Annotated in this window: 175 protein-coding genes, 1 tRNA gene and 2 pseudogenes; 112 read left to right on the top strand and 66 right to left on the bottom strand. The window is 71.1% G+C overall.

Annotation, left to right across the window (positions count from 1 at the left end; genetic code table 11):
- The first annotated feature begins 102 nt into the window (after positions 1-102).
- The 6 genes from ABJI51_RS15090 to ABJI51_RS15065 all read left to right on the top strand — a co-directional run bounded on the left by ABJI51_RS15090 (position 103) and on the right by ABJI51_RS15065 (position 6,677).
- The gene (locus ABJI51_RS15090; protein WP_348951243.1) at positions 103-1,032 is read left to right on the top strand and encodes an ABC transporter permease; all 930 of its coding nucleotides are present in this window, start codon (positions 103-105) and stop codon (positions 1,030-1,032) included.
- The gene (locus ABJI51_RS15085) at positions 1,025-1,978 is read left to right on the top strand and encodes an ABC transporter permease (RefSeq protein ID WP_348951242.1); all 954 of its coding nucleotides are present in this window, start codon (positions 1,025-1,027) and stop codon (positions 1,976-1,978) included. The genes ABJI51_RS15090 and ABJI51_RS15085 overlap by 8 nt, the downstream gene beginning before the upstream one ends.
- 4 nt (positions 1,979-1,982) lie before the next feature.
- Positions 1,983-2,978, top strand: coding sequence for an ABC transporter ATP-binding protein (locus ABJI51_RS15080; protein WP_348951240.1), 996 nt, complete (start codon positions 1,983-1,985; stop codon positions 2,976-2,978).
- Positions 2,971-3,969, top strand: coding sequence for an ABC transporter ATP-binding protein (locus tag ABJI51_RS15075; protein WP_348951238.1), 999 nt, complete (start codon positions 2,971-2,973; stop codon positions 3,967-3,969). The genes ABJI51_RS15080 and ABJI51_RS15075 overlap by 8 nt, the downstream gene beginning before the upstream one ends.
- Positions 3,970-4,042: 73 nt before the next feature.
- Positions 4,043-5,770 (top strand): S8 family serine peptidase, encoded by a 1,728-nt coding sequence (locus ABJI51_RS15070; protein ID WP_348951236.1) that lies wholly within the window; start codon positions 4,043-4,045, stop codon positions 5,768-5,770.
- Between the two features lie 112 nt (positions 5,771-5,882).
- Positions 5,883-6,677, top strand: coding sequence for a hypothetical protein (locus ABJI51_RS15065; protein ID WP_348951234.1), 795 nt, complete (start codon positions 5,883-5,885; stop codon positions 6,675-6,677).
- Here the strand turns inward: ABJI51_RS15065 and ABJI51_RS15060 are convergent.
- Complete coding sequence (locus tag ABJI51_RS15060) at positions 6,655-8,148, bottom strand: S10 family peptidase (protein ID WP_348951233.1); 1,494 nt, start codon at positions 8,146-8,148, stop codon at positions 6,655-6,657. The genes ABJI51_RS15065 and ABJI51_RS15060 overlap by 23 nt on opposite strands.
- Positions 8,149-8,162: 14 nt before the next feature.
- On the opposite strand from ABJI51_RS15060, the gene ABJI51_RS15055 reads away from it, so the two are divergent.
- The 7 genes from ABJI51_RS15055 (at position 8,163) to ABJI51_RS15025 (ending at position 13,168) form a co-directional block, all read left to right on the top strand.
- Entirely contained in the window at positions 8,163-8,840 is a 678-nt protein-coding gene (locus ABJI51_RS15055) for an endonuclease V (RefSeq protein ID WP_348951232.1), read from the top strand.
- On the top strand, positions 8,837-9,520 hold the full coding sequence (locus ABJI51_RS15050) for a uracil-DNA glycosylase (protein WP_348951230.1): 684 nt from the start codon (positions 8,837-8,839) through the stop codon (positions 9,518-9,520). Before ABJI51_RS15055 ends, ABJI51_RS15050 begins: the two co-directional genes overlap by 4 nt.
- 84 nt (positions 9,521-9,604) lie before the next feature.
- The gene (locus ABJI51_RS15045; protein WP_348951228.1) at positions 9,605-10,939 is read left to right on the top strand and encodes an NAD(P)/FAD-dependent oxidoreductase; all 1,335 of its coding nucleotides are present in this window, start codon (positions 9,605-9,607) and stop codon (positions 10,937-10,939) included.
- Between the two features lie 76 nt (positions 10,940-11,015).
- A tRNA-Leu gene (locus tag ABJI51_RS15040) sits at positions 11,016-11,089 on the top strand.
- A 67-nt stretch (positions 11,090-11,156) separates the two neighbouring features.
- Positions 11,157-11,834, top strand: a complete 678-nt coding sequence (locus ABJI51_RS15035) for an MFS transporter (RefSeq protein WP_348951226.1) — start codon at positions 11,157-11,159, stop codon at positions 11,832-11,834.
- An 81-nt stretch (positions 11,835-11,915) separates the two neighbouring features.
- Complete coding sequence (locus ABJI51_RS15030) at positions 11,916-12,815, top strand: sulfotransferase domain-containing protein (RefSeq protein ID WP_348951224.1); 900 nt, start codon at positions 11,916-11,918, stop codon at positions 12,813-12,815.
- A gap of 116 nt (positions 12,816-12,931) precedes the next feature.
- Entirely contained in the window at positions 12,932-13,168 is a 237-nt protein-coding gene (locus ABJI51_RS15025) for a hypothetical protein (protein ID WP_348951222.1), read from the top strand.
- Between the two features lie 7 nt (positions 13,169-13,175).
- Here ABJI51_RS15025 and ABJI51_RS15020 read toward each other — a convergent pair whose 3' ends face one another.
- Together ABJI51_RS15020 and ABJI51_RS15015 are read right to left on the bottom strand one after the other, a co-directional pair.
- Entirely contained in the window at positions 13,176-14,288 is a 1,113-nt protein-coding gene (locus tag ABJI51_RS15020; RefSeq protein WP_348951220.1) for a DUF4239 domain-containing protein, read from the bottom strand.
- Positions 14,281-14,745 (bottom strand): hypothetical protein, encoded by a 465-nt coding sequence (locus ABJI51_RS15015; protein ID WP_348951219.1) that lies wholly within the window; start codon positions 14,743-14,745, stop codon positions 14,281-14,283. Before ABJI51_RS15015 ends, ABJI51_RS15020 begins: the two co-directional genes overlap by 8 nt.
- 169 nt (positions 14,746-14,914) lie before the next feature.
- On the opposite strand from ABJI51_RS15015, the gene ABJI51_RS15010 reads away from it, so the two are divergent.
- On the top strand, positions 14,915-17,062 hold the full coding sequence (locus ABJI51_RS15010; RefSeq protein WP_348951217.1) for an NACHT domain-containing protein: 2,148 nt from the start codon (positions 14,915-14,917) through the stop codon (positions 17,060-17,062).
- A 22-nt stretch (positions 17,063-17,084) separates the two neighbouring features.
- Positions 17,085-17,921, top strand: a complete 837-nt coding sequence (locus ABJI51_RS15005; RefSeq protein ID WP_348951215.1) for a leucine-rich repeat domain-containing protein — start codon at positions 17,085-17,087, stop codon at positions 17,919-17,921.
- A gap of 4 nt (positions 17,922-17,925) precedes the next feature.
- Here the strand turns inward: ABJI51_RS15005 and ABJI51_RS15000 are convergent, their stop codons facing one another.
- On the bottom strand, positions 17,926-19,158 hold the full coding sequence (locus tag ABJI51_RS15000) for a cytochrome P450 (protein ID WP_348951213.1): 1,233 nt from the start codon (positions 19,156-19,158) through the stop codon (positions 17,926-17,928).
- Between the two features lie 70 nt (positions 19,159-19,228).
- On the opposite strand from ABJI51_RS15000, the gene ABJI51_RS14995 reads away from it, so the two are divergent.
- The 6 genes from ABJI51_RS14995 (at position 19,229) to ABJI51_RS14970 (ending at position 24,899) form a co-directional block, all read left to right on the top strand.
- Complete coding sequence (locus ABJI51_RS14995) at positions 19,229-19,855, top strand: TetR/AcrR family transcriptional regulator (RefSeq protein WP_348951212.1); 627 nt, start codon at positions 19,229-19,231, stop codon at positions 19,853-19,855.
- Positions 19,856-19,923: 68 nt separating this feature from the next.
- Entirely contained in the window at positions 19,924-20,742 is an 819-nt protein-coding gene (locus ABJI51_RS14990; protein ID WP_348951210.1) for a serine hydrolase, read from the top strand.
- A 271-nt stretch (positions 20,743-21,013) separates the two neighbouring features.
- Positions 21,014-22,162 carry a thioester domain-containing protein gene (locus ABJI51_RS14985; protein ID WP_348951208.1) on the top strand — a complete coding sequence of 383 codons (1,149 nt, stop codon included), beginning with the start codon at positions 21,014-21,016 and terminating at the stop codon, positions 22,160-22,162.
- A 125-nt stretch (positions 22,163-22,287) separates the two neighbouring features.
- Positions 22,288-23,187: a helix-turn-helix transcriptional regulator gene (locus ABJI51_RS14980; RefSeq protein ID WP_431605610.1), complete on the top strand. Its 900-nt coding sequence runs from the start codon at positions 22,288-22,290 to the stop codon at positions 23,185-23,187.
- Between the two features lie 78 nt (positions 23,188-23,265).
- Positions 23,266-24,090, top strand: a complete 825-nt coding sequence (locus tag ABJI51_RS14975) for a dioxygenase family protein (protein ID WP_348951206.1) — start codon at positions 23,266-23,268, stop codon at positions 24,088-24,090.
- A gap of 62 nt (positions 24,091-24,152) precedes the next feature.
- Positions 24,153-24,899: a thioesterase II family protein gene (locus ABJI51_RS14970; RefSeq protein WP_348951205.1), complete on the top strand. Its 747-nt coding sequence runs from the start codon at positions 24,153-24,155 to the stop codon at positions 24,897-24,899.
- Between the two features lie 15 nt (positions 24,900-24,914).
- On the opposite strand, the gene ABJI51_RS14965 is transcribed toward ABJI51_RS14970, so the two are convergent.
- Positions 24,915-25,160: a hypothetical protein gene (locus ABJI51_RS14965; protein ID WP_348951204.1), complete on the bottom strand. Its 246-nt coding sequence runs from the start codon at positions 25,158-25,160 to the stop codon at positions 24,915-24,917.
- Between the two features lie 314 nt (positions 25,161-25,474).
- On the opposite strand from ABJI51_RS14965, the gene ABJI51_RS14960 reads away from it, so the two are divergent.
- Positions 25,475-25,651: a zf-HC2 domain-containing protein gene (locus tag ABJI51_RS14960; protein ID WP_348951202.1), complete on the top strand. Its 177-nt coding sequence runs from the start codon at positions 25,475-25,477 to the stop codon at positions 25,649-25,651.
- Positions 25,652-25,676: 25 nt separating this feature from the next.
- On the opposite strand, the gene ABJI51_RS14955 is transcribed toward ABJI51_RS14960, so the two are convergent.
- The gene (locus tag ABJI51_RS14955; protein ID WP_348951200.1) at positions 25,677-26,624 is read right to left on the bottom strand and encodes an Lrp/AsnC family transcriptional regulator; all 948 of its coding nucleotides are present in this window, start codon (positions 26,622-26,624) and stop codon (positions 25,677-25,679) included.
- Positions 26,625-26,735: 111 nt separating this feature from the next.
- On the opposite strand from ABJI51_RS14955, the gene ABJI51_RS14950 reads away from it, so the two are divergent.
- Complete coding sequence (locus ABJI51_RS14950; protein WP_348951198.1) at positions 26,736-28,052, top strand: MFS transporter; 1,317 nt, start codon at positions 26,736-26,738, stop codon at positions 28,050-28,052.
- Here the strand turns inward: ABJI51_RS14950 and ABJI51_RS14945 are convergent.
- The 3 genes from ABJI51_RS14945 to ABJI51_RS14935 form a co-directional block, all read right to left on the bottom strand.
- A complete protein-coding gene (locus ABJI51_RS14945; RefSeq protein WP_348951197.1) occupies positions 28,030-28,437 on the bottom strand; it encodes a hypothetical protein in 408 nt (135 codons plus the stop codon). The two genes, ABJI51_RS14950 and ABJI51_RS14945, sit on opposite strands and share 23 nt — an antisense overlap.
- A gap of 44 nt (positions 28,438-28,481) precedes the next feature.
- Positions 28,482-29,348, bottom strand: coding sequence for an aldo/keto reductase family oxidoreductase (locus tag ABJI51_RS14940; RefSeq protein WP_348951195.1), 867 nt, complete (start codon positions 29,346-29,348; stop codon positions 28,482-28,484).
- Positions 29,349-29,738: 390 nt separating this feature from the next.
- Complete coding sequence (locus ABJI51_RS14935) at positions 29,739-30,926, bottom strand: glycoside hydrolase family 3 N-terminal domain-containing protein (protein WP_348951193.1); 1,188 nt, start codon at positions 30,924-30,926, stop codon at positions 29,739-29,741.
- A 153-nt stretch (positions 30,927-31,079) separates the two neighbouring features.
- Here ABJI51_RS14935 and ABJI51_RS14930 point away from each other — a divergent pair, with 153 nt between their 5' ends.
- From ABJI51_RS14930 to ABJI51_RS14910, 5 genes are read left to right on the top strand one after another with little or no spacing between them, the layout of a single operon-like run.
- Positions 31,080-31,658, top strand: a complete 579-nt coding sequence (locus ABJI51_RS14930; protein WP_348951191.1) for a helix-turn-helix transcriptional regulator — start codon at positions 31,080-31,082, stop codon at positions 31,656-31,658.
- Between the two features lie 10 nt (positions 31,659-31,668).
- Positions 31,669-32,925 (top strand): extracellular solute-binding protein, encoded by a 1,257-nt coding sequence (locus ABJI51_RS14925; protein ID WP_348951189.1) that lies wholly within the window; start codon positions 31,669-31,671, stop codon positions 32,923-32,925.
- 1 nt (position 32,926) lies between these two features.
- Positions 32,927-33,823: a carbohydrate ABC transporter permease gene (locus ABJI51_RS14920; protein WP_348951188.1), complete on the top strand. Its 897-nt coding sequence runs from the start codon at positions 32,927-32,929 to the stop codon at positions 33,821-33,823.
- A complete protein-coding gene (locus tag ABJI51_RS14915) occupies positions 33,820-34,644 on the top strand; it encodes a carbohydrate ABC transporter permease (RefSeq protein ID WP_348951186.1) in 825 nt (274 codons plus the stop codon). Before ABJI51_RS14920 ends, ABJI51_RS14915 begins: the two co-directional genes overlap by 4 nt.
- Complete coding sequence (locus ABJI51_RS14910; protein WP_348951184.1) at positions 34,641-36,008, top strand: GH1 family beta-glucosidase; 1,368 nt, start codon at positions 34,641-34,643, stop codon at positions 36,006-36,008. The genes ABJI51_RS14915 and ABJI51_RS14910 overlap by 4 nt, the downstream gene beginning before the upstream one ends.
- A gap of 149 nt (positions 36,009-36,157) precedes the next feature.
- On the opposite strand, the gene ABJI51_RS14905 is transcribed toward ABJI51_RS14910, so the two are convergent.
- Both ABJI51_RS14905 and ABJI51_RS14900 read right to left on the bottom strand, forming a co-directional pair.
- A complete protein-coding gene (locus ABJI51_RS14905; protein WP_348951182.1) occupies positions 36,158-39,781 on the bottom strand; it encodes an ATP-binding protein in 3,624 nt (1,207 codons plus the stop codon).
- 157 nt (positions 39,782-39,938) lie between these two features.
- Positions 39,939-43,100 carry an ATP-binding protein gene (locus ABJI51_RS14900; protein ID WP_348951181.1) on the bottom strand — a complete coding sequence of 1,054 codons (3,162 nt, stop codon included), beginning with the start codon at positions 43,098-43,100 and terminating at the stop codon, positions 39,939-39,941.
- A 221-nt stretch (positions 43,101-43,321) separates the two neighbouring features.
- Between ABJI51_RS14900 and ABJI51_RS14895 the strand changes: the two genes are divergently transcribed.
- Positions 43,322-43,924, top strand: coding sequence for a helix-turn-helix transcriptional regulator (locus ABJI51_RS14895; protein ID WP_348951179.1), 603 nt, complete (start codon positions 43,322-43,324; stop codon positions 43,922-43,924).
- A gap of 40 nt (positions 43,925-43,964) precedes the next feature.
- A complete protein-coding gene (locus tag ABJI51_RS14890) occupies positions 43,965-45,290 on the top strand; it encodes an amidase (protein WP_348951177.1) in 1,326 nt (441 codons plus the stop codon).
- Between the two features lie 235 nt (positions 45,291-45,525).
- Here the strand turns inward: ABJI51_RS14890 and ABJI51_RS14885 are convergent, their stop codons facing one another.
- Positions 45,526-46,740 (bottom strand): coiled-coil domain-containing protein, encoded by a 1,215-nt coding sequence (locus ABJI51_RS14885; protein ID WP_348951175.1) that lies wholly within the window; start codon positions 46,738-46,740, stop codon positions 45,526-45,528.
- Between the two features lie 198 nt (positions 46,741-46,938).
- Positions 46,939-48,933 (bottom strand): SDR family oxidoreductase, encoded by a 1,995-nt coding sequence (locus ABJI51_RS14880; protein WP_348951173.1) that lies wholly within the window; start codon positions 48,931-48,933, stop codon positions 46,939-46,941.
- Positions 48,934-49,200: 267 nt separating this feature from the next.
- Here ABJI51_RS14880 and ABJI51_RS14875 point away from each other — a divergent pair, with 267 nt between their 5' ends.
- Together ABJI51_RS14875 and ABJI51_RS14870 are read left to right on the top strand one after the other, a co-directional pair.
- Positions 49,201-50,034, top strand: coding sequence for a Bax inhibitor-1/YccA family protein (locus tag ABJI51_RS14875; protein WP_348951171.1), 834 nt, complete (start codon positions 49,201-49,203; stop codon positions 50,032-50,034).
- A gap of 192 nt (positions 50,035-50,226) precedes the next feature.
- A complete protein-coding gene (locus ABJI51_RS14870; RefSeq protein WP_431605618.1) occupies positions 50,227-50,934 on the top strand; it encodes an LppU/SCO3897 family protein in 708 nt (235 codons plus the stop codon).
- 69 nt (positions 50,935-51,003) lie between these two features.
- Here ABJI51_RS14870 and ABJI51_RS14865 read toward each other — a convergent pair whose 3' ends face one another.
- From ABJI51_RS14865 to ABJI51_RS14855, 3 genes are all read right to left on the bottom strand, one after another.
- Positions 51,004-52,224, bottom strand: a complete 1,221-nt coding sequence (locus ABJI51_RS14865) for an acetyl-CoA C-acetyltransferase (protein WP_348951168.1) — start codon at positions 52,222-52,224, stop codon at positions 51,004-51,006.
- 94 nt (positions 52,225-52,318) lie between these two features.
- Positions 52,319-53,218, bottom strand: coding sequence for a glycosyltransferase family 2 protein (locus ABJI51_RS14860; RefSeq protein ID WP_348951166.1), 900 nt, complete (start codon positions 53,216-53,218; stop codon positions 52,319-52,321).
- Between the two features lie 50 nt (positions 53,219-53,268).
- Positions 53,269-53,538 (bottom strand): hypothetical protein, encoded by a 270-nt coding sequence (locus ABJI51_RS14855; RefSeq protein WP_348951165.1) that lies wholly within the window; start codon positions 53,536-53,538, stop codon positions 53,269-53,271.
- Between the two features lie 137 nt (positions 53,539-53,675).
- On the opposite strand from ABJI51_RS14855, the gene ABJI51_RS14850 reads away from it, so the two are divergent.
- From ABJI51_RS14850 to ABJI51_RS14830, 5 genes are all read left to right on the top strand, one after another.
- Positions 53,676-54,617, top strand: coding sequence for a pentapeptide repeat-containing protein (locus ABJI51_RS14850; RefSeq protein ID WP_348951163.1), 942 nt, complete (start codon positions 53,676-53,678; stop codon positions 54,615-54,617).
- A 298-nt stretch (positions 54,618-54,915) separates the two neighbouring features.
- Positions 54,916-56,286 carry a cystathionine beta-synthase gene (locus tag ABJI51_RS14845; RefSeq protein WP_348951161.1) on the top strand — a complete coding sequence of 457 codons (1,371 nt, stop codon included), beginning with the start codon at positions 54,916-54,918 and terminating at the stop codon, positions 56,284-56,286.
- 127 nt (positions 56,287-56,413) lie between these two features.
- The gene (locus ABJI51_RS14840; RefSeq protein WP_348951160.1) at positions 56,414-57,928 is read left to right on the top strand and encodes a hypothetical protein; all 1,515 of its coding nucleotides are present in this window, start codon (positions 56,414-56,416) and stop codon (positions 57,926-57,928) included.
- A 262-nt stretch (positions 57,929-58,190) separates the two neighbouring features.
- Positions 58,191-58,706 carry a hypothetical protein gene (locus ABJI51_RS14835; RefSeq protein WP_348951158.1) on the top strand — a complete coding sequence of 172 codons (516 nt, stop codon included), beginning with the start codon at positions 58,191-58,193 and terminating at the stop codon, positions 58,704-58,706.
- Between the two features lie 63 nt (positions 58,707-58,769).
- The gene (locus tag ABJI51_RS14830) at positions 58,770-59,927 is read left to right on the top strand and encodes a cystathionine gamma-synthase (protein WP_348951156.1); all 1,158 of its coding nucleotides are present in this window, start codon (positions 58,770-58,772) and stop codon (positions 59,925-59,927) included.
- Positions 59,928-60,090: 163 nt separating this feature from the next.
- Here ABJI51_RS14830 and ABJI51_RS14825 read toward each other — a convergent pair whose 3' ends face one another.
- Together ABJI51_RS14825 and ABJI51_RS14820 are read right to left on the bottom strand one after the other, a co-directional pair.
- Positions 60,091-60,567 (bottom strand): pyridoxamine 5'-phosphate oxidase family protein, encoded by a 477-nt coding sequence (locus ABJI51_RS14825; RefSeq protein WP_348951155.1) that lies wholly within the window; start codon positions 60,565-60,567, stop codon positions 60,091-60,093.
- Between the two features lie 109 nt (positions 60,568-60,676).
- A complete protein-coding gene (locus ABJI51_RS14820) occupies positions 60,677-60,949 on the bottom strand; it encodes a hypothetical protein (protein WP_348951153.1) in 273 nt (90 codons plus the stop codon).
- Positions 60,950-61,044: 95 nt separating this feature from the next.
- Between ABJI51_RS14820 and ilvA the strand changes: the two genes are divergently transcribed.
- Positions 61,045-62,247: a threonine ammonia-lyase gene (gene ilvA, locus ABJI51_RS14815; RefSeq protein WP_348951151.1), complete on the top strand. Its 1,203-nt coding sequence runs from the start codon at positions 61,045-61,047 to the stop codon at positions 62,245-62,247.
- Positions 62,248-62,441: 194 nt separating this feature from the next.
- On the opposite strand, the gene ABJI51_RS14810 is transcribed toward ilvA, so the two are convergent.
- The 6 genes from ABJI51_RS14810 to hppD all read right to left on the bottom strand — a co-directional run bounded on the left by ABJI51_RS14810 (position 62,442) and on the right by hppD (position 71,562).
- Positions 62,442-63,281: a ferredoxin gene (locus ABJI51_RS14810; protein ID WP_348951149.1), complete on the bottom strand. Its 840-nt coding sequence runs from the start codon at positions 63,279-63,281 to the stop codon at positions 62,442-62,444.
- A complete protein-coding gene (locus ABJI51_RS14805) occupies positions 63,278-64,828 on the bottom strand; it encodes a TNT domain-containing protein (protein ID WP_348951147.1) in 1,551 nt (516 codons plus the stop codon). The genes ABJI51_RS14810 and ABJI51_RS14805 overlap by 4 nt, the downstream gene beginning before the upstream one ends.
- Before the next feature lie 33 nt (positions 64,829-64,861).
- A complete protein-coding gene (locus tag ABJI51_RS14800; RefSeq protein ID WP_348951145.1) occupies positions 64,862-69,379 on the bottom strand; it encodes a DUF8616 domain-containing protein in 4,518 nt (1,505 codons plus the stop codon).
- Positions 69,379-69,684, bottom strand: a complete 306-nt coding sequence (locus ABJI51_RS14795) for a type VII secretion target (RefSeq protein WP_348951143.1) — start codon at positions 69,682-69,684, stop codon at positions 69,379-69,381. Before ABJI51_RS14795 ends, ABJI51_RS14800 begins: the two co-directional genes overlap by 1 nt.
- A 10-nt stretch (positions 69,685-69,694) precedes the next feature.
- A complete protein-coding gene (locus tag ABJI51_RS14790) occupies positions 69,695-70,237 on the bottom strand; it encodes a YbaB/EbfC family nucleoid-associated protein (RefSeq protein ID WP_348951141.1) in 543 nt (180 codons plus the stop codon).
- Between the two features lie 125 nt (positions 70,238-70,362).
- Positions 70,363-71,562 (bottom strand): 4-hydroxyphenylpyruvate dioxygenase, encoded by a 1,200-nt coding sequence (hppD, locus tag ABJI51_RS14785; protein WP_348951140.1) that lies wholly within the window; start codon positions 71,560-71,562, stop codon positions 70,363-70,365.
- A 109-nt stretch (positions 71,563-71,671) separates the two neighbouring features.
- Here hppD and ABJI51_RS14780 point away from each other — a divergent pair, with 109 nt between their 5' ends.
- A complete protein-coding gene (locus ABJI51_RS14780) occupies positions 71,672-72,145 on the top strand; it encodes an Lrp/AsnC family transcriptional regulator (protein WP_206790021.1) in 474 nt (157 codons plus the stop codon).
- Positions 72,146-72,177: 32 nt separating this feature from the next.
- Here ABJI51_RS14780 and ABJI51_RS14775 read toward each other — a convergent pair whose 3' ends face one another.
- The 3 genes from ABJI51_RS14775 to ABJI51_RS14765 form a co-directional block, all read right to left on the bottom strand.
- Positions 72,178-72,990 carry an MBL fold metallo-hydrolase gene (locus tag ABJI51_RS14775; RefSeq protein WP_348951138.1) on the bottom strand — a complete coding sequence of 271 codons (813 nt, stop codon included), beginning with the start codon at positions 72,988-72,990 and terminating at the stop codon, positions 72,178-72,180.
- Positions 72,991-73,040: 50 nt separating this feature from the next.
- Positions 73,041-73,544: a transcription elongation factor GreA gene (gene greA / locus ABJI51_RS14770; protein WP_348951136.1), complete on the bottom strand. Its 504-nt coding sequence runs from the start codon at positions 73,542-73,544 to the stop codon at positions 73,041-73,043.
- Between the two features lie 195 nt (positions 73,545-73,739).
- Positions 73,740-74,183: a DUF4307 domain-containing protein gene (locus ABJI51_RS14765; protein ID WP_348951134.1), complete on the bottom strand. Its 444-nt coding sequence runs from the start codon at positions 74,181-74,183 to the stop codon at positions 73,740-73,742.
- A 135-nt stretch (positions 74,184-74,318) separates the two neighbouring features.
- Between ABJI51_RS14765 and mca the strand changes: the two genes are divergently transcribed.
- Together mca and ABJI51_RS14755 are read left to right on the top strand one after the other, a co-directional pair.
- Positions 74,319-75,239: a mycothiol conjugate amidase Mca gene (mca, locus tag ABJI51_RS14760; RefSeq protein ID WP_348951863.1), complete on the top strand. Its 921-nt coding sequence runs from the start codon at positions 74,319-74,321 to the stop codon at positions 75,237-75,239.
- Positions 75,236-75,568 carry a hypothetical protein gene (locus ABJI51_RS14755; protein WP_348951132.1) on the top strand — a complete coding sequence of 111 codons (333 nt, stop codon included), beginning with the start codon at positions 75,236-75,238 and terminating at the stop codon, positions 75,566-75,568. The genes mca and ABJI51_RS14755 overlap by 4 nt, the downstream gene beginning before the upstream one ends.
- A gap of 5 nt (positions 75,569-75,573) precedes the next feature.
- Here ABJI51_RS14755 and ABJI51_RS14750 read toward each other — a convergent pair whose 3' ends face one another.
- From ABJI51_RS14750 to ABJI51_RS14740, 3 genes are all read right to left on the bottom strand, one after another.
- Positions 75,574-78,066, bottom strand: a complete 2,493-nt coding sequence (locus ABJI51_RS14750; RefSeq protein WP_348951131.1) for a polynucleotide kinase-phosphatase — start codon at positions 78,064-78,066, stop codon at positions 75,574-75,576.
- Positions 78,063-79,430 carry a 3' terminal RNA ribose 2'-O-methyltransferase Hen1 gene (locus ABJI51_RS14745; protein WP_348951130.1) on the bottom strand — a complete coding sequence of 456 codons (1,368 nt, stop codon included), beginning with the start codon at positions 79,428-79,430 and terminating at the stop codon, positions 78,063-78,065. Before ABJI51_RS14745 ends, ABJI51_RS14750 begins: the two co-directional genes overlap by 4 nt.
- Positions 79,431-79,498: 68 nt before the next feature.
- Positions 79,499-81,298, bottom strand: a complete 1,800-nt coding sequence (locus ABJI51_RS14740) for an RICIN domain-containing protein (RefSeq protein WP_348951128.1) — start codon at positions 81,296-81,298, stop codon at positions 79,499-79,501.
- A 130-nt stretch (positions 81,299-81,428) separates the two neighbouring features.
- On the opposite strand from ABJI51_RS14740, the gene ABJI51_RS14735 reads away from it, so the two are divergent.
- Positions 81,429-83,405 carry a thioredoxin domain-containing protein gene (locus ABJI51_RS14735; protein ID WP_348951126.1) on the top strand — a complete coding sequence of 659 codons (1,977 nt, stop codon included), beginning with the start codon at positions 81,429-81,431 and terminating at the stop codon, positions 83,403-83,405.
- 117 nt (positions 83,406-83,522) lie between these two features.
- Positions 83,523-84,080: a hypothetical protein gene (locus ABJI51_RS14730; RefSeq protein WP_348951124.1), complete on the top strand. Its 558-nt coding sequence runs from the start codon at positions 83,523-83,525 to the stop codon at positions 84,078-84,080.
- 183 nt (positions 84,081-84,263) lie between these two features.
- Here the strand turns inward: ABJI51_RS14730 and ABJI51_RS43660 are convergent.
- Positions 84,264-84,461: pseudogene (locus tag ABJI51_RS43660) on the bottom strand (hypothetical protein); the annotation flags it as partial.
- A 128-nt stretch (positions 84,462-84,589) separates the two neighbouring features.
- On the bottom strand, positions 84,590-85,555 hold the full coding sequence (locus ABJI51_RS14725; protein WP_348951122.1) for a DUF6745 domain-containing protein: 966 nt from the start codon (positions 85,553-85,555) through the stop codon (positions 84,590-84,592).
- A 172-nt stretch (positions 85,556-85,727) separates the two neighbouring features.
- Here ABJI51_RS14725 and ABJI51_RS14720 point away from each other — a divergent pair, with 172 nt between their 5' ends.
- Positions 85,728-87,089 carry a glycoside hydrolase family 28 protein gene (locus tag ABJI51_RS14720; protein WP_348951120.1) on the top strand — a complete coding sequence of 454 codons (1,362 nt, stop codon included), beginning with the start codon at positions 85,728-85,730 and terminating at the stop codon, positions 87,087-87,089.
- Between the two features lie 80 nt (positions 87,090-87,169).
- Positions 87,170-89,059: an acyl-CoA dehydrogenase family protein gene (locus tag ABJI51_RS14715; protein ID WP_348951118.1), complete on the top strand. Its 1,890-nt coding sequence runs from the start codon at positions 87,170-87,172 to the stop codon at positions 89,057-89,059.
- A 51-nt stretch (positions 89,060-89,110) separates the two neighbouring features.
- Here ABJI51_RS14715 and ABJI51_RS14710 read toward each other — a convergent pair whose 3' ends face one another.
- Positions 89,111-89,854 (bottom strand): DUF2382 domain-containing protein, encoded by a 744-nt coding sequence (locus tag ABJI51_RS14710; protein WP_348951116.1) that lies wholly within the window; start codon positions 89,852-89,854, stop codon positions 89,111-89,113.
- 287 nt (positions 89,855-90,141) lie between these two features.
- Here ABJI51_RS14710 and ABJI51_RS14705 point away from each other — a divergent pair, with 287 nt between their 5' ends.
- From ABJI51_RS14705 to ABJI51_RS14695, 3 genes are all read left to right on the top strand, one after another.
- Entirely contained in the window at positions 90,142-90,615 is a 474-nt protein-coding gene (locus tag ABJI51_RS14705) for a carboxymuconolactone decarboxylase family protein (RefSeq protein ID WP_348951114.1), read from the top strand.
- A gap of 646 nt (positions 90,616-91,261) precedes the next feature.
- The gene (locus tag ABJI51_RS14700; protein ID WP_348951112.1) at positions 91,262-93,112 is read left to right on the top strand and encodes a hypothetical protein; all 1,851 of its coding nucleotides are present in this window, start codon (positions 91,262-91,264) and stop codon (positions 93,110-93,112) included.
- Positions 93,109-94,545, top strand: a complete 1,437-nt coding sequence (locus ABJI51_RS14695) for a hypothetical protein (protein ID WP_348951110.1) — start codon at positions 93,109-93,111, stop codon at positions 94,543-94,545. The genes ABJI51_RS14700 and ABJI51_RS14695 overlap by 4 nt, the downstream gene beginning before the upstream one ends.
- Here ABJI51_RS14695 and ABJI51_RS14690 read toward each other — a convergent pair.
- Positions 94,479-94,949 carry an NUDIX hydrolase gene (locus ABJI51_RS14690; RefSeq protein ID WP_348951108.1) on the bottom strand — a complete coding sequence of 157 codons (471 nt, stop codon included), beginning with the start codon at positions 94,947-94,949 and terminating at the stop codon, positions 94,479-94,481. The genes ABJI51_RS14695 and ABJI51_RS14690 overlap by 67 nt on opposite strands.
- Positions 94,950-94,957: 8 nt before the next feature.
- Positions 94,958-95,701, bottom strand: coding sequence for a DUF5919 domain-containing protein (locus ABJI51_RS14685; RefSeq protein WP_348951106.1), 744 nt, complete (start codon positions 95,699-95,701; stop codon positions 94,958-94,960).
- Between the two features lie 237 nt (positions 95,702-95,938).
- On the opposite strand from ABJI51_RS14685, the gene ABJI51_RS14680 reads away from it, so the two are divergent.
- The 9 genes from ABJI51_RS14680 (at position 95,939) to ABJI51_RS14640 (ending at position 102,718) form a co-directional block, all read left to right on the top strand.
- Entirely contained in the window at positions 95,939-96,163 is a 225-nt protein-coding gene (locus ABJI51_RS14680; RefSeq protein WP_348951105.1) for a hypothetical protein, read from the top strand.
- Between the two features lie 22 nt (positions 96,164-96,185).
- Positions 96,186-96,638 carry a hypothetical protein gene (locus ABJI51_RS14675; RefSeq protein ID WP_348951103.1) on the top strand — a complete coding sequence of 151 codons (453 nt, stop codon included), beginning with the start codon at positions 96,186-96,188 and terminating at the stop codon, positions 96,636-96,638.
- A 246-nt stretch (positions 96,639-96,884) separates the two neighbouring features.
- Entirely contained in the window at positions 96,885-97,151 is a 267-nt protein-coding gene (locus ABJI51_RS14670; protein WP_348951102.1) for a hypothetical protein, read from the top strand.
- Positions 97,132-97,383 (top strand): AMED_5909 family protein, encoded by a 252-nt coding sequence (locus tag ABJI51_RS14665; RefSeq protein ID WP_348951100.1) that lies wholly within the window; start codon positions 97,132-97,134, stop codon positions 97,381-97,383. The genes ABJI51_RS14670 and ABJI51_RS14665 overlap by 20 nt, the downstream gene beginning before the upstream one ends.
- 335 nt (positions 97,384-97,718) lie before the next feature.
- On the top strand, positions 97,719-99,272 hold the full coding sequence (locus tag ABJI51_RS14660) for an FtsK/SpoIIIE domain-containing protein (RefSeq protein WP_348951098.1): 1,554 nt from the start codon (positions 97,719-97,721) through the stop codon (positions 99,270-99,272).
- Positions 99,269-99,655 (top strand): hypothetical protein, encoded by a 387-nt coding sequence (locus ABJI51_RS14655; RefSeq protein ID WP_348951096.1) that lies wholly within the window; start codon positions 99,269-99,271, stop codon positions 99,653-99,655. The genes ABJI51_RS14660 and ABJI51_RS14655 overlap by 4 nt, the downstream gene beginning before the upstream one ends.
- The gene (locus ABJI51_RS14650; RefSeq protein WP_348951094.1) at positions 99,655-101,259 is read left to right on the top strand and encodes a replication initiator; all 1,605 of its coding nucleotides are present in this window, start codon (positions 99,655-99,657) and stop codon (positions 101,257-101,259) included. Before ABJI51_RS14655 ends, ABJI51_RS14650 begins: the two co-directional genes overlap by 1 nt.
- Positions 101,260-101,271: 12 nt before the next feature.
- Complete coding sequence (locus tag ABJI51_RS14645) at positions 101,272-101,457, top strand: helix-turn-helix domain-containing protein (RefSeq protein ID WP_348951093.1); 186 nt, start codon at positions 101,272-101,274, stop codon at positions 101,455-101,457.
- Between the two features lie 112 nt (positions 101,458-101,569).
- Positions 101,570-102,718, top strand: a complete 1,149-nt coding sequence (locus ABJI51_RS14640; protein ID WP_348951092.1) for a tyrosine-type recombinase/integrase — start codon at positions 101,570-101,572, stop codon at positions 102,716-102,718.
- A 27-nt stretch (positions 102,719-102,745) separates the two neighbouring features.
- Here the strand turns inward: ABJI51_RS14640 and trhA are convergent, their stop codons facing one another.
- Complete coding sequence (gene trhA / locus ABJI51_RS14635; protein ID WP_348951861.1) at positions 102,746-103,387, bottom strand: PAQR family membrane homeostasis protein TrhA; 642 nt, start codon at positions 103,385-103,387, stop codon at positions 102,746-102,748.
- Positions 103,388-103,500: 113 nt separating this feature from the next.
- Here trhA and ABJI51_RS14630 point away from each other — a divergent pair, with 113 nt between their 5' ends.
- Positions 103,501-104,277, top strand: coding sequence for an isoprenyl transferase (locus tag ABJI51_RS14630; protein WP_348951090.1), 777 nt, complete (start codon positions 103,501-103,503; stop codon positions 104,275-104,277).
- Positions 104,278-104,329: 52 nt separating this feature from the next.
- Here the strand turns inward: ABJI51_RS14630 and ABJI51_RS14625 are convergent, their stop codons facing one another.
- Positions 104,330-104,578 carry a hypothetical protein gene (locus ABJI51_RS14625; RefSeq protein ID WP_348951089.1) on the bottom strand — a complete coding sequence of 83 codons (249 nt, stop codon included), beginning with the start codon at positions 104,576-104,578 and terminating at the stop codon, positions 104,330-104,332.
- 729 nt (positions 104,579-105,307) lie between these two features.
- Between ABJI51_RS14625 and phoH2 the strand changes: the two genes are divergently transcribed.
- Both phoH2 and ABJI51_RS14615 read left to right on the top strand, forming a co-directional pair.
- Positions 105,308-106,594, top strand: a complete 1,287-nt coding sequence (gene phoH2, locus ABJI51_RS14620; protein ID WP_348951087.1) for an RNA 5'-3' helicase PhoH2 — start codon at positions 105,308-105,310, stop codon at positions 106,592-106,594.
- Between the two features lie 116 nt (positions 106,595-106,710).
- Positions 106,711-109,785, top strand: coding sequence for an amidohydrolase family protein (locus tag ABJI51_RS14615; RefSeq protein WP_348951085.1), 3,075 nt, complete (start codon positions 106,711-106,713; stop codon positions 109,783-109,785).
- A gap of 3 nt (positions 109,786-109,788) precedes the next feature.
- Here the strand turns inward: ABJI51_RS14615 and guaB1 are convergent, their stop codons facing one another.
- Positions 109,789-111,228 carry a GMP reductase gene (guaB1, locus tag ABJI51_RS14610; protein WP_348951083.1) on the bottom strand — a complete coding sequence of 480 codons (1,440 nt, stop codon included), beginning with the start codon at positions 111,226-111,228 and terminating at the stop codon, positions 109,789-109,791.
- Positions 111,229-111,272: 44 nt separating this feature from the next.
- Here guaB1 and ABJI51_RS14605 point away from each other — a divergent pair, with 44 nt between their 5' ends.
- Both ABJI51_RS14605 and ABJI51_RS14600 read left to right on the top strand, forming a co-directional pair.
- Positions 111,273-111,740 (top strand): DUF309 domain-containing protein, encoded by a 468-nt coding sequence (locus ABJI51_RS14605; protein ID WP_348951082.1) that lies wholly within the window; start codon positions 111,273-111,275, stop codon positions 111,738-111,740.
- Positions 111,741-111,745: 5 nt separating this feature from the next.
- Complete coding sequence (locus tag ABJI51_RS14600; protein WP_348951080.1) at positions 111,746-112,081, top strand: hypothetical protein; 336 nt, start codon at positions 111,746-111,748, stop codon at positions 112,079-112,081.
- On the opposite strand, the gene ABJI51_RS14595 is transcribed toward ABJI51_RS14600, so the two are convergent.
- From ABJI51_RS14595 to ABJI51_RS14575, 5 genes are all read right to left on the bottom strand, one after another.
- Positions 112,078-112,701 carry an MBL fold metallo-hydrolase gene (locus tag ABJI51_RS14595; RefSeq protein ID WP_348951078.1) on the bottom strand — a complete coding sequence of 208 codons (624 nt, stop codon included), beginning with the start codon at positions 112,699-112,701 and terminating at the stop codon, positions 112,078-112,080. The genes ABJI51_RS14600 and ABJI51_RS14595 overlap by 4 nt on opposite strands.
- A 25-nt stretch (positions 112,702-112,726) precedes the next feature.
- Positions 112,727-113,362, bottom strand: coding sequence for a Pr6Pr family membrane protein (locus ABJI51_RS14590; RefSeq protein WP_348951076.1), 636 nt, complete (start codon positions 113,360-113,362; stop codon positions 112,727-112,729).
- Between the two features lie 293 nt (positions 113,363-113,655).
- Entirely contained in the window at positions 113,656-115,188 is a 1,533-nt protein-coding gene (locus ABJI51_RS14585) for an ATP-dependent DNA ligase (RefSeq protein WP_348951075.1), read from the bottom strand.
- Between the two features lie 252 nt (positions 115,189-115,440).
- Positions 115,441-116,277 (bottom strand): helix-turn-helix transcriptional regulator, encoded by an 837-nt coding sequence (locus tag ABJI51_RS14580; RefSeq protein ID WP_348951074.1) that lies wholly within the window; start codon positions 116,275-116,277, stop codon positions 115,441-115,443.
- 10 nt (positions 116,278-116,287) lie between these two features.
- The gene (locus ABJI51_RS14575) at positions 116,288-117,685 is read right to left on the bottom strand and encodes a class II fumarate hydratase (RefSeq protein WP_348951072.1); all 1,398 of its coding nucleotides are present in this window, start codon (positions 117,683-117,685) and stop codon (positions 116,288-116,290) included.
- A 122-nt stretch (positions 117,686-117,807) separates the two neighbouring features.
- On the opposite strand from ABJI51_RS14575, the gene ABJI51_RS14570 reads away from it, so the two are divergent.
- Positions 117,808-118,794 carry an NAD(P)/FAD-dependent oxidoreductase gene (locus ABJI51_RS14570; protein ID WP_348951071.1) on the top strand — a complete coding sequence of 329 codons (987 nt, stop codon included), beginning with the start codon at positions 117,808-117,810 and terminating at the stop codon, positions 118,792-118,794.
- Position 118,795: 1 nt separating this feature from the next.
- Here ABJI51_RS14570 and ABJI51_RS14565 read toward each other — a convergent pair whose 3' ends face one another.
- The 6 genes from ABJI51_RS14565 to ABJI51_RS14540 all read right to left on the bottom strand — a co-directional run bounded on the left by ABJI51_RS14565 (position 118,796) and on the right by ABJI51_RS14540 (position 123,363).
- Entirely contained in the window at positions 118,796-119,545 is a 750-nt protein-coding gene (locus ABJI51_RS14565) for a S1 family peptidase (RefSeq protein ID WP_348951069.1), read from the bottom strand.
- Positions 119,546-119,553: 8 nt separating this feature from the next.
- Positions 119,554-120,603: a class II fructose-bisphosphatase gene (gene glpX / locus ABJI51_RS14560; protein ID WP_348951068.1), complete on the bottom strand. Its 1,050-nt coding sequence runs from the start codon at positions 120,601-120,603 to the stop codon at positions 119,554-119,556.
- Positions 120,604-120,780: 177 nt separating this feature from the next.
- Entirely contained in the window at positions 120,781-121,011 is a 231-nt protein-coding gene (locus ABJI51_RS14555) for an exodeoxyribonuclease VII small subunit (protein ID WP_348951066.1), read from the bottom strand.
- Positions 121,008-121,406: a hypothetical protein gene (locus tag ABJI51_RS14550; RefSeq protein WP_348951065.1), complete on the bottom strand. Its 399-nt coding sequence runs from the start codon at positions 121,404-121,406 to the stop codon at positions 121,008-121,010. The genes ABJI51_RS14555 and ABJI51_RS14550 overlap by 4 nt, the downstream gene beginning before the upstream one ends.
- A complete protein-coding gene (gene xseA, locus ABJI51_RS14545; RefSeq protein WP_348951063.1) occupies positions 121,403-122,641 on the bottom strand; it encodes an exodeoxyribonuclease VII large subunit in 1,239 nt (412 codons plus the stop codon). Before xseA ends, ABJI51_RS14550 begins: the two co-directional genes overlap by 4 nt.
- Positions 122,638-123,363: a lipid droplet-associated protein gene (locus ABJI51_RS14540; RefSeq protein WP_348951061.1), complete on the bottom strand. Its 726-nt coding sequence runs from the start codon at positions 123,361-123,363 to the stop codon at positions 122,638-122,640. Before ABJI51_RS14540 ends, xseA begins: the two co-directional genes overlap by 4 nt.
- A 142-nt stretch (positions 123,364-123,505) precedes the next feature.
- Between ABJI51_RS14540 and ABJI51_RS14535 the strand changes: the two genes are divergently transcribed.
- The gene (locus tag ABJI51_RS14535) at positions 123,506-124,501 is read left to right on the top strand and encodes a 4-hydroxy-3-methylbut-2-enyl diphosphate reductase (RefSeq protein ID WP_348951059.1); all 996 of its coding nucleotides are present in this window, start codon (positions 123,506-123,508) and stop codon (positions 124,499-124,501) included.
- A 430-nt stretch (positions 124,502-124,931) separates the two neighbouring features.
- On the opposite strand, the gene ABJI51_RS14530 is transcribed toward ABJI51_RS14535, so the two are convergent.
- A complete protein-coding gene (locus ABJI51_RS14530) occupies positions 124,932-125,834 on the bottom strand; it encodes a DUF6542 domain-containing protein (RefSeq protein WP_348951057.1) in 903 nt (300 codons plus the stop codon).
- 456 nt (positions 125,835-126,290) lie between these two features.
- The gene (locus ABJI51_RS14525; protein WP_348951055.1) at positions 126,291-127,205 is read right to left on the bottom strand and encodes a DNA recombination protein RmuC; all 915 of its coding nucleotides are present in this window, start codon (positions 127,203-127,205) and stop codon (positions 126,291-126,293) included.
- Between the two features lie 225 nt (positions 127,206-127,430).
- Here ABJI51_RS14525 and ABJI51_RS14520 point away from each other — a divergent pair, with 225 nt between their 5' ends.
- The 3 genes from ABJI51_RS14520 to ABJI51_RS14510 are packed head-to-tail and all read left to right on the top strand — an operon-like array spanning position 127,431 to position 131,743.
- Positions 127,431-128,582, top strand: coding sequence for an exonuclease SbcCD subunit D (locus ABJI51_RS14520; RefSeq protein ID WP_348951053.1), 1,152 nt, complete (start codon positions 127,431-127,433; stop codon positions 128,580-128,582).
- The gene (locus tag ABJI51_RS14515; protein ID WP_348951052.1) at positions 128,579-131,530 is read left to right on the top strand and encodes an AAA family ATPase; all 2,952 of its coding nucleotides are present in this window, start codon (positions 128,579-128,581) and stop codon (positions 131,528-131,530) included. Before ABJI51_RS14520 ends, ABJI51_RS14515 begins: the two co-directional genes overlap by 4 nt.
- 21 nt (positions 131,531-131,551) lie before the next feature.
- The gene (locus tag ABJI51_RS14510) at positions 131,552-131,743 is read left to right on the top strand and encodes a DUF1737 domain-containing protein (RefSeq protein ID WP_348951050.1); all 192 of its coding nucleotides are present in this window, start codon (positions 131,552-131,554) and stop codon (positions 131,741-131,743) included.
- Here ABJI51_RS14510 and ABJI51_RS14505 read toward each other — a convergent pair.
- On the bottom strand, positions 131,740-133,125 hold the full coding sequence (locus ABJI51_RS14505) for a DNA-3-methyladenine glycosylase 2 family protein (RefSeq protein WP_348951049.1): 1,386 nt from the start codon (positions 133,123-133,125) through the stop codon (positions 131,740-131,742). The two genes, ABJI51_RS14510 and ABJI51_RS14505, sit on opposite strands and share 4 nt — an antisense overlap.
- A 102-nt stretch (positions 133,126-133,227) precedes the next feature.
- Between ABJI51_RS14505 and ychF the strand changes: the two genes are divergently transcribed.
- The 4 genes from ychF (at position 133,228) to ABJI51_RS14485 (ending at position 135,985) form a co-directional block, all read left to right on the top strand.
- Positions 133,228-134,310, top strand: coding sequence for a redox-regulated ATPase YchF (ychF, locus tag ABJI51_RS14500; RefSeq protein ID WP_348951047.1), 1,083 nt, complete (start codon positions 133,228-133,230; stop codon positions 134,308-134,310).
- The gene (locus ABJI51_RS14495) at positions 134,307-134,642 is read left to right on the top strand and encodes a hypothetical protein (protein WP_348951045.1); all 336 of its coding nucleotides are present in this window, start codon (positions 134,307-134,309) and stop codon (positions 134,640-134,642) included. Before ychF ends, ABJI51_RS14495 begins: the two co-directional genes overlap by 4 nt.
- 82 nt (positions 134,643-134,724) lie before the next feature.
- Entirely contained in the window at positions 134,725-135,450 is a 726-nt protein-coding gene (locus tag ABJI51_RS14490; protein ID WP_348951044.1) for a hypothetical protein, read from the top strand.
- A gap of 241 nt (positions 135,451-135,691) precedes the next feature.
- Positions 135,692-135,985, top strand: coding sequence for a DUF1330 domain-containing protein (locus tag ABJI51_RS14485; RefSeq protein ID WP_348951042.1), 294 nt, complete (start codon positions 135,692-135,694; stop codon positions 135,983-135,985).
- Between the two features lie 351 nt (positions 135,986-136,336).
- On the opposite strand, the gene ABJI51_RS14480 is transcribed toward ABJI51_RS14485, so the two are convergent.
- The gene (locus ABJI51_RS14480; RefSeq protein WP_348951040.1) at positions 136,337-136,621 is read right to left on the bottom strand and encodes a 4a-hydroxytetrahydrobiopterin dehydratase; all 285 of its coding nucleotides are present in this window, start codon (positions 136,619-136,621) and stop codon (positions 136,337-136,339) included.
- Between the two features lie 159 nt (positions 136,622-136,780).
- Between ABJI51_RS14480 and ABJI51_RS14475 the strand changes: the two genes are divergently transcribed.
- From ABJI51_RS14475 to ABJI51_RS14465, 3 genes are all read left to right on the top strand, one after another.
- Complete coding sequence (locus tag ABJI51_RS14475) at positions 136,781-137,830, top strand: thiamine ABC transporter substrate-binding protein (protein ID WP_348951039.1); 1,050 nt, start codon at positions 136,781-136,783, stop codon at positions 137,828-137,830.
- Positions 137,831-137,937: 107 nt separating this feature from the next.
- The gene (locus ABJI51_RS14470; RefSeq protein ID WP_348951859.1) at positions 137,938-139,494 is read left to right on the top strand and encodes an ABC transporter permease; all 1,557 of its coding nucleotides are present in this window, start codon (positions 137,938-137,940) and stop codon (positions 139,492-139,494) included.
- Complete coding sequence (locus ABJI51_RS14465; protein ID WP_348951037.1) at positions 139,494-140,513, top strand: ABC transporter ATP-binding protein; 1,020 nt, start codon at positions 139,494-139,496, stop codon at positions 140,511-140,513. The genes ABJI51_RS14470 and ABJI51_RS14465 overlap by 1 nt, the downstream gene beginning before the upstream one ends.
- Positions 140,514-140,573: 60 nt before the next feature.
- Here ABJI51_RS14465 and ABJI51_RS14460 read toward each other — a convergent pair whose 3' ends face one another.
- The 3 genes from ABJI51_RS14460 to ABJI51_RS14450 are packed head-to-tail and all read right to left on the bottom strand — an operon-like array spanning position 140,574 to position 143,511.
- On the bottom strand, positions 140,574-141,449 hold the full coding sequence (locus ABJI51_RS14460; protein ID WP_348951035.1) for an ABC transporter permease subunit: 876 nt from the start codon (positions 141,447-141,449) through the stop codon (positions 140,574-140,576).
- On the bottom strand, positions 141,446-142,420 hold the full coding sequence (locus ABJI51_RS14455; protein WP_348951034.1) for an ABC transporter ATP-binding protein: 975 nt from the start codon (positions 142,418-142,420) through the stop codon (positions 141,446-141,448). The genes ABJI51_RS14460 and ABJI51_RS14455 overlap by 4 nt, the downstream gene beginning before the upstream one ends.
- A complete protein-coding gene (locus ABJI51_RS14450; protein ID WP_348951032.1) occupies positions 142,417-143,511 on the bottom strand; it encodes a LolA family protein in 1,095 nt (364 codons plus the stop codon). Before ABJI51_RS14450 ends, ABJI51_RS14455 begins: the two co-directional genes overlap by 4 nt.
- Positions 143,512-143,659: 148 nt before the next feature.
- On the opposite strand from ABJI51_RS14450, the gene ABJI51_RS14445 reads away from it, so the two are divergent.
- The 3 genes from ABJI51_RS14445 (at position 143,660) to ABJI51_RS14435 (ending at position 146,391) form a co-directional block, all read left to right on the top strand.
- Positions 143,660-144,376: a response regulator transcription factor gene (locus ABJI51_RS14445; protein ID WP_348951031.1), complete on the top strand. Its 717-nt coding sequence runs from the start codon at positions 143,660-143,662 to the stop codon at positions 144,374-144,376.
- Complete coding sequence (locus tag ABJI51_RS14440) at positions 144,373-145,686, top strand: sensor histidine kinase (protein WP_348951030.1); 1,314 nt, start codon at positions 144,373-144,375, stop codon at positions 145,684-145,686. Before ABJI51_RS14445 ends, ABJI51_RS14440 begins: the two co-directional genes overlap by 4 nt.
- Before the next feature lie 315 nt (positions 145,687-146,001).
- Positions 146,002-146,391 (top strand): (deoxy)nucleoside triphosphate pyrophosphohydrolase, encoded by a 390-nt coding sequence (locus ABJI51_RS14435; RefSeq protein WP_348951028.1) that lies wholly within the window; start codon positions 146,002-146,004, stop codon positions 146,389-146,391.
- Here the strand turns inward: ABJI51_RS14435 and trpS are convergent.
- The gene (trpS, locus tag ABJI51_RS14430) at positions 146,388-147,353 is read right to left on the bottom strand and encodes a tryptophan--tRNA ligase (RefSeq protein ID WP_348951026.1); all 966 of its coding nucleotides are present in this window, start codon (positions 147,351-147,353) and stop codon (positions 146,388-146,390) included. The two genes, ABJI51_RS14435 and trpS, sit on opposite strands and share 4 nt — an antisense overlap.
- 221 nt (positions 147,354-147,574) lie before the next feature.
- Here trpS and ABJI51_RS14425 point away from each other — a divergent pair, with 221 nt between their 5' ends.
- The gene (locus ABJI51_RS14425; RefSeq protein WP_348951024.1) at positions 147,575-147,874 is read left to right on the top strand and encodes a YciI family protein; all 300 of its coding nucleotides are present in this window, start codon (positions 147,575-147,577) and stop codon (positions 147,872-147,874) included.
- Position 147,875: 1 nt separating this feature from the next.
- Here ABJI51_RS14425 and ABJI51_RS14420 read toward each other — a convergent pair whose 3' ends face one another.
- Positions 147,876-148,025 (bottom strand): hypothetical protein, encoded by a 150-nt coding sequence (locus ABJI51_RS14420; RefSeq protein ID WP_348951022.1) that lies wholly within the window; start codon positions 148,023-148,025, stop codon positions 147,876-147,878.
- 196 nt (positions 148,026-148,221) lie between these two features.
- Here ABJI51_RS14420 and typA point away from each other — a divergent pair, with 196 nt between their 5' ends.
- The 6 genes from typA to ABJI51_RS14390 all read left to right on the top strand — a co-directional run bounded on the left by typA (position 148,222) and on the right by ABJI51_RS14390 (position 157,575).
- Positions 148,222-150,147 carry a translational GTPase TypA gene (gene typA, locus ABJI51_RS14415; protein WP_348951020.1) on the top strand — a complete coding sequence of 642 codons (1,926 nt, stop codon included), beginning with the start codon at positions 148,222-148,224 and terminating at the stop codon, positions 150,145-150,147.
- A gap of 369 nt (positions 150,148-150,516) precedes the next feature.
- Positions 150,517-152,253, top strand: coding sequence for an ABC transporter family substrate-binding protein (locus ABJI51_RS14410; RefSeq protein ID WP_348951018.1), 1,737 nt, complete (start codon positions 150,517-150,519; stop codon positions 152,251-152,253).
- 289 nt (positions 152,254-152,542) lie between these two features.
- Entirely contained in the window at positions 152,543-154,354 is a 1,812-nt protein-coding gene (locus ABJI51_RS14405) for an ABC transporter family substrate-binding protein (RefSeq protein ID WP_348951016.1), read from the top strand.
- 183 nt (positions 154,355-154,537) lie between these two features.
- Positions 154,538-155,554 (top strand): ABC transporter permease, encoded by a 1,017-nt coding sequence (locus tag ABJI51_RS14400; protein WP_348951014.1) that lies wholly within the window; start codon positions 154,538-154,540, stop codon positions 155,552-155,554.
- Positions 155,547-156,476 carry an ABC transporter permease gene (locus ABJI51_RS14395; protein ID WP_348951012.1) on the top strand — a complete coding sequence of 310 codons (930 nt, stop codon included), beginning with the start codon at positions 155,547-155,549 and terminating at the stop codon, positions 156,474-156,476. The genes ABJI51_RS14400 and ABJI51_RS14395 overlap by 8 nt, the downstream gene beginning before the upstream one ends.
- Positions 156,477-156,558: 82 nt before the next feature.
- Entirely contained in the window at positions 156,559-157,575 is a 1,017-nt protein-coding gene (locus tag ABJI51_RS14390; RefSeq protein WP_348951010.1) for an ABC transporter permease, read from the top strand.
- A gap of 379 nt (positions 157,576-157,954) precedes the next feature.
- Here ABJI51_RS14390 and ABJI51_RS14385 read toward each other — a convergent pair whose 3' ends face one another.
- Positions 157,955-159,736 (bottom strand): ABC transporter ATP-binding protein, encoded by a 1,782-nt coding sequence (locus ABJI51_RS14385; protein WP_348951008.1) that lies wholly within the window; start codon positions 159,734-159,736, stop codon positions 157,955-157,957.
- 112 nt (positions 159,737-159,848) lie between these two features.
- Between ABJI51_RS14385 and mshB the strand changes: the two genes are divergently transcribed.
- The 3 genes from mshB to ABJI51_RS14370 are packed head-to-tail and all read left to right on the top strand — an operon-like array spanning position 159,849 to position 161,852.
- Entirely contained in the window at positions 159,849-160,691 is an 843-nt protein-coding gene (mshB, locus tag ABJI51_RS14380; protein ID WP_348951006.1) for an N-acetyl-1-D-myo-inositol-2-amino-2-deoxy-alpha-D-glucopyranoside deacetylase, read from the top strand.
- Complete coding sequence (locus tag ABJI51_RS14375) at positions 160,688-161,080, top strand: hypothetical protein (RefSeq protein ID WP_348951004.1); 393 nt, start codon at positions 160,688-160,690, stop codon at positions 161,078-161,080. Before mshB ends, ABJI51_RS14375 begins: the two co-directional genes overlap by 4 nt.
- A complete protein-coding gene (locus ABJI51_RS14370; RefSeq protein ID WP_348951002.1) occupies positions 161,073-161,852 on the top strand; it encodes a hypothetical protein in 780 nt (259 codons plus the stop codon). Before ABJI51_RS14375 ends, ABJI51_RS14370 begins: the two co-directional genes overlap by 8 nt.
- 18 nt (positions 161,853-161,870) lie before the next feature.
- On the opposite strand, the gene ABJI51_RS14365 is transcribed toward ABJI51_RS14370, so the two are convergent.
- A complete protein-coding gene (locus ABJI51_RS14365) occupies positions 161,871-162,632 on the bottom strand; it encodes a site-2 protease family protein (RefSeq protein WP_348951858.1) in 762 nt (253 codons plus the stop codon).
- Positions 162,633-162,895: 263 nt separating this feature from the next.
- On the opposite strand from ABJI51_RS14365, the gene ABJI51_RS14360 reads away from it, so the two are divergent.
- Positions 162,896-163,183 (top strand): WhiB family transcriptional regulator, encoded by a 288-nt coding sequence (locus tag ABJI51_RS14360; RefSeq protein WP_348951857.1) that lies wholly within the window; start codon positions 162,896-162,898, stop codon positions 163,181-163,183.
- Positions 163,184-163,370: 187 nt separating this feature from the next.
- On the top strand, positions 163,371-166,652 hold the full coding sequence (locus ABJI51_RS14355; RefSeq protein ID WP_348951000.1) for a glycosyltransferase: 3,282 nt from the start codon (positions 163,371-163,373) through the stop codon (positions 166,650-166,652).
- Positions 166,653-166,955: 303 nt separating this feature from the next.
- Here ABJI51_RS14355 and ABJI51_RS14350 read toward each other — a convergent pair whose 3' ends face one another.
- On the bottom strand, positions 166,956-167,420 hold the full coding sequence (locus ABJI51_RS14350; protein ID WP_348950998.1) for a metallopeptidase family protein: 465 nt from the start codon (positions 167,418-167,420) through the stop codon (positions 166,956-166,958).
- Positions 167,421-167,499: 79 nt separating this feature from the next.
- On the opposite strand from ABJI51_RS14350, the gene ABJI51_RS14345 reads away from it, so the two are divergent.
- The 7 genes from ABJI51_RS14345 (at position 167,500) to ABJI51_RS14315 (ending at position 173,115) form a co-directional block, all read left to right on the top strand.
- The gene (locus tag ABJI51_RS14345) at positions 167,500-167,853 is read left to right on the top strand and encodes a DUF3499 domain-containing protein (protein ID WP_033261311.1); all 354 of its coding nucleotides are present in this window, start codon (positions 167,500-167,502) and stop codon (positions 167,851-167,853) included.
- 80 nt (positions 167,854-167,933) lie between these two features.
- Positions 167,934-169,289: a phosphomannomutase/phosphoglucomutase gene (locus ABJI51_RS14340; RefSeq protein ID WP_348950995.1), complete on the top strand. Its 1,356-nt coding sequence runs from the start codon at positions 167,934-167,936 to the stop codon at positions 169,287-169,289.
- Between the two features lie 86 nt (positions 169,290-169,375).
- The gene (locus ABJI51_RS14335; protein ID WP_348950993.1) at positions 169,376-169,597 is read left to right on the top strand and encodes a Trm112 family protein; all 222 of its coding nucleotides are present in this window, start codon (positions 169,376-169,378) and stop codon (positions 169,595-169,597) included.
- Positions 169,581-170,675, top strand: coding sequence for a hypothetical protein (locus tag ABJI51_RS14330; RefSeq protein WP_348950992.1), 1,095 nt, complete (start codon positions 169,581-169,583; stop codon positions 170,673-170,675). The genes ABJI51_RS14335 and ABJI51_RS14330 overlap by 17 nt, the downstream gene beginning before the upstream one ends.
- 54 nt (positions 170,676-170,729) lie before the next feature.
- The gene (gene manA / locus ABJI51_RS14325) at positions 170,730-171,959 is read left to right on the top strand and encodes a mannose-6-phosphate isomerase, class I (RefSeq protein WP_348951855.1); all 1,230 of its coding nucleotides are present in this window, start codon (positions 170,730-170,732) and stop codon (positions 171,957-171,959) included.
- A 32-nt stretch (positions 171,960-171,991) separates the two neighbouring features.
- Positions 171,992-172,471, top strand: a complete 480-nt coding sequence (locus ABJI51_RS14320) for a MerR family DNA-binding transcriptional regulator (RefSeq protein WP_348950990.1) — start codon at positions 171,992-171,994, stop codon at positions 172,469-172,471.
- A gap of 92 nt (positions 172,472-172,563) precedes the next feature.
- Complete coding sequence (locus tag ABJI51_RS14315; protein WP_348950988.1) at positions 172,564-173,115, top strand: hypothetical protein; 552 nt, start codon at positions 172,564-172,566, stop codon at positions 173,113-173,115.
- A gap of 222 nt (positions 173,116-173,337) precedes the next feature.
- Here ABJI51_RS14315 and ABJI51_RS14310 read toward each other — a convergent pair whose 3' ends face one another.
- Positions 173,338-176,265 (bottom strand): AfsR/SARP family transcriptional regulator, encoded by a 2,928-nt coding sequence (locus ABJI51_RS14310; protein ID WP_348950986.1) that lies wholly within the window; start codon positions 176,263-176,265, stop codon positions 173,338-173,340.
- Positions 176,266-176,400: 135 nt separating this feature from the next.
- Between ABJI51_RS14310 and ABJI51_RS14305 the strand changes: the two genes are divergently transcribed.
- From ABJI51_RS14305 to ABJI51_RS14285, 5 genes are all read left to right on the top strand, one after another.
- A complete protein-coding gene (locus ABJI51_RS14305; RefSeq protein WP_348950985.1) occupies positions 176,401-176,763 on the top strand; it encodes a type II toxin-antitoxin system RelE/ParE family toxin in 363 nt (120 codons plus the stop codon).
- Complete coding sequence (locus tag ABJI51_RS14300; protein WP_348950983.1) at positions 176,760-177,077, top strand: helix-turn-helix domain-containing protein; 318 nt, start codon at positions 176,760-176,762, stop codon at positions 177,075-177,077. The genes ABJI51_RS14305 and ABJI51_RS14300 overlap by 4 nt, the downstream gene beginning before the upstream one ends.
- An 84-nt stretch (positions 177,078-177,161) precedes the next feature.
- Positions 177,162-178,079, top strand: a complete 918-nt coding sequence (locus ABJI51_RS14295) for a cation diffusion facilitator family transporter (RefSeq protein WP_348950981.1) — start codon at positions 177,162-177,164, stop codon at positions 178,077-178,079.
- Positions 178,080-178,170: 91 nt separating this feature from the next.
- Complete coding sequence (locus ABJI51_RS14290; RefSeq protein ID WP_348950980.1) at positions 178,171-179,697, top strand: amino acid permease; 1,527 nt, start codon at positions 178,171-178,173, stop codon at positions 179,695-179,697.
- 272 nt (positions 179,698-179,969) lie between these two features.
- Positions 179,970-180,665 (top strand): LPXTG cell wall anchor domain-containing protein, encoded by a 696-nt coding sequence (locus ABJI51_RS14285; protein WP_348950979.1) that lies wholly within the window; start codon positions 179,970-179,972, stop codon positions 180,663-180,665.
- A 43-nt stretch (positions 180,666-180,708) separates the two neighbouring features.
- On the opposite strand, the gene ABJI51_RS14280 is transcribed toward ABJI51_RS14285, so the two are convergent.
- Positions 180,709-182,967, bottom strand: a complete 2,259-nt coding sequence (locus tag ABJI51_RS14280; protein WP_348951853.1) for a hypothetical protein — start codon at positions 182,965-182,967, stop codon at positions 180,709-180,711.
- A 92-nt stretch (positions 182,968-183,059) separates the two neighbouring features.
- Between ABJI51_RS14280 and ahcY the strand changes: the two genes are divergently transcribed.
- Together ahcY and ABJI51_RS14270 are read left to right on the top strand one after the other, a co-directional pair.
- Entirely contained in the window at positions 183,060-184,532 is a 1,473-nt protein-coding gene (gene ahcY / locus ABJI51_RS14275; RefSeq protein ID WP_348950977.1) for an adenosylhomocysteinase, read from the top strand.
- Positions 184,533-184,907: 375 nt separating this feature from the next.
- The gene (locus ABJI51_RS14270) at positions 184,908-185,297 is read left to right on the top strand and encodes a YjdF family protein (RefSeq protein ID WP_348950975.1); all 390 of its coding nucleotides are present in this window, start codon (positions 184,908-184,910) and stop codon (positions 185,295-185,297) included.
- A 199-nt stretch (positions 185,298-185,496) separates the two neighbouring features.
- Here ABJI51_RS14270 and ABJI51_RS14265 read toward each other — a convergent pair whose 3' ends face one another.
- Positions 185,497-186,495 (bottom strand): hypothetical protein, encoded by a 999-nt coding sequence (locus tag ABJI51_RS14265; RefSeq protein ID WP_348950973.1) that lies wholly within the window; start codon positions 186,493-186,495, stop codon positions 185,497-185,499.
- Between the two features lie 246 nt (positions 186,496-186,741).
- Between ABJI51_RS14265 and ABJI51_RS14260 the strand changes: the two genes are divergently transcribed.
- The 3 genes from ABJI51_RS14260 to ABJI51_RS14250 all read left to right on the top strand — a co-directional run bounded on the left by ABJI51_RS14260 (position 186,742) and on the right by ABJI51_RS14250 (position 188,792).
- Positions 186,742-187,320: a papain-like cysteine protease family protein gene (locus ABJI51_RS14260; protein ID WP_348950971.1), complete on the top strand. Its 579-nt coding sequence runs from the start codon at positions 186,742-186,744 to the stop codon at positions 187,318-187,320.
- Positions 187,317-188,075, top strand: coding sequence for a hypothetical protein (locus ABJI51_RS14255; protein ID WP_348950969.1), 759 nt, complete (start codon positions 187,317-187,319; stop codon positions 188,073-188,075). Before ABJI51_RS14260 ends, ABJI51_RS14255 begins: the two co-directional genes overlap by 4 nt.
- Before the next feature lie 81 nt (positions 188,076-188,156).
- Positions 188,157-188,792, top strand: coding sequence for a dTMP kinase (locus ABJI51_RS14250; protein ID WP_348951851.1), 636 nt, complete (start codon positions 188,157-188,159; stop codon positions 188,790-188,792).
- On the opposite strand, the gene ABJI51_RS14245 is transcribed toward ABJI51_RS14250, so the two are convergent.
- Entirely contained in the window at positions 188,779-189,228 is a 450-nt protein-coding gene (locus ABJI51_RS14245; protein WP_348950967.1) for a hypothetical protein, read from the bottom strand. The genes ABJI51_RS14250 and ABJI51_RS14245 overlap by 14 nt on opposite strands.
- 64 nt (positions 189,229-189,292) lie before the next feature.
- Here ABJI51_RS14245 and ABJI51_RS14240 point away from each other — a divergent pair, with 64 nt between their 5' ends.
- Positions 189,293-190,261, top strand: coding sequence for a helix-turn-helix transcriptional regulator (locus ABJI51_RS14240; RefSeq protein WP_348950965.1), 969 nt, complete (start codon positions 189,293-189,295; stop codon positions 190,259-190,261).
- Here the strand turns inward: ABJI51_RS14240 and ABJI51_RS14235 are convergent.
- Complete coding sequence (locus ABJI51_RS14235) at positions 190,258-191,043, bottom strand: IclR family transcriptional regulator (RefSeq protein ID WP_348950963.1); 786 nt, start codon at positions 191,041-191,043, stop codon at positions 190,258-190,260. The genes ABJI51_RS14240 and ABJI51_RS14235 overlap by 4 nt on opposite strands.
- Positions 191,044-191,369: 326 nt before the next feature.
- On the opposite strand from ABJI51_RS14235, the gene mtrA reads away from it, so the two are divergent.
- From mtrA to hpf, 5 genes and pseudogenes are all read left to right on the top strand, one after another.
- Positions 191,370-192,047 carry an MtrAB system response regulator MtrA gene (gene mtrA, locus ABJI51_RS14230; RefSeq protein WP_005150760.1) on the top strand — a complete coding sequence of 226 codons (678 nt, stop codon included), beginning with the start codon at positions 191,370-191,372 and terminating at the stop codon, positions 192,045-192,047.
- 7 nt (positions 192,048-192,054) lie between these two features.
- The gene (gene mtrB / locus ABJI51_RS14225; RefSeq protein ID WP_348950959.1) at positions 192,055-193,779 is read left to right on the top strand and encodes an MtrAB system histidine kinase MtrB; all 1,725 of its coding nucleotides are present in this window, start codon (positions 192,055-192,057) and stop codon (positions 193,777-193,779) included.
- Complete coding sequence (locus ABJI51_RS14220) at positions 193,776-195,506, top strand: LpqB family beta-propeller domain-containing protein (protein WP_348950957.1); 1,731 nt, start codon at positions 193,776-193,778, stop codon at positions 195,504-195,506. Before mtrB ends, ABJI51_RS14220 begins: the two co-directional genes overlap by 4 nt.
- Before the next feature lie 777 nt (positions 195,507-196,283).
- On the top strand, positions 196,284-196,463 hold the full coding sequence (locus ABJI51_RS14215; protein ID WP_348950955.1) for a hypothetical protein: 180 nt from the start codon (positions 196,284-196,286) through the stop codon (positions 196,461-196,463).
- A 706-nt stretch (positions 196,464-197,169) separates the two neighbouring features.
- Positions 197,170-197,853, top strand: a pseudogene (hpf, locus tag ABJI51_RS14210) (ribosome hibernation-promoting factor, HPF/YfiA family); the annotation flags it as partial.
- Positions 197,854-198,053: the final 200 nt, after the last annotated feature.

Below are 198,053 nucleotides of genomic sequence, written 5' to 3'. Positions count from 1 at the left end.
CTAGCGCCCCCCCCCCCCACCCCCCGGGGGGTGTTCAGACACAAAGTGGTCCCCCCCCCCCACCCCCCCCCCCCCCCCCCCGGCGCGCACTAGGAACTCGTCATGACCCGCTATGTCCTGCGACGGCTGCTCCAGCTGATCCCGGTCTTCTTCGGCACCACGTTCCTGATCTACATCCTCGTCTGGGCCGTTCCCGGCGACCCGTTCTCCGGCAAGTGCGGCCAGACCGCCTGCCCGCCGGCCTACGTCGCCCAGATGACCGAGAAGTTCAACCTCAACGACAACGTCTTCGTGCAGTACTTCAAGTACCTCGGAAGCCTGTTCACCGGTGACTGGGGCGAGACCTTCAACGGCACCTCGGTCGGCGAGCTGATCGCCACGTCCTACCCGATCACGCTGCGCCTCGCCGTGGTCGCGGTGGTCATCGAGGCGGTCATCGGCCTCACCGCCGGGGTGCTGACCGGGTTGCGGGGCAAGGGTTTCCTCGACAACCTCGTCCTGGTCTCGACCACCTTCCTGATCTCGCTGCCGGTGTTCGTCACCGCGATCGTGCTGCAGCTGGCACTGGGCAGCAACGGGCTCGGGCTGATCGAGGCGAGCGTGTCCGACAACCCGGGCATCGGCGAGCTGATCGTCCCCGGCATCGCCCTCGGCAGCCTCTCGATGGCGTACGTGGCCCGGCTGGCGAGGACGAGCATCGCCGAGAACCGCCGCGCCGACTACGTCCGGACGGCGATCGCGAAGGGGCAGCCGACCAGCCGAGTCGTCGGCGTGCACCTGCTGCGCAACTCGGTGATCCCGGTGCTGACCTTCCTCGGCACCGACCTCGGCGCCCTGATGGGCGGCGCGATCGTCACCGAAGGCGTGTTCAACATCAACGGACTGGGCGGGCTCATCTTCCGCGGCATCCAGAACCGCGAGAGCGCGACCGTCGTCGGCGTCGTCGTGCTGCTGGTGCTGGTGTACCTGCTGATGAGCCTGGTCGTCGACCTGCTCTACGCCGTTCTCGACCCGAGGATCCGCTATGACTGACCCGAACCTGGTGGGCGGCGGCGGGGCCGGCGCGGCCGAGCTGTCCCGCGTCGACGACTCCGCCACCGGCCCGCACAAGCCCCGCAGCCTGTGGAGCGACGCGTGGCGCCAGCTGCGGCGCAAGCCCGCGTTCGTCGCCTCCGCGGTGATCATCGCGCTCATCGTGCTGATCGCGATCGCGCCCGGCCTGTTCAGCTCGCGCGACGCGGGCTTCAGCGATCTCGCGCACGCCAACGAAGGCCCGTCCGCGGACGCCTGGTTCGGCTACGACAACCAGGGGTACGACGTCTACGCGCGGACGATCTACGGCGCCCGCGCGTCGCTGCTGGTCGGGGTGTTCTCGACGTTGCTGACCGTCCTCATCGGATCGGTCGTCGGCATCCTCGCCGGCTACTACGGCCGGATCGTCGACAGCGTCCTGTCCCGCTTCGGCGACATCTTCGCCGGCCTGCCGTTCGTGCTCGGCGCGATCGTCATCCTGACGACGTTCAACGCGCCGGGCTCGAACCCCGGCGGTGTCACGATCATCGTGCAGGTGGTCTGCTCGATCGCGGTGCTGAGCTGGCCGGTGGCCATGCGCATCATGCGCTCGGCGACGCTGGTCGCCAAGCAGCTCGACTACGTCAAGGCCGCGCGCGGCCTCGGCGCGAGCACCCCGCGGATCATCTTCCGGCACCTGCTGCCGAACACGATCGCGCCGGTGCTCGTGTACGCGACCATCGCGCTCGGCGCGTTCATCGGTGCCGAGGCGACGCTGGCCTACCTCGGCATCGGCGTGCGCCCGCCGGTGATCTCGTGGGGCGTGATGATCAGCGACTCGCGGGACTACTTCCGGGTGGACCCGCACATGCTGCTGTTCCCCGGCGCCTTCGTCACCCTGACCGTGCTGGCCTTCGTGATGCTGGGCGACGGCATCCGCGACGCGCTCGATCCGAAGTCGAGGTAAGTCCTTGTCCGACAACGAACTCCTGCTCGAAGTAGAGGACCTGCACGTCGAGTTCCGGACGTCCGACGGCGTCGCGAACGTGCTCAACGGCGTCGGCTACGCGGTGCACGCCGGGGAAACACTGGCCGTGCTCGGCGAATCCGGCTCCGGGAAGAGCGTCACGGCGCAGACGGTGATGGGCATCCTCGACATGCCACCGGGTGTCGTCACCGCCGGTGCCGTGCGCTGGCGCGGCGAGGACCTGCTGACCGCGTCCGCCGAACGCCGCCGCGAAGTCCGCGGCAGCGAGATCGCGATGATCTTCCAGGACGCGCTGTCGGCGCTGAACCCGGTGTTCACCGTGGGGTTCCAGATCGAGGAGCAGCTGCGCGTCCGGCTCGGGATGTCCAAAAAGGACGCGCGGAAGCGGGCGATCGAACTGCTGGACACGGTCCGGATCCCGGCCGCGGAACGCCGGGTCAGGGACTATCCGCACCAGTTCTCCGGCGGCATGCGCCAGCGCGCGATGATCGCGATGTCCCTGGCGCTGGACCCGGACCTGCTCATCGCCGACGAGCCGACCACCGCGCTCGACGTCACCGTGCAGGCCCAGATCATGGACCTGCTCGCCGAGATCCAGGCCGAGCGGAAGATGGGGCTGGTCCTCATCACCCACGACCTCGGCGTGGTCGCCGAGGTCGCCGACCGGATCGCGGTCATGTACGCGGGCCGGATCGTCGAGCAGGCCGACGTCGGCGAGCTGTTCCGCGCGCCCGCCCACCCCTACACCGCCGCGCTGATGGACTCGCTGCCGCGGCTGGACCTCAAAGGACAGACGCTGGAAACCATCAAGGGCCTGCCGCCGAGCCTGCTCGACATCCCGCCCGGCTGCCCGTTCCACCCGCGCTGCAAGCGGGCCGAAGCCAAGTGCAGCACCGAAGTCCCGCCGCAGCACGCGATCGGGTTCGGCCGGACCAGCGCGTGCCACTTCGCCGAAGAGGTGGTGAGTTCCCGTGCCTGATCCCATTCTTTCCGTCCGCGACCTGAAGAAGTATTTCCCGGTCCGCACCGGCATCCTGTTCAAGCGCACGATCGGGCAGGTCAAGGCCGTCGACGGCGTCTCGTTCGACCTGATGCCGGGCGAGACGCTCGGCGTCGTCGGCGAGTCCGGCTGCGGGAAGTCGACGCTCGCCCAGGTCCTGATGCGCCTGGAGGAACCGACGAGCGGCACCGCGCAGTTCGAGGGCCGGGACATCTTCGGCCTGCGCGGCGCCGAACTGCGCAAGCTGCGGCGGGAAATCCAGATCGTGCTGCAGGACCCGTACACCTCACTCAACCCGCGGATGACCGTCGGCGACATCGTCGGCGAGCCGTTCGAAATCCACCCCGAGGTCGCGCCGAAGGGCTCGCGGGCGGGCAAGGTCCGGGAGCTGCTGGACGTCGTCGGCCTCAACCCCGAGCACCTCAACCGCTACCCGCACCAGTTCTCCGGCGGCCAGCGCCAGCGCATCGGCATCGCCCGCGCGCTGGCCCTGCGGCCCAAGGTGATCATCTGCGACGAGCCGGTGTCCGCGCTGGACGTCTCGATCCAGGCGCAGGTGATGAACCTGCTCGGCGACCTGCAGGGCGAGTTCGGACTGTCCTATGTGTTCATCGCGCACGACCTGTCGGTGGTGCGGCACCTGTCCAGCCGCGTGGCGGTCATGTACCTCGGCAAGATCGTCGAGATCGGCACCGAGGAGGAGATCTACGAACGACCGTCCCATCCGTACACCCAGGCACTGCTGTCCGCGGTGCCGGTCGCGGACCCGGCGGTGCGCGGCCGCCGCCAGGTGATCCGGCTGACCGGCGACGTCCCGAGTCCCCTGGATCCCCCGTCCGGGTGCCGGTTCCGCACGCGGTGCTGGAAGGCGCAGGACAGGTGCGCCGAGGAGGTGCCCGAGCTGGTGCCCAGGACGGACGGGCATCCGTCAGCTTGTCACTTCGCGGAGCAGAAGTCGGTTGTTCCGTAACGTACGTTTGGCCGTTGTTTGCGCATTGTCCGATCTATACGGTGCAGGAACCGCATTCCGGAGGAGGAGAAACGTGAAGAGACCAAGGCTTCTCGCCGCCGTGCTCGCCGTGCCGCTGTTCGGCGCGGTTTCGGCGGTCGCGGTGCCTGCCGCGTCGGCCCAGCCCGCACTGGCCGGCCCGGCGACCGAGTTCACCGTGCTCGCCAAGGACGTCCAGAGCATCGGCAGTGCCCAGCAGGCGATCAAGGCCGCGGGCGGCACGATCCTGGAGACCAACACCGCGGTCGGCCTCATCAAGGCCAGCGCCCCGGCCACCGGGTTCACCGAGCGCGTGACGGCCAGCCGTGCCGTGTTCGGCGCCGCGAAGGCGCAGGTCATCGGCTCGGTGCCGAAGCTGGCCAAGAAGAGCAAGAGCGACGCCCACGTCGAGAAGGAAGGCCGTGGCACCGCCGCCGCCACGGCGAAGAAGCAGGCCGCGCCGGTGGGCATGGACCCGCTGGACGACCAGCTCTGGGGCCTCAAGTCCGTCCGCTCGGACCTCTCGCGCACCAAGCAGCCGGGCAGCAAGCAGGTCAAGGTCGGCGTCATCGACACCGGCATCGACGGCACGCACCCGGACATCGCGCCGAACTTCGACGAGGCCGACTCCCGCAACTTCACCCGCGACATCCCGACCGACGTCAACGGCGCCGAAGTCGACGGGCCCTGCGAGTTCCGCGGCTGCGTCGACCCGGTCAACCACGACGACGGCGGCCACGGCACGCACGTCGCCGGCACCATCGCCGCCGCGGCGAACGGCTTCGGCGTCTCCGGCGTCGCGCCGAACGTGACGCTGGTGAACATCCGCGCCGGCCAGGACTCGGGCTTCTTCTTCCTGCAGCCGACCGTCGACGCGATCACCTACGCCGGCGACGCGGGCATCGACGTGGTCAACATGAGCTTCTACACAGATCCTTGGCTCTACAACTGTGCCGCGAACCCGGCGGACTCGCCCGCCGAGCAGGCTGAGCAGCGCACGATCATCGAGGCGACGCAGCGGGCGCTGAACTACGCGCACCGCAAGGGCGTCACGATGGTGGTCGCGCTGGGCAACCAGCACACCGACCTCGGCAAGCCGCAGCCGGACACCACCAGCCCGGACTACCCGGCCAACGGCACCCACCCGCGCACGATCGACAACTCGACCTGCCTCAGCCTGCCGGTCGAGGGCAACCACACGATCGGCGTCAGCTCGTTCGGCCCGTCGCAGAAGAAGGCGGACTACTCCAACTACGGCCTGGAGCAGATCTCGGTCTCGGCACCGGGCGGCTTCTTCCGCGACGGCTTCGGCACGCCGTGGTACCGCACGGTCGAGAACGAGATCCTCTCGACGTACCCGAAGAACGTCGGCGTCGCCGAAGGCAACATCGACGCGGACGGCAACATCACCGAGGCGGGCCTGGCCGCGGGCATCAAGAAGGCGACGGCCCCCGACGGCCGCGTCGGCTACTACCAGTGGCTGCAGGGCACGTCGATGGCGACCCCGCACGCGACCGGCGTGGTGGCGCTGATCATCTCGCAGTACGGCAAGAAGACGCACGGCGAGTTCGGCATGGACCCGGACAAGGTCCAGCGCGTCCTCGAGGGCACGGCGGCCCAGATCGCCTGCCCGGTGCCCCGCACGGTGGACTACCTGAAGGAAGGCCGCGACGCGACGTTCACGGCAACCTGCGAAGGTGACCCGTCGTTCAACGGCTTCTACGGCCACGGCGCGGTCGACGCCTACGCGGCGGTGACGCGCGGCTCGCAGTTCCTGAAGTAGGTTCTTCGCCACGGAACGGCCCATCTCCCTGGGGGAGGTGGGCCGTTTCGCGCGATGAGTAAACCTTTCCGGCTTCCCCGGCGTGTATGACGGGACGAGGGGGGTGCCGACGATGGCGCGAAGATCCTTGCCGGACGAGCCGACGGCCGCGGAGGCCGGCTTCACGCGGGCGTGGCTGGGCCGCCACGGCATCACGGCGGACCGGCAGACCCGGCTGCTCGCGCTGCGGGTCGGATCCCGGGAGCAGGCCCGGCGCTCCTACCAGGTTCTTTTCGGGCTCTACGGCGGGGTCTGGGTGATCGTCGCGCTCGCCGAGTTACCCGTCCCCGTCCGGTTCCTGCTGGTCAGCGCCGTCTTCGCGGTCGTGCCGCTGCTGCAGTGGCGGCGGGTCCGCCCGCGCGAACGTGCCGCCGCGCGCCTGGCGCCCGCCGGGGACCGGCTGCCGCTGCGGGTGACCGCCCGGCAGGTCGGCTGGTGGTCGCTTGCTTCGGTACTGGTCACCTTCGGCGGTGGCGTGGTGCTGTGCGTGGCGAGGTTCTCCACCAGCCCCGTGGCGGCCGTGAGCTGGGCGGCGGCACTGGCGGTCGGCGCCGGAAGCACGGCGCTGGTGCTCGGCCCGGCCCTGCGAGCCCCGGTGATCGCCGAGGACCCGACGTCGCTCGCCGCCGACGCGGTGCTGCGGGCCCAGGACGTCGTGATGTTCGCGCCGTCGGCGGTCTTCGCGCTCCTGGCCTGCGTCGACTTCGCCGAGACGTGGCCGTCCGTGCCGCCGTGGTTTCCGGTGCGGGTGGGCTACGTCGTGCTGGCACTGGGGACCGGGTTCGCCGCCCAGGTCCGGTGCCGTCGCCTGCCGGTTGCTGCTCCGGCAGGCGGCGGGCCGGGTGTCAGCGGTTCGACGCCTTCTTGACGAACTTCGCCAGGTCCTTCGCCTGCTGCAGCCGCGTCGGCTCGTGGATGTACATCATGTGGCCCGCCGGGTAGTACGCCGTGTCGATGTTGTCGCGCAGCTCCTCCGGGATCTGCAGGTGGGCCAGCACGTGCTCGGCCGCGAAGTACGCCGTCGCGCCGTCGTAGTGGCCGAATGCCACGTGCACCTTCAGGTGCGGGTTCGCCCGCATCGCCGCGCTGAGCGAGTCCACCACCGACACCGAGCGGCCCTCGAAGTCCGCGTACGACCACGCCTTGAACGTGTCCTCGTTGATGATCTCGTACGGCAGGTCGTTCTCGTAGCCCAGCTCGGCCCGCACGTAGTGGTTGAACGACGCCGCGTACGCGCCCACCACCCGCGAGATCGACGGGTCGTCGCTCATGTGCTCGCGGCCGCCGTCGGGCTCCCACGTCGTGAACCGGCCGTCCATCCGGCCGACCACCAGGCCGCGGTCGCGCAGCAGCTCGGTGAAGAACCGGACGTGCTCGATCCGCAGGTTCACCCGGTCCACATAGGACTCGCTCAGCCCGGTCAGCGACGCCAGTGTCGCCACCGCCTCCGTCCGGTCCTGAGTGGACAGACGAGCGCCGCGGGCCAGTGCCCACGGCAGCTCCTTCGCCGCGAAGTCCTCGGCGTCGGCGAGGACGTCGTCGAGCGGGCGGTCGCCGTGCAGGCCGTGGTAGTGCGCGATCGCCGCGTACGTCGGCACGTACAGCGAGTACGGCAGGTCGTTGCCCTCGGTGAACTGCAGCGTGCCCAGGTCGAGCACCGACGAGATGAGCAGCAGGCCGTTGAGGTACAGCCCGTGCCGGTCCTGCAGGTGCGCGGCCAGCCCGGCGGCGCGCAGCGTGCCGTAGGACTCGCCGGCCAGGAACTTCGGCGACAGCCAGCGCTGGTGCCGTGACACCCACAGCCGGATGATCTCGCCGACCGACTCGATGTCGCCCTTGAAGCCGTGGAAGTCCTTGCTCTCCTCGCCGCCGGCGACCCGCGAGTACCCGGTCGACACCGGGTCGATGAACACCAGGTCGCTGTGCGCCAGCAGCGTCTCCGGGTTGTCGGCCAGCCCGTACGGCGGCGGCACCAGGTCGTCGACGTCGCCGGAGAGCACCCGGCGCGGCCCCAGCAGGCCCATGTGCAGCCAGATGCTCGACGAGCCGGGGCCGCCGTTGAAGGCGAACGTCACCGGCCGCGTCCCCGGATCGGCGTCGTCGAGGGTGTAGGAGGTGATGAACACCTCCGCCTTGGGCTTGAAGCCCTCGGACTTGCCGTCCTTCACGATCTCCTTGCGGAGGACGATCCGCCCGGCCTTCGCCGTGTACGCGAGCTTCTTCCGCTTCACGGTCAGTGTGTGCTGGGTCGTGACGATGTCGTCGGTCGGCTCGGCCGGGATCTCCGTGGTGGCCGGGGCCTTCGTCTCGGGAGCCTCTTCGGGGGTCGTGTCCGCCATGGGGCCCAACTTAGATGTGGCAGGGTGACCTGGTGCACACCGGGGACTGGCCGTCGACGGCCGAGGAGGCGCTCGCGGTCCAGGAGCGGCTCCGCGGCCGGGTGGACCTGACCGACGACTGCCCCGAGCTGCCGCCGACGGTGACCGGCCTCGACGTCGCCTACGACGACGCCGGCGGCATCGCCGCGGCCGTCGTCACCCTCGAAACCGCCGGGCTCACCGTCGTCGAGCAGCGGACCCACCGCGCCGAGGCCGTCTTCCCGTACGAGCCGGGCCTGTTCGCCTTCCGCGAGCTGCCGCCGCTGCTGGCCGCACTCGGCGCGCTGGAGCACACCCCCGACGTCCTGGTCTGCGACGGCTACGGCCTGGCCCACCCGCGGCGGTTCGGCCTGGCCTGCCACGTGGGCGTGCTGACCGGGCTGCCCGCGTTCGGCGTCGGCAAGACGCGGTTCGTCGGCACGCACGGCACTCCCGGCGCCGCCAGGGGCTCGTCCGTCCCGCTGGTCGACGCCGGGGAAGAGGTCGGCGCGGTGCTGCGGACCCAGGACGGCGTCAAGCCGGTGTACGTCTCGGCCGGGCACCGCATCGGTCTCGCGCACGCCTGCCGGCTGACGCTGGCGCTGACCCCGCGCTACCGGCTGCCGGAGACCACCCGGCACGCCGACCGGCTGTCCCGGGCGGCGCTGCGATGAGGTCGCTGGACGAGCTGGACGCCGCGGTCGCCGGGTGCCGCGCCTGCCCGCGGCTGGTGGCCTGGCGGGAGGGCGTCGCGGGCACGAAGGCGGCGTTCCGCGGCCAGGAGTACTGGGCGCGCCCGGTGCCGGGGTTCGGGCCGCCGGACGCCTCGCTCGCCGTGGTCGGCCTGGCCCCCTCGGCGCACGGCGGCAACCGCACCGGCCGGATGTTCACCGGCGACCCGTCTGGCGACTTCCTCTTCCAGGTCCTGTACGAGGTCGGGCTCGCTTCGCAACCGACGTCGACGGCCGTCGGCGACGGGCTGGAGCTGTACGGGACCCGGCTGGTGTCGCCGGTCCGCTGCGCCCCGCCCGCCAACAAGCCGACCCCCGCGGAGCGGGACACCTGCCGTCCGTGGCTGGCCGAGGAACTGGCACTGTTACGTCCGACACTGCGGGCGATCGTGGTGCTCGGCGCGTTCGGGTGGCAGGCGCTGCTGCCGGTGCTCGAAGCGGCGGGCTGGGCGGTGCCGCGGCCGCGTCCCGCGTTCACCCACGGTGCCGTGCTGGAGCTGGGCGACCTGCGGGTTTTCGGCTGTTATCACGTCTCGCCACGCAATGTCCAGACACACCGCGTGACCCATGCCATGGTGGCGGACGTCTTCCGCGCCGCGACCTCGGTGACAGCACCGGACTGAATCGTTACGGAAACCGCAGCGACGCTGGTCACAGCCGGATGGGGCCCCCGAGCGAGGTCGCGGCGAAGGTGCGAACATGGGGACATGGCTGCTGCGAAGTCGAAGTCGGAACCGACTCGGATCCTCGTCCTCGGTGGTGGGTACGTCGGGCTCTACACGGCCTACGGCCTGCAGAAGATGCTCCGGGCCAACGAGGCGTCCGTGACGGTCGTTGACCCGCAGCCCCACATGACCTACGCGCCGTTCCTCCCGGAGGCCGCGGCAGGCGCGATCGAGCCCCGGCACGTGGTCGTGCCGCTGCGGCGGGTCCTCAAGCGCTGCCACGTGCTGACCGCGCGCGTCACCAAGATCGAGAACGAGAAGAAGTCGGTCACGGTCGAGGCGGCCGACGGCCACATCGAGCAGCTGGGCTACGACATCCTGGTCGTCGCGCTGGGCGCCGTCGCCCGGATCCTGCCGATCCCCGGCCTGGTCGAGGAGGGCATCGCCTTCAAGACCATCGGCGAGGCGATCTACCTGCGCAACCACATCATGACCAAGCTCGACGAGGCGGCCAGCACGCTCGACCCCGAGCTGCGCAAGCGCCTGCTGACGTTCACGGTCGTCGGCGGCGGCTTCGCCGGCATCGAGGCGCTGGCCGAGCTGGAGGACATGACCCGGTTCGCGGTGGAGAACTACTACCCGAACATCAAGGTGTCGGACATCCGCTGGGTCCTCGTCGAGGCGGCGGGCCGGATCCTCCCCGAGGTCCGCGAGACGCTGGGTGTGTACACGGTCGAGCAGCTGGAGAAGCGCGGCATCGAGGTGTACCTGTCGACGGCGGCGAAGTCGTTCGAGAACGGCCACGTGGTCCTGTCGGACGGCACGGAGTTCGACACGGACACGATCATCTGGACCGCGGGCGTGAAGGCCAACCCGGTCCTGGCGAACTCGGACCTCCCCCTCGACAAGCGCGGCCGCCTGGAGGCCACGGCGGCCATGCAGGTGGTGGGCCACCCGGACGTGTGGACGGCGGGCGACAACGCGGCAATCCCGGACCTGTCCCGCACGGAGCAGGACCCGACGGCAACGTGCCCGCCGAACGCCCAGCACGCGGTCCGCCAGGCCCGCCTCCTGGCCAAGAACATCATCAAGGTCCTCCGCGGCGGCAAGCCGAAGGACTACTACCACAAGAACCTGGGCGCAGTGGCCAGCCTCGGCCTGCACAAGGGCGTGGCGGACGCACTGAACCTGAAGATCAAGGGCTTCCCGGCGTGGCTGTTCCACCGCGCGTACCACCTCAAGGCAATGCCGACCTGGAACCGCCGCATCCGCATCTTGTTCGACTGGATCCTGGGTGGGTTGTTCCGGCGCGAGGTGATTTCGCTCGGCCAGATCAACAACCCGAAGGACGAGTTCACCCGGGTGTCCAAGTCCTGATTTGACGTTGTCGAGAGCCCCTGGTCGCTACGGCCGGGGGCTTTCGGCGTTCCCGGGCATGACTAGAGTGGGCGGTGCCCCCGTAGCCCAATCGGCAGAGGCAGTCGACTTAAAATCGATCGAGTGCGGGTTCGAGTCCCGTCGGGGGCACATACTGCGTGGACGAGGATGCGCCAACCTGGTCCCCGAGGCTGCTCCGGCGCTATACGGTGTGCGCATGTACGTGACGCCGCCGACGCCGCCTGTCACTCGCCCTGTTGCCGCGCCGGTTTGGTGGCAGGTCTTCGGGCCCGGGTTGACCGCGCTGATCGGGCTGTTCATGCTGACCGCGATCTACCGGTTCGACGGTATGTCGGAGATCCAGCGCGACTTCGGCCTGTCCGACGTGAGCCTGCTCCTGATCGGGTTGGTCGCCTACCTCGCCGGCGCGGCGCTCGCGGCGCCTGCCGGGCTCCTGCTCGGCGCCCGCTTCCCGACGGCGGTGGCCGTGCCCGCGGCCTGTTTCCTGCTCCTGGGTGTCGCGCTCGCCGCCTTCGCGCCCGCCGGCGGTGTGCTGGCGATCGGCCGCGTTCTTTCGGGGCTGGGCACGGGCGCGGCCGCCGGGGCGACGGTCGCGCTGACACTGAAGCTGCGCCAACTGCGTGCTGCCATCGCCGGGGTGTTCGCGGCGCTCGCCGTGCTCTCGTTGGTCCTCGGGCCGGTCATCGGCCAGCTGATCTCCGAGGCGGTGGGGTTCCGGGTGGTCCAGCTGGCCGCGATTCCGTTGCTGCTCATCGCGCTGGTCGTCACCGGGGTGATCGGTCTCGTCCGGCTCAGCACGGCCAAGCGCCCGGCACCGCCCGTCTCGTACGGCATGCCCTACCCACCGCCAGGACCGCAGTCCGGCGGCGTCTGACGGTTACCGCGCCGAACCGGCGGATAGCCTGGCCGGGGTGAGCGTGGCATTCTGGGACCTCGACGGGCGGGGGTCCTGACGATGACCGGACTGCGGCGGTATCGCACGGTGGTGTCCGACAGTGCGTTGTGGGCGGGCTTCCGGTTCCGTGACGGCGACGTCGTGATCAGCACGCCGCCGAAGTGCGGCACGACGTGGATGCAGATGCTGTGCGCGTTGCTGATCTTCGACAGCGCCGAGCTTCCCCGTCCGCTCACCGAAATCTCTCCCTGGCTGGACGCGACCACCTATGACACCGAGGCGGTCATAGCCGGGCTCGAAAGCCAGCGGCACCGGCGGTTCGTCAAGACGCACACACCGCTCGACGGCTTGCCGTTCGAAGCAGGGGTGACGTACGTCTGCGTCGGCCGTGACCCGCGCGACGCGATGCTGTCGTTCGAGCACGCCACCGCCAACATCCACCCCGACGCCATCGCCGCGGGCGGGCTCGACCAGCACGACGGCCCGCCGCCCGCTGAGGATCCGCTCGAACGGTTCCGGGAGTGGGCGGACGCGGAGTTCACCCCCGAGTCGGCGTGGTTCGGGGTGTCACTGGCCAACCTGGTCCACCACGTGCGGACGTTCTGGGACCGGCGCGATTCGCCGCAGGTCGTCTTGTTCCACTACGCCGACCTCAAAGCCGACCTGCCCGGCCAGCTGGGGCGGTTGGCCACCGCGCTCTCGATCGACATCGCGCGGCAGCGGCTGGAAGAACTCGCCACCGCGGCGACTTTCGACCGCATGCGCAACCGGGCCGACGAGCTGGCCCCCGGCGTCGACGCGAACCTCTGGCGCAGCAACAAGGACTTCTTCCGGTCCGGCACCAGCGGGCAGTGGCGCGACCTGCTCGACCACGCGACGATCGAGCACTACCAGCGGCGCGTCGCCGAGCTGGCGCCGCCCGACCTCGCCGAGTGGCTGCACAGGGGCCGGCTTCGTTGACACTCGGCGACGCGGCGCCCGTTGCTCCGGGGAGCCGGTACCGGGCGTTTTGCCGATGGACTTCGCTGAAACTCGAAACGGGCAGCTTTCTGGTCGGCCTCGCCGGGATCCCGAGCATGTTCGCCGGCCTCTGGGGCGCCGCCGTGACGCTGGACGACGCTCCGGAGGGACCACCCGCCGGCACGGGCGATTCCCTCCTCCTGCTCGTGGCGGCGCTCGGAGCCGGGGCGGGGCTGGTGGGAGTGCTCGTCTCGATCCGCACCGCCGATCCGCCCCGCCGGTCCGTGGTGGACACTTTCCAGCCGGTGCCGGTATTCGCCGTCGTCGCCATGGCCGCGGTTTTCGGCGCGTGACCCGGTGCTACACCCGTGCCGTCTTCTGGGCCGAGCTGCCGACGACGTCGAAGTCGCGGGCCATGCCCGTCGTGTTGAGGTGGGCGATGTCGGCCTGCTCGAAGTCGACGTCCAGCAGCGGGGTGCTCTTCTCCAGGTCGCGCCGGTGCTCGCTGGGGATGCCCCAGTCGTAACGCTTCTGGATCTCGACGTGGTAGACGACCTCGTCGCCGTGTTTCTCGCCGACCAGCCGGTACTGGAAGTGGTTGAACGAGTAGTACCAGTCCTGACCGCCCTTGCCGTCGCGGTCCAGGTCCGGGGCAGTCGTCGTCCACTCCGTGGTGAACGGGCCGTCCGGGCGCTTGCCGAGCTGGGCCACTTCCTTGTCGACGCGCTCGCGGAACGACGGCATGTCGTCCAGCATGTCCTGGACCGGTGCCTCGACCGTGGTGCCGTCGCCGTCGAGATAGTGCTGCAGCAGCCAGGCCGCGTGGTCGTTGCCCTGCCGGACCAGGCCCAGCAGGACGACGTTGTGCAGCTGGTTCCACACCCTGCGGTCGTGCTCGGTGGGCGGGAGGACGCCGTAGCGGCGGTCCTCGGTCTCGAAGTTGTCCCGCGTGCCGAAGACGACCTTGAGGTTGCGGGCGAGTTCCTGGTCGATTTCGGTGGCCTGCTTCAGATGCGCCTGGATCTTCCGCTCCAGCTCGTCCGCGAGGGCGGCCTGCTCACCGAGCGCGTCGAAGTAGCCCGCAGTGTCGTCGTGGGTGACCTTGCCCTCGGCCGTGACCGTCATGCCGTGCTCCCGCGCCTGCCGCTGCAGGTCCAGCACGGCTCGCTGGTGGCCTTCCAGACCCTTGAGCCCCGCGGTTCCCTCGGCGCCGTCGGCTTCGGTGTCGATGTACCTCCGCAGGGCCTTGACCTCGGCGTCGACGGCGTCGAAGTCCCAGCGGATGCGCGCGCAGTACTTCGTCGCCGCCGCGCCGCCCTTGCCCTCCCATTCGCCGTCCTCCAGCGGGGTCACGACGGCCGACTCGTACCCGTCGCGGATCCGGTGGAGCCTCTGGTGGACCAGCGCCCACTGCTCGGCGAACGTCTCCAGCCCGGCGACGTCCAGCTCCGTCAGCTGCTTGAAATCAACCACGGGGCAGCTCCGTTCCCACGGCACGGGCGGCGGCCGTCTCGGTGTCCGAGTACGCGTCGGCGCTCAGCCGGAAGTTCTCCGCGGCTTCGCCGAGCCGTTGCCGCAGCAGCGCGTTGAGGTCGTCCCACCGGCCCTGCATGTCGTCGACGCTGTTCACGAACTCCCAGCCGGGAGCCGCCCGGCGCAGCGGCTCGAACGTGTCGTCCGCCGCGCCGCACAGTGCGTTCACCGCCACCGACGTCTCGTCGCACGCGTCGGCGCGCTGCCGCAGCCAGGACGGCGTGACCCCGAGGTCCGCGCCGCCACCCCACGGCGGCACACGCTTCGGCGGCGGTCCCGGGGACGGCGACGGCGTCGGCTCGGGCGACGGGCCCTCGCCCCCAGGTGGCGGCGGAGATGGCGTCGGTCCGGGTGCCGGCCCGGACACCACCCGCCAGCCGCCCGATTCGTTCGGCACCGGCAAACTCCCTCCAGAAGATCGTCCTCAGGCTACGACGTGCACCACCGCCACCCGGTTCCGCGGTTCGGGCCCGCGAACCGCGGTGGCGGTGCATCATGGCTCGCGGCGCGTTGGTTCGGCGGAAGCGAGTTGAGGCGAAGTGCGGCGATCCTCTGCCCGGCGGCGAGTGGGCATCGTCAGCGGTGCCGTGTTCTGCGTGGCGCTCGTCGCCGGCCTCGTGCTGCTGCTGGCCGAGGGCGGGCTGGACCAGGGCGACAAGGTCGCGAGCATCGTCAGCATGGTGATCGCCGCGATCAGCCTGCCGATCACGATCTACGCCGTCGCCCTGTCGGCCCGGCAGGAACGGCAGGCGCCGCCCGGCAGCCTCGACGATTTCGCCGACATCCTCGCCGACGCCGTACGGACGCAGTGGGAAGCGGAGGAACAGATCCGGCGGGTGCACGACCCGTTCCCGCTGCCGTTCCGGTGGAGCACCGTCGACGGCGAACTCACCGACCACTGGGAGAACATCAACGGCAGCCCGGACGACGGCACCGTCCTCGACCTCGACGGCCAGGGCGAGCACGTCGCCGCCGTCTTCGCGCGGATTCCGTCCCGGCGGCTCGTGGTGCTGGGCGAAGCCGGGGCCGGCAAGACGATCCTGACGTCCCGGTTCGCGCTCACCCTGCTGGCCGGGCGCGAACGCGGCAGCTCCCAGCCGGTGCCGGTGATCTTCTCGCTCGGGTCGTGGGATCCCGCCCGCGCGTCCCTGCGGGACTGGCTGACCGAACAGCTCGTCACCACCTATCCCGTGCTCGGACGGCCCGACGCCACAGGCGGGACCGTCGCCGCGCGGCTGCTCGCCGACCGGCGGATCCTGCCCGTGCTCGACGGCCTCGACGAGGTCACCGAGGGACTGCGCGGGGACGTCGTCACCCGGATCAACGCGGGCCTGCGGCCGGGCGACGAATACCTGCTGACCAGCAGGCCACGCGAATTCCGCGAGGCCGTCGAGGCCACCGACGTGCTGACCGCCGCGGCCGTGGTGCGGCTCGAGACGCTCACCCTCGACGACCTCGACCGCTACCTGCCGCTGACGACCCGCAAGGGGCGCGGGCCCGGGACGAAGTGGCACCCGGTCCTGGAACACACCCGCCGCTCCGGCGTCGACAGCGCGTTGTTCGAGGTGCTCTCGACCCCGCTGATGGTCGCGCTGGCCCGTGCCGTGTTCAGCGACACCGACGCGGATCCGGCGGCACTGCTCACTGTGGACAGTCCGGATTCCCGGACCACCCGGGAAGTCCTCGAAGACCTGCTGCTCGCCGGTTTCGTGCCCGCGGTGTACTCCGGGGATGCTCACGCCGGCCGGGTGGAGCGGCGGCTGCAGTTCCTGGCCTGGCAGATCCGGCGGCGGGGGACCTACGACATCGCCTGGTGGCAGTTCGTGCTGGCCGTGCCGCGGGTCGTGGTGGGCGCCGTGGCGGGCGCGGTGATCACGGCGGCGGCCTGGCTCGCCGCCGGCTACCCCGGCTGGGCCGGCAGCTGGCCCGATCCCGTCCCGCAGCGCGCGTGGGTCCTTGCGACCCTGGTGGCCGGCCTGGTCACCGGGATCGCCGGCGGGACGATCGTGGGCCAGGCCCGCGGCATCCGGCCCGCGCCGGCGCGCATCCGGCTGCAGATGCTCGGCAGGCTCGGGCAGATCGCCGGACAGCTGGCCGTCAGCCTGCGCGGCTGGCGCACCATCGCGTGGCTGCTCGTGTGGACCGGCGGCGGGGTGCTGTTCGGCACCGCGGCGTCGGTGTTCGGCCACGGCGGCAACGTCGTCCTCGTCGGGTTCGCCGCCGGCCTGTTCGCCGGCCTCGGCACGTGGTTCGTGGTGTCGTTCGTCCGCGCGCTCGGAACCCCGGTCGACCCGACCGAGACGACCAGCCCGGCCGAGCTGCTGCGCACCGACCGGCGGGCCGCGCTGCGCCAGGGCATGGCCGTCGGCCTCGGCGGGGGGACGGTGTTCTGGACGATGCTGGGCTTCGCCTTCGAGCCGGCGTTCGGCGTACCCTTCGACGTCGTCTTCGCCGGCGGCCGCTGGATTCCCGGCTTCCTGACCATGGCCGCGGCGGGGCTGGTGATCTGGATGCTGTTCGTGACGGTCTGGGGTCCCTGGCTGGTGGCCCGCCTGTGGCTCCCGCTGACCGGCCGCCTGCCATGGCGCGTGATGCCATTCCTGTCCGACGCCCACGAGCGCGGCGTCCTGAGGGCGGCGGGCGGGGTCTACCAGTTCCGCCACGCCCGGCTGCGCGACTATCTCGCGGACCGCTGGAACGCGCGCTTACGGTGAGCGGGATCCGAGGAGGCGCGGCGTGGTCGTGAAGGTCCGCACGGTCAATGGCGCGAAGCAGCTCGAGGTCGAGGACGTCGCGTGGACGCCCGATCTCGGTGAGCGCTTCGTGGCCGAGGGATGCACGGGACTGCTCGTCGGTGCGCCGGACGGCCCGGCGATGCCGGACCTCGGGTTCGTCCGTGACCTGCCCGGGCTGACCCGGGTCCGGCTGCTGCGTGGCGTGCGGGACTGCTCGGCGGTGGCGGACGTCCCCGGCCTGGAGGAGCTGACGCTGGCCTCGGACTACCGGGGGCCGCTCACCCTCGGGAGCCTGCCGCGGCTGCGGACGCTGGCGATGCCCTTCCTGCCGGCGGTCGCGGACCTGGCGAAGCTGGGTGAGCTGCGTGTGCTGGCGGTGTGGGGCTGGCCCAAGTCGTCGCCGACCCTCGAGGTGCTGGGGGACAAGCCGGAGCTGGAGTTCCTGCGGCTGGAACTCAAGCGGACCACGGTGCTCACGACGGCCGGGCTCGTCGCGCCGAAGCTGCGTACGTTGTGGCTCTACGACGGCAGGGTGTCGTTCGCGGCGGCGTTCCCCGAGCTGGAGGTCCTGCACCTGAACAGCACCAAAGTGGCGTCACTCGACTTCGTCCGTGACCTCCCGCGGTTGCGGGACCTTTTCGTGGAGAACGCGGGCGAAGTCGAAAGTGCCGACCCGCTGCGGGGCCATCCGGCACTGCGCCTGCTGGCGTTCGCGGGCCGGACGACGTTCCGCGACGGTGATCTCGGCGCGCTGCTGGAGCTGCCCGCCGTGGAGAGCGTGGCCCTCGAGCGCGGTGCGCCGCACTACAGCCACAAGCCCGCCGAGATCCGTCGCTGACGGCTCAGGCCGCCTGCACGGTGACCGGGAACTTCGCCGGTCCCCGCAGGTTGATCCGGCCGTTCCACTCCACCCGCCCCGCGAAGTCCAGGTCCGGGAACCGCTGTACCAGGCGGCTGATCGCCACCTGGCCCTCCAGCCTGGCCAGTGCCGCGCCGAGGCAGTGGTGGGGGCCCGCGCCGAAGGACACCTGGTGGCGGGCCTCGGGGCGGTCGATGCGGAGGCGGTCGGCGTCCGGGCCGAAGAAGCGCTCGTCGCGGTTGGCCGAGGCCAGGCAGGCCAGCACGAACGTGCCCGCCGGGATCTCCTTGCCCGCCACTTCGTACGGCGACGTCGTGATGCGGCGCGTCTGCTGCACCGGCGAATCGAACCGCAGGAACTCCTCGACCGCGTTCGCCGCCAGGTCCGGGTGGGACCGCAGCAGCTCCAGCTGGTCGCGGTTGTGCAGCAACGCGTTCACGCCGTTGGCGATCAGGTTGACCGTCGTCTCGTGGCCCGCCACGTACAGCAGGACCACCTGGGCCACCAGCTCGTCGCCGTCGAGGACCTGGCCGTCGTGCTCGGCCGCGATCAACGCCGTGAGCAGGTCGTCGGCCGGGTGCTCGCGCTTCCACGCGATCAGGTCGCGGGTGATCGCCGTCAGCTCCGCGTCCGCCGCCATGATCGCCCGCGCGGTTTCCTCGTCCGCCACGATTTCCAGGGACCGCACCAGCGTCCCGCTCAGCTCCCGGATGCGCGCGTGGTCGGTCGGCGGCATGCCGAGCATCTCCGAGATCACCGCGAACGGCAGCGGGAACGCCAGTTCCTCGACCAGGTCCGACGTCCCCTTCGCGGCCATCCGGTCCAGTGCCTCGTCGACGAGCCGGACGATCTGCGGTTCGAGCGCGGCCACCGCCCGGCGGGTGAACACCTTGGTCACCAGCGACCGCAGCCGCGTGTGATCGGGCGGGTCGCGGTCGAGCATCGACAGGTTCAGCGCGCCGGCGTTGCCTTCCTCGCCGAAGTATTCGATCTGCTGGCTGAACGGCCCGGGGGCCAGGTTGCCGACTTCGACCGACAACCCCGCCTTCAGCACGCGCGAGACGTCTTCGAAGCGGGACACGAACCAGAAGCCCAGCGGGTGGTCCTGCACCGGGTCCCGGTCGCGCAGCATCTTGTAGTGCGGGTACGGGTCTTCGAAGTAGCCGGGCGCGAACGGGTTGAACAGCAGTTCGCCGGGATCGATCAGGTCGGTCATGCCAAACCCCCAGACGGGTTTACCTACACGGCGTTGGTGACATACGCAGTGTATGTCCTATGCTCTGCGCATGTCGACTGCCAAGAGCCGGCGGGAGCAGTACTCCGAGGCCACCCGGGCCGCCCTGCTGGCCGCGGCCACCCGCCGGTTCGCCGAGCACGGCTTCGCGGGCACGGCACTGGAGGACGTCGCGGCCGACATCCAGGCCACGCGCGGGGCGATCTACCACCACTTCGCCGGCAAGGGCGCGTTGTTCGAAGCGGTCTTCGAGCAGCTCGAAGGGGACGCGATGGCGCTCTGCGCGGACGCGGCGGCGCGGGCGGCCGGCCCGCGTGAGGCGGCCGAGGCGGCGTTGGAGGTCTTCCTCGACCGCTGCTGCGACCCGGTTTACGGCAAGATCGTCTGCCTGGAGGCACCGCTCGCGCTCGGCTGGCTGCGCTGGCAGGCCGCCGAGGAGAAGTTCGCCTACGGCCTGGTCGAACGGCTGATCAAGGCGCTGATGGACGGCGGCGACCTGCAACCCCAGCCACTGGAAACCACGACGCGGCTGGTGTTCGGCATGCTCGGCACGGCAGGGATCGCGCTGGCCGAAGCGTCCGATGTGGACAAACCGCGGCTGAAGGCCGAGTACGCCGCCGTCATCGACCGGATGGTCTCGGCCCTGCGCCCGGACCCCGGATGTGACGCCGGTCACTGATCGCAACCTTGATCGTCCGGCCGCGCCTTCAGAGTGGAAAGCAACCTTTACCTTCGCCTGGGGGATCCATGGGGAAAAGACTCTTCGCCGTGCTGGGTGCGGTGCTCGCCGCGCTCGTGCTGGCGCCGGCCGCGGAGGCCGGTGCCGCCGGCCGGTTCGACCGGGAACTGCGGACGCGGATCGCACAGGCGCAGGCCTACGCCGACAGCCGTCCCGGCGTGACCGGCATCGTGCTGCGGGACCGGTGGACCGGTGCCGTCTACCGCAGTGCGGCCTCGGGCACGCTGATCTGGGCGTGCTCGACGCCGAAGCTGGCCATGGTCGTGGACCTGCTGCTGCGCAACGACTCCGGCGCGGTCACGCTGACCGCCGAAGACCGCGACCTGATGCACCGGATGCTCAACTCCAGTGACGACGCGGCCGCCCACAAGCTCTGGACCCGCTACGGCGGCGAGGCGGAGTTCGCCAAGCGGTTTCCCTCCTACGGCATGACCGACATGCGGTTCACCGACCAGCACCCGCACCACTGGGGCTGGATCCTCACCACCGCGGACGACCTGGACCGGCTGGTCAACTACGTGCTGACCCGCCTGCCGCGGCAGCACCGCGACTACATCGTCCGCGAGATGCGTGCCGTGGACGTCAACCAGCAGTGGGGTGTCTGGGGTGCCGGCCCGGCCGCGCGGCCGGGCAACAAGGACGGCTGGTCCGACGACAACGACGACGGCTCCTGGATCATGAACTCCGTCGGCTTCGTCGGCCCGCACGAGCGCTACACCCTGGCGCTGATGAACAACACCATGGTCATCCAGGACGGCTACGAGGTCGGCAAGGAGACCACCACCCGGATCAGCGAAATCCTCTTCAAGGGGTACTTCGGCGCGTGACGCCCTCCGGCGGCAGGGCCCGGCGTGGATTCGCCGAGGCCCTGCCGATCGCGCCGGAAAAACAACGCTCGATCCCTTTCCTGGGCCCGCATTCAGCGGCTTTTCCCACGCAATCGTGTTTGCGGGGGCACCCTCAGTAGCCCTTGTGGGGTCTGTGTAAGCTCCGGTCTCGCTTGACCGGGTGATCACTCACCCGAATCGGTGGCCGACGTGGTCATGAATTGTCATCACGCGGTCCTCACGTCGTGGTTCGGGCTCGGATAGGAGATTTATGCAGGTCAGGTCCACTCTCGTGCGTGGCGGGATCGCGGCACTCGCCGCGGCCGCCGCGGTCATGGTCGGTGCTCCCTCGGCGCTGGCCGACGACGGCGCCGCGCGCGGCCGGGTCAGCGAAAACGCGGGCACGCTGGGCTACCGGATCAACCTCGAAGGCGGCGGTGACTACATCACCAAGCTGTTCGGGTTCAAACTCTCGGACGGCAGCTCGCTCAAGCTCTACTGCGTCCAGATCACCGTCGGCATGCGCACCGACGTCGACATGGTCGAGCGGCCGTGGACCAAGTACCCCGCCGCGAACTCGCCGTTCACCGCGAACAGCGACAAGATCAACTGGGTGCTGCACCACGGCTACCCGGGCGTGAAGCCGGACGCGCTGGCCGACGCGCTCGACAAGCAGGGCGTCAAGGTCCACGACGGCATCTCCGAGCGCGAGGCGATCACCGCGACGCAGGCCGCGGTGTGGCACTTCAGCGACGGCGTCAAGCTGAACCTGCAGAAGCCGCTGGCCGAGAAGAACCCGGCCGAGGACAACGCCGACGTCGCCGCGCTCTACACCTACCTGACCGGCGACCAGAACAAGGGCATGGGCGCGCAGCCCAAGCCGACGCTGAACATCGCGTCGCCGAAGGGCGAGGGCAAGATCGGCACCCGGATCGGCCCGTTCGAGGTCGCCACCTCCGGTGACATCACCTCGCTCACCACCGAGCTGCCCGAAGGCGTCAAGATCACCGACGCCGACGGCAAGGAGGTCAAGTCCTCGGAAGTCAAGGACGGCAGCAAGCTGTACGTCGACGTCCCGGCGGGCGCCAAGCCGGGCAACGGCTCGTTCGCGCTGAAGGTCACCGGCGAGCTGGAGACCGGCCGCCTGTTCGTCGCCGAGAACTACGCGCAGAAGCCGGCGCAGTCGCTGATCGTCGCCGACTCGGAGAAGACCCAGGTGACCGCGAAGGCGGCCGCGAGCTGGACCGAGGCGGGTGCCGCCCCGACCACCGCGCCGAGCACGCCGGGTGGCGCGCAGTCCGGTGGTGGCGACCTGGCCAACACCGGTGTCGACGCCGCGGTTCCGTTCGCCGCCGGTGGCCTGCTGCTCGGGGGTGGCGCGCTGATGCTGCTGCTGAACCGCCGCCGCAGCCGCGCCTGATCGAAGTACCCGAGACGGGGCCGGTCCACTGTGGACCGGCCCCGTTTTCGTGCCCGACGAACGGATTGCGCCCTTCGGGGCGAATCCGGCGGCCCGCCCGCCGCAGTGGTCTAGACTTTTCGGTCATGCGCGGTACGACCGTCCCGCCAGGGACGCCCTGCCCGGCACCGCCGCCGGGGGAGCTGCCGATGCACCGGCTGGAGGTGCCTGCCGGGCCCCCGGAAGGCGTCCTGCCGTTCGCGGTCGGCACGTTCGACACGATCGGGCCGCTGTCCCGCGCGGACTTCCCGCACCGGCACACGTTTCACGAGATCGTGCACGTCACCGGCGGCACCGGCACGCACGTCGTCGACCTCGCGCGCTGGCCGCTGCGGCCGCCGAACCTCGGCATCATCGCGCCCGGCCAGGTGCACCAGTGGGCCGGGGTGCGCGGGCTGACCGGGCACGTCGTGCTGTTCACCGACGACTTCCTCCTCGACCACCCGGCCGACGGCGCACTGCTGCGGCGGCTGAGCGAACGGCCGTGGCTGGAACTGGACGCACGGGCCGACGCCGTCGTCACGCGGCTGATCGCCGACCTCGAGGACGAGTTCCGCCGCGCCGAAGACGGCGCCGAATCGGTGCTGCGGGCGCTGGTGCACGTCCTCGTCGTGCGAGCGGGACGGCTGCTGGGCACACCGCCGCCCGCACCCGCCGGAGCCGTGGCGGCCGGGTTCGCCCGCCTCGCCTCCCGCCCCGAACCCGGGCTGTGGTCGGTCCGCGCCTACGCCGACCGCCTCGGCGTCACCCCCGGCCACCTCACCGAGGCGGTGAAGACCGCGACCGGCCGGACCGCGGCGCAACTGGTGCGCGAGGCGCGGATCCGGGAGGCCCAGCGGTTCCTGCTGCGTACGGACCTGACCGTGCGGCAGGTGGCGCGCCGCACGGGGTTCGCCGATCCGGCGTACTTCTGCCGGTTCTTCCGGCGGGAGACCGGGGTCAGTCCCGGTGAATTCCGGCGTGGCGGGGAGAATCACCACGACTGACCGGTCCCGTCCATCGCCGCCCGCCGGGTGCGCTGCCTACGTTCGAGGGGATTCCCGAAGCCCCCACGAGGAGCAGGCATGGACGAGGAAACCCAGCTCAGCCGCAAGACGGTGCTGAAGGCCGCGCTCGCCGCGGGTGTCGCGGCGCCGGTCGCGCTGCTCGGCGGCCCGGCGCTCGCCCGCGCGACCGCCGCGGGCGGCGTCCCCGAACTGACGCCGTCGTGCCACGACGACGACGATCCGACGCCGCCGCAGACCGAAGGCCCGTACTTCAAGCCGAATTCACCGGAACGGACCAACCTCGTCACCCCGGGCACCCAGGGCACGCGGCTGACCGTGACCGGCTACGTCTTCGGGCTCGCCTGCCGTCCGGTGAGCCGCGCGCTGCTGGACTTCTGGCAGGCGGACGTCAACGGCGCGTACGACAACGTGGGCTACACCCTGCGCGGCCACCAGTACACCGACGCGCAGGGCGCGTTCACGCTGTCGACGATCGTGCCCGGCCTCTACCCCGGCCGGACCCGGCACATCCACGTGAAGGTGCAGGCGCCCGGCAGGCCGGTCCTGACCACGCAGCTCTACTTCCCGAACGAGCCGCGCAACAACACCGACACCATCTTCGACGCGCGGCTGCTGATGACCGTCCGGGACAACGGCACGGCGAAGGAAGCGGCCTTCGACTTCGTCCTCGACGTGCCGCAGACGCCGACGTCGACGCAGGCACCGACGTCGACGCAGACGTCGACGCCCTCGCCCGGCGGCACCACCTGGACGGCGGGCACCGCGTATGCGCCGGGCAACCGCGTCACCTACGCCAGCCGCGCCTACGTGTGCCTGCAGGCGCACACCGCCCAGCCGGGCTGGGAACCGCCGTCCGTGCCCGCGCTGTGGCGGGCGGAGTGATCCGCCGAACCTGCGCACGTTAGGGGTCGACGCGGCCGTGGCGGCCTGCCAGATTCTCAGGTATGACGAGTTCTCTGAAGGCCTCGCCGTGGATCCGGCGCTTCCACCCGGCGCCCGCCGCGGCCGCGCGGCTGGTGTGTTTCCCGCACGCGGGGGGAGCGGCCAGCTACTTCCACCCGGTTTCGGCCGCGCTGTCGCCCGCGGTGGAAGTGCTGGCCGTGCAGTACCCCGGCCGGCAGGACCGGCACGCCGAGCCGCTGGTGGACGACCTGTTCGTGCTCGCCGACCGGCTGGCGGACGTGCTCGCCGAGGAGGTACGCGGGCCGCTGGCCTTCTTCGGCCACAGCATGGGCGCCAGCCTGGCGTTCGAGGTCGCGCGGCGGCTCGAGCCGCGGGGCACGCGGTTGCTGGAACTGTTCGTCTCGGCCCGGCGCGCGCCGACGGCGGTCCGCGACGAACGGGCACACGAGAAGGCGGACGCCGCCCTGCTGGCCGAGGTCAAACGGCTCGGCGGCACGCAGGCGTGGGTGCTGGACGACGAAGAACTGGTCCGGCTGGTGCTGCCGACGCTGCGCAACGACTACAAGGCCGCGGAGCTGTACCGCTACCGCCCGGGTCCCGACGTCAGCTGCCCGGTGACGGCGCTGATCGGCGACAGCGACCCGAAGGTCACCGAGGCCGAAGCGCGCCCGTGGGCGGAGCGCACTTCGGGCGGCTTCGAGCTGAAGACGTACCCAGGCGGTCACTTCTACCTCAACGACCACGCCACCGACGTCATCCGGCTGCTGCGGGAGCGGCTCGCCCGCTGAGCAGGCGAGCCCTGGTCACCGTGCCTGCGGAATCCGTACCCGCGTCGGGGTGAGCTGCAGGATCCGCAGCAGCCGGGCGCGGCCCAGCCGGTGCAGCATCTCCCCGAGTTCCTCCGGCGCGATGCTTCCTTCGAGGTCGAGCCGCGTCGCCCGGACGACGCGGTCGATCTCCGAGGCGGGGAGCCGCCCCGCGAACTCTCCGGCCAGCCACACCCCGACCTCGTCCACGACGTCGTCCGCCCGGTGGCTCCGTACGGTCATTGCTCTCCTCGTTTCGGATCGCCTTCTTGCCAAGGTCGTGGCGGAAAAATCCGCCTGACGCAGCTCCGACGGGCGAGTGGCCGAGCCATGACGCGGAAATGACGAACTGGTGCGCACAAAAGCTTTCCGTGTCCGGACAAGTGAAATCCGTGACGGCCGCGGTTCACTCACATGGGGCGTCTGCCGTCCGAAGTTGTCGGCCGATCGGGTGGAAAACCGCGGAACTTCGCCGGTCGCGCGTCCGTCTCAGGACCCTGGAGACGTCCCACAGCACGGGCATTCCCGCACGGAATGCGGAAACGGAGACGCGACCCATGGGCCGGTATGACCGGACCGACCTCGGGGCCTACAGCCTCGGGCTGCTCGACGCCGCCGAGACGGCACGGGTCGAGCGGCACCTCGCGGCCTGCCCGGACTGCCGCCAGGAGGTCCGGGAGTTCGAAGCCGTCCGGTCCCTGCTCGACCACCTCGCCGACGTCAAGTCCCGTTAGGACGGCCGCCTTCAGAGGCTGGGGTTCAGCGCGACGCCGCGGCCTTGATCGTCCGCAGTACCGGCGCGGTCTCCAGCGTCCGCACGGCATCCAGCGCGCCCAGTCGCTCGGTCAGGTAACGGTGCAGCGCGGCCGCGTCCGGGCAGAGGGCCTGGGCGACCAGGTTCGCCGTCCCGGTCGTCGCCGCGACCAGCGCCAGTTCCGGGTGCGTCGCCAGCTCGCGGGCAACCTCGTCGAGGTGCGCCGGTGCCACGGCCATCCACAGCAGCGCCTGCGTCGTCGCACCCAGCAGGGCCGGGTCGATCTCCAGGTCGAAGAACACCGTGCCGCCTGCCTGGAGGTCGGCCAGCCGGCGCGCGACGGTCGCCGCGGACCAGCCGGTCGCCGCCGCCAGCTCGGCCAGGCTCGCCCGGCCGTCCCGCTGCAGTGCGGCAAGCAGCGCGTCGTCCTCGCCGGTCAGCGGCTTGCCCGGGCCCGTGAGCACCGGCGTGAGCGCCGCGATCTGTGCCGCGTCGAGGGCGTGTGCCCGGCCGAGCCACGCCGTCGGGCCGCCGAAGTACCGGTGCAGCAGTTGGTGCGCCGACACCGCCGTGATGCTCGCCGTGCGCGGGATGTCCCGCAGCAGCAGCGAATGGTCGCTCGCGGCGGGCGTCTGGACGTTCACGCAGATCTCCGTGCCGCCCGACATCAGCTTGATCCACGCCGTGTCACTCCGGCGGGCGAGCGCGTGGGCGAGGTCCTGCGCGGTGTGCGGCGTCGCGGTCAGCCGCACCATCCACTCGGCCTGCCCGGCACGTTGCGGATCCGGCACGCCCACGACGCGAAGCGACGCTTCGGCGCGTAGACGGCGATAGCGCCGCGCCACCGTCTGCGTCGAGACGCCGAGGACCTCACCGATCTTGGTGAACGGCGCCCGCCCGTCGAGGTGCAGCGCATGGATCAACGCGCGATCGACCGCGTCCAGAGTGGTCATATCCCTCATTCAAGCGCATCTCATGGAAGAAATCTGCCAGATTATCCCTATGGCTGGAAGTGGCGGACGGTCAGCCGTCAAGGTCGGCGACGAACCGAAAGGGGGCACCTCTTGCCGACGACGACACTCCACCGCCACCGCTGGGCCGCACTGGCCGTCCTGCTCACCGCCGAGGCGATGAACCTGCTCGACGCCACGATCGTGCAGGTCGCGGGTCCGGCGATCCACGCCGCACTGGGTGGCCCGGCGACCGCCATCCCGTGGTTCGGCGCGGTCTACACGCTGCCGTTCGCGGTCTTCCTGATCACCGGCGGCCGCCTCGGCGACCTCTTCGGCCGGGCGCGGGTGTTCCGGATCGGCGTGGCGGGCTTCGTGCTCGCGTCACTGGCCTGCGCGGTCTGCGGCACGACCGGCCTGCTGATCGGGGCGCGGGCGGTGCAGGGCGCGGCGGCCGCGCTGGTCATCCCGCAGACGATCGGCCTCATCCGCGCCCTCTTCGACGGCGACGAGCTCGCGAAGGCCATGGGCAGCATCGGCCCGGTGATGGGCCTGTCCGCGGTCACCGGGCCGTTGCTCGGCGGCCTGCTGACGCACGCGCTGTCGTGGCGGGCGGTGTTCCTGGTGAACGTCCCGCTCGGGCTCGCGGTGCTGGCGGCCGCGCGGCTGCTGCGCGAGGACCGCGCCGCCACGCGCCCGCGGCTCGACCTGGCAGGCACCGCGCTCGCCGTCGCCGGGACCGCGTTGCTGGTGTATCCGCTGATCGACCCCGCCGGGACGAACTGGTGGCTGCTCGCGGCGGGCGCCGCGCTGCTGGTGACGTTCGGCTTCCACCAGCGCCGTTCGGCCGCACCGCTGGTCGAGCCGAGCCTGTTCACCCACCGCGGATTCCCCGCGGCCCTCGCCGGGTCGCTGCTGTTCTTCGGGGCGACGACCGGGCTGACCCAGGTGGTGCCGATGCAGCTGCAGCTCGGGCTCGGCGCCGACGTCCGCACGGCGGGCCTGACGCTGCTGCCGCTGTCGGCCGGGCTCGCGGTGTCGTCATGGCTGGCCGGCACCCGGCTGGTGCCGAAGTACGGCCCGCGCGTGATGTTCGCCGGGCTGGCGCTGCTGACGGCCGGGATGCTCGCCGCGATCGCCGCCGGGGTGCACGCCTACCCGTGGGCGCTGGCGGTGTGCGGGCTCGGGATGGGAACGTTCACGGTGCCGTTCTTCACCGCGGCCCTGCACCGCGTCCGGCCGCACGAGACGGGCTCGGCGGCCGGCCTGCTCAACGCCGTCCAGCAGCTCGGCGGCACGGTCGGCGTCGCCCTGTTCGGCGGGCTCTTCCTGAGCAGCGGGACGGCCACCGCCGCGCTCGGCCTCGGCGCCGCGCTGACCGTGGCCGCCGCCGTGGCCGTGCTGCCGCTCAGTAGTCGTCGCGGCCGGTGAACTGCTGTTCCAGCAGCTCGGCCGCGCCGGCGACGAGCTCGAGCGGGTCGGTGAACTCGTTGATGTCGAGGTTGATCAGCGGCAGCGAATGGCGCAGCACGAGGTGTTCGCCCATCACGGCGAGCCCGCCCACGACGATCGAGTTGCCGACCTCGGTGAGCACGTCGAGGAGGTCGACCTCGTCGTGGCGGGCGAACGGCGTCGCGATCTGCACCCAGTCCTCGCGCTGGTCGAGGATCTCGCGGGCGATCACGACGATCTGCGCGCGCTGCTCGGTGTCGGGCTCGTCGCCGAACACCAGGCGGATGCGGATCTCGTCGGGTTCGTCGCGCACCACCCGGTACGACTCCCTGACGTAAGCGACCAGATCGCCCCATTCCGCCACGCGGTTCTCCGTTCTCGTGCTGGTGTGCGCGCTCAGCGTAGCGATCAGGCCGCGCCGATCCGATCGAGATCGGCGAGAACATCGGCAGGCAGCTCGAGTCCGGCGGCGGCGAGGTTCTCGCGCAGGTGCCCGAGCGAGGAGGTACCGGGAATCAGCAGCATCGACGGCGACCGCTGCAGCAGCCAGGCGAGCGCAACCTGCATCGGCGTGGCCCCGGTTCGTGCGGCGCAGTCGTCGAGCAGCCCGGACTGCAGCGGGCTGAACCCGCCGAGCGGGAAGTATGGCACGAAGGCGATCCCTTCGGCAGCGCACTTGCCGACAAGATCGTCGTCTTCGCGGTGGGCGACGTTGTAGTGGTTCTGAACGCAGACGACCGGAGCGATCGCCTGCGCCTCCTCGACCTGCGCGGCACTGACGTGGCTGAGGCCGAGATGCCGGATCAGCCCCTGTTCCCGCAGCTCGGCAAGCACCCCGAAGGGCTCGGCGACGGACATGGGCACGGGATAGTCATGGGCGGCGTTGCTGAGCCGCAGGTTGACGACGTCCAGTGCGTCGACGCCGAGATGCCGCAGGTTGTCGTGCACAGCCTCGGTGAGTTCCTGCGCGGACAACGCGGGCGGCCAGCCCTTGTCCTCGCTGCGCCGCGCACCCACTTTCGTCACGATGACGAGTTCCTCGGGGTAGGGATGCAGCGCTTCCTTGATGAGGGCGTTCACGGTGTGCGGGCCGTAGAAGTCACTGGTGTCGATGTGGGTGACGCCGCATTCGACGGCCTCCCGCAGAACGGCAACGGCGGTGTCGTGATCCCGCGGCGGCCCCCAGACACCGGGACCGGCCAGCTGCATCGCGCCGTATCCCATGCGCGTCACGGGAAGGTCGCCGCCGAGGGGGAAGGTGCCGCCCAGGTTCACTCTGCTGCTCCTCGAGTTTGGGGGTGCTCTCCTCGGGAGTCTAGGGCCCGCGCGAACCTGTCGGTCGTCGAACATCGCCTACCTGCTGTTTCCTTTGTGGCACAAGGGAAATCTCGCTCCTCTACTTTCACCCGATTCGGTGGTGACCTTCGAACCTGTGTTCGGGTAGCGTGATTGGCATGACCACAACCACGTCGATTTTCGTTGAGTTCCAACAGAAAACGTTCCTTCGTCCGCGGAGATGGCAGGGTGAAGCCTCGCGGCCGTTCCGTGAGCCGGGTTGTGCGGGCCCGCGAAGACCCGTCGGGCAGGCACTGCGTCGCCAGGTGGACCATGGCCGGGTGCACGCCGGCGCGGCGCCCCGCGGACAGTTCCCGGTGCGCCCCGAATTCAGCAGAGCCCCTTGCCTCGCAGTACCCGCGCCACCGACTCCCGCACCCGGTTCTCGCTCAGCTCCCCGGACTGCACCGCCTTGACCAGCCGGTCCAAAACCTCGTCGACCCGGCCCCCGGAGGACCACAACGCCTGATCAGCCCCGGCCTGCAAGGCCTTCAACACCGCTTCCGGCAACGGATACTGGGCGGTGATCGCCTTCATCGCCCCGAGATCGTCCGTCAGGACGGGCCCGGTGAACCCGAACTCGCCGCGTAGCAGCTGATACGCGGCGGGCGAAAGGGAAGCCGGTACCCCGCCGGTCAGGTCGGGCACGTCCAGGTGGCCGACCATGACCGCGACCGGACCGTAGTCGGCGATGTCGCGGTACGGCACCAGATCCACCGCCCGCAGCTGGGCGAGCGGGGGCGTCACCACTGTGCCCTTGTGGGAGTCGCCCGAGCCGTGACCGTGGCCCGGGAAGTGCTTCAGCACCGGCTGGACACCCGCTTCGCGGAGACCTGCGGCGAACGCCTTGGCGTACGTCTTCACCCGGACCGGGTCCGGGCTGAACGACCGGTCGCCGATGACGTCGTCGTCCGGGGCGTCCGTGACGTCGGTGTCCGGGGCGAAGTCGACCGTCACCCCGCGGGCACGCAGCTGGCGGCCACGCTCCGCGGCCAGGGCGCGGACCTCGCCCGGGGACTTCGTTGCGGCCATCGTGCGGGCCGACGGCAGGTCGCCGTCGAGGTCGTCGATGCGCTGGACGCGGCCGCCCTCTTCGTCGACCGAGATCGCGACCGGCACGTGGGCCGCGGCCTGGACCGCTTCCAGGTTGTGGTCTTTCAGCAACGCCGTGGCGTTACCGCCGACGAAGATTCCGCCGACCTGGTGGTCGCGGACCAGCGTCACCGCGGCGGCCGGGTCGGCGCCGGACACGCCGACGACGACCAGCTGGGCGACCTGGCTGCGGACGTCGAGGCCGTCCGCCGCCGGAGCGCAGTCGCCCGGGCGGGCGAGGCGGGACGTGGGCGCCGGAAGAGGAGCACTCGGCGAGAACGAAGACGAGGAAGGAGACGACGAAGGAACAGAAGCCAACGGCAGCGCCAGCCCGGACACGGCCCGCGGGCGCAACCCCACGACCAGCAGACACCCGGTCACGATGCAGAGCGCCGCCCCGAGGGCGGCCAGACGTCGGCGGTTCATCGGTCCCTTCACGCGTCGGTGTGCACCCCGACCGTAGTGGACGGCCTCACTTCACGATGTGAAGAAGGGGTGGGCGTTCCTTAGAGAAATCGTGAAGACGTCCTCAGCACACTGATGGCAGTCAGGAATCGACGTGGGCAGAGGAGGGGCTCGATGGACCAGGTGCGAGTGGCGGCGTGGGCGTCTGACCCGATCGCCCTGACCGGGCTGATCAACCACCTGAAGTCCCGGCCGGAACTGCTGGTCGTCCCGCGTGCCCGGCGGGGGGAGGCGGCGGTGCTGGTGTTCGCCGTCGGGCAGGTCGACCGGGAGGCCGTCGCCGCGCTGCGGGCCGCGGCCGCCGAGTCGCCCGCCGCGATCGTGCTGGTCGCCGGGCAGGTCGATCCCGCGCACGTGGACCTGCTCGCCGACTGCCACGTGTCGGCAGTGCTGCCGCGGACGGCACTCGACCGGCTGACCGAAAGCGTGCTCGCCGCCGCGCGGGGGCGTTCGGCGTCGCTGCGCGAGCAGGTCGAGGCGCTCTCCGGCGAGAGCGGCCGGGCGGCGCTGACGGCACGCGAGGTGGATGTGCTTCGCTTGATGGCCGAGGGCTGGGACACTGCCGAGATCGCGGGCAAGCTCTGCTACTCGGAGCGGACCGTGAAGAACGTCATCTACGCCATGACCAACCGGCTCAACCTGCGCAACCGGCCGCACGCGGTCGCGTACGCCGTGCGGGCCGGTGTGATCTGAGGAAAGGCCGTTGCGAACGATCACCCGCCGGACCGTTGCCGCGGTCGCCGCGCTGGTCCTGCTCGCCGCCTGCAGCCCGGGTGACGCCGGTGGGCGGACGAAGCTCACCATCGCGACCTTCGGCGAGTTCGGGTACGCGCCCCTGATCGCCGAGTACGAGAAGCTGCACCCGGACATCACCGTCCAGAACCGCGTCACCGACTTCGACACCCACCACAAGGGGCTCGCGACGCAGCTGGCGACCGGCCACGGTGCCGCGGACGTCGTCGCGATCGAAGAGCAGTACATGCCGCAGTACCGGCGGGCGAAGGACAAGTTCGCCGACCTCGCCGCCTTCGGCGCGCGCGACCTCGAACGCCAGTGGGTGCCGTGGAAGTGGGCGCAGGGCACCGACGGTGCCTTCGTCCTGGGGCTCGGCACCGACATGGGCAGCCTCGCCCTCTGCTACCGGCGCGACCTGTTCCAGGCCGCGGGCCTGCCCGCCGACCGCGACGAGGTCGCGAAGCTGATACCCGACTGGACCGCCTACGCCGCCGTCGCCGAGCGGTTCACCAGCAGGACCCCGGGCGTCAAGTTCGCCGACTCCGCCGGCACCGTCTACACGGCGATGCTCAACCAGTCGCCGGAGAACTACTTCTCCGCGCAGGACGACTCCTTCATCGCCGACCGCAACCCGAGCGTGCACGCGGCCTTCTACCTCTCCGGCGGCCTCGCCGCCAAGGGCCAGACCGCGGCGGCGACGACCTTCACCCAGGCGTGGAACGTCGCGATCAAGCAGGGTTCCTTCGCCACCGTCGCGTGTCCCGCGTGGATGCTCAGCCAGATCAAGGAAGCCGGCGGCGACGGCAACCGCGGGAAGTGGGACGTCACGACCGTCCCGGGCGCGAGCGGCAACCAGGGCGGCTCGTTCCTCACCGTGCCGAAACAGGGTGCCCACCAGAAAGAGGCCTACGAGCTCGCCCGCTGGCTGACCGCGCCGGAGCAGCAGAAGAAGCTCTTCCTCTCCGACGGGATCCTGCCCAGCGAACCGTCCGTCTACGAGGATCCGCAGGTCGTCGCGCACACCGACCCGTACTTCGGCGACGCGCCGATCGGGCGGATCTTCGCCGCGTCGGCCGACCGGCTGCGCCCGAACTACCGCGGGCTGCGCGACGCCGACGTCCGGCCGGAGTTCGGCCGCGCACTCGGGCGGGTCGAGGACGGGACGCAGACCGTCGACCAGGCCTGGGCGGACGCCGTCCGGCAGGCCCGCGCCGCCCTGAAGTAGCGTGCGGCACCGTCTCGACCGCGCGGTCACGCCGCTGCTGCTCGTCGCGCCGTTCTTCGCCCTGTTCGTCGTGTTCGGCGCCTTCCCGCTGCTCTACACCGCGTGGGTTTCGCTGCACGGCTGGAACCTCCTCGACGGCGACCAGGGCTACCTCGGCCTCGCCAACTACCGCGACCTGCTCGCCGACCCGCGGTTCTACAACGCGCTGGCCAACACCGTCGGCATCTTCCTGCTCGCCGCGGTCCCGGAATTCCTGCTGGCACTGGGCATCGCGGCGCTGCTGGACCGGCCGCTGCGCGGCGCGACCTGGTGGCGCACCGGCGTACTGCTGCCGAACGTCGTTTCCGTCGTCGCGATCGGCCTGGTGTTCGGGCAGCTGTTCAGCCGCGACTACGGCGTCGTCAACGAGGTGCTCGGCTGGTTCGGCGTCGCCCCGGTCAACTGGCAGGCGGGGACCTGGACGTCGCACATTGCCGTCGCGAGCATGGTGCTCTGGCGCTGGACCGGCTACAACGCCCTCATCTACCTGGCCGCGATGCAGGGCGTCCCGAGTGTCCTGTACGAGGCCGCGGAACTCGACGGCGCTTCGCGGTGGCAGACGTTCTGGTCGGTCACCGTGCCCGGCATCCGGCCCGCGCTGGCCTTCACCGCCATCGCCGGCACGGTCAACGGGCTCCAGCTGTTCGCCGAGCCGCAGCTGTTCGACGCCGGTGGGGCCGGCGGCACCGGCGGCAACGACCGGCAGTTCCAGACGCTGGTGATGTACCTGTACGAAAAGGGCTTCACGCACTTCGACGCCGGGTACGCGGCCGCGCTGACCTGGGTGCTGTTCGTGCTCTGCGCGGTGTTCGCGCTGGTCAACTACCGGCTGGTGCGCCGGTTCGTGAGGGCGGCGTGACGGCGCGGCGGCGGCCGGGCGGCTGGGTGTACGCCGTGCTCACCGGGGTGCTCGGGGCGTCGGTGTTCCCGCTGTACTGGTCGTTCGTCGTGGCCACGCGCGACAACTCGGCGATCGGCGAAACGTCGCTGCTGCTGGTGCCGGGCGGGCACCTCGCCGGCAACGTGCGGCGGGTCTTCACGACCGTGGACTTCTGGCTCGCCATCGGGAACTCGCTGATCGTCGCGAGCACCGTCATGGTGTCCAACGTCGTGCTGGCCAGCCTCGCCGGGTTCGCCTTCGCGCGGCTGCGGTTCCCCGGCCGCAACACGCTGTTCCTGCTGGTCGTCGGCTCGGCGATGGTGCCGGCGCAGCTCGGGGTCATCCCGCTGTACCTCGTCGTCGGCGACCTCGGCTGGTACGGGCGGCTCGAGGCGGTGATCGTGCCCGCGCTGGTCAGCGCGTTCAGCGTGTTCTGGATGCGGCAGGCCTGCGAGAACGCGATCAGCGCTGACCTGGTCGACGCCGCGACCGTCGACGGCTGCTCGGTGCTGCGCACCTACTGGCACGTGGCCGTGCCCGCGCTGCGCGCGCCTGCCGTGGTGCTCGCGATGCTCACCTTCATGGCCACCTGGAACGACTACTTCTGGCCGCTGGTCGTCCTCGACCCCAACGAGACGCCGACCGTGCAGGTCGCCCTGTCCCAGCTGGCCAGCGGGTACTACACCGACTACGCGCTCATGCTGACCGGCGCGACGGTCGCCGTCGTGCCCGTCATCGCGCTGTTCCTGCTGCTGGGCCGCCACATCGTGCGGGGAATCCTGAAAGGGGCGCCGGTATGACCTTCCCGACGGGTTTCTGGTGGGGTGCGGCGACCGCGTCGTACCAGATCGAGGGCGGTGTCACCGAAGGCGGCCGCGGACGGTCCATCTGGGACACCTTCGCGGCGGACGGCGGCAAGGTGCTCGGCGGCGCGACCGGCGACGTCGCCTGCGACCACTACCACCGCTACCGCGAGGACATCGGGCTGCTGGCCGGCCTCGGCCTGAACGCCTACCGCTTCTCGGTCGCCTGGCCGCGCGTGATGCCGGACGGCCGGACGACCTGCGCGGCCGGGCTCGCTTTCTACGACCAGCTGGTCGACGAGCTGCTGCGCCGCGACGTCGTCCCGGTGCTGACGCTGTACCACTGGGATCTGCCGCAGGCGCTGCAGGACGCGGGCGGCTGGCCGGAGCGCGACACGGCCGCACGGTTCGCCGACTACGCGACGGTCGTGCACGACGCGCTCGGCGACCGCGTCGGCCAGTGGACGACGATCAACGAGCCGTTCTGCGCGGCGTTCCTCGGCTACGGCAGCGGCGTGCACGCGCCAGGGATCCAGGACAAGGACACGGCGCTGGTCGCGGCGCACCACCTGCTGCTCGCCCACGGCCTCGCGACGCGCGCGCTCACCGCGCAGGCGCGGCCGGGCCACGAGTTCTCGCTGGCACTGAACTTCGCCCCGGCGATCCCCGACGGCGACTCCCCGGCCCACGCCGAGGCGGCACGGAAGTTCGACGGCATCCACAACCGGTTCTTCCTGGACCCGGTGCTGGGCAAGGGATATCCGCCGGACGTGATGGCGGACGTCGAGCACCACGGCGGCCGGTTCGCGGCCGCGGTCCGCGACGGCGACACCGACGTCATCGCGGCGGCGATCGACTGGCTGGGCGTGAACTACTACGCCCCGGCGCGCGTCACCCCGCTCGACGACCCGCTCGGGCCGGGCAACTGCCCGCTGCCGGGGCTGCGGGGCTTGGACGTGCTGCCCGCCCCGCCGCCGCTGACGGCGTTCGGCTGGGAACAGGCACCCGGCACGCTCACGGACCTGCTGCGCCGGCTCGACGCCCAGACGGGCGGGCTGCCGCTGGTGGTGGCCGAGAACGGAGCGTCCTTTGTGGACAAAGTGGTCGACGGCCGGGTCCGCGACACGGAACGCACGGCCTACTTCGCCGACCACCTGCGCGCGGTCCACGACGCGATCCGGGCGGGAGTCGACGTGCGCGGGTACTTCGCCTGGTCGCTGCTGGACAACTTCGAGTGGGCAATGGGGTACACGCAACGGTTCGGCCTGGTCCACGTCGACTTCGAGACCCAGGTCCGCACGGTCAAGGACTCCGGCAGGTACCTGGGCCGGGTCGCGAAGGCCAACGCCCTGGTGGACTAGCCGTGTCGACCCCCTGATCACGCGTGTCGACCTCCCTGCCACGCGTGTTGGCGTTTCGAGCACACGAGCCGTAGCCGAGCTTGTGATCGAAGAGCCGACACGCGTGATCAGGAAGCCGACACGCGTGATTGAAGGGACGACACGACCGGTCAGCCGAGGCGGCGGACGGCGTCGGCGACGCCCGAGCGGGACGGTGTCTCCAGCTTGCCCAGCAGGCGTGCCACGTGGGCCTGGACCGTGCGGCGGGGCAGGGACAGCTCGGCCGCGATGTCCGGGTTGGACCGGCCCTCCGCGACCAGGCTGGCGATGCGGACCTCGATCGGGGTCAACGAGTCCCAGCCGTGGCCCGGGCGGATCGGGGCGAACAGCGCGCCGCGGCGGACGCCCAGCCTGCGCAGGCGCGTCTCCGCGCGGCGCAGGTCCCAGCGGGCCGCCAGTGCCGTGTACAGCTCCGCCGCCTCCTCGAACGCCGCGTGTGCCGCATCCAGGCTGCCCGACCTGGCCAGCAGCACCGCCGCGTCCTCCAGGGCCGTGGCCAGTTCCGGGCGGCGGCCGACCGCGCGGAAGTGCTCCGCCGTCGCCAGGACCGGGGCCGGGTCCTCCTCGATCAGGCCGCGGCACCACGCCGCCGCCGCGTGGGCCCGTGCCGGACGTCGCTCCTTCGCCGCCTCCTCTTCGCACACCGCCAGCGCGCGGCGGGCGCGGACGACGTCGTCCTGCTCCATCGCCAGCCGCACGAACGCCGGGAGCCACTGGTGGCGCAGCATCATCTGCGCGTACGTCGGGTTCAGGATCGGCTCGAGGACGGCCATCGCGCGGGCGCGGTCGCCGCGCTGCTCCGCCGCCAGTGCGTCCGCGACCAGCAGGAAGTCGAAGCTCTCGCGCTCGGCGCCGGTCGCCGGGGCGTACTCCTCCGCCGCGTCGAGGTGGGCCGCCGCCTGTGCCCGGTCGTCGCGGCGGCCCGCGATCAGCGCCGCGACGCCGTGCAGCAGCAGCGCCGCCGGGCCGGGCTCGCGCAGGCCGTAGAACGTGATCGCCGGGCCGTCCTCGATGACCGTGTCCAGCTCGACCACGGCCTCGTCCCAGCGGCCTTCCCAGTACCGGTGCACCGCGGCGGACACCTGCAGCCCGACCGGCAGCGCGTGCCGGGCCGCGACTTCCCCCGCCGCGCGCAGTGTGTCGCCCGCTTCGGCGAGGCGGTCGAGGTTCTGCAGCGTGAACACGCGGTTGTCGAGCAGGTCGAGGTGCAGGTCGGCCAGCTCGTGCTCGTCACCGACGGCCTCGATCGCCGCGTCGATGTGGACGAGCGCGCTGTCGTGCTCGCGGCGCACCGAATCGACCAGCCACAACGTCTGCAGCGCGTGCGCGGTCAGGTAACGGTCGCCGCCTGCCAGTGCCTTCGTCTCGTGAGCCGCCTTCTCCGCGGCGTCCAAATCGGACAGGTCGCCACGGCGGAAGTTGGCCAGCAGCTGCCGGTGCTTGACCCGCCACAGCTCCGGCACGGCCGGGTCGTCGACCGACGCGCCGAGCGTCGCGACCGCGCCTTCGGTGTCGCCACGGCGGTGCTGCAGCGCCGCGAGGACGTGCCGCATCTCCTCGGCGGCGTCCGGATCGGTCGCGACCTCGAGTGCCTGCCGCGCCAGGGTTTCCGGGTTGCGTTCGAGCCGGAACAGCACCTTGACCAGCGCGACGAGCAGCGTCTCCCGGCGTGCTCCGGCACCCGCGGCCAGCGCGCGCTCCAGCAGTTCGACGGCGATCAGCGGGGCCCGGTTCGACACGGCCGCGTGGTGCGCGGCCAGCCAGTCCAGCACCCATTCGTCCACTGTGGCCGGTGCGGCGACCAGCTGCTCGGCGACGCGCTTGACCGGCGCGCCGATCCCGGCGAGCGCCTCGGCCGCCTGCCGGTGCAGTGCCGCCCGCGTTCCGGACGGCAGCCGGTCGTAGAGGGCCTGGCGCAGCAGGGGATGCCGGAACGCCAGCTGCGTCCCGGTGTCGATCAGCACGTTCGCCGCGAGGGCCTCTTCCAGCGGCGCCAGCAGGTCCGACGGCCGCGTGCCGAGCACCGCGGCGATGTCGCCGACGGCGAACTCCATGCCCAGCAAGGCACCCCAGCGCAGCACTTCCTGGGTCCGCGCCGTCAGGAAGTCCAGCCGCCGGTCGACCGCGGCGACCAGCGACCGCGGTGCCTCGAACTCCGCCGGGTCGTCGACGTCGGCCTCGCCGCCGGTCACCTCGACCGCACCCGCCCGCAGCAGGACGTCGACCATTTCCTTGACGTACAACGGGTTCCCGGCACCGCGGGCGGCCAGCTCGCGCAGGCCCGGCCCGGGCGGCGCGCCGATCTGGTCCTCGATCAGCCGGTCGACGTCCTCACCGGTCAGCGGCCCGAGGTCGAGGATCACGCCGTCCCGCGCCTGGACCCCGCGCCGCAGCTGGGCCAGTTCCGCGCGGTCGGGCGCCGGCCGGGTGGCGGCCACCAGCAGCAGCGGCAGCTGCCGGGTCGCCGCGCAGAGCCGGTGCCAGACCAGCACGGACGCCTCGTCCGCCCACTGGAGGTCGTCGATCACCAGCACCTGCGGCGAGTGCGCGCACAGCTCGTCGACCAGGGCCAGCAGCCGGTCGACGGCGCCGAGCACCGGGTCGGCCGGGCCCCAGCTGCGCCGCACCGGGCTCTCACCCGCCAGCTCCTTGGCCACCCGCGCGCGCCGCGGATCGGGCGAATGGACGTCGATGGCCAGGCACTCCAGCACGACCTGCAGCGGGAACCGCGTGCTCAGCTCGTCCGCGGCCGCCCAGAGCCGCTGGAAGCCGGGGCCGTCCGGCAGCGAGCCGGCGAGCAGCGCGGACTTCCCGATGCCGGCCTCGCCCTCGATCCAGACCGCCCGGCCACGCCCGGCGCGCACGTCGGCGACGAGTTCGGCGAGCCGCCGCGTCTCGGCTTCCCGGCCGAACAGCCGCCTCCCGGCGATCTCGACCGGCGCCGCGGGCGCGTCGAGTGCCGGGTCCTGGGCGAGGATCTGCTGCTGGAGGCGCTGCAGCGCGGGACCGGGTTCGACGCCGAGTTCCGCGACGAGCGTGGCGCGGGCGTCGCGGAAGACGTCGAGGGCTTCGGCGTGCCGTCCGCTGCGGTAGAGGGCGAGCATGAGCGACTCGCGCAGGGACTCCCGCAGGGGGTGCTCCCCGGCCAGCACCGCCAGCTCGGGTGCGAGGTCGAGGTGCTCGCCGAGCGCCAGCAGCGCCGCGGCCCGCCGTTCGAGCGTGTCGAGCCGCAGCTCGGCGAGGTATTCGCGGTGCCGCTCGGCGAACCCGCCGGGCACGCCGGAGAGCGCTTCGCCCTGCCAGAGCGCGAGAGCGGCGTCCAGCTCGGCGACGGCCGCCCGCGGATCACCCTGGTCGAGCAGCCGCTGCGCGCGGTCGCGGTGCCGCTCGAACACGGCGGCGTCGAGCGCGTCGTCGCCGAGCAGCAGGGAGTAGCCCGCGGGATCGGAGACCAGGACGCTGGCCGCGGACCAGCGCGAACGGCCGGGTTCGAGCGCCCGCCGCAGCCCCGAGACGTAGGTGTGGACACTGCCCTCGACACTGGCCGGCGCGGAATCGCCCCACACCCCGGCGATCAGCTCGGCGCGCGGCACCGGACGGCCGGCGTTGACCGCCAGCACCGCGAAGATCGCGCGCTGACGGGCGGGGCCGAGGCCGATCTCGGCCGCCCCGCGCCAGGCCCGCAGCGGGCCGAGCACGCCCACCCGCAGACCGGTGTCCGCTTCCCCTGGCATGTCGTTCCGTCCGGACAGTTCGGTGCCGACTACTCCGCGAGCTTACTGACGCGGCAAGCCGGGGAAAGGTTGCGCGTTCACCCACCGCGCCCGCGGGACACCCAGCCCGAGCCGGACTCGCCGGAGCCGTGACACCGGAGGCCGGTCAACGAGCCGGTCAGGCCGTCCGGCGGGCGCGGCGGATGCCGAACGGCTGCATCCGCTCCTCCGCGCGCCGGACATCCCACACCGCGCCCATCCCGGTGTACGCGGTCAGTGCCGTGCGGAACGCCGTTCGCGCCTCGGCCAGCTCACCCGCCTCGGCCAGCAGGATCGCCGCGTCCTCGGTCGCCCTGGCCTGCCTGAGCACCCGGCCCGCGGCGCCGTACTGCGCGGCCGCCGAAAGCACCGGCCCCGGATCGCGGCCTGCCAGGCCGCGGCAGTGCGCGGCCACCACGCCGTCGTCGAGCAGGCGCAGTGCCTCGTGGGCCCGTTCCGGCGCGCCGACCAGGCAGGCGAGCCGCACCAGGTCGGGCAGCCACGGCGTGCGGGCGGCAGGCGGGCAGTCTTCGGCCAGCAGCGGCAGAAGCGCGTCCAGTGCCGCTTCCGGCCTGCCTTCCTGCTCGGCCAGCAACGCCCGCGCCGCGAGCACGAAACCACCGCCGTCGAAGCCCTCCGCCCGCAGGCCGACCGCGTCCAGGCGCGTCCGCGCCAGTGCCGGCTCGCCGCGGTGCCCGGCGATCAGCGCGCCCACGCCGTGCACCAGCAGCGCCGGGCCCGGGCCGCGCAGGACGTACGACGTCGTTTCCGCGCCGTCGCGCAGGATCGCGTCCAGCTCGTCCAGCGCCTCGGGCCAGCGGCCCAGCCAGTAGCAGTGCACCGCGCCGGCGAGGTGGGTCTCGCCCGGCACCGCGCGGGTCGCGGCGATCCGCCGGGCCGCTTCGAGCGGTTCGGCGGCTTCGCCGAGGCTGCCGAGGTCCGGCACGGCCAGCGCCGCGTCGTCCAGCGGGTGCAGGCCCACCGGGCGCAGGGCCGTGTCCTCGCCGAGCCGTTCCACCGTGGCCAGCAACGTTTCGTGCCGCCCGCGCCACGGCTCCGGCACGCCGGGGTCGTCCAGGGTCCGCTTCAGCTCGGCGGTCGCCTCGGCGAAGTCGCCGCGGCGGTAGTGGACGTAGGCCAGGATCCAGCGCATTTCCGCCGCGCGGGCGCGGTCGGCCGTCCGTGCCGCCACCGAACGCGCTTCGGCCTCCGGCTCGCGGCCCAGCCAGAACAGCAGCCGGGCCAGTACCGCGGTGAGTGTCTCCTTCGCGTCCGGGGACGGCGTGCCCTGGGTGACGGCGTGGCGCAGCAGTTCCACCGCGATCCGCGGGGTCTCGGCGGCGACCTCGCCGATGTGCGCCACCAGCCACGCGGTCACCCACGGGTCCACCAGCGCGGGTGCCGCGGCGAGCTGCTCGGCGACGCGGCCTGCCGGGGCGCCCGCGCCGGCGAACGCCTCGGCCAGCTGGCGGTGCAGCGCGACGCGCATGGCCGCGGGAGACTTTTCGTAGAGCACGCGGCGGATCAGCGGGTGCCGGAACGTCAGCCGGTCGCCCGACTCGGCCAGCACGCCCGCGGTGATCGCCTCGTCGACCGCGCCGACCAGCGCCGTCGGTGGCCGCTCGGTGGCGACCGCAATGTCCGACAGCGAGAACTCGCGGCCCAGCAGCGCGGCCCAGCGCAGGGTGTCGCGGGTGCCGCTGGAGAGGAAGCTCAGGTACTGCGTGACCCGCGACCCCAGCGGCGCCGGGATGCTCTGGCACGAGTTGCCGTCCAGGTGCGCGTGGACGCCGTCGAGCACGATCATCCCCTGCGCCAGCAGCGTCTCGACGATTTCCCTGGTGTAGCGCGGATTTCCGGCCGCGTACGAGACCAGCAGCTGCAGGCCCGGCCCGGGTGGCGCGCCGGTCAGCTCGGTGGCCAGCTCGTGCGTGGCGGGCTCGGCCAGCGGCGGCAGCGTGAGCACGGTGATGTCATCGATGTCGAACCCGGCACGCAGGTCGTCGAGTGCCGGTGGCCGCGGTACCGGACGGCACGCGCCGACGAGCAGCAGCGGCAGCTGCCGCGTCTCCCGGCTCAGGTACCGCCAGAGCCGCAGGGTGCCGTCGTCGGCCCACTGCAGGTCGTCGACCACGAGCACCAGCGGCGCCTCCGCGCACAGCTCGCGGACCAGCCCGAGCACGGCGTCGACCGGGTCCGCGCCCGGGACGGCGAGCCGGGCGGCCCGCGGGCCCAGCGCGTCGAGCAACGGCCGCAGCGCGAACCGCTGGTCCAGCGCGTCCGCGGCGGCGAACGCGGGGTTGAGGTGCTGCGCCATGGCGAGCACTTCGGCCAGCAGCGCGGTCCGGCCGCTGCCCGGTTCGCCGTCGATCCACACCGACCGGCCGGTTCCCGCCGCGACATCGTCGACGGCTTCGCGCAGCCGCGCCAGCTCGGCGTCCCGGCCGACGAAGATCTCCGCCCGGTCCGGCCGCGCCGCCGCCGGAACCCGGGGCAGCCGCGCGGGCGACGGCGGTTCCGGTGCGGCGGCGGGCTTCTCCAGCAGCCGGTCGTACAGCCGCCGCAGTGCCGGGCCGGGCTCGGTACCCGAGGCTTCGACGAGCCTGTCGCGGACGTCGGTGTACACCGCGATCGCCTCGGTGCGCCGCCCGGCCTGGACCAGCGCGCGCATGAGCAGCCCGCGCAACGTTTCCCGGAACGGGTGCTCGCGCGTCAACGCGGTCAGCTCGGCGATCAGCTCGCTGTGCCCGCCGGACTCCAGGACGACCTCGGCGCGGCGTTCGACGGTCGCCAGCCGCAGTTCGGCCAGCCGCAGGCGCTGCGCGGCGGCGAACGGGCCGGGCAGCCCGGACAGGGGAATGCCGTGCCAGAGCGCCAGTGCTTCGTCGAGGGCCTCGCGGGCACCGCGCAGATCACCGGCCGACTGCCGCCGCTGTGCCTGCTCGCGCAGGGTTTCGAAGCGATGGACGTCGATTGCTTCGGGGTCCAGGCGCAGCGAATAGCCGGAGCCGGTCGAGGCGAGCAGCTGCGGGCCCTCGCCCTTGGCGCGGCCGGGTTCGAGTGCCCGCCGCAGCCCGGAAACGTAGGTGTAGATGGAACCCTGCGCGCTCTGCGGCGGCGTCTCGCCCCAGACGGCGTCGATCAGCTCCTCGCGCGAAACCGTGCGGCCGGGCTGCATCGCCAGCGCGGCGAGGACCGTCCGCCGGTGCGCGGAGCCGAGGTCCAGCTCCGTTTCACCCCGCCAGGCCTTGACCGGGCCCAGCAGCCGGAGTCTCGGTGCGGAGCCGTCCGCGGCCGACATCGGTCTCCCTTCGTGCGCGACGAACGGTCACGCGCCGGATGCCTCCCGTGAGCATACGCGGCCGCCGTGAACCGGCAGGCAAGGATGGCGGACATTCGGGCAACGGGCGGCGGCCGGGGTTCCGCTGCGGCGCCGCGTGCGCGACGCTCGGGGAAGCCCGTCTTCACGCGCGTGAAGACGGAATAGGGAAGGCGTGAAGTCCCGCCGTCCACACTGCCGTCATGAAGCCCGTCGAAGTCGCCGTCCTCGCCTCGGACCCGATCACGTACGCCGGCGCGGTGAGCCTCCTGGAAGCGCATCCGGACGTCCGGGTCACCGACCTCGTGCCCGACGTGCTGCTGGTGATGGAGGACCACGTCACCGAAGCCGTGCTGGGCGAGATCCGCGCGGCCAAGGCGTCCCACGTCGTGCTGGTCGTCGAGCACTTCCGCGAGAGCGACCTGATGGCGGCGCTGGAGTGCGGGGTGGTGGCGATCCTGCCGCGCCGCGAGACCGGCGGCGCCGAGCTGGTGACGGCGGTGCTCGCCGCGGGCGACGGCACGGCCAACCTGCCGCCGCGGCTGCAGGGCGCGCTGCTCGCGCAGGTGCAGCGGATGCGCAAGGACGTCCTGGAGCCGAACGGGCTCACGCTGTCCGGGCTCGCCGCCCGCGAGTGCGACGTGCTGCGGCTGGTCGCCGAGGGCTTCGGGACCGAGGAGATCGCGGCGAAGCTGTGCTACTCCGAGCGGACGGTGAAGAACGTCCTCTACGGCCTGATGACGCGCTGCGGGCTCAACAACCGCGCCCACGCCGTCGCCTACGCGTTGCGGGCGGGCGCGATCTGAGCCGTTTCCCCGGCCCGTGCCTGGGGCTAGGGTCTCGATCATGGTGTTGACCGCAGCAGAGATCGCGGCGTCCGTCCGGGCCGGTGCGCTGGACCCGGTGCAGGTGACGCGGGAGGCACTGGACCGGATCGCCGCGGCGGACGGCGTGGTCGGCGCCTTCCGCCGGGTACGCGCCGAGGAGGCGTTGCGGGAGGCCGCCGAGGTCGCCGCGCGGCCGGATCTCGCGTCGCTGCCGCTGGCCGGGGTGCCCGTCGCGGTCAAGGACGTCACCGAGGTCACCGGCGAGTTCGCTTCGCACGGCTCGCAGGCCGGGCCGTCCACCCCGGGGGAGACCGACGGCGTGATCGCGGCCCGGCTGCGGGCGGCTGGCGCGGTGCTGGTGGGGCTGACGCGGGTGCCGGAGCTGTGCATCTGGCCGATGAGCGACACCCCGGACGGCATCGCCCGCAACCCGTGGGACCCGACGTACGCCTCGGGCGGCTCGTCCGGCGGCAGCGCGGCGGCGGTGGCGGCGGGCATGGTCCCGCTCGCCCACGGCTCCGACGGCCTCGGCTCGATCCGCCTCCCGGCGGCGATGTGCGGCCTGGTCGGCCTCAAGCCGGGAGCGGACCTGCTGGCCGAAGGCGGCTGGTTCGGCATGTCGGTCCACGGCCCGATGGCGACAACGGTGGCCGACACGGCGCTGCTGCTGTCGGTACTGGCCGACGTGCCTTCGCTGGCGTCGGTGCCCTCGCCGTCCGCAGTGCGCATCGGAATGTCGACGACGGTGCCGCTGCTGCACACACCGGTCCCCAAGGAGCTGGTGGCGGCAGTCTCGACGGCGGCGGGCCTGCTGGCGTCGGCGGGCCACGAGGTGACCCCGGCGGCCCCGCGCTACCCGCCGACGATGGTCCTGGGCATGACGGCCCGCTGGTGCGCGGGCCCGGCGGTCCAGGCCCGCGGCTTCGACGTGACCCGCCTCCAGCGCCGGACCCGCGCGCACGTCCGCGCGGGACGGCTGATCCTGCGAGCGGGCCTGGTCCGCGAACGGACGAAGCAGCGCTGGATCGAGCGGGCGGAGGAGTTCTTCGAGGGCCACGAGGTGTTCCTGACGCCGACGCTGTCCCACTGGCCGGTGAAGGCGGGCCGCTGGCACGAGCGCCGCTGGCTGGCGAACGTGCTGCCCTCGACGCGCCTGGCGGGTTTCACGGGCCAGTGGAACCTGGCGGGCTACCCGGCAATCACGGTCCCGATGGGCCGGTCGGCGGTCTCGGGCCTGCCGACTTCGGTCCAGCTGATCGCCAAGCCGGGCGGGGAGCCACTGCTGCTGGGGCTGGCGGCCCAGCTGGAAGCGGCCAACCCCTGGCCCCGCACATCCCGGAGGTAGAGCGGCGACGGGGCGTTGCGGGTTCGCCTGCGCGGGTGGTCTGCCGCGGCTTGTCGTGAGTGGTAATGAGGGTTAGAACGCGAATTACCACTCACGACGACCTGCGGCAGACCACCCGGGTGCAGATCGGCCGGGGCCCTCGCTGCGGTGACCCGGAATTGTCGGTGTCCACCGGTAGCGTGGAAAACGGGGGCTGCTCAGAACGGGTTGAGCGGGCCGGGCTCAGGAACCGGGCTCAGGAACCGGGCTTGCTCGCCGTCGGGGACAGGGGCTTTGCGCCGTTTCCGTTCGCCGGCTTGGTTGCCGGGCCGTTCTGCTTCGCCGGGGCATTGCCCGGCTTCCCCGGCTGCGGAGCGGGCTTCCCCGCCTGAGCCGCCTTGGCCGAAGCCGAAGCCGAAGCCGGAGCCGGTGCCTGAGCCGCTGCCTTGACCGAGGGCTGGGCAGAAGCCGGGATCTGCGGCTGCACCACCGGGACCACCGGCGCGGCCGGGGCCGTCGGGGAGTCCGCGGGCTCGTCGCCGCCCACCAGCTTGGACGCCTGGGGGATCACCGCTTCCTCCGGCAGCGCCGCCAGCTGGGTCTCGCTGCGGTTGAGGATGTCCTCCGCCATCGCCAGGCTCTTGCGGGCCTGCTCGCGGATCTCCGCGAGCCGCTCGACCTTGCGGATGGCCGCCGTCGTGCGCTGGGCCGCCTGGGTCGTCGCCTCGTCGAGGCGCCGCTTGGCTTCCGCCGTTGCTTCGTCCAGGCGCCGCTTCGCCTCGGCCGTCGCTTCCGCGATGCGGCGCTCGGCCTGGTTCTTGCTCGCCGTGCGCTGGTCGGCGATGTGCTTCTCCAGTGCCGCCTTCTGGGCCGCCTGGGACGCCTCGAACTCGCGTTCCAGCTTCCGCCGCTTGCGCTCGGCCTCGTTGTCCAGCAGCTCGCGCCGCTGGGCCGCCTCGACGGTCAGCCGCTGGACCTCGGCGCGCGTCTCGGCCAGTGCCGCCTCGTGCTCCGAGTGCAGCAGGTCGGCCTGCTTGTCCAGCTCCGCGACCAGTTTCGTGTACCGCTCGCGCAGCTTCTTCGACGCCTCGGTCGAGGACGCCCACGTCTTCTCCGCGGCGACCTCGGCGCGCTTGACGATCTCGTCCGCGCGGGCCTGCGCGAGCGTCACCGTGCGCTGCATCCGCTCGTCGAGGTCCTCCAGCCGCTCCGGCGGCTTCTTCAGTTCCTCGACGCGCGCCTCCAGCGACGTCACCTGCTGCCGGACCGATTCCAGCTCCCGCGCGGCGGCCGCGGCCTGCGCCACCGCGGCGTCGCGCTCGCTGAGCACCCGGCGCAGCTGACCTTCGACGTGGTCGAGGTACTGCCGGACCTCGTTGCGGTCGAAGCCGTGCCAGGCCTGGGTGTATTCACGACGGAGGGGGAGGAGGCCGTTGAGGGCGGGTGCGGCCGGGTCGCGCTCAGGAACCATGCGCCCGACCGTACCCGGGTACCCGCCGCCTCCGCCGTCCGGCTTAACGAATCACCAACACGTGTCGCCGTGTCGCCTCAACGGCCTCACCCACCGAACGCAGAGTGAGGCTTGTTCAGCCGTCGGCCGCCGCATGGCATCCGTGCTGGCCGGCGGTATGCGCTCGGGGCGCGGCGGCCTGACCGAAACAAGCCTCAGTCACCAGTGGAAGCCGCGCGAAAGCCGGGCCAGCGCCATCGCCGCGCGCGACAGGTGTTTCTCGCCACGTCCGATCTTCAGTTCGCCCGAACCGCCCGCCGCGGTCGAATCCGGGAAGATCCGGTAACCCTGGTACGCGATCGCGTCGGTGAGGCCCGGCGTGAGCGTGTAGGCCAGCCCGATCGCCTGCCCCGCCGGGGTGCCGATGTGCTTCGGCCGCTCGATCAGCGCCTTCATCACCATGTCCGCGGCCTGTTCCGGCGACTTCGTCGGGAACGCGTCGTAGATCTTCGTCGGGCGGATCATCGGCGTGCGCACCAGCGGCATGTGGATGGTGGTGAAGGTGATCCCGTCGCCGTGCGTCTCGGTCGCCGCGATCCGCGAGAAGTAGTCCAGCGCCGCCTTCGACGCCGCGTACGCCGAGAAGCGCGGCGCGATGCCCTGGACGCCGATCGACGACACGTTCACGATGTGCCCGAACTTCCGCTCGGACATGTGCGGCAGCACCGCGAGGATCAGCCGCACCGCGCCGAAGTAGTTGATCGCCATCGCGCGCTCGTAGTCGTGCATCCGGTCGTACGACAGCTTGATCGACCGGCGGATCGACCGGCCCGCGTTGTTGACCAGCATGTCGATCCGGCCGTGCTCGGCCAGCATCGCGTCGACGGCCTTGTGCACCGAGTCCTCGTCGGTCAGGTCGGCCGGGTACACCGACGCCGTCCCGCCCGCGGCGACGATCTCGTCGCGGACCTCCTCCAGCTCGTGCTGGCGGCGCGCGACGAGCAGCGGGACACCGCCCGCCGCCGCGACTTTGAGCGCCGTCGCCCGGCCGATGCCCGAGGACGCGCCGGTGATGATCACGCGGCGGCCGTCCAGCTCGCCGCGCGGGCCGTGCTTGCGGGCGCGGAACGGGTCGAGGTGCTCGCGCCAGTAGCGCCACAGCGTCGGCGCGTACTCCTCCAGCCGCGGGACGTCGACGGTGCCCGCCAGCGCCTTGCGCGTCTCGGCCGAGGAGAACACCGACGGGAACGCCATGGTCTCCAGCAGCACCGGCGGGATGCCGAACCGTTCGAGCACCGCGTCGCGGGCGATGGTGACGCCCGGGATGTGCTCGGTCAGCTTGACCAGCCCGACGATCCGCTTCGAGACGCCTTCGGGCAGCTGCACCGTGATCGTCGGCGCGCCCGCGGCCCGCGCGAAGGCGTTGTACACCGAGACGACCGGCTGCGGCTCGGGGTTGACCAGGTGGAAGGCGTGGCCGTCGAGACCGGGCTTGACGACCAGCTCCAGCAGCGCCGTGGCGACGTAGTCGACCGGCACGATGTTGGTGTCGCCGAGGTCCGGCCCGACCAGCGGCAGCACGTCCGGCAGCCCGGCGAGCCGGTTGATCGCCGGGAACAGGTAGTACGGGCCGTCGACCTTGTCCATCTCGCCGGTCTCGGAGTGCCCGACGACGACCGCGGGCCGGTACACCCGCCACGGCACCTCGGTCTGCTCGCGGACGATCTTCTCGGCCTCGAACTTGGTCCGGTGGTACGGCGTGACCAGCCGCTGCCCGGCGTCGAACATCTCCTCGGTGAACACGCCTTCGTGGTCGCCGGCCACGGCCACCGACGACACGTGGTGCAGGCAGCCTGCCCGCAGGTCCGCGGCGAGGTCGACGACGTTGCGCGTGCCGTCGACGTTGGCCTTGATGCTGGCTTCGTCGTCGGCGGTGAGGTCGTAGAGCGCGGCCAGGTGCACGACGTGGTCGACGTTGCCGCGCAGCTTCTCGCGGTCGGCTTCGGACACGCCGAGCAGCGGCTCGGCCAGGTCGCCGGTGACCAGCTCGACGCGGTCGGAGTGCGGCCACTGGTCGACGAGCGCGGCCAGCTTGGCCTTCGAGGACGCGCGCACGAGCAGCGTCACGCGGTCGTCGTCCGGACGGGAGAGCAGAAGCCGGGTGAACTGGCGGCCGATCAGTCCGGTCGCCCCGGTCACCAAGAACGTCGCCATCTTCCTCATCACCTCTCGCCGCATCGCCCTGACTCAGGGCATTCTGCTGCATCCGCGGGGCGTGGACCACCGTCCGGCCACGTGAAGTTACTCACGGGTAACTTGGCTCGCGGCCGACTCGTGACCTGCGTCCCATACCGTGTCGGCCGTGGCCAGGGGCGCGAAGTCGAGTAAAGTCGTCTTTACTCGACGGGAACCGTGCGGCTCCGGCGGTCGTTGAACCCGATGCAGCGTTGATCCACAAAGCAGCAGATCCAGGAGGATCAGGTGCGTTCCAGTAGCAACCCGGCGTTCCGCAACCTGCCCCACGGCGGAACCCAGACTTACGGGCAGTACGGGCCCCCGGTGGGCTTCAACCAACCCCAGGGCGGCGTGCCCGGGTACGGCCCTGGCCCGACCGCCTCCGGCGCGGACGACCGCCCGATGACGGTGGACGACGTCGTCGTCAAGACCGGCATGTCCCTCGGGGTCGCGCTGCTCGTCGGGGTGATCACGGGTGTCTGGGCGCTGCCCCAGGTGAACCCGCACGGCCCGCTGCCCGGCGCGGTCCTCGGCGCGATGGTCGGCGGCCTGCTCGTCGGGCTCGTCCTCTCGCTGGTGATCATCTTCCGGCGCAAGCCGAGCGGCCCCATGACGCTGGCGTACTCCGCCGCCGAAGGCCTGTTCCTCGGTGCGCTGAGTGCCGTGTTCGAAGCGCTGTACCCGGGCATCGCGCTGCAGGCGATCATCGGTACCGCGGGTGTCTTCATCGGCATGCTCGTGGTCTACAAGACCGGCGCGGTCAAGGTGACGCCGAAGCTGACCAAGTGGATCGTCGGCGCCACCGTCGGTGTCGCGGTCCTCATGCTGTTCAACCTGATCAGCGCGCTGGCCTTCGGCTTCAACCCGCTGCGCGACGGCGGCCCGCTCGCCATCGTCTTCAGCCTCGTCTGCATCGGGATCGCGGCGTTCAGTTTCCTGCTCGACTTCGACCAGGCCGACCGGATGATCCGCGAGGGCATGCCGTCGAAGTGGGCCTGGTACACCGCGTTCGGCCTGATGACGACGCTCGTCTGGCTGTACCTGGAGATCCTGCGCCTGCTGTCCTACCTTCGCGAGTAACCTGGCTCACAGTTCCACAGCGAAAGCGCTCCGTAACCAACGGGGCGCTTTTTCTGTCGGAATTCGTCCATATGTGGACCCCGCTGCGGACCGATTTCACCCTGCGTGTTGGATGTGCCGGTCGGTCTTCATTTCACATGTGTGAGGTTCACAGTGAGCGTTCCCCCTCCGGCCCCCGGGGGCCAGCAGCCGGTGGGTCAGCCCGATCCGTACGGGCCGCCTCCCGGCGGTCAGCCGCAGCAGCAGTTCGGCCAGCCCGGCCAGCCCGGCCAGCCCGGCCAGCCCGGACAGCCGCCGCAGGGCCAGTACGGCCCGCCGCCGGGGCAGTTCCCGCCGCCGCCGGGGCAGGTCCCGGGGCAGTTCCCGCCCGCGCCGCCGGTGCCGAAGAAGTCGAAGACCGGCGCGATCATCCGGTTCGCCGTGATCGGCGTGGTCGTCATCGTCGCCGCCGTCATCGGGATCATCTCGTTCACCAAGTCGCCCGCCAGCGCCAACGCCGGTGACTGCCTGTCGGTCACCGAGTTCACCCGCGGCAGCGACCCCACGAAGGCCGACTGCAACGACCCGAAGGCGAACGTCAAGATCGCCGTCAAGCTCGACAAGGCCTCCGACGACTGCCCGGGCGGCTCCAACGCCGGCTACGACACCTACTCGGTCACCGGCCGCAGCTCCTACAAGCTGTGCCTGATGATCAACGCGAAGCAGGGCGACTGCCTGGCGAACTTCAGCTCGCAGACCAAGGGCTACGTGAAGGTCCCGTGCTCGGACCCGACCAAGGACAGCGAGCTGGTGAAGGTCGTCGAAGGCCAGGCCAGCGACAGCGTCTGCGACGGCACCGAGGCCACGCGCGTGGCGGTGTACCCGCAGCCCCCGACGACGATGTGCGTCAAGACGAACTAGCCGTCGACGCGGGGAAGGCCACCTTGCGGAAGTCGTCCTTCCGCAAGGTGGCCTTCACGCTTTTCCGGGTCAGGAAAGGCGTTCCAGGATCATCGCCATGCCCTGGCCGCCGCCGACGCACATCGTCTCGAGGCCGAACTGCTTGTCGTGGTGCTGCAGCGAGTTGATCAGCGTCGTGGTGATCCGGGCGCCGGTCATGCCGAACGGGTGGCCGACGGCGATCGCGCCGCCGTTGACGTTCAGCCGGTCGAGGTCGATGCCCAGGTCCCGGTAGGACGGGATGACCTGGGCGGCGAACGCCTCGTTGATCTCGACGAGGTCGATGTCGCCGATCGACAGCCCCGCGCGGGACAGTGCCTGCTTCGACGCCTCGACCGGGCCGTAGCCCATGATCTCCGGCGACAGCCCGGTGACGCCGGTCGAGACGATCCGCGCCAGCGGCGTCAGGCCCAGCTCGCGTGCCTTCGTGTCGGACATGACGACCAGCGCCGCGGCGCCGTCGTTGAGCGGGCAGCAGTTGCCCGCGGTGACCCGGCCGTCCGGGCGGAACACCGGCTTCAGCCCGGAGACGCCTTCGAGGGTGACGCCGGCGCGGGGCCCGTCGTCCTTCGAGACGACCGTGCCGTCCGGCAGGGTCACCGGGGTGATGTCCTTGGCCCAGAAGCCGTCCGCGATGGCCTTCTCGGCGAGGTTCTGCGAGCGGACGCCGAACTCGTCCATCTCCTCGCGCGTGACGCCCTTGAGCCGGGCCAGGTTCTCCGCGGTCTGGCCCATCGCGATGTAGACGTCGGGGACGAGCCCGTTCTCGCGCGGGTCGGTCCAGGTGTCGCTGCCGGACTCGGCGGTCGCCTTGGTGCGGGCTTCGGCGTCGGCGAACAGCGGGTTGTGCGTGTCGGGCCAGGAGTCCGAGCTGCCCTTCGAGAACCGCGACACGGTCTCGACGCCGGCCGAGATGAAGACGTCGCCCTCGCCGGCCTTGATCGCGTGGAAGGCCATCCGGGTGGTCTGCAGGCTGGAGGAGCAGTACCGGGTGATGGTGCAGCCGGGCAGGTGGTCGTAGCCCAGTTCGACGGCGACCGCGCGGCCCATGTTGAAGCCGGACTCGCCGCCCGGCAGGCCGCAGCCCAGCATCAGGTCGTCGATGTCGGCGGGATCGAGCTGCGGCACCTTGTCCAGGGCCGCACGGACCATCTGCACGGTCAGGTCGTCGGGCCGCATGCTGACCAGCGAGCCCTTGTTGGCGCGCCCGATCGGCGAGCGCGCGGTGGAGACGATGACGGCTTCAGGCATGACGTGACACATCCTCGTATCGCGGTCTAAGCGGTTGCTCACCATACTGCCGCGTGCCGCACCGGGGAGAAAGCCGGAGCTGCTGTGAGGTTGCTCAGGCGCCGCTGCCGGTCAGGACCGCCTTCAGCGCGTCCGGGACGACGGCGTGCGGCAGGAGGTCGGTCAGCCGGCGGGCCAGGCGGTCGTCGCGGACCAGGCTGCCGTCGGCGAGACCGGCGGCGACGGCGGCGCCGTCCGGCTGCCGCGCGGCCCAGGTCGCGGCCAGCTCACCGGCCAGCAGCCGCTGGTAGTCCTCCCGCATGTGCCAGCCGATGCCGGGGTCGAGCCGGTCGTTGGCGGCGAACGCCGAGCCGGCGTTGGCGACCTTGCGGGTGAACTGGGCCAGCCCGCGGTCGGGCACGTGCAGGATCGTCAGCGGCCGCTGCGGGGTACCCGGGCCGAGGGCGGGACCGGACGCGCTGTGGTTGCCCACGGCGACCGTCACCTTGGGGTCGCCGCGATGGCACACCTTGTTGCCGATCCGGGTACCGCGCGCGGACAGCGACAGCTTGTCCCGCAGGACGTGCGTGTGGACCCACAGGCCGGTCCGCTCCGGATCGGCGACCAGGTTGTCCCGGACCATCTCCACGGTGCCGGACTCCGGGCCGATCGCCGCGAGCGCGTCGGGAAGCGCGGTCCGGCCGACGTCGTCTCCCGCCGACGGCCACACGAACTCGTCGGCGTCCCCGTTGAGCACCCAGTCCGCGCCGTGCACCAGCGCGGCCCGCCGCGCCATGGCCGTCACCCAGCGGCTCTGCTCGTAGTCCTGTGCCGGTTCGTGGTGGAGTTCGAGCACGCCGGCGTCGCGGTACCGCTCCAGGATTTCGACGGTCCCGTCGACCGAGCCGTTGTCCGTGGCCACCACGATGTCCACACCGGCGGCGAGGTGGTGCTCGATGGTCGCCGCGACGATGTCGGCCTCGTCGCGCACCAGCAGCGTCATCGCAATCCGCATTCGATCTCCCCCGCGCGTCGGCACGGGGGAGATCCTGGCAGAGCGCGCCGCTAGTTGCGGTAGCACCTCCAGAACAGCTGCCAGTTTCCGGCACCGCCGCCCCAGGCCTCCGGCTTGACCTCGCGCGCCCTGAACCCGTAGGTGTCGACGCACTTCGCGTCGGCGGCCGACCGGGTGTCCGCCACCAGCGCGTCGTACGGCGGAGGCGTCGAGCTGGTGAAGCTGGAGCGGATCCAGTACCCGGTGTCGACGGCACTCGCGGGCGTCGTCCCGAGCGCGATCAGACCTCCCGTGGCCAGGGCCAGCACGGCTCCGGTCATTCCTGCGATCTTGCGTTTCACGGCCACCTCCGGTGAACGGACCCTTGCCAGAGCCACCGTTCCAGCGAGGCGCCACCGGGACAGCCCGCGGCCGCCGAGGGTTTGTTGCGCGATCTTCCGGTGGAAGGATCACCGTCGTGGCGAACCGGTCCGTACTGCGCACCCGGACGATCGTGCTCTGGAGTGTCGGGATGCTGGTGGTCGCCGCGGGTGCCGCGGCGCTGCTGCTGATCCTCCTCGGCGGGGGCCGCCCGGAGGACTCGGCGCGCCTGGACGCGCTGCGGACCGCCGCGAACATCGTCGTCGGCACCGGGGGTGCCGCCGCCCTGCTGCTGGCCGCGCGGCGGCAGCGGTCGGCCGAGCTGGACCTGGCGCAGAAGGACCACGACGCCACCGAACGCCGCGTCACCGAGATCTACGGCAAGGCCGCCGACCAGCTCGGCAGCGACAAGGCACCGGTCCGGCTCGCCGGGCTGTACGCGCTGGAACGGCTCGCCGCCGGGTATCCCGAGCACCGGCAGACGATCGTCAACGTCCTCTGCGCCTACCTGCGGATGCCGTACAAGCACATCCCGAAGAACGCCGAGGAGCTGCAGGTCCGCAAGGCCGCCCAGCGCATCCTGCTGCTGCACCTGCGGCCCGGCGCCGAAGACCGGCCGAACGAGGCCTTCTGGCCGGACATCGACCTCGACTTCTCCGGCGCGACGCTCGTCGGGCTCACCCTCACGCACTGCTCGATCCGGTCCATCACGTGCTACGAGACGACGTTCCTGGAGCTGACGACGTTCCGCGGCACCGAATTCCGGACCAAGGCCGACTTCAACAAGGCACAGTTCCGGGACCGCGCCGATTTCCGCGGAACCGTTTTCGGTGGCGAGCGCGAAAGTTTCAACGGCGCCGTTTTCGCAGGTCCGGCGGATTTCGGCCGGAAGTCCACGGCCCGGCTCGCCGGTGCCGAAGCGACGCAGGGATTCCCGCGGGTCTGGCCACCGGGCTGGGAAGAACGGCCGATCGACGGCGAGCCCGGCAGGTCACAATTGACACGAAAGGACGTTCCGGGGCAACCGGAGGGACGTTAGGATCGTCGCATCAAGGCAAGGACGTCGCCATTCCCGCACGAGAGAGAGGTGAACTGGCGATGGCAATCGGAAACGGCGTCAGGGGACCCCTCCGGGACGGGATGACGGCTCAGCGTGCGGCGGCCCCCGGGTCGCGACCGGCGTAGACGAGCGGCTTGGTGGCCGACGGCGGTCTTCGCCGGAGCGGTCCGGCCTCGCGCTCGCGGCCCGGCATCACCGGCGCGCACCCGGAGTTCCCCCGGCGCCCGATCGCGCACGAGTGGACAACGCCACCGGTGCGCCGTTTAGGCTGGTGGTCGTGGAGTACGCAGAGCACATCGCCGACCTCGTGGGCAACACCCCGCTGGTCAGGCTGAACTCGTTGACCCAGGGGCTCAAGCCGCTCGTGCTGGCCAAGGTCGAGTACCTGAACCCGGGTGGCTCGGTCAAGGACCGCATCGCGTTGCGCATGATCGAGGCCGCGGAGGCCTCCGGCGAGCTGCGCCCCGGCGGCACGATCGTGGAGCCGACGTCCGGCAACACCGGCGTCGGGCTGGCCATGGTCGCCCAGCGCAAGGGCTACCAGTGCGTGTTCGTCTGCCCGGACAAGGTCAGCGAGGACAAGCGGAACGTCCTGAAGGCCTACGGCGCCCGCGTCGTGGTGTGCCCGACGGCGGTCCCGCCCGAGCACCCGGACTCCTACTACAACGTCTCCGACCGGCTGGTCCGCGAGATCGACGGCGCCTGGAAGCCCAACCAGTACGCCAACCCGCAGAACCCGGAGAGCCACTACCACTCGACCGGCCCGGAGCTGTGGAAGCAGACCGACGGCAAGATCACGCACTTCGTCGCGGGCGTCGGCACCGGCGGCACGATCTCCGGCACCGGCAAGTACCTCAAGGAGGTCAGCGGTGGCGCCGTGCAGGTCGTCGGCGCCGACCCGGAGGGCTCGGTGTACTCCGGCGGCACCGGCCGCCCGTACCTGGTCGAGGGCGTCGGCGAGGACTTCTGGCCGGACACCTACGACCGCGACATCGCCGACGAGATCATCCCGGTCTCCGACGCCGACTCCTTCCAGATCACCCGGCGTCTCGCGCTGGAGGAGGGCCTGCTGGTCGGCGGCTCCTGCGGGATGGCGGTGGCCGCCGCGCTCAAGCTCGCCGAGCGGCTCACCGAGGACGACGTCGTGGTCGTGCTGCTGCCCGACGGCGGCCGCGGCTACCTGACGAAGGTGTTCAACGACACCTGGATGTCCTCCTACGGCTTCCTGCCGCCGGACTCCTCGGGCGCGACGGTCGCCGACGTGCTGACGAAGAAGAGCGGCTCGCTGCCCGACCTGGTGCACTCGCACCCGAACGAGACGGTCGCCGAGGCCATCGCGATCCTGTCGGAGTTCGGCGTCAGCCAGATGCCCGTGGTCAGCGCGGAGCCGCCGGTGATGGCGGCCGAGGTCGTCGGCGCGGTCAACGAGCGCGACCTGCTCGACGCGCTGTTCACCGGCAAGGCGCAGCTGGCCGACCGGCTGGAGCAGCACATGTCCCCGCCGCTGCCGACGATCGGCGGCAGCGAGCAGGTGAGCGCGGCGATGCGGGCGCTGGAGGGCGCCGACGGCGCGCTGGTGCTGATCGACGGCAAGCCCGCCGGTGTCGTCACGCGGCACGACCTGCTGGGCTTCCTCGCCGGCCGCTGACCCGAGCCCCGAAGGGGTTTGATCGGCTCACCCGGCAGGGGCGTTACGAGCGCCCCGCCGGGTGATCCGATAGCGTGGGCGCGAGTAGAACACTTTCGCGTCATCGTCAAGGGGGTTCAAGACCCACATGAGTGCACCGCAGCCACCGAATCAGCCGTGGGGTGGCGGCCAGCCACCTCAGGGTCCGCCGAGTGGCCCCCAGCCGCAGCAGGACAGCCCGTTCGGCGCTTCCGAGCCGACCCAGGTCGTGCAGCCCGGCCAGCCCGGCCAGTCCCAGGGCGGATCCCCGTTCGGGGACACGCCGGAGCCGACCCAGGTCGTCCAGCCCGCCCAGCCGGGTGACGGCGGGGCGGGCGCGACCCAGGTGGTCCCGCCGGTCGACGCGAACGCCACCCAGATGGTGAACCCGGTCGGCGGCGGCGACGCCCCGGTCGCGGACTCCACGCAGCTGGTGCCCCCGGGCTCCCAGCCGCCGGCGATCCCGTACACCCCGCCGCCGAGCGCGGCCGACAACCCGGCCGCGGCGTTCGGCCAGCAGCCGGGCGGCTTCGGCCAGCCGGGCGCGTACGGCCAGCCCGGTCAGCCGGGTGGCTTCGGCCAGCCCCAGCAGGGCTTCGGCCAGCCGGGTCAGCCTGGCCAGCCGCCGCAGGGTTTCGGTGGTGGTCCCGGGTTCGGTGGGCCGCCGCAGCCGTTCGGCGCCGCGCCTGCCGCGGGCGGTGGCAACGGCCTGTTCGGCTACATCGCCGGTGGCGTGGTCGCGCTGCTCGCGCTGATCGCGCTCATCATCTCGTTCAGCTACATGGGCGACGCGAGCGACTACTCGTCGCTCCTCGACGGCGGCGCGAAGGACCTGATCGAAAAGGCCCTCGACGAGGCCGGGCTCATCGGGCCGGGCCTGGTCTGGTTCTACGTCATCATGATCCTGCTGGCGTCGCTGATCTCCCTCGCCGGCGGCGTCGGGCTGGCGCTGGCGGGCAAGCTGGGCGGGCTCAAGAAGATCGTCCCGATCGTGGTCACCGCGGGCGGTGCGCTCCTCACGCTCTTCGCGTTGCTGCTGAAGATCGGGATGACGCCGAACGCCGACGCGCTCGCCCGGATGTCCGCGTCCGCCAAGGACACCTTCGGGCTCGGCCTGCCGCCGCTGATCATCGGCATCCTGATCCTCATCGTCGGTGTGCTCGGCCTCGTCCCGGGCACCGCGCAGTTCGTCGGCCTCGGTGGCGGCGGTGCCGCGCCGGGCGGCCCGCAGGGCTTCGGTGGCCCGCCCCAGGGCTTCGGCGGCCCGCAGCAGCCGGGCGGTTTCGGCCAGCCCCAGCAGGGCTTCGGGCAGCCGGGGCAGCAGCAGGGCTTCGGCCAGCAGCAGGGCTACGGCCAGCCGGGTGGCCCCAACCCGTCCAGCGGCGGGTTCCCGCAGCCGTCGAGCGGCGGCTTCCCGCAGCCGGGTCAGCAGCAGCCCGGAGGCTTCGGGCAGCCGGGCCAGCAGCAGCCGGGCTACGGCCAGCCGGGCCAGCAGCCGTACGGCCAGCCGCCGCAGGGCTACCCGCAGCAGCCGGGCCAGGGCTTCGGCCAGCCGCCGGGCCAGCAGGGCCCGCCGAGCGGCGGGTTCGGCCAGCCCGGCCAGCCGCCGCAGCAGCAGTGGTGAGGTAGCGGACCGCTTTCGTGCCCCGGAGCCCATTCGGCTCCGGGGCACGCTGCATTCATGGCCGAATACGCAATTGTCCGAAAAGGACGAAGTCCGAATAGCAGTCCCACTGCCGATCATGTGACAGGATTTCTGCCGCTACCGCACAAAAATGATCTTGGGTTCCGCCGTACGGTCGAATTCCGTTCTTTTTCCGGACCACTTCCCCCATTTCGGACTAGGGTGAGCGCCGTCGTCCCGAGGGTCTTGCGATGGGGGAGTTGTGAGCGGTCCGCGTTCGTATTCGTCGAATAGGCCATCCGGAGTAACGGCGGTACTCGCCGGCCTGCTCGGGATTCCGGCCGCGATCGCCGCGGGCTGTGTGCCGATCCGGACGTTCCTCGACATGCCCGCGGAATTCAGCCTCGGCGCACTGCCGGGACTGGTGCTGGCCGACCTCGCGGGCTACCTCGTCGCCGGGCTCGTGCTGCTGCTCGGCTCGCTGTCGACGCTGTTCCGCGCCACGGCGGGCGCGGTCCTGCTCGGTGCCGGTGCGCTGCTGGCGATCGGTGCCCTGCTGACCGAGCCGCCGTCGATGAAGGTGCCGCTCGGCCGGTTCGTCGACGCGATGTTCACGCACGGCGGCTTCGCGATGGTGGACCGGCTCGTCCTGGCCGCGCTGGCGGTGCTCGTGCTGGTGCTGGCGTTCCTGCCGCCGACGTTCCGCTACCTGCGCTACCGCACGCCGTCGCTGCCGGTCCTGTCGGGCCAGGGCGCCTACTCGCCGCGCGGCTGGTGAGACGCCGCACTGAGATCCATCCCACCTGACGGGAATGCCGGGGCCGGGCCGTACGCTGAACGCATGGTGGACGACTACTCCGAATTGGGCTTCGAGACGCGCGCGATCCACGCCGGTCAGAAGCCCGACCCCCGCACCGGCGCGGTGATCGTGCCGATCTACCAGACCTCGACCTACGCGCAGGACGGCGTGGGCGGGACCCGCGAGGGCGACTACGAGTACTCGCGCACCGCGAACCCGACCCGCTCGGCGCTGGAGGAGGCGCTGGCCTCGCTGGAAGGCGGACGGCACGCGCTGGCCTTCGCCTCCGGCATGGCCGCGTCCGACGTGGTGCTGCGCAGTACCCTGCGCCCCGGCGACCACCTCGTGCTCGGCAACGACGCGTACGGCGGCACGTTCCGCCTGATCGACAAGGTGCTCAGCCTGTGGGGCGTCGAGCACACCGTCGCCGACCTGGCGAACCTCGACGAGGTGCGCGCGGCCATCCGGCCCGAGACGAAGCTGATCTGGTGCGAGTCGCCGACCAACCCGCTGCTCGGCATCGCCGACATCGCCGCGCTGGCCGGCGTCGCGCACGACGCCGGCGCCCGCCTGGTGGTCGACAACACCTTCGCGACGCCGTACCTGCAGAACCCGCTCGCGCTGGGCGCGGACATCGTCCTGCACTCGACGACGAAGTACCTGGGCGGCCACTCCGACGTCGTCGGCGGCGCCGTCGTCACCAACGAGGACGAGCTGCGCGAGCAGTTCTTCTTCCTGCGCAACTCCGCGGGCGCGGTCCCCGGCCCGTTCGACGCGTGGCTGACGCTGCGCGGCATCAAGACGCTCGCCCTGCGCATGGAGCGGCACAGCGACAACGCCGAGAAGATCGTGCAGGCGCTGGTCAAGCACCCCAAGGTGACGAAGGTCTACTACCCGGGCCTGCCCGAGCACCCCGGCCACGAGACGGCGGCCAAGCAGATGCGCCGCTTCGGCGGGATGGTGTCGTTCAGCCACGCGGACGGCGAGCAGGCGGCGCTGGAGGTGGCGTCGCGCACGAAGCTGTTCATCCTGGCCGAGTCCCTCGGCGGCATCGAGTCCCTGATCGAGCACCCGGGCAAGATGACCCACGCCAGCACGGCGGGCTCTACGCTGCAGGTCCCGGCCGACCTCCTCCGCCTGTCGGTCGGCATCGAGGACGGCCGCGACCTGGTCGCCGACCTGCTGGCCGCCCTCGGCTGAGTCAGTCCCCAAACGCCCCAAGGCGGCCTTCGGTGCGTTCAACGCACCCAAGGCCGCCTTGGTTGCTCCGCCCATGCCCCACCGCCGCCCTCAAGGGAGGCGCTTCGCGCCGCTGTGTTCACCGGTGCACCGAAGGCCACATTGGGGCGTTCGGGCCGATCGGTCAGCCGAGGTCGAGGCCGCCGCCGTAGAGGCGGTCCACCCGCAGCTTGATGACCACCCGCTGGTCCTCGACCATGTTCCGGAAGAACGTGGCCTCGTCCTCCGGGTTGTCGAACGGCGCCTGCATGGCCAGCAGCTCGCGGCCGGTCTCGTCGCCGGGCACCGAGCTGACCGGCGACACCTCCGCCAGTCCCTCGGCGACCGCGAAGGCCATGTGGTCGGCGCTGCTCACGTAGAGCGACGCGCGGGGGTTGCGGGCGAGCTGGCGGACCTTGGCCCGGCCCAGCGTGGAGCCGATCCGGACGAGGCGGTCCGCCGGGTCCCAGGCGTACGCGACGGTGGACAGGTGCGGGTGTCCCGCGCGGTTGATCGTCGCCAGCGCACCCAGGTTGTGGGCGGCGAGCAGGCGGCTCACGGCCTCCTCGGCGGGCTTGACGGGCCCGGGACCGCGGCCCGGCTCGAAGGTCGTCTGTGTCATGCCTTGATCATCGCCGGAGGCGCGAACCCGCGGAAGAAGGCACTTTCCTGTCCCAGGGGAACATCGGGGTAACCCCGCAGGCAAGAGCGCCGCGGGCGCGGAAAACTCGTCAGGGGTTGTAGTCGCCGTGGCCCGCGGCGGCCGTCTTCGCGGTGCCGGTGGCCGGCAGCTTCGACCCGTCGACGCAGCCGCCGACCAGCTCGACGTGGCTGTCGTGGCGGATGTACTGGGCGGGGGTGCCGCAGCTGGCGTTGTCCACGGTGAGGTACGCCGCGCCGGTGAGCGCGGCGGCGGAGGCCAGGCCGATCACGAGCGGCAGCAGACCGGCGGAGCGGGTCGCGCGAGCCCGGCGGGCGGTGTCCGCGTCGTTCCCCGGTGTCATGAGTAGCTCCCTGTTTACCGCGTGTTGACGTGTCCCAGGGTACCGGCTCCCGGTCCGGTCAACCTGTGGAGTTCCTGAGTGGCATAGTCCGGCCCATGGAACTCGTCACCCTCGAGCGGATCCGCGCCGCCCGGGAGCTCCTAAAAGGAGTGACCCGGGTGACGCCGATGGAGCACGCGCGCGACCTGCGCAGGCTGCACGGCGGCCCGGTGCACCTGAAGTGCGAAAACCTGCAGCGCACCGGCTCGTTCAAGATCCGCGGCGCCTACACCCGCATCCACGGCCTCACCGACGCCGAACGCGAGCGCGGCGTCGTCGCGGCCAGCGCCGGCAACCACGCGCAGGGCGTCGCGCTGGCGTCGTCGCTGCTCGGCGCGAAGTCCACGGTCTTCATGCCGCTGCGGGCCCCGCTGCCGAAGCTCGCCGCGACCCGCGGGTACGGCGCCGACGTCCACCTGCACGGCGCGCTGCTGGAGGAGACGCTGCGGGCGGCGATCGAGTTCGGCGAGCGGACCGGCGCGGTGTTCATCCACCCGTTCGACCACCCGGACGTCATCGCCGGCCAGGGCACGGTCGGCCTGGAGATCCTCGAGCAGGTGCCGGGGGTGAAGACGATCCTGGTCGCCACCGGCGGCGGCGGGCTGGTCGGCGGGGTCGCCTCGGCGGTGAAGGCGCTGCGCCCGGACGTCCGCGTCGTCGGCGTCCAGGCCGAGGAGGCGGCCGCGTACCCGCCGTCGCTGGCCGCGGGCGCGCCGGTGCGGCTGAGCACGACCGCGACCATGGCCGACGGGATCGCGGTCGGCGAGCCGGGCCTGGTCAGCTTCGCCCACGTCGAGTCGCTGGTCGACGACGTCGTGACGGTCACCGAGCAGTCCCTGTCCCGCGCGGTGCTGCTGTGCCTGGAGCGCCGCAAGCTGGTGGTCGAGCCGGCCGGCGCGGCGACGGTCGCGGCGCTGCTGCAGCACCCGGGCGCCTTCGAGCCACCGGTGGTGGCCATCCTGTCCGGCGGCAACGTCGACCCGGTGCTCCTGCTGCAGATCATCCAGCACGGCATGACCGCGGGCGGCCGCTACCTGCGCCTGCGCTTGCGCGTCCCGGACCGCCCGGGTTCGCTGGTCGCGGTGCTGTCCTGCGTCAGCGAGCTGGGCGCGAACGTCCTGGACGTCGAGCATTCCCGCATTTCCGGCAGCCTCGACCTCGGGGAGGCCGACGTCGTGCTGGCCCTGGAGACGCGGGGCCCGGAGCACTGCAAGGAGGTCGAGGCCGCCCTGGCGGACGCGGGTTACACCGTGGTCTGACCCGCTGCCGGGCACGCCAAAGACGGCCCCCGCCGCTTGGGGGACCCCCGGTTTCAACGTTACTCCGGGGGACCGACAATTCCGGGCTCGCCAATGGGCGCCCGGTCCCTGGCGGCCTCCGGATCGCGCAGGTCGTGAGTGAAAAAGAGGGTTCTAACCCTAGTTACCACTCACGACCCCGTGCGGCCTTCTCGCTACTCCCCGACACCTGGCCCGCCGGTGAGCGCCGCCAAGGCGAGGTCCTTGGCGGCCTCCGGGACCTCGGCCGGGGCGGTGAAGCGCCGGGCGCGGATGTGGGCGATCAGGTCCGGGTCCGGCGGCACCCCGTGTTCACGCAGGTAGTACGCGACCGCGCCCGGCCACGCCCAGGCGCCGTCGGTGCGGAAGTTCATCGGGACCGCGTCGGTGCGCTCGGGCGCGAACGCGTCCGGGCCGTTGCTGCGGGACGCCAGGATCACCGGCGCCGCGTCGAGGTAGGCCAGGATGCGCTCGGCCTCGGCCGGGACCAGCGGCTGACGGCGTACCAGCGGCCTGCCCGCCGCGTCGAGGCCGTCGTAGATCCGCGGGGTCCGGACGCCTTGGGCGTCCACCGGGGGCGGAACCGCGGCACGCTCACGCAGCCACGGCGGGACGTGCTGCTCGGCACGCGGGAACGCCCGCAGCTCATCCTGGAACCCCAGCGGCGGCGGGGTGCGCCGCCACTGGGGTTCGCGGTCGGCCACGAAGTCCGCGGTGACGCCGTGGACCGCGTCCACCGTCAGTGCCGCGCTCAGCCACGTGCCCACGCCCGGCCGGTACATCCCCGCGCGCAGCGTGCCCAGCAGCTGGAGCAGCTCCGGGGGCGGCGGCAGCGGGCGGGCCACCCCGTCCTGGCCCGTGACGACCACGTCGGCTTCGATGTGCCGTCCCGCCGCCCGGTACTCGGCGCGGACCTGGCGCCAGGTGCCGGGCGGCGCCATCGCCGCCAGCCCCTGGCCGATCCGGGTGACGATCTGCTGCTGGTCCGGTCCCAGCGGCACCGGTGGCGTGCTCATCCGCGCCCGTCCGGGGCCGGCGGCCGGGTCGTCGCCTGCGGGATCTCCTCGATGGCGTCCTCGGCCAGCAGGTCGGCCACGGACCGCTCCAGCACGTAGGCCGTCCCGCCGCCGGGCTGGTCGTACCAGGCGATGGCCGTGCCGGTGAGCGCCCGCACCGGGCGGCGCAGGCGGTACACGTGGTACGCCCACTCCTGGACCTCGGCCGGTTCCGAGCGGTGGGGCCACTCGGTCCGCGCGGCGTAGAGCGTGTTGCCGTCCGGGTCGCCGTAGCGGTCCAGCTCGGTGCCCGGCGGCAGCGTGACCAGGCGTTTGCCGCTGTACATCGCCAGCGGCGCGTCGTTGTCGGCGGGCTGGATCGGCCAGTCCTCCGTCGGGCGCTTCGCGTCCGGCGGCAGCTCGTCCCGCAGCGCGACGCGGTTCAGGTACAGGTGCCCGACGAAGTAGCGCGCGGCGGCCACCGCGGTCGGGAACGCCGCCGCCTCCAGCCGGTCACCGCCCTGTGCGCGGAACACCGCCCAGCCGTCGCCCTCCCGCACCAGGCACCACGCGCCGTCCGCCACTTCGCCGATGCGGTAGCGGGCGGCCGGGATCTCCAGCTCGGCCGCCGCGTCCTCGGCCGCGCGCACGGCTTGTTTGTCCGCGGCCGCCGGATCCGCGGGGCCTGCCGCCTCGGCCAGCCAGGCGGGCACCATGTCGGGGGTCCGCGGGAACCGCGCCAGCTCACGGGCGAACTCGGCCACCGGCCGCGGGCTGTCCCACGCCGGCTCGTCGTCCCACGTGTAGGTGTACTCGACGCTGGAGTTGAGCGCGACGTGCGCGACGACCTGGAACCAGGTGCCCCGGCCTTCGCGGTACATCCCGGCCCGCAGCGCCGCCAGCAGCTCCCGGACCTCCGACGGCGGTTCCCACAGGTACAGCCCGCCGTCGGTGATCCGGCGGACCATCACCGGCAGCTCGGCGTGCTCGCCGATCGCCCGGTAGGTCAGCATCACCTGCGTCCAGTCCGGCGGCACCGACATCGCGACGATGTTCGAGATCTGCTGCCAGTACCAGTTCTGGCCCTCCGGGTCCAGCGGCGGCCACGGCCGCGCGACCGGGACGTCGTCCGGCACCGGACGGCCCGCCTCGGCGAGCCGCGCACGCAGCCACGGCTGGATGTTCTCCGGCGCGCGCGGGTACGCGTCGAGGTCGCGCACCCAGCCCGCCGGATCGATCGCGGGCGACCAGTGCGGGTCCCAGTCGAGGTTGAACAGCGTCTGGATGCGGCCGGGCGCGTCGAGCAGGTACCGCATCGAGAACCACGTGCCGTCGTCCGGCTGGTGGAACGCGTCGCGCATGCGCCGGACGGCGGGCGCCACCTGGTCCGGCACCGCGACGGCGGCCTGCCTGCCGTCCTCCATCAGCACCGTGAGCACGAAGTCCTGGACGTCGACGTTGACCCGGCTGACCAGGTCGATCCGCCGCCACCCCGGGGGTGCGGCGTCAGCGAGGGCGTTGCCCACTTCGTGCGACTGCTCCCGCCACTGCGAGGCGTCACGAGGCATGAGGGCCGGTCCTTTCTGGTGCGGTCGGTCGCATCACGGCGTCCCCGGGGAGGGCGCCGTCGCCGCCGGGGTGTTCGGGAAACTGCGCAGGTGGACGATCGGCTTGTCGTCCGGGCCGATCTCGACCCACCGCACCTGGATGGTGTGCGGCACCCGGTCGCCGTCGGTCCGCAACGGGAACACGTCGATGCTGCCGATCCTGCCACCCGCCTTGAGATGGTTCGCCAGGTCGGTCTCGAACGCGTACCAGTGGTTCGGTCCGGCCTGGTCCGGCCAGCCCTGGTTCTGCGGCCGCCACTGGGACATCATGTTGAGCAGCTCGCCCGGGCCGCGGAACTGGTTGCCCGCGATGTGCCCGCCGTCGAACACCCCGCCCGGGCCCTGCCCGCCGGACAGGCGCTGCGACGTGCCGTCGCGGCGCAGGAAGTCCTCCTCGCCCGCCAGCTTCGGGTTGTCCGAGCGGCCGTGCACGGTGTCGGTCTTGCCGCCGCCGACGTCCGGGCCCGTCTGGTAGGTGAACCGGCCGTCGTCGACGTGGTAGACCATGTTCGGGCCGGGGTTGTTGAGGTCGGGGTGGTGCGGCCGGAAGGTCTCGACCACCGCGACCCGGCCGTGCTCGTCGGTCCAGTACACCGACCGGGCCTGCTTGACGGTCTTGGTGCCCTCCTTGTACTCGCTTTCCACGACGTACTTGGAGTTCGGCTCCAGTTTCGGCGTCCCGTCCGGGTTCTTCGGCTGCTGGTCCAGAAAGGACTTGTTGCTGGGCAGCTGGACGTCGTGCTGCCGCGCGCCGCGGAACCGCTCCGGGTCCGCGACGCCTTCGGGCACTTCGGCCTTCGGGTTCATGCCCTGGCGCAGGTGGACCTCTGCGTCGTCGGGGACGAGCTTCGGGTTGCTGATGCCCTTCCAGTCCGGGTTGGTCCGCGCGATGCGGCCGGAGTCGACCTCGGCCCAGCGGACGTGGCCGTCGGCGTCGGTGTAGAAGGTGCCGCGGTGGATGCCCTTCTTGTCGACGACCTCGTACTTGGTGTGCGGGTCGTAGGGCCCGCCCTGGGCGAACGACTGCCGCGCGCCGGGGGCCCGCGGGTCGTCGGCGTCGATCCGGACCGGGTCGCCTTCGAAGTCGGGCCGGTGGAACTGCACCGAGGGGTGCGGCACCCCGTCGGCGTCGGTGTGGAAGGTCTGGTGGTGCCCGTCGATCTCCACCCGGTAGGTGGTGTCCGGGTGCGGGTGGGTGAGGTCCGGGTTCGGGTGGTAGGCCGGATTCGGGTCGCCGTTGGCCAGCCGCGGCGGCACGTTCGGGTGCGTCGTGTCGATGTGCGTGACGCGGCCCGTGCCGTCGGTGTGGTAGGTGCCGCGTGGGTTCCCGGAGCTGTCGACCACCTGGTACGACCGGTTGGGCTGCAGCGGCTGGTCGCCGGGGAACCGCTCGCCGGCGTGCGGCGGCCGGGGCGCGTCCGGGTGGGTGCTGCCCGGCCCCACCGGCACGTGCTCCCCGCCGGGCGGGGTGAAGTCCGTGCCGTGCTGCGGGTTCCGCCGCACCTCGGCCTGCCGCTGCGGATCGGTGAGATCGCGTTCCTGTTGCCGCGAAAGCGGATTCCGGTCTTCGGGGACGCCCGGAGCATCGGCGTCCTGCCCGGGCGCCTGACGGCGGCGGGTGTCGTCGTCACCGCGGTGCCGCGCGCTGTCGGCGTCGACGTCGTGCGGATCGTGGTGCCGGGTGTCGGGCGCAAAGCCGCCGTCCCCGGCGGGATGCGTCGAGCCGTCGGGGTGGTGGACGCTCCATTCGCCATCCGGCGGAATCCGCGGCCGCATCCGGCCATCGGGCCCGATTTCGTAGTCGGAGGAGAAGACGCGCCCGTGCGAGTCGGTCCAGGCGGGCTTGCTGGGCGCCATGACCTCGGTGTCGAGTTCCCGAGACAGCCGGTGCGCGAAGTCGTTCGAAGAGGCATCGCACCCGATCAGCCGGACCGGCCTGCCGTCGTAGTCCCCGTTGCGCCGCAGGATGTCCGCGAACTCTTCGGGGGTGTAGAGCCGATCCCCGATCCGGGCATGCCCATCGGGCGTGACGTGCACGTCGACGGTGTAGCGGCCGGCGGGATCGGGCTGCACGCGGTGAGGAAGATCGCCCATCTCGGGATCCCCGGCGTGGTAGGAGCTGCCGGAGGGCGTGCTTTCGGCGTGGCGGGCGTTGACCTCGTCCGGGGTGAGTGGGGAGTCGCTGTGGTGCGGGAGGGCGGGGTCGGTGTCGTGCGGGCCGTTCTCGTGGGGGCTGTTTTCGTGGGGACCGCTCTCGTGGGGACCGTTTTGGTGCGGGTTGCTCTCGTGCGGGTTGTTGGCGTGGGGGCCGGTTTCGTGCGGGCCGTGCTGGGGTCCGGGTGTGTGGGTGCCCGCGGTGTGGGTGCCTGGGCCGGGCGTGCCGGGGCTGTGGGTGCCGGGCGGGGTACCCGGGCCGTGCGTGCTGGGGCCGTGAGTGCTGGGCGGGGTGCCCGGGCTGTGCGTGCCGGGGCTCTGGGTGCTGGGCGGGGTGCTCGGGCTGTGCGTGCCCGGGCTGTGCGTGCCGGGGGCTTGGGTGTGGGTCCGGGGGCCGGGGCTTTGGGTGCCGGGGCCGAAGCCGCGGGCGACCGGGGCGGGAGCGTCGGGGGTGCGGGGTCGCGGGGCGTCCCCGCCGGGACGCGGGCGTGCGGGAGCGTCGACGTGCGCACCGGGACTGCCGGGAGTCCCGGTCCACCCGGAACCACCCCCACCGGCGCGCGGCGAGCCACCACCGGCACCGGAACCGGGAGCCGAGCCGGGCGGCATGCCCCCGCCGCCCATCACCGGCTGCCCGCCCTGAGGGGGAAGGTTGTCCCCACCGCGCGGAGCCGGAACCTGAGTCCCGGGCTCGGTCCGCGGAGCAGCAGGGGCGGACCCGCTGGCCGAGGTGCCATCAGTCCGCGGCGGCGCGGCACTGCTGGGAGTATCGCCACCAGCGCGAGCGGGCGCAGGACTGTCGGGATCCCGGGTGGGCGCAGAGTCCGAAGCCCGCGACGGCGCGCTCTCGGTCCCACGAGTGGGTGAGGGACTGGAGTCCCCGGCATGCGTGGGCGAACCGTCGCCTGCTCGTGTGGGTGAAGGGCTGGAGTCGCTCGCGTGCGACGGGGTGCTGTCGCCTGCCCGTGTGGGTGAGGGGCTGGTGTCCTCGGCGTGAGTGGGCGAACCGTCGCCCGCTCGCGTGGGTTCGCCCGTGTGCGAGGGCGAACCATCTCCCGCTCGCGTCGGCGAGGGCCGGGAGTCGCTCGCGTGCGAGGGTGAGCTGTCGCCCGCACGGGTCGGTGAGGGACTGGAGTCCCCAGCGTGGGAGGGCGAACCATCGCCCGCACGAGTCGGCGACGGGCTCGAATCGCCCGCATGCGAAGGCGAGCCGTCGCCCGAGCGAGCCGCCGAGGGGCTGCCGTCCGGGGACTCGTCGCCACCGTGCGCCGTCGGTGAGCTGTCTCCGTCGCCTGCGTGCGAAGGCGAACCGTCCTCGCCGCGCGTGGACGAGTTCCGCCGCGAGCCGGAATCCGTGTTCGCCGGGTCGGAACTCGGCGAATCCCCGTCCCCGGAGTGGGAGCCGTCCCCGCCCTCGGAACCTTCCCCGGAGTGGGAGCCGTCCCCGCCCTCGGAGCCGTCCCCGCCGTGGGCTCGGGTGTGGACTCCGCCGCCCTCCTTGGGGATCTTGTGGACGAAGCCGCCCTCCTTGACCTTCAGGCCGTCCAGGCCGCTTACCTTGCCCAGGACCTTGCCGAAGACCTTGGCGATCTTCTCGAACAGGTCCACCAGCTTGGACAGCAGCGGCGAAACCTTGCGGATCGTGTCGGTGAGCTTCTTGAGCAGCTCGCCGATCTTCTTGCCCCACTTGGCGATCGCGGCCGTCGCCTGTGCCACCACGACCGGGGTGCCGAAGCCGAGGGAGAAGACCTCCTCCATCACCCACGCGATGAGCTTGCCGACCAGGTCCGCGATCAGCTGGCGCACCGTCTCGCGGACGAACGAGACGACCTGGCCCATGATCATCGTGACCGTGCTGATCGCGCCCGCGACCGTGGCCGCTCCCGAGAGTGCGTCGCTGTGCTCGGCCGCGAACTTGCGGTACGCGTCCGCTCCCGCGCCGGTCCAGCCCGTTGTCCCGGTCTTGACCGCGTTGTCGAAGTCGGTCTTGCGCTCGGCCAGTGCCTTCGAGACGTTGCCCCAGGTGTCCGCATAGGACTGGATCACCGGCGGGTTGCCCGCGACCGAGTCCAGCATGTCCTTCAGCGGCTGCACGTGCTCCATCAGGAACGACGCCACCGACGACATCAGATAACCGAACGGGTCGATCGCCGCGCCCGCGATCTCGCCTGCCAGCGACAGCATCCCGAGGCCGCCGGAAACCCAGTCGCCGTCCTTGATCCCGTTGAACGCGTCCATCGAGGACTCGGCCAGGCCGATGCCGCCCGCCCAGCCGTAGTCGCCGTTGCCCGCCGTGAACGCGCCCGGCCCGTCCGGGTCCTTCTTCGCGTCGGCGACGAGCGGGTTCCCCTCGGGCATCACGCACCCGCCGACTTGTTCAGGTCGTCGGCGACCCCGGTCTCGTACCTGCGGTAGGCCGCCGCGGCCTCGCGGACCTTGCCCGACACCGCCGTCATCGCCTGGACGGCGTCCTTCAGCGCGTCGATCCCGTACTGCTCCACCGGGTCCAGCATCATCCGGAACGGCTGGCAGAGGATGCCGTACGCGTCGGTCGGCATGCTGACCTGGTTGGCCGCGTCGACGGCCTGCTGCAGCCCGTCCCCGATCGCGTCGAGCTGCTTCGCGTGCGCCGTGAGGTCGGTGCTGAGTTCAACGTCTGCCACGGTTTCCCCCTCAGGAAAGGATCGATCCGCCGAAGTCGTCGTCGGAGTCGTCCGCCGGGCGGCGGCGACGCGGTTGCTGCTGCGGTGGCGGCGGGGTCCGCGGCGACGCCGGCGGCTCCTCGGTCTCCTCCGGCAGGAACCGGCGGACGCGGTCGGGTTCCGGGAACGCCGGTTCGGGCTCCGGCGGCGGCTCCGGGAACGTGCTCTGCGCCTCGCGGACGATCTCGGCCGCGGCCTGGTCGCCGGTGCCGGTGGTCTCGGACATGGCCTGCTGCAGCAGTTCCGGGATCCGCGCCTGCGCGCGCTGCACCAGCTGCATCACCTGCGCCGACACCTCGGCCATCCGCTTGCCCGCGGCGCTCTCGGCGATGACGAGGTTCTTCAGCAGCCCGCGCGAGTCGACGGTCACCTGGACCGAGCCGTCCTTCGACCGCTCGGTGACCGTCTGGCCCTGCATGCGATCGGCCAGCGCCTGGTACCGGGCGGCGTTCTCCTCGAGCCGCTTGGTCCAGTTGTCGATCATCGCGTCGCTGGCGTCGATGCTGTCCGGCATCCCGGCCCCTTCTCTCGAGCTTCTCCACACTGACGGATCGCGGCCGCGCGCGGTTCCCGGTAAACACGCCGAAGGCCACCATAGGGGACCCGGAAGTCTCCCACGGTGGCCTTCGCCGAGATGTGTCAGAGGTTGCCGCGACGCTCCTGCTCACGCTCGATGGCCTCGAACAGCGCCTTGAAGTTGCCCTTGCCGAAGCCCAGCGAGCCGTGCCGCTCGATCAGCTCGTAGAACACCGTCGGGCGGTCGCCGATCGGCTTGGTGAAGATCTGCAGCAGGTAGCCGTCCTCGTCGCGGTCGACCAGGATGCTGTGCTCCTTGAGCACCTCGATCGGCACGCGGACCTTGCCGATCCGGGCACGCAGCTCCGGGTCGTCGTAGTAGGAGTCCGGGGTGTCGAGGAACTCGACGCCGGCGGCGCGCATCGCCTTCACCGTCGCGATGATGTCGTTGGTGGCGAGCGCGATGTGCTGGCAGCCCGCGCCGTCGTAGAACTCGAGGTACTCGTCGATCTGCGACTTCTTCTTCGCCACGGCGGGCTCGTTCAGCGGGAACTTGACCCGGTGGTTGCCGTTGGAGACGACCTTGCTCATCAGCGCCGAGTACTCGGTCGCGATGTCGTCGCCGACGAACTCCGCCATGTTCACGAAGCCCATGACGCGGTGATACCAGTCGACCCAGTAGTCCATCTTGCCCAGCTCGACGTTGCCGACGCAGTGGTCGATGGCCTGGAAAAGCCGCTTCGGTGCGCCTTCGGGCCGCTGGATCGTGCTCTCGCGCGGCTCGTAGCCGGGCAGGTAGACACCGGTGTAGCGCGACCGGTCGACCAGCGAGTGGCGGGTTTCGCCGTACGTCGCGATGGCCGCCATGCGGACCGTGCCGTGCTCGTCGGAGACGTCGTGCGGCTCCTCGAGGATGGTCGCGCCCTGCGCGCGGGCGTGCTCGATGCACTTGTCGACGTCGGTGGTCTCCAGCGCGAGGTCGACGACGCCGTCGCCGTGCTTGCGGTGGTGGTCCAGCAGCGGCGAGTCCGGCTTCACGCCGCCGGTGATGACGAACCGGGCCGAGCCGGACTTGAGCACGTAGGACTTGCGGTCGTAGACGCCGGTCTCCGGACCGGAGTACGCGACGAGCTGCATCCCGAACGCGATCTGGTAGTACCAGGCGGTCTGGGTGGCGTTGCCGGCGACGAACACCACCGCGTCCATGGCCTTGACCGGGAACGGGTCGGTCGAGGCGTCGTGGTCGACGAGCCCGACGAGCTGACGCAGCTGGTCATAGCTGACGTCGTCGAGTGCACCCTGGGGTTCGGCAGTCTGGGTCATACCTCGAAGGATCATCCCTGCGAGGCAAGATGCGCAATAGAGTCAGTTTTCACTGGACAATCTGCCGGGTGAGTGCCCGATATCGGCGGTCATCGTGGACAATCTGCGTATGCCGGAGAACCTCGACGCGCTGGACGCTCGCCTGCTGCTGTTGCTGACCGACTCGCCGCGGCTGGGGGTGCTGGAGTGCGCGCGGCGGCTGGGGGTGGCCCGCGGCACGGTCCAGGCCCGCCTCGACCGCCTGACCGAGCGCGGCATCCTCGGCGGCTTCCCGCCGGAGCTGGACCTGGCGGCGATGGGTTACGGCCTGACGGCGTTCGCGGTGCTGGAGATCGCCCAGGGCCGCCGCGCGGAGGTGGCGGAGGCGCTGGCGGCGATCGACGAGGTGTGCGAGGTCCACGCCACGACCGGCCAGGGCGACCTGTTCGTCCGCATGGTGGCGCGTGGCAACGACGACCTGCAGCGGGTGATCGACGAGGTTGTCGGGGTCCCGGACGTGCTGCGGACGTCGACGTCGATCGCGTTGTCGACGCCGGTGCCGCCGCGGGTCCGCCCCCTGCTGGAGCGGACCGCGCGGGGCTGACCGAAGTGCCACCTTCACGTGAAAACGGCGCTTCAGCCTTCGTCGATCACCTGGGCCAGGTACCGCTTCGCCGACCGCTGCACGACCTCGAAGCCGTCGGTGCGCACGATCGCGTCCCACCAGGCGCCGTAGATCGCCTCGAAGCGGTAGCCCGCCAGCAGCTCCGCCGCGCGGCGGACGACGTGCGGGCGCTCCGGGATGAGGTTCGGGTAGCTGTACATGAAGCCGACGTGGGTGCGGTCGCCGATCACCTGCACGATGTCGCCGGACAGCAGCGCGCCGTGGCCGTGCTCGCCGTCCGGCCAGTGCAGCACCGTGCCGCCGGTGAAGTGGACGCCGAGGTTGATCAGGCGCAGGTCCTCGGCCACGTCGAGGGTCGTGCCCGACCACAGCTTGACCGCCGGGTCCGGGCGGCCGATCCACTGCTGGTCGCCTTCGTGCAGGTAGATCGGCACGTCGAACGCGTGCGCCCACTCCACCATGGTCGTGTAGTAGTGCGGGTGGCTGATCGCGATGCCGGTGATGCCGCCCAGCTCGCGCACCTGCGCCACCAGCGCGTCGTCGATGTACGCCGCGCAGTCCCAGAGGAAGTTCCCGGACTTGGCCTGCACCAGCAGCGCGCGTTCGCCGATCGCGAACCCCGGCGTCGAGCCGACGCCGATGATGCCCGGGCCCTGCTCCTCGATGCGCGGGGTGTAGTCACCGCTCGCGCGCAGCGTTTCGAGATTCGTCCACCGCTGGCCGGACTGCGGGACGTACTGGCGTTCGTCCTCGCAGATCGGGCAGTCGTCGCGGGCGACGGCGTACTGCATGCCGCACGCCTGGCAGATCGGTTCGGTGCTCACAGCGGTGTCCTCCCAGAATGTGGATCCTGGGAGGACACGCTAGCCGTGCGTTACTTGGCGTCGGTGTACGGGACGGCCTTGATCAGCGTGACCTTCTGGGTCTTGCCGTTGGGCAGCTCGTACTCGCGGGACTCGCCCTCCTTGGCGCCGAGCAGCGCCTTGCCCAACGGCGACTCCGGGGAGTACACGTCGAGCTCGCCCTCGGCGCCCTCTTCGCGGGTGGCGAGCAGGAACTTCTCCTCCTCGTCGTCACCCTCGTACTTGACGGTGAGCACCTTGCCGGGGCCGGCGGTGCCGTCGTTCGCGGGCGCCTCGCCGACCTTGGCGTTGCGCAGCAGCTCCTGGAGGTGCCGGATGCGGGCTTCGGCCTGGCCCTGCTCCTCGCGGGCCGCGTGGTAGCCGCCGTTCTCCTTGAGGTCGCCCTCTTCGCGGCTGTCGTTGATGCGCGCGGCGATGACCGGGCGGTTCTCGATCATTTCGTCGAGCTCCTGCTTGAGCCGGTCGTAGGCATCCTGGGTGAGCCAGGTCACCTTGGTGTCGCTCACGGTCACCATCTCCTCGTCGGGCCTGCCAGGCTTGCGTGTTCAAGCCGGCCCACGCGGGCGCAGCTGCCCGCGTGGCTGAGATAAAGGAAAAACACGGCCCGTCGCGGGCCGTGCTGAGGGGTCAGAGTATCACGGCGCGACAGGTCGACGCCCGTCAATTCCCGGCGCCCCGGGCGTTGGGCGCGCGGTTCACCCCGTTGGCCGCTATGGGGTTGACAGATAGCGTGGTATTGCGTACGAGCAGCCGAACACGTCGGCGGTCACCGGCTCGCCGATGCTCTTGATCGTCGTGCTCATCCTGCTGTACTTCGCGCCGGCCGGGATCAGGAGTTCCTTGCGGCCACTCTCCGCGCCGGACCGGTCACGGGCGCGGACGATGCACACGCCGGGCTTGCTGTCGTCGTCCCGGGTCACGTTGATGGTGATTTCCATCGCGTTGCCCGGTTGCTCCTTGAAGGCGACCCGCTCGGCGTCGATCGGCGCCGCGCCGAGGTTGACGTAGGCGATCCACGCGATCATGCCGCTGACCAGCAGGGCGATGGCCAGGAAGAGCCAGCGGCGCCAGCGCCGCGAGGGCGTCGCGCGCTGGGTGCCGTACCGGTCCGCGGGCAGCACGGGCGCTGCCGTTTCCGCCGGTCCGCCTGCCAACCCGGGGCCTCCTGCTCGTTCTTGTCGTACCCGTGGGGACAATGGTGACGCGGGTACGCCTCGAGTATCCGCCCGCTGGGTGGGCGGCCCGCAGGTGGGTCGCGGAATAAGGGCATGAGGGGAGTCGTTCGGAGCATGGTGGACGCCGACGAGCTGAGGAAGACCGCCAAGCCGCGCCTGCGCATGATGGCCGTGCACGCGCACCCGGACGACGAGTCGAGCAAGGGCGCCGCCACGATGGCGCGCTACGCCGCCGAGGGGCACGAGGTGCTGGTCGTGACGTGCACCGGGGGCGAGGCGGGCAGCATCCTGAACCCCGCCATGGACCGGCCGGAAGTGCTGGCGAACATGGCCGAGATCCGCCGCGAGGAGATGGCCCGCGCGGCCAAGATCCTCGGCGTGAGCCAGCGCTGGCTGGGCTTCGTCGACTCCGGCCTGCCGGAGGGCGACCCGCTGCCGCCGGTGCCCGAGGGCTCGTTCGCCGTCGTCCCGCTGGAGGAGTCCGCCGAGGCGCTGGTGCGCGTGATCCGGGAGTTCCGCCCGCACGTCATCACGACCTACGACGAGAACGGCGGCTACCCGCACCCCGACCACATCCGCACCCACGAGGTGACGATGGCGGCGTGGGACGCGGCCCCGGACCCGGCCCGCTTCCCCGACGCCGGCGAGCCGTGGCAGCCGCTCAAGCTGTACTACATGCACGGGTTCTCCAAGGCCCGGATGGTGGCCTTCGACTCGGCGCTGAAGGAGGCCGGGCTCGAGTCGCCGTACACCGAGTGGCTGGCCAAGTGGGACCCCGACCGTGCCGATGTGATGGAGCGGGTGACGACCCGTGTCGAGTGCGGTGAATACTTCGAGGTGCGGGACGAGGCGCTGAAGGCGCACGCGACCCAGATCGACCCGAACAGCCGCTGGTTCTTCGTCCCGCTGGAGATCCAGCGCGAGGTCTGGCCGACCGAGGAGTACGAGCTGGTCAGGTCCCTGGTGGACAGCACGTTGCCGGAGGACGACCTGTTCGCCGGCATCGCCGGCACTGAGGAGAAGGTGAACACATGAGTTGGACGCTGCCGGCCGGCGTGGCCCTTCCGGTGACCGCGTCGGCACTGGTGCTGACGCAGCAGCCGGGCAACGGCGACAACGGCGGGCAGGGGGAGGACTTCGGCAAGTCCTCCCCGGTGGGCTTCCTGGTGCTGATCCTCTTCCTCGTGGCGGTGGCCTTCCTGGTCCGCTCGATGACGAAGCACCTCAAGCGCGTCCCGGCCAGCTTCGACGACCCGCCCGCCGAGCAGGCCAAGGCCGACGAAGCCCCGGCCGAGACTCCGGCTCCGGCTCCGGCTCCGGAGAAGAAGGAACCGAACGGCGCTTCCCCGGCCAAATCGGACTGAGGGCGCTAGAGCCGCGGGTCCACCGGGTCCGACTCCAGCGCGAGCACCGCGAAGACGCACTCGTGCACCCGCCACAGCGGCTCGCCCCGCGCCAGGCGCTCCAGTGCCTCCAGCCCGAGCGCGTACTCGCGCAGCGCCAGCATCCGCTTCCGGTTCAACCCCCGCTTCCGCAGCCGGTCCAGGTTCTCCGGGAGCGTGTAGTCGGGCCCGTAGATGATCCGCAGGTACTCGCGCCCGCGTACCTTCACTCCGGGCTGCACCAGCCCGCGTGTGCCGCGGGTCAGGTTCGCCGACGGCTTGACGACCATGCCCTCGCCGCCGGCGTCCGTCAGCTCCTCCCACCATGCGACGCCGCGGGCGATCGACGTGTCGTCCAGGACGTCCACCTCGAGCGTCCGGGTCCGCTGGAACCGGGGTCCGTCGAGCCGGTCCAGCATCGACAGGTGCCACGCGTGCGGCCGGTCGTGGTAGGCCTTGCCCTCGGACGCCAGCAGCTGGAACGGCGCCAGCTTCACCCCGTCGAGCCCGGATGTCGGCCAGCAGTAACGCCGGTACGCCGCCCGGTAGGCGTCCACTGTGGACGTCCGCGATGCCGTTCGTGCCAGCAGGTCGCCGACGTCGATGCCGCGGGCCGCGGCCGTCGCCAGTGCCGAGACCGCCGCCGGGAGCACCGCCGAGGCGGCCGCGCCCACCGACGCGTACTGGTCCGCGATGAGCGAACCCGCCTTCGCGCTCCACGGCAGCAGCTCCGCGTCGAGCAGCAGCCAGCCCGAACCCAGCTCCTCGAACAGCCCGTCGGCCGCCGCGCGCACGTCCGACAGCAGCTCATCGTTCTGCGAAGCCGGGAAGAACGGCCGCCCGGTCCGCGTGTACACCGCGCCGCCGCCGCGGATCCCGAAGCGGCGGTACGCCACTTCGTCGTCGCGGCAGACCAGCACGACCGCCCGCGAGCCCATGTGCTTCTCCTCGCACAGCACCGACTGCACGCCCGCGGCCCGGTACTCGGCGAACGCCTCCTCCGGGTGTTCCAGGTAGCCGGTGCGCGACGACGTCGAGCACGGCGCCATCGTCGGCGGCAGGTACGCCAGCCACCGCGGGTCGACGGCGAACCGGCTCATCACCTCCAGCGCCGCCGCCGACTGCTCCGCCGAGACGCCGACCCGGCCGTGGTGCGCGGTCTGCACGATCCGCTTGCCGGTGACGTCGGCCAGCTCCAGTACCGCGGGCTCACGGCCACCCAGCGGCCGCGACGCGTCGAGCGGCCGCGACGGCTCGTACCAGACCCGGTGTGCCTTCACCGACACGACTTCCCGCTCCGGGTAGCGCAGCGCGGTCAGCTTCCCGCCGAACACGCACCCGGTGTCCAGGCACATGGTGTTGTTGACCCACTCCGGCTCCAGCGTCGGCGTGTGCCCGTAGAGCACCATCGCCGAACCGCGGTAGTCGCGTGCCCACGGCAGGCGCACCGGCAGGCCGTACTCGTCGGTCTCGCCGGTCGTGTCACCGTAGAGCGCCATGCTGCGCACCCGCCCGGACGCGCGCCCGTGGTAGCGCTCGGGCAGGCCTGCGTGCGCGACGACGAGCTTGCCGCCGTCGAGGACGTAGTGCGCGATCAGCCCGTCGCAGAACTCGTGCACGCGACGGCGGAACTCCTCGGTCTCCGCGCCGAGCTGCGCCAGCGACTCGGCCAGGCCGTGCGCGACGTTGACCTTCCGCCCGTGCAGCGCGCGCACCAGCTTCTGCTCGTGGTTGCCGCACACCACCAGCGCGTTGCCGGACTCGGCCATGCCCATGACGCGCCGCAGCACGCCCGGGGTGTCCGGGCCGCGGTCGACGAGGTCGCCGACGAACACCGCGGTCCGCCCGTCCGGGTGGACGCCGTCGGCGTAGCCCAGCTCGGCCAGCAGTTCCTCCAGCTCGGCCGCGCAGCCGTGGACGTCGCCGATGACGTCGAACGGCCCGGTCAGCTCGCGCTTGTCGTTGTGCAGCGGCTCGGCGACGATCTCGGCGGCGGCCACCTCGGCTTCCGAGCGCAGCACGTGCACGCGCCGGAAACCCTCGCGCTCCAAGGACTTCAGCGACCGCTGCAGCTCGGCGCGCTGCCGCCGGATCACGTGGTCGCCGAAGTCGCGGTCCGGCCGCCCCGCGTTGCGGGCGGCACAGACCGCCAGCGGCAGGTCGAGCACGATCGCCGTCGGCAGCACGTCGTGCTCCTTCGCGAGCTTCACCAGGCTCGCCCGCGACGCGCGCTGGACGTTCGTCGCGTCGATGACGGTCGTCCGCCCGGCCGCGAGCCGCTTCGCCGCGACGTAGTGCAGCGCGTCGAAGGCGTCGGCCGACGCGGACTGGTCGTTCTCGTCGTCGGCGACGAGCCCGCGGAAGAAGTCGCTGGAGAGCACCTGCGTCGGCGCGAAGTGCGTGCGCGCGAACGTCGACTTGCCGGAGCCGGAAGCGCCGACGAGCACGACGAGCGCCATGTCGGGGACGGTCAGCTTCACGCGGCCACCTCCTCGTGGGTGGTGAAGACCGCCATCTGGGTCGGCGGTCCCGATTCCTGGTCCACCGGTCCGATCGGCACGTATCGGACGTCGTAGCCGCGCCGGGTCGCGACGCCGTCCGCCCAGGTGCGGAACTCGGCTCGCGTCCATTCGAACCGGTGGTCGGCGTGCCGGAAATGCCCCATCGGCAGGAACTCGAACAGCCGGTTGTACTCCGCGTTGGGCGTCGTGACGACCACCGTGCGCGGCGCCGCGACGCCGAACACGGCGTGCTCCAGCGCCGGCAGCCGGTCGGCGTCGACGTGCTCGACGACCTCCATGAGCACGGCCGCGTCGTACCCGGCCAGCGCCGGGTCGGCGTAGGTCAGCGCGGACTGCCGCAGCGTGACGCGGGAGGTCTCCTTCAGCCGCTTCTCCGCGATGGCCAGCGCGCTCGCGGAGACGTCGACGCCGACGATCTCGGTGAACGACCGCTCCTTTTCGAGGACGCGCAGCAGCGCGCCGGAACCGCAGCCGAGGTCGAGGACGCGCCGCGCGCCCGCGGCCCGCAGGACGGCGAGCACGCTGCCGTGCCGTTGCGACGCAAGGCTTTCCGGCTTGTCCGGCAGCTCGGTGACCAGCGCCTCGGCCTCCGCCGGGACGTCGTCCGCCTCGGCCAGCCGCGAGAGCGCGTAGGTGACGACCGCGCGGCGCCGCTCCAGGTAGCGGTTGGTGATGAGCGTCCGCTCGGGATGCGTGGCGAGCCAGCCGTCGCCGGCACGCAGCAGCTTGTCGGCCTCGTCCTGGCCGACCCAGTAGTGCTTGTCGCCGTCGAGGGCGGGCAGCAGGACGTACAGGTGGCGCAGCGCGTCGGCGACCCGCAGGGTGCCGGTGAGCTTCAAGTCGACATAGCGACTGTCGCCCCACTGCGGAAACTGCGGGTCGAGCGGGATGGGCGCGGCCGAAACGCGCCAGCCGAGCGGCTCGAAGAGCTTGTGCACGACCTCCGGCCCACCACGCGCGGACAGCGACGGCACGCGGATCTCCAGGTCGAAGACCTCGTCGACGAGTTCGGGACGCGCGTTGCAGCGCCCGGCGAGCGCGGTCGTGAAGGCGGCCCGCAACGCGACCGCGAGGTACGAGCCACCGGCGTACGGCCGGTCGTTGACGTACTGGGTCAGCGACGTCCCACCACCACGCACGAGCCCGACCGGATCGATCTCGACGAACAACGCGGCCGTGCACCGCTGGGCCGTGGCGTCCGGGTAGAAGACGTGCGCGGTCCCGGCCGACAGCGCGACCGACTGTGCCTTCTCCGGATGCTTGTGCAGGAGAAAGCCCAGGTCGGTGGCGGGACTCCGGGTGGTGGTGATCGTCAGCAGCACCGGCCCAGTGTGGCCGAAGGCCCGGTGACCGCGCGCCCGGTTTTCGCGGGTGCGCGGTCACCGGACGGCTACTTCAGCGGGGTGCCTCCCGAGTTGCGGTAGGCGATCGTCTTGCCGATCAGGTTCCCGCCGTCGCTCTCGACCGTGGTCTGCTCCTGCTGTCCCGCGCCGAACAGGAGCGCGGCGACGTGCGCGTCCGCCACCTGGTCCAGGTGCGAGAAGAAGTAGTCGACCTTGTCGTCCTGGTAGTGGTTCAGGGTGTTGTTCTGCCGCATGTTGCCCACCGGGATCTGCCACAGGACCACGGGCTTGCCGACCGATTCGGCCATGGTCTTGTAGAACTTCAGCGCGGCAGCGCCCTGCTGCTCGGTCCAGAAGGTGTTGCGGCCGCCGTTCGCGGGCTTCGCGTACCAGCCGGCGTCGCGGTCCGACACGTCGGTGACCAGGAAGTCGGCGTTCTTCGCGCCGAGTTCCGCGTAGTCCTTCACGCACCCCTGGACGTTGGTCTCCCAGTCCCAGCAGGTGAGGTGCAGCCCCGCGCCCGCGTTCGGCGCGTACTTGTGCGCCATCGCGATCAGACAGGCGGCCAGGCCGGCGGCGCTGTTCTCCTGCGCGCCGCAGTCCGTCGGGTTCGACGTCTTGACCTGCGCGGGCACCTGGTGCGGGCTGCCGAGGGAGCGGACGTAGCCCCAGAAGTCGGGCTCGATGTCGATCAGGTCGTGCGAGGTGCCGATCTTCTGGAGGAAGAAGCGGTAGTCGTTCAGGTAGCGGGTGAGCAGGTCGGCCCGGTTGATGGCGACGACCTCGCCGGGACCGTCGCCCTGGCCGGCCGCGTCCCCGAGGTCGCGCAGCGAGTACCAGGTCCACAGGTACTTCTGCGGACGCGGCTTGCCCTGGTAGGTGGCCTGGGCCACGTGCTGGTCGCCCCAGGTCACGTAGAAGCCGGGCGCGGTGGTCTCGCCGGTCCAGCAGCCCCACCAGCTCGACCACTCGGGCTTGCAGCGCGCGGCCGTGTAGTAGTCCGGCGAGGGCGCGGGCTGGCTGTGGACGTAGTTGTACCGCACGTCGAACGGCGCGGCCGTCGCCGAAGCGTCGTTCATCGAGCCGCCGATGAGCAGCGTGCTGCTGCCCATGAACCGGGTCGTCGAAGCAGCGGTGGTGGCCGTCGACGGCGACGTCGTCGACGGGCGGGTGCTGCTCGGGGTCTGGCTCGCCGGCGTCACGCTGGTGCGCGGGGTGGTGGACGTCGTGGGCGGGGCGGTGCTGCCGACGCTCCCGGCCGGGACGAGCTGCCACTGCTGGTTGGCGCCGCCCCAGTCCCAGTACTGGGCGACGCGGGCCCCTGCGGTCTTCGAGCCGGCGGGGACCTCGAGGGCCATGCCGCTGAAGCGGTTGATCAGGCGCACGTGGCCGTCCGGCGACTTCTCCAGGCGGAACTGCTGGTTCGCGCCGCCGAGGTCGTGCCACTGCACCATGCCCGAGCCGGCGGTCTTCGACCAGCGGTAGTCGTCCAGCACGTTGCCGGAGTTGCGGTTCTGCAGCCGGTAGTAGCCGTCACCCGCGTCGACGAACCGCCATTGCTGGTTGGCGCCGTCGTGCCGGTCCCACTGGACCACCGCCGCACCGTCGTTCCTGGCGTAGGAGAAGCCGTCGAGCGCCTTGCCGCTGGTGCGGTTGACCAGGACGTACCAGGACTCCGGGTCCACGGTGCCCGCCGAGGCGGTGCTGACCACGACCACGGAGCCGGTCACGACGGACAGGACGACGGCCGCCCAGAAACCCCGGCGCCGGAACAGCCGGCGGCCGCGTCGCGGGGCCGGGCCGCCGTCGGGGGAAGCCGGCGACGGCGTGGGTGGGCGAGGGGACATGTCGGTGCTCTCCTTCGGTCGCTGCCTCTGACGCCGGCTGCGCGGCCGGCCGACCCTGGGTTGCCGCCGCCCGGCAAAAGGTTGCCGCGGCCGCCGCGCGCCCGGTTTTTCCGGATGGGACCCTGGAGGCATGAACCGCCTCGCCCGTTCGACCAGCCCGTACCTGCTCCAGCACGCGGACAACCCGGTCGACTGGTGGCCGTGGGGGCCCGAGGCGCTCGCCGAGGCGAAACGGCGGAACGTGCCCATCCTGCTTTCCGTCGGCTACGCCGCCTGCCACTGGTGTCACGTCATGGCGCACGAGTCGTTCGAGGACGCCGGGACCGCCGCGCTGATGAACGCCAGCTTCGTCAACATCAAGGTCGACCGCGAGGAGCGGCCGGACATCGACGCCGTGTACATGGCCGCCACGCAGGCGATGACCGGGCAGGGTGGCTGGCCGATGACGTGCTTCCTGACCCCGGACGGCGAGCCGTTCCACTGCGGCACCTACTACCCGCCGTCGCCGCGGCAGGGGATGCCGTCGTTCCGGCAGCTGCTCGCCGCCGTCGTCCAGGCGTGGCAGGAGCGGCCGGACGAGCTGCTGGACGGTGCGAAGCAGGTCGTCGCGCACCTCGCCGGGCAGACCGGGCCGCTCAAGGAGTCCGTTGTGGACGAAGCCGCGCTCGCCGGCGCAGTCGGAAAGCTCGAACAGGAGGCCGATCCGGTCAACGGCGGGTTCGGCCGCGCGCCGAAGTTCCCGCCGTCGATGGTCCTGGAGTTCCTGCTGCGCCACCACGAACGCACGGGTTCTCGGGTGGCACTGTCGCTTGTGGACAAGACGGCGGAGGCGATGGCCCGCGGCGGGATGTACGACCAGCTCGCGGGCGGCTTCGCGCGGTACTCCGTCGACGCCGAATGGATCGTGCCGCACTTCGAAAAGATGTTGTACGACAACGCGTTGCTCCTGCGGTTCTACGCTCACCTCTGGCGGCGCACCGGCTCGGCGACCGCTCTGCGTGTGGCCACCGGAACCGCCGGGTTCCTCTTCGAAGGCCTGCGGACCCCCGAAGGCGGGTTCGCCTCTTCGCTGGACGCGGACACCGAGGGCGTCGAGGGCCTGACGTACGTCTGGACGCCGTCGCAGCTGCGTGAGGTGCTCGGCGACGAAGACGGCGCCACGGCGGCGGAGCTGTTCGGCGTCACCGGGGAAGGCACGTTCGAGCACGGCACGTCGACCCTGCGGCTGTTCGGTGACCTGCCGGAGCACTTCCGCGTCAAGCTGCTGGAAGAGCGGGCGAAGCGGCCGCAGCCCGGCCGGGACGACAAGGTGATCGCGGCCTGGAACGGCCTGGCGATCACCGCGCTGGCCGAGGCGGGCGTCGCCCTGGATCGTCCACAGTGGATCGAGTGGGCGGTGGACGCGGCCGAGCTGCTGCTGCGGGTGCACGTCGTCGGCGGACGTCTGCGGCGCAGCTCGCGCGACGGCGTCGCCGGGGAGTCGGCCGGGGTGCTGGAGGACTACGCCTGCGTCGCCGACGGATTCCTGGCACTGCACCAGGCGACCGGCGCGGCGAAGTGGCTCGCGGAGGCGACGACGCTGCTCGACCTGGCGTTGACGCACTTCGCGTCCCCGGACGTCCCGGGCGCGTACTTCGACACCGCCGACGACGCCGAGACGCTGGTCCAGCGCCCGGCCGACCCCGGCGACAACGCGAGCCCGTCGGGCGCGTCCGCGCTGGCCGGGGCGCTGCTGACGGCGTCCGCGCTGGCCGGGCACGCCGACTCGGCCCGCTACCGCGACGCTGCCGAGCAGGCCCTGCGCCGCGCCGGCGTGCTGGCCGGGCGGGTGCCGCGGTTCGCCGGGCACTGGCTCTCGGTCGCCGAAGCCCTGCAGGCCGGTCCGGTGCAGGTCGCGGTGGTCGGCGACGCTCCTGCGTTGCGCCTGGCCGCGGCGCGCGGCGTGCACGGCGGCGGGATCGTGCTGGCCGGGGAGCCGGACGCGCCGGGGGTGCCGCTGCTGGCGGACCGTCCGCTGGTCGGCGGCGCGCCCGCGGCCTACGTCTGCCGCGGCTACGTCTGCGACCGCCCGGTCACCTCCGCCGAGGAGCTGACCGCCCAGCTCTGAGGCGCCACTTTCACGTGAAAGTGGCGCGTTGCGCTGTGGGTGAACGCTGTGTCGGGTTCGGTGTATTCGGCGTAGCGTCAGTAGCGTTGTAATCATGTAATCGCGGAGGTGGCGACCATGGGACGAGGCTGGCGAGGTGGCCGTGGCTGGCAGCAGGCGGAAGTGCCCCCGGCGGACGACGCGGCGGCCTGGTTCGGCGGGCGGCTGCCCGACGGCTGGTTCACCGGCGCGCCGGAGGTGACGGTCGACCGCGAGGAGATCATCGTGGTCGGCGAGCTGCCGCCGCTGGGCGGCGAGCACGCCGACGACGCGGCCCGCGCGGCGGCCGAGGAGGGCCGGATCAGCCGGTTCCGCGAGGAGACGCGCGACGAGCGCATCGAGATCGCGCGCCAGGCCGAGCACCGCTACCAGCGCAAGGTGGCCTGGGGCGCGCGGCTGGGCGGCACGAAGGCGCTGTTCACGACGCATTCGGCCCCGGTGATGACCCGGCTCCGGCAGCCGGAACGCCTGGTGCTGGACACCCTGGTGGACGCGGGCGTGGCCCGCTCGCGCTCGGACGCACTGGCATGGGCGGTGCGCCTGGTGGGCCAGCACGCGGACAGCTGGCTCGGCGAACTGCGGGAGGCGATGAGCAAGGTCGACGACCTCCGCGCCAAGGGCCCCGACCTGGGCTGACCCCCGCGCTCCGGATTTCGGGACCAGGGCGTGGGGTGCCGCCCCCTCGACGGCACCCCACGACGTCAGTCGGCGATCAGCACCGGCCTGCGGAACTCGGTGCCCAGCTCCCGCTGCCGCCGCACGCACGAACCACGCTCCGGGCGCGATCCCGGTTGCCCCGTGTTCCGGATGGATCAGCCACACCGGCGCCGAGTTCCGGAAGACCGCGACCGCCAGCCGTTCGGGGTCACCCACCGTTGTCGTCATCCAGCAGGTTCCCGGGTCGGCCACCAGGGTGTGCGGGTTGTTGCCCGCCTCGCCGCGGACGAGTTCACGGCACCCGGTGGGCAGCTGCCACCAGTCGAGGGGCGTCCAGCCGAGCAGGTCCAGCGGCGCCACGATCAGGTCGCCCTGGGCCTGGAGGCCGTCGATCACCGGCACGGTGACCTGGCGGTCCAGGTGGTCCAGCACGTCGAGCCCGGTCCTGCCGAGCAGTTCAGCGAGTTGCACGTCGATCACCTCGAAAATCAGGTCCGGCGCAGCAGGCCGGCGTACTGGGCTCCGGTGAGCCCGTACGACCAGCCGGCCGCGTCGAGGGGATGGTCGAATCCGGCGGGCACGCGCAGCCCGTAGCGGCGACGCGTGCCGTCGCGCTCCACCGAGCCGTTGACGGCCAGGAGCAGCCGCGAAGGCGTCTCCCCGTGCTGCTCCGGCAGGTCGTAGAGCTGAAGTTCGCAACCCGGGTTGCCCGGGTCGGGCGCCAGGCTCACCGGCCGCAGCCCGGCCTGCGCGAGGTAGGCCGGCCAGCCGAGACGCTCGATCGCGCACCGGCGCACTTCGACGTTGCGCTCCCGGTCGATCCGGTCCGCGGTGGGGTCCTCGATCACCCACGGCGGCACCCGCGTGCCGTGCCACGCGTACACGGCCCAGCCGTCGGGGTAGGCCACCGCCGGCCCGGTCGCGCTGTGCAGCCGCTGCCCGTCGTCGAACCGCAGTGCCAGCGGCCGTTCGGTGACGACGCAGGCACCCTGGCGCGGCCACCACCAGCCGCAGGAGCGGACCAGCGTGGCCCACGCTGCCGGCTCGGGGTCATCCGGATCCGGGGGCACCCAGTAGGCGTCGTGCTGGCCGTACCAGTGCAGGCCGAGCGGCGCCGGAATCGCCGCCCGGATCAGGCCGGCGACGCCGTCCCGGATCGTCTGCCGGGCCTCCAGCGTGGTTCCACGCCGTTGTGCCCGCAGCGCGGCCGCCCGGTTCGCCAGGCGGGACTCCAGCGAATCCGGCGAAAGTGCTTGCGGCGGCGGCAAAAGCGGAACGGCGGCAGCGGGTGAAGGCACCCAGGTGAACGACGGCGGCGGCTCGCCCAGCAGCGCGTACAGCCTGCTGATGGCGTCTTCGGCCGCGGGACGGTCAGCGGGATCGGTGCGGAAGGCATGGCTCAGCCACGCGGAAAAACCGGGAGAGCGGCGGTCCGGCCGCCGCGAGGCGCTCACTGAGCGAGGGCGCGCACGCCCTTTCGGATCGACATGACCCGATCATGACAGCCCGTTCGCCGATCGCGCAAGCCTGGACCTGGAGCCGCTTGCGCGCCTAGAGTGCGTCGTGCCCACGGTCCGTGCCGTGGTTCCGCCGTCGCACCAGTCTTTCCCGTGAAGGAAGGCGTCCATGGACGGCAGGTTCACCCGGCGGCAGCTGATCAAGGGCGGGCTCGCGGTGGCGGCGGTGCCGCTGCTCCCGGACATCGCTTCGGCGGCGCTTCCCGCGCTGCCGTGGCCGGCCGCGAACGACATCGTCGCGAACACCACGGTGCCGGTGTTCCCGGACCGGAAGTTCCCGATCACCGCCTACGGCGCGAAGAACGACGGCAGGACCGACAACACGGCGGCGATCGCGAAAGCGATCGCGGCGTGCACGGCGGCCGGTGGCGGGCACGTCATCGTGCCGTCCGGCGGCAGTTTCCGCACCGGCGCGATCCGGCTCCGGACCAACGTCGACCTGCACCTGGAAACGGGCGCGGTCCTGACCTTCGGCGGCGACGCCTCGAAGTTCCCGAACGTCCTGACGCGCTACGAAGGCATCGAATGCGTCAACCGCTCGCCGATGGTCTACGCGTACCAGGAGAAGAACATCGGCCTGACCGGCAGCGGCACGCTCGACGCGGCGGCAACGTCGTCGTGGAACAAGGGCAGCGACCGGGCGTACCTGGAGACGTTGGTGGCCAAGGGAATCCCGCCGGAAAAGCGTGTCGTGCCGGGTTCCGGGCACACCATGCGCTCGGCGTTCGTCGAGCCGTACGCCTGCGAGAACGTGCTGATCCAGGGCGTCACGCTGAAGAACCCGATGTTCTGGCAGCTGCACCCGACGCTCTGCCGCAACGTGACCGTCGACGGCGTCACCACCGATCCGGGCACCGCGCACAGCAACACCGACGGCTGCGACCCGGAGTCATGCGACCACGTCGTCATCGCGAACTGCGCGCTCGGGGCCCACGACGACAACATCGCGATCAAGTCCGGCCGCGACGCCGACGGGCGCCGCGTGAACGTCCCGTGCCAGAACATCGTCGTGGTGAACTGCGTGATGAACGGCAACTGGGGCGCGATCACCTGCGGCAGCGAGCAGACCGGCGGGATCCGCAACGTCTACGCGTACCGGCTGACCGTGAAAGGGCAGACGAAGTTCGCGCTGTACGTCAAGTCGAACACGCTGCGTGGCGGGTTCACCGAGAACGTCAACCTCGACAGCGTGTCCGGCACCTTTGCCCGGAACTTCGTGTTCGTGACGTCCACCTACAACAACCAGACGGGCAGCACGCCTCCGTCGTTCGGGCCGTTCACGATCGAGCACTGCTCGAGCAGGAAGATCGGGGGCCGGGCGTTCGACGTCAGCGGCCTGCCTGCCGCGCACGTCCACGGGTTCGCCGTGGCGAACTCCACGTTTGACGGCGTGTCCGACACCTCGGACACGCTGAAGTACGTGGACAACGCCCGGTTCACGAACGTGACGGTCAACGGGCACCCGATCTGACCCTGCGGGATCGGCGCGGCTGCGGCAGGCTTACTACCAACGAGTAGGAAGCCTGCCGTTCGTCCTTTCCGGAGGTGGCCGTGGACGTCCCCGAAGTGCCCGAGAAGGTGGATCCGGACTTGCTGACCGCCGTCCTCGACGGTCGCTGGGCCGAGCTGCGGCGCGGGGTGCGGGCGCAGATGGCCGAGGTCGAGTTCCGCGATCCCGTCGCTCTCGACGTCGAAGCGCACCGGGCGCAGGTGCTCGACCAGCTGCGCGAACTGGCCAAGACCGACCGGCCCGGCCTGGGTTTCGACCCGGCGTACGGTGGTGGTGGCGACGTCGGCGGCTCGGTGACGTCGTTCGAGATGCTCGGCTACGGCGACCTGTCGCTGATGGTGAAGGCGGGTGTCCAATGGGGACTGTTCGGCGGCGCGGTCCAGCTGCTGGGCACCGCGCGGCACCACGAGCGGTACCTGCGCGCGATCATGGGCCTCGACCTGCTTGGCTGCTTCGCGATGACCGAGCACGGCCACGGCTCCGACGTCCAGCACCTGCGTACCACGGCGACGTTCGCCGACGGCGGGTTCGTGGTCCACACGCCGGATGCCATGGCCACCAAGGAATACATCGGCAACGCGGCACGCGACGGCCGGATGGCGGTGGTCTTCGCGCAGCTGGTGACCGGCGGCGAGTCCCGGGGCGTGCACGCCTTCATGGTGCCGATCCGCGACGAGTCCGGCGCCCCGCTGCCCGGCGTGTCCATTGAGGACTGCGGGCCGAAGGCGGGCCTGAACGGTGTCGACAATGGACGGTTGCGCTTCGACAACGTCCGGATTCCGCGCGAGGCCCTGCTGAACCGCTTCGGCGACGTCGCCGAGGACGGGACCTATTCGAGCCCGATCGAGAGCGACAGCCGCCGGTTCTTCACGATGCTGGGCACGCTGATCCGCGGCCGGGTGAGCGTCGCGGGCAGTGCGGGCAGCGCGACGAAACGCGCGCTGGCGCTGGCGATCCGCTACGGCGAGGTCCGCCGCCAGTTCGCGAAGCCGGACGGCGACGAGGTCGTCATCCTCGACTACCTTGCCCACCAGCGGAAACTGCTGCCGACGCTGGCGAAGACGTACGCGCTGCACTTCGCGCAGGAAGAGCTGGTGTCGAAGCTGCACGACATCGACGCGTCGGCGCCCGAGGAGGCACAGCGCGAGCTGGAGTCGCACGCGGCCGGGCTGAAGGCGCTCGCGACGTGGCATGCGACGTCGGCGATCCAGGCCGCGCGGGAGGCGTGTGGCGGGGCGGGCTACCTGTCGGAAAACCTGCTGCCCGCGCTGAAGGCCGACACCGACGTCTTCACGACGTTCGAAGGCGACAACACGGTGCTGCTGCAGCTGGTCGCGAAAGGACTGCTGACCAGCTACAAGCACGACTTCGAAGACCTATCGCCGCTGGCGACGGCCCGGTTCTTCGCCGAGCAGGTGGTCAGCACGGTGCTGGAGCGGACGTCGGCCCGCAAGGCGGTCGAGGCACTGACCGTGGGCTCCGACGCGGAGGTCTTCTTCCGCCGCGAGTGGCAGCTGCGGCTGTTCGAGGACCGCGAGGAGCACGTCGTCGAGGGCGTGGCGAAGCGCCTGCGCAAGGCGGCTTCGGACCCGTTCGGGGTGTTCAACGCCGCGCAGGACCACGTGCTGCGGGCGGGCCGGGTGCACGTGGAACGCCTGGTGCTGACCGCGTTCGCCGCGGCGATTTCCCGCTGCGCGGATCCCGGCGCCCGGGCGTTGCTGGAGCGCGTCTGCGATCTGTACGCGCTGTCGGCGATCGAGGACGACCTGGCGTGGTTCCTGGGTCACGGCCGCCTGACGGCGGCGCGCGCGAAGGCCGTCACCGCGGCGGTGAACAGCCTGTGCACGCAGCTGCGCCCGCACGCGCGGACGCTGGTGGACGCGTTCGCGATCCCGGAGCAGTTCCTGGCGGCGCCGATGCTGACGTCCTGATCCCCAGGGGGTGGCCGGCCTCCGGGGCCGCGCCGGCCACCCCCGCGCACGTCACCGGCGGCGCTTGCCCTTGTCGTCGGTGACCTCGAACTGTTCCTTCCGGACCTTCCCCGAGACGGTCTGCTCGTCGGTGACGGTCTCGGTCCGCAGCCGCGCCCGCTCGACCGGCACGGTTTCCTTGCGCACCACCGGTTTCTCGGCGTGCAGCACGACGTCCTGTTCGGCCTCGCCGATTTCGGCCCGGCCGTCGGCCTTCGTGACCGGCTCGCGTTCGACGCGCACCTCTTCGTGCCGCACCGGGACGGTGACCTGCTGCTCTTCGGTGACGACGTACTTGCGCAGCCGCACCCGCCCGGTCTCGACCTGCTCGGTGCCGACGTTCAGCCGTTCTTCGGAGCGGGTCATACCGTCCTTTTCGGACTGCCCGCGTCCACCCATGGCGGGATCGCGGCGTTGGGTCCGCTCGCCCAGCCGTCCGTCGGGCGACATGCGCGGCACGGGCAGGCCGTAGTGCTGGTACAGCTGCGCGCTTTCCTCGGGCGAAAGATGCCCGTCGGCGTCGATGCGCGGCGCGTCGGAGACGGCTTCCTTGTCGACACGGACGTGCACGCCGTCCTCGTCGGTGCGCGCGCCGGAGAGCGGGACGAAGCTTTCCTTGGTGCCGAACAACCCGGTCCGGACGGTGATCCATTCCGGCTGTTGTGTGGCGTCGGCGAGGTAGACGTTCCCGACCTTCCCGAGCTTGTTGCCCGCGGGGTCGACCACGGCGCTGTCGATGAGTTCCTGGGGCTGCATGACGCTCCTTCCCGTCGTTCGGTCTGTGCAGCCACCGTCTGCCCGGCCGGTGATCAAGGCAACCGTCACGGTGTCCCTGTGGGTGACGCCCGAACGTGGTTGTTTGACGGGCGCCCGACGGGCCAGCCCCGGGTGCGCCTCGGGGTGCCTCCGGAGTTACTGCCTTCCCTGCCGGGCCGGCGATTGCCGCGAAGGTGTGGATGTGACCGGCATCACCGGCAGGCTTGTCACAACGCCGTCGCGCACGTCGTCAAGGGGGTGAAGCAGACACGGAAAGGGGAAACACCATGGAAGCCCGGCTGAACATGTTCGAGAACGAGGTCGTCGCCAAGTTCGTCAAGCGCCTGATCGCCGCGTCCCGCCCGGCCGAGGAGTCGTCGCTCCCGAAGCCGGTCCAGGAGCTGGTGAAGATCCGCGCGAGCCAGATCAACGGCTGCGGAATGTGCCTGGACATGCACACAAAGGACGCGGCGGCGGCGGGCGAGTCGCCGGTCCGCCTGGCCATGGTGGCGGCCTGGCGCGAAGCGGTGGTGTTCACCGAGGCGGAGCGCGCGGCACTGGCGCTGACGGAGGAGGCAACCCGCCTGGCGGACGCACACGAGGGCGTCAGCGACGAGACCTGGGCGGCAGTCCGCAAGCACTACGACGACGAGCAGGTGGGCGCGCTGATCGCACTGGTGGCGACGATCAACGCGTGGAACCGCCTGAACGTGATCGCCCGGACGCCGGCGGGGGAGTACCAGCCGGGCATGTTCGGCTGATGCTCCGGAAAGGGGACTTCGCCGGGCGCGGCGAAGTCCCCTCGGGGTGCTAGGCGTACATCGCCAGCCAGATCGCGATGATCTGCTCTCGGTCTCTTCTCGACCTGGGCTTGGTGCTCTTATAGGTACGCTGAGCTGCGGTTTTGTTCGTCATTAGTTCTCGCGGGTGCTTGCCTCTTCCTGACCTCTGACGGCCTGGAGACGGCCTGGCGGACCCCGCCACACCCTGCCCTGCATCCCGATACGAAGCCTCCACACGGCCGGTGGTGCCGGGTCAAGACACGCTTCATCGTCTTGACGCGGTGCTACCGGCCGTTGTCACGATCAGGCATCGGGATGGAGGTCCCTTACGACGGTCCGTAACAGAGATCGACTCCCAAGCGACCCGAATGTAACCACCGCTCGCAGCTCACCGGGGAGGCCGGATGGCTCAGGGGACTCGTGTGCCGCCGCCGCGCGGCGCTGCGCCAGGTGACCCGCTGGCGGCCGCACCGCCCGGCCGGCGGGCGAAGCGGAGCGGCAGCCCGCCGTGTCGGAAGCGGATGCGGCCGCCAAGGCGAGGGGCTACGTAGGCGACAGGCGCGCCGCCAGCGGCGGCGCGCCCTTGATTACATAGAGCCAACTTCGGCAGTGTGCAGAGGACTCAATGCCTGACGACGATGACTGGGTACTCGTACGACACGTACCTGCAAGTGCTGATATCAATATAGGGGTCGAACTTACTGCTATTCGGCAAATACCGCCGGATGAACGACGTGAAATATCGTCGAAGGCTCACCTTGTTAACAAGTATTTCGCATCTTGGACCTGGGCTAAGATTGTCGAATCCGTCAACTCGTTTATACAAGTGGTTCACGATGCGGCTGATGTTGCCAACAAATCTTCTAGCGTGATCAATGATGCCGACGTTCATAAGGCGAACCTCTCGTTTCGAGAATCTGGGCGGCTGATTGAAACTTGGCTTGATGAATGTCGCGGTATTGCTAAGAGTAATAACAATGAGGAGCTAGGCACTGCGATCGGACAGGTAGTCTCCGGCGATGGTCCGTACGCCGCTTTCCGGAACGTATACAATAGCGTTCAAGAAGATCTCATCAAGTTTGAGATCAAGTCGTTAATGCCGTTCGCCTTCACTGCAACGCTATCCTATGAGGCTTCCAGGGTGGCGGGTGTTCCCGGTGATCTCGACGCTGTGTCGTTCATGCGTGCTGTAATGGCAAATCTTGAGCCTGTGGCGGAAGGTGAGCTCCTTTCTCAAAAAGCTCATTTTCTGGAGTGTTGTCGACACTTTCGTCAACTCTCGCTTGATTGTCTTTATGGCGTACCGGTTCTTACGACTAACGAGGACCTTAGTCGGGCTATAACTGGTGGGACTTTAAGTCTGGAGCAACTCCCATTCGTTGGAGCAGAGCTAGTCGTTGCAAATGTGAGCAAAGCTGAAAAGAAAAGGAAAATTCGTCTAGGTCACTCACAGATGAGGGGTAATCCCGCAAAAAAAGTAAACGCAAGTGTGGAGAATGGCGCGAGAGTGACGCCTCCTTCTGTCGACTCTCTGGGGCGGCCGGAGGCGCAGGTAGCCGCTGAAAATCCTTCTGCGGAGTTCCGGTTCGACGCCCTCTCGCCTCCGATAGACCTGAGGTTGCTTACCGATGAAATTAAGACTCTTCCGGAGGATATTGAGCGGCGTTGGTCTCAATCTCTGGGCGCAGTTCTCGCTGAGGACAACGATAGGCTGCATCGTCGGCTTCAAAGTTATGTGGCCGCGACTGGTTCAGCGCTCGCTGATCGCGCCCAGCGGTTTGACGAAAAATATGGCACGTCTCAAGGTCGACCTTTTCCGATTAGTGCCGAGCTTCTCGCCCAAATACTTTCTGATGATAAAGGGCAAGTGTTCGATGCCCGGAGTTTGATAGCGCAGATATATGCACTTACATATCTGAAAAATACTTTGGGATACTTTACTGCTCCCGGAGTTTCCAGTTTTAGACCTGAAGATGGCCGCGTCGATTCTTGGTGGTCCTCGGGTGCATTCGATAGCGCTCGTAAGATTGTCGAATCCATGAGCGTATTGGCTATGCAATTTGAGTGGGCTGGAGAAGAAGCTTCGCTGGAGTCGCGCGAAATTGATCCGCGTAGCACGGTGTGGCAGCACTACGCTCAGATTGGTTTGCAAGAGGCGTTGTCGGGTTCCGTGGAAAATTCTGTCATCAATTGTAGTCGAGCGGCGACTTTGTGGCTGCAACAAGCTGACGGTGTACAAGTGGGCGAAAACCCTGGCCTGGTTGAGCTACGTGAAAGCTTAAGAGAATCGGTCGGTATGCTTCGGGATCTGGCGATCGACGTCATATCTGGTCGCCACGTGTCGATATTCAAGTTATGGTGCGCGGCTGGCTTCTGGAATAATCTCCTGACGGAGTGGGTTTCGGAGGAAATGCGGTCTCTTCGGTCTGCGGTGGAGAGGCGTGTGCAAACGGGAGGGGCTGAGGCGTCTCAATGAGTGATCAGTTTGCAAAATATGTAGACCCTTTTGGGTCTACTTCTGAGCATTCTATTGGGCGTACGAGAATAATTAGAATTGGATCTATTGACGTATCCTCGGCGGTAGTTGAGTCGAGCTTTAGTAACGCGCTCAATGATCGCCCGAAGGCAACTATTGTGTTGCGGGCGGAACATCCGACGGTTCCGTATATCGACTGGCGTGCACCTGTGTCAGCGTTCATGGTTCAAAATGGCGAGCAAAGACCACTCTTCGGGGGCGATATAGTTAGTTTGAGTCTAAAGGATAGTACTCTTATTCTAGAATGCTCTGGGGCTGCATATTTTTCCGAAGTGCGTACGGGTGCGTACTCTTGCACTAAGAATGCTGGAATCGACTTAATCTATGCAACTGCCCGGGATGGTGGCACTCCTAGCGAGATGATTAAGATTGATATGGGTTCTGCCACCTTTGAAGTGTTCGAGATCGTGATTCCGGTTTTGGGTATGTCTCGCCTTGAAGTGCCATACCGTCAGGGAAACGTTTTGTTGACTTCAAGCAGGGATGTTCTAAATAGAATTTCCCAATTTGAGCATCGACCACTAGTAGAAGATTTCAGTAAGGCGGAAGTTTTCGCCATTGCATACCGCTCTGGTCTCCGCATGCATGATGTGGAAAAGATTGCGTTAGCCGACATTTCGGCAACTTTAGATTGGCTTGCGATTCGCTCACAGTACTCACTCGCCGTTCTCCCTGATGGCAGTACTCCTGCCTGGTCTCGTAAGATTGGATCGGCACGCTTATCGACGAGGCCGCTCGCCTACGTTAGAGGATTACTGAGCGATAGGAGATGGCTGCGAGATACATCGACACAACGGGACATTGCCCCGTTGGAACTTGATGATGAAAGCCTTATGTTGCGCAACCCTGGTGATCTGGTCGAACTGAGTCAGCGCGTTCGTCTTGCCTTGTCCGCTTATCAGCGAGCCGTGCATGAAGTCGATCCGGCGAGTCAGGTCACTCAAATATGGGAAGTAATCGAATTCTATGCCGGCAAGACTGAAGTGCCCGTAAGGTTCTCTAAAGACGACCTCAAGCAAATTAAAAGGTCGCTGCCGAAAGACTTGAATGTAGATCAGAAGGCGCGAATCGGTGACCTTATCGGAATGTTGAATTCGGTTCCGTTGCTTGCTCGTCTTCGGGTTCAGATCGCTTCGGATGGAATACCGATAACCGAGGAGGAGTTCGGAACCCTCGCTCGTCTTCGCGCGCTTCGTAATGATTTAGTGCATGGTCGAGTGGGTAGTGCTGGTCCAGCGTCGAGCGAGATTGGACGCGGACTCGGTCTGGTCGCTCGAATAATTACATACTGGGTCGCAAGGGAAAATCAAGAATATCGAGGAAGGAGTTGGTTGCTCAAGCCGTGGCTCACTCGGAGTGCTATTGATGGGTGAATATTTAAATCTGATATGGAGTCCGGTAGCACCCAGAGAACTTCGCTGCTTTCTGAACTGGTTTTCAAAGCTCCGCCAGTGGCCATAGCTCGAAAGCAGATTGAAAATTCTTGTCGCACTTCGCCGTCATCGTATGCGATGACGTGCTTGGGGTCTGAGTACAGGCCGATTACACCCGTGATCTCGCACTCGATGCCGGTCTCCTCGCGGACCTCTCGAACCGCCGCCTGGGCCAAAGTCTCGCCGAGCTCCATTTGGCCGCCGGGGATGGAGTACAGGTCGTTGTCGGTGCGCCTGATCATCAGGATCCGGCCTTCGTCGTCCTGGATGAACGCTGAGACCGCTACTGCGATGCTGTTTGCCTTGGGTGCGTTCGGGTCGTTGTAGTAGTCGACTCGGGTCATGCTGCCTCCTAGAAGGTGGCGGGCTTGGCGAGGTTCCAGACTGACTCGAAGCTCTCCGAGTAGGTCTCGAAGAGGTCCCCGGCGGAGAGTCTCCGCAGGTGGAGGGACGGGGCGTGGGCTCCCTGGAACCCGTACACGTGCGTGTTGATGATCATCTCGTCGTCGAACCGGAAGATCGAGTTGTAGAGCGTCGTGTTGTGGAACCGCATCTCCACCCCATCGACGCCGACCAGCGGCCGGTAGAACGCGAGGGCGTTGCGGATGCGCGCCGCAAGCGTGCCGTCGCCCAACTGCTCCTCCTCACCGCGCAGCGCGACGCTGTCTCCCTCGGGATCTCCGAACACGAGCCGGATCTTCGCGCCGGCCGCTGCCTTGGCTGCCAGGTCCTTGATGAACCGCGGGCGCTCCACCAGGAACAACGCTGCGTGGACCAGGATCTCGACGGTCTCCGATGCTTCCTTGATCAGCCGGTCCCACAACTCGACGGGAACGGCGTTGCGGTGCGGGAAGACCTGCACAAGCTCGGCGGCCGCCGTCTCGGCCTTGCGCTCCGGGGCCACGGAGTCCGGCCAGAGGTAGGTCTCTGACTCGCGCGCCATGGCGGCGATTTTGTGCCGGTGCTTGGGGTAGGGCGTCCGGTTCTTGGTGATCCAGCGTTCGACGGTCTTCTGATCGACCCCGACGGCCTTGGCTACCTGCTCCAGCGTCAGGCCGTTGCGCAGTAGCGCGTCACGCAGGCGTTCGTTCGGCATCGCCACCCCTTGGGACGTGTAGGGACGTCTTCGACGGTACCAGGGACGTCCCGAGATGTCCCGCCACGTGGTGATCACGTCCCGCCTTTTGGCGGAGTCTGGGTGTCAGGTTGCCGGGGCAGGCCCGGTGGCCAGGACACCGAGGAGGTAGGCGTGACCATTGAAACCGTCGTCCGGCCGGCTGGCTTGGACAAGCGGGCGGTATCTCGCCGACGTGCGGCGTAGGCGCGGCGTGGCATGCGCGACACGGTTCAGATCCACGTCACGGCTGATCTGCCGATTCGTGTCCGGGCGCTGACGTACGCAAACCGCGCGGAAGTCCGGTTCGGCAAGGCGTTCCCGGTGGTCCTGCTCGTGGACTCCGACGCCATCGCCGTACTGCGGAGGGAACTGGACGAGGTGAGCGCGGCACTGGACGCCGCAGCGGCACGAGGCGGAGAACCGCCCGAAGAACCCAACTAACAGACGACACAAGGGATTCAGCATGGCTATCGACAAGGGACACCGGTTCGGGATCGACTTCGACGACGCGTTTCCGCAGGGCTTGGTGATGGTGGGCGAGGTGTCGCCGGACAACGAGTACCAGTCGCGTGAGGACCGGGCCGCGAACCGTCCGGTGCGGCAGCGGGTCGACGAGTTGACCGGTAAGCGGCAGTGGAAGGTGATGGTCACCGACCCGGCCGAAACGCGCGCGAAGCGGGCCTCCTTCGAGATCACCCTTCTCGCCGACGTCCAGCCCGTGCCGACCACTTCGGAGGCGCTGCCCGGGATGCGGCCGATCGAGCTGGACGGCCTGACGGCCGAACCGCGCGTGGCTGGGCAGGGCGAGTTCAAGTACCAGTCCTACGTGTTCCGCGCGACCGGCTTCAAGCAGGCCACCAGCAGTGCGAAGCCGTCTCGGTCCGGTGGGTCCGGTGAGACGCCGAAGGCAGCGTGACAGGGATGGGCTTCCGCGAGCGGGTCGAGGCGTGGGAGCAGGCGTATCGGGACTACATGGTCGCGTGGGAGCACGGCCGTGCGGTGCTGTCGCCGCTGAGTGCGACGAACACGGCGAACGCCGCTCGGCGGGTGTCACGGGCATGGCACGAGCTGGCGCAGGTGCGCGGGTTGCCGTGGTGGTGTGTGGCCGCGTTGGAGTCGGCGGCCGAGGGGTTCGCCGACCTGGCCCGGGAATGGGAACGACATGACGGCAACGTGGGACGGGCTGGGGCTGCGCTGGACGGTGGGCGCGGGTACCGAGGTGACGGTGGAGGAGACCGGGACGGGCGCGTCACATCCGCCGGTCCTGGTGCTGGCTGGTGGGCTGTGCGTGGTGACGCTGGTGCCGCCGGAGGACCAGGCCGCGTGGACGGGGTGCGCGGTGTTCCTGCGTCGGCTCCGCGACCACGCCGAGGACCTGGCGGCGCTGCTGGAAGCCCGCGCGGAGAGGCGTGACTGTGCGCAAGGGTGAGCCGAGGACGCTGCGGGACGCCCACGAGGTCGTGATGGACCGCCGGCCACCGAACGACGCGAACCCCTCAGCGTGGCTGGCATTCCGCCTCGGCAACGCGCGGCTGTATAAGGCGGTCGCGGACATCGACCGGGGTCATCACCACGAGGCGTTGTACTGGGCCGGGTACGAGGAGCGGAAGGCGGGTGAGATCTCGGCGGAACTCCAGGCGGAAGGAACGCCCGCTGACTAGTCCCATGTAGACGACCGAAAAGTCAACAGTATCAGCGAAAAATGCACGCGATGACGTGCGGCGATGAAACACGTCCTGTTGCGGGTGCGTGTGATCCGTTAAGGCGCAGAAGCGGTTCCTGGCTACCAACCTTGCCGCTCCTGCGCTGTCCACAACCAGCGGAAGTGAACAATGACAACGCTAAACGACGACAACCGGCGAGCGTCAACGGGGGTCACCCGAACGCGCTGCGCCTCCTGCAAACGATTCGCCAAACTCCTGCCCGGCGAGACCCAGTGCGCTCCCTGCTTGGGAATGCTGCCGCTGGACCTCGACGTGAAGCGGGGTGGTAGGTAATGTCTCCCGGCTTCGCGGTAGTGGCCCTGGCCGGCCTGGGGCTCGGCGTGTGGGTGCTGCACAAGATCGGCCGCGCCCTGACCTCGATCCTGGAAGCCCTGGCTGCGGCTGCCGTGGTGTTCGTCGCTCTGTGGTGGCTGTGCAAGGCGGTCGTGTGGATGCTCGCGCAGGTGGTGACGCGGTGGCGGACCAGCCTCGCCGTGGTCGCGGTCTACGCCTGGTGCGCGCTGGTCGGCTGGCTCTCCCTCGCGATCACCCTCGGCAGTCTCGCGGCCGTCTTCACGACGTGGTGGGCGATCGACTCGGTCTCGTTCGACCAGTGGTGCGGGCGGTTCCTGCGCTCCTGGTGGGCCCGGTGGGCTATCTACGGCCGGAAGCTGCCGGAATGGCTACACGCCTGCGGTCTGTCGGTGCGGGACGAGGCGCTGCCGGTGGTGGTGAACGTTAACCTCGTCGGCCGCCGACGCGCGCTCTCCCGCTCGACCTCTCCTCGCTCGGGAACCCGATTGCCCAAGGTGCTCGGCGTCCGCTCTGGTGCCTCCTGGGACGAGGTGCGGGTGGAGCTGGTGCCGGGGCAGAAGCCGGAGGACTTTGACGAGGCCGCTCGCGCCTTGGCCGTCGCCCGCAAGGTCGCTCGCTGCCAGGTCCGTGAGCTGGCCCCCAACGTGGTGTCGATCGACTTCCAGCGCCGTGACCTGCTCGGCGGCGGGGTGGCCGGCCCCCAGGTTCCGGACGGCGTCGACTCGACCGGTGTGGATCTGCGGAATGTCTGGGCCGGGCGGACTGAGTACGGGCGGGACTGGCGGGTGCCGCTGCTGGGCTCGGGTGCGCACTGCCTGACCGCCGGTGCCTCGGGCGCGGGGAAGAACAGCGTCATGTGGTGCCCGCTGGTCGCTGCTGCTCCGGCGATCCGGGCGGGAGTGGTGCGGATGTCCGGGATCGACCCCAAGGGCATGGAACTCGCGTACGGGCGCGGGATCTTCTCCCGCTACGCCGTCGGTGGCAAGGAGGCGGTCGAGCTGCTTGACGGCCTGGTGGAGGAGATGGAATCGCGCAAGCGCGCGTTCGCCGGTCGGCTGCGGACTATCCCGGTGTCGACGGACTATCCGTTGGAGCTGCTGGAGTTTGACGAGATCGGCGCGCTGACCAAGTACACCGACCGCAAGACCCGTGAGGCCATCGTGGAACGCGTCGCGCTGCTGACGACGCAGGGCCGGGCGCTGGGGATCTCGGTCCGTGGCTACGTCCAGGAGCCCACCAAGGACACGGTTCCGGTCCGGGAGCTGTTTACCCGGCGTGTGTGCCTGCGGGTCACGTCCAAGACGCACGTGGGCATGGTCCTGGGCGATGGCGCGTACGAGCGCGGGGCCTGGGCGAACCGCATCGGCGACTCCGAGGCCGGTGTCGGTTACGTCTGGGGCGAGGGCATCCGCGAGCCGCTGCGCATCCGCGCGGGCTGGGTCTCCGACGGCACGGTCAAGGCGCTGGAGCAGTACGTCACGAACGGTGGTGTCGCGGATCTGCGACACGGCGGTGAGGGGGTGGCCGCGTGAACCGGCTGATGATCTTCCTTGACGCCATCCGCGATCACCTCGACTCCCACCAGCTGCCGCCGGCCGCCTCGGTTGACGTCAACGCCTGGTCCAGCCCGATCACCGTCCAGCTCGACGTCGACGGCCTGCCCGCAGTCTCGCGGGCGTTGCTGGTGTGGACTCAGACGCTTGAGGACGTCTCGGCCCGGCTGTGGCGGCTCTGCGACGGCAAGTGGGTGCACATCTCTATCACCGGCCGGACGCCGTGCGGCATTCCTGTCCTGGTGTTTGGTGTGGTCCGGTTCGAGCCGAGCACGTTCCCGGATCTCCCGGCGGGGGTGAAGCAGGACATGCCGGTGTACCTGCTGCGCGACTGGTCGATGCCGGGGGAGGTGGCGGCCTGATGACCGAGCCCCGCGCTGAACGGATGCGTACCCCGCTGGCCGCCGATGTCATCCGGGCGACGGCGGAGAAGCACGGCGTCTGCGTCCGGCCCTTCACCATGGAGGTCGGCGACACCGAAACGGGCGAACTCCGCTACGTCCCCGTGCCGTGCGGGTCCACAGTGGAGTCCGTCTGCATGCCGTGTGCTCGGAAGGCAAAGGCGCTTCGGCAGGCACAGTGCCGCGAGGGCTGGCACATGACCGAAGAACCCACTCTCACCCCCGAGCCGCCCTCGGAGGACCACAAAGAGCTGCTGACCTACCGGGCGGACCTGGTCGCGGCCTATCGGGAGGTGGTCGGGCACGACCAGGCCGAGGCAGAGGAACTGCGGGAGGAGGTCGCCGGGGTCGATGCGGAACTTCGGCAACTCGGCATGCGGGGTCGGCTGCCCGCCCTCGACGTCCCGACCAAACGGGCCGTGAAGCGGTCGACTCGTCGTCGGCAAGATGCGCCGAACCTGCCTCGGCAGAAGGTCGCGAAGACCACCGTGGGCCGCGAGTTCGCGGGGAAGTTCCGGCCGTCCATGTTCGTGACACTGACCTGCGACACCTACGGCCCGGTCCGCGATGGGGCACCGGTCGACTCGTCCCGGTATGACTACCGGCGGGCGGCTCGGGACGCGGTGCACTTCTCGGCGTTGGTGGATCGGTGGTGGCAGAACCTGCGCCGGGTCGTGGGCTGGGACGCACAGTACTTCGCGACCGTGGAGCCACAGAGGCGCACGGCTCCGCACCTGCACGCGGCGATCCGCGGGGCGATCCCGCACGACGTCATCCGGCAAGTCACCGAAGCCACCTATCACCAGGTCTGGTGGCCCAACCACGACCAGATGGTCTACACCGAGCGGCTGCCGGTCTGGGACCCGGACGCTCGGGCGTTCCTGGACCCGGACACCCGCGAGCCGCTGACCACCTGGGATGACGCGGTGGAGGAGGTGGAGGATCCGGCGCACGTGGTGACCTTCGGGCGGCAGGTGCACTCGAAGGGCATCCTTGGCGGGACCGAAGAGGCCGGCCGCCACATCGGCTACCTGACCAAGTACCTCACCAAGTCCACCGGTGAAGTGGTCGAGGCGGACACGGCGCGGCTGCGGGATCACCACGACCGGCTGCACGCTGAGCTGTCGGTCACGCCGTGCTCGCCTCGGTGCGCGGTCTGGCTGCTGTACGGGGTCCAGCCCAAGGGCGCGGGCAGCAAGACCACGCCGGGGCACTGCAAGGGACGGGCGCACCGGCGGACCACGCTCGGGCTGCCTGGACGTCGGGTGCTGGTGTCGCGCAAGTGGTCGGGCAAGACCCTCGACGACCACAAAGCCGATCGGAAGGCGTTCGTTGCGCAGGCGTTGGCGGCGATTGGGATCGAGAAGCCACAACCGGACCCGGCCCGGCTGGTCTGGCGGAAGGTCGAACCGGGAGACCCGCAGGTCCCGCCCCGGCCGCACCTGGTCATGCGGGCAATCGCGGAGCGGATCACGTGGAAGGCCGAGTACGACCGCGCGCTACTCGCTGCCGCCGGACCACCAGGGGACGGCCCGGAAACTTCGGCAACTCAGCTCGCAGCGTGACAAGGGGGAGCAATGAACAACGTCCACAGCATCGAACGCCTCTGGACCGTCGAGGACGTCTCCGACTACCTCGGCGTTCCAGTGAAGACGCTCTACCAGTGGAAATGGCGCGGCGAAGGACCACCGGTGAAGAAGATCGGCCGGCACTTGCGCTACAACCCGGCCGCCGTGCGGGCCTGGGCCACTGAAGCCGCGTAACCAGTTTCGAGAAAGGAGAGTCCACGTGGGACACATTCAGGACCGGTGGTATCGCCAGGCGCGGCACCCGGAAACCGGACGGCTGCTCTTCAACGAGAAGGGCAAGCCGGTCATGGAGAGGGCCGAGCTGTACGGCGTCGGGCTTCGGTACAAGGTGCGGTACCTCGATCCGGACAACAACGAACGTTCGAAGTCGTTCGCGGACAAGCAGAAGAAACGGGCCGAAGACTTCCTCATCGAGGTCGAGTCTGACAAGCGTGAGGGCAAGTACGTCGACCCGCAGGCCGGTCGCGTGCTGTTTCCCGTTGTCGCCGATCGATGGGCCGCCGCGCAGACCTTCGACCACACCACCCGTGAACGGGTGATCAGCCGTCTCGCCAACCACCTCAAGCCGTTCTTCAAGGCGAAGACCATCGGGGCGGTCAAGCCCAGTGACGTCCAAGCCTGGCTCCGCTGGCTCCAGGATCGTGGGGTGAGCGAGCGCTCGCGGGTTCTGTACTTCACCCACCTCGTGTCGATCCTCAGCTTCGCCAAGGAGGACAAGCTCATCGTGAGTAACCCGGCCCAGGCGTCGAGCGTGACGCGGCCCCGGGTTAATCAGCGACAGGTGCAACCTTGGCGGCCGGAGCGGGCTCAAGCCGTCCTCAACGCGTTGCCCGTCCGGTTCAAGCCGGTGGTCCGGATTCCCGCCGGGATCGGCCTGCGGCAGGGTGAGGTGTTTGGCTTCTCCCTGGAGGACGTCGACCGGGAGCGGAACATCGCCCAGATCGAGCGGCAGGTCCGGATCGTCGACAATGTCTTGTGCTTCGCGCCGCCGAAGCGAGGCAAGACGCGAGAGGTGCCGATCGGCGGCGAGTTGCTGTCCGCCTTGGACGACTACGCCGAGCAGTTCCCAGCGACCGAAATCACCCTCCCGTGGGTCCACCCCGAGGGCAAGCCGGTGACGGTGAGGCTGCTCATGGTCGACTACGACGGGCTGCCGTTCCGACGCGGCGGCTTCCGGCTGAGCGTCTGGCTACCGGCGCTCAAGAAGGCCGGGATCGAGAAGCCGACCCGGGCGGACGGGATGCACGCGCTCCGTCACCTCTACGCCTCGGTGTTGCTCGACGCGGGCGAGTCCATCAAGGCCCTGTCCAGCTACCTCGGCCACTCGGACCCGGGCTTCACGCTGCGCGTCTACACGCACCTGCTCCCGACCAGCCACGAGCGAACCCGCAAGGCCGTAGACGCCCTGTTCAGAGACGGCCTGGCGGCGGCCTGAGAAAGATCCACAGACACAAACCCGCAGCTAGGCGTACATGGCCAGCCAGATCGCGATGTAGTGCGAAACGGCCGCAAGCACCGTGCAAGCGTGGAAGTACTCGTGGTACCCGAAGGTGTCCGGCCAGTGGTTCGGCCACTTCACGGCGTAGAAAACCGCCCCGAGCGTGTAAAACAGCCCGCCCACGCAGAGCAGCACCAAAGCCGCCACGCCGGCGTGCGTCGCCAGCTCCGGAAACACGAACACTGCGACCCATCCCAGGGCGATGTAGATCGGCACCCCGAGCCAGCGCGGCGCGTGCGGCCACAGCATCTTCAGCGCGACACCGGCGACAGCGCCGCCCCAGACGATCGACAGGATCACGTAGCCCGTCGGCTTGGACATCGCCAACAGGGTGAACGGCGTATACGTTCCCGCGATGAACAGGAAGATCATCGAGTGGTCCGCGCGCTTCATCCACTTGTACGCCCGGGGACTCCACAGGCGGCGGTGGTACAGCGCGCTCACCCCGAACAGGCCCAGCACCGTCAGTCCGTAGACCGACGTCGCCAGTGCCGCCACCGGGGACACTGTGGACGCCGCCAGGCTGATCAGCGCGGCTGCCGCCGCGACGGCGCCGAAGAACGTCCAGAAGTGGATGTGGCCGCGCAGGCGGGGGCGCGGGTCCACCACGGTCGGGGGTTCCGTCGTCAGGCTGCTCACCCCTTCAGGTTACGGGAGCGTAGGTTGCCCGGCAGCGGTCGAGTCACACGGCTCACACCGGGTGCGTACTCTTCGTGGACGTGAGTGTTCGCTCCTTCTTGTCCGACGTCGTGTACAGCGCCTACGGCAGGCGCCTCATCCAGCAGGCCGCCGGCCGGCATCCGCGGCACATCGCCATCATGCTCGACGGCAACCGCCGGTGGGCCCGTGAAGCGGGCTTCACGGACGTTTCGGACGGCCACCGGGCCGGGGCGAAGAAGATCGCCGACTTCCTGAGCTGGTGTCAGGAGGCCGACGTCGAGGTCGTCACCATGTGGCTGCTGTCCACCGACAACCTCAACCGCGATCCGGACGAGCTCACGCCGCTGCTGAAGATCATCACCGACGTCACCGACGAACTCGCCGCGCCCGGGACGCCGTGGCGGCTGCGGATCGTCGGCGCCCTCGATCTGCTCCCGGCCGAAGTCGCCAAGCGGCTCAGCGAAGCCGCCGCGCGGACCGACGGGCGGACCGGGATGGAGGTCAACGTCGCGGTCGGTTACGGCGGGCGCCAGGAAATCGCCGACGCCGTGCGCAAGCTGCTGCGCCAGCACGCCGACGAGGGCACGTCCATTCACGAGCTGGCGAAAATCCTCGACGTCGACCACATCTCCGAGCATCTCTACACCTCGGGGCAGCCGGACCCGGACCTCATCATCCGCACTTCCGGCGAACAACGGCTTTCCGGATTCCTGCTCTGGCAGTCGGCGCATTCGGAATTCTGGTTCACCGAAGCGTACTGGCCCGCATTCCGGCGGGTCGACTTCCTGCGTGCCATCCGCGACTACGCCTGGCGGCACCGCCGCTTCGGCTCCTAGAAACGCCGAAGGGCCCCCGGAGCGGACTCCGGAGGCCCTTCGCAGGCCACACTCAGTGGTGGTGGTGCTCCAGCGAGTGCAGGATCAGCGCCGGGGTGGTGGCGATGCCCGTGTAGGCGCCGGCGATCAGCGAGGCCGCACCGTAGCCCAGGGCGCCGCCGCCCTCGATGAACGTGGCGTAGGCGTCACCGAACGTCGGGTCCGGGGTGCCCGTCGTGTCGCCCGTGGCGGCGAACGCGGTGCTGCCCACCATCATGAGGCCCGCAGCGGTGGCGGCCACGAAACCAGCCTTCTTCAGCACTTCGCACACTCCTAGGTAGAACTGTTGGGATCCGGGGCACCGGAGGTCCGGTGGTGTGTTCCCGCCACCAGGAAATTACTCGCCATCCAGGCGATCCGTCCGTCCGGTAATCCCATTGTGTGAGCCTGACGCAGGCGCTTTCACCCGGACCGGTTCTCTATCGAGAACGTAAACTGCGCCGGAGAACGGAACGTGGTAAAAGCCGGTCGGCCGATCTTGTGAATACGGTGGGTCGGCAATTCTTTCCAAGATCATTCCGTCGGGGATCACCGATCGGGCGTTCGGTAACTCTCAGTGTTCATCACGGTGCGCTGATGTCGGACGACCGACAGTGAGGTGACGATCTGGCGAATCACCGTGTTGGCTCGCTGCGCGATCACGCATTCGTGGGTACCTTCCGAGATGAGGGCTCGCGGTTCGTGCGGGTCCTCGCGGGAGGCCCTGGTCGTGACGGTGATCGAGGGGGCGGCTCAGCCGCCCACGAGACGCACGAGGGGGCCGGCACCCGGCCCTCGTGGCCGCGCCACCTGACCCAGGTCAGGAGGAGTGGTCCAGCCAGGGAGGTGCCCGGCCCAGCGAGTGCGGGCGTGAGGTGCACACGCCCTCGAGGGAGATGCCGTCGTGACTGCGCAGCGTTTGCCCCGTAAGGCCTCTGGCCACTCTTCGACCGGTGCCGTTCCCGGCCCGGAGAAAGCCTCGACCTCGCCCGAATCCCAGCGGAGCACGTTCGTGCTGGACACGTCGGTCCTGCTTTCGGACCCGTGGGCGGTGACCCGGTTCGCCGAGCACGCCGTCGTTCTCCCGCTGGTCGTCATCAGTGAACTGGAGGCGAAGCGCCACCACCCGGAGCTGGGCTGGTTCGCCAGGGAATCCCTGCGCATGCTCGACGACCTGCGCCGTCAGTACGGCAGGCTCGACGCGCCGCTCCCCATCGGGGACCAGGGCGGCACGCTGCAGGTGGAGCTGAACCACTCGGACCCGACCGTCCTGCCGGTCGGGTTCCGCACCGACTCCAACGACCACCGCATCCTCGCCTGCGCGCTCAACCTGGCGGCGGAACGCGAGCCGGTCACGCTGGTGACGAAGGACATCCCGCTGCGGGTCAAGGCCGGGGCCGTCGGCCTCGAGGCGGACGAATACCGCGCACACGACGTGACGCCGTCGGGCTGGACGGGCATGGCGGACGTCGACGTCCAGCAGGAAGTGCTGGACACGCTGTTCGGCGGCAGCACCGTCGACCCGCTCGACTGGGGCATGGACGAGCTCGCCGAGCTGCCCTGCCACACCGGGCTGCGGCTGCTCGCGGGCAGTTCCAGCGCGCTCGGCCGGATCACCGCGGACAAGCGCATCCGGCTGGTCCGCGGCGACCGTGAGGCGTTCGGGCTGCACGGCCGCAGCGCCGAGCAGCGCGTCGCGCTCGACCTGCTGCTCGACTCCGACGTCGGGATCGTGTCGCTGGGCGGCCGGGCGGGCACCGGCAAGTCGGCGCTCGCGCTGTGCGCCGGGCTCGAGGCGGTGATGGAACGCCGTCAGCACCGCAAGGTCGTGGTGTTCCGGCCGGTCTACGCGGTCGGCGGCCAGGATCTGGGCTACCTGCCCGGGTCCGAGAGCGAGAAGATGCAGCCGTGGGCGCAGGCGGTGTTCGACACCCTCGGCGCGCTGGTCAGCCAGGACGTCCTCGACGAGGTCTTCGACCGCGGCATGCTCGAGGTGCTCCCGCTGACCCACATCCGCGGCCGGTCGCTGCACGACGCGTTCGTGATCGTCGACGAGGCCCAGTCGCTGGAGCGCAACGTGCTGCTCACGGTGCTTTCGCGGCTCGGCACGGCGTCGCGGGTGGTGCTCACGCACGACGTCGCCCAGCGGGACAACCTGCGGGTCGGGCGGCACGACGGCGTCTCGGCGGTGATCGAGAAGCTCAAGGGCCACCCGCTGTTCGCGCACGTGACCCTCACGCGCTCCGAGCGTTCGCCCATCGCGGCCCTGGTCACCGAGATGCTGGAGGACCACGGCTGACCGAGTGGCTCGTGAGTGCGTAACAGTGTTAGAACACTGTTACGCACTCACGACCGCGGTGAACAACCCGCTCGGGCGCTCGACGGCCGATCCGGCGGCTGGGCATAGTGGGCCGCATGGGGCCGGAAAATCTTTCCCGTCGTGAGCTTCTGGTTCGTGGTGGCGTCACCGCCGCCGCCCTGACCGTGGCGGGAACGGGGGTCGCCCAAGCCGAACCGGACGCCCGGCCGGGCGACGGCGTGGTGCTGCGGCAGGGCACCAACATGTCCGCCGCGCTGTCGCCGGACGGCCGGTGGATCGCGGTCGACCTGGTCACTGGGATCTGGGTCCTGCCCGCAGGCGGCGGCCGCGCCCGGCGGCTCACCGGCGACCTGCAGGACGCCACGCTCCCCAGCTGGTCGCCGGACGGCCGCCGGATCGCGTTCCAGTCCTACCGCGACGGCAACTTCCACCTGTACGTCGTCGACGTCGCGGGCGGGCCGCCCCGCCAGCTCACCACCGGCCGGTTCGACCACCGCGAACCGGTGTTCTCGCCGGACGGCACCCAGATCGCCTTCAGCAGCGACCGGGACGGCAGCTACGGCATCCACCTGCTGGACGTCGCCTCCGGCGCGATCGGCACGGTGGTGTCCACCAGCGACGAAGAGGCGTCACCGCGGTGGTCGGCCGACGGCGCGAAGATCGTCTTCACCGTCAACGACACCGCCATCGACGTCGTCACCCTCGCCACCGGCGCCCGCACGCGCCTGGTCACCGCGACCGGCACCGACAAGCTCTACGGCCCCGCGTTCGGACCCGGCGGGCAGCCCAGCTACCTGCGGCTGCGGGGCGCCGACGCCGACCTCATGCTCGGCGAGGAGCAGCTGACCCGCGGCGAGGACGTCTTCGGCTTCGCCGCGAACTGGTCCGGCACCGCCGTGCTCTACACCGCCGACGGGCACCTCCGGTGGCGCGAGGAGTCCGGTGCGGTCAAGGACATCCCGTTCGAAGCCGTCGTGTCCACGGTCCCGCGGGACTACCGGCGGCGGGTCCGCGACCTCGACTCGGCCGCGCCGATGCCGGTCCGGGGTATCGCCGGCCCGGTGGTGTCGCGGGACGGCAGGCAGATCGCCTTCCGGGCGCTCAACGCGATCCACGTCGTCGCGGCCGGCGGCGGCAGGCCCCGGCGGCTGATCGGCGACGGCTACTTCAACTCCGATCCCGACTTCCACCCGGACGGCACGAAGCTGGTCTACACCAGCGACCGGCTCGGCACCGCCGACCTGTGGCTGCACGACCTGGCCACCGGCGAAGACCGCGTCCTGACCCGGCTGCCGGGCGCCCAGGTCGCGCCGCGGTGGTCGCCGGACGGCACCCGCGTCGCCTATGCCGACCAGGACGGCGCCACGTGGATCCACGACGTGGCCGCGGGACAGGCCCAGCAGGTGACCCCGCCGCTGTTCATGCCGGGACGGCTCACCTGGTCGCCCGACGGCTCGGTCCTCGCGCTCGCCGCGGTCAAGCCGTACTCGCGGCGCTACCGCGAGGGCACCAGCCAGATCCTCACGGTCGACCTGAAGACCCACGAACTCCGGTACGCCGAGCCGATGCCGTTCCGCTCGCTGGCCACCCGCGGCGACGACGGTCCACTGTGGTCACCCGACGGCCGGTATCTCGCCTTCACCATCGAAAGCGTCGCCTGGATCGCCCCGGTCGACGGCACCGGACGGCTGATCGGGGCGCCGCGGCAGGTCACCCGCGAAGTCACCGACTCCCTTGCCTGGCAAGGGAACGACACACTCGTGTACCTGTCGAAGGGGCAGCTCAGGGCGCAGCGGATCACCGGCGGCGATCCGCGCACGATCCGGCTCGACTTCACCTGGGCCCGGCCGCGCCCGCCGCGTCGCACCGTCCTCCACGTCGGCGCGGCGTGGGACGGCGTCGCCAGGACACTGCGGCGGGACGTCGACATCGTCGTCGACGGCGGCCGGATCGCGGACGTCCGCCCGCACCGGGACGCGCCAGGGACCATCGACGCGCACGACCTGACCGCCATGCCGGGGCTCATCGACCTGCACAACCACTGGCACCTGCGCGGCAAACAGTGGGGCGACCGGCAGGGCAGGCTGTGGCTGTCCTACGGCATCACCACGACCCGCTCGCCCGGCGACCCGGTGTACCAGATGCTGGAGACGCGCGAGGCGCTCGAATCCGGAAACCGGGTCGGGCCGCGGTACTTCGGCACCGGGGAAGCCATCGACGGCTCCCGGATCTACTACAACTTCATGCGGCCGACGCTCTCGCCCGGGCAGCTGGACCTGGAGCTGTCCCGCGCGGTCGAACTCGAATACGACATGATCAAGACCTACGTCCGGCTGCCGGTGGCCACCCAGCAGGCGGTGGTCCGGGCCGCGCACCGGGCGGGCATCCCGCTGTCGTCGCACTACCTGTACCCGGCGGCGAACATCGGCATGGACGCGATGGAGCACACCGGGGCCACCAACCGGCTCGGGTACTCCCACACCGTCAGCCGGACCGGCCGGGCGTACCAGGACGCGGTCGAGTTGTTCGTCCGCTCGGGGATGTCGGTCACGCCGACGTTGTTCACTTCCCGCGCGCTGTACGCCGACGACAAGTCGCTCGTGACCGACGAGCGCACCGAAGTTCTGTTCCCACCGTGGGAGTACCAGCTGCTCAGGACCACGGCGGACACCGTCGGCAATCCGGAGAACGCCTACCTCCGCCGGGTCCTCGCCGGGAACGTCGACATGGTGCTGCGGATCCACCGCGCGGGCGGGTTCGTGGTCACCGGCACGGACTCGCCGCTGGACAACGTGGCCGTCTCGACCCACCAGAACCTGCGCGCGATGGTCGCGTTCGGGTTCACGCCGTACGAGGCGCTCACCACCGCCACCCGCAACCCGGCGTGCTGGCTGGGCCTGGAGGACCGGATCGGGGTGCTCAAGCGCGGGGCGTACGCCGACCTGTCGCTGGTCAGCGGCAACCCGTTGGAGGACATCAAGGCGGCCGCGAACGTCCGCAGCGTGCTGGTCGGCGGGGTGCTGCGGACGGTCGGGGAGCTGCTGGCGCCCTACCGGAACCAGCCGGGCGCACGGGCGGCCACCGAAGTGGCGCCCGCGGCCCGGTCAGCGGAGAAACAGCACTGGTGGCACGTTCCGGAGTGGTCGGAACACGTGTGCTGCGCGGGCTGAGCTTTACCAGCCCGAGGGGAGGGGACGGCCTTCGGCGAACCCGGCCGCCGACTGCACGCCCAGCACCGCGCGCTCGTGGAACTCCTCCAGCGTGCGCGCGCCCGCGTACGTGCACGAGGACCGGACGCCGGAGCCGATCGAGTCCAGCAGGTCCTCCACGCCCGGCCGCTGCGGGTCGAGCGACATCCGCGACGACGAGATGCCCTCCTCGAACAGCGCCTTCCGCGCCCGGTCGAACGAGTTGTCCGTGCGCGTCCGCGCGCCCACCGCACGCTTCGACGCCATGCCGAACGACTCCTTGTAGGGCCGTCCCTGCTCGTCGAACCGCAGGTCGCCGGGGGATTCGTAGGTGCCGGCGAACCACGAGCCGACCATCGCCGCGGACGCGCCCGCGGCCAGCGCCAGCGCGACGTCGCGCGGGTGACGCACGCCGCCGTCGGCCCAGACGTGCTTGCCCAGCTCACGGGCGGCGGCCGCGCAGTCGGCGACCGCGGAGAACTGCGGGCGGCCCACGCCGGTCATCATCCGCGTGGTGCACATCGCGCCCGGCCCGACGCCGACCTTGACGACGTCCGCGCCCGCCTGGATCAGGTCGCGCGTGCCCTCGGCGGTGACGACATTCCCGGCGACCACCGGGACCTGCGGCGACACCGACCGGACGGCCTTCAGCGCGGCGATCATCTTCTCCTGGTGGCCGTGCGCGGTGTCGACGACCAGCACGTCGACGCCCGAGCCCAGCACCGCTTCGGCCTTGGCCGCGACATCGCCGTTGACGCCGATCGCGGCGGCGACGCGCAGCTTGCCCGCGTCGTCGACGGCCGGGGTGTAGATCTCCGCGCGCAGCGCCCCGACCGCGGTCAGCACGCCCGCGAGGCGTCCTTCGGCGTCGAGGCCCAGCGCCAGGTGGGCGCCGCTGCCGTGCAGCAGCTCGAAGACCTCGCGCGCGGGCGTGGTCAGGGGGACCGCGACGGCCGCGGGCTGCGCGACGTCGGCGAGCCGCGCGAAGCGGTCGACGCCCGCGCAGGCCGCTTCGTCGACGATGCCGACCGGGCGGCCTTCGCCGTCCACGACCACGACAGCGCCGTGCGCGCGCTTGTGGACCAGGTTGAGGGCGTCGGCGACCGCGTCACCGCCGGTGAGCACCAGCGGCGTGTCCCACACCGTGTGGCGGCTCTTCACCCAGCCGACGATCTCGGCGACGGCCTCGGGATCGACGTCCTGCGGCAGGACCACCAGGCCACCGCGCCGCGCGACGGTCTCGGCCATCCGTCGGCCGGCGACCGCGGTCATGTTGGCGACCACGATCGGGATCGTCGCGCCGGTGCCGTCCGCGGTGGACAGGTCGACGTCGAAGCGGGACTCCACGTCCGAACGGTTCGGCAGCAGGAACACGTCGTCGTAGGTCAGGTCGTGGGCGGGCCGGTGGCCGTCGAGGAAACGCACGAGTCACCAGACTACCTGCCGGGCCCGTGGCAGGATCCGGGGGCATGAGCACCCGCGACCGCGACGCCGAGGGACGGGCCCGCAACGCACGGCCGCGCGACGGCCTCGGCCGCCCGCTGCCGTACGGCACCGACGGCGTCGAACGGCAGCCCGAAGGCATCGTCCGCACCCCGGCGCAAACGCTTGCGGAGGCCCAGCGCCTGCTCGACGACGGCAAGCCGTTCCACGCGCACGAGGTCTTCGAGGACGCATGGAAGTCCACCACCGGCCCGGACCGCGAACTCTGGCGCGGCCTGGCCCAGCTGGCCGTCGGCCTGACCCACGCGGCCCGCGGCAACAACGTCGGCGCGGCCTCGCTGCTCGAACGCGGCGCGGGGAACATCGAGCCGTTCCGGAGCGAGCCACCACACGGCGTCGACGTCGCGGGGTTGCAGGAATGGGCGCGAAGCCTGGCCGAAGAGGCGAAGCAGCGCGCGCGGGTGACGCCGAGCGTGCCGAGGCTGACGTGCTGACGGCGGTGAGCGCCGCGATCATCGCGGCGGTGGCGTCGCTGGCCGGCGTGACGCTGGGAGCGCTGGTCGAGCCGGTGAAGCTCAACGCGGCGCGGCGCGCGAAGCTGCGGCAGGACCGGGCCTTCTACGGCCTGCTCGTGATGAGCGGTCCGGACGAGCTGGTCGACCAGGCGAAGGAGCTCCGGGCGAAGGAAATGGAACTGCACCACACGCGGTTCGAACTCGACACCGGCCGCAAGTTCGAGCGGAGGTTCCTGCCGCCGCCGGTGCGGGAAGCGAGTGCCGCCTTCGACCGGGCAATCGAGGATTTCGCCGTCGTCGCCAGGAAACACACCTCCTAGGGCTGGTCCCAGCCGTCCGAAGCCGCCTTCTCGGCGCCGATCGTCGTGCCCTCGCCGTGTCCGGTGTGGACCTTCGTCGCCTCCGGGAGGGTGAACAGCTTTTCGCGGATGGACCGCACGATCGTCGGATAGTCCGAATAGGACCGTCCGGTGGCGCCCGGCCCGCCGTGGAACAGGGTGTCGCCGGTGAACAGCACGCCCAGTTCCGCGGCGTACAGGCAGACCGCGCCGGGCGCGTGCCCCGGCGTGTGGAGGACGCGCAGTTCCGTGCCGGCCACCGTGAGCACCTGGCCGTCGGCCAGCTCGCCGTCCGGGGCGCGGTCCGGGTGGGTCAGGTCCCAGACGACGCGGTCGTCCGGGTGCAGCAGGATCGGCGCGCCGGTCGCCGCGGCCAGTGCCGGGGCCGCGTTGACGTGGTCGTTGTGCGCGTGCGTGCAGACGATCGCGAGCAGCTTCCGCTCGCCGACCACGTTTTCGATCGCCTTCGCGTCGTGGGCCGCGTCGATCACGATCACTTCCGCGTCGTCGCCCACGATCCACACGTTGTTGTCGACGTCCCAGCTGCCGCCGTCGAGCCGGAAGACACCGGAGGTCACCAGGTTCTGCACGATCGCCGTCATGCGCCCGACCTTAACGGTCGTCCGGTCAGGCGGGTTCGAGCCGGGCGAACCGGCGGTCGTACAGCAGCGCGCCCGCGGCGAGCGCGGTGAAGAAGAGCCCGATGAAGACGCAGTTGAGCGCCACGTGGCCGTAGCCGAGCGCACCCGCGTCGACGAACGGATACGGGTAGAAGCCGGTGATCGCCCCGCGTGGCAGGGTGAAGGCCAGCCAGGCCAGCGGGTAGGCCAGCGACCACCACACGGTGCGCCAGGTGAGGGACCCGCGCGGGCCGGCGATCAGCCAGCCGAGCACGAACAGGATCGGCGTCACCTTGTGCAGCATGGTGTCGGCAAAGAGGGCGAGGCCGTGCAGTTCGTACAGGCCGGCGAGGGCGACCTGGTAGACGATGCCCGTGACGATGATGCCGACCAGGGCATCGAGCCAGAGGACGCGGAACAGCGCGCCCCGGGCGACGCCGAGGGCCACCACCGCCGAGGTCGCGGTGACCAGCAGGTTCGAGTCGATGGTGAAGAAGCAGAACAGGTTCGCCACCCGCCCGGCCACGCTCGTGAAGCGGCCGCCGGTGTCGCCGGCGGTGACGACCACCTGGAGCACCAGCCCGGCCAGCGCGACCACCGCGGTGACCGCGAACCAGGTGCGGGTGAGCTTCTCGTTGCGCATCCCCGGACAATACCGGCGGGTAACTCCACAGTGGACCACCCGATCGAGTCGTTCCCGCGGAGTGGTGCTCCGGGGATCGCGGGGCATCACTCGTGATTGAGGGGGCATCGCGTGTGCTTGAAGGGGCATCACTCGTGACTGGAGGGGCATCACGCGTGATTGGAGAGGCATCACGCGTGATCGAGGGGTTGACTCGCGTGCTTGGAGGGTCGACTCGCGTATTTGGAGGGTCGTCTCGCGTGCTTGGAGGGTCGGCTCGTGTGGTTGGAGGGTCGGCTGGGGCGGTGCGGGGGTCAGGGGGCTGGGGGACGGTCGCCGTGGAGGAGTCCGCGGACCGTGTCGATCGTGTCCGCCTCGGCCGGGTCCTTGTCCGGGCGGTAGCGGACCACGCGGGCGAAGCGCAGGGCCAGCCCACCCGGGTAGCGGGTGCTCACCTGGGCGCTGTCCAGCTCGATCTCGACCACCACCTCCGGCCGGACGTACACCGTCCAGTCGTCGCGGTGGGTCTCGATCTCCTGGAACTTCCGGGTCTGCCAGGCGAGCAGCTCGTCGGTCATGCCCTTGAACGTCTTGCCCACCATGATCGGCGGGCCGCCGTCCGGGTCGCGGGCGCCCAGGTGCAGGTTGGACAGCGTGCCGGTGCGCCTGCCGTGTCCCCACTCCGCCGCCAGCACCACCAGGTCGATCGTGTGCACCGGCTTGACCTTCAGCCACGCCCGCCCGCGCCGTCCGGCCGCGTACGGTGACGTCAGGTCCTTGACCATCACCCCTTCGTGCCCGGCCTCCATCGCCGCCTCCAGGACGTCGGCCGCGCGGGCGGTGCCGATCTCGCCGGGGATCACGTGCGCCCCGGCCACCTTGCGCAGTGCCGCGTTGCGTTCCGACAGCGGCGCGTCCAGCAGGTCGACGCCGTCGAGGTGCAGGCAGTCGAAGAAGTACGGCCGCAGCAGCAGCGCCTTCACCTGCTCCTCGCGCGTGCTGCCGAACCGGCTCATCGTGTCCTGGAACGGCCGCGGCCGCCCGGCGTCGGTCAGTGCGAGAGTCTCGCCGTCGAGCACCACCGACTCGCACGGCAGCGCCCGCACCAGCTCCACCAGCTCCGCCACGCTGCCGGTGATCTCCCGCAGCGTGCGGGTCCAGACACGCACCTCGTCGCCCTGGCGGTGCACCTGGATCCGCGCACCGTCCATTTTGTACTCGACGATCGCCTCGGCGTGCTCGGCGACGGCCTCGTCCAGCGACTCCGCCGGCGACGCCAGCATCGGCCGGACCGGCGTGCCGAGTGTCAGCCGGAACTCCGCCAGCGCCGCCTGCCCGCCGGTCATCGCCGCGACCCCGGTGACGCCCAGCTTCCCGGACAGCATGAACGCCCGCCGCACGTCCTCGGCGGGCACCTCGGCCGCCGCCGCGATCGCGTCGACCATCACGCCTTCCAGTGCGCCCTGCCGCAGCTCCCCGGTGACCAGCCGGAAGAGGAACTCCTGCTCGGGCTTCGTCAGCCGGGTGAACAGGGCACGCAGCACCTCCTGCCGCCGCGTCGCCGAGCCGGTGCCTGCCGCGACACCCGCGGCCGCGGTCAGCGCCGCGTCCACCTCGGTCACCGTCGCCTCCGGCACCGCGGCGGGTTCCGCGCCGAGCCCGGCGAGGGTGCGCCAGCCCGCACCCAGCCTGTCCTGCGCGGTCTGCCCGGTCAGATACGCGATGACGGTGGGCAGCTCGCCGACCTCGGCGGCGCGCAGCACTCCGGCCAGGAGGGCGATCTTCGCCTTCCTGGACCTCGTCGCCGCCAGCTCGGCGGACGTGCGGACCAGCTCACTCAGCAGCACCCCGACATCATGACCCCCACCACCGACAATTTCAGGACGGCGGTGGGCGCTTGGGCGATCCAGGCGGCCAGCAGGCCGAGCGTGCGGGTGCTGGTTCGGCGTCAGGACGGCGGGAGCGCGGCGGCCGGTGCTTCAGCGATCCAGGCGGCCAGCAGGCCGAGGGCGCGGGCGCTGGCTCGGCGTCAGGACGGCGGCCGCTGCTTCGGCGGTCCAGGCGGCCAGCAGGCCGAGGGCGCGGGCGCTGGTTCGGCGTCAGGACGGCGGGAGCGCACCGGCCGGTGCCTCGGCGATCCAGGCGGCCAGCAGGCCGAGCGCGCGAGCGCTGTCCGACCCGGGTTCGGCGTGGTAGATCACCATGCCCTGGTCCGGGTCGCCGGGCAGGCGCAGCGTCTCGTACCGCAGCCGCAGCTCGCCGACCACGGGGTTGCGCATGACCTTCCAGCCCTGGGCCTTCTCCTGCACCGCGTGCTCGGCCCACAGCGCCCGGAACTCCGCACTGCCTCGCGAAAGCTCCTCGACCAGCCGGGTGAACTCGGGGTCGCCCGGATGCCTGCCGCCCTCGGCACGCAGGTTCGCGACGACCTCGCGGGCCACCGTGTCCCACTCCGGGTACAGCTCCTTCGCGCGTTCGTCCAGGAAGGAGAGCTTCGCGATGTTGCGCTCCGCCAGCCGCCCGAAGTCGAACGAGACCGCGCCGCCGAGTGCGTTCCACGCCAGCACGTCCAGGTGACGGCCGAAGACGAACGCCGGCGCCTGGATCGCGTCCAGCAGCTGCTGCAGCTCCGGCCGGACCCGCTGGGGCCGGGGCACGCCACGGCGGCCCGGCGCGGCGAGGTTGCGCAGGTAGGCCTCCTCGTCGTTGTCGAGCCGCAGCGCGCGGGCCAGCGCGCCGAGAACAGCGTCGGACACGTTCTTCGCGCGGCCCTGCTCCAGCCGCGTGTAGTAGTCGACGCTGATCCCGGACAGCTGCGCCAGTTCCTCCCGCCGCAGCCCCGCAACGCGCCGTTGCGTGACGCCGCGCGGCAGGCCCAGGTCGGCGGGGTCCAGTGCGGCGCGGCGCGCCTTCAGGAAGGCACCCAGCTCACTCATCCCGGCAGTGTCACCGGCCGCCGCGGGCCATGCGCAGCACGTCGAGCGCCTCGTCCAGCTGCTCCTCGGTGAGCTTCCCGTCGCGGACGTACCCGCGTTCGACGACGACCTCGCGGATCGTCTTCAGCTCCTTCAGCGCCTGCTTCGCGACCGCCGCGGCCTCTTCGTAGCCGATGTACTTGTTCAGCGGCGTCACGATCGACGGCGAGCCCTCGGCGTAGGTCCGGGTGCGCTCGGTGTTCACCGTGATCCCCGAGAACACCTTGTCCGCCAGCAGCCGCGACACCGCCGCGAGCAGGCGCGCCGACTCGAGGACGTTGCGGGCGATCACCGGCAGGTTGACGTTCAGCTGGAAGTTGCCTGCCGCGCCGGCGAAGGCGACCGCCGCGTCGTTGCCGATCACCTGCGCGACCACCTGCAGCGTCGCCTCCGGGATCACCGGGTTCACCTTGCCCGGCATGATCGACGAGCCCGGCTGCAGGTCCGGCAGCGCCAGCTCGGCCAGCCCGGTGCGCGGGCCGGACCCCAGCCAGCGCAGGTCGTTGGCGATCTTGTTGAGCGACACGGCGATCGTGCGCAGGTGCCCGGACGTCTCGACGACGCTGTCCTGCGTCGCCTGCGCCTCGAAGTGGTCGCGGGCCTCGGTCAGCGGCAGGCCGGTCACCGTCGCCAGTTCCGCAGCGACGGCCTCGCCGAAGCCCTCCGGCGCGTTGAGCCCGGACCCGACGGCCGTGCCGCCGATCGGCAGCTCGCCCAGCCGCGGCAGGCCCGACTTCAGCCGTTCGACGCCGAACCGGATCTGCGACGCCCACGCGCCCGCCTCCTGCCCGAGCGTGATCGGCACCGCGTCCATCAGGTGCGTGCGGCCGGACTTCACGACGTCGGCCCATTCCGCCGCGCGGACCTCGATCGTGCCGGCGAGGTACTCCAGCGCCGGGATGACGTCCTTGGTCACCGCTTCGGTGGCGGCGACGTGGATCGTCGTCGGGAACGTGTCGTTCGACGACTGCGACGCGTTGACGTGGTCGTTCGGGTGGACGTCCCGGCCGAGTGCGCGCGCCGCCAGCGTCGCGATGACCTCGTTGGCGTTCATGTTCGACGACGTCCCCGAGCCGGTCTGGAACACGTCGATCGGGAAGTGCGCGTCGTGGCGGCCGTCGGCGACCTCGTCGGCGGCGGCCGCGATGGCGTTCGCGAGGTCGGCGTCCAGCACGCCCAGCTTGAGGTTCACCCGCGCGGCGGCGGCCTTGAGCAGGCCGAGCGCGCGGATCTGGGCGCGCTCCAGGCCCCGGCCGGAGATGGGGAAGTTCTCCACGGCCCGCTGGGTCTGCGCGCGGTAGAGCGCGTCGGCAGGCACGCGGACCTCGCCCATCGTGTCGTGTTCGATCCGGTATTCCTGGTCAGCCATGACACCGATTCTGGCCCTGTTCGCCCGGCCCCGCGTGGTGGCGTCGCCCACCCTCGGCGGCCCGCGCGGCTAGGATCGGCTGTGTTCTCGATCACCGCCATCCACCACTGGCTGGAGCGAGCATGACTGAAGCTGGGGATACGTACGATCTCGTGATCATCGGCGCGGGCCCGACCGGCCTGTTCGCCGCCTACTACGCCGGGTTCCGCGGCCTTTCGATGGCGGTGGTCGACTCACTGCCCGAGCCCGGCGGGCAGGTGACCGCGATGTACCCCGAGAAGATGATCTACGACGTCGGCGGGTTCCCCGAGATCCGCGGCCGCGACCTGGTCGAGGGCCTGGTGCGGCAGGCCGCGCCGTGGCAGCCGAAGTACCTGCTGGGCCGCAAGGCCGAGAAGCTGGAAAGCGTCGCGAACGGCGTCGAGCTGACCCTGGACGGCGGCGAAACCCTGCGGGCAGGCGCGGTGCTGATCACCGCGGGCATCGGCGAGTTCACCCCGCGCCCGCTGCCCGCAGGCGACGGCTGGCTCGGCCGCGGCATGGTCCACTTCGTCCCGTCACTGCAGGCACACGCGGGCCAGCACGTCGTGGTCGTCGGCGGCGGCGACTCGGCGTTCGACTGGGTCCTCGCGCTGCACCCGGTCGCGGCGAGCGTGACGCTCGTGCACCGCCGGGCCAAGTTCCGCGCCGCCGAGTCGATCGTGCGGCAGGCCCGCGAACTCGGCGTCCGGATCGTCACCGACGCCGAGGTCACGCGGTTCGTCGAAGCCGCGGACGGTTCGCTGGAAGCCGTCGACGTCTCGGTGAAGGGCGCCGTCGACGAACGGCTTCCGGCCAACGCGGTCGTCGCGGCACTCGGGTTCACCGCCGACCTCGGCCCGATCGAAAGCTGGGGCCTGGAAATCGACCACCGCGCCATCGCCGTGGACTCGACGATGGCGACCGCGCGCGAACGCGTCTACGCCGCGGGCGACGTGGCCGCCTACCCGGGAAAGGTGAAGCTGATCGCGACCGGCTTCGGCGAGGCCGCGACGGCGGTCAACAACATCGCCGTCGCCCTCGACCCGGAGGCGCACCTGTTCCCGGGCCACTCCAGCAACGCCGAGTAGGTCAGGCCTTCGTCTTCTCCGCGATCCACGGCGCGTACGCGACGACGGACGTGTAGATCGACGGCGCCGTCGCGCATTCCGGGTCGTTGTTGCCCGGCCGGCTCGTGACGCCGACCAGCAGCCAGTGGTCGCCGTCCTGGACGATCTCGGGACCGCCGGAGTCGCCGAAGCACGCTCCGGCCTTGCCGCCGGGGTTGTCGGTGCACAGCTCGGCCGTGCCGTCGAACACCGAGGTGCACTTCGCGCCCTCGACGATGTGCGTGTCGAGCTGCTGCAGCGTCGAGGGAATCCCGCCGCAGCCCACCTTCGGGCACGTCTGGCCCCAGCCGAGGATGCGGGTCGCCGTGCCCGGCGCCGCGGCCGCCGCCAGCCCGATCGGGGCCGCCTTCACCGGCGTCGCCAGCCGCAGCAGCGCGATGTCGCCCGCCGGGCTCTCGGTGTTGAAGGCCGGGTTCACGACGATGTCGGCGAGCTGGACGACTTCGCCGCCTTCGCCCGCTTCGTTCGTGCCCGCCCGCACGGTGATCGCGGACGGCGGCTTGCCGAACGCGCAGTGCGCGGCCGTGACCACCCACGTCGGGGCGAGCAACGCGCCGGCGCAGAACAGCTTCCCGGTCGAGGAGTGCAGCGACACCGCGAACGGGTACGGCTGGTCGGCGTTCCCGCCCCCGACGATGCCGGGGGCCGCCGTGGCGGTACCGGGCACCAGGACGGACAGCAGGGCGAGCAGGACCAGCAGTCGCCTGGGCACGGATCTCCTTACGGCAGCGGGGGCACGACGTCGTCGTCGGGCGCGTCCAGGTGGCCGTCGAAGTTCACCGAGGAGTACGCCCGCAGCTTGTTCAGCCGGTGGTAGCCGTCGATCATTCTGACGGTCCCGGACTTGGACCGCATCACGATGGACTGCGTCGTCGCGCCGCCCTCGCGGTAGTGGACGCCGCGCAGCAGGTCGCCGTCGGTGACGCCGGTGGCGCAGAAGAAGACGTTGTCACCGCGCACGAGGTCGTCGTTGAGCAGGATGCGGTCGAGGTCGTGCCCGGCGGCGATGGCCTTTTCGCGCTCGGCGTCGTCCTTCGGCCACAGCCTGCCCTGCAGCTCGCCGCCGAGGCACTTCATCGCGCAGGCCGCGATGATGCCCTCGGGGGTGCCGCCGATGCCGAGCAGCATGTCGACGCCGGTGGTCGGGCGGGCCGCGGCGATCGCGCCCGCGACGTCGCCGTCGGAGATGAACCGGATCCGCGCGCCGGCGTCGCGGACCTCCTTGATGATCTGCTCGTGCCGCGGGCGGTCGAGGATGCACACGGTGACGTCGCCGACGCTGCTGTTCTTCGCCTTGGCGACCCGGCGGATGTTCTCCGCGATCGGCGCGCCGAGCTCCACCTTGCCCGCCGCTTCGGGCCCGACGGCCAGCTTCTCCATGTAGAACACGGCGGACGGGTCGAACATCGCGCCGCGCTCGGCGACCGCGAGCACGGCCAGCGCGTTCGGCATGCCCTTGGCCATCAGCGTGGTGCCGTCGACCGGGTCGACCGCGACGTCGCAGTCCGGGCCGTCGCCGTTGCCCACCTCTTCGCCGTTGAACAGCATCGGGGCTTCGTCCTTCTCACCCTCGCCGATCACGACGACCCCGCGCATCGACACGGTCGAGACGAGCTGGCGCATCGCGTCGACCGCCGCGCCGTCCCCGCCGATCTTGTCCCCGCGGCCGACCCAGCGGCCCGCCGCCATCGCGGCGGCTTCGGTGACCCGGACCAGCTCCATCGCGAGGTTGCGGTCGGGCGCTTCACGACGACGCGGCTCGGTGGACATCATTGCCTCCCGGATCGTGGAACTGGCGGGGTCAACAGTGAACCTTATTCAGCCGTCGGCTGGCGCAAAGGTCACCGCAGGCGGGCAGGTTGCAGTCCGTAGCGCCAGCCTGGCCCGAATAAGGTTCAGTCTGTCAGAATCCCGCGCCGATTCCAGCTACCGTCGGCATGGCCTACCTCACTGCGGGGAGTCGCCGTTCGTGTCCTCCACCGAGGCCAGCGCGGCTTCGATCCGCTCGCGCGCGCCTTCGAGATGGCGCTCACAGACCTTCGCGAGCTTCTCGCCCTTCTCCCACAACGCAAGCGACTGCTCCAGGGACAAGCCGCCGGCCTCCAGCTCGCGGACGACCTCGACGAGGCGGTCGCGGGCCTGCTCGTAGCCGAGTTCCTCGCTGGGTGTCTCACTCACGCTCGGTGTTCTCCGACCTTCCGGGCCTGCACGCTGTTCGCGCACACTACCGCGCTCGCCATGGCGTGGTCGTACCCGACGAAGGCGAGGGCGAACTCCTGGCCGTCACCGTCCGCGATCGCCTCTTCGAGGTTCTCCTGCGCGCCCGCCACCCGCTTCCGGTGCCCGGCGCCCTCGGCGAACCACCAGCGCGAGCCGACCTGCATCGACGTCGCCTCGGACAGCCGCCGCAGCTGCGGGCCGAGGTCGCGGCGGGCGGCGCTGTGGCAGCCGGCGAGCAGCGCCGTCCAGCACTCGGCGGCGGCGCGGTCGGTGCGCACCGCCTCGTCCAGCAGCGGCCGCGCGCCCAGCTTCCGGGCGGCGTCCATGGTGAGCGGGAGGAACGTCGCCTTCACTCCTGCGCTCCTTCCGCCACCGCCTTGATCGCGCCGTCGCCCACGCGCACGCGCAGCTGGGCACCGGCCTCGACTTCGGAGACGGAGCGGAGTACCTGGAGGTTGCCTTCGGCGTCGACGAACTGCACGACCGCGTACCCGCGCGCCAGCGTGGCGGCCGGGCCGAGCGCGGTGAGCCGCGCCCGCGCGCTGGAGATCTCGGCCTGGTCCTTCGCGAGCAGCGTCAGCATGGCGCGGCGCCCCCGCTCGCGGTGGACGTCCACGTCGTCCTGGCGGCGCTGGATGGGGCCGAGCGGGTCGGCCAGCGACGGGCGGCTGCGGATCTGGTTGAGCAGGCGCGCCTGGGTGTCGACCCAGCCGTGCAGGGCGCGACGGCCGCGGTCGCGCATCTGCCGGACCCGCTCGGTCTCCTCGCGCACGTCCGGGACGATGCGCTTGCTCGCGTCGGTCGGCGTCGAGCAGCGCAGGTCGGCGACGTGGTCGAGCAGCGGCGAGTCGGGTTCGTGCCCGATCGCGCTGACCACCGGCGTGCCCGCGGCCGACACCGCGCGGCAGAGCGCCTCGTCGGAGAACGGCAGCAGGTCCTCCACGCTGCCGCCGCCGCGGGCGATGACGATGACGTCGATGTCCGGATCGGCGTCCAGGATGCGCAGCGCGCGCATCACCTGCGGCACCGCCTGCGAGCCCTGCACGGCGGTGTTGATCACCTTGAACTGGACGTGCGGCCAGCGCGCCTGCGCGTTGACCAGCACGTCCCGTTCGGCGGCCGACGCGCGGCCGGTGATCAGCCCGACGCCCTTCGGCAGGAACGGGATCGGCCGCTTGCGCTGCGGCGAGAACAGGCCTTCGGCGGCCAGCAGCTTGCGCAGCCGCTCGATCCGGGCCAGCAGCTCACCGATGCCGACGGCGCGGATCTGGTCGGCACGCAGGCTGATCGTGCCGCGGCCGAAGAAGTACGACGGCTTGGCGTGCACCACCACGCTCGCGCCTTCGCGCAGCGGCGGCTCCATCTCGCGGATCAGCCAGTTCGGGCAGGTGACCGACATCGAGACGTCCGCCGACGGGTCGCGCAGCGTGAGGAACGCGGTCTGGGTGTTGGGCCGGGAGCTGATCTGGGTGACCTGGCCCTCGACCCAGACGGCACCGAGCCGGTGGATCCAGTCGCCGATCTTGCGCGCGACGGTCCGGACCGGCCACGGCTTTTCGGCGGTGCTCGCGGCGGCTTCGGTGGTCACTGGCCTCCGTCGCCGTTTTCCTCGGACTGCTCGCTCTTGCGGGCGTTGGCGATCCGGCGCGAGAGCATGCCGGTGAACGACGCGCGGTCGGCGTGGGCCCGCTCGTACTCGAGGATGGTCTCGAGCTGCTCGATCGACAGCTGGCGCAGCCGCGCGCGCAGCTGCGGGAGGGTGAGCTGGTCGTAGCCGGTCAGCCCGGCCGGGCCCTCGTACCCGCCGGCACTGGTCCGGGGGATGTCGCTCTTGGCCTTCTTGTCGATCTTCGGCGTGCCCGGCTGAGGCTTGTTGTCCTCGGCGTCGTGGTTGTCGCGGGCGTCGAACTCGCCGTCGGCGTGGTCCGCGGCCAGCGCGCGTTCCTCTTCGGCCCAGGGATCGCCCAGTTCCTCTTCGAGGTCGGACAGTGGCCCACGGTGACCGTTGAGTTCCGTGCGCGGCTCGGGCACGTCGGCGACCGGCGCGGGATCCGGCCGCAGGGGCTGGGCGTCCTCGTCGAAGGTCGCCCAGCTCGGCGTGTCCTCGACCGGACGCAGGCTGGAGAGGGCGTTGTCGCCCTTGATCGCCAGCTCGGTGACGTGCTGCTGCACCCGCATGGAGGCCTGCAGCACCTGGCTGACCACGGTCACCGGGAGCCCGGCGAGCTGCCGGGGAAGTTCGCGAACCCGCTCGGCGGTGGTGACGGCGAGTCCCGCGGCGACCCGGAGGGGGAGCGGGAATGGCTTCATGGGTCCAGCCTGCCGCATGTCCCGCCTTCCTGCCCAACCGGACGGCAGCAGTGCGTGACGCCCGGCACAGCCCGGGAGAGGGACGAAGCTCACCCGAAAGGGACTGCGAGGTCGTCTCGGGGCTGCCCGTACCCTGGAGGCCATGAGTGCAGCGAGTCCCGGAATCGAGCCCGCGGGTACCCCGACGATCACCGGAACCGCTTCCGGCAAGCGGGTGCTGCTGGCCAAGCCCCGTGGTTACTGCGCGGGCGTGGACCGCGCGGTGATCGCCGTCGAGAAGGCCCTCGAGGTCTACGGCGCCCCGGTGTACGTCCGCAAGGAGATCGTGCACAACAAGCACGTGGTGGAGACGCTGCGCGAGCGCGGCGCGATCTTCGTCGACGAGACGTCCGAGGTGCCCGAGGGCGCGCTGGTGGTGTTCTCCGCGCACGGCGTCTCGCCGATGGTGCACCAGGAGGCCGCCGAGCGGAACCTGCGCACGATCGACGCGACCTGCCCCCTGGTGACGAAGGTGCACAAGGAGGTCAACCGGTTCGCGAAGGACGACTACGACATCCTGCTGATCGGCCACGAGGGTCACGAAGAGGTCGAGGGCACGGCAGGCGAGGCCCCGGACAAGGTCCAGCTGGTCGACACGGCCGAGGACGTCGACAAGGTCCAGGTGCGCGACCCGTCGAAGGTGATCTGGCTGTCCCAGACGACGCTGTCGGTCGACGAGACGATGGAGCGCGTCGACCAGCTCCGCGAGCGCTTCCCGGAGCTGGCGGACCCGCCGAGCGACGACATCTGCTACGCGACGACGAACCGCCAGGTGGCGGTCAAGGCAATGGCGGCGGAGTGTGACCTGGTCCTGGTGGTCGGGTCGAAGAACTCGTCCAACTCGAAGCGCCTGGTCGAGGTGGCCCTCAAGGCGGGGGCGCGCGCGTCGTACCTGGTGGACTTCGCCCACGAGGTGGACCCGTCGTGGCTCGAGGGCGTGACGACGGTCGGCGTGACATCGGGCGCGTCGGTCCCGGACGTGCTGGTCATGGAGCTGCTGGACTGGCTGGCCGAGCGCGGCTACGCCGACGTCGACGAGGTCACGACGGCCAACGAGAAGATCTCCTTCGCACCCCCGAAGGAGCTACGCAAGGTCTGACTCGCGGCTCCGCCGCGTTTCGTGTCGACCCGCCAATCACGCGAGTCGACCTTCGGATCACGAGAGTCGACCCGGCAATCACACGTGATGCCCGCTGGATCACGCGAGATGTCCCTTCCGGCACGCGCGATGCCGCTGGCTCGTGGCTGATGCCTCTCCGGTCACGCGTGATGCCCGCCTGATCACGGGCGATGCCCGTTCCGGCACGCGGGATGCCGCTGGATCGCGGCTGATGCCTTTCCGGTCACGCGTGATGCCCGCCTGATCACGCGAGATGCCCCTTCCGGCACGCGCGATGCCCGCTGGATCACGGCCGATGCCCCGTCAAGCACGCCGCGGTGCCTCGCCCGGCCGCCGGGTGCGCAGCCACTCTGGGCCGCATGCGAAACGGCGGTCACCTCCTGCGGGAGGTGACCGCCGTTTCGGCTGTTCAGCGCTCTTCTTCGTCCCAGGGACGGGGCCGCCGCGGCGGGGCACCCCGGCCACCGGATGGGCGGCGGGGCGGTGGCGTGTCGCGGCCGTCTTCCGCGGGTGGGCGGGGACGGCGGCGGGGGGCGTCGCCGCGGGGCTCGCGGCGGCGGGGGTCGGCGTCTTCCGGGCGGGGCGTTCGGCGGGCCGGGGGCGGTGGCTTGCGTGTGCCGCGTGCGGCCGGGTCGCGGTCGGCGGGGGCGCCGGCGCGGGGCGTGCGGCGTTCGCCTTCTGCCGGCGGGCGGGGGCGGCGGGGTGGTTCGCCCTCGCGGCCTCGGCGGGCTCCCTGGGGCAGGGGTGTCTGGCCGGTGCGGTTCGAGCCGGGCGGCCGCGGGCGGCCACCCGCCGACGTCGCGGCGGCGCGGGACGACGGCTTCTCGTCGCCCTTGGCGCCCTTCTTGGGGGCGTCCGGGTCACGCTCGCGGAAGATCCGGACGAAACCGATCAGCAGCGTGACGCCGGTGGTGATCGCCATGATCGGGAAGCCGTTGATCAGCGGGGTGCCGATGTTGAGTGCCTTCGACAGCATGTCGTCGCCCTGCGACCCGGAGGTCAGCAGGATCACGCCCGGCACGGTCACGGCCAGCACCAGCGGCGGCATCACCATCGGCCCGAACAGCCCGCGGCGCCGCACCGCGCAGACCGCGATCACGGCCCCGCCGACGTAGCAGACGGTGAAGATCAGCGGGATGCTGCCCTGGCTCGGCTTGCCCAGGAGGGCGCCCACGACCGCCAGGCCGAAGCCGACCAGGACCGCGGCCCACCACGGCAGTCCCCGCCTCGAACCGACGACAGGACGCTCGTCCCACGGCACGGGGACGTCGTCGGCATCTGGATCGCTCTGGCGATCGCGAATCGCGGTCACAGGGCAACACCGTATCTCGTGGTTGTGAAGATCTTGCCAGCACCGCCGCCGACGTGGGGCTACAGCCACCCGCGGCCATGATCCGGTGGCGCCCGGTGACCATCTCCCGGACCCGGACGCCCACGCTCGACCTGCGGTCCGAGGCAGACGGAGACGCCCTCTCGCGAGGCGCTTCACCCGCGGGTGTGAGCGTGAACACGGCGACGCCGCCCAAGGCCTGGCAGCGGCTCGAAATGCACCGAATGTGGCGTTCGGTGCATTGGACGCAACCAACGCCGCATTGGGGACACCGAGGCATGTCCCACCGGCCACAGTGCTGCAACCGGCCGCAGTGCTCCAACCGGCCACAGTGCTCCAACCGGCAACGCCCGATTCGCCATGGCCAGGCAGCACCTCGCCCGGCTGCCACCCTCACCCACCCGGCGGAACCGGCCCTCCCCGCAGCAACAGGCGTTCTCAACTCGCCGCCAGTTCGTCCCCCTTCCGCACCGTCGGAACGGGAGCCGGGCTGCCTGCCGCGTCCGTCAGGGGTGCCACGGTCGAGCGGAACGTCTCCAGTGCCTCCAGCTCCCGCCTTCGCGCCGACAGGAACCGCTGCAAATGGGTGCTCGACAGGTTCAGTGCCTCCACCGCCCCGCCCGCTGCCCGGTGGGCCGCCGCCGCTCCGGCGCGGACCTGCTCGACGTCCGCTTCCAGGGTGCGGTCGCTTGCCGCGAACAGGGCCGCCGACGCCAGGACGCCGAAGCCTGTCGGGCCGCACAGGAACACCCGGCGGTCGATCAGCCAGCGCAGCAGCTCCGGGTCCGTGTCCATCGCCGCGACCACCGCCGCGTCCGAGGGGACGAACATGATCGTGCCGTAGATCGCGTCCGCCCAGCGCTGATAACCCTTGCCCGCCAGCTCCGCCGCCCGGGAACGGATCTGGCGCACGTGCGCGCGCAACGCGTCGATCCGCTCGTCCGGGTCGTCCGTCTCGACCGCCTCCGACCAGGTGGCCATGCTCGCCTTCGCGTCGACCGGCACCGTCCGGCCGCCGCCCACCCGCAGCACCATGTCCGGCTTCGCCGAGCCGCCGCCCGCCAGGTCCGTCTGCAGCGTGAAGTGCAGGTCTTCGCGCAGACCGAGGGCGCGCGCCGTCTCCACCAGCACCTGCTCGCCCAGCTCGCCGCGCCCGCTGATCGACGCGAACGCCACTTCGTACCGCCGCAGCGCCAGCTGCTGCTGGTCCGCCTTGGCCCGCTCGGCCGCCACCAGCCGGGCCGCCGCGTCCGCCCGGCGCATCCCGTCCTGGTACAGCCGCCACAGCACCGCGACGGCGAACAGCAGCAGGACCGCCAGCACGATCGCCGCGGTGGTCAGCACTGTCGCCACTTCGTCTCCTCCCTCCGGGCCGCGTGGATCGGACCGCGCAGACATCATGGCGGACCGCACCGACAAAACCGCACCCGATCCGTCGCTCTGGGTAGCTGACCTGCGAACACTTCGATTCGACACAGGGCGTGTCCGATCCGGCACGCTCGTGTTAGTACACACGTTCGAGTGAGGCGGCGGCGTGCCTGCGCGATTTCGTCGGAGGCGGGTCGTACCTTGGCCCCCGTGAGATTCCTGCACACCTCCGACTGGCACGTCGGCCGCACCTTCCACGGCGCCGACCTGCTCGCGGAACAGGAAGCGGTGCTCGGGCACCTCGCCGACCTCGTGGCCGGCGAGGCGATCGACGCCGTCCTGGTGGCAGGCGACATCTACGACCGCGCGGTGCCCTCCGCCGAAGCCGTGCGGGTGGCGACGAAAGCCGTCGCGCGGATCCGCGCGGCCGGCGCGCAACTCGTCGTCACCCCGGGCAACCACGACTCGGCGCCCCGCCTCGGTGCCTTCGCGGAGTTCGCCGCGGCGGGCGGCCTGCACCTGCGCACCACCGTCGGCGGGCTGGCCGAACCGGTCCTGCTGGAAGACGCCCACGGCCCGGTCGCCGTCTACGGAATCCCTTACCTGGAGCCGGAACCGGCGCGGCACGCGCTCGGCGTGCCGGACGCGCGTGGCCACACCGGCGTGCTCACCGAGGCCATGCGCCGGATCCGCGCGGACCTGGAAACCCGGCCGGGCACCCGCTCGGTCGTGCTCGCGCACGCGTTCGTGACCGGCGGCGAACCGACCGACTCGGAACGGACGATCGCGGTCGGCGGAGTCGAGCAGGTCCCCGGCTCGGTCTTCGACGGCGTCGACTACGTCGCTCTGGGCCACCTCCACGGCCCGCAGACGCTCGCCGAGCACCTGCGCTACTCGGGCAGCCCGCTCGCGTACTCGTTTTCCGAGGCGCGCCAACGCAAATCGGTCTGGCTGGTCGACTTCGGCGAAAGCGGGCTCGCGGAGGTCCGGCGCCACGAACTGCCGGTGCCGAGGCCGCTCGCGACGCTGCGCGGCGGCATCGAGGACCTCCTCGTGAACCCGGACCACGACGCCGTCCTCGGTCACTTCCTGTCGGTCACGGTCACCGACCGGGTCCGCCCGGTGGACGCGATGCGGCGGCTGCGCGAGCGGTTCCCGTACGCGGTGCACCTGGAGTGGGAGCCCGAAGGCGGGCACGCCGGTGCGCCGCTGCGGTACTCCGACGCCGTCCGCGGCCGGTCCGACATCGAGGTCTCGCGCAGTTTCCTCGACGACTGCCGCGGCGCGCCGCCCACCGAAAGCGAAGAGCGGCTGCTGTTCCAGGCACTGGAAGCGGCCGACCGGGGGGCACTGGCGAAATGAGGCTGCACAGGCTGGAGGTCGAAGCCTTCGGGCCGTACTGCGCACGCGAAGTGGTCGACTTCGACGTGCTCGGCGCCGACGGCCTCTTCCTCCTGCACGGCGAAACCGGCGCGGGCAAGACGACGCTGCTCGACGCGATCGCGTTCGCGTTGTTCGGCGTGGTCCCGGGCGTGCGCAACGAGGCCAAGCGGCTGCGCTGCGACCTCGCCGGACCCGACCAGGTCACCGAGGTCTCGCTGGAGCTGACCGTGCAGGGGCACCGGCTGAAGATCGTGCGCAACCCGGAGTACCAGCGGCCGAAACGGCGTGGCGAAGGCACGACCACGCAGCAGGCGAAGGTGTCGCTGAGCTGGGTCGGCACCGCGCCCGCCGGCCTGCCGCCGGAGGGCCTGATCCGGATCGAGGAGGTCGCGCGCACCGTCGAGCGGCTGCTCGGGATGACCGCGGCGCAGTTCTTCCAGGTGGTGCTGCTGCCGCAGGGCGAGTTCGCCCGCTTCCTGCGGTCGGACACCGCCGAGCGCGAGAAGCTCCTCGAACGGCTCTTCGGCACCGAGCGCTTCGCCGACGTCGAACGCTGGTTCACCGACCTGCGTGCCGAGCGCGGCCGGGAACTGCAGGAACGCCAGGGGCAAGTGCGCGAACTGCTGGCGAGGTACGCGCAGGAAGCGCAGCAGGATCCGCCCGAGACCGATGTCGCCGAGTGGGTCGACAGCGTGCTCGCCGCGGCGAAGGACCGCGTCGCGCAGGTGACGGCCGAGGAGGAGCGGGCCCGGTCGGCCGCCGAGCGGGCCGACGTCCGCCTGCAGGAAGAGCGGGCGGGTGCGGAGAAGATCCGCCGGGTCCGCACCGCGCACCTGCGGCTGGTCGAGATCACCGAGCAGGCCCCGCAACGCGCCGAGTGGGCGGCGGAGGTCGCGGCCGCGCGGCGGGCGGCAGGCGTCGCCGTCGAGGCCGACCTGCTGGACCGGCGGCTCGCCGAGCTGGCCGAAGCCGAGCAGGCGGAGAAGGCCCGCGGTGCCCGGCTGCGCGAGTTCGGCACGCGTGCGACCGGAGACCTGAAGGAACGGGCGGCCGCCGCGCGCGAGGAGGCGGGCGCGGTCGCGGAGCTGGTCGCCGAGGCCGAGCAGCAGCAGCTCGACACCATGCGGCGAGACGACCGGAAGCTGGCCGCCGTCACGGCACAGCAGCAGGTCGAACAGCTGTCCACCGAGCTGGCCGCGATCCCCGCCCGGCTGGCCAAGCTACGGGCCGAGGCGCTCGAAGCGGCCGAAGCGGAAGCCAAGCTCGACGGCGCCAGGGCGAAGGTGGACGAGCTGCGGGCCTTCGCCCGCGACGCGGCCGAGCTGCCCGAGGCTCAGGCCAAGGTCCAGCGCGGCGAAGCGAAACTGCGCGAGGTCGTCGACGCGCACCAGGAAGCCCGGCAGCGGCGGCTCGACCTGCGGGAGCGGCGGCTCGACGGCATGGCGGCCGAGCTGGCCGCCGCGCTGCCGGACGGCGCGCCCTGCCCGGTCTGCGGCTCGGCCGAGCACCCGGCGCCGGCGAACCGGGACGTCGAGCTGGTCGACCCGGCCGAGGAACGCGCGGCCGAGGAAGCCGAGCAGGCGGCGGACGCGGTGCGGCAACGGGTCGTCGTCGCGCTGGAGGAGGCGAAGGCGCGGCTGGCGGCCCTGGCCGAACGGCTCGGCGAGCGCACGGCCGAGTCGATCGCCGCCGAGTTGGCGGAAGCACGGGCGGCCGTCGCCGCGCTCGACCGGAAGGCCGCGGCCAAGGCGAACCTGAGCCGTCAGGTCGTCCTCCTGGAACGCGATCTCGAAGCGTGGACCGAACGCCTCCGCCGCGCCGAGCAGGCGGCGACCGAGGCCGCGACCGACGTCCGCGCCCTCGAAGAACGGCTGGCCGAGCGCGAACGCCGCCTGGTCGCCGGGCGCGGTGAGTTCGCCGACGTCGGCGCCCGGCGTGAGCATCTGCTCGGGCTGGCCGAAGCCCTGGAGGCGGTCGCCGAGGCCCGGACGGCCGTCGCGGGCGCCCGGGAGCGGGTGGCCGAGCAGCGCGCGCTGGTCGAAGCGGCAGTCGAGGCGAAGGGCTTCCCGTCGCTGAAGAAGGCGCGGGCCGCGATGCTGCCGGACGAGCAGATCGAGAAGCTGGAGCAGGGCATCGCCGAGGCCGAGGCGGCCGCGGCGGGGGCGCGGGCGCTGCTGGCCCAGCCCGACCTGTTCGGGATCTCCCCGGACGACGTCGCCGACGTCGGCCGCGCGGCCGACGAGGCCCAGCTGGCACGGGCCCGCGCCGACTCGGCGTACGCGGCGCTGCGGGTGGCCACCGCCCAGCACGAGGAGCTGACCCGACTGGCTGGGCTGCTACGCGGGGCGCTCGCCGGGCTGGCGCCGGCCGAAGCGGAGTTCGCCGAGCTGAAAGCCCTCGCCGAGGTCGTCAACGGGCGCGGGCAGAACAGCCGCAAGATGTCGTTGCGGTCGTACGTGCTCGCGGCGCGGCTGGAAGAGGTGGCGGTCGCCGCCACGCACCGGCTGCGCACGATGAGCCAGGGCCGGTACTCGTTCGTCCACTCGGACGCGGCCGGGGCCCGTGGCACCCGCGGCGGCCTCGGCCTCGACGTGCTGGACGACTACTCGGGCACCATCCGCCCGGCGAAGACGCTGTCGGGCGGCGAGTCGTTCCTCGCGTCGCTGTCCCTCGCGCTCGGCCTGGCCGACGTCGTCGCGGGCGAAACCGGCGGCGCGCTGCTGGACACGCTGTTCGTCGACGAGGGCTTCGGCACGCTGGACGCCGAAACCCTCGACGTCGTCATGAACATCCTCGACGAGCTGCGGGCAGGCGGCCGGGTGGTCGGGCTCGTGTCGCACGTCGAGGAACTGCGGCAGCGCATCCCGACGCGGCTGCGGGTCCGCAAGTCCCGCACCGGCTCGAGATTGGAGGTGCGCGCGGGCTGACGGCTCGGACAAGATGGCGGCATGACCGACCAGCCACCCCACGGCCTGCCCCGCTACCGCCTCATCACCGGACCGGACGACGCGAAGTTCTGCCACCGCGTCAGCGAGGCACTCGAACTGGGCTACCGCCTGCACGGCTCGCCGGCCGCGACGTTCGACGGTGACCAGGTGATCGTCGCGCAGGCCGTGCTCTGGAAGGGCGAACTGGGCTAAGCGGCGCTCCGCAGGTACATCCCGGCATAGGAGCACCACGGCGTCCAGGCGCGGGCCCGCTCGCCGAGCGAGTCCGGCGCGATGCCCAGCGCTTCGGCGCCGCGGCGGACGGCGGGGTCGCCGGTGAGCAGCACGTCCGGGGCACCGAGGACCCGCATCACCACGTGGTCCGCGGTCGCCGGGTCGACGTACGTGAGCAGCTCCGCGTGCAGGTCGGCCGCGTCCCGGCCGACGTGCACGTCGAGCTTGCCCTCCGCCAGGGCCGTGACGACGGCGTGCCCGGGCAGGACCGTGGCGACCTCGGCGGCGGTCGGGAACAGCCGCGTCACGCCCCACTCGCCCGGCACTTCCGCACCGGGTGGCAACTCGCTCAGGAGGGCGCGGAGCAGCAGTTCCTCGCCGTCGACGGCGCCCGGGACCCGGATGCCCGGTGTCCGCGCCACCAGCGGCGCGAGTGCCGGGTCGGCGCCCAGGACCCGGGTGACCGCCGCGGGATCGGCGTCGAGGTCGAGCAGCCGGCGCACCCGGCTGACCGCGCTGCCGAGGTCCCGCAGGTCGGTGAGCAGCAGCTCGCAGCGCACGTGATCCGGTTGCGGCGTCAGTCGCACGATGCCGGTGCCGTGGGCGAGCCGCAGGGTGCGCGCGTAGGTCTCCGAAGTGACTTCCTCGACGCCCGGCACCGCGTGTCCGGCGAAGAAGCGAAGCAACCCCGCTGCGTCGAAGGGCGGCCTGAACGGCAGCCGCAGGCTGAGCCGCGTCCCGCTGACGTCGCCCTGACGTCCCCGCCGAGCCGCCGCGGACACCCGCAGCTGCGACGGCGTCGTCGCGAACACCTCTCGGATCGTCTCGTTGAACTGCCGCACGCTGGAGAAACCCGCCGCGAAGGCGACGTCGGTCAGCGGCAGCTCAGACATCTCGATGAGCAGCCGCGCCGAGTGCGCGCGGTGCGCCCTCGCCAGGGCGAGCGGGCCCGCGCCCAGCTCGGCGGTGAGCACGCGGCCGAGCTGGCGTTCGGAGTAGCCGAGCCGCCGCGCGAGGCCCGGGACGCCTTCGCGTTCGACGGTCCCGTCGGAGATCAGGCGCATCGCCCGCGCGGCGAGGTCGGCACGCACGTTCCAGTCCGGCGAGCCGGGCACGGCGTCGGGCAGGCAGCGGCGGCAGGCACGGAAGCCGTTGGCCTGCGCGGCCGCCGACGTCGGGAAGAAGCGGACGTTCTGCGCCTTCGGCGTCGACGCCGGGCACGACGGGCGGCAGTAGATGCCGGTGGTGCGGACGGCCATGATGAACTGGCCGTCGAAGCGGGAGTCGCGGGCGGTGACCACGCGGTAGCAGCGTTCGGCGTCGCGCCAGAGTGCGGGCGCCGACGCGGTGTTCGTGACCATGAATCCCAGCATGCCAGCAGGTCAGCGCCATGTCTGGCGGAAATCCGACGCCGCGTTGGGTGCGTGGGGCCGGGGCGGGACGGACACGTAGACTTGTCCGTCGTGAGCCTCACCCTCGGTATCGTCGGCCTGCCCAACGTCGGCAAGTCCACCCTGTTCAACGCGCTGACCCGCAACGACGTGCTCGCCGCGAACTACCCGTTCGCGACGATCGAGCCGAACGTCGGCGTGGTCCCGCTGCCGGACCCGCGGCTGGACAAGCTGGCCGAGCTGTTCGGCTCGGAGAAGACCGTGCCCGCCGTGGTGTCCTTTGTGGACATCGCGGGTATCGTCAAGGGCGCGTCCGAGGGTGCCGGGCTGGGCAACAAGTTCCTCGCGAACATCCGTGAGGCCAACGCGATCTGCCAGGTCATCCGGGTGTTCGACGACCCCGACGTCGTCCACGTCGACGGCCGCATCGACCCGTCGAGCGACATCGAGACGATCAACACCGAGCTGATCCTCGCCGACCTGCAGACCCTGGACAAGGCGCTGCCGCGGCTGGAGAAGGAAGCGCGGACGAAGAAGGAGAACAAGCCCGCGCTCGACAACGCCCAGAAGGCGAAGGAGATCCTCGACTCCGGGCGCACGCTGTTCCAGGCGCAGAAGGAGGTCGACTTCGCGGCGCTGCGGGAGCTGAGCCTGCTGACCACGAAGCCGTTCCTGTACGTCTTCAACGCGGACGAGGCGGTGCTGACCGACCCGGCTCGCCGCGAGGAGCTGACGAAGCTCGTCGCGCCGGCGGACGCGGTGTTCCTCGACGCGAAGGTCGAGGCTGAGCTGCTGGAGCTGGACGACGAGGAGTCGGTGCGCGAGCTGCTGGAGTCGGTCGGCCAGCCGGAGCCGGGCCTGTACTCGCTGGCCCGCGCGGGCTTCCACACGCTGGGCCTGCAGACGTACCTGACGGCGGGCCCGAAGGAGTCGCGCGCCTGGACGATCCCGCAGGGCGCAACGGCCCCGCAGGCGGCGGGCGTGATCCACACGGACTTCGAGCGCGGCTTCATCAAGGCGGAGATCGTGTCGTTCGACGACCTGATGGAGGCCGGTTCCATGGCGGCGGCCCGCGCGGCGGGCAAGGTCCGCATGGAGGGCAAGGACTACGTCATGGCCGACGGCGACGTGGTCGAGTTCCGCTTCAACGTGTGAGCCGCCCGCTCACCCCGGACGAGCGGACGGCGCTGGAGACGCTGCTCGCGGCGGACTTCCCCGGCGCGGCGGAACTGCGGGCGCAGGCCGCCACGGCACGGGTGACCGGCCGCTGCGGCTGCGGGTGCCCGACGATCGACCTGGAAGTGGCGGCCAGCGCGCCGACGGCCGCGGTCGCGGGCCGCGTCGCGGTCGAAGCCGACGTCCCGGACGGCGGCCTCATCGTGTTCGCCGACGAAGGCCGCCTGTCGGGACTCGAATACTGGACGACGGCCGACGAGACGCCGTCCGCGTTCCCGCCGCCGGAATCGATCGGGCCACTCGGGTGGTGACCGCCCGGTAACGCCCCCGCGTCCCGCCGCGGGCGCATAGGATGGCCGCTCGCATCGTCCGGCGAACGGGAGGGTTCCTGCGATGGGGCGGCAGAAGGAGGCGGCTCCGGTTCCGCCGTGGACGCCACGCGACGAAGTGCTGCGCTACACCTGCTACCTCGCCGCCCTGCTGTCCGGCGGGCACAGCACGCAGGACGTCGTCGAGGTACTGGCGCCCTTCCCGCCGACCAACGCCGACGACGAGAAACTGTGGGCCACCGGGCCGTTCGTGCTCTCCGACTTCCGCGCGCTCGGCGACGGAAGCTGGCAGGTCAGCACCCCGGTGGTCTTCGGCACCGGCGCGATCGGGGTGGGCCTGGTCGCCGGTTCCCTCGTCGGCGGCTCGATCGCGAAGTCCCGGGCGCGCCGCGCGGCGCAGGCGGCGGCGGTCCCGCGCTGGGTGCCCATCGAGCAGGGCCAGCTCTACCTGAGCCAGTACGGCTTCTACATGCACACGCCGAACGTCCTGCGCTGGAGCTGGAGCGAGATCACCGGCGCCTCGGTGGTGGCGCCCGCGACGGTCCATTTCACCGGCAACAGCGTCGACGGCCCGATCTCCTGGCTCCTCCAGTCGGACTGGGCGGAACTGCTGTTCGTGACGTGGGCGCTGACGATCCACCCCCGCCACCCCCAGCTGCTCACCGGCGGCTGGCTGCCACCGGGCTGGCTGGAACACGCCCGGTTCCACCACCGTCCGCCGGACCCGGCACCGGGTGCGGGACTGCCGGCGATCACGGCGGCCGGGGAGCCGGAGGAAGCCGGGGCATGACGGCCGGAAAAGGGGATCTGGACCGCAGCCTCCGCGAGCACCTCGCCGCGCCGTTTCCCTCCTCGGTGAGCAGAGGGGAGACCTATGGGGCGGTGTGCAGACCTCGGCGGGTGGGTGGAAAGAGTCGCCACGGGGGACCGGCTGCCGCCGGAGGAGCTGGAACTGGCTCTCGAGCGTTCGATGTCAGCCGGGTAGCGACGGCACCACGTTCCCGCCGCCGCGGTCTGACACGCTCGGAAGCATGAGCGCCTACGTCATCTCCGAGGTCGAGATCCTCGACGAAACCCAGGCCCAGCGCTACCGCGAACTCGCGCAGGCGTCCATCGCCGCCCACGGGGGCCGGTACCTCGCGCGGGGCGCCGTTCCGGTCACCCTCGAAGGGGAGACTCCGGACAACCGCCGGCTGGTCGTCGTCGAGTTCCCCGATCGGGCGACCGCCGAACGCTGGTATTCCTCGGCCGAGTACGCCGCCGCTCTGAACATCAGGGCGACGGCGCTGCGGCGGCGGCTGCTGCTCGTCGACGGCCTCGGCTAGCCGAGCAGGCCGAGCAGCGCGATCACGATCAGCACCACCGCCGGGGCGAGGGCGTTGATCCAGGCGCGCTGGGCGGTGGTCAGGGTGCTGTTCATCGGCGTTTCCCTACGAGCGGAGCAATACTTCCGCAGGAACAGCGCGCCGATCACCGCCGGCGTTAGCCCCTGTGATCAAGGTAACTCGCGGCGGTTACGGGCGGTGAACCAGAGCACGCCTCCGGCCGCCGCCACCATCGAGGCGAATGCTGCCGTGCCGACCACGATGGCCTGGGTCATCTCTTGTCTCCCTCCCGATAGTCCGGTACTCGGGAGACGTCTGACCAGCGCCGACGTGCACTCGGCGTAACCGACGTCACGGGCTCGCGATGACCTCGTCGATCTGGTTCGCCAGGTCGAAGTCCTTCGCCGTCAGGCCGCCCGCCGAATGCGTCGTCAGGCGGAACGTCAGGGTCCGCCAGCGGATGTCGATGTCCGGGTGGTGGTCGGCGGCCTCCGCCAGCACCGCCACCCGGTCGACCACCTCGATCGCCTGCAGGAAGCTCGCCAGTTCCACCTCGCGGGCGATCACGGAGCCGGACCGGGTCCAGCCCGGGCCCAGCCTTCCGTCGGCCTCGGCGTCGCTCAAGATTTCCGTCATGTCTCCATGGTCGTCCGTCCTGCACTACGCTGCACGGTTGCCACGGGAGTCCGGTCAGCCGGGCTGAGAGGCGGGTCACCCGCGACCGTTCGCACCTGACCGGATCATGCCGGCGAGGGGAGGGCTGCCCTCCTCGTCCGGCGAAGTGCAGGAGGGTAGATGAAACGCAGGGCTGTTCGCGCCGCGACGGCCATCGCCGCCGTCAGCGCCGTCGCCGCGGCGTGCTCGCTGTCGGACGGTGACGGTGGCACGCAGCAGACGCCCACCGTCACCCTCGTGACGCACGATTCCTTCCTCGCGCCGCAGGAGGTGCTCGACGCCTTCCAGCGGCAGTCGGGCATCAAGATCTCCGTGCTCAAGCAGGGCGACGCCGGTTCGCTGACCAACAAGCTGGTGCTGACCAAGGCGAACCCGATCGGTGACGTCGCGTACGGCGTCGACTCGACCTTCGCCTCGCGCGCACTCGGCGAGGGCGTCTTCGAGCCCTACACCAGCCCGGAGGCCGACCGGGGGCCGCAGCGCTACGCCGTCGACCCCGAGCACCGGCTCTCCGCGGTCGACGTCGGCGACGTCTGCGTCAACGTCGACACCGGCTACTTCGCCACCAAGGGCCTCGCCGCGCCGACGACCTACGAAGACCTGGCCGACCCGAAGTACAAGGACCTGCTGGTCGCCGAGGACCCGGCGACGGCCTCGCCCGGCCTCGCGTTCCTCCTCGGCACCGTCGCGAAGTACGGCGAAGCCGGCTGGAAGGACTACTGGACGCGGCTGAAGGCCAACGGCGTCAAGGTGGTCAGCGGCTGGGAAGAGGCCTACACCAAGCAGTTCTCCGGCTCGTCGGGCAAGGGCCCGCGCCCGATCGTCGTCTCCTACGCGTCGTCGCCCGCCGCCGAGATCGGTGACGACGGCAAGCCGCGCACCAAGGCGCTGCTCGACACCTGCTACCGGCAGGTCGAGTACGCCGGAGTGCTGGCGAACGGCAAGCAGGCCGAGAACGCGCGCAAGGTCGTCGACTTCCTGCTCTCGCAGCAGTTCCAGGCGACCGTCGCGGCCAACATGTACGTCTACCCGACGCGCCAGGGCGTCGACCTGCCGCAGGGCTGGGCGCAGGTCGCGCCGCTGCCGCAGAAGCCGCAGACACTGCCCGCGGACCAGGTGCAGGCCGGACGCGAGAAGTGGATCGGCGAATGGCGCACGCTCATGCAGTGACATCCGAGGCTTCGCCTCGGGCCGGGGGCTCCGCCACCCGGGGCCCCCGAAAAACGGTGATAGCTCCACCCAGAACCGCCCGGGGAATCGGCCTGGCCCTGCTCGGCCTGCTCCCGATCGGGTTTCTCGTGGTCTTCTTCGCCTGGCCGGTGCTGGCGATCGTGGGCCGCGGGTTCGCCGCGGGCGGCCTCGACGTCGTGCTCGGCGATCCGCGGACCTGGCAGCTGGCCGGGTTCACCGTCGCCAGCGCGGCCGCGTCCACGGTGGTCGCGGTGCTGGCCGGGCTGCCGGTGGCATTCCTGCTGGCGCGCGTGCGGCTGCCCGGCGTCGGCCTCGCGCGGACGCTGGTGCTCGTGCCGTTCGTGCTGCCGACCGTGGTCGTCGGGCTGGCGTTCCGCGCGCTGTGGCCCGACGGCGGTGTGCTGCCGATCGTGCTGGCCAACGCGTTCTTCAACGTCGCCGTCGTCGCGCGGACCGTCGCCGGGCTGTGGGCACGGCTCGACGCGCGGACGGCCGACGCCGCCCGCGCGCTCGGCGCGTCGCCGTGGCGGGCCTTCCGGTCGGTGACGCTGCCCGCGCTGACCCCCGCGATCGCGTCCGCCGCGGCCGTGGTGTTCCTGTTCTGCGCCACCAGTTTCGGCGTCGTGCTCATCCTCGGCGGCGCCCGCTACCGGACCCTGGAAACCGAGATCTACCTCCGGACGGTCGACCTCCTCGACCTCTCCGGCGCGGCGGCACTTTCGCTGATTCAGTTCACCGCCGTGGTCGCCGCGCTCGTGCTCGGCGGCCTGGCGCGACGGCGCAAGGAGGGTGCGCGGATCGGCGCGAGCGCCGCGCGACGGCCGCGGGGTGGCGAATGGTGGGTCGCCGGCGCCGCGGGCGTCGTCCTCGCGTTGCTGCTGACGCCGATCGTCGCGCTGCTCGCCGAGTCGGTGTCCACTGAGGACGGCTGGAGCCTCGCCGGGTACCGGGCGCTGGCGAGCACCGGGGACAGGGGCGCGCTGCAGGTGTCCGGCTGGGACGCCGCGCTGAACTCGCTGAAGGTCGCCGTCGACGCGACACTGCTGGCGATGGTCGTCGGCGTGCTCGCGTCCGTGGTGCTGGTGGCGCTGCGCCGGTCGCCCGCGCGGGCCGCGCGCGGGCTGGGGGAGACGCTGGACGCCGCGCTGATGCTGCCGCTCGGCGTGTCCGCGGTGACGGTCGGCTTCGGGTACCTGGTGACGCTCGACGCGCTGCCCGGCGACCTGCGGACGTCGCCCTACCTCGTGCCACTGGCCCAGGCGCTGGTCATCACGCCGCTGATCGTGCGGATGGTGCTGCCGGTGCTGCGCTCGGTCGACGTCCGGCTGCGGCAGGCCGCGTCGACGCTCGGGGCGGGCCCGCTGCGGGTCTGGCGGGAGATCGACCTGCCGCTGGCGCTGCGGCCGCTGGTCGCCGCGGCCGGGTTCGGGTTCGTGGTGGCGCTCGGCGAGTTCGGTGCGACCAGCTTCCTCGCCCGGCCGACGGCGCCGACGCTGCCGGTCGCGGTCGCGACGCTCATGGCGCGTCCGGGTGAGCTGAACAACCAGATGGCGTACGCGGCGTGCGCGTTGCTCATGCTCGTGACGGTGCTGGCGGTCGCGTTGATCGACCAGCTCGGGCGCGGCCGGGTGGGAGAGTTCTGATGGCGCTGTCGGTACGGGACCTGACCGTCCACTATGGATCGTTCGCGGCGGTCCGCGACGTCCGGCTGGACATCGCCGACGGTGAAGTGCTCGCACTGCTGGGTCCGTCGGGCTCGGGGAAGTCGACGCTGCTGCGTGCGATCACCGGCCTGGAGCCGTCGGCGCGCGGCTCGGTGAGCTGGGACGGCGAGGACCTCGGCGCGGTGCCGGTGCACCGGCGCGGGTTCGGGCTGGTGTTCCAGGACGGCCAGCTGTTCACCCACCGCGACGTCGCCGCGAACATCGCGTTCGGCCTGCGCATGCACGGCGTGCCCCGCGCGCAGTGGGCGCCACGCGTGGCCGAGCTGCTGGACCTGGTCGGCCTTTCCGGCTTCGAGAAGCGCCGGGTGACGGAGCTGTCGGGCGGCCAGGCGCAGCGGGTGGCACTGGCCCGCGCGCTGGCCCCGAAGCCGCGGCTGCTGCTGCTCGACGAGCCACTGTCCGGTTTGGACGCGGGCTTGCGGGAACAGCTGGCGATCGACCTGGCGGACCTGTTGCGGCGCAGCAAGATCACGGCGTTGCTGGTGACGCACGACCAGGAAGAGGCGTTCACGCTGGCGGACAGGGTGGCGGTGCTGGACGCGGGCGAGGTCCGCCAGGAGGGCGCGGTCCGCCGGGTGTGGCGCAACCCGGCGGACGACGAGGTGGCCCGCTTCCTCGGCGTGACGACGTTCGTCGACGGCACCGCGGCGGACGGCCGGGTGCGCACGCCCCTGGGGGAGGTGGCACTGCCGGACGTCCCCGACGGTCCCGCGCGGCTGGGCCTGCGTCCGCACGCCCTCCGGGTGGCTGCCGAAGGCACACCGGGCGAGGTCGTGGCGGCCGTGCACCGCCGGGAACACGTCCGGCTCGTGGTGAAGCTGGCCGAGTCCACTGTGGACGCGGTGGCCCCGGCGGCGTCGGACCTGCGCGCCGGCGACGCGGTGCACCTCGAACTCGACCCGGACGGCCTGGCACTGGTCGGCCGCGGCTTGTCGTGAGTGGTAATTCGCGTTCTAACCCGAATTAACACTCACGACCGCGGACCGGCGGCGGGCACGTCAGCCGTCGCGAGTGGACAGTCGGGCGTAGGCCAGTGACAGGCCGATCACGATGTAGCACGCCGCCCGGAGGGCTCCCTCGCCCAGCAGCTGGGTGCCCATCGGGTCCTGCAGGACCTCCGCCGGTGCCATCGACCAGTTCTGCGTCAGCAGGAACGGGTGCAGCCAGTCCAGTGACTTGAGGAACCCGAGGATGGTGAACACGATGTCGGTCGCCAGTACCGACGCCACCACCAGCATCGGGTGCTCGGTCCAGCTGGAGATCGCCAGCGCCACCGCGCCGATCGCCCACAGCTGGAGCACCACCCAGCCCGCCACCAGCAGGATCCGGGCCAGCGCGCCGCCAAGGGACAGCGTCGTGCCCGACAGCGTGAACAGCGAGTCCGTGCCGTTGATGATCAGGCCCGTCACCACGCCGGTGACGCACATCGCCAGCACCGAGACCACCGACACCGTCGCGACGCCGAACGCTTTGACCGCCAGCAGCCGGCCTCGCCCGACCGGGGCGATCAGCCAGCCGCGCAGCGTGCCGTGGGACGTCTCGCCCGCGATCGCGTCCGCTCCCGCCATCGCCGCGGCCAGCGGCAGCAGCAGTGCCAGTGCCAGCACGATCGCCGCGATCGGCAGCACGAACGCGTTGTTCACCGCCGACGCCAGCAGTGCTCCGCCGCCGTCGTCCGGGCCGTTGGCGCTGGCCGGCTCGTCCACCAGCGTCAGGCCGATGCCGATCACCACCGGGATCAGCGCCAGCAGCCCCAGCACCGCCAGCGTGCGCGGCCTGCGGAAGATCCAGCGCAGCTCCGCGGCCAGCAGCCGCGTCAGCGGCACCGTGTCGTGGCCCGTGCGGGCCGCCGGTGCCTCGAGAACCGCCGTCATTCCGCCCCCTCCGTCAGCCGCGCGAACAGGTCTTCCAGCCCGGTGCGCGCCCGCGTCGCCTCGTGGACCGCGACCCCCGCGCCCACCAGGACCTCCAGCACCCGCGGCGCCGGTGTCGCCGTCAGGTCCGCGCGGACGCCGTCCGGCGTCAGCCGCACGCCGATCCGGTGCTCCCGCAGCGCCTCCACCGCCTGCTCCGCGTCCGGCGTGCGGACCAGCAGCGCCGCGTTCCCGGACTCCAGCAGCTCCGCCAGCTCGCCCTGCGCGATGACGTTCCCCGACTGCAGCACGGCCACGTGCGTGCACGTCGCCTCGACCTCGGCCAGCAGGTGCGACGACACCAGCACGGTGACGCCCTCGGCGTGCAGCTCGGCCATGATCCTGCGGATCTCCCTGGTACCCGCAGGGTCGAGGCCGTTGGTCGGCTCGTCGAGCACGACCATCTTCCGCGGCACGAGCAACGCCGAAGCGAGCCCGAGCCGCTGCTTCATGCCGAGCGAATACCCGCGGTACCGGCGCCGCGCCGCCCCGGTCAGCCCGACGCGCTCCAGCGCCGCGTCGACCGCGCGCGGGATGCCTGCCGACGAAAGCCGCGGTTCGGCCGCCGCGAAGCGCAGCAGGTTGTCGCGCCCGGACAGGAACGGGTGGAAGCCCGGGCCCTCGACCAGCGCGCCGACGTCCGGCAGCGCGTGCGCGGCGGCGTCCGGCATCGGACGGCCGAGCAGCTCGACCTCGCCCTCGGTCGGCCGGACCAGGCCGAGCAGCATCCGGATCGTCGTCGTCTTGCCCGAGCCGTTCGGCCCGAGCATCCCCATCACCGCGCCCTGCGGGATGTCGAGGTCGACGTGGTCCACCGCGACCGTGCCGCGGTAGACCTTGCGCAGGCCCCGGGTGCGCGCGGCGAGCGGGACCGCCGGGGCGGGCGTCTCCGCGGAAACGCCCGCCCCGGACTCGACAGCTGTGCTCGTCACTTCTGACCCAGCGCCTCGTACAGGACCTGCTCCGGCACCGCGCCGGCGGCGAACCGGCCGTCGTCGGTCAGCACCGCGCTGCCCACCTTCGTGGTGAACAGGTAGCCGCTGCCCCACGCGCCGCTGACCTTCTTGCCGAACCGCTCGATCAGCGCCTTCGGGTCCGCGGTGCCGCCGCGGCCCTCCCGGCCCTGCTGCTTCGGCGCCGCGTTCAGCGCGTCCGCCGGGACCTTGCCGGTCACGACGGTGTCCCAGCCGTCGCCGACGACCTTGACGTCCTGGCGGGCCTGCTCGGCCAGGTCCTTGGTCTGCTGGTCGAGCTTCGGCGTCTTCTCCTCCACCTTGACGCCCTTCGGCGGGGTGAAGGTGAAGAGCTCGGCAGGCTGCTGGGTGAACTCGATCTCGCTGAACGCGACCTGCAGCGCCGGCGTCGCGGTGCCGTTGGTCAGCACCGACACCCGCAGCGGCATGCGCGTCTGGGAGTCGACCGCGACGCGGATCTCCCGCAGCACCGTCCGCTCGGTCGGCTTCGGCGTCAGAACCAGCTCGTAGGCCGGGCGGCCGGCGACGGTCGCGGTGCCGTCGACCGAGACCGTGCTGCTCTCGCGGACCTTCGCCAGCAGCTCGGTCGACGCCGCCAGCGGGTCGGCCGTCTTGTCGCTGCCCGCGCCCTTCTGCTGCGCGACGTCGGCCGGGATGGTGACCTTGGTCGCGGTGTTCGTCCGGGAGCTGTAGTCCCAGACGGTGGTGCCGTCGTGGACCACCGTCTCCTGGCTGGCCCCCTGCGTGACGGCCAGCCGGCTCCGGCCCGCGCCGTCGCTGAAGATGTGCGCCGAATCCATGTTCAGCGCCGACGCCCCCGGCAGCGCGTTCCCCACCTGCGGCAGGCCGAGGTCGTTGGTGACCTTCACCGTGCCGTCGAACGCGCCCGGCTTCGCCTGCGCGACCGACTGCACCAGGTCCTCGGCACTCACCGCCGGCAGCGCCGGCTTGTCGTCGGCGCTGGCCGGCATCGCGACGAACGCGAGGCCGCCCGCGCCGAGCGCGGTGCCGACGACCGCGGCGGTGATGCCCTTCGTCTTCGGTTTCATGCGTCTCTCCCTGTGGTGTTCCCGGGCCCGAGTGTGCCCGGCTCCCTGGCACCGACGCTTCCCTCTCGAGGCTGAGATACCCCTGAAGGTTCTCCCTCTCCGGCTGAGATCGCGCTGAGAACCGACGCACGACCTGGGCAAACCGGCCATGATGAGTCTCGTGAAACCTCGGGTGCTGGTGGTGGACGACGAACCGGGCGTGCGGAAGGCGCTGCAGCGCGGGCTGCGGGCGGAGGACATGGACGTGGTCACCGCCGCGGACGGCCCGACCGGGCTGCAGCTGGCGAGCACCGGCTCGTTCGACGTCATCCTGCTCGACATCATGCTGCCGGGCCTGTCCGGCTACCGCGTGCTGGAACGGCTGCGCAAGGACGGCGTCACCACGCCGGTGCTGCTCGTCTCGGCCAAGGACGGCGAGGTCGACCAGGCCGACGGCCTCGACCTCGGTGCCGACGGCTACCTCGTCAAGCCGTTCTCCTTCGTGGTGCTGGTCGCCCAGGTCCGCGCGACGCTGCGCCGCGCGGGGCCGGACTCCGGCCGCGGCACGCTGCGGCTCGGCGCGCTGGAGGTCGACCGCGGGCTGCGGCAGGTGCGCTGGAACGGCGCGGAGGTCGCGCTGAGCCCCCGCGAGTTCGCGCTGCTGGAGGCGCTCGTCGGCCGGGCGGGCACGGTCGTCACGAAGGACGAGCTGCTGCGCGCGGTCTGGGGCGAGGAGCAGGCGGTGACACGCAACCTCGTCGAGGTCTACGTCGGCTACGTGCGGCGCAAGCTCGACGCGGTGGGGGCCGGCGCGCTGCTGCGCACCGTGCGCGGGCACGGCTACCTGGCCTCCGACGCGCAGCTGGACGAGGTCATCACGCCGTGATCTCGTGGTGGCGGGGCCGGTCCCTGCAGGTCCGGATCACCGTGCTCGCCGCGACGATCACCCTCGGCTGCCTGCTCGGGCTGGCGGCACTGGCCGCGGCGAACCTGTCGCCGCTGCTCATCGGCTCGGTCGACCGCGAGCTGTCGGGCGCGCTCGGCCCGGCCGGGGCCGAGGTGAGCGCCGGGCGGCCGCTGTCCGGCGCGGACCCGGTGACGCTGCGGGTGCTCGACATCGCGGGCACGCCGGTGGACGGCGGGACGCCGGCCGGTCTGTCCCCGGCGGACGTCTCGGCGCTCAAGGCGGGGCAGCCGGTGCAGCGCGACGGCGCGCGGTACCTGGGCACGGTGGTCAGCGCGCCGGACGGGGCACAACGGCTGGTCGTGGCGGGCGCGGGCCTGGTCGGCTTCTCCGCGGCCGTGCACTACGGCGGGGTCTGGCTGGTGGTCGTCGCGTCGCTCGGGGCGCTGGTGGCGGGCTTCGCGACGTGGCTGGTGGTGCGGCTGTCGCTGCGGCCGGTCGCCCGGATGCGCGGTTCGGTGCGGTCGCTGCCCCCGGGCGCGCGGCTGGCGCTGCCGGACTCGCACGACGAGCTGCGCGCGCTGGCCGAGGAGTTCAACGCCCTGCTGGAGCGCCAGGAGCAGGCGAGCGAGCGGCTGCGCCGGTTCACCGGCGACGCCGCGCACGAGCTGCGGTCGCCGGTCGCGTCGATCCGGGTGCAGGCCGAGGTCGCGGTGACCAATCCCGATCCGGAGCTGGCCCAGGAGACACTGTCGGACATCCTCACCGAGGCGGAACGGCTGTCGTCGCTGCTGGACGGGCTGTTGTCGCTGGCCCGGTCGGACGCGGGCGAGGTGCCGCCCGCCGCGCCGGTCGAGCTGGTCAGTGAGGTCCGGTCGGCGGTTGCGAGACTGCCGTCGGGTGCCCCGGAGACGCGGGTGAGCAACGCGGTCGCGCAGGCGTGGGCGTCGGCCGCGCACGCCGAGGTCGAGCTGGTGCTGGACAACCTGCTGCGCAACGCGTGCCGCTACGCGCGGGGCCAGATCGTGGTGTCGGTGCTGGCGTCCCGCACGTGGGTCCGGGTGGTGGTCGACGACGACGGCCCGGGAATCCCGCCGGAGCACCGCGAGAAGGTGTTCGACCGGTTCTACCGCATCGCCGACGACCGAGCCCGCTCGTCAGGTGGCACGGGCCTGGGCCTGGCGATGGTGGCCGAGACGGTCCGCCGCCGCGGCGGCCGGGTCCAGGTGACGGAGTCCCCGGACGGCGGCGCCCGGTTCGTGGTGACCTGGCGCGCGGTGACGGCCGGTTGACGGTGGCCCAAACGCCCCAATGCGGCCTTGGGTGCGTTGAGCGCACCGAAGGCCGCCTTGGGCGCGTTGAGCGCACCGAAGGCCACATTGGGTGCTCCGCCCATGCCCCCACCGCCGCCCTCAACGGAGGCGCTTCGCGCCGCTGTGTTCACCAGCGCACCGAAGGCCACATTGGGTGCGTTGAGCGCACCGAAGGCCGCCTTGGGCGCGTTGAGCGCACCGAAGGCCACCTTGGGGCGCTCGGCAACCTGGCCACCGTTCGGGTCTACCGCGCGGCGCTCCCCGTGACCGGGCTTCCGGGTAAGTTCCGGGACTGTGAACGCTGTGATCGTGGGAGCCGCACTGGTGCGGGACGGCAAGCTGCTCGCCCAGCAGCGGGCCTGGCCGCCGGGGCATGCCGGGCAGTGGGAGCTGCCCGGCGGGCGGGTCGAAGAGGGGGAGTCCGAGGCCTTCGCGCTGGCCCGGGAGTGCAGCGAGGAACTCGACGTCGTCGTCGAGGTCGGGGCGCGGGTCGGCGAGGACGTTCCGCTGCCCGGCGGGAAGGTCCTGCGGATCTACGCCGCCACGCTCGTCTCGCCGGGCGAGGAGCCGCGGGCCGTCGAGCACCGGGCCGTCCGGTGGCTCGGTCCCGACGACCTCGACGACGTCGACTGGCTGCCCGCCGACCGCCTGCTGCTCCCCGCCTTCCGGCAGCTGCTCGCCTAGCCCGCCCCGATCATCCGCAGGGCCGCGTCGAGGCGGTGGGAGCCGCGTTCCCGCGCGCGTTCCGCGCCCGCCTTGCGGACCCGCTCCAGCTCCGCGACGTCGTCGAGCAGCGTCAGCGCGCGTTCCCGCAGGGGCCGCAGCTCTTCGATCACCGCGTCGGCGACGGCGTCCTTCACCGCTCCGTACGACGTGAACTCGTCGGCCAGCTCGGCAGGCGAGCCGCCGCGGCAGGCGGCCAGGATCTCCAGCAGGTTCGCCATGCCGGGCCGGGTGTCCGGGGCGTGCACCGGGATCGAACCGCCGTCGGTGACCGCGCGGCGGATCTTGCGGCGGATCTGGTCGGGCTCGTCGAGGACGAACACCGTGCCCGCCGCGTCGCGCGTCGACTTCGACATCTTGCGCGTCGGGTCGGTGAGGTCCTTCACGCGCGCGCCCGCGGGCGGCAGCACCGCCTCCGGGATGGTGAACACCTCGCCGTAGGTGCCGTTGAAGCGCTTGGCGAGCGTCCGGGTCAGCTCGACGTGCTGCCGCTGGTCCTCGCCGACCGGCACCTCACGCGCGCCCTGCAGGAGGATGTCCGCCGCCATCAGCGCCGGATAGGTCAGCAGCGACAGCCGCACACCGGCCTGTCCCTTCGACTTCTCCTTGAACTGGATCATCCGCGCGGCCTCGCCGTAGTTGCAGGTGCACTCCAGGACCCAGGTCAGCGCGCCCAGCTCGCGCGCCAGGTCGGACTGGACGAACACCCGCTCGGGATCGATGCCCGCGGCGATCAGCACGGCGAGCTGCTCGCCCGCCAGTGCTCGGAGTTTCACCGGATTGTGCGGGGTCGTCATGCCGTGCAGGTCGGCGACGAAGTACAGGTCGTCCGCGCCGCCCTCGAGCGCCCAGCGGCGGACCGCACCCAGGTAGTTGCCGAGGTGGACGTGACCGGACGGCGTGATCCCGGACAGCTTGCTCATCGTTTCTTCCTTCCGAGGAGGGGACCACCCCGGCGAGAAGGCACGAAAAAGGCCGCCCGTCCGGGGGCGGCCGCTGGATGTTTCAGCGCAGGGTCGAAGGGCCGCCGGAGGGCGGCCACCACTGGGTGCGCTGCGGGTGCATGGGGCGACTATAGCCCGATCCGTCACCAGTTCGCATCGTCCGGACGCGCGAGCGCGCTCCCGGAGTTACCTTCATAGCCATGTATGTCGTCCTGCTGAACTACACGGCCCCCATCGAGGAAATCGACTACGCGCTCCCGGATCACGTCGAGTGGCTGAACAAGCAGTACGAGCACGGCCACTTCCTGGCGTCCGGGCGGCGGAACCCGCGCACCGGCGGCGTCATCATCACGCGCCCGATGGCCCGCGGGAAGCTCGACGCGATCCTCGCGTCCGACCCGTTCTCGGTGAAGCACCTCGCGCAGTACGAGGTCATCGAGTTCTCGCCGACCAAGACCGCACCCGAGCTGCGGCTGATCAACGAGGCCGTGCCGCACTGAGCTAGGCGGCCAGGTCCAGCTTCGCCTTCTTCAGAGCCAATACCGGGCACTTCTTGCAGCGCGGTTTCGACCGGCAGCACTTCTTCTTGACCTTGCCCGCCTTGATCAGCTTGCGCACGACCTTCCGCGGGTCGTCCGGCTTCTTGCCCACGCGCACGCTCCCTCGGGTCGGCGTCGTTCACCGGGTATCCACGTTAGGTGAGCCTAACCGATCTGGGGGCGTGGGGCTGCTCACAACCGGGCGGCAGGTATCCTGAGTGAGGTCCGCGTGTGACCAGAGCCGGTCACGGGATCCCTTGACGGGCTTTGCGCGGCCTTCCAACCCCTTGAAGTTCAGGAGTTTTCGCGTGCCCGCAGCCAGCGCTACCGTCGAAACCGGCCGGCCGACCGGTAAGACCCGGCCCGACCTGCGCAATGTCGCGATCGTAGCCCACGTCGACCACGGCAAGACGACGCTGGTGGACGCGATGCTCCGCCAGTCCGGCGCCTTCGCCGAGCGTGCCGAGGTCGTCGACCGCGTGATGGACTCCGGCGAGCTGGAGCGCGAAAAGGGCATCACGATCCTGGCGAAGAACACCTCGATCCGGCGCCAGACGCCCGAGGGCCAGATCACCATCAACGTCATCGACACTCCCGGCCACGCCGACTTCGGCGGCGAGGTCGAGCGCGGGCTGTCCATGGTCGACGGCGTCGTCCTGCTGGTCGACGCGTCCGAGGGCCCGCTGCCGCAGACCCGGTTCGTGCTGCGCAAGACCCTGGAGGCCGGCCTGCCGGTCATCCTGGTCGTCAACAAGGTCGACCGGCCGGACGCGCGCATCGCCGAGGTCGTCGAGGAGACCCACGACCTGCTGCTCGACCTGGCGGGCGACATCGAGGACGCCGACCTCGACGCGATCCTCGACCTCCCGGTCGTCTACGCCTCCGCGCGGGCCGGCAAGGCCAGCCTCGAGCAGCCCGCGGACGGCGGCCTGCCCGACAGCGAGAACCTCGACCCGCTGTTCGACACGCTGCTGCGCCACGTCCCGCCGCCCGTCGCCGACCTCGACGCGCCGCTGCAGGCGCTGGTCACCAACCTCGACGCGTCGAACTTCCTCGGCCGCATCGCGCTGATCCGCATCCACGCCGGCAAGCTGCGCAAGGGCCAGACCGTGGCCTGGATGCGCGAGGACGGCTCGGTGCAGAACGTCCGCATCTCGGAACTGCTGGTCACCGAGGCCCTGACCCGCGTCCCGGCCACCGAGGCCACCGCGGGCGAGCTGGTCGCCATCGCCGGCATCCCGGACATCACCATCGGCGACACCCTCGCCGACGCGGAGAACCCGGTGGCGCTGCCCCGGATCACCGTCGACGAGCCCGCGATCTCGATGACGATCGGCGTCAACACCTCGCCGCTGGCGGGCCGCAACGGCGGCGACAAGGTCACCGCGCGGCTGGTCAAGGCCCGCCTCGACCAGGAGCTGGTCGGCAACGTCTCGATCCGCGTCCTGCCGACCGAGCGCCCGGACACCTGGGAGGTCCAGGGCCGCGGTGAGCTGGCGCTGGCCATCCTCGTCGAGCAGATGCGCCGCGAGGGCTTCGAGCTGACCGTCGGCAAGCCGCAGGTGGTGCTCCGCACGATCGACGGCAAGCTGCACGAGCCGTTCGAGCGCCTCTACATCGACTCGCCGGAGGAGCACCTCGGCGCGATCACGCAGCTGCTCGCGTCCCGCAAGGGCCGCATGGAGGACATGAGCGGCAACGGCACCGGCCGGATCAAGCTGATCTACGTGCTGCCCTCGCGCGGCCTGATCGGCTTCCGCACCGACTTCCTCACCGAGACCCGCGGCACCGGCATCGCGAACCACGTGTTCGAGGGCTACTTCCCGTGGGCGGGCGAGATCCGCACCCGGCACAGCGGCTCGCTGGTCGCCGACCGGTCCGGCCCGATCACCGCGTACGCGATGATCCAGCTGGCCGACCGCGGCACGTTCTTCGTCGAGCCGGGTGCCGAGGTGTACGAGGGCATGGTCGTGGGCGAGAACCCGCGCATGGAGGACCTCGACATCAACATCACCAAGGAGAAGAAGCTCACCAACATGCGCTCGTCGACCGGTGACGAGCTCGAGCGCCTCGCCCGGCCGCGCAAGCTGGGCCTGGAGGAGGCGCTGGAGTTCTGCGCGGCCGACGAGTGCGTCGAGGTGGCGCCGGACGTCGTCCGCGTGCGGAAGGTGACGCTGGACATCGCGACCCGCGCCAAGGAGCGGTCGCGGGCCAAGAGCCGCGAGAACGGCTGACCTTCCGAAGCTGCGAAAAACCTCCCGGTGTGCGGCACCGGGAGGTTTTTTCGTGCCGGTTCGGCTACGCTGAGTCCGCGGCCGGCCCACCGGGCGTCACGGATTCCGCGGTTCTTCTCCTTATATCTTTATAGGGGCTCTCGCCTGGTGCCTGCCACCGACGTGAACCTTCTTCGTGTCCGGGGCGTGTTCGTTCCGACGTTCCGGAACGGTCCGGGAACCCGGACGGCCGTCCGCGCGTCCCTTCCCATGGCGGCACCTTGGGGGGCCGGAGCGCGGTGATCCGGGTATGGGAATCTCGGTTCCGGCGTGCGGGCGGCCGTGGGAGCATGGCTGACCCGATCGGGGAGATTCTGGGAGGAACTGGGCGTGCGGGTGAATCGCAAGGCGGGGCCGGTACTGGCACTCGCGGCCGTCCTGCTCGCCGCCTGCTCGAACACCCCGCCGCCGCCGGTCGTCTCGTCGTCGGTCGCGCCCGTGTCCACCACCGGGAAGACGCCGTCGCAGATCGTCGTCGGGGTCGACGACGTGCTCGGCGGGTACAACCCGCACAACCTCGCCGACTCCTCCCAGGTGACCTCCGCGCTGTCGCAGCTGCTGCTGCCCTCGGTGTTCCGCCAGAAGGACGACGGCAGCACCCAGCTCGACAAGAACCTGATGAAGTCCGCGCAGGTGATCTCGCAGCAGCCGTTCGTGGTCGCCTACGAGATCCGGCCCGACGCCTCCTGGTCCGACGGCGCGCCCATCGCCGCCGAGGACTTCGACTACCTGCGCACCCAGCTGCGCGACCAGCCCGGCGTCGTCGGGCCCGCCGGCTACCGGCAGATCACCGACCTGCAGTCCCGCGAGGGCGGCAAGCGCGTCGAGGTCACCTTCGCCAAGCCGTACCCCGGCTGGCAGACGCTGTTCTCCGACCTGCTGCCCGCGCACCTGCTCAAGGACGCGCCCGACGGCTGGCGCGGCGCGCTCGCGGCGAACTTCCCGGCGGTGGCAGGCCCGTTCTCGATCAAGAGCATCGACACCGCCCGCGGCGAGGTCATCCTCGAGCGCAACGAGCGCTACTGGGAGAAGCCGGCGGCCATCGACCGGATCGTGCTGCGCCGCGCGGACCAGAACACGCTGCTGCCCGCGCTGCAGAGCGGCAACGACCAGTTCGCGCTCGCCCGCACCACCGGCGACGAGCTCAAGCGGCTCGGTGACCTCGGCCCGGCCGTGAAGCTGCACACCGTGGCCCGCCCGGTGGTGGCCAGCGTGCTGCTGCGCCCGGTCAGCGCCACCCTGCAGGACGCCCAGGTCCGCGCCGGCATCGCCGCGCTGATCGACCGCCCCAAGCTTGTCACCGAAGGCGCTGACGGCGGCCCGTCGTCGACACTGCGCGCCGACGCCCAGGTGAAGGCGCCGTCCGAAGCCGGGTACGCGCCGACCATCCCGCCCGGCCCACCCACCGCACCCGACGTCGCCAAGGCCGAAGAGTCGCTGAAGGCCGCCGGGTACGTCAAGACCGCGGGCACCTGGCGCAAGAACGGCAAGGCCCTCTCCCTGGTGGTCGCCTCGCCGGGCACCCAGGAGCCGTACGCGACGATCGCGAAGGAGCTGACCGCCGAGCTGGTGGCGCAGGGCATCGAGGTCAACGCGATCACGCCGCAGCCGCGCGACCTCTTCGGCGGCCTGCTCGCCATGCCGGTCGTGGGCGGGGTCCAGCAGCCGACCGGCGACTCGGCGGGCAACGTCGGGATCGACATCGCCGTCGTGCCGCAGGCGGTCGGCGGCGACACCGCGTCCGTGCTCGCGTCGACCTTCGGCTGCCGTCCGGAGCAGACCGCCGCCGGGGCCGACCGGACCAAGCCCGTCGTCCCGGGCAACCCGGCCGGATTCTGCGACCCGGCGCTGCAGCCCTCGATCGACGCGGCGCTGTCCGGATCGACGCAGATATCCGAAGCGCTCACCACTCTTGAGCCTGAACTTTGGCGCCGGAACGTGGTGATTCCGCTGTTCCAGTTGGCTGACACCCTGGCGATCGGATCGGGCATCTCGGGCGTCACGCCCGGTCCTCCGATGGTGGGCCCGTTCGGGTCGGCGGTGAACTGGACTCGCGGCCCGAAGTAATCGTTCGGCTACGCATTCAGTACTACCGGGTGATCTTGACCGACGCCTTCGAGTGGAAGCCTGTGATTCCGTGAGGTAACCGTCGTATTTCTGGATGTCGGCTGGATGTCACCCTTTGGTCACGATCGACCCTGAACTGGTGACTGTCGGTGCTTTTCCTTTCTAGCGTGCTCCCGCAGTGCGCCAGTTGAGTGTCGCTTGGCGTGTCGTAGGCTCCGGCCCATCCAACCGGAGCGGTGTGGGCCCTTGTCCCGATATTCAAGGGCTCAGTGCTAGGAGGGCACACTTCATGAGGAGATCCAAAGCAGTCTCCGCTTTGTCGCTCGTCGCCGGCGCTTCGCTGTTGCTGAGCGCCTGCAGTGGCGGTGATTCGGGTTCGGGGAACACCGACCAGAACGGATCGTCGACCGACGTCAAGGCGATGGCTGTCGGCAAGGCCGAAACCGGTGACCTGTTCAAGCTCGCGGACACCCCGGGGTACGAAGGCACGGTCACGATCGGTATTGACGACGGGTACTCGGGGTACAACAACCAGACCCCGGACACCAACAGCTCGTACAACAACTACGTCCTGACCGCGGTGCTCTCCGGCACGTTGAAGCTCGACGGCAACAACAAGGTCCTGCTGAACAACGACATCTTCGACTCGTGGGACGTCACGCAGAAGGACCCGCAGCAGGTCACCTACAAGATCAAGCCGAACATCAAGTGGTCGGACGGCCAGCCGTACGACTGCAAGGACCTGTACCTGGCGTGGCTGTCGCAGAGCGGCCTGGCCAAGGGCCCGGACGGCAAGAACCCGTTCAACTCGGCTTCGACCACCGGGTACTCGCTCATCAAGACGGCGACCTGCAAGGACAACCTGACCTTCGTCACCGACTACAGCGAGCCCTACCTGGACTACAAGGGCCTGTTCAACGCGCCGGCGATCATGCCCGCGCACGTTCTCGAGGCCAAGACCGGCATCGCGGACATCACGAAGCTGGCCCCGACCGGCGACCCGGCGCAGATCAAGAAGGCCGGTGACTTCTGGTCGAACGAGTGGAAGGGCTTCAAGGCGGACATCATGCCCGCTTCCGGCCCGTACAAGATCACCGCGTTCGACGCCAACCAGAAGGCCGTCACCCTCGAGAAGAACCCGCAGTGGCCGGGTGGCAAGGGTGGCCCGTCGAAGATCGTCATCAAGGCCATGGAAGACACCAAGGCCATGGCGACCGCGCTGCAGAACGGTGAGATCGACGTCGCGGCGTCGACCCAGCCGGACGCCACCGCGGCCCAGACGATGAAGGGCCTCGCGGCGCAGGGCGTGACCTACGGTTCGGCCTCGCAGCTGACCTACGAGCACCTCGACCTGAACTTCAAGCGCATGTTCGCCGACAAGGACCTCCGCAAGGCGTTCTTCGAGTCGATCAACCGCAAGGAGATCACGGACAAGCTGCTCAAGGAGGTCCAGGCGGACGCGGAGCCGCTGAACAGCGTGGTGTTCTTCCAGGGTGAGCCCGGTTACACCGACCTGTACAGCAGCAAGGCGGGCCTGGGCGCCGAGGCGGCGGCCAAGACCCTGACCGACGCCGGCTGGGCCAAGGGTCCCGACGGCATCTTCGCCAAGAACGGCCAGCGTGCGTCGTTCAAGATCACGCACAACCAGAACGCGCGCCGCAGCCAGACCGTCGAGATCATCATCTCGCAGGCGAAGGCGGCGGGCATCGAGGTCAAGGACGAGACCGACGCCAACTTCCTCAAGGGTGGCCGCGTCTCGACCGGTGACTACGACGTCGCGCTGTTCGGCTGGTCCTCGCAGCCGTTCAAGGCGGAGTCCAAGTCGATCTACGTCTGCCCGGACAAGGGTGGCGAGCAGAACTACCAGTCGCTGTGCGACCCGAAGATCGACGACGCCTACAACGCCGCGGTGAAGGCGACCGACGAGCAGGTCAAGGTCCAGAAGTACCAGGAGGCCGACAAGGCCATCGCCGACGACTACGCGACCCTGCCGCTGTTCCAGACGCCGTCCATGTGGGCGTTCAAGGGCATCGACCGCGTCTACATGCAGTCGTACGACGGTGTCCTGTGGAACGTCGGCGAGTGGGAGCAGAAGAAGTAGGGCTCGTCCCGCCTCTTCCTTCCCCTCGCTCCAGATGACCTGGGGGATACCGGGGCCCGGCCACGAGCCGGGCCCCTGTATCCACCGGAAGTAGCTGTTGACCGTAGGGTTACCGCCACTACGGTAGACAACCGGGTAGCGGTCCAGCGCACTTCTGACCAGGCCCGGATGAGGAGCAGTTCGTTGAACCTGGTGATCTACATCCTTCGCCGTCTGGCGATATCGATTCCCGTCCTGCTGGTCGGGACTTTCTTGTGTTTCGTCATGGTCGCCGCCACCGGTGACCCGCTGGGCGAGCTGCGCCAGAACCCGCAGATCAGCAAGGAAGCGCTGGCCGCGACGGCCGCGAAACTCGGTCTCGACCAGGGCATCGTGCCCCGTTACTTCGACTGGCTCGGGCACTTCCTGACCGGCGACTGGGGCATCTCCATCGCGCAGGGCAACGCCCTCGCGCCGGTCGCACCCAAGGTGATGGCCGCCTTCGGCGTCACCCTGAAGCTGGTCGTCGGCGCGGAGATCCTCGCGCTGATCATCGGCATCATCGTCGGTGTCCTGGCTGCCGTGAAGCAGTACTCGATCATCGACTACCTCGCGACCACCCTCGCGTTCCTGCTGTTCTCGATGCCGATCTTCTGCGTCGCGATCGTGCTGAAGAACTACGCGATCGAGATCAACGGCTGGGTCCGCGACCTGGGCCTGCAGGACGTCCTCGGCAACCCGTGGCTGCGCACGACCAGCCCGGAGCAGCTGAAGACCGACGGCGTCGGCGACTTCATCACCAGCACGATCGGCGCGTACCTGCTGCCGACCCTGTCGATCATGGCGATCAGCTTCGCCGCGTACAGCCGCTTCCAGCGTGCCTCGATGCTCGAGGTGATGGGCTCGGACTACGTGCGCACCGCCCGCGCCAAGGGTCTCGCGAACGGCCGGGTCATCTTCCGGCACGCGTTCCGCAACGCCCTGATCCCGGTGTCGACGCTGTTCTCGGTGAACTTCGGGTCGGTCCTCGCCGGCGCGATCATCACCGAAACCGTCTTCAACTGGCACGGTATGGGCACACTGCTGGTGGAAGCCGTCACGAAGAACGACACTCAGGTGATGATGGGTTGGCTCGTGGTGATCGCCACCAGTGTCATCGTCGCCAACCTGATCGCCGACCTGATGTACGGCATCCTGGACCCGAGGATTCGCGTTGGCTGACTTGAACTCTCTTCTCGCGAGCGAGACCGCCGCGGCCGAAGGCACCCTGCCGCCGGAGGCGCTTCCGGAACCGCGCAGCCAGGGCAAGCTGGTCCTGCGGAAGTTCCTGCACCACAAGCTGGCGATGGCGTCGTCGGCGGTGCTGCTGCTGATCGTGCTGATCAGCATCGTGATGCCGATCTTCTGGAAGCACAGCTACCAGGACAGCTCGTTCCCGTCGTTCGCCAAGCCCAGCGCGGACTTCCCGCTCGGCACGACGCAGGTCGGCAAGGACATGGTGTCGCAGGTGCTGCGCGGCACCCAGTACTCGCTGCTGATCGCGCTCACGGTGTCGATCCTGGCCACCGTGATCGGCGTGGTGTTCGGCGCGGTCGCCGGCTACCTGCGCGGGTTCTCCGACTCGGCGATCTCGCGGGTGACGGACCTGTTCCTGATCATCCCGCAGATCGCCGCGGCGGCCATCCTCGCCAAGGTGTTCGGCGGCGGTTCGTGGTACATCGTCGCGCTGGTGCTGGCGGCGTTCGGCTGGATGCAGATCGCCCGGATCACGCGGGCGGAGGCGATGTCGCTGTCCCAGCGCGAGTTCGTCGACGCCGCCCGTGCGTCGGGCGCCGGAACGTTCCGGATCATCTTCAAGCACCTGGTGCCGAACATGGTCGGCAGCATCACGGTCAACGCGACCCTCGCGGTCGCGCAGGCCGTGCTGGCGGAAGCCGCGCTGTCGTTCATCGGCCTCGGTGTCCAGCTGCCCGACACGTCGCTGGGCCGCGTCATCCTGGAGAACTACGCCCAGCTGCAGACGCGGCCGGCGCTGTTCTTCGGGCCGTTCATCGTGCTCGTGCTGATTTCACTGACGATCAACTTCATCGGTGACGGTCTTCGCGACGCCTTCGACCCGCGCCAGCGGAGAATGAAGGCCTGAACGCACGCCGCGGGGGTGACCGGGATCCGGTCACCCCCGCGTCCGTTTCGCCGTGGGGATTCACCGGACTTGGGGGTTTCGGATGAACCTGGTGCTGTACGTGCTCCGCAGGCTGGCCATCTCCGTCCCGGTCCTGCTGGTCGGCACGTTCCTCTGCTTCGTGATGGTGGCCAACACCGGCGACCCGCTCGGCGAGCTGCGCAGCAAGCCGGGCATCAGCGCGGCGGCCATCGCCGACACCGAGCACAAGCTCGGCCTCGACCAGAGCGTCGTCGCCCGCTACTTCAGCTGGCTCGGCCACTTCCTGACCGGTGACTGGGGCATCTCGATCGCCCAGGGCAACGCGTTCACCCCGGTCCAGCCGAAGGTGATGGCCGCGTTCCGGGTGACGCTGGAGCTGGTGCTCGCGGCGTCGGTGCTGGCGCTGGTCTTCGGCGTGCTGGTGGGGGTGCTGGCCGCGGTCAAGCAGTACTCGATCTGGGACTACCTGGCGACGACGCTGGCGTTCCTGATGTTCTCGATGCCGATCTTCTGCGTCGCGATCGTGCTCAAGGGCTACGCGATCCGCGCCAACATCTGGGTCCGCGACCTGGGCCTGGCCGACGTCCTCGGCGACCCGTGGCTGCGCACGACGAGCCCGGAGAGCCTCTCGGCGACCGGAGTGGGCGACGCGCTCGCGAAGTACGTCGGCGCGTTCCTGCTGCCGACGCTGTCGATCATGGCCATCACGTTCGCCGCGTACAGCCGGTTCCAGCGCGCGTCGATGCTGGAGGTCCTGGGCGCGGACTACGTCCGCACGGCGCGCGCCAAGGGCGTCACGAACACGCGCGTGATCTGGCGCCACGCGTTCCGCAACGCGCTGATCCCGGTGATGACGCTCTTTTCGGTCAACTTCGGCGCCACGGTGACGGGCGCGATCATCACCGAGACGGTGTTCAACTGGCACGGCATGGGCACACTGCTGGTGGAGGCGGTCAACAAGAACGACCCCCAGGTCCTGATGGGCTGGCTGGTGGTGATCGCGGCGAGCGTGGTGATCGCGAACCTGGTCGCGGACCTCCTGTACGGCATCCTGGACCCCCGCATCCGCGTCGGCTGACGGCGCCCGCCCGCCCCAAGCGCCCCAAGGTGGCCTTCGGTGCGTTGAGCGCACCCAAGGTGGCCTTCGGTGCGCTCAACGCACCCATGGCGAACGGCCAATTGCTGACCTACCGCCCCGACGGGCAGAGCGCAGGCCCGGCGCGGGCGGGGAGTGGCTCACCTCAGCGTCTTGAATGACTCATTCAGGACCTCCGAAGACCTGAATGAGTCATTCAAGACGCCGCCCCGCCCTCCAACGCACCTCGGGCCACGGTTCCCCGCGAGACGTAGGTCAGCAAAAGGTGGTTCGCCAACGCCACATTGGGGCGCTCTGGGCCCGTGAGAAACGCCAAAGGGCCCGCACCCTCCCGGGATGCGGGCCCTTCTGCGTTCGTCCGTCAGTCGGCCACCGGGGCCAGCTTGCCGGCCTCCCAGGCCGCGCGGCGCTGGGCCTGCAGCACCGGGTCCGCCACCGGGGCCGCCGACAGCAGGCGCTTCGTGTATTCCTGCTGCGGCGAGTGCAGCACCTGGTCGCGGGTGCCGACCTCGACCAGCTTGCCGTGCTGCATCACCGCGACGCGGTCGGCCAGCAGGTCGACCACCGCCAGGTCGTGGCTGATGAACAGGCACGCGAACTGCAGCGACTGCTGCAGGTCGAGGAACAGGTCCAGCACGCGGGCCTGCACGGACACGTCCAGCGCCGACGTCGGCTCGTCCGCGATGAGCAGTGCCGGGTCCAGTGCCAGCGCGCGGGCGATCGCGACACGCTGGCGCTGGCCGCCCGACAGCTCGTGCGGGTAGCGGTTCATGTAGTGCCCGCCCAGCTCGACCTTGTCCAGCAGCGAGCGCACCCGTGCCGACAGCTCCTTGCCCGCCAGCACCTTGTGCAGCACCATCGGCTCGGCGATCGACTCGCCGATCGTCATCTTCGGGTCCAGAGTGGACGCGGGGTCCTGGAACACGATCGAGAAGTACCGGCGAAGCGGGCGAAGCTCCTTCGCCGACATCTTCGTGATGTCCTTGCCCGCGATGGACACCGTGCCCGCGGTGGGGTCGAGCAGGCGGATCGCGCAGCGGCCGACCGTCGACTTGCCCGAACCCGACTCGCCCACCAGCCCGACGATCTCGCCCTTGGCGATGGTCAGCGAGACGTCGTCGACCGCGCGGTTCTTGGCCTGGCCGCGGCGGCCCGGGTACTCCAGCACCAGGTTCTTGATCTCCAGGGCCGGGGCGGCCTCCTCGATCACGGCCTCGAGCTCTTCGTCGGCCAGCCGGATCTCCTCGGCGATCTTGGCCGCCTCGGTGCTGTCGGCGTCGATGCCCGTGTCGTCGAGCAGGCGGCGGCCCTCGGGACGCTGGCCGAGCACCGGCACCGCGGCCAGCAGCCGCCGGGTGTAGTCCTCCTTCGGCGACGCGAACAGCTCGCGCACCGGCGCCTCTTCGACGATCTCGCCCTGGTACATCACGATGACGCGGTCGGCCATGTCGGCGACGACGCCCATGTCGTGGGTGATCAGCACGATCGCGGTGTCGAGTGTGTCCCGCAGCTTGCGCAGCAGGCCGAGGATCTCCGCCTGCACGGTGACGTCGAGCGCGGTGGTCGGCTCGTCGGCGATGATGACCTGCGGGTCGCACGAGATGGCCATGGCGATGACGACGCGCTGGCGCAGCCCGCCCGACAGCTGGTGCGGGTACTGCTTGAACCGCAGCTCGGGGTTCGGGATGCCGACCATGTCGAGCAGCTCGACCGCGCGCTTGTCGGCGGCGTCCTTGGAGATGTCGAGGTGCGAACGCAGGGCCTCGCGCAGCTGCCAGCCGACCGTGTAGACCGGGTTCAGCGCCGTCATCGGCTCCTGGAAGATCATCGCGACCTGGTTGCCGCGGATCTTCTGCATGTCCTTCTCTTTGAGATCCGCCAGGTTGCGCTCGCCGAGGCGCAGCTCGCCGGCGATCTTGCTGGTCTTGGGCAGCAGGCCCAGCACCGACATCGACGTGACGGACTTGCCGGACCCGGACTCCCCGACCACGGCGACGATCTCGCCGGGCTGCACGTCGAACCCGATGCCCTTGACGGCGTTCACGACGCCGTCCTCGGTCTGGAACGACACGCTCAGGTCGGAAATGGACAGGACCGATCCTGACACGCCGGCGACGTCCGCCGAAGTTGCTTCAGTGCTCACCAGATGCCCTTCGTGGGGGTACAGACGGTCGCGACGCGGCGGTCACGACTCGCGCGAGGATAACCGAGGGTGTCCCCGACGAAGGTCGGAGCACGGGAATTACGCTCAACCCGTGATCTCCCCGGTATCGCGCAGGTTGCTGTTCGTCCACGCCCATCCCGACGACGAAAGCATCACGACCGGCGCCACGATCGCACGATACGCCGCCGAAGGCGCCGAGGTGACCGTGGTGACCTGCACGCTGGGGGAGGAGGGCGAGATCATGGCGGGCCTCCCCGAGCTGGCCGGGCTCGGCGCCTGGGCCGCCGACCAGCTGGGCGGGTACCGCGTCGCCGAGCTGAAGGCCGCGTGTGCCGCGCTGGGGGTGTCACGGCATCGTTATCTGGGCGGGATCGGCCGGTGGCGCGATTCGGGCATGGCGGGCACGCCGTCGGCGTCACACCCGCGGGCGTTCACCGGCGGGTCGGCCGAGGAGCAGGCCGCGCAGCTGGCGGAGATCCTCGACGAGGTCCGCCCGCAGGTCGTCGTCACCTACGACGCGTTCGGCGGCTACGGCCACCCCGACCACATCCGCGCCCACGAGATCACCATGGCGGCCGCGCCGCGGGCGGAGTCGGTCCAGCGGGTCTTCCACACGGTGGCGTCGCGCAACGCAGTGCGCGCAGCGTTGCACGCATTGCGTGCATCACCGTCGGTGTTCGCCGTCCCGCAGGACGACGAGCTGCCCACGACGCCGGACGAAGAAATCACGACGGTGCTCGACGTCGCCCAGTACGTCCCGGCGAAGATGGCGGCACTGCGTGCGCACGCGACCCAGCTCGCCGTGGTCGAGGGTGACGTGCCCCATTTCGCCCTGACGAACGAGATCGCGCAGCCGATCCTCGCCGAGGACTGCTTCGTGCTCGCCCACGGGCCTGCCGAGGGCGCGGGCGACGACCTGTTCGGCGGGCTGTGACCGTGGCGGACCGGCTCACCCTGGAACAGGGGCTGCTGCTCGCGCTGCTCGTCCTGGACACGGTGCTGCTGGCGCTGCTGGAGCTGTTCTTCCTGCCGCTGCGGATCGGGGTGGTGCCGCTGCCGGTGACCGTCCTGGTCGGCGCGGTGACGACGCCGTGGCTGGTGTCGTCGGCCGCGAAGCTGGTGCGGCCCGGTCTTTCGTGGGTACCCCTGGTGGTGTGGGTGCTCGTCGTGTTCGGGGTCGGCATGCTGGGCCCGGGCGGTGACCTGGTGCTGATCCAGGACTGGCGGGCGCTGCTGCTGCTCGGCGCGAGCGCGCTGCCGGGCGCCATGGTGCTCGGCGGCGGGCTGGGCCGGGCGGCGGGAAGGGGACCGGGACGTGGCTGAGGCGATCTCCGACAAGCAGGTCGTGGCGGTGCTGCGGCCGTTCGTGCGGGCGTGCGGCCCGATGCTCGACGCGCTGCGGGAGGCCGACCCGTTCGGGTTGCAGGCCCGCGCGGCCGACGACCTGGCCGAGGTCGAGTCCGGGCTGAAGGCGAAGCTGATCCACGGGCTGACGTCGGTGAAGGTCCCCGGCACGGCGGCGTGGGCCCGGATGACCGGCTACGACCGGTCGAGCTGGTGGATGAACCGCGTCGGCCGCTTCACGGCGCTGCTGACGTCGATCCCGGGCCTGGGCGGCGCGCTGGCCGACCGGCTCCCGGTCCAGGACGCGCTGGGCGCGGCGTCGCAGGGACTGCTGCTGTGCGCGATCGCGGGCGAGTACGGCGTGACGGACGTCGGCATGCGCGTGCGGCTCATCGCGTGGGTGCTCTTCGAGCGCGACATCGACCCGGACCTCGCCGCGGGCAAGCACGCGGAGCACGACGAAGCCGCGGAGGCCGACGAAGCGGCGAAGCTGACCGAAGAGCTGACGGCGTCGGAGAAGAAACACGGCAAGGCGACGGTGAAGGCCGCAGCGGGCACGCTGTGGCGCCTCGGCCGGGCCCTGCTGGGCATCACCGAGGAGCTGGAGAAGCGCCCGCGCGGCAACCTCCTGCACCGGGCGCTGGGCCTGCTCCCGGTCGTCGGCGCGGCGGGCGACTACCTCGGTGAGCGGTCCGGCCTGAAGGTCGTCTGGAAGCGCGCGCACACCTGGCTCACCGAGCACCGCACCTGACCCGGCCTCGGCTTGGGGTCAGGACCAGAAGCGGAACACGCTGTAGCCGATCTGCGCGCCGTCGACGTACCCGCCGAAGGCGTTGAAGATCGTGTACGAGCCTTCCCAGAGCGCGGTGTTCGCCGGGCGGAAGAACCACAGGACCGCGAACAGGATGATCGGCGCCCACGGGCGGACCTGTGCCCCGATCTCGCGGGCGCGCGGCGGCAGGTACGGCTCGATCGCGCCCCAGCCGTCGAGGCCCGGGATCGGGAGGATGTTGAGGACGAACGTCACGATCTGCAGCAGCGCCAGGTAGGACATCGCGATCACCAGGCCGCCCGCCATCGGGACCACCGCGACCACCAGCGCGAGCGCCGCGCCGACCGCCAGGTTGCTCAGCGGACCGGCCAGCGAGACCCACGACGACGTCCCGCGGGAGCGCAGCGCGCCGCGGTTGATCCAGACCGCGCCGCCCGGGAGCGGGATGCCGCCGATGATCAGGAACACCAGCGGCAGGATGATCGACAGGACGGGGTCGGTGTACTTCCGGACGTCCAACGTGAGGTAACCCTTGTGGGCGACGCTGTAGTCGCCGCCGCGGTAGGCCACCATCGCGTGCCCGAACTCGTGCAGCGACAACGACGCCACCCAGCCGGCGGCGACGAAGATCACGACGCCGGCGATCAGGAGTGGATCGCGATCGCGGAGCAGGACGCTGCCGATGTCGCCGAAAGCGGCCATGACGCCGCCGGCGACGGTGAGCGCGAGGATGCCGAGGAAGACCGGGCTGGGACGCACTGCTGACTTCTGCACGGCTCCAGTCTTCCGTATGCCCGGTGTGAAGTTACCGGCGTGTCCCCTTGCGCGATCGGGCGCAGACGTCCCCCGAACTCGCTACTCCGCTTGACCTGACCGCACTACACGGGTGTAATCACAGTGATGTCATTCGCCGCCGAGAGGGGACGGCGAGTGTCGTTTCACCACCGCCAGCCTGGGGAGTGCTAGGGAGCGAGGAGGCGGACGTGCGGTTGGAAGCCGATGGAAAGGAATGGGGGCACGTCATGGGTTGGGGCGAGATCCCGGAGCAGGCTCTGGGCGATCTCACCGAGCTCATCGATGCCACCGACGAAGAGCAGGATTGGCAGGAACGCGCCCTGTGCGCGCAGACGGACCCGGAGGCGTTCTTCCCCGAGAAGGGCGGTTCCACCCGTGAAGCCAAGCGGATCTGCCTGGGCTGCGAGGTCAAGGACGAGTGCCTTGAGTACGCGCTGGCCCACGACGAGCGCTTCGGCATCTGGGGCGGTCTGTCCGAGCGGGAGCGCCGGAAGCTGAAGAAACGAGCCGTGTAGGGGAGCGAGCGGAGCGGCACACGCCCGTCCACGCTGTGGAACTCCCCTGTGCTCCGAAGGAATCACCGGTGATGCTTGCGTCACCGGTGATTTCTCTTTGGGCGTCCTCGGCGTGGGTTCACCTCCGGGTGACGGGCCGGGGCCGTAGGGTGGCCGCACCGATCCGCCGCCTGATCCGGAGTGTTCGTTGCCCCGCACCGCCGCGCCGCCCGCCCTGCGCACCGCGCCCGTTCTGGCCATTGTGGTCTGTCACAACGGCGAAAACTGGCTGCCGCTGGCGCTTTCTTCGTTGCGCCGCAGCACTGTCCGGCCCCGGCACGTGCTCGCCGTGGACACCGGCTCCACCGACGCCACCCCTCGGCTGCTCGCCGAAGCCGCGTCCGATCCCGGCCCTGATGCCGCTCCCGTGCTCTCCGGCGTTATCACGCTTTCGAGTGATATCGGCTTCGCCGCGGCCGTCGCGGAAGCCGTCGGGCACGCCACCGAGCGCTGGGGCGAGGACCCCGGCTCGTGGTTGTGGCTGCTGCACGACGACTGCGCCCCCGAGCCGGACTGCCTCGCGCAGCTGCTGCAGGTCGCCACGCAGGAGCCGTCGGCGACCGTGCTCGGCCCGCTCGGGCTCGACTGGGCCGATCCGCGGCTGATCGTCGAAGCGGGCCTGTCCACCGACGCGTCCGGGCACCGCCAGCAGGTCGCCGCGAGCGGCGAGGACCCGGTCGAGGTGCTCGCCGTGCCGAGTGCGGGCTCGCTCGTGCGCCGCGACGCCTGGGACGCCCTCGGCGGCTTCGACCCCGGATTCCCGTTGCTGCGCGAGGATCTCGACTTCGGCTGGCGCGCGAACGCCGCCGGCGGCCTCGTGCTGACCGTGCCGTCCGCGCGGGTGCGGCACGCGCGCGCGGTCACCACCGGACAGCGCCCGGTGCACGCGGTCACCGTGCCGCTGCCCGCCGCCAACCGCGCGCACGGCCTGCGGGTCTTCCTGGTGAACTGCTCGGCCTTTTCCTTCTGGCTGGGGATGATCCGGCTGCCGCTGCTGTCGGTGCTGCGCGCCCTCGCGTTCCTGCTGCTGCGCCGCACCGGCGAGGCACGGGCCGAGTTCTCCGCCGCCGCGTATCTCCTCAGTGGACGCGGCGGGCTGCGTGCCGCCCGCGCCCGCCGACGGCGGAATCCGCGGCCCGGCACGGTTCGCGGGCTCTTCACCGGACGCGGCACGCGGCTGCGCAACGCCATCCGCGCCGGTGTCGTCGGCTTGGTGCGCCGTGGCGTCGAGAACGACGTCGCGCTCGGCCGGGTGCCCGAGACCGTCGAGACCGAATCGGCCTGGGTGACGCCGGAGGCGCTCGACGCGCGCGAGACGCGTCCCGTCGGTCCCGACGCGCTGCCCGCCGGCGCGCTGCGCGGGGTCAGCGCACGCGGGTCCGGGCTGCGGCGCCCGGGCACGCTCGTGGCCGTCACGCTGCCGGAAACCGCGGCGCCGGAACCGGTTTCCGAAGCCGCGGCCGAAGAACCCGAACTCGTCTTCGTCGAGGTGAACCGCCGCCGCGTGCTCGGCGCCACGATCTTCGCGCCCCCGGTGGTGCTGCTCGTCGTGATGACCGCGCTCGGGCTGGCCGTCAACCGCGCCCGGCTCGGCCTCGACCTCTTCGGCGGCAAGCTGCTGCCGGTCGGCGGGCTGGGGGAGCTGTGGTCGGCGTACCTGGCGCCGTGGCACGCGGTCGCGGGCGGCACCGGCGCGCCCGCGTCGGCGACGCTGCCGGTGCTCGGCACGCTCGGCGCGGTGTTCGCGCCGATCGGCGGCCCGGCCGCGCTGGTCGCGGTCCTGCTCCTCGGCGACATTCCCCTGGCGGCCTTGAGCGCGTACCTGGCCACGCGACGGCTGCGCGTGCGGCGCTGGGTCCGTGCCGTCGTCGCCGCGACGTACGCGCTGCTGCCCGCCGCGACCGCCGGGGTCGCGCAGGGCAGGCTCGACGTCGTCGTCGTGCACCTCGTGCTGCCGCCGGTCGCCGCGGGCATCGCCGGGCTGCTGGTCCGGGCGGACACGCGCTGGCTGCACGTGTCCGCGCTGTCGGCGTTCGGCGTGGCGCTGCTCGGCGCGTTTTCCCCGCTGGCACACGGGCTCGCGCTGGCCGGGCTGCTGATCGGGTTCGTCGTGCTGCCCGCCCCGACCGGGCTGGCGCGGCGGATCGCGTCGGTCGGCATCGTCGTGCTGCTGCCGCTGGCGCTGCTGCTGCCGTGGCCGACGGTGCTGCTGCGGCACCCGGAACTGCTCGTCCAGGGACTCGGCGGCGCGGCGCCGCCGGTCTCCGGCACCGACCTGGCCGGGCTCGACCCGGGTGGCCAGGGTGCGTGGCCGATCGGCGTCGCGGTGATCGCCGCGGCCCTGGTCGCGGTGGTCGTCCGGCCGACGAAGCTCGCGGCGGGCGGGCTCGCGCTGGCGGCGCTGGGCGCGGGCGGGCTCGTGCTGGTCCGGCTGGTCACGGTGACGCCGATGCAGGGCGGCGTCCCCGCGCACGGCTTCGCGGGCGTGCCGCTGCTGATCGTCGGCGCCGGGCTGCTGTGGGTCGTGCTGGGATCGTGGCAGCGCGGCGGCCCGGCCGGTGTCCCGGTGTCGTGGCTGCCGAAGGTGATGGCGGTGGCCGGGGTCGCGGTGTTCCTCGCGCTCGCGGCGGGTGCGGTGGTGATCGGCGCACAAGGACCGCTTCGCGCCGGTGAACGTCCTTCGCTCGCCCCGGAAGTGACGGCCGAGCTGACCGCGTCCGGCCGCTCGGTGCTCGACCTGGCCCCGGACGCGACCCGCCAGATCGGCGGGCGCCTGCCCCGCTACGGCGACGACGAGCTGGCCCCGACACCCGGCACCCCGGCCCGCTTGGCGGCGTGGCGCCGCGACCTCGGCCAGGGCGACGCGGCGGCGGTACAGCGGGCGATCGCCGCGGCGGCGGCCGCGGGCGTCCAGTTCGTGGTACTCCCACCGGGCGTCGACCCGCACGCGTACCTCCCGCCGGCGAAGGACCTGGTTTCGGTGGCGGCGCCGACATCCGACGGCCGCGGCGTCCTGCGGCTGCTCCCGCCGTCGGGCCAGGTGATCCTGATCTCGCCGGAGCAGGCGAAGGCGGCGGTCACCGGCGGCGGCGCGCCCGGGCTGGCGCCGGGGGTCGCGCCAGTGCAGGCGGGCCTGCCGGACGTGCGCGTCCGGGTGTCCGACGGGCCGACCGGGCGCCTGCTGGTGCTGGCGGCCGAGCAGGAGGCGGGCTGGAAGGCGTCGGTGGGCGGCAAGGCCGTGCCGATCGTGCCGGCCTGGGGCCACCAGGTGGCGGTGTCGGTGCCGCCGACGCCGTCGGAGGTGACGGTCGAGTACCCGGGAACGGAACGCAACCTGCTCCTGCTGGCCCAGCTGGCGGCGGTGCTGTTCACACTCCTGACGGCAGTCCCGGCCCGGCGGCGCTCCGAAACTGTCGGTGCCGGCCGGTAGCGTGAAAACCGGGGGTCCCCCTCACGCGCGCGGGTTGTGAACTTCGCAGCGCACCCAAGGTGGCCTTGGCGAACCACCTTTGCCGACCTCCGTCTCGCGGGGGAACCGCGGTCCGGGTGTGGTCGGAGGGTGGTGCGGTGTCTTGAATGACTCATTCAGGTCTTCGGAGGTCCTGAATGAGTCATTCAAGACGCTGAGGTGAGCCACCGCCGCCCCGCGCCGGGCCTGCGTTCTGCCCGTCGGGGCAGTAGGTCACCAATTGGCCGTTCGCCTTCGGTGCGTTGAGCGCACTCGGGCCGGGAGTTACTCGCCTTCGATGACGTCCGGTTCCACGCCGAGGTAGCCCGCCACCTGCTCGACCAGCACGTCGTGCACCAGGTCGGCCAGCTCGGACGGGTCCTTCGCCCGCGCCTCCAGCGGCCGCCGGTAGAGCACGATCCGGGCGCGCGTCGGCATTCCCGTGCGGTCGACCCCCGCCGGGACCAGGCGGGACAGCGGGACCGCGCCGTCGTGCAGGACGCCGTCCGCGGGGGAGTGGCCGTTGTCCCGGATCTCCGGCACGTCGTCGACCGCCACGTCGAGCTTCGTCAGCTCGTGGCGCCAGCGGGCCTCGATCGGCTCCAGCGCGTCGAGCACCAGCGCGTCGAAGCGCTCCGCGCGGCTCGCGGCGGCGGGCAGGGTCGCCGGATACAGCGTCCCGCGCAGGCCCCGGCCGTGCCGGTCCCGTCGCAGGCGCCGCCGCTGTCGGTAGTCACGAGCCGTCGCCACGTCAGAAGTCTATGCGGTCGGCGGTTCGCAGCGCGTGTCGCTCCTCCGGGCTTGCGGCGACGCGCTATCGTTTCGAACCGTGCGGAGCGTACGGAAGTGTTCGCGTACTGGCTGTCTCGAGCCAGCTGTGGCCACGCTGACGTATGCGTACAGCGACTCCACGGCCGTCGTCGGCCCGCTGGCCACTGCCTCCGAGCCGCATTCGTACGACCTCTGCGAAGCCCACGCGCTGCGGCTGACCGTCCCGAAGGGCTGGGAAGTCGTCCGGCACGAAGGCGCCTTCGCCGCGCCGGACCCGTCGGCCGACGAACTGACCGCGCTGGCCGAGGCCGTGCGCGAGGCGGGCCGCTCCGACAAGCCCGCGCCCGCGCCGGAGCCGGAAGGCCCGTCCGGCCGCCGCGGCCACCTGCGGGTCCTGCCGGGCCGCGCCTGAACGCGTAAGCCACTCACACCGCCGGTAGGCTTTCCGCGCGGCGCAGCGGGCGCCAGGACGACTATTCGCGGGGAGACGGCGTGCCAGACCTTTCGGGCATCGTGAAGGCCTACGACATTCGCGGCGTGGTCGGCGAGCAGCTCGACGCGGCGCTCGTCCGCGACTTCGGCGCGGCGTTCGCCCTGCTCATCAAGCCGGAGGCGCCGTCGGTGGTGATCGGCCACGACATGCGCGACTCGTCGCCGTCGCTGGCCGCCGCGTTCGCCGACGGCGTCACCTCGCAGGGCCTCGACGTGGTCAGCATCGGCCTGGCCAGCACCGACCAGCTGTACTTCGCGTCGGGCTCGCTGAACCTGCCGGGCGCGATGTTCACCGCCAGCCACAACCCGGCCAAGTACAACGGCATCAAGCTGTGCCGCGCCGGCGCGTCCCCGGTCGGCCAGGACACCGGGCTCGCCGAGATCCGCGACACCGTCGAGCAGGGCGTGCCCGGGTTCGAGGGGCAGCGCGGCACGGTGACCGAGCGGGACGTCCTCGCCGACTACGCCGCCTACCTGCGCAAGCTGGTCGACCTGTCGGGCAGCCGTCCGCTGAAGGTCGTCGTCGACGCCGGCAACGGCATGGGCGGGCACACCGTCCCGACCGTCTTCGCCGGGCTCCCGATCGAGATCGTGCCGATGTACTTCGAGCTGGACGGCAGCTTCCCGAACCACGAGGCCAACCCGCTCGACCCGGCCAACATCGTCGACCTGCAGGCGAAGGTGCGAGAGGTGGGGGCGGACGCGGGCATCGCCTTCGACGGCGACGCCGACCGCTGCTTCATCGTCGACGAGCGCGGCGAGCCGGTTTCGCCGAGCGCGATCACCGCGCTGGTCGCCGTCCGCGAGCTGGCCAAGGACCCGGGCGGCACGATCATCCACAACCTGATCACGTCCAAGGGCGTGCCGGAGATCGTCGCCGAGCACGGCGGCAAGCCGGTCCGCACCCGCGTCGGGCACTCGTTCATCAAGGCCGAGATGGCCCGCACCGGCGCCATCTTCGGCGGCGAGCACTCCGCGCACTACTACTTCCGCGACTTCTGGCGCGCCGACACCGGCATGCTCGCGGCGCTGCACGTCCTCGCCGCGCTCGGCGAGCAGAGCGGCCCGCTGTCCGAGCTGACCAGCGCGTACTCGCGGTACGCCGCCTCCGGTGAGATCAACTCCACGGTCGACGACCAGGTCGCGAAGATGATGGCCGTCAAGGACACCTTCGGCGCCCGCTCCGGCGTCGAGATCGACGAGCTGGACGGCCTCACCGTGCAGCTGCCCGGCGGCGCGTGGTTCAACCTGCGCCCGTCGAACACCGAACCGCTGCTCCGGCTGAACGTCGAGGCCGCGAACGCCGAGGCCGTGCAGGGGCTGGTGGACGAGGTACTCGCGATCATCCGCAGCTGACCCGTCCGAAACCACCGGGCGCTCCGGGGCCGAACTGTGTCCTGAAGTGCTCTTCCCCACAGTCTCTCGCGTGGTATGGAGGAACCATGGCCATCACGCTCGACGCCCAGCTTCTCGAGATCCTGGCGTGCCCGTCACCGGATCACGCCCCGTTGCGTCCCGGGGCGCCGGACGACCCCGAGGCCGACGCGCTGACGTGCACCGAATGCGGCCGGGTGTACCCGGTGCGTGACGGGATCCCGGTGCTGCTCCTCGACGAGGCCACCCAGCCCGGGGACAACGGAAACTCCGATGCCGACAGTGCTTGACGACACGCTGCTCGACGACCCCGCGCGGCTGGCCGAGGCCGACAGCGCGGGGCTGCTCCGCGCTGCCGCGATGGCGGGCGCCCAGGTGCGGGCGACCGCCGAGCTGGCGGCCGAGCTGGAGCTGTCCGAGCGGCTCGACATGGGCCGTCCGCGCGCCCTCGTGCTCATCGACCGGCCGGGCGTGAGCCGCACGCTCACGCGGCTGCTGGCCGCCCTGCTGACGCCGTCCTGCCCGGTGCCGGTGGTCGTCGCCGAGGTGGTGCCGAGCTGGATCGGCGCGCTCGACGTCGTGTTCGCGCACACCGACGACCCCGGCGACCGCGAACTGGCCGCGTCGCTGGAGCGTGCCGCGCGCTACGGCGCTTCGGTGGTGCTGTCGGCGCCGTCGGAGGGCCCGGTGGCGGCCGCCGTGGCGGGCAAGGGCCTGCTGCTGGCGCCGCGCGTCCCGGTGCCGCCGGAGCTGGCGTTCCCGCGCGGGCTGGCCGCCGGGCTGCTCACCGCGAACGCGCTGGGCCTGCTGATCTCCGACGTCCAGGTGCTGGCCGACCAGCTGGACCTGGAGGCCGAGAAGGACTACCTGGCCAGGGAGTCGTTCGCGAACCCGGCCAAGGCGCTCGCGCTGCGGGTGGCGGACCGCGTGCCGCTGCTGTGGGGGCTGGACCCGGTCGCGGTCGCCGTCGGCGAGCACGCCGCGCACGCGTTCGCCGCGCACGCGGCCACGGTGTGCGACGTCGAGGACTATCGTCAGGCACTGGCGCGTCCCGCACTGCGGCGGGCGGCGCAGTCCGGCGGCGGTGAGCGTGACATCTTCGCCGATCCGGACGATTCCCCTGGTGACATCCCGACCCGGGTGCTGCTGCTCTCGGTGCGCACGGGCCCGGCGACGGACGCGGCGCGTTACCAGGCCGAGGATCTGCTGCCGGACGCGGACGTCATCGCCCCGGCCGAGGAGATCGAGGCGGACGAAATCGTGCGGGCCGCGGTGCTGGCGCTGCGGTTCGAACTGGCGGCGGTCTATCTCGGGCTGGCGGCGGGCAGCATCGGCGGCGCGGGCCGCTTCGCGCCCGCGACGGCGTGAGACCCGCCGAGCACCGGCGACGACCGGTGCCGAAGGAGTGGAGTTGAGGTGACAGTGGAGCTGCTGCGCAACGCGGTGCGGCCCTACGCCTGGGGATCGCGGACGGCGATCCCCGAGCTGCTGGGCCGTCCGGTACCCGCGCCGCACCCCGAGGCCGAGCTGTGGATGGGCGCCCACCCGGGTGACCCGTCGCACGTGATCGCCCCGGACGGCACCGAGCGGAGCCTGCTGGAGCTGGTGGACGCCGATCCGGTGACGCAGCTGGGCGAGCGGTGCGCGAAGCGGTGGGGCGGGCGGCTCCCGTTCCTGTTGAAGATCCTGGCGGCGGAGGAACCGCTGTCGATGCAGGCGCACCCGTCGGCGGCGCAGGCCGCGGAGGGCCACGCCCGCGAGGAGCGGCTGGGCATCCCGCGGGACGCGCCGAACCGCAACTACCCGGACCCGACGGCGAAGCCGGAACTGGTGTGCGCGCTGACGGAGTTCCACGCGCTGGCCGGGTTCCGCACGCCGGACCGCACGGTGAAGCTGCTCAAGGCGATCGAGACGCCGGGGCTGGCGAAGTACACCGGGCTGCTGGAGGCCCAGCCGGACCCGTCCGGGTTGCGTGCGCTGTTCACGACGTGGATCACGCTGCCGCAGCCGTCGCTGGACTCGCTGCTGCCGGAGGTGCTGGACGCCTGCGTCCGGCACGTCCAGGAGCACGGCGAGTTCGCGGTCGAGTGCCGCACGATCCTGGAGCTGGGCGAGGCGCACCCGCGGGACGCGGGCGTGCTGGCGGCGCTGCTGCTGAACCGGCTGACGCTGCGCGCGGGCGAGGCGATCTACCTGCCGGCCGGCAACCTGCACCTGTACCTGCACGGAACGGCCGTGGAGATCCTGGCCAACTCGGACAACATCCTCAGGTGCGGCCTGACGCCGAAGCACGTGGACGTGCCGGAGCTGCTGCGCGTGGTGGACTTCGCGTGCGGCGAGATGCCGGTCCAGTGCGGCGACGTGGGCGGCCGGATGGCCGTGTACCACACGGACGCGCCGGAGTTCGAGCTGTCGCGGGTGGAGTGGGCGGACGGCCAGTCCGACGAGATCGCGGTCGACAGCACCGGCCCGCAGATCCTCCTGTGCACGGCGGGCGACCTGCTGGTGACCGCGGACGACGGCGAGAAGGTCGAGCTGCGCCGCGGTCAGTCGGTGTGGCTGCCGGCGGCGGACCCGCCGGTGCATGTGCGGCCACTGGGTGGGGCGCGCTCCCAGCTGTTCAGGGCCACCGCGGGCACCTGCGAGGACTGAGCCGCGAGGACCGCTCGTGGAATGCTGGTTCCATGTCGTCTTCCCCTGGCCGGCAGTCAACGCCTTCGAGCGCACCCGGAGCCGACGCGGACCTGCTCACCATCGGCGAACTGGCCCGCCGTACCGGCGTCACCACCGTGGCCCTGCGTCACTACGAGGAAATCGGCCTGCTTCCCGCGCCCGTCAGGGTGTCGGGGCAGCGCCGCTATCCCGGCTCGGCGGCCCGGCTCGTCGGCGCGATCCTGCTCTTCCGCGACGCGGGATTCACCCTCGCCGAGCAGAAGGCCCTGCTGGCCGCACGCCACGCCGGGGAATGGGAACTCCTCGCCCGGCGCAAGCTGGCGGAACTCGACGAGCAGATCGCCAAGGCACAGGCCGCCCGCGAAGCCATCGAGCACGGACTGCGGTGTCCCCACGAGGACATCACGCACTGCCCGCACTTCGACGCCGGAGTCACCGCCCGGCTCGCCGGCGAGCCGCTGGCGCGCTCGCACGCGCGGCTGCACGAATGACTGTGTACGTTCCGTGTGGCGCCCTTCTCCACTATCGCTCATCGGGATGGTTCTGCCGTCCCGATGTGTCGATTTTCGAGGAGAACGAGCTTGTGACTGCTTATCCCCCTGCCGCGACCGGGCTTCCCCAGCCTGCCCCGGTCGTGGCTCCGTCCCGTCCCGGGCTGCTGACGGGACTGGCCGGTGTCGCCGTCGTCTCGGCGCTGGCGCTGATCGTCGACGGCATCATGCTGTTCGCCGGCGGGCGCGACCTCGCGCTGGACGCCGCGGCGCGGACGATCGCGAGCATGACCGGCGCCTCCGCCGAGTCGGTGAAGGCCGACGGCGGGATGCTGCTGGAGGCGGCGCTCGACGAGGTGCAGGCCACACTCGCGGTCCGCGGCGGCATCGCCGTCTTCTTCGGTGTCGTGCTGCTGTTCTGGGGGCTGCTCGCGCTGCGCGGTGCGGTGTGGATCCGCGTGCTGCTGACGCTGGCGGCACTGACGGCGGCCGGGGTGGCCGTACGGCTCGCCACCGACATCGAGGGTTCGACCGCGGCCATCCGCGGGGTCGCCTGGCTCGCCGTCGCGACCGGCCTGGCCGTCATCGTGCTGTCGTGGCTGCCGCCGGTGAACCGGTACGCCAAGGCACGCAAGGGTCGTTAGGGGCACGCGGCCGGGCTTCGGTGTCTTGAATGAGTCATTCAGGACCTCCGAGGTCTTGAATGAGTCATTCAAGACGCTTGGCCTGGGCGGGGTGAGCCGGGCTCCTGGCGGCCCGGGGCCGCGAGTTCGAAGTTCCCTGGGGGTGGCGCCGGGCGGGGGGTGCCCGGCGTCCGTGGGCTCGGGGTGGTGTCGTGGAGGGGGCGGCACCACCCCGGTTTGTCTTCAGGCCGGTTCGGTGAGGGCCAGCAGGGCCCGCCGGACGGCGGCCGCGCTGGCGTCGCGCGGGTCCGCCAGGTTCGCCGCCTCCGCGGCGGCTTCCGCCGCCGACGTCGTATCGCCGATGGCTTCGCAGGCTCGCTGCAGGACCAGCCAGGTCAGGCCGGTCGCGGACCGGCCACCCATGGCGCGGAACTCCGTCAGGCACTCCCGCAGCACCGGGATCGCTTGTGCTGCATGGCCTTCGCCGATCCAGCCCGCCGCCAGCGCGCGGGCACACGACAGTTCCCGCGGCCGCTCGTCCAGCTCCCTGGCCAGCTCACGGGCTTCGCCGAACGCCGCCATCGCGCGTTCGCGCTCGCCCGTGGTCGCCGAGATCGCGCCCTGGGTGCGCAACGACTTCGCCAGCGCCGAGCGGGCCATCGTGGAGCGCAGCCTGTCCACCGACTCCGCGATCGCCGCCGCCGCTTCCCGGTCGTCGCCGGTCAGCAGCGACGACCACGCGAACCCGTGCAGGGCCATGCCGATCTGGCGGGCGTCGCCGGTTTCCCGTGCCGACGCCAGCGCGATCCGGTCGACGTCCCGCGCCTGCGTCACCCGGCCGAGCCGCAGCAGCGCCGCGGACTCCGCCGAGCGGACCCGGATCGGCTCCGGCCGTCCGTCCACAGTGAACAGTTCGCGGGCGCGGGCCGCCGTCTGCAGCGCCTCTTCCGCGTGGCCGAGCCCGATCAGGCAGTGCGCCAGGTTCGCCGCGACCCACGCGTGGGTGTGGCGGTCGCCACGCGCTTCCAGCTCCTTCGCGCACTGGCGGTACGCGGCCGCGGCCTCCTCGTACTGCCCGCGTTCGTGCCGCAGCAGCGCGAGCGTGGCCTCGGCGAGCAGCGCGGTCGCCGGGTCCGCCGTCGCCAGCACCGTCTCGTACGCCGCGCGCATCTCGGCGTACCGGCCGTGCAGGTACAGGTGGACGCTCAGCTTGTCCAGCAGGGCCAATGCTTTCCGCGGCTCCAGGTGCCCGAGCAGCCGGACGAGGTTCGCGCGCTCGGCGGTGAACCAGTCGTCCGGACGTTCCAGCAGCCGCGTCACCAGCGCGTCCGGCAACGGCTGCGCGGACGGCCCGTAATCGAACGCCGGCATCGGCACCGTGCGCGGCAGCCGGGCCGCCGCCGCACCGGCCAGCGCGAGGGTCGCCGTCAGCACCGTCTGCAGACCGCCGGTGTCCTCGGCCAGTTCCGCGGCGTACAACCGGACGAGGTCGTGCATCCGGTACCGGCCTTCGCCGGTGACGTCCGGCCCGCGGGCCTCCAGCAGGCTCGCCTCGACGAGTTCCTCGACCGCCTCGTCGGCGTCCGGCTCGCCGACCAGCGTCGTCACCGCCCAGGCAGGCAGGTCGGCCAGGTGGCAGCGGCCGAGCAGGCGGAAGGCGCGCTGCGCCGGCGGGCGCAGGCCGTCGTAGCTCAGCGCGATGCTGCTGCGGACGGCGAGGTCGCTCACGGTCAGCTCGTCGAGGCGGCGGACTTCGTCCTCGAGCCGGCAGGCCAGCTCGCCGAGCCGCAGGTGCGGGCGGATGGCCAGCCTGCTGCCGGCGATCCGCAGCGCCAGCGGCAGCCGCGCGCAGGCCGCGATGATCCGCTCGGCGTCGGCGCGCTCGCGGGCCACGCGGGCCCCGGCGAGCCGGTTCAGCAGCTCGGTGGCGTCCGGTCCGGAGAGGGGCCCGAGTGCCAGCCGGTGCGCCCCGGCGAGCCCGCTCAGCCGTCGGCGGCTCGTGACGAGCACCGCGCAGCCCGGCGTCCCCGGCAGCAGCGTGCGGACGTCACCCGGGTCCCCGGCGTCGTCGAGCACGACCAGCACCCGCCGGTCGGTGAGGCGGCCCCGGAACACCGCCGCGCGCGCCCGCACGTCGTCCGGCACCGCGGGGCCCGGCACGCCCAGCGCGCGCAGGAGATCGGCCAGCACCTCGCCGATCGGCCGCCCGCCGAGCGGCACGTAGAGCTGGCCGTCCGGGAACTGCGCGCGCAGCCGGTGCGCGGCCCGCACGGCCAGCGTGCTCTTGCCCGCGCCCGGCTCGCCGCTGACCACCGCGAGGGGAACGCCGTTGCTGTCGGCCAGGACGTCGGTGAGCTGCGCCAGCTCGGCGTCGCGGCCGGTGAAGTCCCCGATGTCCGGCGGCAGCTGGCACACGGGCCACCCCGCGGGTGGCAGCCGCGGCACGGGGTCCTCGCCACGCAGGACGGCCGCGTGCACCCGGCGGGCCTCCGCGCCGGGCTCGACGCCGAGTTCTTCGATCAGGGTGGTCCGCAGCCGCCGGTAGACCGCCAGCGCGTCCCCCTGCCGCCCGGCCCGGTGCAGCGCGATCATCAGCTGTCCGGCAAGCCGTTCCCGCAGCGGGTGCGCGGTGATCATGGCTTGCAGCTCACCGGTGAGTTCCCCGTGCCGCCCGGCGCCGAGTTCGGCGTCGGCGCAGTCTTCGAAGACGGCGAGCCGTTCGGACTCCAGCCGCGCGATGTCGGCGTCGAGCTGCGGAACGTGCAGCCCGGCGAGCACCGGCCCCCGCCACTGCGCCAGCGCCCGCCGGTAGTGCCGCGCGGCGACGGCGGCCTCCCCGGCCCGCCGCCCTTCGGCAACGGCGGCCCGGAAGACGAGCAGGTCCAGCTCGTCGGGCTCGACGAGCAGCCGGTAGCCGAGCGGCCCGTGCTCGACCCGCAGGCCGTCGATCCGGTCGCGCAGCCGGGAGAGGTAGGTGTGCAGGTTCGAGGTGTACGACTTGGGCGGCCCACCCGGCCACAGCGCTTCGACCAGCACGTCGACATGAACGTGCCGGCCGGCGTTGAGCAGCAGCACGGCCAGCAGCGTGCGCTGCCGTTCACCCCGCAGCACCAGCCACTGCCCGGGCGGGCTTTCGATGGCCAGCGGCCCGAGCACGCCGAAATGCGCCATGTCGACCTTCCCCCGGTAGCGGAACGGTCACCGTAGCGAAGGGGTACGACAGAACGGGGCGGTTCGAGGGGATCGAACAGCTTCAGCTTGCCTTCGCTCATTCGTGGCGAGTATAGTAATAGCTATACTCGCACGATGGTCGCTCAGGACTGGGAAATCTATGTCGTCGACGAAGTCCTCGAATGGATCGAGCAGCTGGACGACGCGACGCACGCCCGTGTCGTCCAGGCGATCGATGCACTGGCGGAGGGTGGTCCCGGACTGGGGCGTCCTCTGGTCGACACGATCGCCGGTTCGAACGTTCCGAACTTGAAGGAACTACGGCCGGGAACGGTGCGCATCCTGTTCGTCTTCGACCCTTGGCGGTCGAGCGTCCTGCTCGTCGCCGGGGACAAGGCAGACCGGTGGAGCGCGTGGTACCGCGAGGCAATCCCGCTGGCCGAAGACCGGTATGACCGCTACCTCAAGGAACGGCAGGCAGAGGAGGGCCGACCATGACGGGATACACCCGCTGGCAGGACGTCCGGGCGGCGCATGTCGAGCGCGCCGGGGGAGAAGCAGCGGTCGCGGCGGGCAAGGAGGAACTTCTCGCCACGGTCCAGGGGCACCGGCTCGCGGAGATCCGCCGGAGCCGGGGCCTGACCCAGCATCAGCTGGCCGAGCGGATGGGGGTCACCAAGGGCCGGATCTCCCAGATCGAGCAGGGCAACATCGCCGGCTTCGACGTGCTCGCCCGTTACGCTGCGGCTTTGGGGGGTCGCCTGCACCAGGCGATCCACTTCGACGACGGGGAGATCGCCGCCATCGCCTGAGCGAATCCCCGGCCGGTGCCGAGCGGGCGGGACCACGCCCATTACGCTCCACCCGGACATTCGGGACCAACCAGGGGAGCGGTCGTGTCAGCTGGAGGCGGAACCAAGGCGATCATCGCGGCACTCGGGGCCAACGCCGGGATCGCGGCGGCGAAGTTCGCCGGCTTCCTCGTCACCGGGTCGTCGTCGATGCTGGCGGAGTCCGTGCACTCGCTGGCCGACACCTCCAACCAGGGGCTGCTGCTGCTCGGCCAGAAGACCTCGAAGCGGGCGGCGGACCAGGCGCACCCCTTCGGCTACGGCCGGGACCGGTACTTCTACTCCTTCATCGTCGCCCTCATGCTCTTCACGCTGGGGTCGGCCTTCGCGATCTACGAAGGCATCCACAAGATCGGCCACCCCGAGCCGCTCGAGTCGCCGATCGTCGCGGTGATCATCCTGGTCGTCGCGCTGTGCCTGGAGGGCTACAGCTTCTTCACCGCGATCACCGAGTCGAAGAAGATCAAGGGCGATGCCACCTGGTGGGGTTTCATCCGGCAGGCGAAGGAACCCGAGCTGCCCGTCGTGCTGCTGGAGGACGCCGGTGCGCTGCTCGGCCTCGTCTTCGCGCTGGCCGGCGTCGGCCTTTCCGTGGTCACCGACGACCCGGTCTGGGACGGCGTCGGCACCCTCGCGATCGGGGCGCTGCTCGGGGTCATCGCCATCATCCTCATCGTCGAGATGAAGAGCCTGCTCATCGGCGAAGGCGCCACCGCGAGCGTGCTCGCGACGATCGTCGACGAGCTCGCCGCGGGCAAGGTCGAGCGGGTCATCCACATCCGCACCCAGTACCTCGGGCCGGACGAGCTGCTCGTCGCGGCGAAGCTGGCGATGGTGCCGGGGCTCGACACCGCCGCGGTGGCCCAGGCCATCGACGACGCCGAGGCCCGCGTCCGCGCCAAGGTGCCGGTCGCCAAGCTGATCTACCTCGAGCCGGACCTCGACCGCAGCCTTGCGCGTTAGCCCAAGATCCACTTCGTCACCTTCGGCAAGCCGGGCCGTACCTGACCCGTTAGGGTGACCTACGGCGAAAAACGGCCGGAGGAGGTCAACGGTGCCCGGAACGGGATTGTGGCGCACTAAATCGATCGAACAGTCCATTGCGGACACTGACGAGCCGGAGACCAAGCTCCGGCGGAACCTCAGTGCCTGGGACCTTACGGTTTTCGGTGTCGCGGTCGTCATCGGCGCCGGTATCTTCACGCTGACCGCGCGCACGGCAGGGGATTACGCCGGGCCCTCGGTTTCGCTGGCCTTCGTGTTCGCCGCGATCGCCTGCGCGCTGGCGGCCCTGTGCTACGCCGAGTTCGCCTCGACCGTGCCGGTCGCCGGCAGCGCGTACACGTTCTCCTACGCCACTTTCGGCGAGTTCATGGCCTGGATCATCGGCTGGGACCTGATCCTGGAGCTCGCCGTCGGCGCGGCCGCGGTGTCCAAGGGCTGGTCGGTGTACCTGGAGACGGTGCTCGGCTACCTCTTCGGCAAGGGCACGAAGACGACGTTCGTGGCAGGCGGCGTGACCGTCGACTGGGGTGCCCTCGTCGTCGTGGCGGTCCTGACGCTCCTGCTGGCCCTCGGGACGAAGCTGTCGTCGCGGGTCTCGATGGTGATCACCGGCATCAAGGTCGCCGTGGTGCTGTTCGTGATCATCCTGGGCATCTTCTACATCAAGGGCGCCAACTACTCGCCGTACGTGCCGCCGGAGGTCAGCGGCAGCGCCGCCCAGACGGGGGTCGACCAGTCGCTGTTCTCGCTGATCGCGGGCGGCGCGAGCAGCTCGTTCGGTGTCTTCGGCCTGCTCGCGGGCGCGTCGCTGGTGTTCTTCGCCTTCATCGGCTTCGACATCGTCGCGACCACCGCGGAGGAGACGAAGAACCCGCAGAAGGCCGTTCCGCGGGGCATCATGGGCTCGCTGGTCATCGTGACCGTGCTCTACGTCGCGGTGTCGCTGGTGGTCGTCGGGATGGTGTCGTACAAGGACCTCGCGACGTCGGCGGGCGACGGTAGCCACAAGACGCTGGCCACCGCCTTCGCGATGAACGGCGTCGACTGGGCGGCCAACATCATCTCCTTCGGCGCGCTCGCCGGCCTGACCACCGTCGTCATGGTCCTCATGCTGGGCCAGGTCCGGATCATCTTCGCGATGTCGCGCGACGGCCTGATGCCGCGCGGGCTCGCGAAGACGGGTGAGCACGGCACGCCGATGCGCGCGACGCTCATCGTGGGCGGCCTGGTCGCGGTCGCGGCGACGTTCTTCCCGGCGGACAAACTGGAAGAAATGGTCAATGTGGGCACGCTCTTCGCGTTCGTGCTCGTTTCGGCGGGCGTGCTGGTGCTGCGCCGGACGCGGCCGGACCTGCCCCGCGCGTTCCGCGTGCCGTGGGTGCCGGTGATCCCGATCCTGGCGATCCTGGCCTGCCTGTGGCTGATGCTGAACCTGACCGTGCTGACCTGGCTGCGGTTCGTCGCCTGGATGGTGCTGGGCGTGCTGATCTACTTCGGCTACAGCAGGCGGCATTCGCTGCTCGGCAAGCGGCAGGCGGAGGGGACCGGCGAGCCCGTGCCGTCGTCCGAAGCCTGACTTGCTCCTGAAAAGCCCCGTCGGCCTGGATCCCCAGGTCGGCGGGGCTTTTTGCGGCCGCTGACGGAACGCCGGGTAACGGCGGGGTCAAGACGATCTTGCGGTTCGTGCGCAAAGGGGGACCCCGCGTGAGAGGCGGGGTGACGTGCGATACCTTTCGAGCCTTCGTGCGCCACCGACGGGTGAATTACCGCCGCGTAATTACTACGGGCGGTGGCGTTCGACCGCCCAGGTTTTTGCCGTTCCTCCCCCGTTCGGTACAGGAGAACTCAATGCGCAGACGTACCTTCCGCGGCGCCGTCGCGGTCATGGCGCTCACCACCGCCGCCCTGATCGGGACCGCCGGTTCCGCGCTGGCCTGCTACCCGTCCGACGGCCGGGCCACGCCGGTCCCGAAGAACGCGTCCACCTGCGAGGACGCCAAGCTCCCCGGTCAGACGCTGGTCCGGTCCGACGAGCTGCCGACCGACGTCATCGACATCGAGGGCGGCGTCGAGAACAAGGACAAGACCCTGACGATCAAGGGTGTCGCCAAGGGCGTCACCATCACCGCGGTCGTGGTCAAGGGCGGCGACGGCTACAACATCTACAAGCCCGAGAAGCTGGGCGACCTGCCGTGGAAGGACCTGAAGTCGCCGCTGAACGGCGGCCGCCAGGTCCCGACGATCAGCCACTGGTTCGTCTGCGGCACCACCAAGACCACCCCGCCGGAGACCAGCGCGCCGACGACCAAGCCGTCGACGCCGACCTCGTCGAAGCCGAGCACCCCGGCCACCTCGACGACTGTGTCGCCGACCAGCACCACCGCTCCGGCCGCCGTGCCGGCGGGCAACGAGTCGGGCACCGGCGGCGGCCTGGCCAACACCGGTTTCGACAACAGCTGGCTCATCTGGATCGCGGGCCTGCTGCTGGTCGCCGGTGGCGGCCTGCTCGCGCTGCTGAAGTTCCGCCGCAAGGCGTCCGAGTGACGTTCTGACCGGTCGAAGGCCCCTCGCCCCAGGCGAGGGGCCTTCACCGTTTCGGGGGGAAGTCCCCGAAGAGCAGGCCCTGCTCGCCGCCGGCGGGCTTGCCGAGGCCGGCGGCCATCGCGACGGCGTGGTCCCATTCCGCGTCGGCCAGGTAGTCCTGGTGCCGGAGCACCCCGGGTGCCCAGCGGTGCCGCCCGGTCGGGCCGCGCAGCGGGTCCGGCAGCCAGTGGTCGCCGCCGAGGATGAGGACGCCGTTGCCGTCGGCCGTCGCCGACACCGGGCCGTGACCGCCTTCGGGCCGGAAGCCGACGCCGTGCAGCTGCCGGTCGGCGACGGAGTGCCGCCAGGTCGTCACGCCGCCGCCGAAGATGTCCGTGCCGCGGCACAACGCCCGCCACCGGCCGCCGAGGTCGGCGAAGAGCTGTTCCAGCGCCTCCTGCGGCAGCAACGCCGGGAACGCGCGCTGGTAGCCCCACTGCAACGGCGAGCCGGCGGTCAGCACGCCGACGCGTTCGAGGTCCGCCTTCGGCAGCTCGGCCGCCAGCCGGGCGGCGGCCATGACCGTGAGCAGGCTGCCGAGGTTGTAGCCGGAGAGCACCACCCGCGTCCCCGGCTCGGCGAGGTGCTCGCGGGCCCGCGCGGCCAGTTCCGGGACGACTTTCAGTGCGTAGCAGGGCGGCACCGTCGGGTGGGCCGCCCGCGGCCAGAAGCAGACGAGGTCGGCCAGCGCGCCGAGGTGACGGCTGCGCTGCGGCGTGCGCGCGGCCGTGTAGACCACGCGCAGCAGGCCCGCGGCCAGCGCACCCAGCGCGATCACGCCGATCGCGGACAGCGGCCCGAACCAGCCGGGGACCAGCCCGAACCCGAAGCGCAGCACCAGCAGTGCCGCGCCGCCGACGGACATCGCGCTCGCCACCGCCAGCGCCAGGTGGTGCAGGTGCCGCCGTTCCCACGCCGACCGCGCCCACGCCGCCGCGGCCCGGGTCTCCTGCTGCCGGTCGTGCTCCATCAGCTTGACGATCTCCGGGATGCCCCGCCGCAGCCGCCGCAGCGGGACGGCGACCGCGAACCCGACCACGCCGAGCACCGCGGCCAGCGCCAGCCCGGCTCCCCACAGGACCGTGACCAGCACATAGGTGTCCGGCACGCGCAGGGATTCCGCGCCGGAAAGCCGGCGGACGGCTTCGGCGAGGCCCGCGCCGAACCCGCCGCCGAGCAGTCCGGCCAGCGCGAGCACCGGCGCGGCCGCCCAGCCGCCCATCCACGGCCGCAGCCGCCGCGGCTTGTGCTGCCAGCCGGGCCGGGCCAGCAGCGCGGCCGGCGCCAGGAACACCGCGAACAGCACCGTGACGACGACCAGCGCGGCGCCGAGGCCTTCGACCACGCCGTTCGTCCCCGGCAGCGAGCCGGTGCCGGGGCGCAGCCGGACTGCCGCCACGACGACCAGCAGGACCGCGAACCCGATCACGCCGGGCCGGGCGAAGCGGCCGGTGTCGACGCCGATCGCCGCCGCCACGACCGTGGCGAGCACCAGCGCCAGCGTCACGATCCAGGCGACGAGATCGACGGTGTCACCCGGCACGCGGAACGGGCCGCCGAGCAGCAGGAGTGCGACCGACGCCAGCGCCGCGACGGTGTGCAGGCAGCGCAGCGCCGGGGTCTCGGGGTCGGCACGCATCCGCAGCGGCCCGCCGGTGAGGTCGCCGTCGGCGTGCACCGCCCAGGTCGCCGAGGAGATCCGGTGCAGCACGAAGATCACGGCCAGCAGCGGCAGCACGCCGAGGGCGATCCGCGACGGCGTCGTGCGCAGGACGTCGGGGACCGCGGGCAGGCAGCCCGACGCGGGCGCGAGGCACTGCGCGGCGAACAGGTCGAGCGCGATCGCCGCGAGCTGGCCCATCAGCAGCATCGTCAGCAGCAGCGCGCCGACGCGCAGCAGGCCGCGGCAGACCGCGCCGAGGACGCGGGGGAGCCGCCGGTCCGGCGGGACCGGCGGCAGCATCCAGAACGCGACGTTGGCGAGGGAGAACGGGAACAGCAGCGCCCAGGTGGCCTTCGCGGCGCCGCCCGAGGTCATGCCGTGCCAGAGGTAGCCTTCGAGGGTCCGCGGGATCGACCGGCCGAGGGCCGGCAGCACCGGGCCGGGGGCCGGCCTGCGCAACCGGTCGGCCGGGCGGATCACCCGGCCCAGCCCGTCGCCGGCGACGTCGACGGTGGAGACCGCGTCGAGCAGCGTTTCCCCGCTGGTGCCGACCAGCCCGGCGACGCGGATTTCGACGACGCGGGTGTCCGGGCCGGGCATGGGCACGGTAAGGGTCTCCTAACCATTCTAGGGGCAGTCGAGCGGACAACGGTAGTGTTCCGGTGTCATCGAGTCTTGGAGGAATCGCCACTATGACCCCCGAAAGCGTTGCCAAGCGGCACGAGACCCGCAACGGCATCGAGTTCGCCGTCGCCGACCTCGAGGCCGCCGAGTTCGGCCGCAAGGAGATCCGCCTCGCCGAGCACGAGATGCCGGGACTGATGGCGCTGCGCCGCGAATACGCGGAGGTCTACCCGCTGCGCGGGGCCCGCGTCTCGGGCTCGCTGCACATGACCGTGCAGACCGCGGTGCTGATCGAGACGCTCGTCGCGCTGGGGGCGGAGGTGCGCTGGGCCTCCTGCAACATCTTCTCGACGCAGGACCACGCGGCGGCCGCGGTCGTCGTCGGCCCGCACGGCACGGTCGAGGAGCCCAAGGGCGTCCCGGTGTTCGCGTGGAAGGGCGAGTCGCTCGAGGAGTACTGGTGGTGCACCGAGCGGATGCTCACCTGGGACGGCGAGGGCCCGAACATGATCCTCGACGACGGCGGTGACGCCACCATGCTGGTGCACAAGGGCACCGAGTACGAGAAGGCCGGCGTCGTGCCTGCTCCGGACGACAACGACTCCGACGAGTGGAAGGTCTTCCTCGAGCTGCTGCGCAACTCTCTGGCGGCCGACACCGGCAAGTGGACCCGGATCGGCGAGGGCATCCGCGGCGTCACCGAGGAGACCACGACCGGCGTCCTGCGGCTCTACCAGCTCGCGGCGTCGGGCGAGCTGCTGTTCCCGGCGATCAACGTCAACGACGCGGTGACGAAGTCGAAGTTCGACAACCGCTACGGCATCCGCCACTCCCTGATCGACGGCATCAACCGCGGCACGGACGTGCTGATCGGCGGCAAGGTCGCGGTGGTCTGCGGCTACGGCGACGTCGGCAAGGGCGCGGCGGAGTCGCTGCGCGGTCAGGGTGCCCGCGTGATCGTCACCGAGATCGACCCGATCTGCGCCCTGCAGGCGGCGATGGACGGCTACGCGGTCCGCAAGCTGGAGACGGTGCTGCCCGAGGCCGACATCGTCATCACGACGACCGGCAACAAGGACGTCGTGCTGGCCGAGCACATGGCCAAGATGAAGCACCAGGCGATCCTGGGCAACATCGGCCACTTCGACAACGAGCTCGACATGGCCGGGCTGGCGCGCTACCCGGGCATCCGCCGCGTGAACATCAAGCCGCAGGTCGACGAGTGGGTGTTCCCGGACGGCCACTCGATCATCGTGCTGTCCGAGGGCCGCCTGCTGAACCTGGGCAACGCGACCGGGCACCCGTCGTTCGTGATGTCGAACAGCTTCTCGAACCAGGTGATCGCCCAGATCGAGCTGTTCACCAAGCACGAGGAGTACGACAACGAGGTCTTCCGGCTGCCGAAGAAGCTCGACGAGAAGGTGGCCCGCATCCACCTCGAGGCACTCGGCGGCGAGCTGACGAAGCTGACCAAGGAGCAGGCCGAGTACATCGACGTGGACGTCGAAGGCCCGTTCAAGCCGGAGCACTACCGGTACTGACGTTTTACCTGCTCAGGGCCGCCCCGGAAGAGTACGGGGCGGCCCTTTGTCCTGCGTCCGGAACCGCTGCGGGTCGCGGGAGGTCTTCGGAGTCATCCCGCTGGCCCCGCGGCGGATCTTCGCGGCCGCCCGGCGGCTGGTGACCGACAACTATCCCGTGCGCACCCCTTCGTCACGCGCGACCAGCGTCAGGCCGAAGCAGCGAAAGCCAACGGGTTCGAGGTGCTGTGACCGCCTGCGCGGTAGAATCTCCGGTGTTCTTGGCTTCACGAACCTCACGGCCCGGTAGGTAGTCCGGGCGGCCGCTCGCGGCTCGTTGTCCCGCAAGGGAAACCGGTGACGCCAGGCTGATCCGTCATGCCTGGAGGTTTCCCGATGAGCGGGGTGTTCACGCTGTACCACGACGGCCGGTTCTGGGTCGGCGTCTACGAAATCCACGAAGACGGCCTGGTCCGGGCCGCCCGTCACATCTTCGGCGCCGAGCCGAACAACGCCGAGCTGGCGGCCTTCGCGTCCGGCCGCGACTTCGTCCGCCTGGCCGACGAAGCCCGCGCGGCCCCGCCGGTCCCGGCCGACCGCCGTCCCAAGCGGCGAATCCACGACGAGGTGGGTATCGGCACGGCCGCCCAACGCGCGTTGCGCGACGCAGTCACCGTGCGCGCGGCGGAGAACAAAGCGGCCCGCAAACGCCGAGCCGCGGCCGAGGCCGCTCGCCGCCGGGCCCTGGCAAAGGCCAAGTCCCGAGCCAAACACCGCGGCCGCTGACGAGATGCCCCTCCAATCACACGTGATGCCCGCCCAATCACACGTGATGCCCGTTCAATCACGCGAGTTCCGCCCCGGATCACGCGAGTTCCGCGCTCAATCACACCAATCCCGCGATTCGACGGGCCTCATCCGTGAACGAAGGGGCATCACATGTGCACCCACGGGCATCACGCGTGATTGGCGGGGCATCACACCGTCAGTTCCACTCCACCGCGACCCCGGCCAATCCGGGCCCCGCGTCGCTGAAGAACGCGCTGCTGACTCCGCCCATGTCGCACGGCAGTTCCTCGGCCACCACCGGCAGGGCGTCGTCGCGGGCGCGGACCTGGCGGGTGCACCGGGCCGGGAGCGCGTTGCGGTCGAACCGCAGCTGGACCAGGTAACTCGCGCACCGGTCGCGCAGCATCCGGTAGTACCCGGGGGACGCCGAACCCGAGTCGTCGCGGACCTCGAAGCAGAACACGTGGATGTCGCCCTCGGCGAGCTTGCGGTCGAACAGCAGCTCGGTCGCCATCGTGTCCGCGTCCGGGTTGCGCCGCATCCGGCCCACCCGGCAGCCCTCGTCGGTGATCAGCTCGACGTCGTCGATGCGGCAGCCCGGGTCGCCGTTGTACACCGTCAGGTAGCGGTCCGGGCCGTGACGGCGGGCGCGCGTCACCAGCCGGGTGCGCAGGCTCACCTGGCGGTGTTCCGCGTCGAACGTGATCGTGTCGTGGACCGACAGCAGCTCCAGGTCGGCGTTGTAGTGGTTCGACGACGGGTACGCGCCCAGCTCGGCCAGCAGGTCCTCCACGATCGATCCCATGTCGCCGGAGCGCAGGTCGTGGAACGACGCCGCCGGCTGGTGGCCGCGGCGGACCAGGCGGGGCCCGATCAGCACCACCAGCGCGTCCGCAGGCAGCTGGAGGACCGATTCGAGCGCCCGGACCGCCGGCAGCGCCTTCGGCACCTCGGGCTGACGCAGCCCGCGTTGCCAGTAACTCAGCGTCGACTGTCCGATTTGGACGCCGCGGAGGGCCAGGTGGGCGCGCAGCCGGGCCAGCGAGAGGCCGCGGTAGGCGATCGCCAGCCGGAGTGCGTGGTGGAACTCACCGGTGCGGAGCGCCTCGGTCAGCTCTTTCGGCAGCTCGGCGACCGATGCCCGGGTCGTGCGGGCGCCATCGATGATCAGTGGGAGGTTCCCGTCTTGTACCACCGCTCGTCCCTTCACCCGACCAGTGTGTGCGCTGGGCGTGAACACCGCGGAACGTTCACGTTAGCAGCGTAGAGTGGCCGTGCCGACCCCCGTTCAGGGTGGTTGGCCACGTAAGGGTGACTGTTCCGCGTTCCGGTTATGACCCGGAACGGTCCGTTCCTCCGGATGGCGTTCTTGCTCGGGGTGACCGCGTTGTTCACCGTTGTGACCACCGCTGGTTCGCCCACTCCTCACAGGAGGCCATCTGTGCTGGTGAAGTCGAGCCAGGTCCACGCCGTCCTGGCCGTGAGCCTGCTGCTGTGCCTCGTCGCGCCGACGCAGTCCCAAGCAGCCGCGCCCGGCGTGCCGCCGACCCACCGCAACCCGATCACGCTGCAGGCCCAGCAGAAGACCCAGTGGTGCTGGGCGGGGGCGGGCAACGCCATCGCCGCCTTCCACGGCGCCGCCGTCAGCCAGACGCAGTTCTGCCTGCTCGCGCACGGCGGAACCGGGCCGGACTGCGCGAACCTCCCCGGCACGCTCGCCGACCCGCAGCGTGCCTTCGCCCGGCTCGGGTTCACCTCGCCGGGCCGCTACCTCGACCACCCGATCACCGCCGCGGCGGTCCGGACGCAGACCGCGGCCGACCGGCCCGTTCAGACGCGGGTGGGGTACCGCTCGGGCGGCGGTCACTCGCACGTCCTCTACGGCTACGACACCCGCGGCGACTGGATCTTCTGGGGTGATCCCGGACCCGCCAAGCGCTACAACTGGTCGACCTACGGCTTCTACGCGAAGAACCCGGCGTTCACCTGGACGCACACGCTCACCGGGATCACCCGATGAGCAGGCGGGCGGTGGTGCTCGCCGTGCTGACCGGCGCGGCGCTGCTGATGACGGCTCCGGTGTCAGGCGCGGCCCAGGCCGCCGTCATCGGCAGCGCCGACGCCGTGGCCGCGCACACCGCGGCGGCGGGCCTGGAGGACACGCTGGTCCGCTTCTTCGCCCAGGCGCCGGGAGCACAGGCGCCGGTCTCGGTGCGGATCGAGCCGGACGCCTACCCGGTGTACGAGCTGTCGCCGGACTTCGTCGCGGGCAAGCCGGGCGCGGCGCCGGGCGAGTTCGCCTACTTCGCGATTCCCGCCCGGGCATCCGACGGCCGGACCGCGACGCTCTGGTCGGTCCGCGGTGCCGACGGCTCCTGGCAGATCGGCAACATCGCCTCGGGCGACGTCGAGAGCGCGTACGCCCGGCAGCTGCCCGCGGGGGCGCAGTTGCTGCACGAGCCCCAGGTCGACGCCTGGTACGCGGTGCGCGACGGCCGGGTCACGCCGTTGTCGGAGCAGCGGCCCGCGGTCGCCGTCGCGGACTACCAGCGCGCCGTCGAAGGCCGCTACGCCGACAAGCTCCCCGGCTCGGTCTACGACCGCACCGGCGAGGCGGGCGGCTTCGACGCGACGTCGCAGGTGATGCCCCGCGGCGACGGCGGGACGGCGCCGTCCAGCCACGACACCGGCTGGGTGCCACTGCTGATCCTCGTCGGCGTGCTGGCCGTCAGCGGCGCCGGATACGTCTTCCACCTGCGGCGGCATCCCGCCTGAGACGAACCGGCGGGCCCGGTGCCGATCCCCTTCCACCGGGCCCGCCGGTCAACCACCGATAATGGCGTCGTGGGTCGACTGGTGGTCATCGAAGGGCTCGACGGCGCGGGCAAGCGCACGCTGGCCGACGGGCTGACGGCGGCGCTGGGCGCCAAGGGCGCGAGCGTGGCGTCGCTGGCGTTCCCGCGCTACGGCAAGAGCGTGCACGCCGACCTCGTCCGCGAAGCACTGCACCGCGGGCACGGCGACCTCGCCGACTCCGTGTACGGCATGGCCGTGCTCTACGCGCTGGACCGCAGCGGCGCCGCGGACGACATCCGCGCGCTGCTGGACGCGCACGACGTCGTCCTGCTGGACCGCTATGTCGCGTCCAACGCCGCGTACGCGGCCGCGCGCCTGCGTCAGGACGCGGCCGGCGAAGTCGTGAAGTGGGTGTGGGAGCTGGAAGTCGGCCGCTTCGGCCTGCCCCGCCCGGACGCGCACCTGCTGCTGCGGGTCGCGCCCGCGGTGGCGGCCGAGCGCGCCGAACGCCGCGCGGAAGCCGAGGCGGCCCGTGAGCGCGACAGCTTCGAGACCGACGACGGCCTGCAGCGGCGGTGCGCGGCGGTGTACGACGAGCTGGCCGCGTCCGGCTGGCTCGCGCCGTGGCACGTCCTCGACGGCGTCGCGGGCGTCGACCACGAAGCGCTGGCCGCGGCTCTGCTCAGCTCCGGGTGAGTTCCATCACCCAGTTGCTTTCCCAGGTCTTCCCGCCGTCGGCGGAGAACTCCTGCTCCCAGCGGGCCGAGGTGTCCGTGATGTCCGACCAGATGAAGTGCGCCCGGATGGGCCTGCCCTCGTATGTGTCGTCCCCGTAGAAGTCGCCGCGGCCGCCGGTGAAGGTGCCCACGACCGGCGGTTCGAGCCGCCCGGTGCGGCTGCTGGCCCAGTAGATCGACCACTCCTTCCGGTCGACGTCGAACAGCCGCAGCGTGAAGCCGTGGAAACCCTGCTCGGGAAAGAAGATCTCGTCGGCGTTGCCGCCGCCGCCCAGGATCGGACGGCAGGTGGCGGTGCCGGGGAAGACGTCCCAGTCGTCACTGCCGGAGAAGAGCGTCTTGAGGCGCCGGTTGACGACGGTCCAGGAGCCGTGGAGGAAGTCGAAGTCGTTCATGACGGCGATCTTGGAGGGCCACCACTGACATCTTCTGTCAGTGGTGGCTGGCAGACTTCGCGGCGTGCGTGCGAGCCGGCTGATGTCCCTGGTGCTGTTGCTGCAGAACCGGGGCCGGATGAGTGCCGCCAGGCTGGCGGCGGAACTCGGCGTGACCGCGCGGACGGTGTACCGCGACGTCGAAGCGCTCGCCGCCGCCGGCGTCCCGATCTACGCCGAGGGCGGCCCGAACGGCGGCTACCAGCTGATGGACGGCTACCGGACCCGGCTGACCGGCCTGACCGAGGACGAGGCAGGCTCGCTGTTCCTCACCGGGCTGCCGCAGCCCGCCGCCGAGCTGGGCCTGGGTGCCCAGGTGGCGGCCGCGGAGCTGAAGCTGATGGCGGCGCTGCCGACGCCGTACCGGGACGCGTCGGTGCGCATCCGCCAGCGCTTCCACCTCGACGCGCCCGGCTGGTACCGCGAGGCCGACCCGGTGCCGCAGCTGCTCGCCGCCGCGGAAGCGCTGTGGCAGGACCGGGTCGTCGAGATCCGCTACCGCCGCTGGTCGCCCACGCCGGGGGTGGTCACGCGGCGGCTGCGCCCGCTCGGCCTGGTCCTCAAGGCGGGGGTCTGGTACCTCGTCGCCGAGCCGGGGCCGCGGACCTACCGCGTCGCGAACATCCAGCGGCTGCGGGCCCTCGACGAGCACTTCACCCGGCCCGGCGGCTTCGACCTGGCCGGCTTCTGGCGCGCCCACGTCGAACGCTACGAGGAGAACGAAACCGGCGAGACCGCCGTCGTCCGCCTGTCGCCGTCCGGGATCGCCGCGCTGCCGGACATCCTCGGCCCGCGAGCGGCCCGGCTCGCCGATCGCACGCTGGAACCCGAGGACGCCGACGGGTGGCGCCGCGCCCGCGTGCCGCTGGAAAGCGTGCCGCACGCGGCCGCGGGACTGCTGCGGCTCGGCGCGGACGCGCAGGTGCTGGCGCCGCCGGAACTGGTGGCCCACATGGGAACCACGATCCGCGCGATGGCGCGGCTGTACCCCTAGCCGCGGAAGTACCCCAGCTGCGCGGAAAGTTCGTCCGCCGCCTCGGTCATCGGCTGCACGATCTGCTTCACGCGCTGCTTCGAAAGCCGGTACGACGGCCCGGAAGCGCTCATCGCCGCGACGACTTCGCCGCCGGGGCCGTGGATCGGCACGGCGACCGCGTGCATCCCGAGTTCGAGTTCCTCGTAGCAGGCCGCGTAGCCGTCCTCGACGACGCGTTTCAGTTCGGCCGTCAGCTCTTCCGGGTCGACCGTCGTGCGTGGCGTGTACTGCTCGAGCTTGCGCTTCAGCACCCGCTTGCGCTCGGTTTCGCCCATGTACGCCAGCAGGATCTTGCCGCTGGAGGTCGCGTGCAGCGGCGTGCGCTGGCCGGTCCAGTTCTGCGTGGTGATCGCCGCGGAACCGCGGGCCTGGCTGATGTTGATGGCGACGCCGTCGTCGGCGATGGCGATGTTCACCGTCTCGCCGAGTTCTTCGGCGAGCGTCTGGCAGCAGGCGCGGCCCAGCTTCGCCAGGTCCATCCGGCCGGTCGCGGCGCCGGCCAGCCGCACGACGCCGAAGCCGATCGCGTACTTCCCGCGTTCGCCGAGCTGCTCGACCAGGCCTCTGGACTCCAGGACGCTCAGCAGCCGCGACGCGGTCGACTTGTGGACGCCCAGTTCGCCCGCGATCTCGGTGATGCCGGTTTCGCCGTGCCGGGCCAGCAGTTCCAGCACGCTGATCGCGCGGTCGACCGACTGCACCTGGCTCTGAGTTGCGTTGCCCGAGTCCTGGTTCCGCATGGCGCAACAGTATCCGTTCCGGGCCGGTCCTATCGGCTGAGTGGGCGAATCTCTTGACGAGGCCGCCGGCGATGTCCGATTGTTGCGCAGGAGGCGCGCAGGCGCGTCCTGCGCAACCTTCACGCACCATTCCGGCGTCCGGTCAGTCGTTCTCCACCGGACGCCGTCCCGTGCTTCCATCGCAGGTCCGTGGAGGCCGCACCGGCCTCCACGGACCGTCCACGGCCACCCGGATGGAGCAGGAACCGGTCGCGATCTTGATCTTTCTGGTGGTCAAACACGCGGGTCGTGCGTGCGGGCGCCGGAACTAGTGCGAATATGTGGACATGAAGGCACGTGTTCTCGTGGTCGACGACGACCCCGCCCTCGCGGAGATGCTCACCATCGTGCTCCGTGGGGAGGGGTTCGACACGGCGGTGGTCGCCGACGGCTCACGCGCGCTGCCCGCGCTGCGCGAGCTGAAGCCGGACCTCGTCCTGCTCGACCTGATGCTGCCCGGGATGAACGGGATCGACGTCTGCAAGGCGATCCGCGCCGAGTCCGGGGTGCCGATCGTCATGCTCACCGCCAAGAGCGACACCGTGGACATCGTCCTCGGCCTGGAGTCCGGCGCGGACGACTACGTCGTCAAGCCGTTCAAGCCGAAGGAGCTGGTCGCCCGGGTCCGCGCCCGGATGCGCCGCACCGAAGCCGAGCCCGCGGAGTCGCTCACCATCGGCGACCTGGCGATCGACGTGCCGGGCCACGAGGTCACCCGCGAGGGCAAGGCCATCCCGCTGACCCCGCTGGAGTTCGACCTGCTGGTGGCGCTGGCCCGCAAGCCGCGCCAGGTGTTCACCCGCGAGGTCCTGCTGGAGCAGGTGTGGGGCTACCGCCACGCGGCCGACACGCGGCTGGTGAACGTGCACGTCCAGCGGCTGCGGTCCAAGGTCGAGAAGGACCCCGAGCACCCCGAGGTGGTGTTGACCGTTCGCGGTGTCGGGTACAAGGCCGGCCCGCCGTGATCCGGCGATGACGCTCGCGACCGGCAGACGGATCCCCGCCTTCGCGCGTTCGACGGCACGCCTGGTACGGCGTGTCGTCGTTTTCGCGCGCCGTCGGGCGGTCGCGTTCAACGAGCTGTGGAAGCACTCGCTGCAGTTCCGCGTCACGGTGTCGACGCTCGCGCTGTCCTCGGCCGTGGTCTTCGTGCTGGGCATGGTGCTGCAGAACCAGATCACCGACCGGCTGCTGGACACCAAGCGCGACGCGGCGATCGCCCAGACGAGGGCGGCCGCCGAAACCGCGGCCGGCGAGCTGGTCGGCCTCGGCGCCGAGAGTGAGGAGGCGCTGCGCAACCGGCTCGAGAACGCGCTGAAGAAGATCGCGATCACGCCGGCCAGCCAGGACGCGGCCGGGTCGGCGGCGGGCACGTTCGTCCCGGTGCTCGCCAGCGTCGGGCGCGACCAGAGCGGCGGCAGCCAGGCGTTCGCGGGCCCGTTCCGGGACGTGCCGCCGCGGCTGCGCCAGTTCGTCGAAGCCGACCGGACGAGCTGGCTCGAGCACACCGTCCCCGACGCCGGCGGCGGGCGCACGACGTACCTGATCGTCGGCACGCCGCTCAACACCGTCGCCACGCCGCTGCAGCTGTACCTGCTGTTCCCGCTGACGACGGAACAGAACACCGTCGCCACCGTGCAGAACACGCTGCTGGTCGGCGGCCTGGTGCTGCTGCTCCTGCTGGCGGGCATCACGAACCTGGTGACCCGCCAGGTGGTGCGGCCGGTCCGGCAGGCCGCCGCCGCGGCCGAGCAGTTCGCCGGCGGCGACCTCGACCAGCGCCTCGCCGTGCTCGGCGAGGACGACCTGGCGAAGCTCGCGGTGTCCTACAACGAGATGGCGGCGAGCATCCAGCGCCAGATCCGCCAGCTCGAGGAGTTCGGCGGCCTGCAGCGCCGGTTCACCTCCGACGTCTCGCACGAGCTGCGCACGCCGCTGACCACCGTCCGGATGGCCGCGGACGTGCTGCACGCGTCGCGCGAGCAGTTCCCGGCCGGGCTCGCGCGCTCGACCGAGCTGCTGGTCGACGAGCTCGACCGGTTCGAGGCACTGCTCGGCGACCTGCTGGAGATCAGCAGGCTCGACGCCGGTGTCGAGGAGCTGGCCGCGGAGTTCATCGACGTCCGCCCGATCGCCACCCGCGCGGTCGAGCAGGTGCGGGTCATCGCGGGCAACGCGGGCAGCTCGGTCGAGCTGGTGCTGCCCGAGCAGGAAGTGATCGCCGAGGTCGACGCCCGGCGCGTCGAGCGGATCCTGCGCAACCTCCTCGCGAACGCCGTCGACCACAGCGAAGGCAAGCCGGTGGTGCTGACCGTCGCGGCCAACGACACCGCCGTCGCCATCACCGTCCGGGACCACGGCGTCGGCCTGCGGCCCGGCGAAGCGGACCTGGTGTTCAACCGGTTCTGGCGGGCCGACCCGTCCCGCAACCGCCGCACCGGCGGCACCGGCCTCGGCCTGGCGATCAGCCAGGAGGACGCGCGCCTGCACGGCGGCGACCTGGACGCGTGGGGCGAGCCCGGCCACGGCGCCTGCTTCCGGCTCGTGCTGCCGCGCCGCCAGGACGTGCCGGTCGGCGACCCGCCGCTGAGCCTGCCGCCGCCCGACCATCCGATGACCGAGGTGCACCTCGGCGTCATCGACGTCACGCCGGCGCCGGAGGCGATCTTCGCCGAACGTGAGGGAATCGGTCAGTGAAACACCAGGCTTTCCGGGCGTCCCGGCTGCTGCTGACGGCGTTGTGCTTCGTGCTGCTCGCCGGCTGCGCGAACGTGCCGCTGGAATCGCAGCCGGTGGTCGTCCCCGGCGAGCGGCAGGGGCCGGGCACGGGTGACGTGGTGCCGGACCCGCCGCCGGACACCGACCCGCTGACGCTGGTCCGCGGCTTCATCCGGGCGACGCTCAAGCCGGGGGCCAACTACGCGGCCGCCCGCGCCTACCTGGACGAGCAGGGCCGGGCGGACTGGCGGCCGAGCCGGAGCCTGACGATCATCCAGGACACCTTCGGCACGGTCTACGACACCAGCCCGCAGCCGGACCCGAACACGCAGGTCGTCAACGTCCGCGGCGTCGACGTCGGCACGCTGGACCAGCACAACGCGTTCGTGCCGGACTACACCTCGGCCGCGCTCCAGGTGAAGGTGCGCAAGCAGGGCAAGGACGGGCCCTGGCGGATCGTCGACCCGCCGTCGGACCTGTACGCGACCGAGTCCGACTTCAGCGAGAACTACACGCCGGTGCCGGTGAGCTTCTATTCCGACACCGCGGCCACGTTCGTCCCCGACCGGCGCTACGTCGTGGCGAAACCGCAGTCCGGGCTGCCGGGAAGGGTGATGGACCTGCTGGTCAGCGGGCCGTCGCCGAGCCTGGCAGGCGCCGTGCGGAACCTGCTCGGGGAGCCCATCGAGATCGACACGAACGTCAAGAGCCTCGACGACGGGACGCTGGTGGTGCCGCTGACCGGGCTGACGGGCGTGCCCGACGACGTCCGGAAGCTGATCGCCGCGCAGATCGTGCTGTCCCTGCAGTACGTGACGTCGGCGCGGATCCGGATCCTCGCCGACGGCGCCCCGCTGGTGGCGAACCACCCGGACTGGCGCCCGAACGACCTGCCCGCGTACGGCGCGGCCCTGTCGCTGAAACTGGAACTGCAGGGCCTGGCGACGGTCGACGGCCGGGTGCGCTCGCTGACCGACGGCGCCCCGGTCCCCGGCCCGGCGGGCAACGGCGGCTACGACGTCGTGAGCGCGGCCCAGTCGATCGACGGCAAGCGCCTGGCGGTGGTGGAACGCAGCGGCGGCGGCGTCCGGCTGCGGATCGGCGACCTGGGCCACGACCTGCCGCTGGGCAACCTGAGCGGCAGCACGATGACCCGTCCGACGTGGCGCCCCGGCACCGGCGAGGTGTGGACGGTGACCGACCAGTTCACGGTCGGCCGCATGGTGATGGGCCCGAACGGCCAGTGGACCCCGCTGCACGTCAACGCCACGGACCTGATCCAGCAGGGCGGCATCACGGAGCTGCGCTTCTCCCGCGACGGCGCCCGCGTCGCGGCGGTGATCAAGGGCCAGCTGTGGGTGGCCGCCGTGGTGGGCGCGGACGACTCGGTGTCGCTGCGCGAGCCCCGCCACCTCCAGCCGCACGACCTGGAGGAAGTGGTCGACGCGGACTGGATCGGCCAGGACCTGGTGGCGGTGACGAAGTCGATGTCCCAGCCGGTGGTCAAGGTGACGGTGGACGGCCAGCGCCTGGACGCGTTCAACAGCTCCAACCTGACAACGCCGGTCCACGGCGTGACGGCGGCCCCCGACCGCCCGATCGTGGTGGCGGACGCGAACGGCCTCTGGACGGCCTCGGTGCTGGGCGAGGTCTGGCGCCCCCACGCCCACTCGATGAAGGAAGCGGACCCGTTCTACCCGGGCTGAGCCGGTTTCACCCGGTGGAGTGACGACTGGACGCCCGAAACTGTCGGTGCCGGTCGTGACACTGTCCGTGTGCTGAAGAAACTGCTCGATTTCCTGGTCCCGAGCCGCTGCGCCGCCTGCGGAGCACGCGGCGAGCCCTGCTGCGCCAGATGTGCGGAGGTGTGGGGAAGGGCGACGGAGGTGGTCCGCGTGCCCACGGCGGGTCTGGTGCGCGTGTTCGCACTGGCGCGGTACCGAGGGGTGGGGCGGCGGTTACTGATCGCGTACAAGGAACGGGGGCGCCGGGACCTGGCGCCGTCCTTGGGACGGGCGCTGGCGGAGGCGTTGACGGTGCTGCCGTTGACGGGTGGGGCCGTGGTTGATCGGGGTGGCTGTTCCGCAGCCGATCCGGCCATCTCAGTCGAACCTGCCCTTCAGCCGGACGGAGCCATCCCGGCCAAGCCTCGGCCTGATCCGGTCGAGCCTCGCCGTGTTGATCCAAGTCTCCGTTCCGGAGCTGGTCCGGCCATCCCAGCCGAGCCCCGCCCTCACCCCTCCACCGCAGCCACCGAACCCCATAGCCGTGCACCGGCCCCACCGAAGTCCCGGTCGCTGTGCCTGGTCCCGGCACCAAGCCGTCCCTCGGCGGCCCGGGTCCGTGGCGGCCCGCACGTCGAACTCCTGGCCAACGCCGCAGCGAGCACCCTCGCCGCGCGTGGCTTCGAAGTCGCCGTCGCGCCCGCCCTGCAGCTGTCCGGCCAAGCCCGCGACGCGGTCGGCCTCGGTCGCGCGGAACGGGTGGCCAACCTTGCGGGCAGGCTGCGGTTCCGGGAAGCCGGACGGCCACCGCCGGGAATTCCGATCGTGCTGTTGGACGACGTGGTCACCACGGGCGCCACCGCCGCGGCCTGCGTGCGGGCGCTCGCGGACGAGGGCTTTACGGTCTCCGCCGTCCTGACCCTGCTCGCCGCCGGGTGAGGAGCCGCTCGACCGCCGGGTGATCCATGGCCACCACTGTGCCACCGCCGGCCGGTGCGCGCAGGCCGGGTCCGAAGAGGACGGATCCGGTACCGGTTCCGGCCGTCCGGAAGCCACCCGGAACCCAGGATCCCCAGGTCAATGACCAGAACGGCGCCCGGGTGAACGCGATGTCACCTACAAGAGTGATGCTCGGCGGGAACGCGAACGGACCGGCGCCCGTTGTCCGGGCATGAGGGTGCGCACCACGACCACTCGGCCGCCACACCACTCCACCGGAGTGGCGGCTGCGGCGGGCGGGGCCGTCACCCTCGGCGTCCATCGGCAGGCGACGATGCGCCGTCCGTGTGAAAGCACGGCGACCGCGGCGCGTCCGACCGGCGGGTGTTTTGCGGCGCCCATCCCGCGATCACTGCGCGGGGTGACGGAGTCCCATCCCCTGACATCCCCCGGCTCGGGGGCTGTTGTAACGGGCGTGAGGAAGCTAACGTGCTCCGCAATCAGCAATCCCCGCAGGCAGGGAGGTGACGAGCCCATGTCCCTGGCGCCGGAGGTGCGCTGAGTCCGCGCTCGGTCACCGGCACGAGACGTCGTGAACCGTTTTCCGAGTTCCTTCTCAGCCCGCGATCCGGGCTTCCGTCCCCGCAATACCGGCGCCGTGTGAAAACACAACAGCTCGCAGTCATCGAAGCGAGGGAGGTCGTGTATGGACATCGTCGTTAAGGGCCGCAACGTGGAGGTGCCCGACCACTATCGGGCACTCGTCGGCGAAAAGCTGGCCCGGCTCGAGCGCTATGACAGGAAAGTCATCCGGTACGACGTGGAACTGTTCCACGAACCCAACCGGCGCCAGGCCAAGAGTTGCCAGCGCGTCGAAATCACCGGAAAGGGGCGGGGCCCGGCCGTGCGCGCTGAAGCGTGTGCCGCCGACTTCTACGCAGCGCTCGATTCCGCAGTCACCAAGCTCGAAAACCGGCTGCGGAGGACACACGACCGGAGGCGCGTTCACTACGGGCGCAGCCGCCCGGAATCGGTCGCCGAAGCGACCTCGATGCTGCCCGGTGGTGGATCCCCGGCCGCAGCCAGTCCCGCCGCGCGGACCGCGGTGTTGGACGCACCCGAAGCCGAGCCGCAGACGAACGGCTTCGCGAGTGCCGAAGAGATCCACCTGCCCCAGCAGCAGAGCTGGGCCGACGACGACCTGGGTCACCAGCCCGGCCGCGTCGTTCGCGAAAAACAGCACACCGCGGAACCCATGACGGTGGACCAGGCTCTCTACGAGATGGAGCTGGTCGGCCACGACTTCTACCTCTTCAACGACTCCGAAGCGGGCCGGCCCAGCGTGGTCTACCGGCGGAAAGGCTTCGACTACGGCGTCAGCGGGCTGGGCGCCCCCGGTCATCCGGCGGCCGGGGCCGACGGCCCGCACGCGCTCGCGTGCGGGCCGTCCGCACGTCAGGACGTACGGCGTGTGCACACGACGGCCACCGTTCCCTACGATGGGGGTGGGAAGGTGGCGCCGAACACGGCCGCCGCCGCGGGAGAACCTGCCCGGGACCGGCCTGGGCGCGCTCATGATCAGCTAGTGAG

The sequence above is a fragment of the Amycolatopsis melonis genome, assembly GCF_040064235.1.
Taxonomy (GTDB): domain Bacteria; phylum Actinomycetota; class Actinomycetes; order Mycobacteriales; family Pseudonocardiaceae; genus Amycolatopsis; species Amycolatopsis melonis.
The sequence above is the reverse complement of the archived record's forward strand: the minus strand, read 5'-3'. Positions and strand labels throughout refer to the sequence as shown.

Coding starts and splice junctions, on each gene's coding strand:
- ABJI51_RS14935 (WP_348951193.1), bottom strand. CDS start 30,926: ATGAACCGCCGACGTCTGGCCGCCCTCGGGGCGGCGCTCTGCATCGTG.
- ABJI51_RS14735 (WP_348951126.1), top strand. CDS start 81,429: ATGAACCGCCTCGCCCGTTCGACCAGCCCGTACCTGCTCCAGCACGCG.
- ABJI51_RS14985 (WP_348951208.1), top strand. CDS start 21,014: ATGCAGGTCAGGTCCACTCTCGTGCGTGGCGGGATCGCGGCACTCGCC.
- ABJI51_RS15050 (WP_348951230.1), top strand. CDS start 8,837: ATGAGGTCGCTGGACGAGCTGGACGCCGCGGTCGCCGGGTGCCGCGCC.
- ABJI51_RS15085 (WP_348951242.1), top strand. CDS start 1,025: ATGACTGACCCGAACCTGGTGGGCGGCGGCGGGGCCGGCGCGGCCGAG.
- greA (WP_348951136.1), bottom strand. CDS start 73,544: ATGGTGACCGTGAGCGACACCAAGGTGACCTGGCTCACCCAGGATGCC.
- ABJI51_RS15035 (WP_348951226.1), top strand. CDS start 11,157: ATGTACGTGACGCCGCCGACGCCGCCTGTCACTCGCCCTGTTGCCGCG.
- ABJI51_RS14280 (WP_348951853.1), bottom strand. CDS start 182,967: ATGCCCGGCCCGGACACCCGCGTCGTCGAAATCCGCGTCGCCGGGCTG.
- ABJI51_RS14660 (WP_348951098.1), top strand. CDS start 97,719: ATGTCTCCCGGCTTCGCGGTAGTGGCCCTGGCCGGCCTGGGGCTCGGC.
- ABJI51_RS14840 (WP_348951160.1), top strand. CDS start 56,414: ATGAGTGCACCGCAGCCACCGAATCAGCCGTGGGGTGGCGGCCAGCCA.
- ABJI51_RS14910 (WP_348951184.1), top strand. CDS start 34,641: ATGACCTTCCCGACGGGTTTCTGGTGGGGTGCGGCGACCGCGTCGTAC.
- ABJI51_RS14490 (WP_348951044.1), top strand. CDS start 134,725: ATGGGGCGGCAGAAGGAGGCGGCTCCGGTTCCGCCGTGGACGCCACGC.
- ABJI51_RS15025 (WP_348951222.1), top strand. CDS start 12,932: ATGTTCGCCGGCCTCTGGGGCGCCGCCGTGACGCTGGACGACGCTCCG.
- ABJI51_RS14305 (WP_348950985.1), top strand. CDS start 176,401: ATGGTCGCTCAGGACTGGGAAATCTATGTCGTCGACGAAGTCCTCGAA.
- ABJI51_RS14605 (WP_348951082.1), top strand. CDS start 111,273: ATGAGCACCCGCGACCGCGACGCCGAGGGACGGGCCCGCAACGCACGG.
- ABJI51_RS14810 (WP_348951149.1), bottom strand. CDS start 63,281: ATGAGCACGCCACCGGTGCCGCTGGGACCGGACCAGCAGCAGATCGTC.
- ABJI51_RS14880 (WP_348951173.1), bottom strand. CDS start 48,933: ATGGCGACGTTCTTGGTGACCGGGGCGACCGGACTGATCGGCCGCCAG.
- ABJI51_RS14475 (WP_348951039.1), top strand. CDS start 136,781: ATGAAACGCAGGGCTGTTCGCGCCGCGACGGCCATCGCCGCCGTCAGC.
- ABJI51_RS14515 (WP_348951052.1), top strand. CDS start 128,579: ATGAGGCTGCACAGGCTGGAGGTCGAAGCCTTCGGGCCGTACTGCGCA.
- glpX (WP_348951068.1), bottom strand. CDS start 120,603: ATGTCCACCGAGCCGCGTCGTCGTGAAGCGCCCGACCGCAACCTCGCG.
- ABJI51_RS14965 (WP_348951204.1), bottom strand. CDS start 25,160: ATGACCGTACGGAGCCACCGGGCGGACGACGTCGTGGACGAGGTCGGG.
- ABJI51_RS14700 (WP_348951112.1), top strand. CDS start 91,262: ATGCCTGACGACGATGACTGGGTACTCGTACGACACGTACCTGCAAGT.
- ABJI51_RS14505 (WP_348951049.1), bottom strand. CDS start 133,125: ATGGTCACGAACACCGCGTCGGCGCCCGCACTCTGGCGCGACGCCGAA.
- ABJI51_RS14955 (WP_348951200.1), bottom strand. CDS start 26,624: ATGACCACTCTGGACGCGGTCGATCGCGCGTTGATCCATGCGCTGCAC.
- ABJI51_RS14405 (WP_348951016.1), top strand. CDS start 152,543: ATGAGGAGATCCAAAGCAGTCTCCGCTTTGTCGCTCGTCGCCGGCGCT.
- ABJI51_RS14675 (WP_348951103.1), top strand. CDS start 96,186: ATGGCTATCGACAAGGGACACCGGTTCGGGATCGACTTCGACGACGCG.
- ABJI51_RS14460 (WP_348951035.1), bottom strand. CDS start 141,449: ATGACGGCGGTTCTCGAGGCACCGGCGGCCCGCACGGGCCACGACACG.
- ABJI51_RS14685 (WP_348951106.1), bottom strand. CDS start 95,701: ATGCCGAACGAACGCCTGCGTGACGCGCTACTGCGCAACGGCCTGACG.
- ABJI51_RS14390 (WP_348951010.1), top strand. CDS start 156,559: ATGAACCTGGTGCTGTACGTGCTCCGCAGGCTGGCCATCTCCGTCCCG.
- ABJI51_RS15065 (WP_348951234.1), top strand. CDS start 5,883: ATGGCGCGAAGATCCTTGCCGGACGAGCCGACGGCCGCGGAGGCCGGC.
- ABJI51_RS14970 (WP_348951205.1), top strand. CDS start 24,153: ATGACGAGTTCTCTGAAGGCCTCGCCGTGGATCCGGCGCTTCCACCCG.
- ABJI51_RS14465 (WP_348951037.1), top strand. CDS start 139,494: ATGGCGCTGTCGGTACGGGACCTGACCGTCCACTATGGATCGTTCGCG.
- ABJI51_RS14510 (WP_348951050.1), top strand. CDS start 131,552: ATGACCGACCAGCCACCCCACGGCCTGCCCCGCTACCGCCTCATCACC.
- ABJI51_RS14820 (WP_348951153.1), bottom strand. CDS start 60,949: ATGACACCGGGGAACGACGCGGACACCGCCCGCCGGGCTCGCGCGACC.
- mca (WP_348951863.1), top strand. CDS start 74,319: ATGGTGGACGCCGACGAGCTGAGGAAGACCGCCAAGCCGCGCCTGCGC.
- ABJI51_RS14975 (WP_348951206.1), top strand. CDS start 23,266: ATGGACGAGGAAACCCAGCTCAGCCGCAAGACGGTGCTGAAGGCCGCG.
- ABJI51_RS15060 (WP_348951233.1), bottom strand. CDS start 8,148: ATGGCGGACACGACCCCCGAAGAGGCTCCCGAGACGAAGGCCCCGGCC.
- ABJI51_RS14650 (WP_348951094.1), top strand. CDS start 99,655: ATGACCGAGCCCCGCGCTGAACGGATGCGTACCCCGCTGGCCGCCGAT.
- ABJI51_RS15055 (WP_348951232.1), top strand. CDS start 8,163: ATGTGGCAGGGTGACCTGGTGCACACCGGGGACTGGCCGTCGACGGCC.
- ABJI51_RS14695 (WP_348951110.1), top strand. CDS start 93,109: ATGAGTGATCAGTTTGCAAAATATGTAGACCCTTTTGGGTCTACTTCT.
- ABJI51_RS14705 (WP_348951114.1), top strand. CDS start 90,142: ATGGAAGCCCGGCTGAACATGTTCGAGAACGAGGTCGTCGCCAAGTTC.
- ABJI51_RS14670 (WP_348951102.1), top strand. CDS start 96,885: ATGACGGCAACGTGGGACGGGCTGGGGCTGCGCTGGACGGTGGGCGCG.
- ABJI51_RS14425 (WP_348951024.1), top strand. CDS start 147,575: ATGTATGTCGTCCTGCTGAACTACACGGCCCCCATCGAGGAAATCGAC.
- ABJI51_RS14805 (WP_348951147.1), bottom strand. CDS start 64,828: ATGCCTCGTGACGCCTCGCAGTGGCGGGAGCAGTCGCACGAAGTGGGC.
- ABJI51_RS15045 (WP_348951228.1), top strand. CDS start 9,605: ATGGCTGCTGCGAAGTCGAAGTCGGAACCGACTCGGATCCTCGTCCTC.
- ABJI51_RS14830 (WP_348951156.1), top strand. CDS start 58,770: ATGGTGGACGACTACTCCGAATTGGGCTTCGAGACGCGCGCGATCCAC.
- ABJI51_RS14615 (WP_348951085.1), top strand. CDS start 106,711: ATGGGGCCGGAAAATCTTTCCCGTCGTGAGCTTCTGGTTCGTGGTGGC.
- ABJI51_RS14575 (WP_348951072.1), bottom strand. CDS start 117,685: ATGGCTGACCAGGAATACCGGATCGAACACGACACGATGGGCGAGGTC.
- ABJI51_RS14285 (WP_348950979.1), top strand. CDS start 179,970: ATGCGCAGACGTACCTTCCGCGGCGCCGTCGCGGTCATGGCGCTCACC.
- ABJI51_RS14485 (WP_348951042.1), top strand. CDS start 135,692: ATGAGCGCCTACGTCATCTCCGAGGTCGAGATCCTCGACGAAACCCAG.
- ABJI51_RS14330 (WP_348950992.1), top strand. CDS start 169,581: ATGCCGACAGTGCTTGACGACACGCTGCTCGACGACCCCGCGCGGCTG.
- ABJI51_RS14640 (WP_348951092.1), top strand. CDS start 101,570: ATGGAGAGGGCCGAGCTGTACGGCGTCGGGCTTCGGTACAAGGTGCGG.
- mtrB (WP_348950959.1), top strand. CDS start 192,055: ATGACGCTCGCGACCGGCAGACGGATCCCCGCCTTCGCGCGTTCGACG.
- ABJI51_RS14720 (WP_348951120.1), top strand. CDS start 85,728: ATGGACGGCAGGTTCACCCGGCGGCAGCTGATCAAGGGCGGGCTCGCG.
- ABJI51_RS14710 (WP_348951116.1), bottom strand. CDS start 89,854: ATGCAGCCCCAGGAACTCATCGACAGCGCCGTGGTCGACCCCGCGGGC.
- ABJI51_RS14445 (WP_348951031.1), top strand. CDS start 143,660: ATGATGAGTCTCGTGAAACCTCGGGTGCTGGTGGTGGACGACGAACCG.
- ABJI51_RS14900 (WP_348951181.1), bottom strand. CDS start 43,100: ATGTCGGCCGCGGACGGCTCCGCACCGAGACTCCGGCTGCTGGGCCCG.
- ABJI51_RS14245 (WP_348950967.1), bottom strand. CDS start 189,228: ATGAACGACTTCGACTTCCTCCACGGCTCCTGGACCGTCGTCAACCGG.
- ABJI51_RS14480 (WP_348951040.1), bottom strand. CDS start 136,621: ATGACGGAAATCTTGAGCGACGCCGAGGCCGACGGAAGGCTGGGCCCG.
- ABJI51_RS15090 (WP_348951243.1), top strand. CDS start 103: ATGACCCGCTATGTCCTGCGACGGCTGCTCCAGCTGATCCCGGTCTTC.
- ABJI51_RS14645 (WP_348951093.1), top strand. CDS start 101,272: ATGAACAACGTCCACAGCATCGAACGCCTCTGGACCGTCGAGGACGTC.
- ABJI51_RS14890 (WP_348951177.1), top strand. CDS start 43,965: ATGGTGTTGACCGCAGCAGAGATCGCGGCGTCCGTCCGGGCCGGTGCG.
- ABJI51_RS14680 (WP_348951105.1), top strand. CDS start 95,939: ATGCGCGACACGGTTCAGATCCACGTCACGGCTGATCTGCCGATTCGT.
- ABJI51_RS14235 (WP_348950963.1), bottom strand. CDS start 191,043: ATGCGGAACCAGGACTCGGGCAACGCAACTCAGAGCCAGGTGCAGTCG.
- ABJI51_RS14905 (WP_348951182.1), bottom strand. CDS start 39,781: ATGCCAGGGGAAGCGGACACCGGTCTGCGGGTGGGCGTGCTCGGCCCG.
- ABJI51_RS14825 (WP_348951155.1), bottom strand. CDS start 60,567: ATGACACAGACGACCTTCGAGCCGGGCCGCGGTCCCGGGCCCGTCAAG.
- ahcY (WP_348950977.1), top strand. CDS start 183,060: ATGACCCCCGAAAGCGTTGCCAAGCGGCACGAGACCCGCAACGGCATC.
- ABJI51_RS14320 (WP_348950990.1), top strand. CDS start 171,992: ATGTCGTCTTCCCCTGGCCGGCAGTCAACGCCTTCGAGCGCACCCGGA.
- mtrA (WP_005150760.1), top strand. CDS start 191,370: ATGAAGGCACGTGTTCTCGTGGTCGACGACGACCCCGCCCTCGCGGAG.
- ABJI51_RS14540 (WP_348951061.1), bottom strand. CDS start 123,363: ATGAAGCCATTCCCGCTCCCCCTCCGGGTCGCCGCGGGACTCGCCGTC.
- ABJI51_RS14860 (WP_348951166.1), bottom strand. CDS start 53,218: ATGCGGATTGCGATGACGCTGCTGGTGCGCGACGAGGCCGACATCGTC.
- hppD (WP_348951140.1), bottom strand. CDS start 71,562: ATGACCCAGACTGCCGAACCCCAGGGTGCACTCGACGACGTCAGCTAT.
- ABJI51_RS14865 (WP_348951168.1), bottom strand. CDS start 52,224: ATGCCTGAAGCCGTCATCGTCTCCACCGCGCGCTCGCCGATCGGGCGC.
- ABJI51_RS14335 (WP_348950993.1), top strand. CDS start 169,376: ATGGCCATCACGCTCGACGCCCAGCTTCTCGAGATCCTGGCGTGCCCG.
- ABJI51_RS14730 (WP_348951124.1), top strand. CDS start 83,523: ATGGGACGAGGCTGGCGAGGTGGCCGTGGCTGGCAGCAGGCGGAAGTG.
- ABJI51_RS14790 (WP_348951141.1), bottom strand. CDS start 70,237: ATGCCGGACAGCATCGACGCCAGCGACGCGATGATCGACAACTGGACC.
- ilvA (WP_348951151.1), top strand. CDS start 61,045: ATGGAACTCGTCACCCTCGAGCGGATCCGCGCCGCCCGGGAGCTCCTA.
- ABJI51_RS14300 (WP_348950983.1), top strand. CDS start 176,760: ATGACGGGATACACCCGCTGGCAGGACGTCCGGGCGGCGCATGTCGAG.
- trpS (WP_348951026.1), bottom strand. CDS start 147,353: ATGAGCAAGCTGTCCGGGATCACGCCGTCCGGTCACGTCCACCTCGGC.
- ABJI51_RS15000 (WP_348951213.1), bottom strand. CDS start 19,158: ATGACCGACCTGATCGATCCCGGCGAACTGCTGTTCAACCCGTTCGCG.
- ABJI51_RS14995 (WP_348951212.1), top strand. CDS start 19,229: ATGTCGACTGCCAAGAGCCGGCGGGAGCAGTACTCCGAGGCCACCCGG.
- ABJI51_RS14580 (WP_348951074.1), bottom strand. CDS start 116,277: ATGAGTGAGCTGGGTGCCTTCCTGAAGGCGCGCCGCGCCGCACTGGAC.
- ABJI51_RS14690 (WP_348951108.1), bottom strand. CDS start 94,949: ATGACCCGAGTCGACTACTACAACGACCCGAACGCACCCAAGGCAAAC.
- ABJI51_RS14590 (WP_348951076.1), bottom strand. CDS start 113,362: ATGCGCAACGAGAAGCTCACCCGCACCTGGTTCGCGGTCACCGCGGTG.
- ABJI51_RS14360 (WP_348951857.1), top strand. CDS start 162,896: ATGGGTTGGGGCGAGATCCCGGAGCAGGCTCTGGGCGATCTCACCGAG.
- ABJI51_RS14780 (WP_206790021.1), top strand. CDS start 71,672: ATGCCGGAGAACCTCGACGCGCTGGACGCTCGCCTGCTGCTGTTGCTG.
- ABJI51_RS14740 (WP_348951128.1), bottom strand. CDS start 81,298: ATGTCCCCTCGCCCACCCACGCCGTCGCCGGCTTCCCCCGACGGCGGC.
- ABJI51_RS14755 (WP_348951132.1), top strand. CDS start 75,236: ATGAGTTGGACGCTGCCGGCCGGCGTGGCCCTTCCGGTGACCGCGTCG.
- ABJI51_RS14990 (WP_348951210.1), top strand. CDS start 19,924: ATGGGGAAAAGACTCTTCGCCGTGCTGGGTGCGGTGCTCGCCGCGCTC.
- ABJI51_RS14960 (WP_348951202.1), top strand. CDS start 25,475: ATGGGCCGGTATGACCGGACCGACCTCGGGGCCTACAGCCTCGGGCTG.
- ABJI51_RS15030 (WP_348951224.1), top strand. CDS start 11,916: ATGACCGGACTGCGGCGGTATCGCACGGTGGTGTCCGACAGTGCGTTG.
- ABJI51_RS14535 (WP_348951059.1), top strand. CDS start 123,506: ATGAGTGCAGCGAGTCCCGGAATCGAGCCCGCGGGTACCCCGACGATC.
- ABJI51_RS14800 (WP_348951145.1), bottom strand. CDS start 69,379: ATGCCCGAGGGGAACCCGCTCGTCGCCGACGCGAAGAAGGACCCGGAC.
- ABJI51_RS14570 (WP_348951071.1), top strand. CDS start 117,808: ATGACTGAAGCTGGGGATACGTACGATCTCGTGATCATCGGCGCGGGC.
- ABJI51_RS14270 (WP_348950975.1), top strand. CDS start 184,908: ATGAGCGGGGTGTTCACGCTGTACCACGACGGCCGGTTCTGGGTCGGC.
- ABJI51_RS14980 (WP_431605610.1), top strand. CDS start 22,288: ATGCGCGGTACGACCGTCCCGCCAGGGACGCCCTGCCCGGCACCGCCG.
- ABJI51_RS14895 (WP_348951179.1), top strand. CDS start 43,322: ATGAAGCCCGTCGAAGTCGCCGTCCTCGCCTCGGACCCGATCACGTAC.
- ABJI51_RS14595 (WP_348951078.1), bottom strand. CDS start 112,701: ATGACGGCGATCGTGCAGAACCTGGTGACCTCCGGTGTCTTCCGGCTC.
- ABJI51_RS14855 (WP_348951165.1), bottom strand. CDS start 53,538: ATGACCGGAGCCGTGCTGGCCCTGGCCACGGGAGGTCTGATCGCGCTC.
- ABJI51_RS14885 (WP_348951175.1), bottom strand. CDS start 46,740: ATGGTTCCTGAGCGCGACCCGGCCGCACCCGCCCTCAACGGCCTCCTC.
- ABJI51_RS14255 (WP_348950969.1), top strand. CDS start 187,317: ATGAGCAGGCGGGCGGTGGTGCTCGCCGTGCTGACCGGCGCGGCGCTG.
- ABJI51_RS14310 (WP_348950986.1), bottom strand. CDS start 176,265: ATGGCGCATTTCGGCGTGCTCGGGCCGCTGGCCATCGAAAGCCCGCCC.
- ABJI51_RS14930 (WP_348951191.1), top strand. CDS start 31,080: ATGGACCAGGTGCGAGTGGCGGCGTGGGCGTCTGACCCGATCGCCCTG.
- ABJI51_RS14450 (WP_348951032.1), bottom strand. CDS start 143,511: ATGAAACCGAAGACGAAGGGCATCACCGCCGCGGTCGTCGGCACCGCG.